Here is a 228,102-nt window from a genome sequence, read left to right on the forward strand (position 1 = left end):
CCTGGCCGGCATAGCGTTTGCCGGCCTTCGAGCCGCGCGACCCGATTTTGCCGAGCTTCGGCCTGAACTCGTCATCCTTAATGCGAGCCTCCCAGACATATCAAGCAAAATCAGACACTTACACGTCCAACCCTCTTGGCACCGGCGGCAGCCTCCCGGAAAAACGATGTGCAGACAAAGATTTAACCGCCTCCTGGAGGCGGTACCTTTATCTTGCCTTACGCCGACCCAATCCTCAGCCCCTTCCAGATCGAGAAATCAGCACCCCGCGCAGCCAGGAACGCCTAGCGCTTTCACTTCGCGCCCGGCACCGTCGATCCGATCCGTCCGGAACCGAGCGGCACCAGAATGTCGCCGTTCGGATTTCTGGCGGAAACGCCATCTCTCAAGAAAAACAGCGACCGTCCGGAAGGCGATTCGGAGTCTTCGCGGCCGGGGGATTGCCCCCGAACTGCTCCATGTCGGCGGCTGAAATCCCGGCCGCATCGAGCTTTTCCAGATAGCCGACCGTCTCGGTCGGCAACGGCCGTCCACGCTGCAAATGGTCGTCGTAGCGATCGGGTCCAGCATTGTAAGGCAGCGAACAGGCCGGGATATCCGAAGCGGTCATACATGGTGCGGAGATAGGCGGTTCCGGCAGAATGTTGTCGCGCGGGTCGTATGGGTCGAAGCCCAGACCGTGCTCGATCCGCATCTCCTCATAGGTTTTGGCCATCACCTGCATGAGGCCCATTGCGCCCGCGCGCGAGGTGATCGGGCGGCCATCGAGCATGGTTTTGCCACGACTTTCAGCATCGATGACAGCGTAGATCCAGGTCTGAGGAAGACGAAAGCGCCGGCTTGCTTCCGAGACGAACACCTGCCACTTTCGAAGCTGCGGACTATGGGAGATGGCGACCGGCTCAGCGCCGGTCGAGGCGGAACAGGCGCATGGGCCAATGGCGACCATGCCCAGCACCAGGAGGGTCATTCGGTCCATAGCGGCACGAGCCTCCCGATGATGTTTTTGGCCGGAACCGGCCCGAAATAGCGGCTGTCGAAGGAGCGTGGGGCCTCGCGATTGAGCAAAAAGAATTCGTTTTGCGAGAGCGCACGGCAGCCGCTCCACCAAGGCAATGCACGGCCCTGCGTATCGGTCGCCAGCCGGCTCGCGACGATCTCGCCGCCAATGATGATCGCCTCGTTGAAGGCACAGACATGCTCGCCGGGAAGAGCGACAAGGCGCTTCACCAACGGCACGCTGCGGGGAAGGTAGCCGCGTTCGGCGGCAAGGTCGGCGATGGATCGGGCGCGCGGACGAGGACCAGATCACCGCGTGCGGGGGCTCCTCCAGCGACACGGTAGAGCCCGACCGGCGCGCTGGTCGAGGCGTTCCAGACCAGCCAGGGCGATGGATTGGCGAGGCCCGTGACCGATCAGGCCCAGTCCGATTGCAGCGACAGCGATTGTCTTTCGTGCCCGAATGCGCCGCAGGCGAGAGCCGATCAAATGGATGGATGCCAGCGTCTTCATGAGCGGCCTCCATCCTTGGAGCCTGCTTCCTGCTGGCGCCCTTTCGACCACTCGTCGAGTTCGTCGATGTGGTAGCGGACATAGCGGCCGTGCTTGCGGAACTGCGGGCCGAGGCGCTGCGTGCGCATCTTTTCGAGGGTGCGCTGGGAGAGGCCGATATAGAAAGCTGCCTGCGCGGTGTTGAGGAACGGACTGCCCTTCTTGGCGCGGGCAGCGCGGTCGTTTTCGTCGTCCATGATGGTCCTCGTTTCGCCAACTGAAGATGACGGCGAGGATCGGCGAGCGAGGGCGTTTGCGGGACGGGCGAAGAGTCGGTTGGGAGTTTTCGCCGCCCCCTGGGCAGACGGTGCTGGGGTTGGAAGAAGCCCCCGCGCCGGCGGCGCGAGGGCTTCAGAGGCCGGTCAGTCGACCGGGTTCCAGATGATGGCGAAGCTGTCGTCGTCATCCTGGCCGGCGGCGCGACCGAGATTGGCGTAGAGCTTGCGGGGCCCAAACTCGGGTGCGGCAATCGACAGGCTGACATAGTCCTTGCCGGAGGCCTCGCCGATCCGGACCCAGCCGGCGCCCACCTCGACGCCCTGTGTCAGCACCCGGAAGTCGGGGTGATTTTCGGCGCTCTTGGCCTGGTTGGGGACGATGTCGATGTCGGCGCGGACGCTGAGTGTCCTGAGCTGGCCCTTGTAGCCGCCGTTATCCTGCTTGGTGACGTATCCGATCGCGGTCATGCTAGTCTCCTTTGGTGCTCGCCGGGGACCATTCCCCTGCGATGGCGGACCGTGATGGGCGCGTCCGGCCCGCCCGAACCCCCTTGGGCCGGAGCGTCAGCGGAGGATCCGAGCGGACGGCTTTTTTGAAGCGAAGCGGCGCGAGGAAGCCGCCGCAGGCGGCGGGGAAAAAAGTTGACGGCGAGGGTTTCGGGCGGGACGGATCCGCTCATAGGTCATCAAGCCAGCGGCAGGGGAATGGTCTTCGCAGAGCGCCTCAGGACAGGCCATATACGCGGTCGCTGCGACACCAAGTCGGTCAGGCGGTTAGCGAAATGCGGACGCTTCGACGCCGCGCCGGCGCCATCGTTCCGATCCGGTACGCGCCTAAAACGGACAAATCGACCTGTCTGCCAGCAGTCATTTCGCGGGGGACATGGCACCGGGAACGGAGATGCGCAGTGGTCTGCGAGGAGAAGCTCAGCGCCACTGCCTCCCGGCAGACGGCCGAGCGGCGGCAGCCCAATCGCTGCCGTCGCCACGCCCCAAGGATCATTCAGACACGAACAGGGACTGGACCTTCGACCACTGGTCCACAGTGCGAAAACCGCCGCGATCGGTGTAGCTCGCAACCGGGAATGTCATCCAGCGCGGCAGCCAATCGCCGACTTTCTGCCTGCCGTTTTCGCCTGCAAGGACGTCGCGCATGATCTTCTTTTGCGTCTTCACCTTCTCCGAAACATTGCCCTCAGCGACCTGTTTGCCGGCAATGTCGGCAAGCATGGCGTTCGCGACTTCGCGGTCGCGCAGCAGCTCGAAGAAGGCATCGTCCGGCTGCCAACAGCTGCGCATATCGACATTCAGATGATTGCCGAGCGCCTCGACGATGGCGCTGCCGGCGGCGAGCGTCTCGGCCATGACGATGGCCAGAACGCGCGCGACATCGTCATCGCCAAGCGTAAGCAACCGGGCGAACACGCTGGTAGTGGTAAAGTCCTCGCCGTTGCCGCCGGCGATGCTGGTGTCATCGTCAGCTTGCCCAAGCGGCGCCAAAACCTCGCGCCGCTTCTCGGCGAAGGCCGCTTCGGTCTTGCTTGCGGCGATGCTTGCCGCCACTGCCTCGTTGGCTGCGCGCTGCGCTTCAAGGCGAACCTGCCAGAGGCTCGAACCGGCAATGGCATGCGCCAGCATCAGGCGCAGGGCGACAGCCGGATGGTCCAACAATGTCGTGCGCGCAGCGGCGTGGCGATGCAGATCGACATAGTTCTGCATCGGCCCGCTGAGTTCGGGACGCGACGGCTTGGCAGGCGTTTCGACATCCTCGCCATCCTCGCCGCCGGAGCGGGCGCGGCAGGCTTCCTTGCGCGACAGGTAGCCTTCATGAAACTCGGCCGCGCCACGGTGCGAGACGGTGACAATGACCTTGCCGCCCTTCTTCTTCGGCGTCTTTTCATAGTCCCATGAGTGGAAATACTGCCCCGGTTCGAGCACGATCACTTCGAGCCAACCGGCTTCAATGTAGGCGCCGCGTCTGGCGGCAATCGCCTCGTTCTGCCTTTGCCAAAACAGGTCGGCATCGGCAAAATAGCTGTCCTCGCCGAATAGATCGGACACGACCAGTCCGCCATAATCCTCGATGGCGAACAGCGCCACCTTGGTCGAGATCGACTGGCCGCCGAACAGCCATTGCTTCAATTGCCAGCCGCGCGGCGCGCGCTGATCTGGATCCGCGTAGAGCGCCAGCCAGTCCTTTTGCTGTGCCTTCGAAGCCATGGTGAGATGGCGTACGGTCTCGGTGTCGATTTCCTCGCGGCGATAGGCTTCGCGAATCTTCGGCAGAAGATCGCCAAGCGCCAGGATGCGCCTCACCTGATGTTCGGTCAGTCCAAAGGTAGTGGCAATATCGGCGACACCGCGCCCTTCCTTGATCAACCGGGTGAAGGTCTCCCATTGCGAAACCTCGTCGGGGTCGAGCCGGGCGATGTTCTCGATCAGCGAGGCTTCGAGCGCGCCGGCATCGTCGCCATCTTCCATGATGGCGCATGGCAAGGGCTCCGTCTCACCGCGCTCGTCGGCGACGGTCTTTGCGGCAAAGTATCGCCGCCGCCCGGCGACGATCTCGAAGCTGCCGGGCGACCCGTTGGGCCGCACCAGAAGCGGCACGAGCACGCCGCGCGCCCTCACGGACGGCAGGATATCGGAGATATCCGGCGCTCGTCTGGAATGCCGCATGTTGGCGGCAGAGATATTCAAATGGTCGATTGCGACATGGGCAAGCTGCATGGTTCCGTCTCCTTTACACTGGTTGAAATCGCCCTGACCGCGAGGCCGCAGGCCGAGCGGCGGGCGGTTTTGCGCCTATCGGCGCGATCGTTCCGCCATGTCGGGCGGAAGTTCGGGAAGGGGGATCGAAAGGCCGGCGGCGGCCTGGCGCAAAAGCCGCTCGGCCTCGGTGATGTGGCCGGCAAGGCGCGCGGCTTCGGCATAAACCGAGAGCGGAAACCGCGCGTGAAAAAAGAGGTCGCGCTCGATGCCGAGACCAAGCGGCCCTTTCACGGCTTGAAGCTCGGCAAGGCTGACGCTGCCGAGTTCCGGGAAGCCGAAACCGAGATCGCAAAGGCCGAACAGCGTATCGCCATCGGCGTCGAGTTCGGTCAAAAGCCAGGTCGCGGCGCCGACCGGATTGAACAATTTCACGACCGGGACATGATCGGTTTCGGTATGGGCTGCACCATTGGCGAGCAGCCGGGCGCGCAGGTCTTGGGTTATCAGGATCATGGCGAAGCTCCTTCTCAGAACAGGTCGGGTTGATTGCGGGCGTTCGGCGGGAGGAAGGTTCACTGGACCTTCCGCTTGTCCGCCTCACCATCGAAGAGACCGATATCGATCGGCTTTTGCGTAGCGCGCGGTCATGCCGCGATCTCCCCAGAGTCTGCCGCGTCCGCTGCGTCGGCGCCGAAGGCGAGCAGGAAATTGGCGGCTTTCGAGGCAAGGCTGGCGGCGCGGAAAATGGCGCGGTTGTCCTCGCGCAGCACCGAGAGCCACGAAGCGATATAGTCGGCATGGCGCACGGTGGGCTCGATGCCAAGCGTGGAGCAGGTGAAGGCAGCTGTCAGCTCGGCCACCAGTTCCTCGCGGGCATAAGCCTTGGTGCCGAACGAGCCGGAGAAGTCGCGCGCAAGCCGGGTGGGATGCCCGGTCCAGTGGCCCAATTCATGCAGGGCCGTGCGGTAATAATTGATCTGATCAAGGAACGCGGGCTGCGGCGGCAGCTGGATGAAATCGCGAACCGGCATGTAGAAAGCGCGATCGCCACCTATGCGAATATCCGCGCCAGACGCACGAATGAGCGCCTCCGCCTGCGGGATGATCGCGCGCTCGGGCAGCGGCTCAGGCTGGCCGTAAAGGTGCTCGGGTAGGCCATCACACTGCGCGACATTGAAGATGGTGAAGCGCTTGAGGAAGGGAACCGCCCGAGGCTCGGCCTCTTCTTCTCTGGCGCGCTCCTTCTCGTCCTTCGGGATAAAGCGGTCGGCATGCACGATGGTCGTGCCGTGCTCGCCCTTCCTGACATTGCCGCCAAGCCAAAGCGCCTGCCAGAAGGTGAGCCAGTACTGGCCGGCATAGCCGCGCTCGATCACCGCGCCCCACAGGATCAGGATATTGATGCCGGAATAGCTGCGCCCGGTGACGGCATTCTTCGGCAGGCCAAGGGATGCCTTGGCCCTGCCCCAAGGCTTCACCCATGGCACGCAACCCCGCTCCAGATCGGCGATGATCCGATCTGTGATTTCCGTATAGAGGCTGGCCCTCGGCGGCTCGCCGCTCTTGGCTAGCACTTCTCCACGAGCACCGCGCTTGCCGGTTCTGCGCATGACTTGACCTCCGCTCGAAAATCTCGCTGCGCCCCTTCCCCGGAAGCGGGGTGGGCGGCGAAAAACGACCGGAAAGGCTCGCCGTCAGAGGCGGCCGGCATCCGCAGGACCGGAACGAAGTGGAGGACCCGGAGCGGGAAGCGGAGGGTTGCGGGGCGCCGCGGCGGGCCTAGAAGGGAGAGCCGCCCACACCGCGCCGCCGGGAAGGCCACCCCAAAAAGACAGCGTCGCCCGCAAGGGCGGCGACCGTCACAGCCCGCACGGGCTGCATGCGCCAGGGGGCGAAGCCGTATGGCCGAGACCGCCTGAGCCTGCCGAAGATGAGCGGGCTCGGTTCACGAGCACCCGGTGTGCGCCATTTGGCGCACAGGCACCCTGATGAGCCAGATGGCCTAGCGGTCAGGAGACCGACGTCGTTGAGCGAGGAGCTCGCAAGGATCGATTTCGAAGAGCCTCGTTGACGTAACAGTGCGAGCGTGCCGGTGCGCGGCGTGTCATGAGGTGTCTGGCCAGGTCGGGGCCTTACGCGGGACCGGTCCGAGCGAGGCCATGACGCCACCGCGGCCCGGAAACGTGATGCATGCAGCGATCGCTGGGTTCGCCGCATCGAGCGCCATGCTGGCTTGCAATATAACCTCGTGTCCGAAAGACCAGCGGCAGGGCCTGTTGATCTAACCTAGAGTAGGTTCGATTCCGATGAGCCGCTGTTTTCCAGACAGGCGGGTGCTAGTTGAGCCCTCCGCTTGCCCAATGCCAGGACCGCCCCGCGCCTTTCGCCTCCGTGGCTTATCCGCCCCAAGAAGTCTTTTATAGAGAAACGCTCCAGCCGCACGGGATCTGGTGTGTCTTGGTTCCAGGGGTCAAGGACGAGCACGCTTCTGACACCAATGTCGGCCAGGACCACCCAATGCAGCGCCAAGCTGCCATCGTCCTCGAGCTCCTTAACGAGGCATAAAAGTACATTGCCCCTCGCCATGTGTCGCCGCAGATCCTCTTCCCCAGGCAACGCCAACTTCATTTCGCCGCCGGCCTGCAGGAAATGCACTCGATCGCTCTCCACAACGGCGCGCATGATGAGCTTGTGCTCGACAGCCTCACACTCATCTTGCAGCAGTTCCAGCGCATCATACTGATAGATCGTGGTTTCGAGCCCCAGGCGCAAAGCGGCCAAGCCGAGGCCTTCAGGGCTGCACCCTGGCTGCCCCTTAACCCCGAGAAGTTGCGCTGCCATGAGCAGGCAGCTTGGTCCGCACGTGAAATCTGTGGTCTGTGGCCAGTAACTTCGCCGCCATCGCAATTCCTCCTGCCAGGCTACAAGTTCCCCAATCCTATCTGCCCGCGGGCTGGTGCGTTCCACCCCTGCCTTCCCGCCGGAGACAGAGACGGTGGGGGTCTGTTTTGCCTGCGCGGCGTAGCAATCATCACGATGGGGACCAGGATGACGTTCGCGCTCGTCTCTGATCTGAAACCGAGCATGGACCCGCTTCGGCTTGATCACTTACTGGACCCGCGCATGCCGCTGGAGCTGTGGCCGCACGCTCCCCCGATCCGCTGGATCGTCCCGATATAGGGATCGGGTATGGGGAGGTCTCTGGTTATCAGCGGCCCTCAGCCTCCTATTCAGCTCTTCCCACAATGCTTCCTGGTTGGTTCCATACTGCCAAAAAGGTCGGTTCTGCCTACGACCGAGGCCGACTGCCGCTGGTTGGAGGGCTGGCCGGTCGAGCTGTGGCCGCACGCTTGCCCGATTCGCTGGACCTTCGCGATATAGGGGCCCACGTCGCGGGCATGATCTGCATCAGGCTCATCGCCCCGGCCGAGGAGACCGCGCGCGGTTCTCCGGCGCTTTCCGCACGCATCACCGCCCTGATCGTTGCGATCGGAACGCCGAAGCGGCGTGACGCCTCGGCAATGTGATCGGCATAGGCATCGCGCGGTGAAGGGCGTGCGACTGGCGTGACCTGTGCTACCGAGATCGAGGGCGTGACGCTCGCGATGGCAAGGCCAGTAAGGAGAAGGAGAGCCCCTCCGTCGGGCCGCGGAAAGCAGCCCGGATCCGCTGAGGCGGCTCGAAATGGGGCATTATGTGGTGGCGCGGGCGATGGGTTTCCGTACTGGCGATGTTTCGATTGAGCTGACTGGGCCGTTCGACGGCCACCGTGGAATGGCCGCGATTGCACTTCCGGAGCAGACCGGCACGATCGAACTGCTGGCCAGTTACATCGCGCGACGCGTGGTCGTGCTTTACGCCGGCAGCGCCGCAGAAACACTTCCAGGCGGCGGCGCGCCGACGCGCGCCGTTGCCGTCGAGAGGGCGATTGAAATCATCCGCAATCCTGGCCAAGGCGCAGAGCAGGATCACGCGAAAGCCCGCGAGCTGATCCAGATCCTGAGAAATATCACGCGGGCCGGGACCGACGTCAGCGACGAAGGCACGACGCAATCCGAGCTTGATGAGTTAGATCGCCAATTGTTCGGTAGGGCAGTTGAACTCGTCGAACTGCACGCCGACACAATTGTCGGCCTGGCGGGCAACCTTGCTGATCGCATCCAGGTGATAAAGGAGCATGTGACGCTGGACGCTCCATATCTGGAAGGGCTGCCTGCCGTGCAGAATATATCAGTGGTTGAACCGATCCCGATTGGCGACACGACCAAAGCCGACCCTATAGGCCAAGATTGATCCAGGCTCTAGCGACATAAATGTAACGGGAGCCTCGGCCCGTCAGCCAGGCGGGTTAAGGCCGAACCGAAGCCTCGGAAACTCCCCGCGCTCGATGGCAACCGTGAACACCTGATTGAGCGCGCTAATAAAGGCCGCTTCATCAGCGAGGTGATGAGTGTAGGAATGCAGCTCGGGATAATCCAACACGAAGCACGGAACGGCTGTCTCGTTGAACAAGCCGAGGACAGCTGGGCTGTAGACTGAATATTCGGAATTGAACAGCTCCTTGACAACAATCAAGCCAACGAGATCACGATCGCCCAAGTCGATCTCGTGATAGCTCTTGCCCGTTCTGAATTTTAGTGGAACGCATGATCGGGCGTAGCCGATTGAACCACGCATCTGGTCGACAGCTTTTTTGAGATGTCCGACGACCGTAGACTTCTTTCGGCCGATCGAGCGAAGCAAGACCTTCTCCGTATTAGGGCTGTCCTTGGCTTGGACGAGGAAGACCGTGTTCGGCGTGATCAGCAAGACGTCCAGGAATTCTTTTCCATCATCGTGGCGAATCGGGTTCAGGTAGATATCGTCGCTCTGGAAGATGCGTTGCATCGCATAGACGATATCAAGCTCATTGAAGTGCCCGGCATCCTCGCGTTCCAGCATCGTGTGCATCGGCGTCTTTGCGCCGTGATATGCGTTCACGTCCGGCCGAACGTCTTGGATGTACATGTCATCGGGGAACAGCGGTTCGCCGAAGCAGATTGCATAGGCCTCGTCATCGTCTTTGGCGGTCCGGAGCCCGAACCACTCGGGCAGTTGGTCATGGATATCGCGAGCTAGCTCGACCGAGAACGGAGCAAAGGCCATCGCGCTCATGCTTGCTTTAAATCGTGCGGCCTCATCGTTCGTCGCGCTGTATCCAAGCAGTTCTCGATTATGCTCATCGAACATGTGCACGCTCAGTTTATCCGAGGCAAAAAACTCCTGAATCTCGGCCGTGAATTCATCATCAAAGAGCGCTGTCCATAGAGTGAGCGGCTCATCGGCATCATCGAAGAATGCAGATACCATTCCGCATGATTTCCGGCCGTTGGCCATCAACGGCGCAACATAGATGCGAAAGCCGCGATTTAGCTTGGCGGCGAGAATCCACTCCTTTGGGCATTTGATGATCAAGCGCAAAGCGCTCTCGCCTGGAATGCGTATTGGGAACAGCCCACCGGGAAAGTTCACAAGACCGCCAAGTAATTCCGGATGAGTGATGGTAAGCACGTGGTTTCTCAAATTTGCGCGACGCGGTTCCGAGTTTACTGCGCTCGAATTTGACGGTTGTTCATCGCGAACACAATTGCCTCGTGCGATGGTGGTGCTTACGCGCCGCCGAATTTCCAGACCGGGATGCCGAGCTTCCTGGCCTTATCGGCAAGGTTGTCGTTGACGCCCGTGCCGTGAAGTGCATCACGCGCTTGGAACGCTGAATGCCGAGCAGGTCCGACTGGCTCGAAGCGCAGCGGATTTCACTAATACACCATGCTTCACTACAAAGTGAAATAGCAGATTGCGGTGAAATCAGTTGCCAATTTCACCAAACTAGGCTATTTCATTTCACAATGAAAACCTATGAACGAGTGAAAGAGATCGAAAGCCAAGTCGCTGACGCATTGCGTCAGCAGCTGGAACGGATTCCCTCGCTCAAAATCCAGTCCATCGACCAAGAATGGGACCTGCGAACCGGCCCCAATATGCCGATGGCCGGCGCTGACATTCTTGCCCGTGTCAAAATGGCGGATCGCGTCATCACGCTGATGTGCGAGGTGAAAGAGCCGGGATACCCGCGGCAGGTCCGAGGCGCGATCGATCAGCTTTATGCCTGTATGGCGCGGTATCAGACTCTGGCGCATTCCGACGTCGTCGTTCCTCTGGTCGCCGCGTCATGGCTCTCTCCCGAGTCGCGCAACATCTGCGCGAATGCGAGGATGGGCTGGCTCGACCTTGCCGGCAACTGCCGGATCGCTTTCGACAACGTCTTTATCGAGCGGGAGACAGCCGACAAACCGAAGCCGGCGGCGCGAAACTTTCGCGCCGTCTTCTCACCGAAGGCGGGGCAGGTCCTGCGTACGCTTTTGCGCGATCCCAAAAGGCCCTGGAAGGTGGCCGACCTCGCCGAAGCAGCGGATGTCAGCCTCGGCCATGCCAGCAATGTGCGGTCGGCGCTGCGCGACAGGGAATGGGCCGCAGTGGATGACGAAGGCCTTCACCTGACCGCGCCGGACGCTATGCTGGATGCCTGGCGCGATTCCTACGAGCCGGTTCGAGGCAAGCGTTCGTCCTGGTACACTATCCTTCACGGGCGCCAGTTGGACGAAGCGCTTCGCGAAACGTTGAGCCGGCGCGAGACGGACGGACATGCCATGCTTGGCGGTCTTTCAGCAGCACAGTGGCTTGCGCCTTATATGCGCGGCAACTTGACGACTCTCTATGCCGACACGGCGGCCATGCCGGAACTGATCGAGGCGCTCAAGTTGAAGCCATCGAAGAGCGGCGCCAATGTCGAAGTGATAGAACCGGATGATCCAGCCATCCTGAAGGAGCGCGTCGAGGTTCCCGGCGGACCGCCAGTCTCGTCCCCGATCCTTACCTATCTTGACCTCTCGCATCTCGACGACCGTGGGCGTGAGGCCGCCGAACATCTAAGAGAAAAGTTGCTCAAATGGCATTAGCGCCCGATCCACAATCCGCCGCCGACTATACCGACCGCGTCAGCGCTGCGGTCAAATCCGCGCTTATGGAGATCGGACAGATCCTTGGCAGTTTCGAGGGCAAGTTCGCTGTTGTCGGTGGAGCCGTACCGTGGCTGCTTCTGGAGGCCGACGACATGCAGCATGTGGGCACGATCGACATTGATCTGACGCTGGATGCGGAGGCGCTTGGCGATGGCGAATATGTTCGGCTGGTCGAGGCCCTCATAGGCAATGGCTATTCGCAGAGCGCGGAGCACCGACGGTTCCAGCTTGTTCGCACGATTGAAGTGGCCGACGGTGGGCCACCCGTCGACGTGATCGTCGACTTCCTGATGCCGCGTGACGCTGAGATCGAGAAGAACATTCCCCCTCTCCTATCGGAATTTGCAGTGCAACGCGCGTCCGGTGCGGAACTGGCCGTGCGCTTTCACCAACTGACGGCGATTGAAGGCACGATGCCGGGCGGCGGACATAACCGGGTGAAGATTGCCGTTGCCTCCATCCCGGCGCTGCTGGCGATGAAAGGCCAGGCACTGATGCGGCGCCAGAAGCGCAAGGATGCCTACGACGTTTATTACTGCATCCGCAATTACGAAGGCGGTCCCGAGGCGCTCGCTGAGGTCTGTCGCCCACTGCTTGACATCAAGGATGCGCGTGAGGGCTATCTGGGGATCGCGGAGAAGTTCGCGAAAGAGGATATGATAGGACCGGTGTGGGTGCGCCAGTTTGTGGAAGGAACGCCGCATATCGGTGATCGCACGCCAGCGCAGTGGCAAACAGATGCCTTCGGACAGGTGCATGCCTGGATGGCGGCGCTCGGGCTGGCTGACTAGGTGTGGCCTTCCGATCCGCTTCCGGACACCGATAATCGACGGTTCCTGTCGTAACGGGAACGCCTGCTTATCGAAAGTCGCATGTCTTCATCTTGATCTTGCGGATGGGTCACAAGGGTCGACAACGTCTCGTGACCAGAAATTTTTAAGCGGCGGCTCTCGTGGATCATGCCTCAGGGCTATCCATTCTCGAGTCGCGGGCGGCATTGTTGAGGAAATCATCCAGCGAGGGCGCCGTCTTATCGGAACTGGTAATCAGGGTCTGCGACCACAGGATCGAAGCTTCGTAGACAGAACTGCAGATCCATTCACCGCCCTGTCTGAACCAATGGGTCGCCTCGGGCAGGAGATCGACGGAGACCGGGTGGCGCGCAAAGGGGTTGTGGAAGACTTCCATCTCCGCCGTCCATGGCTCGTAGCCATGCGGCCAGAGCCCGCGATAGTCGGCACTCGTGATGTCGAGACAAAATGGAATACCCTTCAATGCGCCGGGTGTTCGGTCGAAGAAATTGCCGATGCGGGTGTAGCGATGACCGGCAGGCGCGCCACCGCCAGAGATGGCCACGCGATTGAGTTTGGCCATCGAGCAGGCATTCGTGAAAATCACAGCGGATAGCTCGGCATGCTCATCGTTGGCGAACAATCCCGCGGGAAATCGCGCGGGTCCCAGCAAATGTTCGGCCGGCATCGGCACAGCCTGCGGCCGGCCGTCGACCTCCGCGACCGTCGCTCCCGAACCAAGCAGGTAGCCGATCAAGCCTTCGCGGCTCCACATCATCGAGCCGGATGCCTGGAAGTCGGCAACGGCCAGGATGAACGGCTTGCCGTTGGCATGTGGAAGCTGGTCGTACCGCCGTGCAAGTTTGTTGCCGATCGTTTTGGCGAAGCGCAACGCCGCCGCGCCGAAGAAGACTTCCTCGCGATTGGTCGGCATGTCCGCAAAGGCGGCGTTGACGTGATTGTACGGCACAGCAGGATTGGCCGTAACTGCCTCCACCATGCTTCACCGCCAAGCCGGTTCTCAATGCGGAAATCCGGCGATTCAAAGGGCTGCTCGACAAGCAGACCCTGCTCGCGAAGACGCGAGAAGCTGCGCTTCCCACAGCCGGGTATGGAAGTTGGTTGTCTGGCAATCGCTCACCCAATTGCGGTCGGGTCTCGGCAGCGCAAGATACAGCTGGTTCAACGCCCAGGCCGCCGGTTGATGGGTTTCCATCCCCAACATCCAAAACACCTCGCTTGGCTCGCGGCCGGCGAGATCGAAAAGTGGCGCTTGCATAGGGACGCCGGGCGGCAATGGCTCAAGCGCCAACCCGTCGGCAAGCTCGGGCTCAAGGGCCGTGGCTGCCGCGTCTATCGTGGCGAATCCATCGGCGCGCTTGGTAACCGTCCAAACGGAATCCACTCGCCGTCGCATGACGATGACGTGGAATGAATCGCTCTCGGGGTTATGCGTGACAATGCCACATCCATTTCCGTCATTTGAGCCCCATGCCGCGACCGGTGGCTCCTCGCCAAAGGCATGCCCGCGCGGCAACGCTAGCGCATAGAAATCAAATTCCCACTGCGGGATTTTGCGCCTCACCACTCCCTGTCACGGACGCCCAGCTGCAGAGCGCCAGCTTCACATCGATTGGCGGGGGCGCGTCAACAATACAGGCCCCTCAAGACTGTTTTCCGCGACCCAGACAAACTCGCAAGCACGCATATTCGAACAATAACTGCCGGTGACGCAGAACGAAGTGCCTTTCGATTTTCTATGCCACCCGGCTCGTCGATTGTTTAAGCTGGCGAAAGCGAGTCAGTGGGTGGGCACATGGAAGTCTACTGCAAGGGCATTGCCCGTATCCGTCACGCGTCGAGTCGTGAAATCTTTGAAGTCGGAGCGGAAGATTTGGATTGGGACGCCGTTGGCGGCGATGAGCGCCAGATGGGACCGGAAATCCATTATGAGGCGGTGATCGACCATCCGGAGCTTGGCGACCTGACCTGGGGGCTTTGGGAGTATCCCGTCGGCATCGAAAACTATCACAACACAGATATTGGCAGGAACGAGCTCGTCGAAGACTTCGACTACGGGCTTGAGCATGGTGAGAGTAACCGGACGATTGGCTCGACTATCAGGCATCGTCCAACCCATATCGGGTTTTCATGGACTCCTATCACCACACGGGTGATCTGCTCGCCGATCATGGTGGATATCACGGCGACCATCTCGTGAACCGGATGATCTTCTCCCACCAGGTCACGGCGCTGGAAGCATATCTCGGCGACACTCTGCTCAATGAGGTTATGGGCGACAAAGCGGCTATGCAGCGTTTGATTGATCAGGACGAGGATCTGGGGAAGAAGAAATTCACTCTGTCCGAGGTGTCAAAGGAGCCCGCGTTGGTCGAACGCAGGGTCCGGGAGCACCTGCGTTCTGTCATGTATCACAATCTCAAAAAGGTCGACGTTCTCTACAACATCGCTCTCGGCGTGCGAATTCTGGACCTCGCCAGCGACAAAGCCAGCCTGTTCAAGGCCGTCTTGCTTCGTCACGATTGCGTCCACCGCAACGGCTTCGACAAGGAGGGCAAGGAGATCGACGTCTTCACGAAGGCGTTCGTCCAGGAGACGGCGGACCTGATCAAAATCTTCGTTGAGGAGATCCAAAACGCAGTACAGGGTCGGCCTTCGTAGATTGGCGGGCCTTCACACGTCCGCTTGATTCATCTCAACCTGGGGCGCGAGGATGTCTATTGCCTTCCAATGCTCGCCGTCGATCACCGTTACAAATTCCCGGTCCCAAACGCCAAATCGCTGCTGCAGCGGACGCGTCGCTAAGGGGTTGTGGACGTAGGTCAGCGGGCGGGTCTTCCGGGAAAGATTTCCGAGACTGACGCGAGACCAGAGAACGCCGGAGACGTCGCTGAAGAGTGGGTTGAGGAAAGCAGTGCGCTCGACCGGCTTACCCTGGCGCGCAATTTCAGGCGACGCGTGGAATCCTTCCTCGACTATCTCGTCTGTTGCGCGATCGATGGTGATGTAGGCGTCACCGATGGGGAACAACGATGTCAGGATCAGCGGGGGCTTTTCGGGGACATAGACACCGAAGCGGCTGGCGCTGATTGCGATCAGACGCACGTCATCCGCGCCGATGTTGCCCTCTTTAAGATACTTTTTGATGACCTTGAATTTCGTCCAGAATGCGCTCGTCATGCGTAGCTGAGCCTGGCGCACGGGCGCCGCAAAGAGGCCGCCGCCTTGGGCGCGTGACCTGGTCTGGGCCGGGATTACCCTCGTCCGGGGCAATGGCCTCGATCCAGATACGCCCACTATCAGTCAGGACGCAGAGGTCGGGTTGCCCACCTTCGCGCAACCGTTCGGACGTCGGCAGCAGCGCATGCCCAGCCTCGAGGAAAGTCCAACCGAGATACATTTCCCAGAAGCGGGCATCGACATCGCGAGCGAAGCCGTCGCGAAAATCTGGATCGGCATAGGGCTCGTAGCGCTCCCACATGCCTTCGATGATGCTGTGCAGTCGCTTTTCCTCGGGATGCTCAGCGGCCCTAAGGTTGATGAAGCCCTTGTTCATGTTAGGGCCGTCGAAGTCGAAGATGCGAGTCACGATTATCCGTTCCGAACTATCACGCCGTTCGCCGGCTGACACGGTCATGCTCGGCTATCAGGAATGTCAGATAGCTGCGGATGAGATTGCAGTATAGGCGAGCTTCGTCGATGCCCAGTGCGAGACCCTCCTTCAGATCGGTGCCATGCCGCACGCCGCCACCAGTCGGAGAAGACAGGTAGCCGTGCAGTGTCATCATCCATTGCAAGATCTGCCTTGATGGCCTCGGCCGCGTGCACGGAGCTCACCGATGATCTTATTGAAGTAGCGCCCTTGGATGCTTCCGTCCGGGACATCAAGTCCGCGGAAAGCGGTGGCGATGGTCTCCAGCAACCACAGAACCTCCTGAACGGCCTGTCGTCCGTTTCCCTGCGACAGAGCCCGCTCGGACGCGTCGAGCGCTACAGAGATCAGCGTCGATGCTTGCGCATCGACAGAGGGCAGCTGCTCAGGAACGGCGATCGGAACATGGGCTCGGGTCGCGCGCAAAGCCGGAGGATCAATCTGATAGCCGGCGCCCGCGTCGGCAAGAATACGGTTGAGGCGCGCGACGTCCAGTAGGGTTATGTGGGACCACTGATTGGCGATGTCGCTGCAGCCGTCGCAGAAGGCCTCAATGAATAGCGGAGCATTTTCGCTCGCCACATTCATGAGTTTGTCGAGATCGTCGGAAGCCCAGCTCACGCTGCTGCTGGGGTAGTAGGGCGCACCACCCGCACCGGCAAAGCGAGACTTGAAGCGCTCCAAAATCGTGCGGCGATCGCCTTGGCTGCAAATGCGGTCAATCAGATCGCGAAACGCATGGTTGACCGTCGGCTCAATCGGGCCGGGACTGTCGAAGCGCCAGTTTCCATCAAATTGCAGCATTTGAACTACCTCGAAGCGTTGAAGCGGGCGATACGGCTCCGAGCGAAGGGGATTGAGAAAATGGAGATCGGCGAAGGCCTTTTGATTGTCAACGATCCGTGAAGGGATCACAACGTGAACAGGGCTAACTCCTAAACGTGGGACAAACCAGGGAGCACGTCACCACCCGAGACGTTCCTGGCCCCTAAACGAAAAAATCGCACCGGTTAGACCGGGGACGGTTATTGGTTTTTGACAGAATTGGTTGCGGGGACAGGATTGGTTTTTTGTCCCGCGGCGTCGGCTTTGCCTCCTTGCAAGGCAGGCCCCTGAGCCAAGGCAAATCGATGGCCAGCCAGCCGAGTATCAAAACGGCCCGCACGAGGCGGGCCGTTTTGCCGGCTGAGCTGAATGTGTCATTTGTCGAACGCTACATGGATGGTGTCGAACTTTCCAAGGGTGCAGTTCAAGGCATTCGCTTCGACATCGTCGATGGAGAACCGTCGTTCAGGGTTGGCGTTCGTCCTGGCGAGCGAGGCGATATCACTATTGAGATCACGGTCGCGGCTGCGCAGACACTAAACAGTCTGCGTAGTGGCGATCCGGCATATTCGCCATCGATCTACCATTTTCGGCGCATGGGTCAGATGGGGGTTGATGGCGACCCTTCCTGGATGGGCAGTTGGTTGGCGGTAAGCTCGGCGTGGTTTGGTCGTCTATGTCTGCTCGGAGCAGGCTTCGGCGACAAGTGGCGCTGCTTTGCGCGTCGACGGCGGCGTCCATAGGTCAATCGTCTAAGGGGCGCTGTCGTCATACGCTGACAGGTCTTCCCTAGCGGTCCAACTCCCGGTTTATGCAGGGTCTCGTTCGTCTCACGGCGTCGAGGAGGCTTGGCGGATTTGGGGGCAACCGGGAACTGCCGTTGACTCTATGGCGAAAGGCGTTAGCGGTCTGTTTGACCTCCTTCATCCCGCTATCGAGTTTGACGCCTGCGGCCAGGAGACACTCGCACGCTTTGTAGAGATCAAACCAGTCAGGGGCTCCGGCTGAATAGGCCAACGCTTCAGCAAGAATAGGTTGGGCGGCAGCGGCTTTGTATCTCTCTTGCGCGATCGATGGTGCCGCTTCCTCGACGATCGGCTCACCATGCTGGTCAAGGATCTGAAACCTGGCCGCCCCGGCGCCAAATCTAAAATGCGCTGTCTCGGTCTCCATGATGAAATCTACCAATAATCGGTCCCCGAATAAGCGAACCGTTCCGGTCAACGTCACATTTGATTTGCCAACAATTCGGGCCACGATCGCATTCATTTCCCTGACGGCCAACTTACCAGCGTCATAGGCTTCTCGGGGCGTGGAACTAGCGCCCAACCGGGCCACGTTCAAAACAAGATGCTCTTGCCCGTCCTGACTAAGCACCTCAACGGAAGGGTCGAACGGAGCCGAGAATAAATCCAGCCAGTTGCGCCGCTCGGCTCCATCAGCCCTTAGAAGCAGCCGCACCGGTTATCCTCGCGGTTGTAGGGAGCTAATGCAGTCTCCGTAATATGTGATGACGTCATTCCCAGGCGCGGCTATCGAAACAGAGGTGGGCATTCGAAGGGAAAACGTCAGCTCCTGTACCCCTATTTCGGCAACCATCAAACTTGATCCGACGCTTAACGGAACGGGCGGGTTTTGTCCGACTTGCAGGGTATTGTCGTTAGCTCCCATCCCGCCACGGAACGTTAGCAGCATCGGAGGCAGGTGCTCAAACTTGCAGGAGACCACAGTCGGTTCTCCCGCCGCAAGCGCAACCATCTGAAAGGGCAGGCACAAAGCCAAAGCCAGTCCAATTAGTCTCGCTGTCATCGTCGCCATTCCTAGCATAAGGTTTCGCACGCCTGCCCGTCGCCATCCCGGTCGAGCTTGCCGCCCCACGGACAATTACTGAGATACCATTGAGCCTCGTCGCACGAGCTGATTTGCGAGCATTTCCGCCGCGGCTGGCATGAGTAGCTTTGGGCTACCTGTTGACGGCTGATGATGCCGACTGGTTGGCTCACCGCCGATTGGGCATTATCTCCATGCCCGGCGCGCCATTCCCACGGCGCTTGGAACTTTCCGACCCACAGCCCGACCTTCGCCGCTTCCGCCTTCCCCTGCTGCGCTGCATAGGCACCATGGCTGTAGCGGGGCCAGTCGATCGCCTGGCCGTGTTCGACCATCCAGGCGGCCACGCTGGCGCCATCGGCACGCTGGCAGTCGCCGACAAAGCGGTGATAACGATCCCAGGTCACGAATGTGCATTGCACTGGCTTAGACGCGGCCAGGAAGGTGTCAAGCGCCTGTGCCGATTGCCGGCCGCAGGGATAGTCGGCCCCGCTCGCATTTTTACAAAGCTGCTGGCTCTCCGGCGCGTCGATGCCGTTGAAGCGGATGCGCTGTCCGTGGATTTCGATCGTGTCGCCGTCGATGACGGATGCCACGCCGGCAATCGTCGCCAGGCCCGCGCTGGTCCAATTCGGCAGATGGAGCTCGGGCATGTGGTCGCTGTGTTGCATGGCCGTTTGCGCAGCCAGAGCGCCAGCCGCGACCACCGTCACCAAGATCAGGCGCCTTTGCACCATGCCAAGTGGCCTCCGGCGAGGCGATCGCATTCTACGCAGCATTGCTAGTTCGCCTCATGTCCGGTGCGGCCGCCCGGTTTCGCTTCGGCGGCACGTTCACCACAAGCCCGGCCTAGGCTGTCAACCCCATTGCGCAGATCGCATGGATGATTGCCAGAGTCCCCGCCGCCACCTTGGCGCGCACCTTGGCCTGGCGGTGTCAGCGGGATTCCGCGAAAGGCCTGGATGACTCCAGCTGTTCGCTGGCCGTCGCCCTCGATATGCGTGTTCTGACTGTTCGGGTTGAACGGGTCGACTATCTGGGCAAGGCTATTGGCGCGATTGGCGTCGCCGGCAGAGAGCGTCACGCTGTCATAGTGATTGAGATAATCCGCTGCGCAGCCGCTCAATGCCAGAACGATGCCAAGGCAGATCGCCAGGTTCCACTGCATGGCCCCTAGACCGGCGCCGGGTTTATGCCGGCGGCTCTCAGTTGCGCACCAAGCTTCGCTCGAGTCCCACACGCGGGCTTGTCGCCGGCGACGCACTTGTTATTCGCGTCTGACCAGTCCAGCAGCGCCGTATTGATCCAGCTGCCAGGTGCACGCTGGATCCCATAGGGTGTCGGTGGCGCGCCACCAGCAACGGCTGGAGCTGCCGTGGCACCCTGGCCATGCGGGGCACGCTTCCACCCGCTTAGGATGAGGCAGTTCTTCATATAGTGATCTTCGGCAGCCAAGTTGCCGAGGGCATTCCCGATTCCGGCCCCCGCAACAAAGCCCGGGGACCCGATAGCAATATAGCCTTGGTCAACCGACCCCTTATGCATTTCGCATTGAGCGTGGGCGACGTAGAAACTAGGCCCGTAGCCTATTTGCATGTAGTCGGCTTGATTGCTTGTTTGGCAGCCGCCCAGCGCTGCCGTGGCACCAAGTGCCACAAATGCTTTTATTCTCATCCCCCAGCCCTCCCAAGGCCGAGTTAGCATCTCCTAAAGTTGAATTTGTTGCAAGAGTGATGAACAAATCTGGTAAATTCCACCTGCCGGCAGTTCGTAGACTTCCCTATTACGACGGATATACCCCGCTATTTTATCCATCATTCCGTGGGATTGAAGATGCGAAACAGCGAATTGGCGCAACGGCTATGCAAGGGCTGGACCCCATGGGCAAAGGGTCCAGGCGACCACGATATTGAGAAAATATGGTGGGCGGCCCGCGTGCTGCATTTTCCGAAGCTGAACTTCTCGACATGGTTCGACGGCTCGGAAGTCGTCGGCACCTGGCATCGGGGATTTCGTCAGAAGTGGAATGCTTTTCCCTCTGACCCGATCGAGCATCTCTTACGGGATGTAGGGCTAAGGATTCCCCCTTACGTCCACGATATGAGCCCGCAGAGTAGAGTGAACCCCAAGCATGGGGGGTGGGGGATTCTGTCCTCCTTCGGCAATCAACACTGCAATTTCGGCGGGAGGCGCTCGATCAAAGATGCCGAGACCGAGATTACGGCTTTTGAAGGCGTGCAGAATCGACGGGAAGGGTAGCTTCAGATCATGCGGCCGGCAGCATTCGCCATAGCGCCGATTTGATCCGCAGTTGCAAAGCTCGGCCTCCTTAAACTGGGTTAGCCGATAATAGGGATCAGCTTGGCCCAGTTCATCCAGCATCGCATACTGGCGTCCCGGCCACCGATCAAACACCACCAAATGAAGCTGGCGAAGCGCCCATACGCTATAAAGGTCCAGCAACGTGCACAAATCACTGCCTGGCGACCAAGCTTTATCGAGCATGGGGTGATAAGCGCACACCGAGCCGTCAGGGAAATTGGTATGTCGCGGGCCGATCCATTCGACCTGCCCATCTTGCTGCCAGAACGCCCATCCACGCGGCTCGACCGCTGGCGTTTCTGGTAGGGCAATAAGGAATATGGCTTCTCGCGATAAGCCATCTATCACTTGGCTGCGAGCGAGAAGCCATACTCCATGGTCATCGGGGAGGAGAGTTGCGCCGGGGTATGCCCGTTGCACATTCTCTAGCTGCCCGGCGTAGTTGCCGGCGAGGCCGACGATCCGTGATCCGGCACGGGGCGCCCGTGATCTACCGGACGACCTTTGCCGCCGGGTGGACCTTTGCCATGATCGGGCTGCGGGTCCTCCCGCTCCTTGCTGTTGCTCATCACTTTTCTCCTGGACAGTGGGTGATGTGGGCTGTGGGTCGAGGATAACGATGCCCCCGTCCTTCACCCGCACGGGCCGGCGCGCGTCCAAACCGACGCCAATCCGATGCAACTCAGCCCGCGCATCGTCGGTCAACAACACTTTCATTTTGCTTGCCGATGTGCGAGTCTGTGTCACCAGCACAGGATGCATTCTGAAGCGAAGCGTGTCAAGGTGTGCTGATCGCACAATGGTGAACATGAACGAATTCGAAGAAAAGCTCGTCGGGGCGGTCCGCGAGAAGCGGGAACGCGAAGGTCTTAGTATAAGGGCATTATCGGGGATTGTGGGAATCAGCTTCTCCACGCTGGCCCGCATCGAGCGGGGCGACGGGTCGCCCGACAACAATTCCAAAATTAGGCTGCTCGAGTGGCTCGGCCCCGATGCCGATGAACACGAGCTTGGCTTTGATCGGGTGGCATTCGTTCACTTCCGCGCTGGCAAAAACGCGTCCTCCAAGACTGTGCAAACCCTGCTGGACGCTGCCGTGTGTCTTCGTCAGCACTATAGTAAGGGTGACATATCAGAACCGAGCAGCGCGCCGATAGATGCTGAAGTTATCGCCATGTCAAAGGAAGAGCTGGAGCAGACGGCCGAAGATTTCCGAAAAGATTTAGGATTGAAGAAAAGCGACCCGCTAGATCCATTCTATTTGGTTGTTGATTCTGTTATGGTAGAGCGATTGCGGGATACCTCCTGTATTACTGGAAAGGCAAAGAACACACTTGCTGGACCGTCGCGAGGCGAGTGGTCCGCTATGAGCGTTCCCTTAAATTCCGATCAGGATAGGTGGGTTGTCTTTTTAAACGACTACCATACCGTTGAGAGACAAAGAGTGACGCTCCTTGAGGAATATTGGCATATTCTTGCCGGGCACAAGCTGACCAAGATAGCTAAGATTGCTGGCTGCTTCGGTCGAACATATGATAGCGCTGAAGAGCACGACGCGTATTTCTTGGCATCGGCAACTTTGCTTCCACGAGACCCGATCAAGCGTATGGTCTCGGGTGGCAAAAGTGCCCCTGAGATCGCGTCCTTCTTCGGGACCTCACCGGAACTTGTTGAATATCGAATAAAGCGGCTCGGGTTGTGGCGCGATCATATTGGAAAGAAAGTGAGTCTGGCCAAACCCTAACGATGCCTTCCGTCGACCGCCAGCGGCGGTTGGTTCAACAAGGTCAGATTCGAGGCTAAGGGAAAACCGAGGGCAGTCACCTCCTCGACCTCTTGTGCAAGCTCATTGGTTCCGTGCGAACGTCTTGGAAGGATGGGAAGCGGTCGTCCGCTAAGAACCAGGCTCTGAAGCGCGCCGATCGAGAAAGGCGGCGTACAGCGCCGCCAACAATGCAAGTGCTGCCGATATCAGCATCATGATGAAAAGCGCGCGGATCGAATCCGCAAGGAACAGACCGGCGATGGAGGCTATGAGTGCTCCGCCGCCGATCCTCATTGCGGCGGCCAGTCCCGCAGCGGTGCCAACCAGATCCGGCCGTACCGACAAGGCGCCGCTGTTGGCGGCAGGCATGGTCAATCCGTTGCCGACGCCGATGAAGACGCAGGGGCCGAAGAAGGCCAGAACGTGAGTGATGCTAAATGTCGATAGGACCTGACCGGCCAACAGACCGGCGCAAGTCAGTAGACGCGCGAAAACAAGTGTAGTGCCCAGTGCGTTCTTCGAGGCGTAACGCCCGGCCAAATAGCTGCCGAGGATGAAGCCGGTGGGAACCAATCCCATGTAGAGGCCGAGCTTCGCGCTTGATCCACCGAGCGCGTCACCGACGACCAATGGTGCGCCTCCCAGGAACACATAAAACACCCCCATTGAGGACGCCATGCACAGTGTGTAGGCCCAAAACCGTGCTGAACGCAGGAGCAGCCGATAGGAGGCACCCGATAGGAGGCACCCGATAGGAGGCACCCGATAGGAGGCAAGATAGTTCCTGTTCGATCTAGGCAATGGAATTCTTCTGATCTCGCGCATGGATAGGGCAAAGGCGGCCGCACCGAGGATCGCGAAGACAACGAAGCTTGACCGACATCCGAACAGTTCGTCCAGCGACCCGCCAAACAAAGGACCGACCATGGGCGCGAGCGCCCATCCCATGGCGAGGTAACCGAATTTGCTGGCGGCTTCGCGTTCATCCGATGTCTCCTTGATGATGACCAGAGCGACGGAATAGCAGGGGCCGATGCACGCCTGCATCGCGCGAAACAGGAGGAAAGTGCCGATATTGGGAGCCAGAGCGCAGCCGGTGGACGCCGCGACAAAGATCGAGAGAGATATCAAGACGACCGGCCTGCGCCCAAATCGGTCCGACAGTGCGCCGCCGATGGCCTCTATGACGGCGGTGATGATCGCAAAGCCGGCGACCGACAGATTGACCAATGCGAAATCGGCTCGGAACGTTGCGGCAATGTTCGGCAGCGACGGCAAAATCATGTTCACCGGCAACACGGCAAGAGCCGAAAGCAAGATGAGAGTAATTAGCCGGGGTGGAGTAGCGGGTTCGGTGATGACCGTTTTCGCTGATATGTCGGTGTCCGGACTCCGAGTGGGGTTGTCGCTCGCCATGATCTCTTTCACCTTGTGATGGGATAAAAAGTGAGGGTCTGACGAGGCGGCCCGATTTCGGGCATAAAAAAAGGCCCCGTCAGGAGCCTGCTTACCGCGCATGGGTGCTTTCGCCGGATGGTTACACCATCCTGCCCATGCGCTCCCTTACCACCACGATGAAAACCATTGCGACGTTCATGGCACCATGAGCTAGGCGGAAAGTTTCATGCGGTCAAGGCAGGATGCATTCGACGTCGATGCCCGGTGATGCATCCCGAAGACAGCCACGCCTATTCCGACTGCAAGGACGCTTGGATGAAACGTGTCGAAGCGATGGCACTCAGCCGCTTTCCCTGAGAACACGTCTATCCTTAAATACGGTCCTCCGAGACGTGTTCAATCATGCAGGGTCACAGTTTCGAACCAACGTGGCGGTGGATTAGGACGCGTTGCTTCGACATACGCCAGTCATTCGTCCTGCCAGATCACGCGCTTCTCCCATCCGATTTAAACCGCATAGACACACCGCGAACGTACGATTAGCAGACGATTTCTACAACAGCGCTGTATTGGCGGTAGCCCTCTCCCGACTCGACCCCCCCATCATGGGATGTCATCGAGGGGACGAACTGGGCTACCCCCAGTAGCAACCACTATCGGCTTACGAGATAAGGTGCAGGTATTGCCGGCGTCTTAGCGCGCAGTGCGAAGTCTGGGAACCCAACCAATCCACAGAAATATTTTGTTGGTACTTCTGTTGGTAGGTGCCATGGCTGTGCGAACCACAACCGTTTGAAAGCAATGGCCGATTTCATTTACTTGGATTCCGCCTCTGGGCACCATCTTTTTAAAAGAAAATCACGTTCTTATATAGAGCGACCACCTGATCGTTCTCGTGTGGCATGCGCCTGTTGCAGGCGCGTTCGCGGGTCGGCGCTTAGGCTTTCTTGTCGCCATTGGGATTTGGTGCCGGCGCCTCCCGCACGTCTCGCGGTGGTGGATCGACATGCTCAAGCTCCGACGGAGCTTTGTCTGGCCGACGGACCGGTGGCTGCGGGCCGGGCTTCGGCTGTGGTTCTTTGATCTTGGCTGGCATATCCAGTTAACTGGGATCCACAGGCTCTTGTTCCCTGATGCCTTAAAGGACCTGGAGACCGAAGCCGCCAAAAGCGTGTCACGGTGAAACAAACAGATCACAGTTTGCGACAGTCGGGATGAATGATGGTCCGAAGAGCGTTCTAACTTTAGTTCGCCGGGCGCTCACAAGACCCCGAGCGCCCAAAATCAAATGCTTTTGGGAGAACGATCATGAGACATCTCCTCATTCCGATGGTGGCAGGCTTGTTCATAGGTTCCACCAGCATGGCTTTGGCCACCAATGTTCACACGGTGACGGGCACGACAGGTCAGCCCAGCCAAGAAATCGGAACTGCTCAAACAGGAAGTGCGACCCCCGGCCACGCCAGCTCTGCCCCGGGCTCAGCTTTCAACCCGGATGGAAATGCCGGAACACATTACGCCGGCACCCAGCCGCAAAACTCGAAGAATCCGAAGAGCGTATCTCAGTACGACGTGGCCGGCTTCCAGCAGTCCCATAATAGGTGACAGCACGGTCCGCGGAACAACAGGCCCGGCCGCCGAAGCAGCCGGGCCAACGCATCCCGCCAAGTTGACGCCACTTGTGGGCGTGAGCTCGGGAAACTCGCCGGCACCACACGAAAACCGCGGCGAATCTGCTGATCCGAGCGTTTTCTAACCTCGGATCTCGGAATTTATCGGGCCAGGCTCACTTCTCGGCGCGGTGGGGGGTACTCACGGATATCGATGGACGGAACGACTTTGCTCTCACCGGGCTCCTGGGGGATTCAATTTGCTTGGCGCCCCACCATCCCTAGGGCAAACTCCCTGCCGGGGCTGCAGGAGGTGAGATGAGAGCACGCGCGGCTACGCTCGGGGATCTCGAGGATGTCTTCCATGGCCTGTCCAAGCGGATGTCGGACGAGTACGTGGCGGCCGGCAAGGACAGCAAGATCGCCTACGACAATCTGATGATGAATTTGAAGGAAGGCCGGGCGCATGCGCTCGTTGAGGGCGACAAGGCCGTGGCGATCATTGCCTGGCACGAGAACAGCGATGCCGCCGATACGCTGTTTGCCGCGCAGGAGGATTTCTTCCGCGCCTCGACGGTGCGCTTCTGCAAGCGGCATATCAGGCATATCCAGGCGCTGGCCGGCAACCTTCCGATCCATTCGCGCAGCTGGCTGCAGGGGCCTGACGTCGCCAGATGGTTCGGCATCATCGGCTATGTCGAGCGGGGCCAGGAGAACGGCGCCAATCTGTTCGAACTGCCACCGGCTCGCCTCGGCTAAGGAACCCTGGCTGCGGTAGCTGTTCTTCTTTGCCGCGAACGCCGACTGTACATCGCCATCGCCCGCGCAAATTCGTCGATGCGGGTCACCGTCTTCGCCTCCAATCGCTTTAACGCGGCGGCCTTTGCGAATTGCACACTCGGCCGCCTCATGGACTGCCTCGGCAAGCGGCTTGCGCAGGACGACGATTGGCGGGATGTTGCTGGGGGGCAACCGGGGCCAAACCGGCAGGCCGAGACCAATATGGCTGCTGTAAAATGTCGCGAGCTTGCTTCGCCTTTCTTGTCTTTGTTGCCTTGCTGATGCCGGTAGAGGCAAGCGAACGCATGTCTCATCTGTTTGATCGCTCCAACCTGCCGATCGCCTATTTTCGCGAATCGGATCTTGTGACCGCGTACGCGACTGCAATGGCGCGCTTCCGTCTGCAGTTCGCAGGGCGCGCCGGCGAAACCAGCCTTGCGATCCCTCTCGAACCATTGCTTTTGCGGGCGGAATTCCGGGCGCGGACATGGCGCTCGGCGGACGGCAGCTTGTTGCAAGGCTTCGCCGGCAAGGGCGGCTTCCGGTTGACTATCGGTAACTGCCTGGCGCGTATTTGCGCAGCCAGCGAATGCAGCGATGCCGGTTGGCCGGTTTACGCCTGCAGCGACGGACGCAAGCGCAAGATGTCCGTCGCCGATTTTGTGACGGCAAGATTCGATGGCATCCCCTATCGTCGACTGAGCGCCCCTCCTTTACAGCAATGATGGCGCGAGGTGGTTCTTACCGAGACAGGTGTTCAGCCAGGGCGGTATTCGGTTGCCGCAGCGCGAAAGCCGCCTGTACCGAGCGGTTGACCGTCACCGGCAGGATCGGAGGCGACAAACCCGAGAAGGTAGGTGACGCGATCGGGCAACAGCTCCGCAAAACCATCCCCGAGAGGGGCCCAGAGCGGTGCCGGGCGCATCCGCCACAGCGCGATCGGGTTGCGCTCGGCAGGCGTTGATGGTTTGTTGCCGGTCAGCGGAGATCAAGTGATGCGAGAATCCATGGGTCAAGACGAATACGGGTCGGCGAACCCCTTCGATCCGGACGACCTGCCGAATTTGAACGCGATCGGACCAGGGATCGGCAACAACGACTTCGAGAAATACGCGGTCGCCGTGATCATCGTGTTCGGCGCCCTGATTATCGGCGGGCTGATGGCCGCGTCGATGACTTTCGGCCATCGCAACGGCTTCCTCTTCGCTCTGGGCGGCGCCACGTCGGCCTGGATATCGGGAAATGCGCTTTTGCTCGACCGGCCACGCATCTATGCGCTGTTCGTCGGCATTGCCGCCTTGATGCTGATTGCATCGACCATCACGCTGGTGACCTGACGGCTCCTGCCGGGCCATGACGCGGAGGCCGCTCCCGAAGGGTGGAATCCGGCCTCGTCCGGCAAGGAACAGGCTTGCGGCCTGTCAATATCCAAGCGCTTCGCCCGACGCCGCGCGGCTGTCGATGGCGCCATTGTAGCGCGCGCCGCCGCCCTTCTCGATTTCCGCCAGGCTCTTGCCGCCGACGAGAATGCCCGCCGCCTGGCCCCAGCTCTGGTGAGCGAGATCGAGGTGATAGCCCATACCGGCGAGCAGCCTTTCGGTATCGGGCGAAAGCCCGAACGGCTCGACATAGACCGTGTCGGGCAGCCATTGGTGATGGATGCGCGGCGCGTCGATCGCCTCCTGGATGTTCATGCCGTGGTCGATCACATTGACGATCGCCTCCAGCGTGATGGTGATGATGCGCGAGCCGCCCGGGCTGCCGATGACCATGAACGGCTTGCCGTCCTTGGCCACGACGGTCGGGCTCATCGAGGACAGCGGCGTCTTCTTCGGCTGGATGGCGTTGGCTTCGCCCTGGACCAGGCCATAGAGGTTGGGCACGCCGGGCTTCTGGGTGAAGTCGTCCATCTCGTTGTTGAGCAGGATGCCGGTGCCGTCGGCGACGACGCCGGCGCCGAACGAGCCGTTCAGCGTGTAGGTGACGGCGACCGCGTTGCCGTCCTTGTCGATGATCGAATAATGGGTGGTCTCCTTCGATTCGCCGAAGCCCTTCGGCATCAAATCCTGCGACACGCCGGCCCGGAACGGATCGATCCTGTCGCGGATGTCCTTGGCATAGTTCTTGTCGAGCAGCTTGGAGACCGGATTGTCGACGAACTCCGGGTCGCCAAGGGCGGAATTGCGGTCGACATAGGCATGTCGCATGGCTTCGACCATGACATGGACCGTCTCGGCCGAGCCGGCACCGAGATAGGACAGCGGATAGCCTTCCAGCACGTTGAGGATTTCGCAGATGATGACGCCGCCCGAGCTCGGCGGCGGCGAAGAGATGATCTCGTAGCCGCGATAGGAGCAGGTGACGGGCTTCAGCTCGCGCACCGCATATTGCTCGAAATCACCCTTGGCCAGGATACCGCCCTTGGCACCGCTCGCCTTGACGATGGCGTCGGCGATGGCGCCTTTGTAGAAGGCATCGGGACCTCTCTCGGAAATGGCCGAGAGTGAGGCGGCAAGGTCGGGCTGAACCAGCTTCTCGCCGATGCCATAGGGCTTGCCCTCGGGTTTGAGGAAGATGGCGGCGGCCGCCGGGTCCTTCGCCAGCCTGTCGGCGCTGCCGGCGAATGAAGCCGCATCGCCCTGATTGAGGATGAACCCGTCCTTGGCATAGGCGATCGCCGGCGCCATCAGGTCCTGCCTGGACAAGGTGCCGTATTTCTCGCGCGCCATCTCGAAACCGGCCACGGAACCCGGCACGCCGACCGCGAGATAGCCGTCGAGGCTGGCGCCCTTCACCGGCTTGCCGTCCTTGTCGAGATACATGGTCTTGGTCGCGGCAAGCGGCGCCCGCTCGCGGAAATCGAGGAAGGTCGATTTGCCGTCCTTGAAGCGGATGGTCATGAAGCCGCCGCCGCCGATATTGCCGGCATTGGGATAGACGACGGCCAAGGCATAGCCGACGGCGACAGCCGCATCGACGGCATTGCCACCCTTTTTCAGAACCTCCACGCCGACTTCGGAAGCCAGATGCTGGGCGGTGACGACCATGCCGTTCTGGCCCTTGGCGGGTGCCGGCGAGGCGGCGAAGACGGCGGCGGATGGTATGAAGGCGAAGGTGATCGAAAGGCTGACGGCAATGAGCGTCCGGCGGGTGAGGTGCATGGCGGGACTCCTAAGCGGGACGCCTAGGAAAGACCTTCGGGGGGCGTTAGTCCAATAACAATTGAATAAGCGCGTGAGAGACCCCCTCACCCGGATTGCCAAGTCGAATTGCAAGGGCAATTCGGGCAATCCGACCTCTCCCCAAGGGGAGAGGAGCTTGCACCGGCGCTGACCTCTTCTCCCCTCGGGGAGAAGTTGGCCGCGAAGCGGCCGGATGAGGGGGAGTGGCTCGACCTCAGACGATACCGCCGGAACCACCTGCGACTGCAGGCCGTTCGGCCGCGACCTTGGCGCGGTAGCCCGCCGCCCGATAGGCGGCGACCGGATCGATGGCGCCACCGGTCTTCAGCCGCGCCATGGCCAGGATCGGCTCGACATCGGTGCGATAAGCAGCCTTCAGCGTCTGCGTCGCCATCAGCGCGTCGTTGGCCTCCTGGAAGCCTTCGAGCGCCTTGCGGTCGACCAGCAGCGCCTGCGCATAGGCACGCTGCACCTCGACCGCCGACAGCATCAGGCTTTCGATCGGATCGGTGACGTTGTGGCTCTGGTCGAGCATATGCGCGGGATCAAAGCCCTCGGCGCCGGATAGCTCGGCATCGACCAGCTCGTTGAAGACCAGGAAAAGCCGGTAGGGATCGATCGAGCCGGCGTCGAGGTCGTCGTCGCCATATTTCGAATCGTTGAAGTGGAAGCCGCCGAGTTTCTTGAACTGGATCAGCCGCGACACGATCATCTCGATGTTGACGTTGGGCGCGTGATGGCCGAGGTCGACGAGGCAGAAGGCCTTGTCGCCCAACTCCTTGGCGATGATGTAGTTGGTGCCCCAGTCCTGGACGACCGTGGAATAGAAGGCCGGCTCGTACATCTTGTGTTCGGTGAACAGCTTCCAGTCGGCCGGCAGGCCGGCATAAACCTCCCGCATGGCATCGAGATAACGCTCGAAGGCCTTGGCGAAATTGACCTGGCCGGGGAAGTTGGAGCCATCGCCGATCCACACCGTCAGCGCCTTGGACCCAAGCGCCTTGCCGATCTCGATGCATTCGAGATTGTGCTCGACGGCTTGCCGGCGAGCGCCGGCATCGGCATGCGACAGCGAGCCAAATTTGTAGGAGAATTTCTGGTCCTTCGCGTCCGAGAAGGTGTTGGAATTCATGGCATCGAAACCGAGACCGAAGCGGGAGGCCGCCTGCTTCAGCCGGTTCGGGTCGGCCTTGTCCCACGGAATGTGCAGTGAGACGGTCGGAGTCGCCTGCGTCAGTTGGCTGATGACGGCGCAGTCCTCGATCTTGTCGAAGATGTCACGGGGCTCGCCGGCACCGGGAAAGCGGGCAAAGCGGGTGCCGCCAGTGCCGACACCCCAGGAGGGGATCGCGACCGCGAATTTCTCGACCTTGTCCCTGATGGCATCGATGGCGATGCCGCGGCGGTCGAGGCGCTCGCCGAGCGAGGCGTAGTCACGCTCGAGGTCGGCCTTGCGCGCGGCATTATTTTTTTCGACGACGTCGGCCGAGATGATCAATTCGGACACTGCTGTTCCTCCCAGTACTCGCACGGCTGGCGCCGCCCCTCATCCGCCCTTCGGGCACCTTCTCCCCGTAGAACGGGGAGAAGGAAGCTCAGCGCGTAAAGCTCTGCGCGTTGCCGGCGTCGACGTTGATGATGTTACCCGTCGATTTGGCCGACATGTCGGAGGCCAGGAAATAGATCGCCTCGGCGATGTCTTCCGGGAAGACGGAGCGCTTCAGCATCGAACGCGAGCGGTAGTGCTCTTCCAGATCGTCGGTCGACATCTTGTAGGCGGCGGCGCGCTGTTCCTTCCACTCGCCTGTCCAGATCTTCGAGCCGCGCAGCACGGCGTCCGGGTTGACGACATTGACCCTGATCTGGGCTTCCGCGCCTTCCAGCGCCAGGCAGCGGGCGAGATGGATCTCGGCGGCCTTGGCGGTGCAATAGGCAGAGGCGTTGGGCGATGCGGCAAGGCCGTTCTTGGAAGCGACGAAGACGATATTGCCGCCGATCTTCTGTACCCGGAACAGCCGGAATGCTTCCCGCGAGACCAGGAAATAGCCGGTCGACAATATGTCCATGTTCTTGTTCCACAGCGCCAGCGTCGTCTCCTCGATCGGCGCCGAGGAGGCTAGCCCTGCGTTGGACACCAGGATGTCGATGCCGCCGAACTCGACCGCCGTCTCGGCAAAGCCGGCGACGACCTGGTCTTCCGAAGTGACGTTGATCAGCACCGGGCGGACGAAATCCTTGCCATAGGTCTTGGCCAGTTCCTCATTGGCGCCCGCGAGCGCCGCCTCGTCGATATCTGCCAGCACCACGCAGGCGCCTTCGCGCAGCAGCCGGTTGGCCGTGGCGCGGCCGATGCCGCCGGCGCCGCCGGTGACCAGCGCGATCTGGCCGGCGAGCGACTTCGGCTTCGGCATGCGCTGCAGCTTCAGGTCCTCCAGCAGCCAGTACTCGATGTCGAAAGCCTCCTGCGCGGGCAGGCCGACATAGGAAGAGACGGTGGAGGCGCCGCGCATGACGTTGATGGCGTTGACGTAGAACTCGCCCGAGATGCGCGCCGTCGCCTTGTCGCCGGCGAAGGTGAACATGCCTACGCCGGGCATCAGGTAGACCACGGCGTTGGGATCGCGAATGGCGGGTGAATCCGGATGCTTGCAACTGTCGTAATAAGCCTGGTAGCCGACGCGATATTCGGCAATGTCGTCGGCGAGGCGCGCGATGACGGCATCGACATCAGGCTTTGCCGGATCGAATTCGATCACCAGCGGGCGGATCTTGGTGCGCAGGAAATGATCCGGGCATGAGGTGCCGAGTGCAGCCAGCGGGCGCAAATTCTTCGAGTTGACGAATTCGAGCACGGCGGCCGAATCGTCGAAATGGCCAATCTTGTGGCTCTTTTCCGAGATCAGGCCACGGATTTTCGGCATCAGTTTCGCAGCGATGTCGCGACGAGCCGAAGCGTCGAGCGACTTGACCACTTCGCCGCCGAAGATCGCCACACCCTCGGAGCGGCGCTCGAACCATTCGATCGCCTGGTTGATTACCGATATCGTCGTCTCGTAGCACGCCTTGGGCGTATCGCCCCAGGTGAACAGGCCGTGGCTTTCGAGGATGACGCCCTTGGCTTCAGGGTTCTCGACACAGAATTTTTCCAGCCACAGGCCAAGTTCGAAGCCGGGACGCTTCCATGGCAGCCAGCCGATGGCGTCGCCGAAGATTTCCTTGGTCAGCGCCCTGGAATCCTTCGCTGCGGCAATGGCGATGATGGCATCGGGATGCATGTGGTCGACAAAGGGCTTCGGTACGTAGGCGTGCAGCGGCGTGTCGATAGAGGCCGCGCGCGGATTGAGGTTGAAGGTGCAGTGGGGAAGATAACCCACCATCTCGTCCTCGTGCTCGACGCCGCGATAAAGCCCCTTCAGCGCCTGCAGCTTGTCCATGTAGAGGGTGGCGAAGCCATCAAGCTTGATCGAAGCGCTGTCGCCGCCCGATCCCTTGACCCACAGCACTTCCACATCCTGGCCGGTGAGCGGATCCTTCTGCCATATCTTCGAAGAGGTGTTGCCGCCGCCATAGTTGGTGACGCGCTTGTCGGAGCCGAGCGTGTTCGAGCGATAGACCAGAAGCTCGGGATCGTTCATCCCCTTGGCCTTCGCATCATCCCACAGATTGGCGAGGCGCGAGCCGGAGCGCTTGTCGAGCATAGGTAATCCTCCCTGGGGACGCAAAAAAACGCGGTCCATTTTGTCGGGAATGTCTACGCAAGACACAAACTTGTCAATCACAAACGATCAAGATCGATCATATTGCACTGCACAATGAAATTATATGATCGGAAATGATTGACACTGCTCGTTTTGGGTGCCTAGATGGCCAGGCAGGGAGGAACCATGCACGAAAAAGAGCGCCACAGGATCATTCTGTCCGCCGTCCAGGAAAAACCTGTGGTGACGGTGCAGGAAATGGTCGACCTGACGGAGTCGTCCGAGGCGACGATCCGGCGCGATATCGCGGCTCTCCATGTGCAGAAACGCCTGCGCCGTGTGCGCGGCGGCGCCGAGGCGATCTCGCCGCCGCAGTTCATCGGGCTGGCCGGCCGGCCCTTCTCCGTCAACGAAACGCTCAACGCCGCGCAGAAGCGGGCCATCGCCCGCGAGGCCGTGGAACTGTGCAAGGACGGCGAGCCGATCATCATCAATGGCGGCACCACCACCTTCCAGATGGTGCATTTCCTGACCGGCCGCCGCATGCCGATCTTCACCAATTCGTTCCCGATCGCCGAGCACTTGCTCAAGCACTCCAAGAACACGGTGATGCTGTCGGGCGGCACGATCTACCGCGAGCAGAACATCATCCTGTCGCCCTTCGACAATGACGTGACGCGCAATTTCTACGCGCGCCGCATGTTCATGGGTGCTCAAGGGTTGGGGCCTCTCGGCCTGATGGAAGGCGATCCGCTGCTGATCCAGGCGGAGCAGAAGCTGATCGACCAGGCCGACGAACTGGTGGTGCTGGTCGATTCCTCGAAATTCCGCAAACGCTCCAGCCTGATCCTGTGCGGTCTTTCGCGCATCGCCACCGTCATCACCGACGACGGCATCGAGGACCGCGAAGCCAAGATGCTGGAAACCGCGGGGGTGACGCTGATCGTCGCCCGCAAGTCGACAAAGGAAGAATCTTCACTGCAGGCCTGAGACCAACTCACGCCCGCAGCGGCGATGGAATGCAACGCTCAAGGGAGGATATCAGATGAGCTTCTTGAAGAAATTGATGGTGACGGCGGCCTTCTCGGCCGCCATGTTCGTGAATGCCGCCTACGCGGAAAACGTCAAGATTGCGCTGGTGGTCAAGTCGCTCGGCAACGGCTTCTTCGATGCCGCCAACAAGGGCGCCGAAGAGGCCGCCAAGGAACTCGGCGACGTCGACATCATCTACACCGGCCCGACCAAGGCGACCGCCGAGGCGCAGATCGAAGTTGTCAATTCGCTGATCGCGCAGAAGGTCAACGCCATCGCGATTTCCGCCAATGACGCCGACGCCCTGGTGCCGGTGCTGAAGAAGGCCATGGAGCGCGGCATCACCGTCATCTCCTGGGATTCGGGCGTCGCCAAGGAAGGCCGCCAGCTTCACCTCAACCCGTCCGACACCGGCCTGATCGGCGAGACCATCATCAAGCTCGCCGCCGACTATCTGCCGGAAGGCGGCGACGTCGCCATCCTGTCGGCCTCCTCGACCGCGACCAACCAGAACTCCTGGATCGAAGCGGCCAAGAAGGTGCTGCCGGAGAAGTTCCCCAAGATCAAGCTGGTCGCCACCGTCTATGGCGATGACGACTCGGCCAAGAGCACCGACGAGGCCAAGGGCCTCTTGAAGTCCTACCCGAACCTGAAGGCGATCATCGCGCCGACCACAGTAGGCGTCGTTGCCGCCGCCCAGGTCGTCACCGACGAGAACCTGATCGGCAAGGTCAACGTCACCGGCCTGGCGCTGCCGTCGGAGTTCAAGAAGTTCATCGACAACGGCGCCAGCCAGGCGGTTGCGCTGTGGAACCCGATCGACCTCGGCTATTCCGCCGTCTATCTCGCCCATGACCTGGCGGTGAAGAAGGAAGAAGCCAAGCCGGGTGCGACGCTGTCGATCGGCCGTGTCGGCAAGGTCACGCTCGACGACACCAACTCGGCCGCGATGGCTCCGCCCTTCCAGTTCGACAAGTCCAACATCGAGAAGTTCTCCAAGATCTATTGATCTCTGAGTTTTTCAAGCTGACGCGGCGGGAGTCACATCCCGCCGCGACTTCAAACGGACCGAGTTTCAGGGCTTGATACGGATATGGACACGACGGCCCGACACAGAGAGACAAAGGAGCAGCCCCCGGCTCCGGCTCCACGCCTGACGCTGTCCGGCATTTCAAAAAGCTTTCCCGGCGTGCGGGCGCTGCACAATGTCAGCCTGTCGCTCTATCCGGGTCAGGTGACCGCGCTGATCGGCGAAAACGGCGCCGGCAAGTCGACGCTGGTCAAGATCATGACCGGCATCTACCAGCCCGATGCTGGCACCATCAGCATTGACGGACAGGTCGTGACGCTGCCAAGCGCACACGCCGCCTTCGGAATTGGCGTCACCGCCATCCATCAGGAAACCGTGCTGTTCGACGATCTCAGCGTCGCCGAAAACATTTTTCTCGGCCATGCGCCGCGCACGCGCTTTGGCACCATCGACTGGCGCATGATGCGCAAGAATGCGCGCGAAGTGCTCGACACCATGCATGCCGGCCATATTGACGCCGATGCGCGGCTCAGGGATCTCGGCATCGCCAACAAGCATCTCGTCGCCGTCGCGCGCGCCATGTCGATCGACTCTCGGATCGTCATCATGGACGAGCCGACGGCCGCCCTTTCGATGAAGGAGATCGAGGAGCTGTTCCTGCTCATCGAGTTCCTCAAGGAGCAGGGCAAGGCGATCCTGTTCATCAGCCACAAGTTCGACGAGATCTACCGCATCGCCGACCGCTACACGGTCTTCCGCGACGGCGAGATGGTCGGCGAAGGGCTGATCAAGGATGCCGGCCAGAGCCAGATCGTACGCATGATGGTGGGCCGTTCGGTCGACCACATCTTTCCGCATCGCAAGGCTGAAATCGGCGCGCCGGTGCTTTCCGTTTCCGGCCTCTCGCATCCAACTGAGTTCAACAATATCGGCTTCGAATTGCACAAGGGCGAAATCCTCGGTTTCTATGGCCTTGTCGGCGCCGGGCGCAGCGAGGTCATGCAGGCGATTTCCGGCATCACCCGCATATCCGGCGGCACGATCACGCTGGAAGGCAAGGCAATCGCGCCGAAATCGGCCGCGGATTCGATCGGGGCCGGCATCGTCTACGTGCCGGAGGAGCGCGGCAAGCAAGGCGTGGTGATCGGCCTGCCGATCTTCCAGAATGTTTCGCTCCCATCGCTCGCCCGCACCTCCAAATCCGGCATGCTGCGGCTCGCGGAAGAGTTTTCGCTTGCCCGCTCCTACACCGAGCGGCTGGACCTGCGCGCCTCTTCGCTCAGCCAGGATGTCGATACCCTCTCGGGCGGTAACCAGCAGAAGGTGGTCATCGCCAAATGGCTGGCGACGACACCCAAGGTCATCATCCTCGACGAGCCGACCAAGGGCATCGATATCGGCTCCAAGGCAGCCGTGCACGGTTTCATGGCGGAGTTGGTGGCGCAGGGCCTGTCGGTGATCATGGTGTCATCGGAACTGCCGGAGATTCTCGGCATGTCCGACCGCGTCGTGGTCATGCGCGAGGGCCTGGTCGCGGCGGTCTACGACAATAAGGGACTGGACGCCGAGACGCTGGTCCGGACGGCAGCGGGGATCGCGGCATGAAGGCTTTCCTGAAATACCGCGAAATCTGGCTGCTGGCGGCCATCGCCGTGCTGATCGGACTGATCTCGATGCGCTTTCCGGCCTTTGCCGACCCCGGCAACCTGCGCCAGGTGTTCAACGACACCTCGATCCTGATGATCCTGGCGCTCGGCCAGATGGTTGTCATCCTGACCCGGTCGATCGACCTGTCGATGGCCTCCAACCTGTGCTTCACCGGCATGGTGGTAGCGATGCTGAACGCGGCCCATCCGGCGATCCCGATCCCGCTGCTGGTCGTGATCGCGCTTGCCGTCGGGCTGGTGCTCGGCGCCATCAACGGCCTCTTGGTTTGGCGGCTGAACATCCCCTCGATCGTGGTGACATTGGGCACGCTGACCATCTATCGCGGCGCCACTTTCGTCATTTCGGGCGGCGCCTGGGTCAACGCCGACAAGATGAGCCCGGATTTCATCGGCTTTCAGCGCGCGGCCTTGCTTGGCATTCCGGTGCTGTCCTGGATCGCCATCCTGGTCATCGCGCTGTTCTTCGTCTTGATGACGCGTACCGCGCTCGGCCGCTCGATCTATGCCATCGGCGTCAATCCTACGGCATCGGTCTATACCGGCATCGATGTCGGGCGCACGAAATTCATCGTCTTCTGCATCTCCGGCATGATCGGTGGCCTCGCCGGCTATCTCTGGATTTCGCGGTATGTCATCGCCTCGGTCGAGGTCGCCAACGGCTATGAGCTCAACATCATCGCCGCCTGCGTCATCGGCGGCATCTCGATCGCGGGCGGCATCGGCTCGGTCGGGGGTGCGGTGCTCGGCGCATTGTTCCTCGGCATCATCTCCAATGCGCTGCCGGTCATCAACATCTCGCCCTTCTGGCAGATGGCGATTTCGGGCAGCGCCATCATCCTGGCCGTGGTGCTCAACGCCCGCGGCGAACGCCAAAAGGGGCGGATTATTCTGAGGAAGGCGGAGGCATGAGCGGGACGTTGAAGTGCTCCCTTCTCCCCGTCACTATACGGGGAGAAGGTGCCGGCAGGCGGATGAGGGGCGGCGCTTACGGTGCAAACAGGATCGTTGCGAATAGCAACGGTCCGATTTGCCTCGGCCGGAACTCGCCGCATACGTTGAGCACCTCCGAACATTGGCGCCGCCCCTCATCCGCCCTTCGGGCACCTTCTCCCCGTATAGTGACGGGGAGAAGGGACGCTCTTTGCGACGGGCAGCGCCAGCGTCTGGAGCATGCCGCATGACCGATACCCCCGCCCCTCGACACATTCCCGACCGGCTCGACAAGCCGCTCTCTTCGGCGATCTTTTCCTGGGAAGCGCTGCTGGTCGTGGTGGCCGTCGCCATATTCGCCATCAACAGTTTCGCCTCACCCTATTTCCTCGACCCCTATTCGCTGTCCGATCTGACCTTCAACTTTACCGAGAAGGGCCTGATCGCCTTTGCCATGGCATTGCTCATCATCTCTGGCGAGATCGACCTGTCGGTGGCCGCCATCATCGCGCTCGCCTCGACCATGATGGGCATGGCGGTGCAGGCCGGCGCCGGCACGCCAGTGCTTGTTTTGATCGGCATCGTCGTCGGCCTCGGCTGCGGCGCCTTCAACGGGCTGCTGGTGACGCGGCTCGGCCTGCCTTCCATCGTCGTTACCATCGGCACGATGAGCCTGTTTCGCGGCATCGCCTTCATCATCCTCGGCGACCAGGCCTACAAGGGTTATCCCGAAAGCTTCGCGTTCTTCGGCCAGGGCTATGTCTGGTGGGTGGTGTCGTTCGAGCTGGTGCTGTTCCTCATCGCTGCCGTCGTCTACTGGTTCCTATTGCACCGGACGAGTTTCGGCCGCCGTGTCTTCGCCATCGGCAACAACCCGGTCGCGGCACAGTTTTCAGGCGTGCGCGTCGGCCGCATAAAATTCATCCTGTTCTGCCTGACCGGGCTGATGTCGGGCATCGCTTCGGTGCTGATCACCTCGCGGCTCGGCTCGACGCGACCGTCGATCGCACAGGGCTATGAACTCGAGGTGATCACCATGGTGGTGCTTGGCGGCGTCAGCATCCTTGGCGGCGCCGGCAGCATTCTGGGCGTCGTGCTCGCCGCCTTCATCATGGGGCTGGTGACCTTCGGCCTCGGCCTGCTCAACGTGCCCGGCATCGTCATGTCGATCTTCATTGGCCTGCTGCTGATCATCGTTATCGCCCTGCCGATCGTCTGGCGACGGCTGCGCGGGGGACGCCTGGCCTGATGTCCGAGAAATGCGCATTCAAGATGATGCTCAAACCCGGCATGAAGGCCGAGTACAAAAAGCGCCACGATGAAATCTGGCCGTCGCTTGTCGCGTTGCTGAAGCAGGCCGGCATCTCCGACTACTCGATCCATCTCGACGACGAGACGAACATCCTGTTCGGCGTGCTGTGGCGGCGCGATGGTCACGGCATGGCCGATCTGCCGAAGCATCCTGTGATGCAGCGCTGGTGGGCCCATATGGCCGACATCATGGAGACGAAACCGGACAACGAACCAGTGGCCGTTGCGCTGGAAATAATGTTCCATATGGAATGAGCGCGATCCGCCACGTCGCCGTCATCGATATCGGCAAGACCAACGCCAAGGTGGCGCTGGTCGATCTCGCCACATTGAGCGAGGTGGCGCTGCGCCGCGTGGCGAACGCGCCGTTGCGGCAAGCGCCCTACCCGCACCACGATGTCGAAGCGCTGTGGGCGTTCACCCTCGACAGCCTTGCCGACCTCAACCGCGAACAGCGCATCGACGCCATTTCAATCACCACCCATGGCGCGACCGGCGTGCTGGTCGATGCTCCCGGCGAACTCGTGCTGCCGGTTCTCGACTATGAATTCGACGGCCCCGATGAACTCGCGGCGGACTATGACGCGATCCGCCCGCCTTTCGCCGAGACCGGCACGCCGCGCCTGCCGCTCGGCCTCAATCTCGGTGCGCAATTCTTCTGGCAGCAACAAAGTTTCCCGACGGAGTTCGCCAGGGCCGCCGCGATGCTGATGTACCCGCAATACTGGGCGCTGCGTCTGACCGGCGTCGCCGCCAACGAGGTCACGTCGCTCGGCTGCCACACCGATCTGTGGAACCCCTGGACAGCGGATTTTTCAGCGCTGGTCGACCGCCTGGGCTGGCGCGACCTGATGGCGCCCGTGCGGCCGGCCAGGGACCGCCTTGGCCCGATCCTGCCCGTGCTTGCGCAGCGCACCGGGCTCGATCCTCAAACGCCTGTCTTTTGCGGCCTGCACGATTCCAACGCCTCCCTGTTGCCGCATCTCCTGTCCGACGCCCCGCCCTTCTCGGTGGTCTCGACCGGCACCTGGGTGGTATCGATGGCGGTCGCCGGCAGGACAGTGGCGCTCGACCCGGCAAGGGATACGCTGGTCAACGTCAACGCGCTCGGCGATCCCGTGCCCTCGGCGCGTTTCATGGGCGGCCGGGAATTCTCGCTGCTGACCGAAGGCGCGGCGCAGGACTGGAGCGACAACGACGTCGCCGCCGTGCTGGCGCGCAAAACCCTACTTTTGCCTTCGACCCAGCAGGGCTCGGGGCCGTTTCCGCACCATGCGGCCGCATGGCGCAAGGGCGAGGCCATCCCTCCCGGCCAGCGCTTTGCCGCCATTTCCTTCTACCTGGCGCTGATGACCGCCACTTGCCTCGACCTGATCGGCGGCGGTGGCCCGACGACGGTCGAGGGACCCTTTGCGCGCAACCAATTGTTCACGTGGATGCTTGCCGCGAGCACTGGCCGTGCGGTCATCGCATCGGAAGCCGCGACGGGCACCAGCATCGGGGCCGCCCTGCTGGCATCGGATCAGGGAGCCGCGCATGGTAAGGGCCAAACACAAGAGCCGCCGGCCGATCCGGCCTGGGCGGAGTATGCGCGCGCGTGGCAGGCGGCGGTCGAGGCAGTTGGCTGATCAGAGGATCCGCTTGCCGAAGGCCGACATGACGAAATTGACCGCGTCGATTCGGCGACACCGCCGCGGCATGGCGCGCGCCACTTGCGGCATGCCGCACATACCCTTGGTGACGCCGAACACCTTGATATGAGACAGCGCGCAGCGCTCGACGATGGTGCGCGCGTTGCACTCAGTGCGGCCAAGGTCGATGGCGACTTGCGGGCCCGACATTTTATCCCCTGTAGACCAGTCCCTGCGGATCGATCTCCGGCTTGCGGCCGGCAACGAGGTCGGCGAGGAATTTTCCCGAACCGCAGGCCATGGTCCAGCCGACATGGCCGTGGCCTGTGTCGAGATAAAGGTTGCGGTATTTCGCCTGGCCGATGACCGGCACCGAGTTCGGCATCATCGGCCGCAAGCCGGCCCAGAGTTCCGCCTTCTTCTCGTCGAAGGCGCCGGGGAACAGGTCCTTGCCGGTCCTGAACATGGTGGCAAAGTCGCTGGGCTTGTGGGTGCGGTCGAAGCCGGTGAATTCGGCGGTCGAAGCCAACCGCAATCGATTGCCAAGGCGCGAATAGGCCATCAGCTGGTCCTCGTCGGCGCCGCCCATGGTCGGGCCCTTGCTCTGGTCTTCCAGGGGAATCGTCGCCGTGTAACCTTTCACCGGATAGACCGGCAGGTCGATGCCGTAGCGACGGCCGAGCAGCCCACTTTCCGGACCCATCGATATGACGACGGCATCACCGGTGACCGGTCCGGCCGAGGTCATCACGGCGCGCACTCGGTCGCCCTCGATGTCGAAGCCCTCGACCGTGGTGCCGTAGCGAAATTTCACGCCGAGCTTTTCGGCCGCATAGGCGGCCAGATTTTCCACGAACTGCCGAGAATCGCCCGTCTGGTCGATCGGCGAATAGACGCCGCCGGCGATCTTCTCCTTGACGCCTGCAAGGCCGGGTTCCAGTTCGACCAGCCGATCGCGGCCGACGATCTCGATGGGCAGGCCATGCTCGGCCAGATAGCGATAATTGTCGGTGCCGGTGTCGAGGCTGTGCTGCGAGCGGAAGAAATACAGGATGCCCTTCTTGCGCTCGTCATAGTGGATGCCGGTGTCACTGGAGATGGCGTTGATGCAGTCGCGCGAATAGAGCGCGAGCCGCAGCTTGACCTGGCTGTTGGCGCGCAGGCGGGCCACCGTGCACTGGCGCAGGAAGCGCAGACTCCAGGCGAGGAAATAGGGATCGAAGCGCAGCCGCACCTTGATGCCGAGATCATGATTGTAGAGCCCGCGCAGGAAGGTCTTAAGTGCCGCCGGCGAGGCCCAGGCGGTGGCATCGCCCGGAGACACCAGCCCGGCATTCGACTGGCTGGTGCCCCGCGCCGGCGCCGGATGGCGCTCGATCACGGTGACCTCATGGCCGTCGGCGGCCAGGTAATAGGCGGCCGCCGTACCGACGACGCCGGCTCCAAGCACCGTTATCTTCATGCCATCCCCCAAAGCTCTTCCCGGCACGGCGCCTCCACGCCGTGTCGCGAATGCTTCCATAGCGCGTCGCCACGCGCCTTGCGAGCCCTTGGAGAAAGCGAGCTCAGCCCCGTGCGGAATTCTTGCTGGTCAGGATGCGCTCCCAGGCCAGCGCGTCGTTGACGATCTGGTCGAGATCGTCGCGCTGAGGGGTCCAGCCGAGTTCGGACCGCGCGAGATCGGAATTGGCGACCACCGCCGCGGCATCGCCGGGACGCCGGTCGCCCATCCTGACCTCGAAATCATGCCCGTAGGCGCGCCGCACGCTGTCGATCACTTCGAGCACCGAATAGCCATGGCTGTAGCCGCAATTGGCGACGAGGCTGGCGCCGCCGGCGCGCAGCCGCTGCAAGGCAAGGCGATGCGCGGCGGCCAGATCGCTGACATGGATATAGTCGCGCATGCAGGTGCCGTCGGGCGTCGGATAATCGGTGCCGAAGACCTGCATGAAGGGACGCTTGCCGAGCGCGGTCTCGCAGGCGACCTTGATCAGATGGGTGGCGCCCGGGGTGGACTGGCCGGTGCGGCCCTTCGGGTCGGCGCCGGCGACGTTGAAATAGCGCAGCGCCGTGTAGCGAATGTCGTGCGCAAGGCCCGCGTCGCGCAGCATCCACTCGCTCATCAGCTTGGACAGGCCATAAGGCGATTCGGGCGCCAGGCGGGCATCCTCGCGCACCGGTTCCAGGCCGGCGCCGCCATAGACGGCGGCTGTCGAGGAAAAGATGAAGTTCGGCACGCCTTCGCGCACTGCAGTTTCAATCAGCGTGCGGGTCTTCGAGGTGTTGTTCTCATAGTAGGCGAGCGGGTCGGCGACCGATTCCGGCACCACGATGGAGCCGGCGAAATGGATGATCGCGTCGACCTTGTTCTCCCTGATGACCGAGCCGACCAATTCCTTGTCGGCGACATCGCCGACGACCAGCTTTGCCTCCGGCGCCACGGCCCATTCGAAGCCGGTGGAAAGGCGGTCGAGAACGACCACGCTTTCGCCCGCATCCAGCAATTCCCAGACCATATGGCTGCCGATATAGCCGGCGCCACCTGTCACCAAAACCGCCATCCAAATCCTCGCTTACCCAGATTTATCGGAAACTGTCTCAACAACCGCCTTACTGGAAAGTCCGCCGTCTGCCCATTAAAACCTAAGGTAACCAGCGTTCACTTGATGTGGCATCGTGCGGAAACAAAAGTGAACCAAAGAGCGTGCCACGGATTGGGAATAGGCCACGATCCGCCATCGTTAGGAACAGGTCCGGGGCGTGGCATTTTGACCAAATCGGCCCGGTGGACGACCAAAAGACCAATGATTATGATCCCGCGCAAAATTGGGAAGCCTACATGAATTACCAGCGGTTCTTCGAGGACGCGATCGACCAGCTCCATGCCGAGCGTCGCTACCGCGTCTTCGCCGACCTCGAGCGCATCGCGGGCAAGTTTCCGCGCGCCATCTGGCGTTCCAACGGCCGCGCCGAGGAAATCACCGTCTGGTGCTCCAACGACTATCTTGGCATGGGCCAGCACGCGGACGTCATCGCCGCATTCCAGGCCGCGGCCGGCAAGATGGGCTCGGGCGCCGGCGGCACCCGCAACATTTCCGGCACGTCCAACCCGTTGGTCGAACTCGAGCATGAGCTGGCCGACCTGCACGGCAAGGAAGCCGCCCTGGTCTTCACCTCCGGTTTCGTCTCGAACGAAGCCTCGATCTCGACCATCGCACGGCTTTTGCCCAATTGCCTGATCATCTCGGACGAACTGAACCATGCCTCGATGATCGAAGGCGTGCGGCGCTCAGGTGCCGAGAAGAAGATCTTCCGACACAATGACGTCGCGCATCTGGAAAGCCTTTTGCAGACGGCCGGGCGCGAGCGCGCCAAGCTGATCGTCTTCGAAAGCGTCTATTCGATGGATGGCGACATCGCACCGATCAAGGAGATCGTCGAGCTCGCCGAGCGCTACAACGCCATGACCTATATCGACGAGGTCCATGCGGTGGGCATGTACGGGCCGCGCGGCGGCGGCATCACCGAGCGCGAGGGCCTCGCCGACCGCATCGACATCATCGAGGGCACGCTGGCCAAGGCCTTCGGCACGCTGGGCGGCTACATCACCGGCACCAGTGCCGTCATCGACGCGGTGCGCTCCTATGCGCCGGGCTTCATCTTCACCACCGCGCTGCCGCCGGCGATCGCCGCGGCGGCCACCACGTCGATCCGTCATCTCAAGCGCTCACAGGCCGAGCGCGACGCCCAGCAGCAGCAGGCGACCCGGACCAAGCAGATCCTGTCCGCCGCCGGCCTGCCGGTGATGGAATCGCCGACCCACATCGTGCCGGTGCTGGTCGGCGACCCGGAGCTGTGCAAGATGGCCAGCGACCGCCTGCTCGGCGTGCACGGCATCTATATCCAGCCGATCAACTACCCGACCGTGCCGCGCGGCACCGAGCGGCTGCGCATCACGCCGACGCCCTTCCATTCCGATGCGCTGATCGCCGAACTTCAGGACGCGCTGGTCGAAACCTGGGACGCGCTCGGCATCCCCTACGGCTCGGCCGGTCGGCCGGCCGTCGCGAAAAGCGACCGGATCATTCCGCTGCTGGTGCCCAAGTCGGGCGGGTGAAGGCGAGCTTTGTCACCCTCTCGCCGTCATTAGAACCGCAGCGCTGCCCCTCATTGTCCTGCCGGACATTTCTCCCCGTATAGTGACGGGGAGAAAGAGGCTGTCGCGGAGAGTTTCGCCAATCGCAAGCGTTGCAGAACAGGCGCCGGCGTTGCGGCCAGCCTTCTTCTCCTCGTCACTATACGGGGAGAAGGTGCCGGCAGGCGGATGAGGGGCGACGCTAACCGATAAAGGCAAGCAGCCTCAAACCGTCTTCATCCAGCCCGCCAGCCTGTGGGCCGCTTCCTCGAGCTGGTCCAGCCTCCGGTGGAAGCACAGCCTCAAAAACGCTTCGCCACCCGGGCCGAAGGCGGTGCCGGGTGCCAGGCCGACATTGGCCTTGTCGACGATGTCGAAGGCAGCGCTGCGTGAATCGGTGATCCCGTCGACCGTGAAGAACAGGTAGAAGGCGCCCTGCGGCACGGTGAACCGCGCCTTGCCGGTTTCGCCGAGAATGCCGCAGACCAGGTCGCGGGCCTTTCTCGCCCGCTCCACCTGTTCGGCGACGAAGGCATCGCCCTCGTCGAGCGCCGCGATCGCGCCGCGCTGCATGAACTGGGCGACGCCCGAGTTGGAATACTGGATCAGGTTCTCGAACACCTGCTGCAGGCTTGGATGCGTCTTGACCCAGCCGACCCGCCAGCCGGTCATCGCCCAGTTCTTGGAGAAACTGTTGACGAACAGGATGCGGTCTTCCGCCTCCGCGATGTCGAGGAAGGACGGCGCGCGGCCGTGACCATAGTGAAACAGCGAATAGATCTCGTCGGCGATGATCCACAGGCCCTTGGCGCGAGCGAGATCGAGGATCGCTCGCAAGGTCTCATGGTCGGCGGTCCAGCCGGTCGGATTGGACGGCGTGTTGATGAACAGCGCCTTCGTGCGCGGTGTGACCGCCGCCGCGATCTTCTCGACGTCGCATGACCAGCCATTTCCGGAATGGTCGAGCGTGACCGGCACCGGCACGGCCCCCGCGATCGCGGCGGCGGCGTCGAAATTCGGCCAGGCGGGCGACAGATAGATCACTTCATCGCCGGCGCCCGCAAGCGCGTCGAGCGCCAGCTGGATGGCATGCATGCCGGAGCCGGTGACGATGAATTGCTCCTCGGGGAAGGTCTTGCCGAAGTGCCTGGCGTAGTAACGCGCCAGCGCCTGCCTCAGATCGGGAATGCCCCTCTGCCAGGTGTAGAACGTCTCGCCGCCGGCCAGCGCCTTCGACGCGGCATCGGTGATGAAGGACGGCGTCGGCAGGTCGCCCTCGCCGGCCCAGAGCGGGATCAGGCCTTCGCGCAATCTGCCGTAGTTGACGACGGCGACGATACCGCTTTCAGGCGCGGCCAGGGCCTCGGGGCGCAGGGTCTGGATCAGGGTCATTGGGCAGGTCCGTTGTCTCGGGCGTTCGTAAGGGCTGCTTACCAGATACGAAAACAGAAAACCCCGGCCGCGAACGACCGGGGTTTTGGTCCAGAAGAACCGTATCCGTCTATCGCCTGGCCAGCAAATCGCGGATTTCGGTCAGAAGCTGTACATCGGCGGGGGGCGGCGCGGCCGCCGGCGCCGGTTTTTCTTTTTCCAGGCGCCTGCGCATGTTGTTCACGGCCTTGACCATGAGGAAGATGATGAAGGCGAGGATGATGAAATTCAGTACCACGGTGATGAAGCTGCCATAGGCGAAAACAGCCCCTTGCTTTTTGGCGTCCGCCAGCGAAGTGGCGTTGACGGCCGAGGAAAGCCCAAAGAAGTAGTTGTTGAAGTCCAAACCGCCAAAAATCGCGCCGACAATCGGCATGATGATGTCGTTGACCAGGGAATCGACGATCTTGGAAAAGGCAGCGCCAATGATGACGCCGACGGCCAAGTCCATCACGTTACCCTTGGAAATGAATTCCTGGAATTCTTTCAGCATTCGACCCTCCTTGTCATGGCGGGCCGCACAGCCGTCCCATCCCTGCGGCACCGACCCGGCGACACCATAACAAAAACCTTGGGTTGCACCATCGGCTAAAAGAAGAAAGCAACCGCTTTCTCTTTACCCGGGGGCAGCCGCGGAAATCATGGCCCGCATGCGCCGAAAGCCGTGATGGACTTGGCGCCCAAGCTGTGATTGCGTCTGACCGGCCAGGTTAAAATCGGCACAGGGAGGATCTTGCCGGCGTGCAGGGCTTGTTCATCGTCATTATTGCGATCGCCTATGTGACGCTGCTGTTCGCCATCGCCAGCCTGGGCGACCGCCGCTCGGCGATATCTGGACCCGGGCGCGCGCGGCCTTTCATCTATGCGCTCAGCCTTGCCATCTACTGCACGTCCTGGACCTTCTTCGGCTCAGTCGGCCTTTCCTCGGAACGCGGCCTCGAATTCCTCGGCATCTATACCGGCCCGGTGCTGGTGTTCGTGTTCGGCTTTCCATTGCTCAACCGCATCGTGCGGCTGGCCAAGACCGAGAAGATCACCTCGGTCGCCGACTTCCTCGGCGCGCGCTACGGCAAGAGCTTCACCGTGGCCGCCATCGCCACGCTGATCGCCACCATCGGCGCCGTGCCCTATATAGCCCTGCAACTGAAGGCGATCTCGGGATCGGTCAGCCTGATGGTCGAGCATTATACGGGCTCGCCGCCTTCCTTCGATCCCTTCGTCAGCGACATCTCGCTGGTCGTCGCCATGCTGCTTGCGCTGTTTGCGGTCCTGTTCGGCACACGCCATGCCGACGCCACCGAACACCAGGACGGGCTGGTGCTGGCGGTGGCGGTCGAGACGGTGGTCAAGCTCGCCGCTTTCCTGGCCATCGGCCTGATGGTCACCTTCCTGATCTTCGGCGGCCCCGGCGACATGTTCGACCGGCTGGCGCAGAATGGCCAGGTACGGCAGGCAATGGGCTATTCGACGTCGCTCGCCACCTGGCTGGTGCTGACCTGCCTGAGCGGCTTCGCCATCATCCTCTTGCCGCGGCAGTTCTACGTCACCATCGTCGAGAACCGCAGCGAGGCGGAACTGCGCACCGCGACATGGGTGTTCCCGCTCTACCTCGTGGCGATCAACCTGTTCGTGCTGCCGATCGCCTTTGCCGGCCTGACGCTGGTCGGGACAAGGACGAGCAGCGACCTTTACGTGCTGTCACTGCCGCTGTTCAGCGGCCACGATTTCCTGGCCATGGCCGCTTTCATCGGCGGCCTGTCGGCGGCAACCGCCATGGTCATCGTCGAGAGCGTGGCGCTGTCGATCATGATCTCCAACGACCTGATCATCCCGCTGTTCGTGCGCCGGCTGCTGCGGACGACCACTTCCAAAAACGAGGACTGGTCGACGCTTATCCTCAATGTACGGCGTGGAGCGATCTTCATCCTTTTGTTCATCGCCTTTCTCTACTATCGCGAGAGCACCAACAGCGCCCGGCTGTCCTCGATCGGCCTGATGTCCTTCGCGGCGATCGCGCAATTCGCGCCGGCGCTGGTCGGCGGGCTGATCTGGCGCGGCGCCAATGGCCGCGGCGCGGCGCTCGGCATGGTCGCCGGCATCCTGGTCTGGGGCTACACGCTGCTGGTGCCGTCGCTCGTCCCACCCGATACCGGCATCATCGTGCATGGACTGTTCGGCTTCGAGGCGCTGCGGCCACAGGCGCTGTTCGGCACCGTCGCCGAACCGCTGAACCATGGCGTGCTGTGGAGCCTGTCAATCAACGCGCTGTTCTTCGTCTTCGGCTCGCTGTCGCGCGCGTCGGTGCCGCTGGAGCGCATCCAGGCATCGATCTTCGTGCCGCGCGAAGCCGGCCCGATGCCAAGCCTGCGCCGCTTCCGCACGGCCATCACCGTCAACGACCTCAAGGATACCATCGCACGCTATCTCGGCGTCGAACGCACGGAACGCTCCTTTCAATCCTTCGAGAAGAGCAACGGCACCTCGCTGCACGGCAACGAGCAGGCGAGCATGGACGTCATCCGCTTTTCCGAGCAGCTTTTGGCCAGCGCCGTCGGCTCCTCCTCGGCGCGGCTGATCCTGTCGCTGCTGTTTCGCCGCCACGACCGCGAATCCCGCGACGCCTTCCGCCTGCTCGACGACGCCACGGAAGCGCTGCAGCACAACCGCGACCTGCTGCAGATCGCGCTCGACCAGATGGAGCAAGGCATCACCGTCTTCGACCGCGATTTCCGGCTGATCTGCTGGAACAGGCAATACCGGGCGCTGTTCGACCTGCCCGACGAGATGGGCCAGGTCGGCGTTTCGCTCGACCAGATCCTTCGCCATCTCGCCGAGCGCGGCGACATCCCCGCCGACCAGCGCGTGGCGATGCTCAACCGGCTGACCAGCTTCGTCAGCCCCTGGCAGATGGAGCTGAAGACCAGCGGCCGTATCCTCGAGCTGCGCTCCAACCCGATGCCCGATGGCGGCATCGTTGCCACCTATGCCGACATCTCCGGACGCGTCGAGCAGGACCTCGCGCTGAAGCGCGCCAATGAATCGCTGGAACAGCGCGTCAAGACCCGCACCATCGAGCTGACCAGGGTCAACGAGGAATTGACCCGGGTCAACGAGGAACTGGCGCAGGCACAGATGCTCGCCGAGGAGGCCAATCTCGGCAAGACGCGCTTCCTTGCCGCCGCCGGTCACGACATCCTGCAGCCCTTGAATGCCGCTCGGCTCTATTGTTCCTCGCTGATCGAGAAGGCCGGCAAGGGTCCGGCCGGCAAGGCGGCCATCAACATCGAATCCTCGCTGGAATCGGTCGAGACCATTCTGGGCGCCGTGCTCGACATTTCGCGCCTTGATGCCGGCGCGATGAAACCGGACGACACCGCCTTCAGCCTTGATGGCCTGCTGCGCCAGATCGGCAATGATTTTCGACCACTGGCCGCGGAGAAAAAGCTTGGCCTGACGATCATGCCGTCGTCGCTGACGGTAACGACGGACCGTAACCTGTTGCGCCGCCTGATCCAGAATCTTGTCTCCAACGCCATCAAATACACCCGCCAGGGCCACATCCTGGTCGGTGTGCGGCGGCGTGGCGAATTGGCGGAGATCCAGGTCATCGACACCGGCATCGGCATTGCCGGCGACAAGCTGAACACCGTCTTTCATGAATTCACCCGCCTGGACGAAGGCGCCCGCGAAGCCGAAGGTCTTGGCCTCGGCCTCTCCATCGTCGACCGCATCGCCAGGGTATTGCGGCTCGAGATTCGCATCTTCTCCAACCCGGGCAAGGGCACGCGCTTTTCCGTCATCCTGCCGGTGACAGCCGCGCAGGAGCCACGACGCGAGGTCGAGACCAGGGCGCCGGCACGCACGGCGGCTTCGCTGTCCGGGCTGCATGTGCTGTGCATCGACAATGACATGCGTATCCTCGAGGGCATGCGGCTGCTGCTCGAAGGCTGGGGCTGCAACGTCGCCACGGCGGCCGGCTCGGGGGATCTGGACAAGGTCGCGGTCCAACGTCCGGACATCGTGCTTGCCGACTACCATCTCGACCGTGAAACCGGCCTCGACGTTATCATCAGGCTGCGGGCGACGCACGGTGACGACCTGCCGGCCGTGCTGGTCACGGCCGACCGCTCCAACGAGGTGCGGACAGCCGCGGCAGGCCTCGACATCCCGATGATCAACAAGCCGCTGAAGCCGGCGGTGCTGCGGTCGATGATGGCCAGGTTCAGGCCGATGGTGCGGGCGGCGGAGTGACGCCGGAGCTGTCGGTGCGGCTCGGCTGAACGCTCCGGCATGGACGACGACCAGATCAGAATGCCGCTCATCGAGCGGCCGTAGGCGTTAACGTCAGACAACGCGCAGTCCGGCCATCATCGCTGAAACGGGCACGGGACTACGCGTCGGACAGATTGTCGGCCCCTTGCGAGTTGCGGAACCGGGGCCGCGTGGCGGTGGCCGCTGCCGGCGGGCGATGCTCGCGAAAGGCCATGGCCAGCGTGCGCAGCGCCTCGCGCGACTTGATGTCCGAAAGCGTCGAAAGCAGCACGATCTCGGATGCCGGCAGCGGCGGCAGCCCGAATTTCCGGCTGACTTCGATCGTTCCGGGCGGCGCCAGCCGGCAGGAAAAGACCGATGTTGCGAGGCCGGCGGTGACGGCCTCGGCCACCGCAAAGGAACCGCAGCCAAGGAACACTTCCGTCCAAGGAATTCCGACCGCGTCGAGCGCGCCGGTCGCGATGTTGCGGATGCCGCAGGATGGCGAGGATGCGGCCAGGTGCAGCGGCTCGCCGGCCCGGTGGACGAAACCTGGAGCGGCGTACCAGCCGAAATGCTCCGGCGCCAGCACCTCGCCGTCGCGACGGTCGTCCTCACGGCGGATGATCGCCGCATCGAGCTCGCCGCGGTCGAACGCGTCGAGCAGATCGTGTGAATCATCGAGCCGACCTCGATGGTGAGGGCACGATCATGCGCGTTGAGCCGCGCCAGCAAGGTCGGAACCTCGGCGCCGCCGACATGGGTGGCGATGCCGAGCCTGAAGCGGCGGCGGACAGCGGTCAGGCTCGCGACGGCGCGGTCGTGCGCGGCAAGGAAATCGCGCGCCGGCTCCAGGAATATTTCGCCTCGCGTGGAAAGTCGGACCAGCCGGGGCGTCCGCTCGATCAGTCTCTGGCCAAGCCGGTCCTCAAGCCGCTTCAACCTGACGCTGACCGCGCCTTGCGTGCTGCCGAGCGCTTCGGCGGCACGCGTGAAGCTGCGGAGATCCGCGACGGTGACGAACGCCCTCACCGCTTCTACGTCCAGCGTCATGTCAGCTATCTCGCTTTGTTGTCACTGAAATAGCCAACCATGCAATTTTCAAATGATCAAGCCTGCCCTAACTGTGCAGTGCATGGCAGGCGTCAGCAGATCGCCGCGCCCGGGAATTCGAAAGGTTTGACCATGGCTGTCCTCACCCGCCGAGGCATCGTCGTCCTGTTTGCCGCTTGCCTGGCATGCCTGATGTTCGGGCTGGAGATTTCAAGCGTCCCCGCCATCCTGCCGACGCTGGAAGAAGTGCTGCACGCGGACTTCAGGCAATTGCAGTGGGTGATGAACGCCTACACGATCGCGGTCACCACCGTGCTGATGGCGGTCGGCACCATCGCCGACCGTTACGGGCGCAAGCGCGTCTTCCTGGTCTCCATCGCCGCCTTCGGCCTGACGTCGCTGATCTGCGGCCTGGCGGACGACGTATCGACCTTGATCGTCGCCCGGTTTCTGCAGGGCCTGAGCGGCGGCGCGATGCTGATTTGTCAGCTCGCCGTTCTGTCGCACGAATTCAGGGAAGGCCGCGAGCGCGCGGTGGCCTGGGGCTGGTGGGGCGTCATCTTCGGTGTCGGTCTCGGCTTCGGGCCCATCGTCGGTGGCGGCATCGTCGCGATCTCGAGCTGGGAATGGGTGTTCCTCATCCATGTGCCGGCAACAGTCATGGCGTTTGTGCTGGCATTGACCGGCGTCCATGAATCGAAAGATCCACAGGCGGGCAAGCTCGACCTGGCGGGCATCGTGACGCTGTCGCCGTCGGTCTTTTGCCTCGTTTTCTACATCACGCAAGGACCGGATCTCGGTTTCGCCAGTCCGACGGCACTGGTGATCCTCGGTGTCTCGATCGCGAGCTTCATCGCCTTCCTCATCGCCGAAAGGATCAGCAAGCGGCCGATGTTTGATTTCTCGGTCTTCCGGATCCGGCCGTTTTCCGGCGCCATCGTCGGCTCGGCGGCGATGAACCTCTCCTACTGGCCTTTCATGATCTACCTACCGATCTGGTTCCATGCCGGGCTCGGCTATGACAGCCTTTCCACCGGCCTTGCCTTGCTCACTTACACACTTCCGACGCTCATGATGCCGCCCGTGGCGGAGCGGCTTTCGCTGCGCTACCAGCCTGGTGTCGTCATCCCTGCGGGGCTCGCCGTCATCGGCGTGGGGTTCATCGCGATGAAGTTCGGCAGCGCGGCCGCCGAGGCCAGCTGGCTGACGATGCTGTCTGGCTGCCTGATCGCCGGGACCGGCCTCGGGATCACCAACACGCCCGTCACCAACACGACGACGGGTTCGGTTTCGAGCAACCGCGCCGGCATGGCGTCGGGGATCGACATGAGCGCCCGCATGGTTTCGCTGGCGCTGAACATAGCGGTGATGGGCTTCATCCTTGCAAGCGGCGTGCTGACACATCTCAGCCGAGCGCTGCCCGACCTCGATGCCGCCCAACTGCGTCTCGCCGCCGAAGGGATCGCCGCCGGAAATCCCATCCCTGGTCTACCCGATCCGGTCGTCCGAGACGCGCTGCGAAATGGCTTTGGCTGGGTGATGCTCTATGGCGGCATCGGCGTCTGGATCATGGCCGCCGTCAGTTTCATGGTCTTCAGCGTCCGGCCGGTGCGGCGAGCCGAAGTTGAGTGTTCCGATTGAGCCGAGGACGCCGGCGCTCAACCCGCCGGCTGCAGGGGGTCGCTGCCGATCTTGGACAGCAGGATCACCGCCTGGGTGCGGCTGTCGACGCCGAGCTTCTGCAATATGGCCGAGACATGCGCCTTGATCGTGGCCTCGGAGACGCCGAGCTCATAGGCGATCTGCTTGTTGAGCAGACCCTCAGCCAGCATGCCCAGCACGCGGGTCTGCTGCGGCGTCAGCGCCTGTAGCCGTTTGATCAGGTCCGATATATCGGGATCGCGTTCGACGCCGAGATCGACGCCGACGGGTGCCGCGATATCGCCCGCAAGCACCGACTGCACCGCGCCGCGGATTTCCTCCATGCTTGCCGACTTCGAGATGAAACCGGAAGCACCGAGATCGAGCGCGCGTCGGATGGTCGCCGGATCGTCATGCGCCGACACCACGACCAGCGGCACCGCCGGATGGATGCCACGCAGCGAGATCAGGCCGGAGAGGCCGCTGGCGCCAGGCATCGACAGGTCGAGCAGCACCAGATCGACATCTTCATTGGCCACGACCAGCGCCTTGGCACTCTCGAAATCGCCGGCCTCGTGAATGGCGGTGACGTTGCCAATGCCGGCAAGCGCCTCGCGCAGGGCGCCGCGAAACAGCGGATGATCGTCGGCGATGACGAAAGAATAGCCTGACGGCAAATGTCCCTCCCCGAATCCCCGATTTACTGCTTTTTGCGGGATCAGTCGGATGATTATGAGGGGCAGCGCGCTGTTTTCAAGCGGCAAAGCCAACGCGCCGCGTTTTCCTTGTCTCTGGCGCTCAGGTCTTCTGCGAGTTGAGCTGGGCGCCGCCGCCGCTGTCCTTGTCCATATCCTTGACGATGCCCATGAAGCCCTTCAGGAAGCGCTCCATGTAGCTCATCGTCTTGTTGAAATCCTCCTCGCTCGGCAGTTTCGATTCGAGGCGGGCCGAGAGCGAGTTCTCCAGCCTGGTGACGCGCTCGTCCATTGCCTTCATCGAGGTCTGCAAGCGATCGACCTCATCCTGGTAAGCGGCGCGTTCGTCGGCCGCCATCTTGCAGACGAGCTGGCCCGAACGCTCTTCGCAGATCGACATCGCGCCGGTCTGGGTATCCATGCGAATATAGCCGGTGGCCGACTTTTCCAGCCGGTAGCGGTCGGTTTCTTCCGAATAAGCTGAAGCCGCGACCAGTGAAACGAGCGCGGCGGGGATCAAGATGTGCTGCAGACGCATGTCGTCCTCCATGGCCAAAGCCTGAAATATCGCATCTTTGCGCCGGAAATGGGGAAGACCCTTGGCCTGGCCTTCCCCGCACGACTGGTTCGGATTATAGCGCAACCATGTCACAGATTATCTACAAGATAACTCCGCAAGCGCCTTGGCGCGAGGCCGAAGCCAATGGCCGCTTCACCGGCGCGCCAATCGACATCGCCGACGGCTTCATCCATTTCTCGACGGCAGAGCAGGCCGGGGAAACCGTGGCAAAGCATTTTTCTGGCCGGACCGACCTTCTGCTGGTCGCCGTCGACGGCACCAGCCTGGGTGATGCGCTGAAATACGAGGTCTCGCGCGGCGGCGCGCTGTTTCCGCATCTCTACGGCGTGCTCGACCCGAAGGCGGTGCTGTGGGTCAAGCCGCTGCCGCTCGGTGCCGACGGTAGCCACCAGTTCCCGGCCCTGGAGGAGCAATGAGCGTGCTCGACCGGATCGGCCAGAAGCTGCTGTTCACCTTCGATCCGGAAACCGCGCACGGCCTGTCGATCGCAGCATTGCGCTGCGGCCTGCCGGTCGGCGCGCGGACGGTACGCGATACAAGGCTGCAGGTCAGCCTTTGCGGTCTCGATTTCCCCAATCCGCTTGGCATGGCGGCCGGCTACGACAAGAACGCCGAGGTGCCCGACGCGCTGCTTGGGCTGGGCTTCGGCTTCGCCGAGGTCGGCACCGTCACCCCGCTGCCGCAGGCCGGCAATCCGAAGCCGCGCATCTTTCGGCTGACATCGGATGAAGCCGTCATCAACCGGCTGGGCTTCAACAATGAGGGCCACGCGGCGGCCGAAAAACGCCTTGCCGCGCGCAAGGGGCGCGGCGGCATCGTCGGCGTCAACATCGGTGCCAACAAGGACAGCACCGACCGCGTCGGCGACTATGAGCGCGGCGTCGCCCGCTTCGCTGCCTATGCCAGCTATCTCACCGTCAACATTTCCTCGCCCAACACGCCAGGGCTGCGCACCATGCAGGCTCGCGAACAGCTCGGCGAGCTTTTGTCCCGCGTCATGGCCGCGCGTGCCACAGCAATCGCGCGGCCGCCGGTCTTCCTCAAGATCGCGCCGGATCTGGTCGAGGCCGAACTGGAGGATATCGCCGCCGAGGTCATCGAAAAGCGGATCGATGGCATCATCGTTTCCAACACCACGATTTCCCGGCCGGCGCTGCGCAACGGCAATGCCGCGCGGGAGACCGGCGGGCTTTCAGGAACGCCGCTGTTCGAGCGCTCGACCATCGTGCTGGCAAAAATGCGCAGGCTCGTCGGGCCGGACATGGCCATCATCGGTGTCGGCGGCGTCAACTCCGCCGAAACCGCACTGGAAAAGATCCGCGCCGGCGCCGATCTCGTCCAGCTCTACACCGGCATGATCTATGCCGGACCGGCGCTGCCGGGCCGGATCGTCGCCGGGATGGCGCGCTTTGCCGAGACAGAGAAACTCAGGTCGATGCGCGAGTTGCGCGACAGTCATCTCGATCGATGGGCGTCGAAGCCGCTCAGCTGAACGCGGTTTGTATCCGCAGCCGCAGAATTGTCAGCAGGCTCAATCCCCGCACCAGCAGGAAAACGTGCAGCGCGGCCCACAGACCGGCATTGCCAAAGGCGGGCGCCAGCGTGATCAGCGCTGCGGCAAAGACGAGGAATGACAACAGCATCATGTTGCGCATGTCGCGCGACCAGGTCGCGCCGATGAAGACCCCATCCATCTGGAAGGCGAGTACGCCACTCAGCGCGGTGAACGCCGCCCAGGGCAGATAGGTATCGGCGACGGCGCGGACCTCCTGCGACGTCGTCACGACAGCGACCAGGTTGGCACCGGCCAGCAACAACACCAGCGTCGCGGCACCGGCCAGGCCGAAACCCCAGAATAGGGTCAGACGGACCGCCTGCCGGAAGGGTAGTGCCGCCCGCGCGCCGATGGCGCGGCCGGCAAGCTGTTCGGCGGCGGTAGCAAAACCATCGAGGAAATAGCCGGCGACGAGAAAGAAATTCATCAGCACCGCATTGGCGGCGAGCGTCACCGTGCCGAACTCAGCGCCCTGGCGGGTGAACAGCGCGAAGGCGGCAAGCAGCGAAAACGAGCGGATCATGATGTCGCGGTTGAGCGACAGCATGTGCCGGAAGGCGCCCATGTCGAGCAGGCGGTGGCGAGGTAAGGGCGGGCTGGATCGGAACCGCCGCACCACGATCGCAAGACCAAGCAGCATGGCGAGGAATTCGCCGGTGACGGTTGCCCAGGCGACGCCGGAAACGCCCCAGCCAAGTTCAAGGCCGAGCAGGAAGCAGAGCGCGATGTTGATGCCGTTGAGCACCAGTTGCAGGACAAGCCCCAGCCCACCCTCGCCGCGCCCTAGCACGTATCCGAGGACAGCGTAGTTGATCAGAGAGAATGGGGCGGCGAGCAGCCTGATCCTGACATAGACGCCCATCGCCTCGCTGACGCGTGGTCCGGCGTCCATGAACCACTGGGCGCCAACGGCGATGAGCGGCGAAAGCGCTGCCAGCACGACACCGGCAACCACCGCGATCAGCACGGCGCGCCAGAACACCGCCTGTTCCTCGAGGGCGTCTCCACGCCCGAAGGCCTGGGCGACGAGGCCGGTGGTGCCCGAACGCAGAAAATTGAAGGTGGTGAAGACGACGTCGAAAGCCAGCGCGCCGGCCGCCAGGCCGCCAAGCAAGGCGGCATCACCGAACTGGCCGACGACAGCCGTATCGACCAGGCCGAGCAGCGGCGTCGTCAGATAGGCGAGCGTCATCGGCACGGCGATGGCAAGCACCGAGCGATTGGTGACGGAAAAGGCTCTGGCGTCGGCTGGGATGGCACCGTTGTCCAAAGGATTGCTGCCTTGCTGATTGCGGCTTGATCGGGGAACCGATGTGCCCCATTTTTTGGCCACCGCGCAATCGTCCTTCCGCGACGGCCAACCGAAATCCCGCTCTGGCGCGAAACCGTCCGACCCAGTTTGATGCCCCTGCAGATTGTCCACCACCCCGACTACGACGCCGGCTTCGCCACCAACCATCGCTTTCCGATGAGCAAATATCCGCTGCTGATGGAGGCCTTGCGGGCACGCGGCCTGATCAGCCCCGGGGCGCTCAACACAGCCGAACCCGCGCCCGCGTCGTGGCTCGGGCTCGCCCACGCGGCGGACTATGTAGACCAGGTCATCCGCTGCGCCGTGCCTGAAAAAATCGAGCGGGAGATCGGTTTTCCGGTCGGCCCGCGGGTCTCGTTGCGCGCACAGCTTGCCGCCGGCGGCACGGTGGCGGCGGCGCGGCTTGCCTTGCGCCACGGCATTGCCTGCAACACCGCCGGCGGCAGCCATCATGCGCGACGCGCGCAAGGCGCCGGCTTCTGCACCTTCAACGATGTCGCCGTCGCCTCGCTGGTTCTGCTCGAAGAGGGCGCCGCACACAACGTCCTGGTGGTCGACCTCGACGTGCATCAGGGCGACGGCACGGCGGACGTTCTGGGCGATGAGCCGCGCGCCTTCACCTTTTCCATGCATGGCGAGCGCAATTACCCCGTGCGCAAGATCGCCTCGGACCTCGACGTCGCGCTGCCCGACGGCACGGGCGACGCCGCCTATGTCGAAAGGCTGGCCGCGATCCTGCCGGAGCTGTCGGCCAGAGCGCGTTGGGACATCGTCTTCTACAATGCCGGCGTCGACGTCCATGCCGAGGACCGGCTCGGCAGGCTGGCACTTTCCGACAACGGCCTGCGCGCCCGCGACGAGATGGTCATCGGCCATTTTCGGGCACTCGGCATTCCTGTCTGCGGTGTCATCGGCGGCGGCTATTCCACCGATGTGCCGGCACTTGCCGCGCGCCACGCCATCCTGTTCGAGGTGGCATCGGGTTATGCCTGAAAGTCATTTCCGATAGTTGGCGATCCTGAGCAGGATGAAGGCCGGCACGACGATCGCGGCGCCGAGCAGGATGTAGCCGAGGAAGCGGTCGATGGCGTGGAAGCCGAGATTCCAAAGGTCGATGAAGAACTTCTGGATACCGTAGAACACATCCATCGGCGACCAGCCGAAGGCGTTCATGACCAGGCCGACGAGAAAGGATACCACCAGCAGCTTCAGGACAACCCTGAGCGGCGAGTCACCGAGAAAGCGCGTCAGTGCGGACAATGCCGTCTCCCGATTGAGATGCCCGGACTCATGGGCACGGCCAAGAGATACGTGCTTGGCGGCCATCCAGCAAGGCGGCACGAGCCAGGACCGTTGCTAGCGTCCGGCTGCCGTGGAAAGCCCGCAGCGCTCAAGCATCTGCCCCAGCGGCGAGCCCTGTGGAACGGTGCGGCCGATCATCCACTGGCGGAGCGTATGGTCGAACAGATGAATACACAGCGTACGCGGCGTGCCGATATCCGAAAGCGAAAGGTCCGGATCGAGCAGCATTGCGACCTGATGGTGACTAAGCGGATAGAAGACGTCGATAGGAACCGCTTGACCGATGTCACCGGTTCTGCTGGCGAAATAGGTGAGCGCCTCGGGGCCCAGCCTGCCCCAGCTATAGTTGGAAATGTGGATCGGCAGGCCGATGAATTTGCGCAACCTGTAGCGCATCAGCCTGGAGCGGTTGAGCCAGGGCACGATGTAATACGGATCTTCCGCGAATTTCAGCATCTCAAGCAGTGTCTGGCTGCCGGCCGGCAATTTCAGCACGGCGCCGTTAAGTTGGTCGCTGGACTGGTAACCAAGGATATAGTCCTGTTTCGGGATGGGCTTGAGACAAAACACGTCGCAATCGACGTACGGGCCGAGCCCTGCTTCCAGGATCTTCAAGCGGTAGAGATTGGAAAAGAGGGACGGACTTCCGTTCGACCTGTAGTAGACGATCCGCTCCCTTGGCATCAGTTTCGACGCGTCGACCGTTTCGACGCCGGGCGGAACATTGCGTGGGGTGTCGTAACAATGAAGATGCACCCGGTGGCCCGCCAGCACGAAGGAACGCAGGCACGCGGCATGCAGGTCGTCCAGGGATGCTCCGATCCAAACGGCATTGACGACAGGTTCGATGGCGCCATCCGGCGCTGCCTCCGGACGTTGCCTGTCCATGTCGATCACTTGCCCTCGATGCCCCTGACCTCTGCCGTGAAATCGCGGATGATCCTGGCGGGCGACCGAAGTTCACGCATGGCCGCCCTGTATCCGGCCGCCCGTTCCTCGAGCTCCCGCAGGGGCTGGCAGAGATCCTTCAGGAGATCGAGCCCATGACCGCCATATGGGCGAAAATACCGCCCGGCAACCGCATCCAGCGAGCCTGCCGGCACCCCGACCGGCACGCAGCCGGCATAGGCGCATTCGACATATTTCATCAGCTCGACATTGTAGCGCGTCCCGCAAAGGAAGAAGTGGCTGAATTGCGCCGCAAGACCGATGTAGCGCGCATGCGTGAAGTCATGACGGGGTGGCTTGCCATGTTCGGGATATCCCGGGTGCTTCAGGTCGAAGATGAACAGTCGCAGCCAAGGAAAGCGCGCACGCCGGCGACGCAAGGCATAGCGCACCGGGTATAATGTTCTGGAATTGCTGCCCGACAGGAAGACCCCGCGGCGACGGCCGGCCAAGGGAATCTCGACCTCCCGCGAGCTATCGTAGGGATAGGGCAAATGGACCACGCGAGAGACTTTCAGCGTCCCTACGAATGCCAGGAATGGCCCCTCGGGATCATAGGTCGTGGCATAGTGAACGCCGGGATGGTCGGCGCAATCGAAGATGAACCTGACACAGGGGTTGGTTGTCTCCGGCATGTCCGAATCGCTGACCCGGAAGAAGAGCACGGGCCTGTCGCTTGCGGGGACCGCCATGTGCTTTTTCAGCACCTCGACGTCTCCGGGCTCCAGGCGATTGTCGACGACGGCGACCTCGCAACCGCCCCGGCCGATCTGGCTGATCGGTCGGGCCTCCCATGACAACGGCTTGGCGAAGGCCGGGCCCACGCCTGGGTAGATCGCCTTGTCATATGGATGCGTGTCCGAATGGAAATAAATGATCCGCAAAAGCAAATTCCCCCGAATTGCCCTGGCACCAGCGAACCGAAGCCCCGCCCTCGAGGCCGATTGCCGTCGGATTTTGTACGCTTCGGCGCGTGAGGCGGGCAACTGGGAAGCCTGTTCATGTCAAACAAGTGATCGAGTTTCCCGGTTGCCCGAGATTCGCAATTCCTAAATATGGGTAAACAATTTCATTTTAATTTATTGAAAATAAAGCACAAAATCGTCATTTTCCAGTTTTGCGCAATGTGCGTGCAATTTTCACTTGCGAGATACCAGGCGTCTTTCAGGTGACGGACCGCGCGGCGCTCTACCCCTACCACAGCCGGTGAAAGCCGGTCCCCAGACCCGCGCAGCCATCCCTGAAAGACACCAATCGGAACTGACCGCCCCAATGGTCAGGGTCCTCAGCATTTAACCGGCGCATCGGTGCGGATGCGCGTTTGTGTTGGAGTAATGCAGTGTCCCCTCAAGCAAAGATCGTCCTGACGGCGGGTGCCCTTGCCGTCTGCCTCCTCGGGCCGGCGACGGCCGCCGACCTCTCGCCTGCCTACAATGATCCTCCTGCCTTCCAATGGAGCGGCGCCTATGTCGGCGTCCATGGCGGCACGGCATTCACGGGAATGCCGAACCCGTTCGCCGGCCGAAACGGCTTCAGCGGCGGCGTCCAGGCCGGCTATAACCAGCAGATAGGCCCGGCGGTTCTCGGCGCCGAGATCGAAGGTTCCTATCTGGGCGGTGCCGAGCACAATGTCCAGGGCGGCAAGATCAAGGAAAAATGGCGTGGCGCGGCCAAGGCGAAGGCCGGCGTGAGCTTCGACCAGACGCTGCTGTTCGGAACCGGCGGCGTGGCCATGACCAGATTCGACAAGGGCGACCGCGTGAGCAGCAGCGACGGATGGAAAGTCGGTTACCTCGTCGGCGCCGGCATCGAGCAGGGCTTCGCCGGCGGCCTCTCGGCCAAGGTCGAGTACGACTATGTCCGCACGCCCGGCGTGGAAACGACATCGGCCCTTGGCAGGTCCAAGGAGACGATCGGCAGCCATGAGCTGAAAGCCGGCATCAACTACCGGTTCTAGAAACAGCAGGTGGCCGACCTCGATCGCGCGATGGCCGCAACGGCATCGCGCGATCTTTTTGTTCTTGATGCCTGGACGCAGACATCCCGCCCGAGGCAACGAAGCATTCCATGCTTGTCGCAATGTCGATGTAATCTTCTCAATCTAGGTCGCCTGCGTGAATTTTCACCATGGGAATCAGCAATGTCCACGCATCGCCCGGGCCGACGGACGTCCAAGCTATTGTTCATTGCGATCGCGCTCGCATTGGCGGGCTGCGCCTCCGACATCATGAAGAACTATGTCGGACAACCGGTCGAATCGGTCGTTCTGGATTACGGGCCGCCAACGGCGATCGTAGACCTCGGCCAGGGAGAACGCGCCTATCAGTGGCGCCAGGTCTCGACGTCAGCGGTTTCCGGGACATCCAGCGGCGAGGTTCGCCACACAAAACACGGAACCGTCTATGAAGAGACCGAAACGCCCGGCTATATCGAGCGTCAGGAATGCTTCTACACATTTTACGCCCGCGCTTCCGGCGGCCGCTGGTTCATCACCAATTTCCGCCGGCCGAAGCTGGAATGCGAATGAACCGCCGTGCCGCAAATCCCGCGGCCGCGCGCGAAGGAGAACGCCAATGCGCGTCCTGCTGATCGAGGACGAACCGGAAATGGCCTCCGTGCTGAAGGCCGCTCTGGAGCGCCTGGACATCATCGTCGACCATGCCGCGACCTTGGCCGACGCCGAGGCGGTGGCTCGTCTGGGCCATCACGACGCCGTGGTGCTGGACCGCAGGCTGCCGGACGGCGACGGCCTCAGCCTGATCCCGCGCCTGCGCGCCTTGCATCTGGATGTGCCGGTGATCGCGCTGACGGCGATGAGCGGGCTGGAGGACCGGGTTGCCGGGCTCGATGCCGGCGCCGACGATTACATGGTCAAGCCTTTCGCCACGGTGGAACTCGTCGCGCGGCTCCACGCCTTGCACCGGCGCTCGTTCACCTCGCGCGCCAACCAGACGATGGTCGGCCGCCTCACCTATGATTTCCGCCATCGCGAGGCGCTGGTCGAGGATCACGCGCTCGATTTGCCCCGGCGTGAAAGGCTGGTGCTTGAAACGCTGATCCGCCGGCCGGGCCGGACCATCATGCGCAGCGCTCTCGAGGAGGCCGTCTACGCCCTGGACGACGAGATCGGCTCGAATGCGCTCGACGCACATGTGTCGCGGCTGCGCCGCAAGCTCGACGATGTCGCCGCCGGCATCGAGATACGAGCGATCCGCAATCTCGGCTATCTCCTGCGGGCAGCCTCGTGAAGAAAGTGCGCGCACGCTCGTTGCAATGGGTCCTGGTCCGCCGGCTGATCCTGCTGCAGGCGGCGACGCTGCTCCTCTTCATCGTGCTGTGCGCGGCAGCCCTTTGGATCGCCAATCCAAGCCTGCTCATCGACAACGAGGCTGCCGTCGCGGCCGTCAAGGATGCCGTCGATCGCGACAAGGACGGCCGGCTGGTCGTTCGTGAAACGGAAGAGCTTACCGCGTTTCGCCAGAGTTTCCCAAATGTCTGGTACATCGTTCGCGACGATAGCGGGCAGAGCGTCCGTTCCGGCACGATTCCGGATGTCTACACCAAGGACTTCGGCGGCCTGCTCGGCGAGGCAGACCACGCCACGATCGGATTCTCCGACAAGGACATGCGGCCGGAAGCCTATATCGAAAACGCTTCGACCAAAGCCGGCGCGGTACGGATCATCGCCGCGACGCAGTCGTCGCGCCAGGAGACCGACGGGCTCGAGATCAACATTTCGGCCACTGTGGAGGTCGCCCGGTATCCGGACGGCAGCAGGAACTGGGAACGCGCGCTGCCGGCGCTGGCGCTCGTCATCGCGATCCTGCTGTTGCCCATCGTCCTCGTCATGGGCGCCACCACACTGGTGACGACGCCGGCCGTGGTCCGCCGCTCCTTTGCCGGCCTTGTCGAAACCGTCCGGCAGGCGGCGCGCATCGATATCGGCACCCGTGCGATGCAGCTGCCGGTCAAGCACGTGCCGCAGGAAATCGCGCCGCTGGTGCATGCCTTCAACGAGGCTCTGGCGCGCCTCGCGCAGGGGTACGACCGGCACAACCGTTTCCTCACCGACGCGGCGCACGAATTGCGCACGCCGATCGCCATCCTGCGCACACGCGCCGAGTTGCTGCGGCAGGAGCCGCAAAGCACGCGGCTGCTGCATGATATCGAGCGCCTGTCGCATCTGGCACAGCAACTGCTCGATCATCAATTGCTCGACCGCCCATCCGACCAGCGTGAGATCGTCGATCTCGACGACCTTGTCAGCCGGGTGGCAGCCGACTTCGCGCCGCTCGCCATCGAGGCCGGCTACGACCTTGCCTTCGAGCCTTCGCCCGACAAGACACGCGTCGAAGTCAACGTGCTGCAGATCGAGCGGGCGCTCGCCAACCTCGTGCGCAACGCCATCGAGCATGGCGGCGGCGGCGGCACCATCACGATTGCGATCGACAGGACGGGTGGCATCGAGGTGCGCGACGAAGGCCCGGGCATTCCCGTGGAGGAGCGCGAGAATGTCTTCGAGCCCTTCTATCGCCTGCAGCCGCAGTCGCGCGGGGCCGGGCTGGGACTGAATCTCGCCCGGCAGATCGCGCTGCTGCACGAGGGGACGATCCGTATCCTGGCGGGCTCATGGCGCGGTGCCCGCATCCGCATGGAACTGCCGGTTCGTTCGTGACCCGGGCCGTTGACGGTGCCAAATGCCTGACGACCGGCCAGCCAGTGGCTGCGCCGGCTCCTGACTTATCTGTTTTCTAACCAATTGCTGCTATTGTCATCTCCACAGTGGGAGCCAGGCTTTGGCGGGAACGGGAAAAATCGGCGCGCACCGCGCACCCATGTTGTCGGTCGTCGTGCCTTGCTACAATGAACGCGCCGGCGTGGCCGAGCTTCATCGGCGTGTCAGCGCGGTTTGCCTCGAGCAAAACCTCTCCTACGAGATCGTGCTCGTCATCGACGGAGCGACCGACGGCACTCGCGAGGCCATTTTCGACCTGGCCGAAAAGGACGACCATGTGCTCGCCATCGACCTTGCACGCAATTACGGCCACCAGATCGCCTTGAGCGCCGGGCTGGAGTTCTGCCGCGGCCAGCGCATTCTCATTCTCGACGCCGATCTCCAGGATCCGCCCGAACTGCTGGGGGCGATGATGGCGAAGATGGATGAGGGCTTCGACGTCGTCTACGGCCAAAGGGTGAAACGGGAGGGCGAGAGCTGGTTCAAGCTGGCCTCCGCCTCGATGTTCTACCGCCTGCTCGGCAGGATGGTCGATGTCGAGATCGCGCCGGACTCCGGAGATTTCCGGCTGATGAGCCGCCGTGCGCTCGACCATCTGATTGCAATGCCCGAACGCTACAGGTTCATTCGCGGCATGGTGAGCTGGATCGGGCTGAAGCAGGTCGCCTTCCCTTATGAACGGCACCGGCGCTTTGCCGGCACCACCCACTATCCGCTGAAGAAGATGGTTCTTCTGGCGATCGACGCAATGACCAGCTTTTCGATCGTGCCTTTGCGCTTTGCCTCGCTGCTGGGGATGATGTTCGGCCTGCTCGGCCTGGTCGTGCTCAGCTATACGCTGTTCGAATGGTCTCGCGGCAATGTGCTGCCCGGCTGGACGAGCCTTGCCGCGATCATGCTTATACTAGGAAGCGTACAGCTTCTGGTGCTGGGCATCTTCGGCGAGTATCTCGGCCGCATGTACATGGAAACGAAGCGGCGGCCGCTCTATTTCGTCAACGGGATCGTTTCGCGCAGCGAGCCAGCCCAGGGTCTGCCCGCGCATCGTCTGCAGGAGATGGCGAAGAGAGCCGCCCGTGCTTGAGGCCGAATTCGACCAGTTTGCGCGCGAGTACCAAGAGCAGCATGCCGCGAGCATAAGGCTTAGTGGCGAGACGCCCGACTTCTTCGCGAAATACAAGATCGACGACGTCGCGGCGACACTGAGACGGGCCGGCGTGAAACCCAGGCGCATCCTCGACTTCGGTGCCGGCGTCGGCAATTCGCTCGGCCATATGCGCGCAGCGTTTCCCGACAGCGAGATCGTCCTGCTCGATCCTTCGCGGAAATCGCTGGACGTCGCCAGCAAGCGCTTCCCCGATCAGGCCTCGTTCACGCATTTCGACGGCCAGACAATCCCCTTCGCCGACCATAGCTTCGACCTTGCCTTCGCGGCTTGCGTTTTCCATCACATCCCCGAAAACCTTCAGATCGGATTGTTCGCCGAAATCGGCAGGGTGCTGGCCAATGGCGGCAGTTTCTTTGTCTTCGAGCACAATCCGTGGAATCCCTTGACCACCCACGCGGTAAGGAATTGCGCCTTCGACGAGAACGCGGTCCTGATAAGCTCGCCGGAGATGCGCAGGCGAATGGCCGCGGCGGGTCTTTCCGGCACTCGGATCGTCTATCGGATTTTCTTTCCCAGACCGCTTGCAAGGCTGCGGCCGTTCGAGCGTTTCCTGACCAAGATACCTGTTGGAGCCCAATATTTTGCGCATGTGGTCAAGCCGCTCGTTTGACTGTCCGGGGATGCTGTTATCTGACGCCGTCGGCCTGTTGCGCACGACGCCGGGATATGCGGTCATTCCAGCCGGGCTGGAGCTCTCATCGAAAACCGTTTGTCCATCTGGCGGGAAACTGGCTGTTCGCCGCCGTTTTTCATTCCGGCCAAGCCCGTTTCGTTCTCCGCCGGCGGCGCGGATGCCCGATCGGTTGACAAGAATAGAGGCAAAATGGCCCGGAGCGCGACATGAACCAGGCTGAGGCAATCGTTCCGACCACGTCGCGGCTCGAGGACGCACAGCGCATCAGGCTGATATTCTGCCTGTTCGCCGCCTCCATCGCGGCTGCTGGATTGGCCCCATTCGCGGGCGCGACCCTCAAGGACCCCGACAGCTGGTGGCACGTGAAAGTCGGGCTGGATTTCCTGGCAAACCGGACATTTCCAACGGTCGATTCCTATTCCTACACTTTTGCCGGGCATCCGTGGATCGCAAAGGAATGGCTGGGGCAGGTCTTTCTGAGCCTTGCCTACCGTAGCGGCGGATGGAATGGTGTCGCCACGCTGATCATCGCCGCGATAGGGCTGACAGTCTCCGTGACGGCATGGTTCCTCAGCGCGTGGCTGAAGCCGGTACTGGCGGTAGCGCTGACGTTCATCCTGGCCATCCTGATCGCACCTGTCTATACGGCGCGTCCCCACGTCTTCACCTTGCCGATCATCGTCACGTGGACGGCGGTGTTGTTTCGTGCATCGGCGGAGGAGAAGGCCCCGCCGTGGTGGCTCCTCGCGCTGGTTGTGCTCTGGGCCAACCTGCACGCTACCTTCACCTTGAGCTTCGTCATCGCCGCCTTCGCCGGTCTCGATCTCGTGGCGCGCACCGGCCTGTCGAAACCCGCTCTTTTGACGAAGTGGGTTGCGTTTGGCCTGCTCTGTCCGCTGGTCAGCCTGATCCATCCCTATGGTGTGCAAGCCATTCTGGCCACGTTCACCGTCGCCCATGGCAATGAAGCAGTACCGCTGATCCTGGAGTGGCGGCCGTTCAATGTCCAGGAACAGGATCTCCAGGAAGCCGCTATACTAGTGGCGCTTTTCGGGCTTATAACGTCACGGCTGCGGATCGGCTGGGCCAAGGCGTTGTTCGTCGTCTTCACCTTGCATGTCTACCTGTCGCACCAGCGCTTCGTCTATCTGTTCTTCCTGCTTGTTCCTGTGGTGGTGGCGGTCGAAGTCGCGCGCCAGTACCCCTCTTTGTCAGCCGGCGCCTGGCTGAGCGAAAAGCGTGACGTACTGGAAAAATTCTTCGCCAGCCGGTTCCATCTGCTCTGCGGCGCGACGGCCGTGTTGCTGGTCGGCGCGATCCTTGCGCTCAACAATGCCTACCAAGTCGCAGCGAGCCCGACGACATCGGCCAGCGGCGCCCTTGCGTTCGCCAGCGCTCACCACCTGTCCGGCAACGTGATGAATTCCTATAATTTCGGCGGCACGCTGATTTTCCACGACATCAAGACCTACATCGACGGCAGGACGGACCAATTGTTCCAGGACGGGTTCACGAAAACGGATGAGGCGACGGGTCAAACCGGCGGCAAACCGCTGCTCGAGGCCCAGTTGAAGAAATACGCCATCGGCTGGGCACTGCTTACAGCCGATGACACCCGCATCCCCTTCTTCGATGAACTGGGTTGGAAGCGGGCCTATGCCGACGACTACGCCGTGATCTACCTGCCCGGCGCCTGATTCATCCCGTTCCGGCAAATCGGCGTCGCCAGCGTTCGAAGCCTGGCATTCGTCTTGACATGTATGTTGCAGTGCAGCAAAGTTGTGCTGCAGAGCACATTCCGTGGGACCCACGAGCCACGATTTTTCGCACGACCGGGGATTGCCGTATGAGGAGCATTTCAGGCTCCGCCGCACGACCATCGCCGGCCACGGCATACGGACCGGTCGAATGAATTACAGGCGTGATATCGATGGCCTGCGGGCCGTTGCGGTGCTGCCCGTCGTGCTCTTCCATTTCGGCGTGTCCGCCATTCCCGGTGGCTTCACCGGCGTCGACATCTTCTTCGTCATATCGGGCTATCTGATCAGCGGCAGCCTGCTCGATGATCTCGAGCGCGGCCAATTCTCGATCGGACGCTTCTACTGGCGTCGCGCACGGCGCATCCTGCCGGCGCTGACCTTCGTCATCCTGCTTGCAAGCATTGCGGCCTGGTTCATCCTGCTGCCGTCGGACCTGCACGAATTCAGCCTCAGCGTGATCGCGGCCTCGACCTTCTGGTCGAACATCTATTTCTGGAAGACGACGAACTATTTTTCGATCGACGCCGAACTGCGGCCGCTGCTGCACACATGGTCGCTTTCGGTGGAGGAGCAATATTACATCTTCGCGCCGATCCTTGTGTATCTGATCTACCGGTATGCCTCGAAGCGCTGGCTGACGATACTTCTGCCGATCGCCATCGGCAGTTTTGCCCTGGCGGTCATGGCGACCACGCTGGCGCCGACCGCCGGCTTCTACCTCTTGCCGACACGTGTCTGGGAACTGGCGCTGGGCGCCATGCTGATGCTGAAAAGGCCGCCGCCACTAGCCAGCCGGCCGGCAACGGAACTGGTCGGCCTGGCCGGCTTTGCCCTGCTTGCATTCGGCTTCCTGACGATTTCGGAGAGCGATCCGTTTCCTGGCTACAACGCCCTGTTTCCCTGCATCGGAACCGCTCTGCTCATCTATGCGGGCCAGAATCACCCCGACCGGCCCGTGCCTGTCGCCACGCGCGTGCTTCAATTCTCTCCGATGGTCTGGGTCGGCCTCATCTCCTATTCGCTCTACCTTGTTCACTGGCCGATCAATTCCTTCGTCCACTATCTCTCGCTGAAAGCCATCTCGGTGCCGACGATCGTCGCGATGACGGTAGCGAGCTTCGCCCTGGCGACCTTCTCGTGGAAATATGTCGAGCAGCCTTTCCGGCGGAAGCGACCCTTTACCGCCCCGCTGCCGATCTTCGCCTTTTCGGCGACGGCGATTGCCCTGCTGTGCGTCGGCGGTCTGGCCGGCGTGCTCGGCAACGGCTTTCCGCAGCGGTTCCCTGATTTTTCGACGCAACGCATCCTGGTGGGTGACTGGCGCAACGGCGTCTGCTTCAACGAAGGCGGGAATCGGATCGAGGATTGGAACCTTGCCGACTGCACGCGCACGCACGGCTTTCCCACCAATGTGCTGCTGTGGGGCGATTCCTTCGCGGCTCACTATGTTTCGGGCCTGGAGGCCAACGCGCAGAAAATCGAGGCCAACGTCATCCAATATACCTATGCCGGCTGCCCACCCAACCTGTCCTATTTTTCCTATGCCCGGCCGGCCTGCACCCGCTTCAACGAACGGGCGCTGTCGATCATTCGCGATGCCAATATCCAGGCGGTGATCCTGAGCGGACGATGGACGGATTACCAGGCAAGGGGCTTCGACGGATTGCAGACGACGATCGACCGGCTGCGCGACATGGGTGTCAAGGTCTATGTCATCGGCCAGTCTCCGGAGTTCATCGCCGACGTCCAGAAGATCGCTTTCTTTGCAAAACACGAGGGCGCCGTGAACACATCCTGGCCGATGGCCATGGATCCCGACATCAACAAGCAGGTGCAGCCCTTCGCCAAAGGCGCGACCTTCATCGATCCGCTTACCTATCTGTGCGACGCCACCGGCTGTTCCTATGCGGATGCCACCAGCAAGCAGTTTCTCTATTTCGACTATGGCCATTTCTCTTCCGCCGGCGCGACGCTGGCTATCTCGAAATACTGGCCGAGCTTCGCCGCCGGCGGCGAAGTCGCAAAGGTCAGGGAGCAGGCGCCAACCGTCACCAGGTGAGTTGGCGAAGCCCGCGTCGTGACACTGCTTTGCGATTGCCCGAAGCCATGCCGTCATGATAACGAGGCTGCAGCGCGGGTATGATGTAATGGTAGCCTGTCAGCTTCCCAAGCTGAACGCGCGGGTTCGATTCCCGCTACCCGCTCCAGCTTGAAACCGAAAAGTCGGTTGCTGATCCGGCCCACGCAGGAACCTGTCCACCCGAGCCGATTCAGCATTTCACGGAATCGCTGGCCCGCTCTAACTCTTTGTTTTCACGCAATTCCCAAGGGGAAGCGCTACGCGCTTCTCCCGGGAAAACCGCTACGCACTTTTCCTGGAATTGCTCTTGGCGAGACTAAAGAGGCATTCAGGCCTGGCCGGTTCGCATCTGCTTCTTGAGGAGGAACCGGGCGAGGTTGCTGATATTCCGCGGTGCCACCTTCCTGGGCAGATGCGCCAGTAGGTCTTCCGATTTGACGTCGTTGCGGAACCGCTCGGCCCAATCTTCGGTGAGGTCGTCCCGCTGCAGGCGCAAATTCGTCTCGAACTCTCCGTCCGGCATTTCCATCGACAATTGCCGAGCCACCGACGCGACGTACGGACGAGGATCGTCCAACAGATCCTCATAGAAAAAGTGATCGTAATGCAGATCGGCCAGCCGCAGATATGCCTCCCAGAAGGCATAGCTCTGCTCGATCAGAAAATAGGCCTGGCAGATGCCGGCGAAGTCGTATTGCGGAACCAGGTCCGCGCCGTCCATCGTGCTTCTCCAATGGCCTGACGCCTTCGCCCGGCAATAGGAAATCGCCTGGCGAAGACGGTCCCGCCGCTCCAGCAGGACCAAACCCATGGCATGGCGCCGGCCGCATTCCGCCAGGAAGTCGGCTCCATATTTGGCCTGCGACCAGTGAAGGTGCCGTGGAAACAGCTTGACGGCGAACGTGCCGTTCGCGGTCCCGCCGCGATCGATCACGGCGGACAGCAGGTCATCGAAGGATTTCGGCTTGCACCCGAGATTGGTCGTGTCGAGCCACTCGGCGGAGTTGCCGAACAATCCCGTGCTGTTTGTGAGACTGCCAAGCCATTCGGAACCGCTACGGGCTTCGGTAAGTATCGCCACGCCTTTCATGCGTGCGGATTGCCCGCGGCCTGTCCGACCTCGATTGCAGAAAGCCGTTCTTCCTGATCGCCCCTCGACATGTCAAAGCTCCGCTTAAACAGCGCCTCAACGAACAAAGGCTCATATGGTTCCGTAGATTCGACCTCACGCCAAGGCAAAATGCAGGCCATACACGTTACACTGGTCGATCAACGCCGTACGCGCAAAGGCCGGCCACGTTGTGGTGGTCGGCCTTTGCGTCAACCGCAGAAGCGATTACAGCCAGACGCGCTCGCGCCAGCAGCGGACGCGGCGGCGGCCGTGGCGCCAGTAGCTGCGGCAAACCCGTCTCCAGCCGCGGCGGCGTCCATGGCGGCGACGCCAGTAGTCATCGTGGTAATCGTGGCCATGGTGGCCGCTGCGATGGGAGACCTGCTCCAGCGCGACTTCGTCGTCCCCTTCGAAGACAGCCGGATCTGGCTTGTCCAGCTCATCAAGAATTCCGGTGCCCTGGGGAATACCGGCAACCGCGCGGCCGGGTCCGGCCACGCTTGCAAATGCCACTGCCCCCGCAACGCCAAGCATTCCAGTAAGAAACTTCCGACGTTCCATAAAAACCTCTCGAGTTGTTGACCATCGACACCTCGTTCCCTCGCCCGAAACAGGCTCCAGCGCGCATGCCGATCGCTTCTGAACGCGCGGTGTCGGTTCTCGTTCCGTCACCCTACTTCGCGCAGGATGAAATCATGCAGCATCTTGGCCGCCGGCGAGAGCACGCGATTCCGGACCGTGATCAGGCTGTAGGGCCTGACCTCGATGTCGAACTCGGTCTGGACGACATCGATGGCGCCGGCAAGCCCGTCCGGATTCTGGATGAACTTCGCCACCTGCACCGAGACCGGTGCGATGGCATCGGATTGTGCAACCATGACCAGCGTGAGCAGCAGCGAGCTGGTGTTCAAGATCCGGTCCGGCAGCGCGATGTTGCGGTTCAGGAAATTGCTTTCCATCGCCTGGCGCAAGGGCGAACCGCCCGATTGGAAGACCCAGTCATAGGCGGCGGTGTCTTCCAGCCTGACCACATTGCCCCCGGCGAGCGGGTGGCCGCGGCGCACGATCAGGCAGGCTTTCTCGACGCCGATCACACGGGATTCGAACAGCCGCGGATTGAGGTCGTCGGGAATGCGGGCGATGATGAAGTCGTGGCGCGAGGCGATCAGCTCGCGGGCGAGCACGTTCGACGTCTCGACCTGCATGGTGATCTCGATGCGCGGGTAGATGCGGCGGATCTCGCGAATCGCCGGTACGGCCAATTCGATCGCCGGCGCGGTCACGGCACCGAGGAACACCGAGCCGCCCTTGCCGGCCTTGAGCTCGGCAATCTCGCGGTCGGCTTCGCGCATCTCGAGCAGGATCGACCGGGCCCGCCTGGCGAGCGCCTGGCCGTAGGGGGTAAGGGTCACGCCGCGCGGCAGCCGTTCGCACAGCTTTACGTCAAGCACCGCCTCCATCTCGGCGATCATGCGCGAGGCGGCCGGCTGGGAGATGTTCATGACCTGGGCCGCCGCGCTCACCCGTCCGTGATCGTCGAGGGCGGCGATCATGCGCATGTGGCGCAAGCTCAAGCCACTGCGCAGGAGTGTCTCCCCATCTCCCGGGAGCTTCTCGTAACTTACTGGAATAGCATCGGGATCGCGCAATGCCGCCATGATCTTCCAGCCTTTCCGCCGGTTTCTTTCCGCATGCTAGATCATACCGGTTTCGGTATAGCAACCACCAAAGATCGCATTTGACAGTTATGGCAAAGGGACCCACCCTTCGCGCGCTCCGAGATGCAAGGGTCGGTAACGAACAAAATCGTATCGATTGAAACTGTGTCGCGGAGCCGATTGGGAGGATACCGGAGATCGATAAAGCCGACAGCGGCGCCTTTGCGCTCCTGTCTGGCTGCGCGGCCCGCGAAGCCCCGAGGTGTCGCGTCCATCAACCAGGGAGAGTAACGTGAAAATCATCAAGACGCTGGCCGCCGTCGCGGCCCTTGGCATCGCTGCCATGAGCTATCAGGCGCACGCGGCCGACAAGGGTCTTGTCGGCGTGCTGATGCCGACCAAGACCTCGCAGCGCTGGATCAATGACGGCGACGCCGTCAAATCCCAGCTCGAGGCGCTTGGCTACACTGTCGACCTGCAGTATGCGCAGGACGACATCCCCAACCAGCTCAGCCAGCTGGAAAACGAAATCACCAAGGGCCCGAAGGCGCTGATCATCGCCTCGATCGACGGCACCACCCTGTCGGATGCGCTGCAGAAGGCGAACGACGCAGGCGTCGTCGTGGTCGCCTATGACCGCCTGATCAAGAAGACCGCCAATGTCGACTACTACACCACTTTCGACAATTTCGGCGTCGGCGTGATCCAGGCGAATTCGCTGGTCAAGGGCCTCAAGGAGCGCTTCCCGAACACCAAGCCGTGGAACGTCGAACTGTTCGGCGGCTCGCCCGACGACAACAACGCCTTCTTCTTCTACAACGGTGCTATCTCCGTCCTGCAGCCATTGATTGACGACGGCTCGATCAAGATCAAGTCCGGCCAGACCGGCATGGACAAGGTCGGCACGCTGCGCTGGCTCGCCGCCACCGCCCAGGCTCGCATGGACAACCTGCTGTCGGCCAACTACTCGGACGGCAGCCGCGTCGACGGCGTCCTGTCGCCCTATGACGGCCTGTCGCGCGGCATCACCGCCTCGCTGCGCGCCGTCGGCTACGGCACGGACGCACAGCCCTGGCCGATCGTGACCGGTCAGGATGCCGAGACCGCCTCGGTCAAGCTGATCATCTCGGGCGAGCAGTACTCGACCGTGTTCAAGGACACCCGCGAACTGGCCAAGGCCACTGTGCAGCTGGTCGACAAGGTGCTCTCGGGCGGCAAGCCGGAAGGCCTCGATGAAAAGACCTACAACAACGACGTCAAGGTGGTTCCCTCGATCCTGCTGACGCCGCATGAGGTCGACAAGTCGAACTACCAGGCGATGGTCGTCGATTCCGGCTACATCAAGGCCGAAGACCTGAAGTAATCCCGGTTATAAAATCAGGGGTCCTGCGCAACGCAGGGCCCCTTTTCGTTCACAAGCGACCCCGGTATTGTTTCTGCCGGCCTAGAGCAATTCCAGGAAAAGTGCGCGGCGGTTTTCCGTCAGGAATTGCCTAAAAACAAGAAAGTCTAGGAGGAGCTTGCCCTGATGACCTCGACGATTTTGGAGATGCGCGACATCACCAAGACGTTCCCCGGCGTGAAGGCGCTGTCGAACGTCAACCTCAGCGTGGAGGAAGGTGAGATCCACGCCGTTGTCGGCGAGAACGGCGCCGGCAAGTCGACGCTGATGAAGGTGCTGTCGGGCGTCTATCCCTCCGGCACCTATGACGGCCAGATCATTTTTCAGGGCCAGGAATGCCAATTCAAGGGCATCCATGACAGCGAACACAAGGGCATCGTCATCATCCACCAGGAGCTTGCGCTGGTGCCGATGCTGTCGATCGCCGAAAACATCTTCCTCGGCAACGAGCACGCCAGATACGGCGTCATCGACTGGAACGCCAACGAGGCGCGCACCAGCGCCCTGTTGAAGAAGGTGGGCCTCAAGGAGGACCCAAAGACCCTGATCACCAATATCGGCGTCGGCAAGCAGCAGTTGGTCGAGATCGCCAAGGCGCTGAGCAAGGAAGTCAAGCTGCTGATCCTCGACGAGCCGACCGCATCGCTCAGCGAAAAGGACAGCCAGGCGCTGCTCGACCTGCTGCTCGAATTCAAGCGGCAAGGCATGACCTCGATCCTGATCTCGCACAAGCTCAACGAGGTGAACCGGGTCGCCGACAAGGTTACCGTGATCCGCGACGGGCGTACCATCGAGACGCTGGCCAAGAAGGATATTTCGGAGGACCGCATCATCACCTCCATGGTCGGCCGCTCGCTCGACGACCGCTATCCGCCGCGCGAGCCTGACATCGGCGAGGTCGTGTTCGAAGTGAAGAACTGGTCGGTCTATCACCCGATCCATGCCGAGCGGCAGGTGATCAAGGGCATCGACCTCAACGTGCGCAAGGGCGAGGTGGTCGGCATTGCCGGGCTGATGGGCGCCGGCCGCACCGAATTCGCCATGAGCCTGTTCGGCCGCTCCTATGGGCGCCGCATCACCGGCGAAGTGCTGCTCAAGGGCAAGGCGGTCGACGTCTCCTCGGTGAGCAAGGCGGTCCAACACGGGATCGCCTATGTGACCGAGGACCGCAAGACCTACGGTCTCAACCTCATCGATCATATCAAGCACAACATAACGCTGGCCAATCTGGGCGGCGTCTCGCGCCACAGTGTGATCGACGACATGCGCGAGCTCGCCGTTGCCAACGACTATCGAAAGAAAACCAACATCCGTGCATCGAGCGTCTATCAGATGACCGGCAATCTTTCGGGCGGCAACCAGCAGAAGGTGGTGTTGTCGAAATGGCTGTTCGCCGACCCGGAAGTTCTGATCCTCGACGAGCCGACGCGCGGCATCGATGTCGGCGCCAAGTACGAAATCTACACGATCATCGCGCGCCTCGCCGCTGAAGGTAAGGCGATCCTGGTCATCTCGTCGGAAATGCCGGAATTGCTCGGCATCACCGACCGAATCTATGTCATGAACGAAGGGCGCATCGTGGGCGAAATGCCCGCGGCGGACGCGAGCCAGGAAAAAATAATGCGGGCCATCGTTCGTGGAGAAGGAAAAGCAGCATGAGCACCGACAGCGCCCCCGCCCCGCAAGGCAACATCGCCGAAGAACAGCGTCCACGCATCGCCGTCTCGGCGCTGACGACGAACCTGCGCGAATATGGTCTGATTATCGCGCTGATCGTCATCATGCTGTTCTTCCAGTTCACCACGTCGGGAACGCTGTTCAAGCCGGTCAACCTCAGCAACCTGGTGCAGCAGAACTCGTTCATCATCGTGATGGCGCTGGGCATGCTGCTGGTCATCGTTTCGGGCTACATCGACCTCAGCGTCGGGTCGGTCGCCGGTTTCATCGGCGCGCTGGCGGCGAACATGATGGTCATCTGGCAGCTCGGACCGCTCAGCAATCCGCTGGTGGTCTCGATCGTCTGCCTGATCGTGGGCGGCCTGATCGGCGCGGCGCAAGGCTATTGGATCGCCTACCACCGGATACCGAGCTTCATCGTGACGCTGGCGGGCATGCTGATCTTCCGCGGCATCTGCCAGGCGCTGCTGGGCGGCGGCTCCTCGGTGGGTCCACTTCCGGACGGCTTCAAGGCACTCAGCTCCGGCTTCATCCCTGATGTGATCGGCCCGCTGACGCTGGTTGCGCCGACGGTGAACGCGGCCGGCAAGACCATTTTGGGCAGCGGCCTGACGCTGCACATGACGACGGTCGTGCTGGGGCTGATCGCCGTGCTGGCCTATGCCTATTTCGGGGTGAGGACACGGCGCAAGCGCGAGCGCCACGGCTATGAGGCCGAGCCCTTCCCCCTGTTCGTCATCAAGACGCTGGTTGCCAGCGCGCTGGCGCTGTTCCTGGTCTATGAATTCGCCAGCTACAGGGGCCTGCCGGTGGTGCTGCTCGTCATGGGCGTGCTGATCTCGCTGTTCGTCTTCGTTACCAAGCGCATGACCATCGGCCGCCGCATCTACGCGATGGGCGGCAACCCCAAGGCAGCGCAATTGTCGGGCATCAACACCGAGCGGCTGACGCTTCTGGTGTTCATCAATATGGGCGTGCTGTCGGCGCTCGGCGGCCTGATCATCGCCGCGCGTCTCGGCCAGGCCGTGCCGGCCGCGGGCCTCGGCAGCGAGCTCGACGTGATCGCGGCCGTCTTCATCGGCGGCGCCTCGGCGATGGGCGGCGTCGGCCAGGTGATCGGCGCGGTGGTCGGCGGCTTCATCATGGGCGTGATGAACAACGGCATGTCGATCATGGGCGTCAACGTCGACTGGCAGCAGGTAGTCAAGGGACTGGTGTTGCTCGGAGCCGTCATCTTTGACGTCTACAACAAGAACAAGGCTTAAGGGCTGGAGGCGAGGACTAGGAGGCATACGGGTTCTAGATCGCGAAGCTGCCGGCAGCCCGTCGGCACCAAGAAGTCCGGGGAAGGACCAGGCTCGCGAACGCAATCCGGACGAAGCGTTTCAACCGTGGCGCGTTTCCGCGCCGCGCCGGTCAGGATTTTGCCGATGGCAGCCGGACACGGAAAAATGAGAGAGGACTGATCATGCTGATCTCGCAGATTCTCGACGACGCCGAGACGATCCGTGTCGTTGCCCGCAGCGGCGGGAAGACCCGGATCATCAACGGCGCGCGCAGCGTCTATTCGCTGGCGATGGAGGCCGCCCGCACCGGTGTCGGCCTGGCCGCCCTGATCGAACGCAAGGGACTTGGCGAGACGGTCGATCTCGACGCCGCCTACAAGAGGGGACGGCTCCTGTCGCCGATCAATCACCCCGACCCGGCGCATCTGCATTTGACCGGCACGGGGCTGACGCATCTCGGGTCGGCCGCGACGCGCGATTCCATGCACAAGAAGCTCAGCACCGACGGCGAGGAGCAGCTCACCGATTCGATGAAGATGTTCCGCATGGGGCTGGAAGGCGGCAAACCCGCCAAAGGCCAGGTCGGCGTACAGCCGGAATGGTTCTACAAGGGCAACGGCACCATGGCGGTCGCGCCTGGCGCGGCGCTGATGTCGCCGGCCTTTGCCAAGGATGCCGGCGAAGAACCCGAGGTCGCCGGGATCTATGTCATCGGCGACGATGGCGCGCCGTTCCGCGTCGGCTTCACGCTGTCGAACGAATTCTCGGACCATGTGACCGAGCGCGTGAACTATCTCTTCCTCGCCCACTCCAAGCTGCGCAATGCCTCGTTCGGGCCGGAAATCCTGATCGGAGACCTGCCTTCGGACATCCGCGGCACGTCGCGCATCCTGCGAGACGGCAAGACATTGTGGGAGAAGCCGTTCCTGTCGGGCGAAACGAACATGTCGCACACCATCGCCAATCTCGAACACCACCACTTCAAATATTCGGCCTTCCGCCAGCCGGGCGACGTGCATGTGCATATGTTCGGCACCGCGACGCTATCCTTCGCCGACGGCATCAACACGGAAGCAGGCGACGTGTTCGAGATCGAGGCAGGGGATTTCGGCCTGCCGCTGCGCAACCCGCTGGAAATCGAAAAGCCGGTGAAGGTGGCGGTGAAGGCGCTGTAAAAGCCACGGGGGCGTCATCCCCCTCTCGTGGGGAGATCGCAGCTTCGACCTTAGCGCACCGCGCGGAAATGCTTTGAGAGCTTGAGGCCTTGCGCCTGGTAGTTCGAGCCCAGGTCGGTGCCGTAAAGCGCCCGCGGCCGCTTCAGCATGTGCTCGTAGACCAGCCGGCCGACGATCTGGCCATGGTCGAGGATGAACGGGACTTCGTGGCTGCGCACTTCGAGCACCGCCCGGCTGCCGGTGCCGCCGGACGCCGAATGGCCGAACCCCGGATCGAAAAAGCCGGCATAGTGGACACGGAACTCGCCGACCAGCGGATCGAAGGGCGTCATCTCGGCGGCGTAGAGCGGCGGCACATGCACCGCCTCCTGGCTGACGAGGATGTAGAACTCGTCGGGATCGAGCACCAGTTCGCCGGCGCCGCTCTTATGGATCGGCTCCCAGAAATCGAGGACATCCTGGGCGGCACGCTTGTCGACATCGACGAGGCCGGTGTGGTGCTTGCCGCGATAGCCGACCAGCCCATCCTTGTCGCCATTGAGATCGATCGACAGCGCGATGCCGCCGCCGGAAATGTTCGGCGGATCGGTGGCGACCAGCATTTCGGCGTTGTGCAATTCATGCAGTTCGGCTTCCGATAGCAGTGCGTTGCCTGTACGGAAGCGGATCTGCGACAGGCGCGAACCGGTGCGCACGACGATCGGAAAAGTGCGCGGACTGACCTCGAGATAGAGCGGGCCGTGATAGCCGGCGGCGATCTTGTCGAACTCGTGGCCGCGATCGGTCATGACGCGGGTGAAGATGTCGAGCCGCCCGGTCGAGCTCTTCGGATTGGCCGAAGCCGAAATGCCAGCCGGCAGGGCCAGACTTTCGAGCAGCGGCACGATATAGACGCAGCCGGTTTCGAGAACCGCGCCTTCGGTCAGATTAATCTCGTGGAGTTGCAGCCGGTCGAGCTTTTCCGAGACCTTGTGATTGGGACCGGGCAGGAACGAGGCGCGCACCCGCCAGGCCTTTTTCCCCAATCTGAGATCAAGGCTCGCCGGCTGGATCTGATCGGCATCGAGCGCGCGCGGCGACTTCAGCGCGCCGGACTTGAACAGCGCCGAAATGTCCTGATCGGGAAGAATGCCTGTCTGCCGCAAAGTCTGGCTCCGCCCAAGACTGGTCTCTTTTAGTGCAGGTTCTTGCCGCAAAACCACTGGGCACTTTTGCGGAACCTGCCTTGGTACAAACCTCTTAATGAAGCCGGCAATTGACGCAAGCGTGGCGCGGGTCTAAAGGGTCGTTATCCCGTGGTGATTTGGCCGGTCGGCTTGCAGCCACGTTAAACAAGTCGCTAAAGGACCGTCGGGCCGCAAGGCCGTATGGACCGGTTGCGACTTTCGCGGCCGGTTTTTTTGTGTCTGGAACAAAGCGATGAGCACCAAGAAGCGCAACTGGAAACCTCAGACGGCACTCGTGCATGGCGGAACCCTGCGTTCCCAATTCGGCGAAACCGCCGAGGCGATGTACCTGACCCAGGGCTATGTCTATAAAACCGCCCAGGCGGCGGAAGCCCGCTTCAAGGGCGAAGAGCCTGGCTTCATCTATTCGCGTTACGCCAACCCGACCGTCGACATGTTCGAAAAGCGCATGTGCGCTCTCGAAGGCGCCGAGGACGCGCGCGCCACGGCGTCGGGCATGGCGGCGGTGACCGCGGCCCTTCTGTGCAGCGTCAAGGCCGGCGATCATATCATTGCGGCGCGCGCGCTGTTCGGCTCCTGTCGCTGGGTGGTCGAGACGCTGGCGCCGCGCTATGGCATCGAGGCGACCTTGGTCGACGGCACCGATATCGCCAATTGGGAAAAGGCGGTCAGGCCGAACACCAAGCTGTTCTTCCTGGAAAGCCCGACCAATCCGACGCTGGAAGTCGTCGACATATCAGCCGTCGCCTCGCTTGCCAATTCGATCGGCGCGCGGCTTGTCGTCGACAATGTCTTCGCCACGCCGCTGCAGCAGAAGCCGTTGCAGCTTGGTGCGCACATCGTCGTCTACTCGGCCACCAAGCATATTGACGGCCAGGGCCGTTGCCTCGGCGGCGTCATCCTGTCGGACAAGAAGTGGATCGACGAAAACCTGCACGACTATTTCCGCCACACCGGCCCCAGCCTGTCGCCGTTCAATGCCTGGACCTTGCTGAAGGGGCTCGAGACGCTGCCGCTGCGCGTGCGCCAGCAGACGGAAAGCGCCGGCAGGATCGCCGACTTCCTGGCCGAGCAGCCGCAGATCGCCCGCGTCATCTATCCCGGCCGCGCCGACCATCCGCAGGCCGCCATCGTCAAGAAGCAGATGTCGGGCGGCTCGACGCTGATCTGCCTCGACGTCAAGGGCGGCAAGCCGGCGGCCTTCGCGCTGCAGAACGCCCTCGACATCGTGCTGATCTCGAACAATCTCGGCGATGCCAAGAGCCTGATCACCCATCCGGCGACGACGACGCACAAGAACCTGAGCGACGAGGCCCGCGCCGAACTCGGCATCGGGCCAGGGACGCTCAGGCTGTCGGTCGGCCTGGAGGACGCCGACGACCTGCTGGAAGACATCGCGCAGGCGCTGAAGGCCGCCAAATAGGCTGTTTGGGAGCGTCGGTCGCGGCGATCAGGCGCGCGACGGCGTCTCCTCCAGTTCGGCCGCCTTGGTGCGGATGGTCATTGCGTTGCCGCGCCAGTCGACGGCGCCGCCGAGCCAGCCGCGCGCCCAGAGGGTTGGGAGCATCACGTCCCGCGCAATCATGGCCGCGACCATGCGCGGCGACAGGTACCAGCCCTTGGACAAGGCCAGTGCGCACTCCGGAAGGTAGAAGGCCGCCAACACGGCAATCGCGGTTGCCCAGAGGCTGATGCCGGCGCTCGCCGCAGCAACCAGGGCAAGCGCGAGAGGCACCGCCGCGCCGGTCAGGATTTCGGGCGCGAAGAACAGCGGGAAGGTGACGCGGCGCAGGCGCGCCCAGCGGGCCTGACGCGACCAGATCTCGCCAAGCGTGCGCTGGCCGAGCGGCTGCTCGAAGGGCGCGGCAACGAGATTGACGCGCAAGCCGAGGCCGTTCACCAGCTTGGTGGCGGCAGCGTCCTCGGCGATCTCGGCGGCCAGCGCCCGAATGCCGCCATTGGCATCCAGCATCGGCTTGTTCCACAGCATGCTCTTGCCCTGGGCAAAGCCGAGGCCGAGCGCCTCGCCGGCATACTGCCAGCGGGCCTGCAATGTGTTGAGGAAGGCGCATTCGACATCGGCCCAGAAACCCTCGGGCCGCGAGCCGATCGGCGTCGAGCAGACAAGGCCGGTGTCGGGCCGCCATGCCGCCATCATGTGCTCGATATAGTCCCTCGGCATCAGGACGTTGGAATCTGCAAGGATGACCCAGTTGTGGCGTGCCGCTTCCCAACCCTTGACGCAATTGTTGAGCTTTGGATTGGCGCTGACGCGGTCGTCACCGATCAGCAGCCGGGCCGGCACCTTGGGAAACCGGGCAATCGCCCTGTTTATCAGTTTGACCACCGGATCGTCGGTATGGGCGACGCAGAAGATCAGTTCGTAGCGTGGCCAGTCGAGGGCGAAGGCGCGTTCCAGCGTCTCATGCGTGAACGGCTCGACGCCCCGCGACGGGACGACGATCGAGACCGGTTGCGGCTTGCCGGCTGGCGGGGCGATCGTGTTGCGCCGTTTCAGCTGTGAAGCGGCGAGCGAAATGCTGGCGGCGTTTGAAAGGATGAGTGCGGTCGAAAGCGAGGCGGCTATGAAGGTGAGTTCCATCGAGATCTGGTCACTCCGGAAAGGCGGCCGGCATCGTGGCCGTTTTCAACAGTTCGACAGAGCGCCGAGTCGCCCGGTTCGTGCACACCACCATTGTCGTGTGTCACTTAAATGACATTCTTTGCCGGCACCTGCGGTTCAAGGTCAGCCGCGACAAGACGCGCACGTTGACCTGCTCACCGGGAGCGCTGAAAGTCATCGGGTTGTTTTGGAGCCGCTCATGTACCGCGCCGTGACGCGCAACATCGAAGTGCAGGTCAGGCCGTTCTATCTCGAGGACCGTTCGGATCCCTCGGAGAACCGCTATGTCTGGGGCTATCAGATAACGATCGACAACCAGTCGGACGAGTTCGTGCAGTTGTTGTCGCGCTATTGGCACATCACCGATGGCGCCGGCCGGGTCGAGGAAGTGCGCGGGCCGGGCGTTGTCGGCGACCAGCCGGAACTCAATCCCGGCGACAGCTATCAATACACGTCCGGCTGCCCGCTCTCGACACCATCCGGGATCATGGTCGGACGCTACACGATGCGCAACAAGCGCGGCGAGACCTTCGACATCGCCATCCCCGCCTTCTCGCTCGATCTGCCGGGGACAAGGCGCACGGTGAATTAGCGTCTTTTCTCCCGTCACTATACGGGGGAGTTGAGGAATGGTCCGCGAAGCGGACGAATTGCTTGGCTTTTCGAGTGACGACCGTCCGGCAGGACAATGAGGGCAGCGCCGAGCTTGCGAGAATTTTCTTCAGATAGAGCCAAGGAGCTCCTGTACTAACGCTGGCGCTGCCCCTCATCCGCCTGCCGGCACCTTCTCCCCGTATAGTGACGGGGAGAAGGGACTAGCTTTACTGAGCCGCAAACTCGGCCGGATCGAAGTCGTACTGGGTCGAGCAGAACTCGCAGGCGACGTGGATGCCGCCATCCTCGGTGCTGTCCTTGATCTCCTGCGCGGAGAAGCCTTCGAGGATATCGCGGATCTTGTCCCTGGAGCACGAGCACTGGTCGGTGACGGGGACGCCGCCGAAGACGCGCACGCCATGCTCGTGGAACAAGCGATAGAGCAGCCGCTCGGCGCCGATGGTCGGGTCGATCAGCTCGGTCGGCTCGATGGTGCCCAGCAAGGCGAGGAGTTCCTGCCAGGAATTATCGGCCGGATCGTGGACTTCCTCGCGCGGATCGCCATCGCCACCCGGCAGGTCCGGGACGCGCATGCGCTCGGGCGATTGCGGCAGGAACTGCGCCAGTATGCCGCCGGCGCGCCACTGCTCGCGCGCACCGCCGATACCGGGCGTCAGCAGCTTGGCGACCGAGAGCCTGATATCCGTCGGGATCTGTTCCGACTGCCGGAAATAGGTGCGCGCCGCGTCTTCCAGCGTTTCGCCGTCGAGCTGGACGATGCCCTGATAGCGCTGCGTATGGGCGCCCTGATCGATGGTCAGCGCCAGCACGCCGCTGCCAAGCAGCGTTTGCTGCGAGGTCTCGCCGGCCGCGACCAGCGCTTCGAGCCGATCCGCGTCGAAACGCGCATAGGCGCGCAGCGCCGAGGGCGTGGAAAAGTCCGCGACCAGCATGTCGACAGGCCCGTCGGTACGGGTCTGCAGGATGAACTTGCCTTCGAACTTGAGCGAGGTGCCGAGCAGCACCGTCAGCACACAGGCTTCCGCCAGCAGGCGGGCGACCGGCTCGGGATAGTCGTGGCGGCCAAGGATGGCGTCGAGCATCGGCCCGAGCTGCACCGTGCGGCCACGCACGTCGAGCGGACCGACTTCGAAGGGAACGACGTGATCGTCGCCGGCGTAGCCGAACTCGCCGAGTTTGGGGTGATGTTCAGTCACTTGATGGCTTTCCAACATGACAAAGCTCCAGGGCGCGGCCATGCGGCCCTGGTGGGCACATGCGTCCAAACGCGCTTGATTTGCGTGATGCGGCGCAGATAGGCATTGCGCCCCCGCAGATCAAGCGCCTGGGCATTTCAGGCGCCAAGACATATCAAGCAACAAGACATATCAAGCAACAAGACACATCAAGCACCGAGACACCAGGCAAGCACGGCCTTCTGGGCGTGCAGCCGGTTCTCAGCCTCGTCGAAGACCACCGAATGCGGTCCGTCGATGACCTCGTCGGTCACCTCCTCACCGCGATGGGCCGGCAGGCAATGCATGAACAGGGCGTCGGGCTTTGCCTTGGCCATCAGCGCGGCGTTGACCTGATAGGGCGAGAAGACATTGTGACCGCGGGCACGGTGTTCCTGGCCCATCGACACCCAGCAGTCGGTGACGATGCAGTCGGCCTGGTCGACGGCTTCCTCGGGCGAGCGGGTGAAATGCAGCTTGCCGCCATGCGCCTTGGACCAGTCGACATGCTTCTGCGCCGGTTCGCTGCCTTCGGGTACGGCGACGTTGAGATTGAAGCGGAACCGTGCCGAGGCCTCGAGCAGCGAGTGTAGCACGTTGTTGCCGTCGCCGGTCCAGGCAATGGTCTTGCCGGCCACCGGACCGCGATGCTCCTCGAAAGTCATGATGTCGGCCATCAGCTGGCAGGGGTGGGTGTCGTCGGTCAGCCCGTTGATCACCGGAACGGTGGCATTCTCGGTCAACTCCAGCAGCCGCTCGTGCGAGGTGGTGCGGATCATGATGGCGTCGACATAGCGCGACAGCACCTTGGCGGTGTCGGCGATGGTCTCGGAGCGGCCGAGCTGCATCTCGGTGCCGGTCAACATGATGGTCTCGCCGCCAAGCTGGCGCATGCCGACGTCGAAAGAAACGCGCGTGCGCGTCGACGGTTTGTCGAAGATCATGGCCAGCACCTTGCCTTCGAGCGGCTTGGTCCGCTCGCCGGCCCTGAGACGCGCCTTTCGCGTCACCGCATCATCCAGCATGAAGCGCAAATCGCCTTCGGAAACGGTGGAAAGATCGGTGAAATGGCGAACTGACATCAGGAATGGTTCCGGATTACTTCGCGGCGGCGGAGGCAATGGCCTCCGACAGGCCCTTGACGCCGGCGCGGATGCGGCCGAGCGCTTCGTGAATCTCGGCATCGGTGACGGTCAGCGGCGGCAGCAGGCGAATGACGTTGTCGCCGGCCGGAACCGCCAGCAAATGCTGGTCGCGCAGCGCCATGTTCACCTTGCCGTTGGGCATCGCGCATTTGAGGCCGAGCATCAGCCCGGTGCCCCTGATATCCTCGATCACCTCGGGGAATTCGTCGGCTACCGACGCAAGCCCCTGCTTCATCAGCAGCGCCTTGCGCTGGACATCCTCGAGAAATCCATCTTCCAGCACGACGTCGAGGACGGCGTTGCCGACCGCCATTGCCAGCGGATTGCCGCCGAACGTGGTGCCGTGCACGCCGGCGGTCATGCCGACGGCCGCTTCATCGGTGGCAAGGCAGGCGCCCATCGGGAAGCCGCCGCCAATGCCCTTGGCGATTGCCATGATGTCGGGCGTCACACCCGACCACTCATGCGCGAACAGCTTGCCGGTACGGCCAATGCCGCACTGAACCTCATCGTAGATCAACAACAGGCCGTGCTGCTCGCAGAGCTGCCGCAGACGCTTCAACGACTGTGTCGGTACCGGGCGGATGCCGCCCTCGCCCTGCACCGGCTCGATCAGGATCGCGGCGGTCTCGGGCGTGATCGCCTTTTCAGCGGCGTCGATGTCGTCGAAGCCGACCTGATCGAAGCCTTCGACCTTGGGTCCGAAGCCTTCGAGATATTTGTACTGGCCGCCGGCCGCGATGGTCGCCAGCGTGCGGCCATGGAAGGCGCCTTCGAAGGTGATGATGCGGAAGCGCTCGGGATGTCCCTTGACGAAGTGGTAGCGCCGCGCCGTCTTGATCGCGCATTCCAGCGCCTCGGCGCCGGAATTGGTGAAGAACACCTTGTCGGCGAAGGTGGCATCAGCCAATCGTTCGCCAAGCCGGCTCTGCCCCGGGATCTCATAGAGATTGGAGACGTGCCAGAGCTTCGCCGCCTGTTCGGTAAGGGCCGCGACCAGATGAGGATGGCCGTGGCCAAGCGAATTGACAGCTATGCCGCCGGCGAAATCGAGATATCGCTCGCCCTTGTCGGTAACCAGCCAGGTGCCTTCCCCATGGTCGAAGGCCAGGGGTGCGCGAGCAAAGGTCTCGTAAAGCGCCGAACCGCTCATTATATGCGTCTCCGGTACCGGAAAATCAAAAAAGCCGCCAAAGCGGCGGCCTTCTGTGGCTTATCGTGTTTTTCCGTCATGAAGTCAACGAGAACGTCGCGTAGTGGCGCGCGGCAAGCCCCCTGACGCGACGCCGGCTCATGAGCGACCGGGCAAGTTGGGGAAAACCGAAAAAACCGATTCGTGTTGCACTTGGGACTCTTGTCACCGAGTCAGCGCATAGAGTAGTTGTAGTCGAGAAATAACTAGATTTCGTGCGGCGGACCTAATCACCAGATATATGTGGTGTCTGCCCCAGCAGTGGTGCTGGGTCGGGAAAGGATTCTGATTGCCGCACGCTTATGAGGAGCGCGGTCATGAACTGGACTGACGAGCGGGTAGAACTCTTGAGAAAACTGTGGTCGGAGGGTCTGAGCGCAAGCCAGATTGCCGCTCAGCTTGGAGGGGTCAGCCGCAACGCGGTCATCGGTAAGGTGCACCGGCTGAAACTGTCGGGCCGCGGCCGTGCGACGGCGACGCCGGCACGCCAGAAGAAGGCATCGCAAGGATCGACCGTCCAGAAGTCGGTGGCACGCGCCGCGACCACGGCACGTCATGTCACGACTTCGATCGGCGCGACGGCCCTTCAGACGCAATTCGACGCCGAACCTGTAGCAAGACACTACATTCGCCCGGTCGAGAACGTCGTGGTACCGATCTCACGGCATCTGCAGCTCGTCGAACTGACCGAGCGCACCTGCAAATGGCCGAACGGTGATCCGCTTTCGGAGGACTTCAATTTCTGCGGCAACGAAGCCGCCGAGACCGGTCCCTACTGCAAGTACCATGCCCGCGTGGCGTTCCAGCCAGCGGCGGAGCGGCGCAGGAACCGATAGGGAATAGCCACTGATTGAGCTTCCGCGAGGGGGCAATGCAGTCTTTCCCCTATTCGCTATTTGCTCTTTCACAGCCAGCCGTTCTTCCTGAACCGCCAATACAGGAAGCAGCAGATCAGCGCGATGGTGGCCAGCACCATCGGGTAGCCATATTCCATCTTCAGCTCGGGCATGTCGGTAAAGTTCATGCCGTAAATGCCGGCGAATGCGGTTGGCACCGCCAGGATGGCCGCCCACGAGGCGAGTTTCTTGGAGATCGCCGTTTCCTGGCTCTGGCCGACCAGGAGACTGGCCTCGAAGGCGAAGGCCAGCACCTCGCGCAGACTGTCGATTTTCTCCTGGACGGTGCGGATGTGATCCGTCACGTCGCGGAACAGCGGGTGCATGGCCGAATGGATCTGCGGCAGCTCGGCGCTGGTCAGCCGGCGGCAGACTTCCACCAGGGGCAATGCCGCATTGCGCAGGCGCAAGAGGTCGCGGCGCAGCATGTAAAGCCGCTCGATATCGGGGCCGGTCATCGGCTTCAGCAGGACCTTGTCCTCGATCGCCTCGACCTCGTCCTCGATCTGCTCGAGCACGGGCATGTAGTTGTCGACGATGAAGTCGAGAATGGCGTAAAGGACGAAATCCTCGCCCTTGGCCAGCGAGTGCGGGCAGCTTTCCCAGTGCTGGCGCACGGCGGCATAGGATGTCGACGGGCCGTGCCTGACGCTGACGATGTAGCCTGAGCCGACAAACAGATGGGTCTCGCCGAAGGTGACGCGCCCGTCGATCAGCTGCGCCGTGCGGGCGACGATGAACAGCGCATCGCCATATTGCTCGATCTTTGGCCGCTGGTGCGGATGCTCGGCATCCTCGATCGCCAGCTCATGCAGATGAAACTGTGCCTGGACGCGCAGCAGAAGTTCACGGTCGGGTTCAAGCAGCCCGATCCAGACGACGTGTCCCGATTTCTTGGCCCAATCGCCGGCTTCCTCGATTGGAATATCGGCGATGCGGCGCCCGGCGGTATAGACACCGCAGGCAATGATGCCCGATGTCGGCGGCGAGGGCTTGAACTCCCGGACATATTCCATCGCGGCCTCCGAAAGCGTTGCCTTCCCCAGGGAACCAAGCTTATCTCGGGGTAGTTTAGCGCAATATGATCAAGCGTTCGAGAGGACGTGCGTTCACTTCACCGGCAGCGCCGCGGGGAGGCCGATCTTGTCCGTCTTGTCGCTTTTCGGCCGATCGGCCGGCATCTGGTCGCCGGTGACGATGTAGTAGATGGTCTCGGCGATGTTGGTGGCGTGATCGCCGATACGCTCGATGTTCTTGGCGCAGAACAGCAGATGCGTACAGGGCGTGATGTTGCGCGGATCTTCCATCATGTAGGTCAGCAATTCGCGAAACAGCGACGTGTACATGGCATCAATCTGGTCGTCTCGGTCGCGCACGAAGCCGATCTTGTCGACCGAACGCGACGCATAGACGTCGAGAACTTCCTTCAGCTGGGTCAGCGCCAGGTTGGCCAGAGCCTCCAGGCCGCGGAAAAGGCTGGTCGGCTGACGGCCGTCGATGACGGCGACCACCCGCTTGGCGACGTTCTTACCGAGGTCGCCGACCCGCTCGAGGTCGGCCGAAATGCGGATGGCGCCGACGATCTCGCGCAGGTCCGTCGCCATCGGCTGGCGCTTGGCGATGATGATGATCGCCTTGTCGTCGATCTCACGCTGCCCCTCATCCAGCACGAGGTCATCGCGAATGACCTTCTGGGCCAATCCCGGATCTGCATTGACCAAGGCGGCGACCGCCTGCTCGACCATGCGCTCGGCATGGCCGCCCATCGCGGCGATGCGCTTGGAGAGATATTTCAGTTCCTCGTCAAAGGCGCTCATTGTGTGAACGGACTGCATGGACGAAATGCCTTCCCACGGGGTGTCTTGATTTTGAGTCGTTTCCTCGAATCCCCGCTGATACGCTAACCGGATGACAGAAAAAAGAAACGGTCCCGTGGAAAACTAGGGCAGTATCAGTGCGCCGGCAAATGGACTGAGAACGCGGCGCCCTTGCCGACCTCGGACCGGATCGTCAGCCTGGCGTTGTGACGCGTCAGGATGTGCTTGACGATCGACAGGCCAAGTCCCGTGCCTTTCTGGGTCCGGCTGGTCTCGACATCGATACGATAGAAGCGTTCGGTGATGCGCGGGATATGTTCCTCGGGGATGCCGGGGCCGAAATCCCGGATCGTCACGTCGATGCCTGGTTCGGAACCGTCATCGCCGCGCGCGATCGACACCACGACGCGGCCGCCCGACTGGCCGTATTTGCAGGCGTTTTCCAAAAGGTTCTCGAAGACCTGGAACAACTCGTCGCGATCGCCCGGCACATCGAGCGGCCCCTTGGCGAAATCGCGCTCGATGGCGACATTGTTTTCCCGGGCGAGCGGTCCGAGCGAATCGATGACGCTGTCGACGGTCTGGCGCAGATCGACTTCGGTTCCCGGCTTCAGATATGGCTTCATCTCCAGCCGCGACAGCGACAGCAGATCGTCGATCAGGCGCGCCATGCGGCCGGTCTGGTTCTGCATGATCTGGAGGAACTGCTCGCGCGCCGCCGGATCGTTGCGGGCCGGTCCGCGCAGCGTTTCGATGAAGCCCGCGATCGAGGCCAGCGGGGTGCGCAACTCGTGACTGGCGTTGGCGATGAAGTCGGCGCGCATGCGGTCTATGCGTCGCGCCTCGCTCTGGTCCTTGAAGACCAGCACATAGAGGTCAGTGCCATGCCCGACCGATGACGCGCTGACCCGGTAGGCCCGTTCGACAGGCAGTTTCTCGGTGTAATCGACAACATCCGAGGCGACGGTTCCCGACAGCACACTGTCCAGCAGCGCCTGCATTTCCGGCGCCCGGAATTTCAGCGGCAGCGAGATGCCGGGCGCGATGCCGCCAAAGGCGGCAAAGGCGGCGGCGTTGGCGTGGACGATGGTGGCGGCCTGGTCGAAGATGATGAGCGGATCGGCGACCGCGGCCGCGAGATATTCCCCCGACAGGCGCTGCAAGCCCATCGCCTCGATTGCCCCGGCGCTCTCGGCGGAATGGCGCACACCGGCCGCCGGCAATATTGCCGCCGCCAGCAACAGCAGCAGAGCCGGTACCAGCACGTAGGCGGAAATACCCGCGAAGCCATAGGCGATCAGAACCGCCACGACCCCGGCCGCAAGCAGCCAGCGGCTGTTCCACAGCCGGGCGGCCATGGCTTGCCCCGTGCCTTTCTGTTCCGCGCCCAGGTCAGTCATTCGCGCGCCCAACCTCCACCGGTCACACGGCGACGGAAACTTCCGCTGGACCGCAAATCAAAAGTGCTACAGCGTCGTTTGCGCGTCCAAATGGACATGCGGCCTGTAGTGGCTCCCAATAGCATGAGTCCAGGCACTTAAAAGGGTTCGTCTGCATGAAAAACGCCAAGGAAAATTCCGTCACGCCAACTTCTGGTCCGCTGAACATCAAGATCGGCGGCAAGAAACGGGAGTTCGATATCGAGAATCCCGAGCTTCCGGACTGGGTCGAGGAGAACAAGCTGACCGCGGGCGGGTATCCCTACGACAAGAAGATGAAAAGCGAAGAGTATGACGAGACGCTCGAGAAATTGCAGATCGAGCTGGTCAAGGCGCAAGCCTGGCTGCAGGCGACCGGCAAGCGGGTGATGGCGCTGTTCGAGGGGCGTGACGCTGCCGGCAAGGGCGGTACGATCTTCGTGGTGCGCCAGTACCTCAACCCGCGCACGGCGCGTAACGTCGCGCTGACCAAACCAACCCCGACGGAGCTGGGACAATGGTACTACCAGCGCTATGCCGACCATTTCCCGACGTCGGGCGAATTCGTCACTTTCGACCGCTCCTGGTACAACCGCGCAGGCGTCGAGCCAGTGATGGGTTTTTGCACCCCCGAACAGCATGAGAAGTTTCTCGACGAGACGCCGCATTTCGAACGAATGATCGTCAATGACGGCATCCATTTCTTCAAATTCTGGCTGAACATCGGCCAGGAGACGCAGCTCGAGCGCTTTCACGATCGCCGCTACAGCCCCCTGAAGAGCTGGAAGTTCTCGCCGATAGACATTGCCGGCATCACCAAGTGGGACGATTACACCAAGGCGCGCGACAGCATGTTCGAGCACACCCACAAGGAGTTCGCGCCATGGATCATCGTGCGGGCCAACGACAAGCGCCGCGCGCGGCTGGCGGTGATGCGTCGCATCCTCCTGTCGCTGCCCTACGAGGGGCGCGATCTCGATGTCGTCGGCAAGGAAGACAAGAAGATCATCGGCGAAGGGCCGTCATTCCTGGGCAAGCAGGACTGACGCTTTGGCGCCGCGCGGCCAAAGCCAGCGCGGCGCAGTTGATGTCCTCTTTCCTCGGCCTGGCGGCTAGGCCGCCAGGCGCGCGATCCGCTGCAACCGTCGCAGCGTGGCGTCGTCCTGCAGCGCCTGCTGGAACAGCGATATCTCCTCATCGATGCGCTCGCAAAGTGCCGTGGTGTTGCCCTTGAGCAAGCCGCGCGTCTGCAGCAACGCCGCAACCGGCTTTTTGGCCAATTGTCTTGCCCGGCCGAGCGTCGCCTCCTCGACGCTCCCTTCCGGGACGATCTCGGCGACGAGGCCGAGCGCCCTGGCATCTTCGGCACGAAGCGTGTCCCCGAGGCAGAAGAAGCGGAAAGCTCCGGCATAGCCGAGCTTCTGCGGCGCCAGGATGCTGGTCGCCGCGTCCGGCACCAGGCCGAAATCGACGAACGGCACCCGGAACGTGCTTTTTTCCGACGCGATCACCATGTCGCAATGGAACAGGATGGTGCAACCGACGCCGACGGCGTCGCCGTCGACACAGGCCAGGATGGGCTTCGGAAACGTCGCCAGCATGCGGAACATGTCGGTGACGGCGGCGATCAGCTTCTGATGCTTGGTGGCATCCAGGAATTCGGAAAAGTCGCCGCCAAGGCAGAAACAGCCCGCCAGGCCGCGCAGCACGACGACCCGCACCTCGTCGTTCTCGGCGGCTTCGTGGAACGTCGTGGCAAGGCTCTCATAGGCCCTTCTATCGAGCACCGGCCGGCCGTCATTCGACGATACGGTGACGATCAGAGCGTGGTTGCGCAGTTCAGGCTGCGGGTGCGCGTTCATGATGCCCTCCTTTGGCCGAACATGTCGGGATATCCCCTGGCCAGAACGGGCGCATGATGATTGCGGCGCGACCGCACCACGTCCAGCGTGTGCTCGTTGAAGGTGAGCAGCGTCGCCACGACCTGCTGGTTGCCATAGGTGCGCTGATAGCCGAGCGGCGTCGCCAGGAAGTGCAGTTGCAACGCGCGCAGCACCCACATCGGCTCGAACTCGATGATCACCTTGTCGACGCCGCGCTTCAGACCCCACTCGACGAAACCGGCTATCAACTCCGTGCCGACGGTCGAGACGCCGCGCCGGCCATCGCGAAAACCCGGAGCCACCGCATAGCGGGTCAACTCCCAGATGTTGGGACCCGCCGGCGGCGTTCCCTCGGAGAGATCGGTCAACACCTCGGTCAGCAGATGCGGCCGCGTGGTCGGCAACATCCTCTGATAGCCCGCGACTTCATTGCCCCTGATGACGATCTGATGGACCGCCTCGTCATGATCGAACTGGTCGACCTCAAATCCGTCGGGGCGCCGCAGGTCCTCCCATCCCATTTCCTCGACGAATATCTGATAGCGCAGCCGATGGACGGCCTCCCAGAGATCGGGGCGTTCCATCAATTCCTTGGTCGAAAGACAAAAAAGCATTCCGTAGTCTCCTGTGTTTCAGGGGAAGATACGGCCGTGCTTCGATGCGAAAATTGCGTGATCACGTAGGCGAGAAGTTCTAGGCCGGCACGGCCGACCTAGCTAATGTAGCCGCGCCGTATCGCCTCGGCGACTGCCTGCACCCGGTTGACGGCACCGAGTTTGCTTTTGGCGTTAAGAAGATGTTTCTCCGACGTGTGCTCGGAGATGCCGAGGATTTGCGAAATCTCCCATTCGGACTTGCCGACGGCGGCCCATTGCAGGCACTCGCGTTCGCGCGGCGTCAATTCGATATGGTCGATTATCTTGCCGGCCATGGTGTGCAGTTGCATGGCGCGGCCGACCGCATAGGTCGAGACCAGCGAGACAAGGCCGAACTCGGCCGCCGACAGTTCCACGGCCTCGCCCCCCAGGGACACCATGACGATCTCACCGTCAAGCGTGATCAGAGGGAAGGCGAGCCCGTCACGCAGCTTGAAGGCACCGGCGTCGCCCATCACTTCGCCACTGTTCTTGTCGATGCGAAGGCCCTGGGCGGCTTCACGCCACTGGAACGGCGCCTGCAACTGCTTCATGTGACTGACGACGGGATCGTGATCGACATAGTTGCGCGCCACATAGCGCTCCAGCCATTCGACCGGCCAATCGCAAAGCAGCACATGCTGCTTTTGCTGACCCGTCGGCGTGCCCGGCTTCGGAACGGTTCCGGCCATCAGCGCGGTCAGGCCGAACTCCGATGTTACGCCCAACAGTTTCTCGCAGACCGCGGCCGCCGTCGCGGCGTGCTGCAGTTGGTCTATGTATTCCAGCGTCCGATCGAACTGACTCATCGCAACATCAACCCCATGTTGCCTCATGCATTAAAGCCCATGGTCCGCGCCTTGCCGGCACTTTGCCACTGACCACGGATTGCAAAGCGCCCGCTTCCGGTTGTGGTTCTCGACCCTGGTACCCCCACCAGGGCAGCCACCGCTTGTTTGCAAACTCAGCGAATCATATCCTGAAATCGAAGCGTTGAAATCAAAAAGCATTGTGCCTGTACCATTTTCGTACCAAAACCGGCACGAGCACGGTGCGGGGAGTTCTATCGTGGCGTTCCAATGGCGGTTCCAGGTCCTGGCAGTGGCGCTCATTGCGGCATTGGCTTGGATTCCCGGAGCACGCGCGGAGCCCCAGGTACCGGTGCTGTGGGACGCCAAGGAGCGGCTGCCCAAGCCGGACCTTTCGGCACTGCCGCGGCTGCGGTTCCTGACGACCACGGATTTTCCGCCCTTCAATTTCCTCGACGGCGCGGGAAAGCTGTCGGGTTTCCATATCGACCTGGCGCGCGCCATCTGCGCGGAGCTCGGCATCGTCGACAAGTGCCAGATCCAGGCGCTGCCCTGGGCGGAGCTTCAAGGCGCGATCGGGAAAGGCGAAGGCGAAGCGATCATCGCCGGCATTGCCGCAACGCCGCAGTCGCGCCAGACATACGCCTTCTCGCGCGCCTACCTGCAGTTCCCGGCGCGCTTCATCATGCCGAAGAACAAGGCGCTGGCGGAACCGATCTTCGATAAATTGCACGGCAAGCGCGTCGGGGTGATATCAGGCTCGGCGCATGAACGCATGCTGCGCGACTATTTCGGCACGGTCCAGGTGGTTCCCTTCGACAAGCCGGAAGCCCTCTATGGCGATCTGAAGGCCGGCAAGATCGATGCGGCCTTCGGTGATGGCATGCGCTTCGCCTTCTGGCTCGGCGGCTCCCACGCGGCCGGCTGCTGCCGCTTTGCCGGCGGCCCCTATCTGGCGCCCGAATATCTGGGCACCGGCATGGCGATCGCCACGCGAGCGGACAATCCGGCACTGGCCGCGGCCCTCGACTACGCGCTGCAGGAGATTTCGATGAAAGGCACCTTCGCCGAATTCTACCTGCGCTATTTCCCGGTCAGCTTTTTCTGATCCGGCCCGGTCAGCTTTTTTCTGATCCGGCGTAATGCTCGCCTTCAGGTGAGCGTGCGAAGCCGCGCCTTGGCCGCACGGCCGATGGCCGCCACGGTCAACGTGTCGAGATCGAGCTGGCGGCGGATCAACTGCAGCACCCGCACTTCCTCCATGCGCATTTCGAGATCGATGGCAGCCACTTCGAAGGCCGCCGCATAGGCGGTGTCGCGCAATCGCTCCGGCAGCGCCTCGGCAACCTGGGTGAGGACACCCTCCAGGCCATCCTTTTCATGCAACAGGTTCTGACAAGCCTGAGCCACGGCAACCAGCCGGTCCTGCTTGAAATCCTCGAACACCGGCCACGAGCGGACGACCTCGCCGATCCTGGCCAGTTCGACATCGGTCATGTCACGGTCGGAGGCCGATGTGATGACCATCAGGTAGATCAGCGCTTCGTGCGGGGTGGGCGACGGCATTCTTTACTCCTTGGACGGGCTTCGAAGGTAGGAAGGGGAGCCTGAGGCCGCAAGGAAAAAGCGCCCCACGCGTTGACGCTCCGGCCATGCGCGCCTAGAGACCGGTTGAAAATCGACACTTGCAGCCCGAGCGGCGAATAATTTTGGAAAACAGGACCATGGCGGGATCAAACATCATCGATCTCAATCCCGAACTGCTGGCGGCGGCGGCCGAGAGCAAGGCGTGGCCGTTCGAGGAAGCCAAAAAAATCATCGAACGCTACAAGGGCGCCGACTTTCCCGAAACGATCCTGTTCGAAACCGGCTATGGACCTTCGGGCCTGCCGCATATCGGCACGTTCGGCGAAGTGGCGCGCACCTCCATGGTGCGCCATGCGTTCCGCGTGCTGACGCAGGACAAGGTCGCGACCAAGCTGCTGTGTTTTTCGGACGACATGGACGGCATGCGCAAGATACCCGACAGCGTGCCGGATCGAGCGGCGCTCGAGCCGTATCTGCACAAGCCGCTGTCATCGGTGCCCAACCCCTTCGGCGGCGACTTTGCGAGCTTCGCCGACCACAACAATGCGATGCTCTGCCGCTTCCTCGACACGTTCGGCTTCGACTACGAATTCGCCAGCGCGACGCAATATTACAAGTCAGGCCGCTTCGATGCGATGCTGTTGCGCGCCGCCGAACGCTACGACCAGATCATGGCGGTGATGTTGCCGACGCTCGGGCCGGAGCGGCAGGCGACATACAGCCCCTTCCTGCCGATTTCGCCGAAGAGCGGGCGCGTGCTTTACGTTCCCATGAAGCATGTCGACGCCAAGGCCGGCACCATCACCTTCGACGATGAAGGCACCGAAACCACGCTGCCGGTCACCGGCGGCAGAGTGAAGCTGCAGTGGAAGCCGGATTTCGGCATGCGCTGGGCGGCCCTCGGCGTCGATTTCGAGATGTTCGGCAAGGACCACCAGACCAATGCGGTGGTCTATGACCGCATCTGCAACATACTGGGCGGGCGGGCGCCGGAGCATTTCGTCTACGAGTTGTTCCTCGACGAGAACGGCCAGAAGATCTCCAAGTCGAAGGGCAACGGCCTGACCATAGACGAATGGCTAACCTATGCGCCGACCGAGAGCCTGGGGCTCTATATGTACCAGCGGCCCAGGCAGGCGAAGAAGCTCTATTTCGACGTCATCCCGCGGGCGGTCGACGAATACTACACTTTCCTCGCGGCCTATCCCCGCCAAGAGTGGAAGGAGCGGCTGGGCAACCCGGTCTGGCATATGCATGACGGCAATCCGCCCGCCATCGACATGCCGGTGCCGTTCTCGCTGCTGCTCAACCTGGTCAGCGCCTCCAATGCGCAAAACAAGGATGTGCTGTGGGGCTTCATCTCGCGCCATGTTCAGGGCGTGACCCCCGCCTCCCATCCCGAGCTCGACCGGCTGACGGGCTATGCGATCCGCTATTTCGACGATTTCGTGAAGCCGACGAAGACCTTTCGCCCGGCCGACGAGGTCGAACGCGAAGCGCTGGTGGCTCTCGAAAAGGCGCTTGCCGACTTGCCGACGGACGCCAGCGGCGAGGCGATCCAGAACGCCTCGCTCAACGTGGCGCGCAAGATCGAACGCTACCAGGATCATTCCAAGCAGAGCCCAGAAGGCGGCCCCGGCGTTTCAGGCGCCTTCTTCCAGATGATCTATCAGGTGCTGATTGGCCAGGAACGCGGCCCACGCTTCGGATCCTTCGCCGCGCTCTACGGCGTCACCGAGACCCGCTCGCTCATTCAGAAGGCGTTGGCTGGTCAGCTTGCTTGAGGACGCCGCCATCCTCTTCCAGGATCGAACCCGGCGCCTGAGGCGCCGGGGCGGTGGCGGCCGGCGCCGCCGGGATGCCGGCTAGGTTCGGCGCCGGTCCGAAAATACCTTTCTTCGCACTTTGTGCCTTGTCACCGGCTTCCACATAGGGCCCGCCCTTGGCGGCGCGCGCCCAGCCGTTTTCGACCAGCCATTGACCGACATCCTGCTTGCCTATCCGGCACTCCGCGGCAATCAGGTCGCGACCACCTTCCGGCGGCACCAGGCAAACCACCGCGCGGCCGCGCAGCAAGGAACGGAATGCCGTGCGGGCACGGACGCCGCACGGCCAGGATTTGCCATCGGTGGTGCAGGTCTCGTCCTGCCCGACGACATCGATGCCGGAAATGGCGACCGAATAGCCTTTCGCCTCGATCAGGCCGGCGGCCGGGGCGACCGGCTGGAACAGCTTTGTGCCGTGCCAGTCGTCGGGCATCTTCGGCTTGGGCGGCACGGCGAGCGCCAGCTTGCTCAGCGGCGCGCGCGGCTCGACCCGCTCGGGCTCCCCGGCGGGCATTTCTGGCGGCGTGATGACATCCGGATCGATCGCCCGCGAATGCACCGCCGGCTTTGGCGGCTGCGATGCAGGTATGGCGGAGGTCGCAGGTTCTTCCGGCACCGTCCCGGCGTCAGCCTGGGGGAGCGTATCGGCGCCGGGATCGATCTGGTCCAACGCAACAGTGCTTTCGCTGCCCTTCAGCGTGCGTCCGCCGGCAACGACCAGTGCCGCCATCGCCGGAACCATCAGAACCGCCAGGACAAGATGAGGAAGTCGCACCCGTTGCACCTATTGGCTTGCCCAGACGATCCGCGCCACCCATTCGACCTCGCGCATTGGGATGTCGCGATCCGGATGCTCCGGATTGAGCGAGACCAGCGCGATCGACTTGACGGTCTGTCGCTCGAGCACCTTGGCCATCACCTCACCTGATGTCGTCTTGACGACGACGCGATCGCCCTTGCGCGTGGCGGCGCCCGGCTCGACGATGAGGACGTCGCCGTTGCGGTAGAGCGGCAGCATGGAATCGCCCTGCACCTGCAGCGCATAGGAACTTTCGGTCGATTGCGCCGGCAATTCGACGAGCTCCCAGCCCTGCCCCGCAGGAAAACCGGCATCGTCGAAGAAGCCGCCGGCGCCTGCCTGGGCAAAGCCGAGCAACGGCACGGCGCGCCTGTTGGCGGGCGATGCGCCCCGGCCTTCGATCAGTCCCGTGAATTCGTCCAGCGAAGCGCCCGTCGCCTCGATGATCTTGGCCAACGATTCGGTCGACGGCCAGCGCGGCCGGCCGTCCGAGGACAGGCGTTTCGATTTGTTGAAGGCGGTCGAATCCAGTCCCGCGCGCCTTGCCAGACCCGACGCCGAAAGCGAATAGCGCTCGGCAAGAGCATCGATGGCAGCCCAGACGCGGTCGTGCGAGAGCATGACGTGCTCTCCTTCGAAACAGGAAAAAATGCCTCTTCCTGTCTAACGCGCAACGGCTGCGTTGTCCACCAGCGTGGCCGGCGGATCACGAACAAAGCTGTGTGCCGCAACGACGGCACGGTCATGGCCAAAGCCGCGGATAAGCTATCCGGCCAATGCCGCCATCGCCCTCGGCAGACCCTTCTTCAGCTCGTCGACGTTCATTACCGGGATCATCTCGACGGTGGCATTGAAGGCGAAGAAGAACCGCTCGGCGACATAGGGCATGTCCGAACTGTCCTTTACCTCGAGGAAAAGGTAGGCCGTCCGCCAACCACCGTCAGCGGTAAAATAGGCAGCCTCCGGCTTGAGGTCGGACAGGGTATGCTCGATGAACTTGCCCATGCTGCCTTCCTTGATCGCCTTGTTGCCCTCCTCGGCCGGGATGGACACTCTCAGCATCATACGCATGATGACTACTCCTCCGCCAACATTATGTTAGCGAAAGCTAATGTATCATCCGCACCTGGCTTGGGAAAGTCGATCGACGGGTTGATCAGCCGGACAATTTGGCGAGACCGCGCAGCCCTTGGTGCGAGGTCATGAGAATCCGTTCCGCCTCTGTCGGCGGACGCGGGTTCACCGCCCGGCCAAGTGCGGCGACAACCTCGTCAATGTCGAGGAAGCGGCGCGCCTTGCGGTCGTAGACGCCGGCCGTCGTCAGGATCAAAGCGGCCGTCTCGCCATTGTCCAGGACGAAACGGTGTTTGCCGATGACCTGGGTGCCTTCCCAGGTCTCGATCGAGGACACCACCTCGAAACGGCGCCACAGCCTGATCTCGCGGGCATAGACCACCTGCAGCCCGCCCATCATCGGCGCCCAGCCATTCTTCCGCGCCAGCCTGATCAAGCCGGCACGGACGAACAGGTCGATGCGGCCGAGATCGGCCAGCATCATGTAGCGCGCATTGTTGAGATGGACGTTGAAGTCGATGTCGGTCGGCAGGCAGCGAAAGGCCAGCCGGCCTTCACCAGCCATCACATAGGGGCCACGGCTACGCGCCGTGGCCAGCATGCGCGCCATGCGCGCCCAGACATACATGGCGCGATATCAGGCGGCCTGCTTCACATCGCCCTTGGCATAGGGATCGAAGCGTTCGTAGAAGGTCTCACCTTTCTCGGCCATGTCGAGGAGCAGCTTGGGCGCCTTGAACTCGGCGCCATACTTCTTCTGCAGGCCCTTGGCGATCTTGACGAACTGCTTGGCGCCGATCCCGTCGATATAGGACAGCGCACCACCGGTATAAGGCGCGAAGCCGAAGGCCAGGATCGAACCGACATCGGCCTCGCGTGGATCGGTGACGATGCCTTCCTCCATCACCCGCGCCGCTTCCAGCGCGATGGTGACGAGCAGACGTTGCTGCAGCTCCTCATAGTCGACCTTCTCGGGTGCCAGCTGCGGATAGAGGTCCTTGAGGCCGGGCCAGAGCTTCTTCTTGGCGGGCTTGGCCGGATAGTCGTAAAAACCCTTGCCGTTCTTGCGGCCGAAACGGCCGTGGTCGTCGACCATTGTGTTGATCAGCGCCATCTGCCTGGGGTCGACGGCCTTGTCGCCGAGATCCCTGATGGTCTGCTTCATGATCTTCTGGGCGAGGTCGATGGCCGTCTCGTCGGTCAGCGCCAAGGGACCGACCGGCATGCCGGCGGCCTTCGCCGCATTCTCGATCATCGGCGCGGGCACGCCCTCGATCAGCATCTTGTAGGCTTCCGACATGTAACGCAGCACGCAGCGGTTGACGTAGAAGCCGCGCGTGTCGTTGACGACGATCGGCGTCTTCTTGATGGCGCGCACGAAGTCGATCGCCGTGGCCAGCGCCTTGTCGCCGGTCTTCTTACCCAGGATGATCTCGACCAGCATCATCTTGTCGACCGGCGAGAAGAAGTGGATGCCGATGAAATTCTTCGGCCGCGCCGAATTCTTGGCGAGACCGGTGATCGGGATGGTCGAGGTGTTGGAGGCAAAGATCGCCGACGACTTGAGCACGGCCTCCGCCTGTTCGGTGGCGGCTTTCTTGACAGCGGAATCCTCGAACACCGCTTCGACGACGAGATCGCAGCCGGCGAGGTCGGCATAGTCCGCCGTCGGCGTGATCAGCGACAGGAGCTTGTCCTTCTCCTCGGGCTTGGCGCGGCCCTTCTTGACCTGGTCCGAGACCAGGCTGTCCGAATGCGCCTTGCCCTTCTGCGCCGAGTCCATATCCCGGTCGAGCAGAACCACCGGAATGCCGGCCTTGGCGGTGACATAGGCAATGCCGGCGCCCATGAAGCCGGCGCCGAGGATGCCGATCTTCTTGAACTTGGTGTCCGGCACGCCGGCCGGGCGGCGCGCGCCCTTGTTCAGCTCCTGCAGCGACACGAACAGCGAACGGATCATCGCCGCCGCTTCCTTGGTCTGCATGATCTCGGTGAAATAGCGCTGCTCGATCCTGAGCGCGGTGTCGAAGGGCACCAGCAGGCCCTCATAGACGCATTTGAGGATCGCCGCGGCGGCCGGGTAATTGCCATGGGTCTCGCGGCGCAGGATGGCGATGGCGGGCGGCCACAGATTGGCGCCGGCGGCAGAATAAACCGGCCCGCCGGGCAGCTTGAAACCCTTCTCGTCCCACGGTGCCACCGGCTTGAGGCCGTTCCTGATCATCGCCTTCGCAGTCTCGACCAGCTTCGCAGGTTCGGCGATCTCATGGATCAGGCCCATCGCCTTCGCCTTCTGCGGCGACAGCGTCTGGCCGGAGGTGAGCATCTGCAACGCCTGTTGCTGGTCGGTCAGCCGCGGCACGCGCTGGGTGCCGCCGGCACCGGGGAAGATGCCGATCTTCACCTCGGGGAGCGCCATCCTGACCTTGTCGGAGTCGGCGGCGACGCGGCCATGGCAGGCCAGCGACATTTCGAAGGCGCCGCCCATGCAGGTGCCGTTGATCGCCGAGACCCATGGCTTGCCGCAGGTTTCCAGCTTGCGGAACAGGCCGGTCATGATGCCGGCATTGTCGAACAGCGCCTTGGTCGCCTTTTCTACGTCCTTGACCTTGTCAGTGGCGAAGCTGGTCAGCATCTTCTGCAGCAAGGTGATGTCGGCGCCACCGGAGAAGCTGTCCTTGCCGGAAGTGATCACCGCGCCCTTGATGGCGGCATCGCCAGCCACCTTGTCGACGATGGCGTTCAACTCGCGCATCACCTCTTCGGTAAAGACGTTCATCGAGCGGTCAGGGCTGTTCCAGGTGACCAGCGCGATACCGTCGGCGTCGGTGTCGAGGGTGAAATTGGTGTAGGTCATCGTTCTCTCCCCGTCAGACGCGTTCGATGATGGTTGCGGTGCCCATGCCGGCACCGATGCAGAGCGTTACCAGCGCGGTGTTCAAGTCGCGGCGCTCGAGTTCGTCCAGCACCGTGCCGAAGATCATCGCGCCGGTGGCGCCGAGCGGATGGCCCATGGCGATGGCGCCGCCATTGACGTTGATCTTGTCGTGCGGGATCTCGAAGGCCTGCATGTAGCGCAGCACCACCGAAGCGAAGGCCTCGTTGAGCTCGAACAGGTCGATATCCGACAGCTTCATCTTGGCGCGCTTCAACAGCTTCTCGGTGACGTCGACAGGGCCGGTCAGCATCAGCACCGGCTCGGAGCCGATGTTGGCGAAGGTGCGGATGCGCGCGCGCGGCTTCAGGCCCATGGCCTTGCCGGCCTTCTTCGAGCCGAGCAGCACGGCGGCGGCGCCATCGACGATGCCGGACGAGTTGCCGGCGTGGTGGACATGGTTGACCTCCTCGACCTCGGGGTGCTTCTGCACCGCCACGGCATCGAAGCCGCCCATTTCGCCAGGCATGACGAAGGACGGGTTGAGCGAGGCGAGCGACTGCATGTCGGTCGACGGCCGCATGTGCTCGTCATGGTCGAGAATTGTGAGACCATTCTGGTCCTTGATCGGGATGACCGAGTTCTTGAAGCGGCCATCGGCCCAGGATTTCGCGGCTCGCTTCTGGCTCTCGACCGCGTAGGCGTCGACGTCGTCGCGCGAGAAGCCGTATTTGGTGGCGATCAGGTCGGCTGAAATGCCTTGCGGCACGAACCAGCCGGGCAGGCCGACCGAAGGATCCATGAACCAGGCGCCGCCGGACATGCCCATGCCGACGCGCGACATCGATTCGACGCCGCCGGCGATGACGATTTCATCGGCGCCTTGCGCGATCTTGGCCGCGCCGAAATTGATGGCGTCCAAGCCGGAGGCGCAGAAGCGCGAGATCTGCATGCCGGGTGCCTTGGTGTCGTAGCCGGCCTCGAAGGCGGCGGCGCGCGGAATGACGGAGCCCGCCTCGCCGACCGGGTCGACGCAGCCGAAGATGATGTCGTCGACCGTGCCGGTGTCCAGCCCATTGCGGTCGCGCAGTGCCTCGAGCGTCCTGGCGGCGAGCCGCACCGCCGGCACCTCGTGCAGCGATCCGTCCTTCTTGCCCTTGCCGCGCGGCGTGCGCACGGCGTCATAGACATAAGCTTCGGCCATTTTCATGCTCCTTGGGTTCGCTGAAGAGAGCTGCTCAGAGCGAGCGTCCGATCAGCAATTTCATGATCTCGTTGGTGCCGCCGTAGATGCGCTGGACGCGGGCGTCGCGGAACATGCGGGCGATCGGATATTCATTCATGTAGCCATAGCCGCCGTGCAATTGAAGGCATTCGTCGACGACTTTGCCCTGCAGGTCGGAAAGCCAGTACTTGGCCATCGACGCCGTCACCGGATCGAGGCCGCCATTGATGTGGCGTGTGACGCAGTCATTGTAGAAGACGCGGCCGATGGTGGCCTCGGTCTTCAATTCGGCCAGCTTGAACTGGGTGTTCTGGAAGTCGATGATTGCCTTGCCGAAGGCCTTGCGTTCCTTGACGTAGTCGATGGTCAGCGCCAGCGCCCGCTCGATCATGGCGATCGCCCCGGTGCCGATCTGCAGCCGCTCCTGCGGCAATTGCTGCATGAGTTGAACGAAGCCCTGTCCCTCCTCATGGCCGAGCAGGTTGGCGGTCGGCACACGCACATCGTTGAAGAACAATTCCGAGGTGTCGTTGGCCTTCAGCCCGATCTTGTCGAGGTTGCGGCCGCGCTGGAAGCCTTCGACCTCATCGGTCTCGACGATCATCAGCGAGGTGCCCTTGGCGCCCTTTTCCGGATCGGTCTTGGTGACGACGATGATGAAGTTCGCCAGCTGGCCGTTGGTGATGAAGGTCTTGGAGCCGTTGATCTTGTACTGGTTGCCGTCCTTCTCGGCGCGGGTCTTGACACCCTGCAGGTCGGAGCCGGCGCCAGGCTCTGTCATGGCAATGGCGCCGATCAGTTCGCCGGTGGCGAGCTTCGGCAGCCATTTCTTCTTCTGCTCCTCCGAACCGTAATGAAGGATGTAGGGTGCCACGATCGAATTGTGCAGGCCGATGCCGAAACCGTCGACGCCGACATGGCCGATCGCCTCGATGATGGCGCTCTCATGCGCGAAGGTGCCGCCAGAGCCGCCATATTCCTCCGGCATCGAGGCGCAGAGCAGGCCGGCGGAACCGGCCTTCAGCCAGCTTTCGCGGTCGACCATCTCGTTCTTCTCGAACTCGTCGTAGCGCGGTGCGATCTCCTCCGACATGAAGCGTGTAGCCATGTCGTAGAGCATGCCGACCTCGTCGGCCGCCCAGGCTGGTTTCGGCAAGGAGAGCACTTCGGCGGGATTTGTCGCCACGATTTCCTCCGCGTATCGACAGACAGAAAGGCTAGCGGGACCGAGTTTAGAACGCTTCCGCCGGCAGGGCCATCAGCGTATCGGCGCCGCTCGAAATACGGGCGAGGTGCGCCGAGGTTTCGGGCATGATCCGTTCCATGAAGAAGCGCGCCGTCACGACCTTGTTGTCGTAGAAAGCCACGTTGTTTTTAGAGGAAGATTGGAAACCGTTGGCGCCGGTCTTGCCCTGCGCCGCCTTGGCCATCTGCGCCCACATGTAACCCAGCGCCACGAGGCCGAAGAGATGCATGTAGTCGGTCGAGGCCGCACCGGCATTGTCGGGCTTGGCCATGCCGTTCTGCAGCAGCCACATCGTCGCCGCCTGCAAATCGTTGAGTCCCTTCTTCAGACCCTTGGTGAAGGGCGCCATCTTCTCATCAACGCGGTTTTCCTCACAGAATTCGCCGACCTCCTTGAAGAAGGCCTGGATGGCGCGGCCGCCATTCAAGCCGAGCTTGCGGCCGACGAGGTCGAGCGCCTGGATGCCGTTGGCGCCTTCATAGATCATGGCGATGCGGGCATCGCGCACGAACTGGCTCATTCCGTGCTCTTCGATATAGCCGTGGCCGCCGAACACCTGCTGCGCCATGACAGCGTGGTCGAAGCCCTTGTCGGTCAGCACGCCCTTGACCACCGGCGTCATCAAGCCGGTGTAATCGTCGGCCGCCTGGCGGTCCTTGTCGTCGGCGGAGCGGTGCGCGATGTCGGACTTGATGGCAGTCCACAGCGCCAGCGCGCGGCCGGCCTCGTTGAAAGCCTTCATGGTCATCAGCGAGCGGCGGATGTCGGGATGAACGATGATCGGGTCGGCCTTCTTGTCCGGCGCCTTCGGGCCTGACAGCGAGCGGCCCTGCAAACGGTCCTTGGCGTAGGCGACGGCGTTCTGGTAGGCGATCTCCGACAGTGAAAGGCCCTGCAGGCCGACGCCGAGACGGGCCTCGTTCATCATCGTGAACATCGCCTTCAAGCCGCCATTGGCCTCGCCCAGCAGCGTGCCTTCGGCCTCGTCATAATTCATGACGCAGGTCGAGTTGCCATGGATGCCCATCTTCTCCTCGATGGAACCGCAGGAAACGGTGTTTCTTGTCCCCGGATTGCCCGAGGCGTCGAGCTTGAGCTTCGGCACGATGAACAGCGAGATGCCCTTGACGCCTTCGGGTGCGCCTTCGATGCGGGCCAGCACCAGATGGACGATGTTGTCCGACATGTCGTGCTCACCGGCCGAGATGAAGATCTTCTGGCCTGAAATCTTGTAGGTGCCATCGCCGTTCGGCACCGCCTTGGTGCGCAGCAGGCCGAGATCGGTGCCGCAATGCGGCTCGGTCAGGTTCATGGTGCCGGTCCAGGTGCCCTCGACCATCCTGGGCAGCCACGTCGCCTTCTGCTCGTCGGTGCCGTGGGTGATGATGGCGGCGATCGCGCCCTGCGTCAGGCCGGGATACATCATCAGCGACATGTTGGCCGACACCATGTATTCGGCCACCGCCGTGTGCACGGCATAGGGCAGGCCCTGGCCGCCGAACTCGACGGGGGCCGCCAGACCCATCCAGCCGCCTTCGCGATACTGGTCGAACGCTTCCTTGAAGCCCTTGGGCGTGGTTACCGAGCCGTCGTCATGGCGCACGCAGCCTTCCATGTCGCCGACACGGTTGAGCGGATGCATGACGTTCTCGGCGAGCTTTGCGCCCTCGGCGAGAATTGCCTCCAGCACGTCGGGCGTTGCGTCGGCGAATCCGGGAAGGTTCGAATAGCGCTGATAGCCCAGCACTTCGTTGAGCACGAACAGCGTGTCCTGGACCGGGGCCCTGTAGATCGGCATGCTTTTCCTCCACCATGCGGATTAGGCCTCGAAATCAAGCCGTGCGCGGCAAGCGGGCCAATGTCGAAGCCGCAATAGCAAATATTGACGTTTGCGTAAACGTCAATATTTTCGATGCGACAAGATTTCCGCCGCCAGGCGCGCGGAGCCTAGCGTTGCGGCATCGCGCAAGCCAGGATGAAACAGCGGGCCAAAGATAGCGAAAAGCCGCGCGGCATGGCCACGCGGCTTTGATGGTGAAGGGCCGACAGGTCGGCGTGAGCAGACTGGCTTAGCTGGCGACGCTCGCCTGCGGCGCCGAACGCTCGGCCAACATCTGACGCACCGCCGACATCGAGCCGCTGAGCTCATTGATGGCGTCGTCGATCAGCGCCCGCTGCTTCTGCAGGCGAGCGAGCTGCTTCTCCGACTTGTCCAGCGCCAGGCGCAACTGCTTGGTGTTGGAACCGGTCGGATCGTAGAGGTCCATCATCTGCTTGACGTCGCGCAACGAGAACCCGACCTTGCGGCCGAGCAGGATCAGCTTCAGCCTGGCCTTGTCGCGGCGCGTATAGAGACGGGTCGAACCGTCGCGCTGCGGGTTGAGCAGGCCCTTGTCCTCGTAGAAACGCAGCGTGCGCAGCGTCACGCCGTATTTTTTGGCCATTTCGCCGATGCGGGAGAGATCCTCGCCGGCTTCGACGGATGCATTATTGGTATTGGCCGCGGTCTCGCCGGCCGAGATAAGTTTCATGGTCACTGGCTTCCCCGTCTGGTGGCGTCGCGGTCCTGGACCATGCGTCGCCTGACTGGAAGCGGGGGCGTGCTTCCGGCCGTGGTTTCGACAAACAAATCGCAAAACAGCACAGTTGTGCGCCATTTACGTTTACGTCAATTCTATACCGATAGCCGCCTCATGACGCAAGGGCGTTCTGAGAACGGTGCTTTATGCCGCACCGGAAGTCGCGACAGCCAACTTCCTTGCAACTTCTTAAGCTTGGTTAACGCGTTGTTTACCACGTTGGGCGAAATGTGCGCGTGTCGGCTACCCGTGGTTATCCTGTATCGAATTTTCACGGTTTTTCGGAGCGCGGGTGAAACCCGGGAAGCTTGTCTTCCACCGTGACATGGAAGCGCGGTCGCCTCGTTCCGGCAGGGACTTGGGGAGCTGGTAGCAAGCCGGCCAATCTGAAAGACGGACGCACCGATGAACAGCAAGCGGTCCTACCTCGATACACTCAATGCCGGCAGGCAGCGCAAGCCACAGACAACGCTCGAGCAGCTGAACCGCTCGCTGGAGACCCTGGAGCAGCGCCTGGGGCAGACGCGTGAGGACGCGACGGCACGGCCCGTTCCTCGCCAATATGGCGCCGATCCGCGCTACCCCGCCACCGATCCGCGTTATCCCGCCGCTCAGCCGACGGCCCAGCAGCGCTGGTATGAGGATCCGCAGCCGGCACCGCGCGCGCAGAATCCGGCGCCCTCGCCCGCCTTCGACCAGAATTATCAAGCGATCGCGCGCGACATCGACCGCGTGCGCGGCCAGGAAGACAGCGTCGCCATGGTCGGCAAGATCGCCGGCGAGCTGCGCGGCATGCGCGAGGAACTGCGCCACCAGGTGACTTCGGGGCTGCAGCGCGAATTCGACGCGCTGCGCAAGGACATCGACCGCGCCTTCCAGGCGAACGCCAAGCCCGGCGCGACAGGCAAGGGCAGCGCCGAACTCGGCGTGGAATTCGAGCGGCTCTCCGGCGCCATCAAATCGCTGTCGGAGAAGAGTGACGACAGGAGCGTCAACCTGCTGCGGCTGGAGCTCGAGCAGGTCAAGGCCGCGCTCGACACGCTGGCGCGCGAGGAGAGCGTGCAGAAGGTCGACCGCCGCTGGGACGATTTCGACCGCCGCTGGACGGCCTTCGAGGACCGCGTCGACGCCGACCAGCGCAAGCGCTCCGACGATCCCGCCCTCGCGGCCTTGACCGACCGGCTGGAGCAGATCAGCAACGCCGTCAACAACCTGCCGGAATCGCTGTCGCTGCGCTCGCTGGAGGAAAAGGTCCGCACGCTGGCCGGCGCGGTCGACCATTTCGCCAGCCAGCAGGACAATCGCGGCGGCGGCACGCTGGCCATGATCGACGAGCGGCTGGACGAGATTTCCCGCGCCATCGTGGCCTCGACAGTCGCCGCACAGGCGAATTCAATCGACCACGAAGCCTTCGAGCGCATCGAGAAGCGGATCGACTCGCTCGCCCAGCAGATCGAGGAAGTGGCGCAGGACCGTCCCGGCAATGTCGTGATCGACCGGCTGAACACGCTGTCGAGCCGGGTCGATGACCTCGCCGGCCGCGCCAACCTGCCCGAGCAGGCGATGGAACGGCTCGCCAAGCAGATCGCGCTGATCGCCGACAAGATCGATCAGGCGCCGGCCATGCCCGACGCCGACTACATCTTCCACGGGCTGGAGCAGCGCTTCGACGTGCTGTCCGGCATGATGGAGCGTCGCCAGGGCGACGCCATCGAACAGGGCAACATGCTGTTTCGCGATCTCGAGCGCCGGCTGGACGAGGTTGCCGACCGGCTGGACCAGCGCAGCATGCCGCAGGTCGACAGCGCCGGCATCATGGACGCCATCGATGCCCGCTTCACCGCGCTGGCCAAGCGCATGGAAACGCGCGCTCCCGATCCCGCCGGCGAGGCGGCGATCCGCGGGCTGGAAAGCAGGCTCGAAGATATCTCAAGCCGGCTGGACGCCTCGGCAGCCCAGGTGGCCGGCATCGATCCGGCGCTGATCCGCAGCCTGGAGGCGCAGGTCGCCGGCCTGTCGGCGCATCTTTCCAAGCCCAGCACGCCGCTGCCGGACTTCGAGGACATCAGCCCGCGCCTCAACGAAATCGAGAAAGCGCTGGCCGGGACCCGCGATTCCATCCTCGGCGCCGCACGCGAGGCGGCCGAGAACGCGGTGCGCTCGCTGGCCGGAACGAGCACCAATACGGCCGCGGTTTCCGGCCTCGCCCAGGATCTGAAGACACTGGAGACATTGACGCGGCGTTCCGACGAACGCAATTCGCGCACCTTCGAGGCCATTCACGATACACTGCTCAAGATCGTCGACAGGCTGGGTTCGCTGGAAACCAGCGACCCGTCCGAAGCGGTAAGCGAACTGCTGGATGCGGCTCCGACCGAACCGGGCGGCTGGCGTGGCGCACGGCGGTCCAAGATGGCGGTGAACGCGCCGTCGATGACCATGGACGAGCCGCTGCCGCTGACCGGCGACATGGCCGATCTGGACGCGCGTGCCGCGGCCATATTGCGCGCCGAGCCTGCTTCGTCAGTCGAGCCGGCACTGCACGTCGAATCGGGCTTTTCGGCCCGGCCGGGGGCGCGCTCGCCGGCGGAAGCCGCCGCCGCCGCCGCGATGGCCGCACTCGGTTCCGACGCCACCACCAGAAAAGACCAGCCTGCTGGCCGCAAGTCGATGTTCGGCGGGCTGGCGCGCGCCTTCAAGGGCAAGAAGGCGGCGGATGTTCCGCCACTGGCCGGCCCGGCGCCGGACGCCGATATCCCGAGTGTCGATCTCGACGAGCCGCTCGATCCGAAAGTCGCCAACCGCCCGCTGGAGCCCGGCTCCGGCGCGCCCGACCTCAATGCCATCATGAAGCGCGTGCGCGACGAGCGGGGACAACCGGCAAAGCCCGGCGACAGCGACGCAGCGAAATCGGATTTCATCGCCGCTGCCCGGCGCGCGGCGCAGGCGGCCGCGGCCGAGGCCGACGCCCTGAAGCGCCAGTCGACGATGAAAGGCCCGGTCAAGGCGCTCAGGATAGGCGACCTGCTCAAGGCGCGGCGCAAGCCGATCCTGATGGCGGCGGCAGCGATCATGCTGGCGCTTGCCGGCCTGCAGCTTGGCAAGGCGTTTCTTTCGGACCCCGCCCAGGTGGCAAGCAACGACGCGGCTCCCATCGTCGCCTCGCAGCCGGTGAAGACGGCATCTGTCGATGCCGCCAGCCAGCCGAAGACCGAAGTCCAGCCGGCGGCGACGGACAGCGCGCCGGCCCCTACCGTCAGGCAGGCGGAACAATCCGAGCCGGCAAGCAAGGACGACATGGCGGCGCAGACCGTCATGGCCATGCCGTCGGATACGGACGCGATGCCAGCGCCTGCGGCCGAGCCCGCTCCAGCACCCGTCGCGCCGGCCATGGCTCCCGGCCCGGGCGCCCCCGACGCGATGGCTTCAACCGCGCCGGCGCCTGTTGCTCCGATGACCGCTGCTCCCACCTTAACGGATCCGGCACCAGCCGCCGTCACCAGCGGTACGCAGGCGACGGATGCCGATGCCCAACCTGCATCAGCCGCGCCAACGGCAGCCGCCGAGGCAACGGCCAACGACACGACCGGCACCGTTTCGCCGATGGACAAGCCGGCGGCGACAGCCGCGACCAAGTTCGACATCCCTGCCGAAACCGGCCCGGCCGCCTTGCGTGACGCCGCCGCCGCTGGCGACGCCAAGGCACTGTTCGAGGTCGGCTCGCGCTACGCCGAGTCGCGCGGCGTCAAGGAAGACATGCCGGCGGCCGCCAAATGGTACGAGAAATCGGCGGAACTCGGCTTCGCGCCGGCCGAATACCGCATCGGCAATTTCTACGAGAAGGGGATCGGCGTCGCACGCGACATCAAGAAGTCGAAGACCTGGTATCAGCTCGCCGCCGCGCAGGGCAACGCCAGCGCCATGCACAATCTGGCGGTGCTGTTCGCCATGGCCGCTGACGGCGTGACCGACAATGAATCGGCCGCGCACTGGTTCCAGGAGGCCGCCGACCTCGGCGTCAAGGACAGCCAGTTCAATCTCGGTATCCTGGCCGCCAAGGGCGTCGGCATGAAGCAGAACCTGGAAGAGTCCTATAAATGGTTCGCGCTCGTCGCCAAGACCGGCGACAAGGATGCCGCGGCCAAGCGCGACGAGATCGCCAATGCGCTGCGACCCGAGCAGCTCGAGCGGGCGCGCGCCGCGACAGAATTGTGGAAGGCCAAGCCGCTCAACGCGGCGGCCAATTCGGTGGACATTCCCGAATCCTGGCAGGAAGGCACGCCGCAGACGACCGCCGGCATCGACATGAAGAAGGCGGTCAAGAACATCCAGCTCATCCTCAACAAGAACGGCTATGACGCCGGTGGCGCCGACGGCGTGATGGGCGAGAAAACCAAGAACGCGATCATCGCTTTCCAGACCGCCAACAAGCTGCCGGCGACCGGCGCGGTCGACGAGAAACTGGTCAAGGCATTGCTGGCGCGCAAATAACGGCAGAAGCGTCGTTTCCACGACGCCCTTGCCATACATTTGCCTGTTAACTGATTGAGTTGTTTTTTGTTTCGGCGCGGTGGCGGGGTTTGACCCCGCTGCCGCGTCGGCGCAAGACAAAATTGGCTTTTCGATGCGATACTGCCCGCAACGGCTTTATTCGCCGACAGGCAAACTGATCGAGACTGACGGGTGGGCATCTATCTCCCGATCGCGGAAATTTCCGTCAACGTCTTCGTGCTGCTGGCCATGGGCGCCGCGGTGGGCTTCCTGTCGGGCATGTTCGGGGTGGGCGGCGGCTTTCTCATCACGCCGCTCTTGATCTTCTACAACATCCCGCCGGCGATCGCGGTCGCCACCGGCGCCAACCAGGTCATCGCTTCTTCCGTCTCCGGCGTCCTTTCGCACATGAAGCGAGGCACGCTCGACTTCAAGCTCGGCGGCGTGCTGCTCGCCGGGGGCATCGTCGGTTCCACCGCCGGCATCTACGTGTTCGGCTTCCTGCGCAGGCTCGGCCAGCTCGACCTGTTCATCTCGCTGCTCTACGTCGTGCTGCTCGGCACCGTCGGCGGGCTGATGCTGGTCGAGAGCATCAACGCGCTGCGCGCCACGCGCAGCGGTGCGGCACCGGTGCTGAAGAAATCCGGCCAGCACAACTGGATCCACCGCTTGCCGCTGAAGATGCGCTTCCGCGCGTCGAAATTGTTCGTCAGCGTCATTCCGGTGCTCGGGCTTGGCGCCGGCATCGGCTTCCTGTCGTCGATCATGGGCGTCGGCGGCGGCTTCATCATGGTGCCGGCGCTGATCTATCTCTTGAAAGTGCCGACCAATGTCGTCATCGGCACCTCGCTGTTCCAGATCATCTTCACGTCCGCCTACACGACGCTGGTCCACGCCACCACCAACCAGACCGTCGATGTGATGCTGGCCTTCCTTTTGATGGCCGGCGGCGTGGCCGGGGCGCAGTATGGCGCCAAGGCCGGCCAGCGGCTGCGCGGCGAGCAATTGAGAGCCCTGCTGGCGCTGCTGGTGCTGGCGGTGGCGATCCGGCTCGCGATCGATCTGTTCGTCACGCCGCCCAACCTTTATTCGTTGTCCGGCTTGGGCCTCAACTGATGAAAGGCATGAAGGCGCTCGCAACCGTCGCTCTCCTGTCCCTGACCGCCGCCCCGCCGGCGAAGGCGCAGACGCCATTGACGGAAGGCATCCAGATCGGCCTCTCCACCGATGCGGTGTCGATCACCGCCGGTTTTTCCGGCGCCGACCTGACCATTTTCGGTTCGCTGGAAAATCCCGACCCACTGGTGGCACGCCAGGGCCGCTACGACGTCATCGTCGTGCTCGAAGGGCCGCCCAAACCGGTGGTGGTGCGCCGCAAGGACCGGGTGCTGGGCGTCTGGATCAATCTGGATTCCGAGACCTTCGAGAATGTGCCGGTGTCCTATTCGGTGGCCACGACGCGGCCGCTGCAGGACATCACCGAACCCAACAGCTACAAGCAATTATCGCTCGGCGCCTCCAATCTCTATATGCAGCCCGCCGATGCCGGTGACAGCCCGGCGACGATCGAGGAATTCACGGCGGCACTGCGCGAGCGCAAGGCCGCCGCCGGCCTCTACAGCGAGAATGTCGGTGGCGTGCAATTCCTGTCGCAGAACCTGTTTCGCGCCACGGTCAGGCTGGCGCCGAATGTGCCCGTCGGCACGCACAAGGCGCGTGCCTTCCTGTTCAAGAGCGGCCTGTTCATCAAGGAGAGTTCGGCGCAACTCGAAATCCGCAAATCGGGCTTCGAACAATCGATCTTCCGCGTCGCCCACGACTATTCGTTCCTCTATGGCGTGTTCGCCATATCGCTGGCCATGGTGACCGGCTGGCTCGGCCGGCTGGTGTTCCGCAAAGATTGACGCTCGGGGAAAACAGGGGTTCCCCTTTTCCCCACCATGCGATAAACCGCCGCCTCCCAGCCCAAGGGCAAACACGCACATACCATTCGCCAGAGCGGTCCGGCCTTCCGGATGACAGCGCGATGCATCGCCGCTGTCTTGCCGCCACGAAACAATGACAGGAGGCTGCAATGCATCAGGCATTCGGCGGCATCGACTTCGGCACGTCCAACTCCACGGTGGGCGTGATCCGGAACGGCAAGGCGCGGCTGGTCCCGCTGGAGGGCGAACAGCCCACCTTGCCAAGTGCCGTGTTCTTCAACTTCGAGGACGGCCACACCTATTTCGGCCGGCGCGCGATCGGCGATTATACCGACAGCATCGAAGGCCGCCTGATGCGCTCGTTGAAGAGCGTGCTCGGCAGTTCGCTCGCCCACGAGAAGACGCGTATCAAGGCGCGCCAGATCGGCTTCATCGACATTATCGGCCTGTTCATCGGCCATCTGAAGACGCGGCTCGAAGAGGACGCCGGCGGCGTGGTGGAAAGCGTGGTGCTCGGCCGCCCGGTGCAATTCGTCGATGACGATGCGCAAGCCGACGCGAAGGCGCAAGGCGAGCTCGAGAAGGCCGCCCGTGCCCAGGGTTTCAAGCACATCGCTTTCCAGTTCGAGCCGATTGCCGCGGCGCTCGACTACGAGCAGAAGGTAACGCGCGAGGAACTGGCGCTGATCATCGACATGGGCGGCGGCACATCCGACTTCTCGATCGTGCGGGTCTCGCCGGAGCGCTCGCGATCGACCGACCGCAAGGACGACATCCTGGCCAGCCGCGGCATCCATATCGGCGGCACCGATTTCGACCGGTTGCTGAGCATCGCCCATGTCATGCCGCAGCTCGGCTACCTCTCCGCGACCAAGGACGGCAAGCGCAATCTGCCGGCCAGCTATTTCATCGACCTCGCCACATGGCAGCGCATCAACCTGGTCTATACCGCCAAGGCGATGACGCATCTCCGCCAGATCCGTTACGAGGCCGTGCGTGCCGACCTGGTCGACCGCTTCATCCATATCGTCGAGCACCGCTACGGGCACGCTCTGGCGGCGCTGGTCGAAAAGGCCAAGATAGAACTGACCAACAGGTCATCGGCGGAGGTGGCGGTGAAGCTGCCTGACGCGGCGTTCGCCGCCGGGATCACGCGCGACGGGCTGGAGGCCACGATTGCCCGGGATATCGAGCGGGTCACCGAAACGGTCGGTCAGACCATTCGCGACGCTCAGGTCAAGCCATCGGACATCACCGCCGTGTTCCTGACGGGAGGCTCGACCGCGATCCCGCTGGCAAGACGAGAGATCCTGTCGCTGGTGCCGCAGGCTTCCGTCATCGACGGCGACATGTTCGGCTCGGTCGGGCTTGGCCTGGCGCTCGATGCGCAGCGGAAGTTCGGCTGATCCTACCCTGACCCGTTCATCTCTGCAGCCAGATGCGCCTTCAGCGCCATCTGGGCCAGGCTTGCCTGGCGGTCGCGATGGGTGATCATGGCGAAGTCGCGCTTGGGCAATTCGATCGGCACGGCTCTCAGGCTCCCCTCGGCGACCGCGTGCCCGACGACCAGCTCCGAAATGATGGTCGCGCCTGCGCCCGCTTCGACGGCCTGGCGAACCGCCTCGTTGCTGGGCAGCACCAGGAATATCTGCAGGTCGGCAAGTGAAATCCCCTCGCGACGCGCCAGATCCTCCAGCACCTCGCGCGTCCCTGAGCCGCCCTCGCGGATGATCCAGCGCAGGCCCGTGATGTCAGGGCGGCCCGGCGCGATTTCGGCGATCAGCGGATGGGAGCTGGCAACGACCAGCATCAACCGGTCGGTATCGACCTTGGCGCGGCGCAATATGTCGGATTCGGTGCGCCCTTCGACCAAGCCGAGATCGGCGGTTCCATCGAGCACGCTGGCCTCGACCTGCCTCGTGTTGCCGATGGTGACGCTAAGCCTGACGGCCGGATAGGCCTCGTGGAAGGAGGCCAGCCGGCGCGGCAGCCAGTAGCTGGCGATGGTCAGGCTGGCGGCGATCGAGAGGCTGCCGGCGACCGTCTGCGAAACATGTTCCAGCACGTTGCGGGCGGCGGCAGCCCGCTCCAGCACGGCCTTGGCCTCGGGCAGGAACCGGTGGCCGGTCTGGGCCAGCTCTATGTTGCGGCCGACGCGGTTGAACAGATGGACACCGTGCTGCTCTTCCAGCGCGCGAATGGCCGCCGACGCGGCCGACTGGGATATGCCGAGAAGCTCTGCTGCCTTGGTCATGTGGCCGCGCTCTGCGACGGCGACGAAAATGCGCAACTGGTCCAGGGTCATGCCTGCATTAAGAACCAATATCGATCGAATTTACAAGAACAACTGATTAGACGGATCGATAGCTTTATTCTACTTTTTTAGCCGAAGTTAGAAAAAATTGGCCTGCAGGTCGCAGAGAATAAAATGATCGGGCGGTTCAGATCCCTGCTTGCGCATTGGACCCGCGGCATCCGGCGGCGATTGGCCGGTGATCGATATCACCCCGAAGAGCATTACATGCGCGGCCCCGGACCGAAGACGCGCGCCAAATCCGCCGGCCGCGCGAGCACCACGGGATCATGATGCAAGGACCGCCGCGCGGCGCCAATTCAGCCCCCTCGCAACGCCCGCTTGCCGACACGCGCGCGCCCGATGAAGGCGACGGCGTCGACACCTCACCCGATGTTTCCGACAGCATTGCCAAGACGACCTGCTACATGTGCGCGTGCCGCTGCGGCATCGATGTGCACATCAAGGATGGCAAGGTCCGCTACATCAACGGCAACAAGGACCATCCAGTCAATCGCGGCGTGATCTGCGGCAAGGGCAGCTCCGGCATCATGCAGCACTACAGCCCGGCCCGCCTGAAGAAGCCGCTCTTGCGCACCGGCCCGCGCGGCTCGGGTGAGTTCCGCGAGATCGAGTGGGAGGAAGCCTTCTCGATCGCCACCGAGCGGCTGTTGAAGATCCGCCGGACCGATCCTAAGAAATTCGCCTTCTTCACCGGACGCGACCAGTCGCAATCCTTGACAGGCTGGTGGGCGAGCCAGTTTGGCACGCCAAACTTCGCTGCCCATGGCGGCTTCTGTTCGGTCAACATGGCAGCCGGTGGCCTCTACACGATCGGCGGCTCGTTCTGGGAGTTCGGCGAGCCCGATTGGGACAACACGAAATACTTCATGCTGTTCGGCGTCGCCGAGGACCATGACTCCAACCCGATCAAGATCGGACTGGGCAAGCTCAAGGCGCGCGGCGCCAAGGTGGTGTCGATCAATCCCTGCCGGACCGGTTACAATGCGATCGCCGATGACTGGATCGGCATCCGACCCGGCACTGACGGCCTGTTCGTGTTCGCGCTCATCCACGAACTCTTGAAGGCCGGCCGCGTCGATCTCGATTATCTGCTCCGCTACACCAACGCGCATGTCCTGGTTATCCAGGAGCCTGGCGCGGTCGATGATGGGCTTTTTCTGCGCGACAGCGACGGCACTCTTGTCGCTTGGGACCGAGTGGCGAAGACCTCCGTCAACGCGACCGATCCAGATGCGAAGCCGGCACTGACCGGCAGCTTCACGGTCGACGGGCGCAGGTGCGTTCCGGTGTTCCGGCTCATTGCGGACCGCTATCTCGACGAGGGCTACGCACCCGACGCGATCGCCGAGCGTTGCGGCATTGCCGCCGATACGATCCGCCGGATCGCCGCCGAACTTGCCCATGTCGCCTTCGAACTGGCGATCGAACTGCCGGTCGCGTGGACCGACTGGGCCGGGCGCCGGCATGAGACGATCAAGGGCCGACCTGTTTCGATGCATGCCATGCGCGGCATCTCCGCCCATTCCAACGGCTTCCATACCTGCCGGGCCATTCACCTGCTGCAGGTGCTTCTCGGAACCGTGGACGTGCCTGGCGGCTTCCGCTTCAAGCCGCCCTACCCCCGGTCCGCCCCGCCGGGTCCGAAGCCCTGCGGCAAGGACGTGAGGCCGATGACGCCGCTCGACGGCATGCCCCTCGGTTTCGTTTGTGGACCCGACGATCTGCTGGTCGATGAGGCCGGCACGCCGCTGCGCATCGACAAGGCTTATTCCTGGGATTCGCCACTTGCGGCGCATGGTCTGATGCACACCGTCATCCGCAACGCCTGGGCCGGCGACCCGTACCCGATCGACACGCTGCTGATGTACATGTCGAACATGGCGTGGAACTCCTCGATGAACACGGTCGAGACCATGGCCATGCTCACCGACCGTGATGAGGCGGGCAACTACAGGATCCCATTCATCATCTATTCCGACGCCTATTACTCCGAGACCGTGCCGTTCGCAGACCTCGTGCTGCCCGACACCACCTATCTCGAGCGTCATGACTGCATCAGCCTGCTCGACCGGCCGATCAGCCATGCCGACGGGCCGGGGGACGCCATCCGCCATCCCGTCGTCGAGCCCGACCGCGACGTCAGGCCGTTCCAGTCGGTCATGATCGAACTCGGCGCGCGGCTTGGGCTGCCGGGGTTTGTCAATGACGACGGCTCGGCAAAGTACAGCGACTATGCCGACTACATCGTCAACCATGAGCGCACGCCTGGCATCGGCCCGCTGGCCGGCTGGCGCGGCAAGGAAGGCACTTCCATCGGCAAGGGCGAGCCCAATCCGGACCAGTTGCAGCGCTACATCGACAATGGCGGCTTCTGGCACCACGACTTCACTGACGACCAGCGCTACTACAAGATGGCCAACCGCTCCTATCTCGATTTCGCCGTGCAACTGGGCTTCATTCCCAAGGCCGAGCCGGTCGTCTTCCAGCTCTATTCCGAACCGATGCAGCGTTTTCGGCTGGCCGCGCGCGGACATGGCCGGGTGGTGCCGCCCGAAGGCGAACGCCGGCGCATCGAGACCTACATGGATCCGCTGCCGTTCTGGTACATGCCCTTCGAGGAACAGGCCGTGGACCTGGAAAAATACCCGCTGCACGCGCTGACGCAGCGGCCCATGCACATGTACCATTCCTGGGGTTCGCAAAACGCGTGGTTGCGGCAGATCACCAGCCAGAACCGGCTGTTCGTACATCACCGGACGGCGGCCGGCCTTGGCCTTGTCGATGACGACTGGGTGTGGATCGAGAGCATCAATGGCAAGGTGAAGGGGCAGATCAAGCTGGTCGACGGAGTAAACGAAAGCACGGTCTGGACCTGGAACGCGATCGGCAAAAGGCGCGGCAGCTGGGGGCTGAAGGACAATGCGGCCGAGAGCAATCGCGGCTTCCTGCTCAACCACATCATCGGTGACCAGACTTCTGCCGATGCCAGCGGCAGACGTTATTCGAATTCCGATCCAGTCACGGGACAGGCTGCGTGGTTCGATCTGCGCGTGCGCATCGTCAAATGCGCTGATGAGGAAGCCGGCTTCACCGAGCCGCAATTCGAAAGATTTCGCCAGCCGCCACATTTCGAACCCTCGCCCGACAAGCTCACTTTCGGCGCCGAATTTCGCCGGGCAAGAGAGGCGGCCGAATGACCTGTCTTCCAAGTCCGGGCGGCAAGAAGCTCGGCCTCGTCGTCGACCTCGACACCTGTGTCGGCTGCCAGGCCTGCGTCACCGCCTGCAAGGAGTGGAACACCGGCGGTCACATGGCGCCGCTGACCGACATCGACCCTTACGGCGGCCATGTCGACGGCGTCTGGTTCAACCGCGTGCACAGCTACGAGCACATCACCGAGATGGGCGGGCGCACGGTGAACTTCCCGCGCTCCTGCCTGCATTGCGAGACGCCGGCCTGCGTCACCGTCTGTCCGACGGGCGCCTCCTACAAACGCGCCTCGGACGGCATCGTGCTGATCGACGAGGACAAGTGCATCGGTTGCAAATTGTGCAGCTGGGCGTGCCCTTACGGCGCGCGCGAGTTCGACACGGATGTCGGCGTGATGAAGAAATGCACGCTCTGCGTCGACCGCATCTACAACGACAATCTGGCCGAAGGAGACCGCGTGCCGGCCTGCGTCGCCGCCTGCCCGACCAGCGCCCGGCATTTCGGTGACCTCGGCGATCCCCAATCCGCCGTCTCGCAACTGGTGGCGGATCGCGGCGGGGTCGACCTGATGCCCGAGCTTGGCTATCGCCCGACCAACAAATACCTGCCGCCGCGCGCCCATACGCAGCGCGCCGCATCGGTGCCGGCCAAGGCGCTGGAGCCGGTGCGGGCCGAGGGTGCTTTCCTTGGCTGGGTCGACCGCATGCTTTCGAGCTGACCATCCATGCATCCAGCTTTTTCGGTCGTTTTCTTCACCACCGCTACGGGTGCCGGCTATGGGTTGCTCGCAATGCTCGGCGTGCTCGGCCCGCTCGGCCTCATCGCGCCCGATTTCTGGCCGGGCTTCGTCGGCATTGGCCTGGCGCTCGGCCTGATCGCGGCCGGCCTGCTGTCATCGACCCGCCATCTCGGCAGACCTGAACGTGCCTGGCGGGCGTTCTCGCAATGGCGCAGTTCATGGCTGTCGCGCGAAGGCGTATTGTCGGTCATCACCTTCATCCCGGCGGGCCTCTTCGGCCTGGGCTGGGTCTTCCTTGGCCGCCTCGATGGCTGGGTGGCGGCCGCGGGCGTTCTGGCCACCTTCGGCGCCTTTGTCACGGTCTGCATGACCGGCATGATCTATGCATCGCTCAAGCCGATTGCCCAATGGCACAGCCCCTACACCTTGCCCGGCTATCTGATCTTCTCGGCGATGAGCGGCTGCGTGCTCGTGAATGCCCTGCTGCAAGGCTTTGCGGTCGGCTCGACTGTCCCGCTCGCCGCTTCCGTACTGCTCACCTTGCTCGGCTGGGGCTGGAAGCTGGCGACCTGGCGCCACAATGACCAGCTTGAAATCGCGACCAACGCGAACACCGCGACCGGGCTCTCCGGCGGCACGGTGCGATCCCTGGAATGGCCGCATACCGAGGAAAACTACCTGCTCAAGGAAATGGGCTTCCGCATCGCGCGCAAGCACAGCGCGAAGCTGCGCCGGATCACGCAGGCGCTGGCGTTCGCTCTACCCATCCTGCTGCTCACCGCCACCTTCGCCCTGCCCTGGCCCTTTGCGGCGGTCTCTTCAGGGCTCGCTGCAATCGTCCAGTTCACCGGCATGCTGGTCGAACGCTGGCTGTTCTTCGCCGAGGCGAAGCACACCGTCACGCTTTATTATGGACGATAGGACAGCTGAAAATGACTTCCGCCAGCTCTCTGAGCGACAGTAAAATTCGGCATTATTGTTGACAGCGGAGTCGATACTATCCTTTAAATCCAGAATGCTCCAGTTCTCTATTCGTAGTTCAAGGCGATGAATCTCGCTGCCTTCCGCTCTCCGACCTATCTCGCACTCGGCTTGTTCGCCGCATGTATGTTTATCCTTGCACCCTGCAATTTAATAGCAGGCGCGCTCGAAGCCGAAGCCGCCTTTAAAGCGAATAATTATTCAGAAGCGTACAAAGAATGGACGGCTCTCGCCCAAAAGGGTGATGCCATTGCCCAATTTAACGTCGGATTTCTGTATTCCAGAGGACTGGGTGTTCCACTGGATTATTCCAAAGCTGCCGAATGGTGGGGCAAGGCGGCGGATCAAGACATGGCAGTGGCCGAGTTGAACCTTGGACTTTTGTACTCCTGGGGCAAGGGCGTTCAGCAGGATGATTCCAAAGCGGCGGAGCTATGGCGCAAGGCGGCGATCCGAGGTTTGCCCGAAGCTCAGCAGTATCTTGGATACGCGTATTTTTCTGGGACGGGTGCCCAAAAGTGGTTCCGATGCGGTACTTTGGTTAACCAAAGCAGCTGAGCAAGGTAATGTTGACGCGCAAATTAATTTGGGCGTGGCTTACCTGACCGGCGAGATTGTAGATAAGAACCCCAAGCTAGCCTTCTATTGGTACGAAAAGGCTGCGCAACTGAATGACAGCAAGGCGCAATTCAACGTGGCATTGATGTATCTCAAAGGTGTTGGGGTTGAGCAGAATGATGACCTTGCCATCCAATGGTTAAAACGCTCGGCAGCGCAGGGATACCGCGGCGCGGAAGAAGCACTTGACCGCATTCATGCTGCGCTTAAGAAGACTTGAGCTTCACCAAGACCAGGCGGCGACCCTCAACCCGGCCGCAGCATCGAACCGGAGATGGCGAAGATGCGGTCAGTGCCAAGCATGTAAGCCATCAGCGACTCCAGCCGGAACAAGCCGGCATAGGCGCGGTCGAGCACGTTGAGCGAGCCGGTATAGGCACCGAAAGCCGGCATGATCATGCGGCCGCCGTCGCCGGCAAAGCAGCGCCTGCGCACCGAACGGCCTTGCTGCACGATGCGCGCGCAGGGATGCAGGTGGCCTGAAATCTCGCCCTCGACCCGCACCTTCGACGGCTCGTGCCGGAACAGCAGGGAACCTATGGCCAGTTCCCGCACGGTCTCGCCGGGCAGGTCCGCCGGCGCCTCCGGGTCGTGATTGCCGGCGACCCAGAACCAGTCACGGCCTGCCATCAGCGCCTCCAGCCGTTCGCGAAAGCTCGAATGCATGCGCTTGGCGCCGCCGCCATCGTGGAAACTGTCACCCAGGCTGATGATGATCGACGGCTGGTAGTCCGATATCACCGCCTGCAATCGCAGCAGGGTCGCGCCGGTATCGTAGGGCGGGATCAGTGTGCCGCGCCTGGCCAGCGACGAGCCCTTCTCCAGATGCAGGTCAGAAACTGTCAGCAGCTTGAGCTCGGGAAAATAGAGCACGCCGCGCGGATCGCAGACCGCGCGCGCGCCCGCGATGCCGACAAGGTCGGCCTCGGCGATCAGCGATGCGCGCGCCAGCGAAAAGGTCATTCGTCAACCATCCCGGGCCCCATGGCCTCCTCGACCAGCGTCGCCGCATCCATCAGCAGCGTTTCATCGGCCTCGCCATTGACCGGCATCTTGCCGATCTCGAGCATGATCGGCACGGCAAGCGGCGATATCTGTTCGAGCGCCTTATGCATGATTCGACCCTGGATGCGCGAGAGCATGTCCGCAAGTCTGCTGACATCGAGCAGGCCGGTCGCCGCATCGGCACGCGTCGCCTGAAGCAGGATGTGGTCCGGCTCATGGCTGCGCAGCACATCGTAGATCAGGTCGGTCGACACCGTGACCTGGCGGCCGCTCTTCTCCTGGCCGGGGTGGCGTTTTTCGATCAGGCCCGAGATCAGCGCGCAGTTGCGGAAGGTGCGCTTGAGAAGCCAGCTGTCGGCCAGCCAGGCTTCGAGATCGTCGCCCAGCATGTCCTGGTCGAACAGCGCGCCGAGTGAAGGTTTCCTGGCTTTGAACATCGCACCCATGTCGCCCAGCGACCATATGGCCAAGGCATAGTCGGTGGCGACGAAGCCAAGCGGCCTGGCGCCCGCCCTGTCGAGGCGACGGGTGAGCAGCATGCCAAGCGTCTGGTGCGCCAGCCTGCCCTCGAAGGGATAGGCGACCAGATAATGGCGGTTGCCGCGCGGAAAAGTCTCGATCAGCAAATCGTCGCGCTTGGGGAGCATCGATTTGTCCGACTGAAACCGCAGCCAGTCGGCCACCTGCTCCGGCAGCTTCTTCCAACGCTGCGGATCGTCGAGCATGATGCGGACCTGTTCGGCAAGGTACGTCGACAGCGGAAACTTGCCGCCGCCATAATAGGGCACCTTAGCGTCGCTGCCGGGCGCATTCGAGACGAAGCATTCATTCTCGCGGATACCTTCGAAGCGCAGCACCTTGCCGGCAAACATGAAGGTGTCGCCATGCGTCAAGGTTTCGAGGAACGCCTCCTCGATCTTGCCGAGCACGCGGCCGCCGTGCGACGCCGCGCCTTTGCTGCCGGCCTTGACGTAGCGCACATTGAGCGCCGGCACCTCGATGATGGTGCCGACATTCAGCCTGTATTGCTGGGCGACGCGCGGATTGGATACGCGCCACATCCCATCCTTGTTCAGGCGGATGCGGGCGTAGCGCTCGTAATTCTTCAACGCGTAGCCGCCGGTGGCGACGAAATCGATGACACGGTCGAAGGTCGGACGATCGAGGCCGGCATAGGGTGCCGCCGTTCGCACCTCTTCATAGAGGTCATCGGCCCGGAACGGTGCGCCGCAGGCGCAGCCCAGCACATGCTGCGCCAGCACGTCGAGCCCGCCATTGACCAGCGGCGGCGTATCCTGCGCACCGAGATAATTGGCGTCGAGCGCGGCCCGGCATTCCAGCACCTCGAAACGGTTGGCGGGAATCAGGATCGCCTTCGACGGCTCGTCCATGCGGTGGTTGGCGCGGCCGATGCGCTGCGCCAGCCGGCTGGCCCCCTTTGGCGCGCCGACATGCACGACCAGGTCGACATCGCCCCAGTCGATGCCGAGATCGAGCGTCGAGGTGGCGACGATGGCGCGCAATGCGTTGTCGCCCATTGCCTTTTCGACACGCCGGCGCTGGGCGACGTCGAGCGAGCCATGATGCAGGGCGATCGGCAAGGTGTCCTCGTTGACCCGCCACAACTCCTGGAACAGCAGCTCCGCCTGGCTGCGCGTGTTGACGAACAGCAAGGTCGTCTTGTGGCGCTTGATCTCGCGGTAGATTTCCGGCGTGGCGTAGCGCGCCGAGTGCCCCGCCCACGGCACGCGCTCCTCGGAATCGAGGATCGAGATTTCGGGCTTCGCCCCACCCGTCACGGTGATCAATTCCGCCATGTCACCGGGTGGGTTCTGGCTGACCAGCCAGCGCCGCAATTCGTCCGGCTCGGCCACCGTCGCCGACAGCCCGATCGTCTGCAGGCCAGGGACGAAGCTGCGCAGCCGCGCCAGCCCAAGCGCCAGCAGATGGCCGCGCTTCGACGTCACCAGCGAATGCAATTCGTCGAGCACGACATAGCGCAAATCCTCGAAGAAGCGCCTCGCATCGCCTGCCGCGATCAGCAAGGCCAGTTGCTCTGGTGTGGTGAGCAGGATGTCGGGCGGCGCAAGCTTCTGGCGCTGGCGCTTGTGGGCGGGGGTGTCGCCGGTGCGCGTTTCGATGGTGACCGGCAGGCCGATCTCCTCGACCGGCTTGCCGAGATTGCGCTCGATGTCGACGGCCAGTGCCTTCAGCGGCGAGATGTACAGCGTGTGGATGCCGCGCCGCGCCTGGCCTGGTTTTCGCCTCGGCCTGACGGCCAGTTCGGTCAGCGACGGCAGGAAGCCGGCCAGCGTCTTGCCGGCGCCGGTCGGCGCGATCAACAGCACCGATTGCCCGGCCTGGGCTTTCGCCAGCAGTTCGATCTGATGCGCGCGCGGCGACCAGCCCTTCTCGCCGAACCATTTTACGAATGGCTCGGGCAAGACGACGGCGGCATTCTGGTCGGCGAGGCGCGGCAGCTCGGTCACCCGCCAGAGGTAGCGCGGCGGCGCGCAATCGCCAAGCAGAATCGGAACAAAAGGGGATCGAAAAAAGCCTTACGGCCGCCGAAACCCCGTCGGTCCGCCATAGAGATAGCCGATGCGGGCGACCGCTTCCTTCAGCCCTTCGCGCGATACCAGCATGGTGTGGCCGTTGGCGTGGATCATGGTTTGGGCGTCGGTCATGATGGCGACGTGACCTTTCCAGAACACCAGGTCACCACGTCGCAACCCCGAAAAATCGGCGCCCGGCTCGAGCGGCTCGCCGACCGAAGCGGCCTGCATGTCGGAATCGCGCAGCACCTCCCTGCCAGCCATGCGCATGGCCAGTTGCACCAGGCCGGAGCAATCGATGCCGAAGCCGGAAACACCGCCCCACAGATAGGGCGTGCCGAGAAACGTCTCGGCCACGGACACATAGTCGCCGGCCACTTCGCCGATCGGCCGCAGATGGCCAGCGATCATGGCTTCACCCGACGGCAGCAGGGCATAGTGCGTGCCGCGTGTTTCGGCGGCACCCGTCACCGTTACGGTCGATCCCATCGACAGTTGCCCGGCGATCGGAAAGCGCAGATCCGGACCGGGATAAAGGAACGTACGCGGCACCGAGACGATATGGGTGGACGCATGGTCCCGCCCGCCCAGCATGCTGTCGGCGACATAGCCGACATAGCCGTCTCGCTCGGCCTGGATCCACGCCCAGCCTTCTCTGTCCTCGAAAACCAGGATATCGTCGCCGAACAGAGCTTGCGTGTTGACGCCTGAATCCAGCTTCGGCGCCTTGCGGATATCGGCCACCGGCACCGAAATCCGCGCTGGCCGGCCCGCTACGAAACGGTCGGCAGCGACTTCTCCTTTCAACCTGGCATCGGCGAGATCGGAGCGGAAAGCATGAAGGCGTGCGTCGTGAGCGGTCAAAATCGGCAACCCTGTTGAATGGGCAATACAGTCAGATCGGCAGTTCGTGGGCCTTGGCAATGATACCATCGCCGAAGCGCTCGACAAAGAGCGCGCCTTCAACGGTGCGCTTGATCAGGACATTGCGCTTGTCGAGCTCGTCGCGATGGCGCGACACCAGTTTCAGCGCGCCCATCGTATCGAGCGCGCGTGTGATGACCGGCTTGGTGACGTTGAGGCGGGCGGCAAGACCGCGCACCGTATGCGGCGGCGGATCGAGATAGATGGTGAACAGGATCGCCGTCTGACGCATGGTGAGATCGGGCGCATCCTCGCGCACCTGTGACAGCATCACTTGCTGCCACAGTCGCAAGGCCTGGCTCGGGCGCATCGCAATCGACATCGCGCCATCATGACGGCAAATTGTTTCGGTTCCGTTTCAGTTTCAGCAATTTGCCGGCTCTGGTTGCGGCCATCAGCCATAACGCGTCGAGATGATCCGCTCCAGCGCCCGGATGCCTTGCGCCTCGCCACCGGCGGGGCCATAGGGGCGATCGGCGGGGTTCCAGGCAAAGATATCGAAATGCGCCCAGCTCGCGGTCTTCTCGACGAAGCGCTTGAGGAACAGCGCCGCGGTGATGGAACCGGCGAAACCGTCCGTGGTGACGTTGTTGATGTCGGCGATCTTCGACGACAGTTTCGCATCGTAGGGCCGCCATAGCGGCATGCGCCACAGCGGATCCTCGACCGCCAGCGATGCCGCCGCCAGCTCCGAGGCAAGCGCCTCGTCATCGGTGTAGAAGGGCGGCAGGTCGGGGCCGAGCGCGACGCGGGCGGCTCCGGTCAGGGTCGCCATGTCGACCAGGAGCCGCGGTTCCTCCTCGTCGGCCAGCGCCAGCGCATCGCCCAGCACCAGCCTCCCCTCGGCGTCCGTGTTGCCGATCTCGACTGATATACCCTTGCGGCTCGCCAGCACGTCACCGGGCCGGAAAGCGTTGCCGGCAATCGAATTCTCGACCGCGGGGATCAGCACCCGCAGCCGTACGTTGAGCCCGGCGGCCATGATCATCGAAGCCAAGCCAAGCACATTGGCGGCGCCGCCCATGTCCTTCTTCATCAACAGCATGCCCGAGGACGGCTTGATGTCGAGGCCGCCAGTGTCGAAGCAGACACCCTTGCCGACCAGGGTGACCTTCGGCGCGCCTTGCTGCCCCCATGTCATGTCGATCAAGCGCGGCGCGCCGGACGAGGCACGACCGACGGCGTGGATCATCGGGAAATTCTGTGTGAGCAGGTCTTCACCCTTGATGACGGAGACTTCGGCCTTGTGGGTCCCAGCCAAGGCCCGCACTGCCCTCTCCAGATCGTCCGGCCCCATATCGTTGGTCGGTGTGTTGACCAGATCGCGCGTCAGGAAAACGCCATCGGCGATGCGGCGAACGCGCTGCACATCGACGCCGGCCGGCAGCTCGAAGCGCAGCTGCTTGCCCGGCTTCTTGCCGTAGCGGGTAAAGACATAGCCGCCGAGCGCCAACGCGATTGCCGCCAGTTCCGGCTCGGCCGGCGCCGAGGCGAAGTGCCAGTCGCCTTCCGGCAGGGTTTTCGCCAGCGCGCCCAGGGCGAGCGCGCCCTCGCCGTCGCCAATACCGAACATGGCGCCGCCGAGCGCTCCGTTCTCGCCGGGCACGGCCAGCGTCCTGCCGGCCTCGCCGGAAAAGCCGTTTGCCCTGGCCCAAGCGACAATAGACGGCGACAGACCGGCCGCCTCCAGGCCGTCCCTGCCGACCAGATGGACCGGCAGTGGGTTCTTCAGCTTGTTCTCGACCAGTTCCACAGCCATCAGATGTTTCTCCTGCCGAGCTCGCCCCGAGTCGGCGCTTCTTAACCCTCCGTTAGGGTTAACAGAATATTTCTGCTGGAGGGAAGATGGCCACGCAATGGCCACGCGCATGAATGGAGGCCCAGGGTGCCGATGCCGACCAACCGCACGATAGACATCCGGGGAAAACGGCTCATCACCACGGCATTCATGCTGGCGCTCGCGGCAGGTGTCGCGGGATGCGCGACCGACAAGCTCACCACCGGCTCGATCGGACGCACCAGCGGCAAGCCGCTGGAGACGATGTCGGCGGGAGAACTGCACAATGCCACCGCCGCACTCGGCCAATCCTACGCCAGGAACCCCAACGACAAGCGCATCGCGACCAACTTCGCGGCGGCGCTGCAGATGGATGGCGATGCCGACCAGTCGCTTGCGGTGATGCGCAAGCTGGCGATCGCCTATCCGAAGGACCGCGACGTACTCGCCGCCTATGGCAAGGCGCTGGCCGCCAACGGCCAGTTCGAGGCGGCGCTCGACGCGGTGCGCCGCGCGCAGACGCCGGAATATCCCGACTGGAGGCTGGTCTCCGCCGAAGCGGCCATACTTGACCAGCTCAACCAGAAGGATGATGCGCGCCAGCTTTACCGCAAGGCGCTCGAACTCAAGCCCAACGAGCCTTCGGTCCTTTCCAATCTCGGCATGTCCTATGTGCTGGAAGGGGATCTGCGCACCGCCGAGACCTTTATGCGGTCGGCCGCCCAGCAACCGAACGCCGACAGCCGGGTGCGCCAGAACCTGGCGCTCGTTGTCGGCCTGCAGGGCCGTTTCGACGAAGCCGAGAAGATCGCCTCGCAGGAACTTTCGCCCGAACAGGCACAGGCCAACGTTGCCTATCTCAGGCAGATGCTGGCCCAGCAGAACGCCTGGAGCCAGCTCAAGGATCAGGACAAGGCGAAACCGCCGAAAACCGCCACCAACTGATCGCCGCGAGCTTACCGAAAATCGTAAAAAGGCCGCGCTCCATTGCAGCGCGGCTTTTTGTTTCCGCGGACGGATTCTGCGTTGGTCTACTGGCTGGTCGACGCGGCCCCGCCGGAATGATCGCCGAAGATACCGCGCTGGCTGACCTGGATGCCCGCCGGCCCCAGGATGATGGCGAACAGCACCGGCAGGAAGAACAAGATCATCGGCACGGTGAGCTTGGGCGGCAGGGCGGCCGCCTTTTTCTCGGCGGCGTTCATGCGCATGTCGCGGCTTTCGCTGGCAAGCACGCGCAGCGCGTGCGCCACCGGCGTGCCATAGCGCTCGGCCTGGACAAGCGCCTGCGACACCGACTTGACCGATTCCAGTCCCGTGCGGCCGGCCAGGTTTTCATAAGCCTGCTTGCGTTCCTGCAGATAGGAGAGCTCGGCGTTGGTCAGGATGAATTCTTCCGCCAGGGCCACCGACTGCGCGCCGATCTCGTCGGCGACCTTGCGCAGCGCGGCTTCCACCGACATGCCGGACTCCACGCAGATCAGCATCAGGTCGAGCGCATCCGGCCACGCCATCTGGATCGACTGCTTGCGCTTGGTCGCGCGGTTGTTGACGTAGAGGACCGGCGCGTAAAAGCCGCCATAGGCAACCAGGACGCAGACGAACAGCCGGATCACCAATGGCTTGTCGGGCAATCCGCCGAGCACGAAGATATAGAACAGACCGAGCGCGAAGCCGACGAAAGGAAGCACCAGGCGGAAGAACAGAAATCGCGTTAGCGGATTCTGCCCGCGAAAGCCGGCAACCTTGAGCTTTTGCAAGGTGGCCTCGTCGGCCAACGCACGCCGCAGATCGAGCCGGTCGACAATGTTGCGCATGCCGACCGACTGTTGCTCGCGCAGACCCTTGCGGCGGCGATCGGCCTCGTTGGCGAGCCGCGCGCGCTGCTTGGCGCGAAGCTCATCACGCTCCAGCGCGACCGATTTCATGCGCGCCTTGAGCTGGTTTCCGCCGATCGCCGGCAGCAGCGTAAAGACGGTTGCGAACACGGCGATGGCGACCAGCAGCGCAATCAGGAAGCTGGGATCCGTCAGTGATTTGATGACTTGTTCGGTCATGCCGCGGTCCTAGACTTCGAAGTTCATCATCTTGCGCATCACGAAGATGCCGATCGACATCCAGATGGCGGCGAAACCGAGTATCAGATGACCGACGCTGGTCGTGAACAGCGGCATCAAATAGTTGGGACTGGAGAGATAGACGAGAAAGGCGACGATGAAAGGCAAGGCGCCGATGATGGCGGCGGATGCTTTCGCTTCCATCGACAGTGCCGCGACCTTGGCCTTCATCTTCTTACGGTCGCGCAACACGCGCGAAAGGTTGCCCAGCGCCTCGGAGAGATTTCCGCCGGCCTGCGACTGGATCTGGATGACGATGCCGAAGAAACTCGCCTCGGTGCATGGCATGGTTTCGGGCATGCGCAAGGTCGCGTCGGGGATCGACAGGCCCATCTGCTGCGAATCGACTATTCGGCGAAACTCGGTCTTCACGGGCTCAGGGGATTCATTGGCGATCAGGCGCACGGCGTCGTTCAGCGGCAGGCCGGACTTGACCGCCCGCACGATGATATCGAGCGCGTTTGGAAATTCGTTGAGGAATGCCTTGACGCGGCGGGTACGACGAAAAGAAACGAACCAACGCGGCAAGCCGAGCGCTCCGGCGAGCAATATACCGGGCAATACGATCATCGGCGCACCGACCATGAACGCGACGATTGTCAGCGCGAGGCCGCATATGGCCGAATAGATATAGAAACGCTCGATCGGCACCTTCATCCCAGCCTGGCGAAGCTGGGCTTTCAGCGGCGGCTTCTTGACGGCGGTGTCCTTGGTCTTCTGCTTCTCATCGAGTTCCTTCAGCGAATCCTGCACCGATTTGCGGCGCTTGGCCGCGTCCGCCGCGCGGTCGCGCGTCGCCTTGACGACAGAGCGGTCCGTTTCGGCGGCCTTGATCGTTTCAAGCCGCTTTCCGGCCTGTTTCTCATTGCTGATCTGGTTGAACAGAAATGCATAGGCGACCGCGCCGGCGCTGAAGCCGGCGAGCACGACAAACGCCAATACGGTGCCGTCAATTCCAAACATCGACCTGAACCTTCACGCCCGCGGATGCGTCAGTCAGCACGTTTCTCCATGGCTTCGAGCGCCGTGGCGAGACGCTGCTCCTCGCCATAGTATCGAGCCCGCTCCCAGAAATGGGGGCGGCCGATGCCGGTCGAGACATGTTCACCCAGCAGCCTGCCGTTAGCGTCCTCGCCCTTGATGTTGTAGAGCACGATATCCTGCGTGATGATGACGTCGCCCTCCATCCCGATCACTTCGGTGATATGGGTGATGCGGCGCGATCCATCGCGCAGGCGAGCCGCCTGGATGATCACGTCGATGGAGCCGACGACGATTTCGCGCACGGTTTTCTGCGGCAGCGAATAGCCGCCCATGGCGATCATGGATTCGATGCGGTTCAGGCATTCGCGCGGGCTGTTGGAGTGGATCGTCCCCATCGAGCCGTCATGGCCGGTGTTCATCGCCTGCAGAAGGTCGAAGACCTCGGGTCCGCGCACTTCGCCGACGATGATGCGTTCGGGCCGCATGCGCAGGCAGTTCTTGACCAGGTCGCGCATCGTCACCTCGCCCTCGCCCTCGAGGTTGGGGGGACGCGTTTCCAGGCGCACGACATGCGGCTGCTGCAGTTGCAGTTCGGCCGAGTCCTCGCAGGTGATGACGCGCTCATCACGGTCGATGTAGTTGGTCAGGCAGTTGAGCAATGTCGTCTTGCCGGAGCCGGTGCCGCCCGAAATGACGATGTTGCAGCGGACGCGGCCGATGATCTTGAGAACTTCGGCTCCCTGCGGAGAGATGGCGCCGAACTTGACCAGCTGGTCGAGCGTCAGCTTGTCTTTCTTGAATTTGCGGATGGTGAGCGCGGTGCCGTCGATGGCCAGCGGCGGTGCAATGACGTTGACGCGCGATCCGTCGGGAAGACGGGCGTCGCAGATCGGGCTGGATTCGTCGACGCGGCGGCCGACCTGGCTGACGATGCGCTGGCAGATGTTGAGCAACTGCTGGTTGTCGCGGAAGCGGATGCCGGTCTGTTCGACCTTGCCGTTGACTTCGATGTAGACGTTCTTGGACCCGTTGACCATGATGTCGGCGATGTCGTCGCGCGCGAGCAGCGGCTCAAGCGGCCCATAGCCAAGCACGTCGTTGCAGATGTCCTCGAGCAGTTCTTCCTGCTCGGCGATCGACATCGCGAAGTTCTTGATCGCGATGATATCGTTGACGATGTCGCGGATTTCCTCGCGGGCGCTTTCGGGATCGAGCTTGGCGAGTTGCGACAGGTCGATCGTATCGATCAGGGCCGAGAAAACCTGGCTCTTGGTATCGTAATAGGTTTCGCTCTTTTCGCGGCCTCTCCTCGGTTCCGGCGCCATCGGTGGCGCCTCGACCGCGCGCCTGGCGGGTGGCGCGACAGGCGCGCTCGGCTGCGGCGTGGCCGCGGGCCGGGCAAGAACCGCTGTGTCCACCGAAACCGCGGCGGCCGGCGCGACCGGCGCCGGTGCCGGCGCCGGCTGGCGAAATTCCGGCTTGAACCGGTTGCCGTCGTCGTTGCCTCTTTTACCGAACATGACCGACTACCGACCCCATTTCGTCACTTCTTGTTGCGCGAGAGCTTGCCGAGCAGACTGCCCAGGCCAGCCTTCTTTTTCGCCCTGATTTCGCTGCGGCCGGTCAGCACATGAGCAATCTCGTTGATCGTGGCCACAACCGGGTTCTTGGCATCCATCTCGCCCAGCATGCGCCCGTTGTTCGCGGCATTGCCGAACAGCAAGGGATCAAAGCCGATGACCGACATCGGCGTCAGGCCGAGCGGCTCGGCGAAATCGGATGGCGAGATCTCCGGCCGCTTGGGTATGCCGGCCTGGTTGATGATCAATTTCGGCGGCGGGTCGTTCGGGCGAAGCCGCTTGAGCATGTCGACCAGGTTCTTTGTGTTGCGCAGATTGGCCAGCTCCGGCGTCGCCGTGATGACGATTTCGTCGGCCTTGACCAGCGTGTTCTTGGCCCATCCCGTCCAGACATGGGGAACGTCGAGAACAAGGAGCGGCACGCTGCGCTGCGCGGTATCGACAAGTTGCGCGAAGGCGTCGGGATCGAAGTCGTAGACGCGTTCCAGCGTCGAGGGCGCCGCGAGCAGCGACAGATGCTCGGCGCATTGGGTCAGCAGCCGGTCGAGATAGACTTCGTCGATGCGCTCGGGCGAGAACACAGCCTCGGCGATGCCTTGGGCCGGATCCTGATCGAAATTGATGTTGGCGGTGCCGAAGGCGAGATCGAGGTCGGCCACAACGACCTCGGATTTGAACAGGGAGGACATTGCCCAGGCAACATTGTGGGCGATCGTGGAAGAGCCGACGCCACCCTTGGCGCCGACGAAGGCGACCGAGCGACCGAGCGGTTCAGCTTCCGGATCGACGAAGATCGACGAGACGACGCTGACGACGTCGGCCATCGACACCGGCGCGATGACATATTCGGAGATGCCGGAGCGGATGAGCTCGCGATAGAGACCAACATCATTGTAATGGCCGATCACCACCACTTTCGAGGATGGATCGCAATATTCCGAAAGCTGGGCGAGCTGCTCCAGCAATTGCTTGGGTTCGCTGCGCGATTCCAGCAGGATCAGGTTCGGTGTCGGCGCCGACTGGTAGAACTCGATTGCCGTGGGGACGCCGCCCATATGGACCTTGAGATGCGCCTTGGTCATGCGGCGGTCCTCGCCGGCGCGCTGGACCGGATTGGCAACGCCCTCCGTCTCGCAGAATGCCTGGATCGAAATGCGCGGAACCGGCCGCAACGCCTGCATCGCGGCGACGTCCTGCAGCGAGGTATCACCGCCCTCCACAGTGGCGTCATAGGCAAGGTTGCTCATGGTCATGCTCTTTCCGTGGCCTGTTCCTGACGTCGCTTCTTTCCGAGGGCGGCTTAGTAAGTCACTTCCGAGTTGCCGAGGAATTCATCCGAAATGCCCCTGTCTTGGTAGACACCGATGGCTTTGCTGCGATTGGCCGCATCAATAGTGGTGGACTTGCGCGGCCCGAGAAGATCTCCCGGATTGGCCACCTGGGCGGCAAGATTGTTCTGATAGGAGCAGCCGAAATCGGCGTAGTGCTTGTTCTCCGACGTCTCCACCAGGTCAGCGGGCCAACGACCGCATTTGTCGGTCTGTGCCCTCACCGCGATGTAGGAGACGCGAACCGGGGCTGATGCCTCGCTCGATCCCGCTTGATAGGAGACCACGACGATCCGGTCGCGCTTGATCCCGGCAGCGAACGCGAGCCGAGCGAAATCATGGCCGGCCGCCGTTGCGGCGACTTCGTTGGCCGATCCGCTTGGAATCTGGATCGTCAATGTCGGAGCGGCACTCTTGTCATAGCCGTCGAGGAAACCCAGGAGCGTGTCGCGCTGCGAGCCGGTCATGCCGCGGTCACCGGCGCCAACAGGAAGATCGATCTTCTGGTTTTTCTCGGCGATGACGATCGGATGATTGGTGCGATAGTCGTCGGGGATGGCGCCGACGGTAACGCTGTCGCGCTGGGCACAACCGGCCAGCAGAGCCGACACCGCCACCGCCATGATCGGAAGCGCTCGCAGGCCTATCCGAGAACGGCCGGAGCGCATCGCCATGGTCCTTGCCTTAAGTGCTGACTGAGACATGTCCGCTTTCCCGTTCACTTGTAGATGAAGCCGACAACGCCGTGATAGCGGCCGTTGGGCCTGTCGGTCTGCATGGTGCCGTAGACGCGATTGACGCGCCCAAGGAACATGCCGGCGCCGTCGCTCGGCGGGTTGAAATTGTCGTCCGGCTTGGCCAGCTCATTGCGCGCCACCGGCTTCACCAGATAGGGCGTGATGATGATGACGAGCTCGGTCTCGTTGCGCACGAAATCCCTGCTGCGGAAGAGCGCGCCGAGCACTGGAATCTTCGTCAGCCCGGGCAAGCCGTTGATGGCCTGCCTGACATCGTCGCGAACAAGGCCAGCGATCATCATGGAGCCGCCGGAGGGCAGTTCCACGGTCGTATCGGCAAGACGCTTGCGCAGAGACAGGATATTCGTGCCGGGACTCGTCACACCCGAGGACAGCGAAACGGACCCTTCGGTGGTCGGCTCGGAAACCGACGTTCTGACTTTCAGGCTGATGCGACCGGGAGACAGCACCACCGGCTGGAACTCCAGGCCGATGCCATATTCGATCTTGTCGATGGTATAGTTCTTCAGGCCGGTCTGGTTGTCGGTCGATACGTTCGCGGTGACGCCGCTCACCATGTTGTATTCACCGCCAACCCGGAACGTCGCCTTCTCGCCAGAAACAGCAGTCAGGGTCGGCTCGGCCAGCGTCTTCATGACCCCGGACTGTTCCATGGCGTTGATATAGGCCTGCAACCCCGAGGCGCCGATCGTGAAGCCGGAATTCGACAGTTGCTTGCCGAGACCGGTGAAATTGTCGCTGAGCGCGCCGTAGCTGATGCCGTTGCTGCCGCCGCTGCCGACCATGTTGACACCGAGCTGCTTCATCACCGAACGGCTGACTTCGGCGACCGTCACCTTCAGCGTGACCTGATCGTCACCGATGATCTGCAGCAGATTGACGATTTGGCTGACGCGGCGCTCCTGGTCAGGGTTGTTGATGTCGACACCGCTCTGGGCCGAGCCGCCGGCAGCGGTCTGCGAATATTGTCCCGTCGTCGCTTCACCGCCGGACACAAACATGTTTGCCAGCTGTTCGGCACGCTTGGCATCCAAGGGTGTATCCACGGTGCCGGTCAGAACCACGTTGTCATTCAGCAGTTCAACCTTGACGGCCGAGGTCGGAAGGAAGCGCTTGATATAATCCTCCAGGCCGGCGACGTCGCGCTCGATGGCCAGATCCAGGCTGGCGATCTGTTCGCCGTTCGGCCCAAAGACGAAGATGTTGGTTTCGCCGACCGCCTTGCCGAAGAGGTAGATACGCCTTGCGGTGCGGGTCACCGCGTCGGCAACGGAGGGATTGGCGACAAGAATGTCATAGGCATCGCTCGGCAGGTCTATGACCACCGACTTGTTGAGGCCAAGCTTGACGCGCTGGGTGGCTGTCGTGGCCGACACCTGCGTGCTCTTCGCCTCGACGCCCTGCACATTCGCTCCGACGAGCAGCAGGCCGAATGCCGTGGCTAGGATTGCCGGCAGTTTAGCGCTTAGCCTCATTTTCTTGCTCCTACTTCGGAGACTTCGCCCGACTTGATCAGCCTCACCGTTCCCCGGCGGCCATTGCCGGAAACGAGATAGTCGGCCTCATCCACATTCTTTTCCTGGGTGTCAGCGATCGCCCGCAGCGCCAGAGTCAGGCGATCCGCCATCTGCTGGGCAACGGTGATGATCTCCGCCTGTTTGGGGGTCAGCTCCAGCGTGGCGGTCTGGCCCACCCTGGTCTTCTTGCCTTCCTCGTCCTCCTGGATGGTCTGGTCGATCGCCAGGACGCGGATATTCTTGAGGATGGTCTCGGTGTTGAAGCCGGCGCCACCGGTGCTGGCATCGGCCCTGCGGGTCATGATGACGTCGACGAAATCGTTTGGAAGGATGAAGCCGCCGGCCGAAGTGTCCGCCGATATCGTCGTTGCGACCGCCCGCATGCCGGAAGGCAGGATGGACGACATGAAGCTTTGTCCCTCGCCGATCAGCTTGGAGCGCCGCACCGGCTCGCCCGCGTACATCGCCACGCGGGCAATCGACCCCTTGAGTTTCTCCAAAGCATCGGGAGCGGTGGCCTTGGTGATGAAATTCGCGTTGATGCCGTCAGCGGGCCAGGATTGCCAGGCTATGTTGTTCTCGAGCGCGTTGCCCATTGCGACATCGCCCGAGAGCACAAGCACGTCCTGCAGGGACACCGCGGGCGCCTGGGGGCCAGAATCGACGACGACCTGAGGCGGCGGAGCGACCATGTTTTTCGCCACATAGCCAGCACCGCCCGCCGCGGCCACCGCCACGCTCAGAATAATCAATCGGGATGCTGGCATCTGTCCGAACCCTCGCCCTTGGCAAACCACGTAGCCAAGCCGGACTTTGCAGCGGCAATCGTCAAAACAAGGTTAATGCAATGCTTACGATCGTGATTAATTTAAGGTTTACATAAATTGGACGGATCGCGCCGCGATGCGCGGAAAGGCTGGGCCGCCGCTCCGTAAAGCCGGCGTGTAAGCCATGTCAGCCCACGAAAAATTTGATGAATTCAGCTCGCCAGCCTTGCCAGCGCCCACACCATCAAAGGCGAGTCCGGGTAGGTCAGCAGGCCACCAAGGCCGAGCGCGATCCCGTAGGGAACACCGGCCGACTCTTCCGCGAAATGCCGCAGGAATGGATTGCGTCCGGTGAAAACCGCCAGCGGCGATTTCCGGTAAAGCAGGATCGCGATCGTCAGAAGGCCGCCGATGATTGTCGAGGCGACAAGATATTCGACGAGCTGCACGTTGAGCCCCATCCACATGGCCGTGGCGGCCAGCAGCTTGGCATCGCCACCGCCCATGCCACCCAAGGCGAACAGGCCGAACGTCACGGCCAGGACGATGGCGCCGGCGGCGAAATGCCAGCCATAGGCCGCCCAGTCCATGCCCGTCAGCGGCGCCACCAGGGCGAAGACGACGACAAGCAGCACCGGCACACGATTGGCGATCGTCATCGACAGCATGTCGGAGATCGCGGCAAACAGCATGCAGAACGGAAAGACGACGAAGATCAGGGCTTCAAGCATCGGCGATTGTGCCTATTGTGCGGATTCCACAGAAACTCAATCTAGGCTGGTTCGATTAACGATTGATGAGGTCAGTGGTGAAAAGACGACTGTTCCGCCGCGGTCCGAAACAAGTAAAATAAAACAGGGGCCACCCTGTGGCGGCCCCTGTCCTGAATGCGATCCGATCGATCGGCAATAAGCAGATTAGCTGCCGCTGCTGTTCAGCGTGCTGCCGATCGAAGTGAACTTGGCGTTGATGGCATTGCCGAGTGCGCCGGCGCCGGTGATGATGGCGAGCGCGATGAGAGCGGCGATCAGACCATATTCGATAGCGGTCGCGCCGGATTCGTCCTTCACGAAACGTGCAAAAAGGTTAGACATTCGAGAGCTCCTACTCCACGTGTTACAGCACTTCCGTCAACTTCTGTGATGGTTGATCGGATGCTGCCAATCTAGGGAGAAGCTCTTTCGATCGGCTTAATAAACAGCCTTACCGATTCCTTTCCCGGCTCGAACCAAGTGCGTGGTTAACTCCATACTAAGCGCTGGCTAATGTTTCGTTTCGCGGGTCAACGCCGCAAAAGGCAAGGGCTTGGGGAAGCTTGCGACCCCCCGCGCCCATCCGGCCAGGCGGGCAGCCATGCCGACCGCTCCATCCGCCGGCGGCAAGCCCACTTAACCGTTGGTTCACCAATCTCGTTCATGTTCCGTTGAACAGTCCGCTTGCGTGGAGCGCCTTGATGGCCGTGCCGAGATCCTCAATCCTGATTGCCGCGCTTCTTGCCGCCGCCAGCTTGATTACACCCGCCAGGGCTGGCGCCGACATCGAAGTCACCATGAATCAGGCCAAGATCGTGAAACTGTCGCGCCCCGCCGACACGATCGTCGTGGGCAACCCGGCAATCGCCGACGCTTCCGTCCAGGATGCCTCGACGATCGTGCTCACCGGCAAGGGTTTCGGTGTCACCAACCTCGTCGTTCTCGACCAGGAAGGCAGCCCGATCGTCGACACACAGGTTACCGTGGTTCGCCAGGCAGCCTCGTCGGTTCGCATTTACCGCCGCGCGGATGTCCAGACCATGTCGTGCACGCCCTATTGCGAAAGCTCCTACAAGAGCGATGCGGAGAAATCGTCCGAAGCCGAGATGAGCGTCAGCAAATAGGCGGCACGGGAGCGCGCCATCGCCCAGGTTACCTGCTGGTTAAAACGCGCGCGCCGACTTTAACGATCATTCAAACCGGACCTCAATCGGTTTGGGTTAATACACCTGTCAGCACCGTCCAGGGATGGCAGGAACATCGCATGAGCATGGAACTCGGCTCGACAGATCAGCGCAAGGTGGAGCGTACCGGGCCTTTCCAACGCTTCGTGCGCGACCGACGCGGCAGCACGGCGCTGGAGTTCGCGTTGCTTGCCATACCGTTCGCACTCCTGGTGTTCGCCATCCTCGAGAGCTGCATCTCGTTTGCCAGCCAGGAGGTGATGGCCAACATCACCGACGATGTCGCGCGCCGGCTGCGCACCGGCCAGTTGAAGGCCGCGGACATCGCCGGGGACAATTTGAAGAACATGATCTGCGACAAGCTGGAAATCATCGTTTCCCAGGATTGTCCCAATCAGTTGAGCGTCGATCTTCGCCAATACACGACATTCGGCGACGCGGCCCTGGCCGGCTTCAGGATTCAGGGCGGTAATATTCAGCTGACGAAAAGTGGCGCGGATGTGCCCTTTACCGTCACGGCGGGTGCGGCGGAGTCAAGGAACATGCTGCGGGTCTTCTACAAATGGCCCATCATGACCAACCTGATGGCGCAGTCGATGGGAGGTAACAAAACCCTCCATTTCGCTTCGGTGACCTGGCAGAACGAGCCGTTCGACAATTGATGCCATCACGGAAGCAACAACAAGAAAAAAGGCAACGAGTATGATGCGTGCGGGGGCACATCTGGGAATTGCGGGGCTTTGGGGCAAATCAGCCCGATTCTGGTCCAATCGCCGCGGCGTCGCGGCGGTCGAGTTCGCGCTTATCGCGCCTGTCCTGCTGATCATGTATTTCATGACCATGGAGGCCTCGCAGGCCATCGAGACGAGCAAGAAGGTCAGCCGCATCGGCAGCATGGTCGCCGATCTCGTCACGCAACAGCCGACCATCGTCAAGGCGGACCTCGATGCCATCATGAAGATCGGCAGCGTAACCCTTCAACCCTACAACCGCTCGGTGCCGGACATCACCATCACAGCCATACAGGTCACCACCGATCCCACGCCAAAGGTGTTGGTGGTGTGGTCACGCAAGGTGACCAGTGGTGCATACAGCGTCGGTGCAGCGGCGGGCTCGACCACTACGGTTCCGACAGCGCTCAAGGTCGCCGGGACCTTTCTCGTCCGCGTCGACAGCACCCTGGGCTACCAGCCGATCGTCGGCTGGACGACAGACACCCAACAGAAGCTTGGGTTTATCGAGACGCTCGCCAAAGGCATGACGATGAGCGAAACATATTATCTGCGCCCCCGAAGAAGCGTCACGATCCCTTGCAGCGACTGCTGAGGGCTCATTGCCGCCCACCATCGACCGACACCATCCGCACGATGGCCTCCGCCGCAGCATAGTCCTTGGGAACCACGGGCATGAAGCCGCCGGCATGCCTCGCTTCCAGAAGGTCGTAGACATCCGGCGTCGTCGATTTGAGATTGGTGAGGAATACGGTCAGCCGGCGCTTGGCTTCCGGATCGAGATCGCTGCGTACCGCATGGGGGCCGTATCGCAGCAGACCCGACGTCCACACCACCTGAGTGGCCGACGCCGAAAGGCCTGATGCGTCGAGCCTTGCCTGCGTGCCCCCGGCCAGTCGCGGCTGGCCGTCGGCCGCCGCCTTCACCCAGCCGAACATGGCGTCGGCCGCGCCTTCGACAAGCATGGTTTCGGCCGCCGACGCCGAGGCGGCATGGACGAGAAACGGTGCATCCTCGGCGATTTCGACGTGTTCGGCGGCTAACCCCGCCAAGGGCAAAAGCGAACCGCCGACGCTGTCCGGCGGCGGCACGGCGATCCGGTGGGTCTCCATATCGGCCAGGCCGCGCAGTCTGCCATCCCGGGTCAGCAATACCGAGCGGATGCCGGCCGCACCGTCGGAATCGACCGGCGCCACGAGCGGCTCGATGCATCCGCAGCGTTGCAGCGCCGTGGCATAGGCGGTCGCCGAATAGATGGCGTATTCGATCCGTGCATTGGCCTGTCCCTCGATCAGTGCCGCGTAATCGCGGGCAACGACGAATTCGACCTTCATGCCGAGCGCATCGGTAAAGGCTTGCGTCAACACCGCCAGCCCCGGAACGGCGTTGCCGGCGCCGGGCTCGGCCACGACGCCGATGCGAAATGTGCCGATATCATCGCGCCAGTCCGCCCAGGCCGGTCCGCACCAGAATGCGCCGTTCACAGCCATGAGGGCAGTCCAAGCCTTGAGCGCAGCCTTCATGACAGGACCGCCTTGCCCTTTGTTCCGTCCATGGACATGCCCAACTCGTCGCGGCACTTGATCTTGTGCCTGTATCTCATTGTCCAAACCGCGCATGGATCCCTAGCTTGTCCATGTCGTTGTCGCAAAACCGCTGCGCACTTTTGGGCGACATGGATCTGAGTATCGCGCCAAGCCGTTGCGGTTTGGTTTCCGAATTGCCAACGTCGCCGTGGAACCCTATGTCTGGGCGTCCACACTGGCAACAAATGACCCGATGGCGCGTGCTTTCCTCTTTGTCCTGGATTCCTTCGGCATCGGCGGCGCGGCCGACGCCGAAAGCTATGGCGACGCCGGCGCCAACACGCTGGCGCACATCGCCGAAGCTTGCGCGGAAGGCCGCGCGGATCGCGAAGGGCTTCGCCAGGGACCACTGTTCGTCCCCCATATGGCATCGCTGGGACTTGGCAAGGCGGCCGAGACGGCGACAGGACTGGGTTTTACGCATTTCGGGACGAACCTGCTCGCCAATGCCTTCCATGGCGCGGCGCAAGAGATTTCGAGTGGCAAGGACACGCCTTCCGGCCACTGGGAGATCGCGGGCCTGCCGGTGCGCTTCGACTGGGGTTATTTCCCGGACACCGTTCCCGCCTTTCCGGCCGACCTGACCGAGGCGATGATCCGCGAAGGAAAGGTGCCCGGCATCCTCGGCAATTGCCATGCGCCAGGTACCGAGATCATTGAGCGGTTCGGCGAGGAGCACATCCGCACCGGCAAGCCGATTTGCTACACATCGGTTGATTCCGTCCTGCAGATCGCCGCGCATGAGGCCCATTTCGGCCTCGAGCGGCTCTATGAATTCTGCCAGGTGGTGCGCCGGCTGGTCGACCCGCTGAGGATCGGACGGGTAATCGCGCGTCCGTTCGTCGGCGAGACATCTGCCACCTTCGAGCGGACCTACAATCGCCGCGACTACGCCGTGCCGCCGCCCGAGCCGACATTGCTCGACCGGCTGACGGCGCGCGGCAGCCGCGTCATCGCCGTCGGCAAGATCGGCGACATCTTCGCCCATCGCGGGATTTCGCAAGTCCGCAAGGCCGCGGGCAACATGGCCATGTTCGACCAGGCGCTGGTCGCGATGGACGAGGCGACCGACGGCGACCTGGTCTTCGCCAATTTCGTCGATTTCGATACAGAATTCGGCCATCGCCGCGATGTCGCCGGTTATGCGGCCGCCCTCGAGGCCTTCGACCGGAGGCTTCCGGAGGCGTTCGCCAAGCTGAAGCAGGGCGACCTTCTCATCCTGACCGCCGATCACGGCAACGACCCGACCTGGCGCGGCACCGATCATACGCGTGAACGGATCCCGGTCATCGGCACTGGACCTGGTCTCAAAGGCGGCGACATAGGGCTGAGGGCGACATTCGCCGATATCGGCGAGACCGTTGCCGAACACCTCGCGCTGGCGCGCGGCCGCAACGGCACATCCTTCCATGCGATGATTGGCGGCCATGCCTGAACTGCCTGAAGTCGAGACCGTCCGGCGCGGGCTGCAGCCGGTGCTGGAAGGCGCCCATCTGGCCAAGGTCGAGATGAGACGGCCCGACCTGCGCTTCCCCTTCCCCGAACGGTTTTCGGAGCGGCTGACAGGCAGGACGATCACGGCGCTCGGCCGGCGGGCCAAATATCTGACCATGCATATGCAGGGCGGTCCGGTACTGATTTGCCATCTCGGCATGTCCGGCTCCTTTCGCATCGAGACCGGCGACGACGACGAGACGCCGGGCGTGTTCCACCATGAGCGCTCGAAGAGCGCGGCGCACGATCATGTCGTGTTCCATGTCGTTTCCGCGGCCGGCGGGCGGTCACGTGTAATCTTCAACGATCCGCGCCGCTTCGGTTTCATGCTGTTTGCGGAAGAGCCGCCGGAGACGCATCCGATGCTTGCCGGACTGGGCGTCGAACCCACCGGCAATGCGCTGGACGGCGTTCTGCTTGCCTCGTTGCTGAAAGGCCGCAGATCGCCGCTCAAGACGGCGCTTCTCGACCAGAGGCTGATCGCCGGCTTAGGCAATATATATGTCTCGGAGGCGCTCTGGCGTGCCGGCCTGTCACCGCTGCGCGAGGCAGGCACCATTGCCAGGCCAGGCAAGAAGGCCAGGGAACAAAGCGATCGCCTCGCCGAGGCGATCCGCTCGGTCATATCGGATGCCATCGCGGCGGGAGGATCTTCACTGCGCGACTATATGCACACCGACGGATCGCTGGGTTATTTCCAGCATTCCTTTGCCGTCTACGACCGCGAAGGTGAGCCTTGCCCGAAGCCCGGCTGCGGCGGCCATGTCGAGCGCATCGTGCAGAGCGGACGCTCGACCTTCTATTGCCGGGCGTGTCAGACGTGAGCTAGACCGGTGTCGAGGAAGGAGAAGCAGCCAATGGCCTATGAGACAATCATCACCGAGAGGCGCGGCAAGGTCGGGCTGATCACGCTGAACCGGCCAAAGGCGCTCAACGCCCTCAATTCGCGGGTCATGGCCGAAGTGGTGGCGGCGGCGAAGGATTTCGGCGGCGACACGGGCATTGGCGCAATGGTCATCACCGGCTCCGACAAAGCCTTCGCGGCGGGTGCCGACATCAAGGAAATGCAGGAGATCGCGTTCGTCGATGCCTATGTGCAGGATTTCTTCGTCGGCTGGGAGGAACTGACGCGGGCGCGAAAGCCGATCATTGCGGCGGTGGCCGGTTATGCGCTCGGTGGCGGGTGCGAACTCGCCATGATGTGCGATTTCATCATTGCCGCCGACACGGCCAAATTCGGCCAGCCCGAGATCACGCTCGGTGTCATTCCCGGCATGGGCGGGTCGCAACGCCTGACCCGGTTCGTCGGCAAATCGAAGGCGATGGACATGTGCCTGACCGGACGGATGATGGACGCCGCCGAGGCAGAACGTTCGGGCCTCGTGTCGCGGGTCGTTCCGGCCGGCGAGCTGGTCGAAGAGGCCGTCAAGGCGGCGGCCAAAATCGCCGATTTCTCGCTGCCGTCGGTGATGATGGCCAAGGAAGCGGTCAACCGGACCTATGAGACGACGCTTGCCGAGGGATTGCGCTTCGAACGCCGCCTGTTCCATTCGCTTTTCTCGCTCGAAGACCAGAAGGAAGGCATGGCGGCGTTCGCCGAAAAACGGAAGCCGAATTTCACCAACAGGTAGGGCGTTGCAGGCCGGCGCCCGAAACCCGTGGCCTTGGCCAAAAAGAACGCCAGGCGGCGTTGACGCGCCGGAAAAGCTGAACTATAAGCCGCACCAACCGAGGCGGCCCCGTGGCTGCCCGTTTGTTTTTTGCGCCCTGCGGCACGCCGCGTGCGCCGACCAGATCAGAAGAGAGGCATCATGGCCAACACATCCTCGGCCAAAAAGGCAACGCGCAAGATCGCCCGCCGCGCAGCGATCAACAAGAACCGCCGCTCGCGCGTCCGCACCTACGTCCGCCAGGTCGAGGAGGCACTCGCCTCCGGCGACAAGGCCGCCGCACAGGCCGCCTTCAAGGCTGCCGAGCCGGAATTGATGCGCGCCGCGACCAAGGGCGTGATCCACAAGAACACGGCATCCCGCAAGGTGTCGCGCCTGGCCCAGCGCCTCAAGGTGCTGTCGGCCTGACATCGCCTTCCCAGGACGATCTTCTTCGAACCCGGCCGATCGCGCCGGGTTTTTTCGTTTGCCGGCAAGTACTTAAAAAGAATAGCCGCAAACAGCTGCAAATGCAGATTCCAGAGTTCGAAATGCTTTGCCGGCACATGCATGCCCGCTGATGATCGGCACGCTTGAAAAGCGGTGCCTAGAAAAATCCCGCCTCACAGAAATACCCAATATTTTTCAATTGGTTAGCGACAGTCATCCACAGCTTGTCCACAACGCGCCGAAGCGACGGGAGGACAACTGGCTGTCAAGAGAATTATTTCAGAAAATTTCGCGCCAGCCCGGCTTTTTCATATTCGTCGGAAAAGGGTTTGAATCACAATGGCTTTGTCAAAATAAGCCACTGCGGCATGGCGCTCGAATCCGCCCGAGGTAACCAGATTCCTTAAAAATCCGTTAGACGTGGCCTTGCCCTATCCACAGCGATTTCGGTAATGTCGATCTATCGAAAGGGACGGGCCTCTTGCCCTTAACCCAGCCTGACGCGGCCAGCTAAAATTGGCGGGATTTGCGACGCGGATCAAGTCCGTGGACGGGTATGGTTTGCTCTTTTTCGATACGGTAGGGGACTGGCGTAACTAGACATGGCAGGTAGGACGGCGCGCCGGCGCTCTTTCGCCGGACGGTCTCGTATTGCCCTGACATACCCAACGCGGACTGGCTTCCATGGGCCGGCACCGGTTCCCTTGGATAGTGGGCGACGTTCATTGCCAGCGGCGGCAACGGGCATCGTAGCGAAGACACGGTCGCTGGAAAAAGGATGCAGGAGGCGCATCCCCGGCGAAAAAACAGGTACAGAAAGGCAAGGAACTCGATCATGCAGAGCGGCATCGAAAGGGAGCTTACGGGCGACCTCCCATTTCCTGGAACTTTGATCGGAGCAAACGAGATGGCGGTCTCCAGCGACGCGGAACAGAAATTCGACCGGGTCAAGGCCCAGTTGAAGGCGCGCCTGGGAACCGAAGTCTATTCCAGCTGGTTCGGCCGCATGAAGGTCGCGGAAGCTTCCAAGGGCATTGTCCGCATCTCCGTGCCCACCGCGTTCCTGCGCTCGTGGATCAACGGCCACTATCACGATCTCATTTCCGAGCTGTGGAAGCAGGAGGATCCCGAGCTTCTCAAGATCGAGATCGTCGTGCGCACCGCGACCCGTCAGGGACGCAGCCAGCCTGAACCGGAATTGGCGCCGGCGCGCAAGATGACACGGCAGACGCAGACGGCGCTGGCCGCCGGCACGGTCAGCCCAGGCAGGGTGGAGCGGTCTCCCATGCCGCGTCCGGGTGTGCCGGTCGAGAGCGAGTTCCGCCACAACGTGCTGGGATCGCCGCTTGACCCGCGCTACACGTTCGGCTCCTTCATCGAAGGCCCCTCGAACCGCGTGGCCTTCGCCGCCGCCAAGGCCGTGGCGGAATCGCAGTCGAGCGCGGTGCGCTTCAATCCGCTTTTCCTGCATGCCACCGTCGGGCTCGGCAAGACGCACCTCTTGCAGGCCATTGCCGCGGAATCGCTGAAGCAGAACCCGAAGTCCCGCGTCGTCTATCTCACCGCCGAGTATTTCATGTGGCGCTTCGCCACCGCGATCCGCGACAACAACGCATTGACGCTCAAGGAGCAGTTGCGCGACATCGACCTCTTGATCATCGACGACATGCAGTTCCTGCAGGGCAAGTCGATCCAGCATGAATTCTGCCATCTGATCAACATGTTGCTCGACAGCGCCAAGCAGGTCGTCGTCGCCGCCGACCGGCCACCGTCGGAGCTGGAATCGCTCGAACCGCGGGTCCGTTCGCGCCTCAATGGCGGCGTCGCGCTCGAAATGTCGGCACCCGATTTCGCCATGCGGCTCGGCATGCTCAAACTGCGCCTGGCCACGGCCAGGATCGACGATGCATCGCTCGACATTTCCGAGGAGATCCTCAACCACGTTGCCCGCACCGTGACCGGCAGCGGACGCGAACTGGAAGGCGCCTTCAACCAGCTCCTGTTTCGCCAGTCGTTCGAACCGCAGATCACGATCGACCGCATCGACGAGATCCTCGGCCATATCTACCGCACGGGCGAACCGAAGCGGGTCCGCATCGAGGACATCCAGCGCATCGTGGCGCGCCACTACAACGTCTCGAAGACGGAACTTTTGTCCAACCGGCGCACGCGCACCATCGTCAAGCCGCGGCAGGTCGCCATGTATCTGTCTAAGGTGATGACGCCGCGCTCGCTGCCGGAAATCGGGCGGCGCTTCGGCGGCCGCGACCACACGACGGTGCTGCACGCCGTGCGCAAGATCGAGGATCTTTCCGGCAATGACAACACGCTGGCGCAGGAACTGGAATTGCTGAGAAGGCTGATCAACGACCAGGCCTGAGCGGCCGGAAACCGCCCGCTCGTGGGGTTGGCCAGCTTTATCCCCAGAAAGCCCGCGTAACCGGCCCGAACCGGTGGCGCGGGCTTGCGTTCACTGGTTTTTTCCTGTCAGTTTGCGTAGATTCTGAAGCCTGTTCAGAGCTTTCGCGGGGCGCCGGGAGCCGGAGACCCGTTCATTCATTCAAGCGAGCCTGTTTCGTCATGCGTGTTATCCTGGAACGGTCAAATCTCCTGAAGTCGCTCAACCACGTGCACCGCGTGGTCGAACGGCGCAACACCATACCGATCCTGTCCAACGTGCTGCTCAGCGCCGAAGGCGCCAGCCTCGAAATGAAGGCCACCGACCTCGACCTGGAGGTGACGGAAGCGACACCCGCCAAGGTCGAGCGCGGCGGCGCGACGACGGTCCCCGCGCACCTGCTCTATGACATCGTGCGCAAGCTTTCCGACGGCGCCGAGGTGATGCTGAAGACGGATGAGGACGGCAACGCCATGACGGTGACGTCGGGCCGCTCCAGCTTCCGCCTGCAGTGCCTGCCGCAATCCGACTTTCCCGAGCTTTCGGCCGGATCCTTCTCGCACATCTTCCGCCTCGACTCGGTGGCACTGAAGGGCCTGATCGAGAAGACGCAGTTCGCCATCTCCACCGAGGAGACGCGCTACTATCTCAACGGCATCTACCTGCACACGCATGAAGTCGGCGGCAAGCTGAAGCTGCGCTCGGTGGCGACCGACGGCCACCGCCTGGCGCGCGCCGAGATCGACGCACCGGCTGGCTCCGAGGGCATGCCGGGCATCATCATTCCGCGCAAGACGGTAAGTGAACTGCAAAAGCTGGTCGACGATCCGGATGTCGCCGTGACCACCGAATTGTCCGATACCAAGATCCGCTTCACCATCGGCAGCGTCGTGCTGACCTCGAAGCTGATCGACGGCACCTTCCCCGACTATCAGCGGGTCATCCCGACCGGCAACGACAAGAAGCTGATCCTCGACCGCCAGAGCTTCGCAGCCGCGGTCGACCGCGTCTCGACCATCTCCTCCGAACGCGGCCGCGCGGTGAAGCTCTCGATCAGCGAAGGCCAGGTGACGCTTGCCGTCAACAATCCGGATTCGGGCAGCGCAACGGAAGAACTGGCGGCAGACTATTCGGCCGACCCGATCGAGATCGGCTTCAATGCCAAATATCTGCTCGATGTCGCCGCGCAGCTGACCGGCACGGAAGCCAAATTCATGCTGGCAGATGCCGGTTCACCGACGCTGATCCACGACATGGCCGACGAGACCGCGCTTTACGTGCTGATGCCGATGCGGGTATAGCCGGCGCGGCGGCGCCTGGCGAATACGGCCGGCGGCGGGCGTTGGTTGCGGTGACTTCCACGGGCGGATAGCGGTTGCCGGCACAAACCCATATAAGTAAGCTTACGCTTACCAATTTTCGTAACTACGCGACCCTGGCGATAGATGTTGCGCCGGGCGCCGTGGTCTTTTCGGGCGACAATGGTGCCGGCAAGACCAATCTCCTCGAAGCGATCTCCTTCCTGACGCCCGGGCGCGGCTTGCGTCGCGCGCCTTATGGGGATGTGGCACGTGAGGGTGGCGATGGCGGCTTTGCCCTGCATGCCCGGCTCGACGGGCCTGACGGCGAGGTCGAGATCGGCACGGGCATCTCCGGCGGCGACACGGCGGAAAGCGGCAGGCGGGTGCGTATAAACGGAGCCCCCGCGCGGGCCGAGGGCATGCTGGAGTGGCTGCGGGTCGTGTGGCTGACGCCGGCGATGGATTCGTTATTCACCGGACCGGCCGCGGATCGCCGGCGCTTTCTCGACCGGCTGGTGCTGGCGATCGATCCGGGACATGGCCAGCGTGCGCTCGATTACGAGAAGGCGATGCGGGGCCGTAACCGTTTGCTGACGGAAGGCTCGCGGGATGCCGGCTGGTTCGAGGCGATAGAGACGCAGATGGCAGAGACCGGCGTGGCGATCGCCGCGGCGCGCGCCGAAATGGTGCGGCTGCTGGCCGCCATGATCGGCAGGCTGCCCGACACCGGACCGTTTCCGCAGGCCGATATCGGCCTTTCGGGTGACCTGGAGGCCGAGATTGCCGGCGCACCGGCGGTCGACGTCGAGGAGCGGTTCCGGCGGGCGCTTGCCGATGGCCGAGACCGTGACCGCGCCGCCGGACGCACCCTCGAAGGCCCGCACCGCTCAGACCTCATGGTCCGGCACCGGCCCAAGGCGATGCCGGCCGAACTCTGCTCGACCGGCGAACAGAAGGCACTGCTGGTCGGCATCGTGCTGTCGCATGCCCGGCTGACCGGGGAAATGTCCGGGCTGACGCCGATCCTGCTGCTCGACGAGATCGCGGCGCATCTCGACGGCGGACGGCGCGCGGCACTGTTCTCGATCCTGGAGGAACTGAACTGCCAGGCTTTCATGACGGGAACCGATGCGGCGCTGTTTTCCAGCCTGCGTGGCCGAGCGCAGTTCCTAACTGTCGACCATGGTACGGTTGGGCCAACCGAAGACCCCTGACAAGCTTTTTCGACCACTATATGGTCCTGATATGACCACAGCGCTCACCGCCGACGAGATCGAACGCTATGCCCGCCACATCGTGCTGCCCGAGGTCGGCGGCGCGGGCCAGCAGAAGCTCAAGCAGGCGCGGGTCCTGGTGATCGGCGCCGGCGGGCTCGGTGCGCCGGTGCTTGAATATCTCGCAGCGGCCGGCGTCGGTACGCTCGGCGTGGTCGACGACGACACCGTTTCTCTCTCCAACCTGCAGCGCCAGGTCATCCATGGCACCGATACGATCGGCATGCTGAAGACCCAGAGCGCCGAGGCGGCGATCGCTCGCATCAATCCCAACATATCAGTCGAAACGCACACATTCCGGCTGACCGCCGAGAACGCCCCCGCCCTCGTCGCCAGGTACGATGTCGTCGTCGATGGGTCCGACAATTTCGAGACGCGTTATGTGGTGGCCGATGCCTGCGCCAGCCAAGAGAAGCCGCTGGTGCATGCAGCCGTTGGACGCTTCGATGGCTCGGTGACCGTGCTGAAGCCTTTCGAAAACGGCAGTGACGGCAAGCCAAACCCGAGCTATCGGGATCTGTTTCCCGAGGCCCCGCCGCCGGGGCTTGTGCCGTCCTGCGCCGAGGCGGGGGTGCTCGGAGCGCTGACCGGGGTCGTCGGCACGCTGCAGGCGATGGAGGCGATCAAGCTGATCACCGGCATAGGCGAGCCGCTGATCGGCCGGCTGCTGCTCTATGATGCGCTGGCCGCGCGCTTCGAGACGATCCGCTACAAGAGACGCTGATCTTGGGACATTTCCATGTTTCGATCACGCGGATCCCAGCCGATTTCGGCCGCTGGGGTGATGTGCTTGCCCTCATTATGGGTGCCTTCGCCTTTATGGACGGCATCATCGACCCGCCGTCGTCGGCTCACCTGCTCACAGCCGATGCGCTGCGCACCAAGGCGCTGCGGGAGACCGGCTTCCTGGCACTCGACGGCGACAGGATCGTGGGCTGCGTTTTTGCTCTTGAAAGAGCTGACGGTCTTTATGTCGGCAAGCTCGCCGTCGCCCCGGACCGCCAGGGGCACGGCATTGGCCGACGGCTGATGCAAGCGGCCGAAGATCTGGCCCGCAGCCGCGGCAAGGCCGCCATCGAGCTCGAGACGAGGATCGAGCTCACCACCAATCATGCCGCCTTCGCCCGGCTCGGATTTCGCGAAACCGGACGGACGGCGCATGACGGCTATGACAGGCCGACCTCCATCACCATGCGCAAAACGATCTCGTAAGCGTCGCGTTACATTGAACGGCGAGCCTGCGCCTGGACAGTTTCAGGTCCTGAGCGGCAGCACGCGGTCCGGCGGACGATGGCCGTCGACGAAGGCGCGGATATTGATGATGACCTTCTCGCCCATGTCGATGCGGCCCTCGAGCGTGGCCGAGCCCATATGCGGCAGAAGCACGACCTTGTTCCTGGCGGCGAGTTTCAAGAGCTTGGCGTTAAGGGCCGGCTCGTGCTCGTAGACGTCGAGGCCGGCGCCGGCGATCTTGCCGTCCTGGATGAGCTTGACCAGCGCTTCTTCGTCGATGATGTCGCCGCGGGCGGTGTTGACGATATAAGCGGTGGGCTGCAGCAACGCCAGCCGCCGTGCCGACAGAAGATGGAAGGTCGCCGGCGTCGACGGACAATTGACCGAGATGATGTCCATGCGGGCCAGCATCTGGTCAAGACTCTCCCAATAGGTCGCCTCCAACCCATCCTCGACCGCCGGCAGCACGCGATGCCGGTTGTGATAGTGGATGGACAGGCCGAAAGCCTTGGCCCGCCTGGCAACGGCGGTGCCGATGCGGCCCATGCCGACAATGCCGAGCCGCTTGCCCCAGATGCGCCGGCCAAGCATCCAGGTCGGCGACCAGCCGGCCCATTTCTTGTCGCCCGTGAGCACGTTGGCGCCTTCCGCCAGCCGGCGCGGCACAGCCAGCATCAATGCCATGGTCATGTCGGCGGTATCTTCGGTGAGCACGTTGGGCGTGTTGGTGACGGTGATGCCTTTCTTGGCCGCCGCCGCCACGTCGATCTTGTCGACGCCGTTGCCGAAATTGGCGATTAGCTTGAGGTTGTCGCCGGCCTGGGCGATCAATGCGGCATCGATGTGGTCGGTTACGGTCGGCACCAGCACGTCGGCTTCCTTGACCGCGGCGACCAGTTCCGGCTGCGTCATCGGCCGGTCCTCGACATTCAGCCTTGCGTCGAACAGTTCGCGCATGCGGGTCTCGACCGGGTCGGGCAGCTTTCGCGTGATGACCACGAGAGGCTTCTTTTTGCCTGGCATTGTTTCCCTCGTTGAGACCTCTTTAACCAAGACCGGCGAAACTGAAAGCTGGTCGCGGTGGCCGATTTTACCCATGTAACAAGCGGTGCCGCCGAAGACAAAGAAAAAGGGGTGCCGCAGCCGTCGGGCCGGCGCCGAAAGGAACGAAAGTGTCTGGTTTCGCGTCGCTTCGCCTGGCCCTCAGCGCAGCATTTCTCGGCGCTCTCCTCTATTCTTCGCTTGCCGGCGCGCAGAGCGCGGCCGCCCCTGCCCAGAGCGCCATCACGCTCGGACCGAGCGGGCTGCCGCTGCCGCGATTCGTCAGCCTGAAATCCGGCCGCGTCAACTCGCGCGTCGGCCCCGGCGCCAACTATTCGGTCGACTGGATGTATATGAAGGCTGGCCTGCCGATGGAGATCATCCAGGAGTTCGATACGTGGCGGCGCGTGCGCGACGCCGATGGCTCGGAAGGATGGATCAACCAGTCGCTGCTGTCGGGCCGGCGCACGGCGATCATCGCGCCCTGGCAGCGCGGCAAGGGCGGCCAGGTCAATCTTCTGAAAGGTCCCGACAAGGATGCCAGGGTGGTGGCGATCGTCGAACCGGGCGTTATGGGCACGATCAAGTCCTGCGACGGCCAATGGTGCGAAATGACGCTCGACGGCCACACCGGCTGGCTTGCCCAGTCGGTCGTCTGGGGCGCCTATCCGGGCGAGCGGGTCAAGGACTGAACGTCTCGCGTTTGCGCCCGATAGGGCCAAGATGGGTGTCCTGAAACCCCGTTGACAGCTTCAAGCCGTAACCCAGTGCACGGTCGATTGCGATATGAGCGATCCAGATCAGTGCGATGGCGCTGCCGACCGCACTGCCGGCGAGATGCCCGGCAAGCAGCAGAAGCACCGGTACGATCAGAATGTGCAAGGCGTTGTAGGCAAGGGCGCCGATGCGAGGTCCACCGAGATAACCCAGCATCGACAGGTCCGGCGCCAGGATGAGCAACGCGAAAAGCCACCAGGAAACGCCCGTCGCGCCATAGAAGACGATTGCGGCAACCGCCACGACGGCCCATTCGAGCCGCACTATCCAATCCAAGGGTTTCATCCCACACCGATTGTTCCGGCTTCGCCGGTCATTCCGGACGCTTGGGACGCAGCCTCACCACGATATCGACATTGGCGATTTCCATGCCCTCGGGCGGGTCCGGCAGGTTGGTGACCGTGACCGGGCCGTTGGCGATGTCGAAAATCCTGTTTTCGCCTTCGATATAGAAATGGTGGTGATCGGAGGTATTGGTGTCGAAATAGGTCTTGGAACCTTCGACGGCGAGGATACGCAGCAGCCCCGCCTGGGTAAACTGGTGAAGCGCGTTGTAGACGGTGGCCAGCGACACCGGCACGCCGGCGGCCTGCGCCTCCTCGTGCAGTTCCTCAGCCGACAAATGGCGGTCGCCCTTGGCGAAAAGCAGGTCGGCCAGCGCAATGCGCTGACGCGTCGGCCTCAGGCCGGCTTCACGTACCCGCTTGTCCACAGCGACATTTTCCTTCCGGCAGCCCCGGTCCATCTGGTCTTCCAAGCTCACAGTCCCGCTTCAAGACACGCCCAGAGTGGCAAAAAAATGAATATATGCCGAACCCGGACCCCGGTTGACATATATTCTGTCGCCCGAATGCGATCAATAGCGCGCATTGACCCGGGCAGACTGGCGGGTTAAGCGCAAACGCCGGTTTCCGGCCTGAAACAGATTGTGTTAGGACACCAACGACAAGGGCGCGCTACCGCCCGGACGATATGGGGAGAAATTGATGGCGGGTTCGAAATCCAGCTACGACTACGAAGAATTGCTGGCCTGCGCCCGCGGCGAGCTGTTCGGAGAGGGCAATGCCCAGCTGCCCTACCCGCCGATGCTGATGTTCGACCGTATCACCGAGGTCAGCGAGACCGGCGGCGCCTTCGACAAGGGTTTCATCCGCGCCGAATTCGATATCAAGCCCGACCTGTGGTTTTTTGCCTGCCATTTCATCGGCAATCCGATCATGCCTGGCTGCCTCGGCCTGGACGCCCTGTGGCAATTGACAGGCTTCTATCTCGGCTGGCTCGGCGAACCCGGCAAGGGAATGGCGCTGTCGACCGGAGAGGTCAAGTTCAAGGGCATGGTCACGCCATCGGTCAAGAAGGTGGAGTATGGCGTGGATTTCAAGCGTGTAATGCGCGGCCGGCTGGTGCTCGGCATCGCTGATGGCTGGATGAAGGCGGATGGTGAGCCCATATACGCGGCGACGGACCTGAAGGTCGGTCTGTCAAAGCAGTCGGCGGTCGCTTGACCGCAGCCCTGGCCCGCACACTGGCCAGCATCCCTGGAAGGAGTTGCGAATGAGACGTGTCGTAGTCACAGGCCTCGGCATCGTGTCGTCGATCGGCAACAATGCCAATGAGGTGCAGACCTCGCTGCATGACGCCAGATCCGGCATCAGCTTTTCCGATTCCTTCGCGGAGCATGGCTTCCGCTGCCAGGTCTGGGGCGCGCCGACGCTCGACCCTTCCGCCATGATCGACCGCCGCGCGATGCGTTTCCTGAGCCAGGGCGCGGCCTGGAATCACGTTGCCATGGACCAGGCGATCGCGGATGCAGGCCTCGGCGAGAGCGACATCACCAACGAGCGCACCGGCATCGTCATGGGTTCGGGCGGTCCTTCCACCCGCACCATCGTCGAGGCCGCCGAGACCACGCTCAAGAACGGCAGCCCCAAGCGCATCGGTCCCTTCGCGGTGCCGAAGGCGATGTCGTCGACCGCGTCGGCGACGCTGGCCACCTGGTTCAAGATCCATGGCGTCAACTATTCGATCTCGTCGGCCTGCTCGACCTCGGCGCATTGCATCGGCAATGGTTACGAATTGATCCAGTGGGGCAAGCAGGACATGGTCTTTGCCGGCGGCCACGAGGATCTCGACTGGACGATGTCGGACCTGTTCGACGCCATGGGCGCCATGTCGTCGAAGTTCAACGACAGGGCCTCCACCGCATCGCGCGCCTATGACGCCAATCGCGACGGCTTCGTCATCGCCGGCGGCGCCGGCGTGCTGGTGCTGGAAGAGCTGGAACACGCCAAGGCGCGCGGCGCCAAGATCTACGCCGAGATCGTCGGCTATGGCGCGACGTCGGACGGCTACGACATGGTGGCGCCCTCGGGCGAAGGCGCGGTTCGCTGCATGCGCCAGGCGCTGGCGACGGTCTCCACGCCGGTCGACTACATCAACACCCACGGCACCTCGACCCCGGTCGGTGATTCCAAGGAAATGGGCGCGATCCGTGAAGTGTTCGGCGAGAAGATGCCGTTCATCACGTCGACGAAATCGCTGACCGGCCATTCCCTGGGCGCGGCCGGTGTGCAGGAATCCATCTATTCGATCCTGATGATGCAAGGCGGCTTCATCGGAGAAAGCGCCCATATCGAGACGCTCGATCCGGAATTCGAGGGCATGCCGATCGTGCGCAAGCGCATCGACAACGCCGCGATCGACACCGTTCTGTCGAATTCCTTCGGTTTCGGCGGCACCAACGCAACGCTCGTTTTCCAGCGCTATTCCGCATAGGGCCAAGTTTTACATAAGGATTGCCGGCCATGGACGGATTGATGAAGGGCAAGCGCGGGCTTGTCATGGGTGTCGCCAACGATCATTCGATCGCCTGGGGCATAGCCCGGAAATTATCCGAACATGGGGCGGAACTCGCCTTCACCTACCAGGGCGACGCTTTCGGCCGCCGGGTCAAGCCGCTCGCCGACAAGCTCGGCGCTTCGCTGGTCGTTCCCTGCGACGTCGAGGACAGCGCTTCGGTCGCCGCCACGTTCGAGACGCTTGGCAAGGAATGGGGCGGGTTGGACTTCGTCGTCCATGCCATCGGCTTTTCCGACAAGAACGAGTTGAAGGGCCTCTATGCCGACACCAGCCGGGACAATTTCGTCCGCACGATGGTGATCTCCTGCTATTCCTTCACCGAGGTGGCGCGCAATGCAGCGCCGCTGATGACTGCCGGCGGCTCGATGATCACGCTGACCTATGCCGGCTCGGTCCGCGTCATGCCGAACTATAATGTCATGGGCGTCGCCAAGGCCGGGCTCGAGGCCAGCGTGCGCTACCTCGCCAATGACTACGGTCCGCGCGGCATCCGCGTCAACGGCATCTCGGCCGGTCCGGTGCGCACACTGGCCGGCGCCGGCATTTCGGACGCCCGCCACATGTTCTCCTACCAGCAGCGCAATTCGCCGTTGCGCCGGACCGTGACGATCGACGAGGTTGGCGGCTCCGCGCTCTATCTCCTGTCCGACCTCGCTTCCGGTGTCACCGGCGAAATCCACTATGTCGATTCCGGCTACCATATCGTCTCGATGCCGACGCTCGATGAATTGAAGCAGACGGATGGCGGCGGAGACTGAAGAGCGGTCCCGTCAAGCAGGTCCTTTCCCAGTCAAGAAAATAATCCTCTCCAGTAAAATTGAATGCATTCGCGGAAACTCATTTTAAGAGGGTTTCCGCTATAGGGTCTCCGACCTGGGGACCTTTTCATGCCTGCCGTCAGCAACCCGAAGCGAACGCCAGTGTTCCGACTGCTCACGATAGCAAGTTCGGGCATTGGCAGTTTCGTCCTCGGCATCTGGGGCCTGAAGCACGGTCTCGGCGAGGGGTTTGCCGGCATATCAGCTGACATGATGGTCGCGATCATGGCCGCGCTTTGCGCGCTTGCGGCATCGGTGGCGGCAATGTCCTTCTTCGCAGGCATCGATGAATCGGCGGATTTCGTCTTCAACGAAACCCATTTCGACAAGCTGACCGGACTGCTGGCGCGGCCGGCCATGGTCGGCAAGATCGCCGAGGCGGCATGCGCGACAAGCCGTACCGGGGAACCGGTGTTCCTGATCGACATCGACATCGACCGGTTCAAACAAATCAACGACGCGATCGGCTACACCCAGGGCGACGAACTGATCCGCGCCTTCACCAAGCGGCTGCACAGCTGCGTGCCCGCGCGCGCGCCGATCGGACGCATCGGGGCCGGCGAGTTCGCGGTGCTGCTCCCGGACCATCTGATCCAGGGAACCTTGGAAAGCATGGTCGAGAGGCTCATCGACGAAATGATGGAGCCGTATGAACTCAGCAGCCACCAGCAATCGGTGAGCCTGTCGGTCGGCATCGTGGCGATGCCCAAGGACGGTGTCGATCCGGTCCTCATCCTGCGGCGCTCCAACCTGGCGCTGCAGAATGCGCGTGCGAGCGGAGTTGGCAACTGGTCGGTCTTCGACAGCGAGATGGGACGCGTGGCCGACCATCGCCAGTGGGTCGAATCCGAGCTGCACAGCGCCTTTGAACGCGGTGATTTCGACCTGCACTACCAGCCGCAGCTCGACCTCCCGACCGGCCGCATCGTCGGCTACGAGGCGTTGATCCGCTGGCAGCATCCCGAACGCGGCATGATCCCGCCGATGGAGTTCATCCAGATCGCCGAGGAGACCGGCATGATCAACCCGATCGGCGAATGGGTGCTGCGCAAGGCCTGCAGCGATGCCCGCCATCTGCCGGACGACTGTTTCGTCGCCGTCAACATCTCGCCGGTCCAGTTCATGACCAAGGACTTTGTCGGCCTTGTACGCGACACGATGCGGACCACGGGCATCAAGCCGTCACGGCTGGAGCTGGAAGTCACCGAGACGGCGATGATGCAGGACCGCGACCGCGCGGCCGCCATCCTGAAAGAGCTTGCCGAGATGGGCATCTCGGTCGCCGTCGATGATTTCGGCACCGGTTATTCCAACCTCAGCTATCTGATCGACTTCTCGTTCGGCAAGCTGAAGATCGATCGTTCCTTCATCAGCCGCATCGATACCGACGCCAGCTCCGGCGCCGTCGTGTCGACCATCGTCGGGCTGTCGCGGGCGCTCGGCGTCAGCATCATCGCCGAAGGCGTCGAGACCGAAAGCCAGGCGACGCTGCTCAGGGCCGCCGGCTGTGAGGTGGTGCAGGGCTACCTCTTCGGCCGGCCAGCACCGCTCACGGCCAGTATCGGTGGCCATGCGGCCGAAGATACCAGGCGAGTCGCCAACCTCCATTGAGCGCCATGGCTCCCGCCGTTGCCTCAGCGGCGCGCCGAAAACACCTTGAACATGCCGTCACGAGCAAGCTCTGCGTGGCTGGCGAAGGCCGCTGACAGGACGGCTTCGTAAGGAAGCTGCCGGTTGGCGACCATGAACAGGCGTCCGCCGGGCTTCAGGGCCTTGGCTGCCGCGCGGATCATGCCGGCACCAATCTCAGGCTCCGCCGCACGGCTGCGATGGAAGGGCGGGTTCATGGCGATGACGTCGTAGCGGCGCTCCACAGGCTCGGCGAGCAGGTCCGTCCAGAAGAAGCCCTGTGCCATTGTGTTACCGAGATTGCCCCTGGCCGCCTCCAGCGCGTCGAAATCGGCCTCGTATAGATCGAGCGCCGACAAGCCCGGCGAGCGGGCGGCCATCTCCGCCGCCACATAGCCCCAGCCGGCACAGAAATCGGCCGCGCTGCCACGCAGATCGCCGGGCAGGTTGTCGACCAGCAGTTTCGAGCCGGCATCGACGCGATCGAAGGAGAACATGCCGGGCGCGGTGTGGAACCGGTCCCCAACCAGCAAGGCGGGATTGGCGGTGCGAAGTACGGCGGCGGCCTGCATGTCAGCCGGGCGGCGCAGCCAGAAGGCAATGCCGTGATATTTCGGCATGTGGCCATCGAGCGGCGCAAGATCGCCAACACGCTTGCGCAGGCTGGCAATGCCATCCTCCTTGCCACCGGCAATGACGATCAATCCGCCCTCTGCCACGCGCTCCATAGCCTCGGCGATGCGCAATTCGTTCTGGCCGCGATGGCCGCCGGCGAGCACCAACGCGGCATCAAAACCGTCACCGGCCGATTGCGGCGTGACCGTGAAGCCGGCCGCCTGCAACGCACGGAAATACGGCCGGAAGCCCTGTACGAGATTGAGCGTAGCCTCGAAAGCCGGCGGCAGGCGCAGGCCGGGTTCGGCGCCAAGGAAGAGAACGCGCTGGCCCTGCCGCGGCAAGGAAAGAGCCTCGGCCTCGAACGGGTAAAAAAGCGTCTTCAGCGCTTCAGCGGACATAGCCGTGCTCCATAAAAAAACGGGCGCGACCTAAGCCGCGCCCGCCTCCTTTTTCCGTCGGACCGATCAGGCGGCGTTTTCTTCGCCTTCGGTCTTCTTGTCGCGGGCGATTTCCTTGCCGGTGGCCTGGTCGACGACCTTCATCGACAGGCGAACCTTGCCGCGCTCGTCGAAGCCCATCAGCTTCACCCAGACCTTGTCGCCTTCCTTGACGACGTCCGAGGTCTTGGCGACCCGGTCGTTGGCGAGCTGCGAGATGTGGACGAGGCCGTCACGCGGACCGAAGAAGTTGACGAAGGCGCCGAAGTCGGCGGTCTTGACGACCGTGCCTTCGTAGATTTCGCCGACTTCCGGCTCGGCGACGATGGTGTGGATCCACTTCTTGGCCGCCTCGATCTCCTTGGCGTTCGAGGAAGCGATCTTGACCGTGCCGTCGTCCTCGATGTTGATCTTGGCGCCGGTCTTCTCGACGATCTCGCGGATGACCTTGCCGCCCGAACCGATGACGTCGCGGATCTTGTCGGTCGGGATGTGCATGACCTCGATGCGCGGTGCGAACTCGCCGAGTTCGGGACGGGCGCCGGTCAGGGCATGGGCCATTTCGCCGAGGATGTGCAGGCGGCCGTCCTTGGCCTGGCCAAGGGCGATCTTCATGATCTCCTCGGTGATGCCATCGATCTTGATGTCCATCTGCAGCGAGGTGATGCCGCCTTCGGTGCCGGCGACCTTGAAGTCCATGTCGCCGAGATGATCTTCGTCGCCAAGGATATCGGAGAGCACGGCGAAGCGCTCGCCTTCCTTGATCAGGCCCATGGCGATGCCGGCAACCGGCTTGGCCAGCGGCACGCCGGCATCCATCAGCGCCAGCGAGGTACCGCAGACGGTGGCCATCGACGACGAACCGTTGGACTCGGTGATCTCCGAGACGACGCGCAGCGTGTAGGGGAACTGGTCAGCGGAGGGCAGCATCGGACGGATGGCGCGCCAGGCGAGCTTGCCGTGGCCGATTTCGCGGCGGCCCGGCGAACCCATGCGGCCGGTCTCACCGACGGAATAGGGAGGGAAGTTGTAGTGAAGGAGGAACTTCTCCTTGTACATGCCGGTCAGGGAATCGACATACTGCTCGTCCTCGCCGGTGCCGAGCGTGGCGACGACCAGCGCCTGGGTCTCGCCGCGGGTGAACAGCGCCGAACCATGGGTGCGCGGCAGGACGCCGACTTCGGAAACGATCTTGCGAACCGTCTTGAGGTCGCGGCCATCGATGCGCGAGCCGGTGTCGAGAATGTTCCAGCGCACGACCTTGGCCTGGAGCTCCTTGAACACCGAGCCGATCTGTTCGGAGGTGTACTTTGCGTCCTCGCCTTCAGCGGGGGCAAACGCGGCCTTGACCTTCGCCTTGACGGCGTCGACCGCGGCGTAACGCTTCTGCTTGTCGACGTTCTTGTAGGCATTGCTGAGCTCGTCGCCGACGATCTTCAGCATCTCGGCCTCAAGCGCGGAATAATCCGGCGCGGTGAAGTCGCGCGGTTCCTTGGCTGCAACTTCGGCCAGCTTGATGATGGCGTCGATGACCGGCTGGAAACCCTTGTGGCCAAACATGACGGCTCCGAGCATCAGCTCTTCGCCAAGTTCCTTGGCTTCCGACTCGACCATCAGCACGGCGTCGGCGGTGCCGGCGACAACGAGGTCGAGCTTGGATTCCTGCATCTCATCGACATGCGGGTTCAGCACATATTCGCCGTTGATGTAACCGACGCGGGCGCCGCCGACCGGGCCCATGAACGGAACGCCGGAGAGCGTCAGGGCCGCCGAGGTGGCGACGATCGACAGGATGTCCGGATCATTTTCGAGATCGTGCTGCACGACGGTGACGACGATCTGCGTGTCGTTCTTGTAGCCGTCGGCGAAGAGCGGGCGGATCGGGCGGTCGATGAGGCGGGAAACCAGCGTCTCCTTTTCGCTCGGACGGCCTTCACGCTTGAAATAGCCGCCCGGGATCTTGCCGGCGGCATAGGTCTTTTCCTGGTAGTTGACGGTCAGCGGAAAGAAATCGAGGCCGGGCTTCGGCTCCTTCATCGAAACGACGGTGGCCAGCACCTTGGTCTCGCCGTAAGTGGCGAGCACAGCGCCATCGGCCTGGCGCGCGATCTTGCCGGTTTCCAGGATGAGCGGACGGCCGCCCCATTCGATTTCCACTTTGTGGTGATTGAACATGTCTTGTCCTTAATAAGCGGAAAGGGGCGCGCCGTTTCACGGTGCGCGGATGCCCTTTCCCTGGCTTCCTTTCTCGGGCAGCCACGGGCAAGACAACGGGAAGCTCGGATGATTTAGGCGCGACGAGCGCGCACGAGCGTCCTGCAATCCTGCCCCATGACCGTCCATGGGCGGTTTCGAGTGGCCCTCTGCACGCTCGAAACCGGGTCTGGCCAGCCGACACGGCTGGCAGAATGCGTGACCGGCGGACTTTCCGAAGAAAGTCCGCCGGTCAATTCGTCAACGGCGCAGACCGAGCTTCTCGATCAGTGTCTGATAGCGCGCGTCGTCCTTGCGCTTGAGATAATCAAGCAGGCTGCGGCGCTGGGACACGAGAGCGAGCAGACCACGGCGGGAATGGTTATCCTTCTTGTGGTCCTTAAAATGGTCGGTCAGGTTCTTGATGCGCTCGGAAAGGATGGCCACCTGGACTTCCGGAGACCCGGTATCGCCCTTGGCGGTTGCGAATTCACCCATCAATTCCTGTTTGCGCTCGGCAGTAATCGACATCGTGTTTTTCCTTATCTGTTTGAGGAAACGGGTCGCCCACAGCCGGGATGTCGTCCAGCAGGGGCCGTGCATGCAAAGCGTCAAGGCGCTATGCTGCGGCGCATATAGTGCAATTCCCCGAAAAACACCAGCCCAATTCACAAGCCGGCTTTGTCGCGGCTTTTGCGGTATGAAAGAAGCCTTTCGCCGTGGCTAAAGCCACTTCTTCCATCTGAAGAAGGCGATCAGCCCGACCGCGACGAGCAGCATGAAGACGAGTGCCGCCGGATAACCATAGTAGGATCGCAGCTCCGGCATGTTCCATGGCGAGGCGTCGGGACTAAAGTTCATGCCCCAGACGCCGACCAGGAAGGTGAGCGGCATGAAGATGACCGAGACGATGGTGAGGTAAGAGATGACGTCGTTGGTGCGCGCCTGGCTCAGCGACAGGTGCATCTCGATCAGCCCGGTCAGCATGTCGCGCTGGGTCTCGACCAGCTCGATCAGCCTGAGCGAATGGTCGAGCGTGTCGTTGAGGAAGACCTTGGTTTCAGCTCTGACATAGGACACATCGTTGCGGATCAGCGTCGCCAGCGCATCGCGCATCGGCCACAGCACGCCTTTGAGGACATTGGCATCGCGCCGCAATTCGTGCAGCTGCCGCATCTGGTGCTTGTGCGTCGAATGCAGCATCTGGTCCTCGATGCTGTCGACCAGGTCGCCGGCAGCCTCGATCGGCGGAAAATAGCTGTCGACGATGGCGTCGATCAGCGCGTAGGCGAGATAGTCGGCGCCGCGTGTGCGCAAGCGGTTGGGCGCCGAACTCTCGATGCGCTTGCGCACGGGATCGAAGGGATCGCCCTCGCGCTCCTGGAAGGTGACGACGAAGTTCTCGCCGAGGAAGAGAGCGATCTGCTCGTAACGATGCGACGTGACATCGTCGATCATGCGCACGACGACGAAGGCGTGATCCTCGAAGAAGTCGACTTTCGGCCGCTGGCCGGTGTTGACAACATCCTCCAGCGCCAGCGGATGCAGGCTGAAGATGCGGCCGATCTCCTCGATCAATTGGATGTTGGCGAGGCCGGTGCAGTCGAGCCAGATGACGGGCCATTTCCGGCAATTGGCCTTGACATCGTCGATGCTGGCATTCTCGATGGTCTTGAATTTCTGCGGCGAGATCAAGGTCAGCCGCAATTCGGAGCGCCGCGCCGCCGGATCGGCGATCAGCGTACCGGGCGAGGCGCCGACAGGCGGCCGCCTCGTCTTCACCGGCGCGCGCTTCTTGACCGTGTCAGCCTTTGCCATGGAGCCCCTCTGCCGCGATGTCGTGCCGACATTAGATGAGTGGCATCACCCGGCAAAGACCCGCTTGGGCTTGAACATGCCTTGCTCGATCGCGCCGATGGCGACCAGCTTGCCGCGAGACCTCGCGCAGGCCTCTTCGGCCTCCACAGGTGCGTCACGGCCACGAATGATGACAGGATTGCCGAGGCGGATCTTTGTCGCCGCGTCATCGCTGATGGCGATCTGCGGCAGGCAGTCGAGGGCAGCCGAGGTGTCCACCAGAAGCGTGTCGATGGCGCCGAAGTCGACCGGCTTGGCCACCGCGTCTGCCGGTTCGGCGTCGTCGGCCGCTTCCGAATTCTCATCGCCAGTGGCGCCGAAGCGGGCGGCCTCGAGTTCGGCAATGGTGACGAAGTCCTCTGGCGTGAACGGCTCGACCTCGACCCGGCGCAGCTCGCTGATATGGCCGAAGCAGCCGAGGTCGCGGCCCATGTCGCGGGCCAGCGAACGCACATAGGTGCCCTTACCGCATTCGACTTCGAAAATCGTCTGGTCCGGCTTGTGCTCGACAATATCGAGCCGGCCGATCTCGATCTCACGTGGCGGTATGTCGACCATCTCGCCTTCGCGGGCGAGGTCGTAGGCGCGCTCGCCCGCAATCTTGATCGCCGAAAACTGCGGCGGCGTCTGCATGATGACGCCGGTGTATTTCGGCAGCAGCGCCCGCACCTCGGCTTCCGCCGGACGCAGGTCGGAGCTCTTCGTCACCGGCCCTTCAAGATCGTCGGTGGAGCGCTCATCGCCCCAGGCAACGGTGAAGCGGTAGATCTTGGCGCCGTCCTGCACGTAGGGCACGGTCTTGGTGGCTTCGCCGAGCGCGATCGGCAGCATGCCGGAGGCAAGAGGGTCTAGCGTGCCGGCATGGCCGGCCTTTTCGGCCTGGAACAGCCATTTGATCTTGGAGACGGCTTCGGTCGAGCCCATGCCGACCGGCTTGTCCAGCACCACCCAGCCGGAGACCGGCCGGCCCTTCTTCTTGCCGCGACGCGCCATCATTCTTCTTCCTTGTTGTCGTCGGTATCCAGATCGCGCGCCACTTCGGGCGATTTCAGCAGGTCGTTGATCCTGGCGAAATTGTCGAAGGAGGTATCGAGCCGGAAGCGGAATTCCGGCATGTATTTCATCTGCCTGAGCGCACCGGAGACGCGGCCACGCACGAACTTGGCATGCTTGTTCAGCGCCTCGATCACCGCGTTGGCATCCTTGGCGCCGAGCGGAGAAACAAAGGCGGTGGCGATCTTGAGATCGGGCGACATGCGCACTTCCGAGACCGAAACGACCGAATTTTCAATCAACGGGTCGATGATCTCGCCGCGCTGCAAGGTTTCGGAGAGTGCATGGCGCACCTGCTCGCCGACGCGCAGCATGCGCTGGGATGGGCTTGATGTTGTGGAACGGGGCATTTTTCTCAATCCTGAAAGCGTGAGGCGCGGGATAGGACCGTGCCGCATGTCTCAAACGGTCATTCTCAATAGCACTGACACGGCGGTCTTTCGACCACCGCCCAATATCGACAAGCCACTCGAACTCAGAGTGTGCGGGTCACCATCTCGACGCGGAAGCACTCGATGATGTCGCCGACGCGCATGTCTTCGTAGTTCTGGAAGGCCATGCCGCATTCCTGGCCGCCCGGGACTTCCGAAACCTCGTCCTTGAAGCGCTTCAGGGTCTTCAGCGTGCCTTCGTGGATGACCACGTTGTCGCGGATCAGGCGCACGCCCGCGCCACGCTCGACCTTGCCCTCGGTGACACGGCAGCCGGCGATCTTGCCGACCTTGGTGATGTCGAAGATCTCGAGGATCTCGGCATTGCCGATGAAGGTCTCGCGACGCTCCGGCGACAGCAGGCCCGACAGAGCCGCCTTCACATCATCCACCAGGTTGTAGATGATCGAGTAGTAGCGGATCTCGATGCCCGCGGCCGCGGCCGCGGCACGCGCCTGCACATTGGCGCGCACGTTGAAGCCGATGATCGCCGCGCCGGACGTTTCCGCCAGCGAGACGTCGCTTTCGGTGATGGCGCCGGCGCCGGAATGAACGATGCGCGCACGCACTTCGTCGGTGCCGAGCTTATCCAGGGCAGCATTGATCGCTTCGATCGAACCCTGCACGTCGCCCTTGATGACCAGCGGGAATTCCTTCAGCCCGCTCGTCTGCAACTGCGACATCATCTGTTCGAGCGAGCCACGCTGGCCGGCATGCCTGGCCACCGCCTTCTCGCGTGCCAGACGCTGGCGATATTCGGTGATCTCGCGGGCGCGGGCCTCGTTGTTGACCACCGCGAAGCGGTCGCCGGCCTGCGGGGTTCCCTGAAGGCCGAGCACCTCGACCGGCATCGCCGGCGGCGCTTCCTTGATCTGCTCGCCGCGATCGTTGACGAGCGCGCGCACACGGCCCCATTCGTTGCCGGCGACGAGGATGTCGCCCGGCATCAAGGTGCCGGTCTGCACCAGCACGGTGGCGACGGGACCACGGCCCTTGTCGAGCTGCGCCTCGATGACGACACCTTCGGCGGTGCGGTCGGGGTTGGCCTTGAGGTCGAGGATTTCGGCCTGCAGCAGGATCGCTTCGAGCAACTTGTCGAGATTGGTGCCCTTGGTCGCCGACACTTCGACGTCCAGCACCTCACCGCCCATCGATTCGACGAAGACCTCGTGGCGCAAGAGTTCCGAGCGCACTTTCTGCGGATCGGCATCATGCTTGTCGATCTTGTTGATCGCCACGATGATCGGAACGCCGGCCGCCTTGGCATGGCTGATCGATTCGATCGTCTGCGGCATGACGCTGTCGTCGGCCGCAACCACCAGGATGGCGATGTCGGTCGCCTGGGCGCCACGGGCGCGCATGGCCGTGAAGGCGGCGTGGCCGGGCGTGTCGATGAAGGTGATCTTCTGACCGTTCTTCTCGACCTGATAGGCGCCGATATGCTGGGTGATGCCGCCGGCCTCGCCGGAAACGACATTGGCGTTGCGGATGGCATCGAGCAGCGACGTCTTGCCGTGGTCGACGTGGCCCATGATGGTGACGACCGGCGGACGCGACACGAGGTCTTCCGGGCGGTCGGCGATGTTGAACAGGCCTTCCTCGATGTCGGACTCGGCGACGCGGCGGACCGTGTGGCCGAATTCGGTGGCCACCAGCTCGGCCGTGTCGGCGTCGATGACGTCGCCCGGCTTCAGGATCTGGCCCTGCTTCATGAAGTACTTGACCAGGTCGACAGCACGCTCGGACATGCGCTGCGCCAGTTCCTGGATGGTGATGGTCTCGGGCAGGATCACTTCGCGCATGACCTTTTCGCGCGGCTCATTGTGCATCGCGCGCTTGAATTTTTCCTGGCGGCGACGCATCGACGACAGCGAACGGGCCCGCGCATCCTCGTCGGACAACGCGGAATTCAGTGTCAGCTTGCCACGGCGGCGGTCTTCCTCGCTCTTGGTCGGCTTGGCCGGGCGCGCCACTTCGGGCGTGACCAGGCGGCGCACCGGCGCACCAGCGATCGCCCGCTTCGGCTTGACCTCTTCCTCCTCGTCGGCGGTCGCCAACTCAGCGGCTTGCGGTGCGCGGCGGCGAGCCTCTTCCTCGGCGCGACGGCGCGATTCGGCCTCGGTCTGCAGCCGTGCCTCTTCCTCGGCCTGGCGGCGCGCCGAGTCCTCGCGTTCGCGCTTGCGGCGCTCTTCGTCCTCGGCGCGGCGCTTGGCCTCTTCGGCCGCGCGCTGACGGTCTTCGACCTCGCGGACCTTCGAGCCCTCGAGCGCCCTGCGGCGCGCGTCCATTTCGCTGCGCGACAATTCGTTCAGCACCATGCCGCTGCGCTCGACCGGAGGCCGCGGCGGGGGCGGCGCCTTGGGCGCTTCCTGCACGACAGGTGCCGCCACGACCGCCGGCTTCGGCGTGAAGACGGGCGCAGCCGGAGCGGCAACCGGCTCCGGCTTATCACCGGGCAGCGAGAACTTGCGCTTCTTGGTCTCGACCACGACCGACTTGGTACGGCCGTGCGAGAAGTTCTGGCGCACAGTGCCTTGTTCCATGCCGGGGCGCTTCAGCGTCAAGGTCTTCTTCGGTGTAACACTCAACGTCTTGTCGTCGCCCGATTTCGTATCGTTCATTCCATATCCTCTGCAGCATCATCTTCGTCAGCAACGGCCGCAAGCATTGCAAGATCGTCCGGGGTTCCGCCCCGATATCGGTCGAGCGCAACCATGCGCTTCTGGACCGCCTTACCCGCGTCTCCCGCGAGGACGGCAGCATGTATCACATTTGTACCCCCCAATGCCAAGCTCAACTCGGCCTCGGAGAAAAGTTTGTAGGCAAGGATGGAAGGGCCGCCAATATGGACGGTCGCCCGCCGCGCCTGGCTGATCTTGCGTACGCCGTCGTCGGATGCCTCGGTCGCGTGGAGCACGAAAAGCGCCAGCCCGCCGCGCACCGCGCTCTCCACCTTGGTGGCACCCAGCGAAATCGCGCCTGCCTTGCGGGCAAGGCCCAGCATGCCTAAAGCGGACCTGGAGAGCAACCCGTCGACCATGCCGCCGAGATCGGGCGGTACGACCACCTGTGCCTTGAAGGCGCGGGCAAAAAGGTTCTTGGCCGCCGCCTTCTCGATATGTAGGCGGTCGGCACTCACCCAGCAACCACGGCCGGGCAGATTTCGCTTGAGATCGGGAACGACGGCCGAATCCGGACCGACGACGAACCGGATCAGTTCATCCGGTTCGGCCTGTTTTCGGGTGACGATGCAGGTGCGATCGTTCATCTCGTCCAAGGGCGGGTTGTGTGCGATGCGGTTTCACCTCACGCACCAACGGCTTCGTCAGCCGTTTCTTCTTCGGCCGCAAGCTCGTCCTCGGTGATCCAGCCGGCCTTGAGGCGAGCGGCCAGAACCATCTGCTCGGCGTCGGCGCGCGAAACGCCGTGGTTGGCCAGCACGCCGGGATAGACCTTGGTCTCGCCGTCCTTGCGTTCCTTCCAGCCGGTGAGGTCGTCGGCGGCATAGCCGGCGAAATCCTCGATCGTCTTCACGCCGTCCTCGCCGAGCGTCACCATCATGGCGGTGGTGACGCCTGGAATTTCGCGCAGATCATCCGAAACGCCCAGCGCCTTGCGCTTCTCGTCGTGCTCGGCTTCGATCTTCTCCAGATATTCGCGGGCGCGGGTCTGGATTTCAGAGGCGGTATCCTCATCGAAGCCGTCGATGGAGGCGATTTCGCCGGCATCGACATAGGCGACTTCCTCGACGCTGGTGAAACCTTCGGAGGCCAGCACCTGACCGACCATCTCGTCGACATCGAGCGCTTCCATGAACAGCGCCGAGCGCTCGACGAATTCCTTCTGACGGCGCTCGGATTCCTCGGCCTCGGTCAGGATGTCGATATCCCAGCCAGTGAGCTGCGAGGCAAGGCGCACGTTCTGGCCGCGGCGGCCGATGGCCAGCGACAGCTGATCGTCGGGAACCACCACTTCGATGCGCTCCGCATCCTCGTCGAGCACGACCTTGGCGACTTCCGCCGGCTGCAGCGCATTGACGATGAAGGAGGCGGCCGAAGGCGACCACGGAATGATGTCGATCTTCTCGCCCTGCAATTCGCCGACGACGGCCTGGACGCGGCTGCCGCGCATACCAACGCAGGCGCCGACCGGATCGATCGAGCTATCACGCGAGATGACGGCGATCTTGGCGCGCGAGCCCGGGTCGCGGGCGACCGACTTGATCTCGATGATGCCGTCATAGATCTCAGGCACTTCCATGGTGAAGAGCTTGGCCATGAACTGCGGATGGGTGCGCGACAGGAAGATCTGCGGGCCACGCTGCTCGCGGCGCACGTCGTAGACATAGGCGCGGACGCGATCGCCATATTTGTAGTTTTCACGCGGAATCAGCTCGTCGCGACGAATGATCGCTTCGCCACGGCCGAGATCGACGATGACGTTGCCATATTCGACGCGCTTGACGGTGCCGTTGACGATCTCGCCGATACGGTCCTTGTACTCGTCGTACTGGCGGTCACGCTCGGCCTCGCGCACCTTCTGCACGATAACCTGCTTGGCAGACTGGGCGGCGATGCGGCCGAAATCCATCGGCGGCAGCTGTTCGGCGATGAAATCGCCGAGCTGGGCGTCGGGATTGCGCTCGCGGGCGGAGGAAATGGCGATCTGGGTGGCGTAATCGTCGACCTTCTCGACCACTTCCATCAGCCGCTGCAGCTTCATCTCGCCGGTGTTCGGGTTGATGTCGGCGCGGATGTTGGTCTCCTGACCATAACGCGAACGCGCCGCCTTCTGGATCGCATCGGCCATGGCGGCGATGACGATCGACTTGTCGATCGACTTTTCACGCGCGACCGCATCGGCAATCTGCAGCAGTTCAAGTCTGTTGGCGCTTACAACCATGTTCTTTCTCCCGAGCCTGTTCGCCGGACCTTTGCGCCCGGCAGCTCAATCAAATTTCCTGTTCGTGTTCTTCCGTGACGTCCGGTTCCGCACCCTCGGACACATCGTCGTCCGGTTCACCGCGACGTCTCTTGGCTTCCTTGCGCGCCCTGTTGTCCTTCGACAACGCTTCGCGAATGAGGTCGTCGGTCAGGATCAGCCGGACATCGGCAATGGCATCGTAGGGCACGCGCACCGTCGGCTCCTCACCATAGGCCGCCTTGTCGCGCTCGATCAGCACATCGTTCTCACCGGCCTCGGCGATCTTGCCCTTGAAACGCTTGCGATCGGCGACGACGACCGAAGTCTCCATCTTCACCAGATGACCGGTCCAGGTCACGAAATCCGATTTGCGCACCAAGGGCCGATCGATTCCGGGCGAAGAAACTTCGAGATGATAGGCCTTTTCGATCGGATCATCGACGTCGAGCGCCGGCGACACCGCGCGGCTGACCTCTTCGCAATCCTCGACGGTCATGGTGCCGTCCTCACGCTCGGCCATGATCTGCAGCGTCAGTCCGTTCTGGCCGGACAGATGCACGCGCACGAGGCGAAAGCCGATGCCGCGCAGCACCGGCTGGACGATCAGCGCAATGCGCGCATCGATGCCGCTTTCGCGGATGATGCGGTCGTCGCCCTCGTTTGCCGTTGCGGTCATTCGATCCCTGTCGCTCAATTCGAAGCTATCGGCAGGTAATAAAAAAGAGCGGGACCGGGTGGACCCACTCTTCGTCATACCGACCAAGAATTTGAGGCTGATATAGACGATCCGGGCTGGTGTTTCAAGTCCGCAGTCCCGGCCGGACAAAAGCCTGTGGGTTCAGGGTTGTTCCAGGCGCATGGCCGCCATGCGGCAATCCCCCTGTGAGAGCCCGCGTCGCGCTCTTATTTGTTAGCCATCAAATGAATTGAATTGGCGCGCGCTGGCGCGCGGAAGGACAAGATCATGAGCAACCGCAGGATATTCTCCGCCTTGGGCGATCTCTTCACCACATTCGGCAGCGCCGTTGCCGCATCGCGCGCCGTGGAAGCCGGGCGTAAGCCACGAGCCGACGACCTGCGCAATCTCGGCATGGACCCGGCCATATTCAACAGGATCGGCCGTTTCTGACTGTGATGAGCATTCGATTCGGCTCCCGGTAAGTTGCCGGAGCCGTCGACGGTCGGGAGCGCCTACGTCCTGATGAAGGTAAGATAGGCCGGCCGGCGCCCCTCGCGAATGGCCTTGGCCTCATAGCGTGTACCCGGCCAACCCTCATAGGGACGATGCCAGTCGGCTGCCTCATCCGCCTGCCACGCAAAAGCGCCATGCGCCCGGCAATGCAGCAAGGTCCAGTTCACATAAGTGTCGATGTCGGACGCGAAGCGGAATTTTGAGGCCGGCTTCAGGACGCGCGCGAAACGGTCGAGATTGACCGGGCTGACGAAACGCCGCTTCCAGTGCTTCTTCTTAGGCCAGGGGTCGGGATAGAGAAGGTCGATACCGTCGAGCGAGGACGGCGGCAGCCAGTCAAGCAACTGGGTGGCGTCGTCGTCGTAGACCCTGAGATTGGCCAGCGGCACTGCCCGCACCGCCATCATCATCTTGGCCATGCCGTTGACGAAGGGCTCCACGCCGATGAAGCCGATCGTCGGCGCCTCGGTCGCGCGATGCAGAAGATGTTCGCCGCCGCCAAAGCCGATCTCAAGCCGAACCGCCGAAACGTCGGTTTTGAACAGGGTCCGCGGATCCGACGGGGCTTCAGCCGTCAGATCGAGCCGATAGGCGCCAAGCCCGCTTTCCAGCGCCGCCGCTTGCTGCGGGCGAACGGGTTTGCCGCGCCGACGGCCGAAGAAGGCTTCGGTCGTGCGGCTTGGCCTGTCCCCGTCACGCATCGATTGGCGCAAGTCCTGCCGCCGCCCTCAGGCCGCGACAGCATCCTTGAGCGCCTTGGCCAGATCGGTCTTTTCCCAGGAGAAAGACCCGTCACGGCCAGCCTTGCGGCCAAAATGGCCGTAAGACGACGTCTTGGCGTAGATCGGCTTGTTGAGATCGAGATGACGGCGAATGCCGGAAGGCGACAGGTCCATCACGGTGCGCAGGGCATCCTCGAGTTTGGCCTCGTCGACCTTGCCGGTGCCGTGCAGGTCGACATAGACCGACAGCGGCTGCGCGACGCCGATGGCGTAGGACAGCTGGATGGTGCAGCGGTCGGCAAGCTTCGCCGCCACGACGTTCTTGGCCAGGTAGCGCGCCGCATAGGCGGCCGACCGGTCGACCTTGGTGGTGTCCTTGCCGGAGAAGGCGCCGCCGCCATGCGGGGCCGCGCCGCCATAGGTGTCGACGATGATCTTGCGGCCCGTCAGGCCGGCATCGCCGTCCGGACCGCCGATGACGAACTTGCCGGTCGGGTTGATGTACCACATGCAGTCGTCAGCGATCTTGAGGTCGCCCAATGCCTCGCGGATATAGGGTTCCACGACCTTGCGGACCTTCTTGGAATCCCAGCTCGAATCGAGATGCTGGGTCGACAGCACGATCTGCGTCGCCTCCGCGGCCTTGCCGTCGACATAGCGAACGGTGACCTGGCTCTTGGCATCGGGGCCAAGCTTGCCGGCCTCGCCATTGTTCTCGTGACGGGCGGCGGCCAGGAGTTCGAGGATCTTGTGGCTGTAGTAGATCGGCGCCGGCATCAGGTCAGGCGTCTCGCGGCAGGCATAGCCGAACATGATGCCCTGGTCGCCGGCACCTTCCTCGCCCTGACGGTCGGCCGCGTTGTCCACGCCCTGGCCGATGTCGGGCGACTGGCCATGCAGCAGGACCTCGATCTTGGCCGTCTTCCAGTGGAAGCCGGCCTGCTCGTAGCCGATCTCGCGGATCGCCTTGCGGGCGACGGATTTGAACTTCGCCGGATTGACGATCGGGTGGCCCGCGGCATCCTTGAGGATATTGCCGGCCTTGTCCTTCTTCAAGAGCGTCTCGGGGACGCGCACCTCGCCGGCGATGACGACGCGGTTGGTGGTCGCCAGCGTCTCGCAGGCCACACGGACTTTCCACGGGTCCATGCCGGTCTTCTTGGCTTCACGATAGACCAGATCGACGATTTCGTCGGAGATCCGGTCACAGACTTTGTCGGGATGGCCCTCGGCAACGGATTCCGAGGTAAAGAAGTAGTTCTGCCGCGTCACGGGTGTCCCCTCTTGAAAAACGATCGGCAGGCTGCCGATTTTGGCGCGCCACGTGTTAGCGGGGCAAAGCGCTGCTCGTCAAGCGTTGCCGCCGGTCTGGCCTGAATGTCGGAGACGATATCTTGTGCCACCGGCGGCGCACGCCGCCGGTGCGAAGCGCATCGCGGATCAGTCGAGATCGTCCTCGGCGAGCGATTTCACCAGGTCTATGATCCTGCGGCGCACCTTGACGTCGGCGATCTTGACAAAGGCCCGGTTGAGCTGAAGCCCTTCGGGACTGCCGCAGAATTCGACGGCGAAAGCCATCGAGCTATCCTCGGCAAAACCACGGTTGGCCGTCAGCTCCTGGCCCGGCGCATCCTCGAAAAAGAAGGCGACGGGCACGCCGAGTATGGAGGCTATCGCCTGCAGACGGCTGGCGCCGACGCGATTGGTGCCCTTTTCATATTTCTGGATTTGTTGAAACGTGATGCCGAGATTCTCGCCCAGCTTTTCCTGGCTCATTCCGAGCATATTGCGGCGAAGCCGGACCCGGCTTCCAACGTGGATGTCGATGGGATTCGGTTTCTTCTTGTTTTCTTCTGTCATTTTTTCCTCGCCGAATTTTTTCGGCTTTGTGATTTTTTTCCTGCCCAAAGAAAACCGGAGGCGACTGCCCCAACAGAACGATCCACCGGCTTCGAGAAATTTTCAGGCGGTACAGTATGAGTTTCTAATGTGCCAACTGTCAATTCACCCGTAGCCTTTGCCTTACGTTCAACAGCACCCCCCCCAGCGCAAACAGCAACATGATCAGCGTTCCGTTAATGCGCCGCTGACGGGACGAAATCACCGTCTGTTCGGAAACAGGAACCTTCACATCGATGGCCCCGCGCGCGTCGATGGCCAGCGCATCGACGACGCGGCCACGGGGGTCGACAACGGCCGAGATGCCGTTGTTGGCAGCACGCAACAGGGGCAATCCGTTCTCCACCGCGCGAATCTGGGCCTGCCTGAAATGCTGATACGGTCCCGGCGTGTCGCCGAACCATGCATCATTGGTAACGTTCACAATAAGCTGCGCTGACGTTGCGTCAACTGCCACCAGATCGGGAAAGATCACCTCATAACAGATAAATGGCAGGGCACGAATGCCACCCGGCAGCGTGATGGGATGACGCTCGTTGCCAGCCGTGAACGTCATCGGCCCAGCGACGAGCTGTTCGATGCCGAAACGGCCGAGCAGGTCGGCAAAAGGCAGGTACTCGCCGAACGGCACCAGATGAACCTTGTCCACGGCATCGGCGATCTCGCCCTTGTCGTTGATCGCCACGACGGAGTTGTAGTAGCGGCTGTCGGGGCTTGCCGCCGAGCCGCCCTCTTCGCGCACGACGCCAGCGATCAGCATCTGGCCGTCGCCCAGCATGTCGCCCAGCGCCGTCAAGGCATCGGGGCGCTCGGTGAAAAGGAACGGCACCGAGGTTTCCGGCCAGAGAATCAGTTGCGGTCTTTCGTGACCTGGATCCGGCGCCTTGGAAGACAGGCCCAGCAAGGTGGCGAAGATGCGGTCACGCACCGAGGCATCCCACTTTTCCGACAGGTCGACGGCCGGCTGGACGATACGGACATCGAGACTGCGCGCCGCCGGCTTTTCGGGGGCCGCGATCCTGACATAGCCAAAGCCGGCATGGGCGGCGACGAGCAGGACAAACAGGGCGGCGCCCAGCCGAAGATGCCGGCGCGCCGCCAGCAGCGCCGGCAGTGCGAAAAGGAAAACCGCGAGCGCGTTCATGCCGATCATGCCGGTCACCGAGACGCTTTGCATCAAAAGGGGGACCGGCATCGCCGCGTAGCCGATGGCATTCCAGGGAAATCCGGTGAACAGGAAGCCGCGCAGCCACTCCGCCAGCGCAAAACCGAAGGCAAGGGCAGCGATACGGCCGATATCGCTGCTCCACAGGAGCCGGGCGACCATCGTTGCGAAGCCATAGAAAAATGCGAGCGCGAAAGGAATGCCGACCACGGCGAAGGGAAGCGCCCAGGCAAAATCGTCGGCCTCGACCAGCAGCGCCGAGCCGATCCACCAGAGGCCGGCGAGGAAATAACCGAAGCCAAACCACCAGCCGACGGCGAAAGCCGGCCGCAGGCGCCGGACCAGGCTGCCGGAGGCTTCGCCGGTCGCGCCGTCGAGCAGCCAGACCAGCACCGGAAACGAAATGAAACAGGCGGCGAAGAAATCGTAAGGCGCCTGGCCCAGCACCGCCAGCGCTCCGGCGAGAAAGGCCACCAGCGCGCGGCGCCAGCCCCAGAGCAGAATTATCCGGCCGGCAAGGCGCACCATGAATACTTCCGAGTCGCGCGAATCAGGAGCCAAGATTTATCAGGCCGCGGCCTGCACTCCAAACGCCGGCCGCATGACCGACCATGGCTCTACCGGTGCCAACCCTCGATGCGCAAGCCACCCAGGCGCTCGGCCTCTTCACGGGAAACAGAACGGATTGGCTGCGTGAACGTCCAGATATGGCCTTCGGGATCGCGCGCCCGATACTGGCGTTCGCCGTAGAACTGGTCCGCCGGTTCCTGGATTATGGCGGCACCGGCCGCGCGGGCCTGCTCGCAATGCGCATCGAGGCCGTCTTTCAGCCTGATATAGACCGACTGCGTGTTCTTGCCACCGACCGATGCGGGGCTCGCGACATGATCGGCCCATTCGGAATCGACGATGATACAACCATCCCCGAACCGCATCTCGGCATGGATCAGTTTCCCGCCGGTATCGCGGACCACCATGCTGGGCTCGAAGCCGAAGGCCTCTTCGAGCCAATCCAGCGCCGCACGCGGGTCGCGGTAGAACACGCCAGAACCGAGGACCGGATGCTTGAACGGATCCTCGATTGTCATTGCGCGGCAGCTTTTCAGGCCTGTTCGGTGCGCGCCGTGGCGCGCCGGCGGCGCTCGCCCTTCTGGCTCTGCACGATGCGCACGCGCTTGACGCGGCGCGGATCGGCATCGACCACATGGAACTCGAAGCCAGGGATGGCCTGCACCACCTCGCCACGCGCCGGCACGCGGCCGAGCGTGTTGAAGATCATGCCGCCAATGGTGTCGACATATTCGCCATGTTCACCCGCGGCGAAATCCTCGCCGATCATCTTGGCGACCTCGTCGATCTCGGCCTTGCCGTCGACGATGAACACGCCGTCGCCGGTCTGGGTGATCATCGGCTCATCGTCGTCGTGCTCGTCCTCGATGTCGCCGACCACCATCTCGACGATGTCCTCGAGCGAGACGAGGCCGTCCGTGCCACCATATTCATCGATGACCAGGGCCATTTGCGTGCGCGTCGTCTGCATGCGGCCCATCAAGTCGGAAGCAAGCATCGACGGCGGCACGAACAGGACCTGGCGGATCAGATTGAGCTCGCCGATGGTGCGCGCGAGGTCGACCTGGGCAAGATCAAGAACCGTGGCGACGGGCGTTTTGCGGCTCGTGCGGCCTTTCCTGACGCGCGCCAGCTTGGTGATATGGGCCAGCACGTCTCGGATATGGACCATGCCGCGCGGGTCGTCGAGCGTCTCGGAATAGACCGGCATGCGGGAATGGCCGGATTGTTCGAACATGCCAAGCAAGTCACCAAGCGTCGTGGCGATCTCGACCGCCTCGATATCGGCGCGCGGAACCATGACGTCCTCGACGCGCACTTCGCGCAGGCGCAGGATGTTGTTGAGCATGGCGCGCTCGCCAGGCGAGAAGGATTCGACATCGCTCGTCGTCTCGGCGAGCGCGCCGGCGATCTCCTCGCGCAGGCTGGTGCCATTGCGTTGCCGGAACAGGCCCAGCACGCGGTTGAACAGGGAGGGACCGGCAGGCGACGGCTCGATGGCGGCGCTGCCAGTGATGGTACTCGGACTTGATCCCTCTTCCGACGTATCGGAAGCCTTGGTCGCACTGCCGGCGTCGGGGCGGGCGGCAGTCTCTGGTTTGTCGTTCATCGTCGTCCGGTCAATTGGTCTTTTTTAGTTACGCGTAGGGATCGGGAATGGCAAGCCTTGCAAGCGCGGCGCGCTCGATGGCTTCCATCTCCTCGGCCTCGGCGTCGGTCTCGTGATCATGGCCCATGAGGTGCAGCAGGCCATGGATGACGAGATGGCAGATATGGTTCTCCAGCGGCTTGTCTTCCAGTGCCGCTTCGCGCGCCACGGTTTCGGCGGCAAGCACGATGTCGCCGAGCATCGGCGGCAGTGGGCCACCATTCACATGCGGAAAAGCCGGGAAAGACAAGACGTTGGTGGGCTTGTCCTTGCCGCGCCAGTCCGCATTCAAGGTACGGATATGGGCATCGTCGGAAAAAACAATGCTGAGTTCGGAATGACCCGTCACACCGGTCTCGGCAAAGGCGGCATCAACCGCGCGATCGACCAGCCGCGTCAGGCTTGCTTCATCGGGCCAGTCGCCCGCTTCAATCGATATGTCGATCTCGACGGGAACCGGAAGGCTCCCGCCGCCGGATGTGTTGTCCTCAGGCATGAGGCCGCATCGTCACATCAATTCTCGGCACCGAGGCCGCGCGCCAGCTTGGCGTCCCGGTCATAGGCCCTGACGATTTCAGCCACCAGCGGATGGCGAACGACGTCGACATCGTTGAAGCGCACGGTTACCGCGCCTGCCACACCGTCGAGGACACGCAAAGCTTCGACCAGGCCCGATTTGGTGCTCGGAGGAAGATCGATCTGGGTCGGATCGCCGGTGACGATCATGCGCGAGTTCTCGCCGAGACGGGTGAGAAACATCTTCATCTGCATCGGCGTGGTGTTCTGCGCCTCGTCGAGGATCACCGCGGCGTGCGCCAGCGTGCGGCCGCGCATGAAGGCAAGCGGCGCGATCTCGATCACTTCGGCCGCAATGGCGCGCTCGACCTTGTCGGCCGGCATCATGTCGTAGAGCGCGTCGTAGAGCGGACGCAGATACGGATCGACCTTCTCCTTCATATCGCCCGGCAGGAAGCCCAGCCGTTCGCCGGCTTCGACTGCCGGCCGCGACAGGATGATGCGCTCGACCATGCCACGCTCGAGCAGCATCGCCGCATGCGCCACCGCCAGGTAGGTCTTGCCGGTGCCGGCCGGACCGATGCCGAACACCAGCTCCGAACGCTCCAGCGCCCGCATATAGGCGTCCTGGTTGAGCGAACGGGCATAGATCGTCTTCTTGCGGGTGGCGATCTGGGCGGCGGAAACCTTGCCCTTGCGCTCCAGTGTCGGCAGCGTGAGCTGGTCGTCGGCGGCGATAGCCATGCGAACGGCACCGTCGACATCGGACTGGCCGATATCGACGCCCTTCTGCAGGATGCCGTACAGATTGTCCAAGGCACGGCGCGCCTGTTCGGCGGCGGACGCCGATCCTTTGATGGTCAGCTGATTGCCGCGCGAACGGATATCGACGCCGAGCTTCTGCTCGAGCCGGGCGAGGTTTTCGTCGAACTGGCCGTAAAGGGCGCTGGCAAGCTTATTGTTGTCGAAAGTCAGAACGATGTGCGCCATGTCAGAAGCCCCGGATGCCGGTACCGGGGGCAGATTCTTCAGCTCCGCTGCGCTCAACCGTCTCTCCTCATCTGCCGAGACCATCAGGCCAATTCGGCGAACAGGCTGTTGTAGCCCGTCTTCGTGATTCGCACCTTGATAATGTCACCGATTTCGCCGGCCTTTTCATCAACAATAACCGGCTGCAGCCAAGGCGAGCGGCCGACCTTCTGGCCGGCCTGACGGCCGGGCTTCTCGATCAGCGTATCGATGGTGCTGCCGACCAGGCTCAAGCCGAAATCCTGCTGTTGTTTCAGCAGCAATGCCTGCAGGCGCTGCAAGCGCTCGTCCTTGACCGTTTCCGGCACGTGGTCAGGCATGTCGGCCCCCGGCGTGCCGGGACGCGGCGAATATTTGAACGAGAAGGCCGAGGCGTAGCCCACCTGGCGCACCAGTTCCATGGTCGCCTCGAAATCGGCCTCCGTCTCGCCGGGGAAACCGACGATGAAGTCGCCCGACAGCGCGATATCGGGGCGCGCGGCGCGGATGCGGTCGAGCAGCGCCAGATAATCCTTGGCAGTATGCCTGCGGTTCATCGCCTTCAGAATGCGGTTTGAGCCCGATTGCACCGGCAGATGCAGATAGGGCATCAGCGACGGCAGGTCGCGGTGCGCCGCGATCAATTCGTTGTCCATGTCGCGCGGATGGCTGGTGGTGTAGCGCAACCGCGCCAGGCCGGGGATTTCGGCCAGCCGGAACAGCAGGCGGCCGAGACCCCATTCCGCGCCATTATCGCCCTCGCCATGCCAGGCGTTGACGTTCTGGCCGAGCAGCGTCACCTCGCGCACCCCGGCCTCGGCCAGGCGCTCGGCCTCCGCGACGATCTGCGCCACCGGCCGCGACACTTCCGAGCCTCTCGTATAGGGCACGACGCAGAAGGTGCAGAACTTGTCGCAGCCTTCCTGGACGGTGAGGAAGGCGGTGACGCCGCGCTTGATCAACTCGGCGCGCTTCGGCTGCGGCAGATGTTCGAACTTGTCCTCAATGGCGTATTCGGTCTCGACGATCTTCTCGCCGCCGCGCACCCGCGCCAGCACATCGGGCAGACGGTGATAGGTCTGCGGACCGATGACCAGGTCGACGGCCGGCGACCGGCGGATGATCTCGGCGCCCTCGGCCTGCGCCACGCAGCCGGCGACGCCGATCAGCATCTCGCGGCCGGCACCGGCGCGTTCGGCCTTCATGTCGCGGATGCGGCCGAGTTCGGAATAGACCTTTTCGGCGGCTTTCTCCCTGATGTGGCAGGTGTTGAGCAGCACCAGATCGGCTTCGCCGATGGCATCGGTCGCGGTATAGCCGTCGGCGGCCAGCGCGTCGGTCATGCGCTGAGAATCATAGACGTTCATCTGGCAGCCATAGGTCTTGATGAAGACCTTCTTCTCTGCCGTGGCGCGCACCGCCGGCTGTCCGGCCGCAGTGCCGATGTCGTCGCTTTCAATCGTGTTCAAGTCCATCCGGCGGCTTCTAACGCCTTTCCGTGACAAAAAACAGACGATTCTCGGCATGCGCCGGCTGGCTCCTGCCGGCGGCTAACGGCTCGGGAGGGGATCGGCGAGCGCCGCCTGCATCATCTCGCGCACCCGGCCTTCCATCAATTTGGCCGTTTCCTTGCGGTTGGAGCCCTTGGCAAAGGCGATCGGTTCGCCGAAATGCACCTCGACGTCGAGCGCGCCCTCGGCCATCAGCACCTTGAGATGCGGCATCAGGTCCTCGTCGCCGATCCAGGCCGCGATCGGGCGGTGGCGGCGGCCAAGCGGCACGCCGTGCAGGCGCGTGTAGACGATCGCCACCGGCTGGATGAACACTTCCTGCGCGGCACCTTCCGAGATCGCCATCGAGGCCGCGCCGAACAGCGTGCTCTTGAAAGGCAGGACGATATTGCCGTCACCGGTCGACCCCTCCGCGAACAGCACCATGGCGTCGCCCTTGGCCATGCGGCTGGCGATCTCGCTGGCCTGATCGCCCGAGGAGCGCTTGCGCTCACGCTCGATGAAGACGGTGCGTTGCAGCTTCGACAGCATGCCGATCAGCGGCCAGCCTTCCATGTCGGCCCGGGCGATGAATTTCACATCGGCAAAAGAGCCCAGCACCATGATGTCGGTCCAGGAGATGTGGTTGGAGGCAACCAGCAAGGGGCGTTTGTCGGAGAGCGTCCCCTTGACATGAATACGCATGCCGAGCGCCCGGATGATCAGCCTATGCCAGATCTTGAGGATGACGGTTTCCGGCCACCAGCCGGTTTTCATCGACAGGATCTGCAGCGGCACGAAAACCAGCGACCCGGCGACGACGAGGCCCAGCGCCAGGAAAATCCTGATTTTTCCGATCATATGTCCTGGCCCTACCCGATCCCTCGCTAGCGAAGATCGCGGCGCATGACAAGCGCGCCTGTCGGCCGGCGATCGGGCGACTTGTAGTAATCCGGGCGCTTGCCGACTTCCCGAAAACCCAGCCGACGATAGAGGGCGATCGCGGCGGCATTGGTCTCGTCGACCTCGAGGAACAGGGCCTCGGCGCGTTGCGAATGCAGTTCGCGCAGCACGGCGTCCATCAACTGCCAGCCCAATCCCTGGCGGCGATGCGACCGCGCCACCGCGACGGTCAGGATTTCGCCTTCGCCAGCGGCCAGCCGGGCGAGGACGAAGCCAACAGGCGGCTTGGCGCCCTGCCCGGTTTCGCGGGCGGCATAACCGAACACGGTGTCCTGTTCGAGCAAGGCGGCGAACTCACCGTCGGTCCATGGGCGGACAAAATCCTCGCGGTGCAGCACCGATATAGCGGGGCTGTCGGTGATCCTGAGCGGCTCGAGCGCGTAGTCCCGGCGACGCGATTGGAGAAAAGGTATGCGCATTAACTCTCGTTTTCTCGTCTGACCATGATCTCTGGACAAACGGGGCCGTTTGTCCGCGAAAACCGGCTTCCACTTTTCGGGATCATGGTCTTTGCCTCGAAAGTATAAACCCGGCCTGTGGCTTGGCATCGGCACCGCGCAGATAAAGCGGTTTCGGCCTTTCGCCCTGCCCCTTTGCGGCAGCCAGCCGGGCGTAGGTGAGAATGTCGGCGGTGGCCGTCCGAGGCCCGATGTCGAAGGGTCGGCCGGCCGCTTCAGCGATCGGCGTCGCGGCCGTGCCGGCAAGCACCGCGGAACGTTCCGACGCCATGGCCGCCGCATTCGCAAGCGTGGCCACGGCCGGACCGTAAGTCAAAACTGACATTTCATCGTAGAGAGCGGCATGGATTTCCTCCCGTCCGGCATCGAGCGCCGCCAGCACGGCACGGCCTGGAAATGCGGTGACCGCCTCGGCAGCCAGCGCCTCGAGGGTTGTCACCCCGATTGCCGGCACCTTGAGCGCCAGCGCCAGGCCGCGCGCGGTCGACACGCCGACACGCAGGCCGGTGAAGGACCCGGGGCCGACGGAGACGGCAATGGCGCCAAGGTCGGCGTAGCCGTTCGCACCGGCGTTCAGCGCCTCTGCGATGACGGCCATCAGGTGCTCGGCATGGCCTTTGCCCAGATCCAGCACCGAACGGCCGAGTTCCTGCCCGACCGCCGCGTCGTAGACGCAGGCGGCGCAGAGGCTGGCGGCACAGTCGATGGCAAGGACCTTCATGAAACGACCGGTTGCTAGAAACAATTCCCTGTGCCCGCCACAGCGCGCAACCGCAAGGGTATAGTGCACAATTTGTTAAGCGGCTTCGGTTTGGGCTGGCAGAAGAGCTTATGCCGCCTGCTCTATTCGCAGCATGTGATTGTCCCAGACATAGTCCGGTTCCGACCGCGTGGCACCACTGTCCTCGATGATCTCGCCGGCGCCCGTTGTGGCCATGAACCCGGCCCCGTCAGGGGCCACGCCGCAGACCTCGACCAGCGTATTGGAGGAGACGACCCCGCCCCTGCCCGCATCGATGACGACCAGCGAATTGCCCTCCGGCGAGGATACGGCAACGGTACCGGCAACAGGATTGGCGGCGACCGAGCCGATATAGTTGCGGAAGCCGGATAGCAAAGTCTGCGGCATGTCGAGCAAAGCCAGATCCTTGCCACGCGCGGCGCGGCCGACCAGCAACGGACGATCGGTGCCCGGCCCCCGGTACTGGCAACCGAACCAGACGGTGCCGGACCGGTCTGCATCCATGTGGCGGATCGACAGCTGGTGCAAAGCAGCCGGCAATTCATGTTTTTCGATGAGATCCCCGGTGACGCGGTCGACCAGCACATAGGACGGTTTCATGGTGGCGATGTTGAGCTCGGCGCGGCCATAGTCGGGATGGGTCTCGATGCCGCCATTGGCGACCGCGATCGTCCTGCCGTCGCCCAAGAGCAGAAGTTCGTGCGGACCCATGCCGTAGGTGGGGAATTCGCCGATGCGATTGAATTTCGCCCGCGCGTCATAGACGCCGACCACGCCGGCCGCGTTGTCGAAATCGTTCTCGGTGGCGTAGAGCAACGCGCCGTCGGGCGAGAACACGCCATGGCCGAAGAAATGCCGGCCGGCGATGCTGGCGATGGTCAGCGGAGCGTCGCGCCCGGTGTGATCGAACACGACGGCGAAGGTGCCGGGCTGGCGGGCGAAAACCACCGAACGCCTCGATGCGGGATCGAAGGTGACGTCGTGGCCGCGATCGGGCAGGTCGATCGCATGCAGCACCTTGCCGGCCTCGGACAGGACGGCGGCGCCAAAACTGCCATCGCGCTTGACGAAGGCGGTGGCAAAGACGGCATCCGCAGCAAGCGTGGTTGCCCAGGCTGAGGGCGTCACCGCGGCGGCAAAGCCGATGCCGGCGGCCCTGAGGAAATCGCGGCGATCGATGAGCAATCTCTTCATGCTCAGTCCCCATCCAGCGACGAGAAGCCGGCGGTCAGGCCGAATTCGGCGGTCAGCCTGGTGCCGATCAGGGTCGACAGGCTGGAGGTGATCAGGACGAGATGCTCGAGTTTTTCGCGCAGCGCCGGATCGGCGAGCGCCCTGTCGATCGGGCCTTGGACGGCCTTGGCAGCCGCAACGCCGTTGACCAGCTGGATGTGGATCGATTCCGCCATCCAACGCGCATCCGGCGGCAGCGCGTCGCCAAGCTTCGACACCTGAAACAGCGCATCGATGCCGGCCAGATTTCCAGCCAGCGCATTGCCGGTGTTTTGCGAACGCCAGTAGATCGCCTGTTTTGGCTTGTCGGCGTCGGGCGTAGCGCCCAGAAAGCCTTTGAGGCGGACATCCCGGACCATTTCCAGCTCGTTGATGAAGACGCCGACCAGTTCGGTGACCGCTTCGTTGCCATCGCGATAGAGCGCATTCCGTGGCCCCGGATTGGCCCAGAGTGCCGCGAAGCCGTCCGGTTTGCTCCAGGCCGCGCTGACATCGGCGGCGATGGTTTCGATGTTGCCGGCAACGGACGCGCCATAAGCGCAGCGATAGGGTTCGTCCTTGCCCGTCAAGGCATCGGCGCCGTCGCCGTAAAGCACGAATTCCAGCGCGCCGAGCCCCTGCATGGCAACGCTCTTGTCGGCAAGCTGCGCAGGATCGGTGGCGGTGGGATCCTTGCCCGACAGCGCCGCCTGCACCTGTTTCAGACCGATGCTCTTGCGGTCCGGCCAGAACAGCATGCGCTCCGCCCTGTTGTTCTCCTTGATCGGCCCGAAACCGATGATCTCGGCCGATGACCAGGCATAGACGGTAGCCGAGAACGCCGCGCGCGCCGCATCAAGCTCCCCTTGCGAGGGCGCCTCGCAGAGCTTGTGCATCGCCTTGGCGAGGGCTTCCGTATGCTGGTGCAGATCGGCATAGGCCGGGCGGACAAAACCGTCGATCGCGCGCTGGACGACGTCCGAGGCTTTGACCGCGGCCGATGCGGGCAATGCGGCCAGTAGAACCAGCGGAAGAACGAGAACCAGCGCGAAACGCTTCAGCATCACAGTGACTCCAGGAATTTGACCAGCGCATCGCGCTCGGTGGCGTTTGCGGCGGCAAAGCGGTCGCGCGCCTTTTGCGCCTCGCCACCATGCCACAGGATAGCCTCGACCAAAGACCGCGCACGGCCGTCGTGCAGATAGAAGGAATTGCCGTTGACCGTTTCGGTGAGGCCGATCCCCCATAGCGGCGGGGTGCGCCACTCATTGCCTGTCGCCTCGCCCACGGCCTGGCCGTCGGCAAGGTCCGGCCCCATGTCGTGCAGCAGGAAATCGGAATAAGGCCAGATCAGCTGGAACGCCTGCGCCCTGTCGGGCGCATCGCGACGGGTGACGAATTTCGGCGTGTGGCAGGCAACGCAGCCGATTTCGTAAAAGACCTTCTTGCCGGCGAGCACATCGGGCGAGGCGAGATCGCGCCGCGCCGGCACCGCCAGGTTCCGCGAATAGAAGGTGACGAGATCCATCACCGGCGCCGGCGCCTCGGCCGGGCCGAGGCGCGCCTGCACGCCGTTGGGCATGGCGAGGCATTTCTCCTGCGCGGCGGTGCAATCCCCCCAGTGTTTCGGCTCCTCGGGTGTCGAGATGCCGATGTCGCCGGCAAAGGCGTCCGCGGCCTGCCGGCGGATCGACGCGGCCTGCGCCTTCCAGCCGAAGCGGCCAAGCGTCAGTTCACCGCTCAGGCCATCACGCACGATGTTCGGCTTGCCGGAGATGCCATCGCCGTCCCTGTCGTCCGGGTCGGCATGGGCCAGAATGTCCGCCGGCGCGATCTGTTCGATCAGGCCAAGGCCGATCATGGGCGGCGTCAGGCGCGGCGACAGCGTGGTGCGCGGATCGAGCGGCCCATAGCCAAGATCGTCTACCGCGTAGGTGGGTTTGCGCAGGGAAATGACGGTGCCGTCCGTCAGCTCCACCTTACGTTCCTGATAGTCGACACGCATGCTGCCCTCGCCCTTGAGGCCAGGGACGGCTAGTTCCTGCAACTGCGTGCCATAGACCGGGTCCGGGAGATTGAGCAGCCTGTGGTCGGCAAGCGCCGCCTTCTCTTCCGCGCTGCTTGCGTCGCGCGCCAGCCGCAGGAACATCGAGGTGGTGCCGGCATCGCCTTGTGGCGGCCGGCCACGGCCATCCTTCAGATGGCAGTTCTGGCAGGCCCGTTCGTTGAACAGGGGCCCGAGTCCGTCCGAGGCCTGCGTCGAGGATGGCGACGACACCCAATTCTTGCGGAAAAGCGCGTTGCCGAGCTTGAAGGTGCCTTCTTCCTCGAAGCTGATGTTGGCCGACGATTGCGAGAAGGAATCACGGCTGACGTCCTTCCGCGAGGTGCCGGCGCCACCTTGCATCAGTTCGAAGGGCTCGGGTTTGGAGAAATCCGTGGTCGGCCTGCTGACGGCGGTGACGCGCGCCTGATCCTTGGCATTGAGGTCGGTGCGCGAAGTGGCGAGGCCGGCGGGTTGAAGGTCGCCGGCGATGGCGGAGGATGTCAGCGCCAGCATGAAAATGACACCGCGCCGACCAGCCGATATGGCTGGTGTTTTCCGGAGGGGCAGCGGGGCTTTTGCCCGCCGCAAGCGGCGCGGGAAGTCTAAGAGGCGCCGCATTCCCGCATATCCTTAGTCCGCCTCGTCCGCCGATGCGGCGTTGAGCTGGCCGTATTTTTCCTCACCGATCGAGGCCAGCAGGTCGAGCTGCGTCTCGAGGAAGTCGATATGGCTTTCCTCATCGGTCAGCAGTTCCTCGAACAGTTTCATCGTCACGTAGTCGCCCGCTTCCTCGCAGATTTCGCGCGAGCGCTTGTAAGCAGTGCGCGCGTCATATTCACCGGCAAGGTCGGATTCGAGCACTTCCTTGACGTTCTGGCCGATGCGCAGCGGCGCCACGGATTGCAGGTTGGGGTGGCCTTCAAGGAAGATGATGCGGGCGACCAGCTTGTCGGCGTGGTGCATCTCCTCGATCGATTCCGCCCGCTCCTTCTTGGCCAGCTTGGCGTATCCCCAATCCTCGAGCAGACGGAAATGCACCCAATACTGGTTGACGGCGCCGAGCTCCAGAAAAAGAGCCTCGTTAAGCCGCTCGATGATCTGTGGTTCGCCTTTCATGGGCTCTGCTCCCGTATTGGACGCGCAGGCCCCTGACGCGATCCAGATGTGAAACGATGTCCACGCCGCTCGCCTGCGAGCGGGCGTGGTAGTTCTCGGTGACCCGAATGATCGTTTCGACCACATTTGGGAAGCAGCCGCAACAGCGGCCACGTTTGTGCATGGCGTGATAGACCTTTGCCGGCACGATGAGCTGCCAGGGATCCTGATCCAGCAGGCCGATGATCGTCTGCTCGATCTCCTTTTCGGTGATGATGTTGCAATGGCAGATCAGCATTTCGTCGCTCTGGCTGACGGCGCCCGTACGGCGCCGTTTGGCTGCGGATGGCAGGCTTACTTGAACACCTTGTCGGGTGCGTCGAGGCTGTCGGAGCCTTCGAAGGCGATGGCATTGAGCTTCAGCACGCCAACGGCGCGTTCGATCGACTTGGTCTGGTCGATCAATGCGTCGATTGCCGCCTGAACGGTGGCATTGCCCGCGGTATTGCCCTCGGCGATCTGCTGGTCGTAGGCCTCGCCGGCCTCGGCTCGCGCCTTGATCGCTTCCATCTTGGCGACGGTGACATCGAGCTTGTCGGACAGCTCCTTGTCGATTGCCGGATCGGCCGCTTTCACCATGTCGTGCACCGAGGAACCCGAAACGACGGTGCCGTCCAGGCGCGTGTAGCTGGCGAGATAGCCGGCGCGGATGCCGACGGCATCATAGAGATGAGAGTTGTAGGTGTTGTCGGAGAAGCAGTCATGCTCCTCCTCGGGATCGTGCAGCAACAGGCCGAGCTTCATGCGTTCGCCTGCCAGCTCGCCGTAGGAGAGCGAGCCCATGCCGGTGAAGATCACCGAGATGGCGGTGTTCGGCTCGCCATCGACAAGGTTCTTGCGCGCCGCGCCGTCTTCCTTCCAGTCGTTGACCATCTTCTGGAGGTCCGAGACCAGAAGGCCGGTCGCCGACTTCAGGTACTCTGCGCGACGGTCGCAATTGCCTCCGGTGCAGTTCTTCAGGTCGTAATCCGTATAGGGACGCTGGCCGGCGCCCGGACCGGTGCCGTGCAGGTCCTGGCCCCAGAGCAGGAATTCGATGGCGTGATAGCCAGTGGCGACGTTGGCCTCGACGCCGCCGGCCTGCTGCAGCGTGCCGGAGAGGAATTCCGGCGAAAGCTTCGAGGCATCGACTTGCTTGCCGTTGATCTCGATCTCCTTGTTGGCGATCACATTGGCCGTATAGAGCGAATTCGCGTCCGACTCGGTGCCGTAGCTCTTGGCGACATAGTCGATCAGGCCTTCGTCCAGCGGCCAGGAATTCACCTCACCTTCCCAGTCATCGACGATCTTGTTGCCGAAGCGGTAGACCTCGGTCTGCTGGTAGGGCACGCGCGATGCCTTCCAGGCGTCGCGGGCGGCATTGAGCGTTTCCGCCGACGGGTTGGCAAGCAGCGCGTCGACCGCCTTGTCGAGCGCCTGCGCCGTGGTCAGCGAATCCTCATATTTGGCAAGCCCGACGTCGGCATAGGTCTTGATGACCGCCTTGGCATCGGTTTCCGCCTTGGCAGGCAGCACGAACACCGCTGCCGTCAGCAGCGCCGTGGCGCCGATCGCCGCCAGCCTGCCGCCATATCGTGCTGTCATTATCGCTCTCCAGTTCCTCGGAAATTTTCTAAGCGGCGCACGCGCCAACCTGCGCCAGGCCACATTCATGCCGTTGGGCGCAAGACATGCCGCGCGATCGCGCGGCTCAGGGAAAAAAGACACCAAAATGCCTCCAATCGAACGGGTTCAAGGCCCAGACATCAAAGGGATGCGCCAATGCGCGGCTTCCTTAAAGCTTCGAGTGCGATGGAAGTCAATGAAAATTACTGGAAAAGCCAATTGAAACAATAGTTTAGAATTATTCTAAACTACGATGGTCAACTTTACGCGCCCGCTGCATCGGCTTTGCGGCCGAACTGTACGATTGACAGTCGCCGTCCCGGGTGCGACCCGCAAACCCTCTCTTGCGGCGGCGTCAGACAATTGCCACTTGGCGAGACGTCCTAGGATCGATCGGGATCGGAATGCGATGAAGAACGGCGTGGTAATTGTCGGTGCGGGTCATGCGGGCGTGCAGGCGGCCGCCAGTCTGCGCGAGGATGGCTATGATGGGCCGGTGATCCTGGTCGGCGACGAGAACGAACTGCCCTACCACAAGCCGCCGCTCTCGAAGACCTTCATCAAGGATGCCGAAGCCAAGCCTCAACCGCTTCGGGGCGAGGCCTTCTACACCGGCAGCGCCATCGACTACCGGCCTGGGATCCGGATCGAGCGCATCGATGCCGGCCGCCACGGTCTCGACATTGCCGGCGGCGGCGCACTTGCCTTCGACAATCTGATCCTGGCGACCGGATCGCGCCCGCGCGCCCTGCCGCTGCCAGGCTCCGATCTGTCGGGCGTGGTGTCGCTGCGCTCGCTGGCCGACGCGCGGCTGATCCGGGAGCTGAGCGCTGAGAGCGAAGATATCGTCATCCTCGGCGGCGGCTTTATCGGGCTGGAAATCGCCGCGACGCTGCGGGCGGCCGGTCGCACCGTGACGGTTGTCGAAGCAGTCGACCGGCTGCTCGGCCGCGCCGTGGCGCCGGTGGTGGCGAGCCATGTCCGGCAAAGGCTGGAAGCGACCGGCGTGCGCATCCTGACCGGAACCTCGATCTCAAGGCTCGAAGGCGAAGACGGCAAGGTCACGGCCGCGATCACCTCGTCTGGCGAAAGGCTGCCGGCGCGCATGGTCGTGGTCGGCATCGGCGCCGTGCCGAATGTCGAACTGGCGCAAGCCGCGGGCCTTGCTGTCGCCAACGGCATCCGCGTCGATCATCAGATGCGCAGTTCGGTGCCGGAGATTCTGGCCATCGGCGACGCCGCCTCGTATCGGCACTGGTTCACCGGCGGCGATGTCAGGCTGGAATCGGTGCAGAACGCCACCGACCAGGCGCGGCTCGCCGCCCGGACAATTACCGGTCACACCGACGCCTATTCAGCGGTGCCATGGTTCTGGTCCGACATTGGCGACATGAAGCTGCAAATGGTTGGCCTGACCGCCGGCGGCGACAGCCATGTCGTGCTCGGCGACCTGCGCGACAACAAATTCTCGATCTACCACTATGCCGGTGACCGGCTGCTCGGCATCGAATCCGTCAACCGCCCCGGCGACCACATGCTTGGCCGCAAGATGCTCAGTGCCGGTTTTTCGCCAACGCCGCAGATGGTGGCCGCAGGCCCGGACGGGCTGAAGGCGGCACTGGCGACATTCCAGAACATGGAGCCAGCCCGTGACGAGCGAATATTTCGGTGAGTTGATCCGCCGCGATCAAGACCGTCAACGGCTTCGGCATCTGCTCCTTGAGGGCGCGTCATCCGAACCGGGTCCCTCGGTTGATGATGGCTATTTCGAAGCACTGCGAAAACGAGCGCAGGTCAAATAGGCACAATCTGCTGGCCGAGACGAGGCGGTATTGGCGACAGGAGTCAATTCAGACGTCCGCGCCGCCCCTCATCCGCCTGCCGGCACCTTCTCCCCGTGTAGTGACAGGGAGAAGGTAAGCGCCGTTCAGGCGGCGCAGACCTCGCGGATCGAGCTTTCCAGAATGTCGAGCGCTTCGTTCATGACCTCGTCCTGGATGGTGATCGGCGCCAGGAAGCGGATGACGTTGCCGTAGACGCCGCAGGTCAGCAGGATCAGGCCCTTGTCGAGCGCTTTCAGGCGGATCGCGTTGGCGATCTCGGCCGACGGCAGGCCCTTCTTGACGTCGTTGAACTCCACCGCGTTCATGAAGCCCAAACCCCTGATGTCGACAATCTCGGGCACGTCGTCACGGATCGACTGCAGACGCTGCTTCAAGCGCGCACCCAGTGTGTTGGCGCGGTCGCAGAGCTTTTCGTCCTCGATCACATCGAGCACGGCGTGCGCGGCGGCGACGCCGATCGGGCTGCCGCCATAGGTGCCGCCGAGGCCACCGGGGCCGGGCGCGTCCATGATCTCGGCGCGGCCAGTGACGGCCGACAGCGGGAAGCCGCCAGCCAGGCTCTTGGCCATGGTGGTGATGTCGGCGGCCACCTCGTGATGGTCCATGGCGAACATCTTGCCGGTGCGGGCAAAGCCGGTCTGCACTTCGTCGGCGATCAACAGCATGCCGTGCTGGTCGCAGAGCTTGCGCAGCGCCGTCAGCAGTTCACGCGGCGCGTCGTAGAAGCCGCCCTCGCCCTGAACCGGCTCGATGATGATCGCGGCGACGCGGGCCGGATCGACATCCGCCTTGAACAGCTTGTCGAGCGCGGCAAGCGAATCGGCGACCGAGACACCATGCAGTTGCACGGGGAACGGCACGTGGTAGACGTCGCCCGGCATGGCTCCGAAGCCAACCTTGTAGGGCACGACCTTGCCGGTCAGCGCCATGCCCATGAAGGTGCGGCCATGGAAGCCGCCGCCGAAGGCGATGACGGCCTGGCGGCCGGTGGCGTTGCGAGCGATCTTGATGGCGTTCTCCACCGCCTCGGCGCCGGTGGTGACGAAGATGGTCTTCTTCTCGAACTTGCCGGGCAGCATGGCGTTCAACCGTTCGGCCAGCCGCACATAGCTCTCATAGGGCACGACCTGATGACAGGTGTGGGTGAAGCGGTCGAGTTGCGCCTTGACCGCCTCGATTACCCTGGGATGGCGGTGGCCGGTGTTGACGACGGCGATGCCCGAGGAGAAGTCGATATAGCGGCGGCCCTCGACATCCCAGATCTCCGAGTTCTCGGCCCGGTCGGCGTAGATCTGCGTGGTCATGCCGACGCCGCGCGAGATCGACTGGTTCTTGCGTTCGGAAATGGCGGAGTTCTTCATGATATCCCTCACCGGGCCATCCCTCATCGAGATGGGGCCCGTTCTGTTTTGATGCCGTTGAATTCCCTTCTGGCCTTATTTCAGATTTTCCTCAAGCCGACACCATCACAGCGTCGATTGGGCCTGACTTAACCAGTCCGGCGAGAGGCGTACGAGACCGGTTCCCTTTTTTCCGGGATCGATTATCCTCCTTATCTCCGCGAGGGGATCGCGACCAGCGACCGGCGCGCGGCCGAGGGGAGCCATGAGCAGCAACGCGACATCGTCCGTCTCGCCGCCATCCGCTAAAACTCCCAGCCTTTTGTCTTGTCCAGCCGCTTCAATTCTCGCCTGCACGGTCCTGGCGCTGCTCGCCGGTTGCCAGAAGCAGGAGGCGGCGGACAAGAAGCTGCCGGTCATGGTGCGCACCGAAACGGTGGCGATGGCCGATTATGCGCCGAGAACCTCGCTGACCGGGGTGATCGCGGCGCGTACGTTGAACAATCTTTCGTTCCGGGTTGGCGGACGCGTCGCGGAGCGGCTTGTCGATGTCGGCCAGCATGTCGATCAGGGGACGGTGCTTGCCCGTATCGATCCGCAGGAGCAGGAGTCCGATTTGCGCTCCGCGCAGGCCGATCTCGATGCCGCGCAGGCACAATTGACACAGGCCGCGGCTACCTTCGAACGGCAAAGGACGCTGCTTGCCCAGGGCTTCACCACCAGGCGCGACTATGACGCGGCCGACCAGGCACTGAAAGTCGCGCAAGGCAGCGTCGATGCCGCGCGGAGCGCATTCGCCAATGCCCAGCAGAATCTGTCCTTCACCGAACTCAAGGCCGGTGCGGCAGGCGTTATTACCGCACGCCAGGTCGAAACCGGCCAGGTGGTGCAGGCGGCGCAGACCGTCTTCACCGTCGCCGAGGACGGCGACCGCGACGCGGTGTTCAACGTGCAGGAGACGCTGGTCGCCAAAACGCCGGCTTCACCGGCGGTAACGATCACGCTGTTGTCCGACCCGCAGGTCCGCGCGACGGGCAAGGTGCGCGAAATCTCGCCGGCAGTCGACCCGGCTTCGGGCTCGATCAGGGTCAAGGTCGCCATTCCCGACACGCCGGCCGGGATGCCGCTGGGGGCGGCCGTCATCGGCTCGGTCGGCGCCAAGCCGGCGAAGGCGATCCTGTTGCCCTGGCAGGCCTTGACATCGAGCGCTGGTAAGCCGGCGGTCTGGATCGTCGATCCCGCGACCAAGGCGGTGACGGCGGCGCCGGTCGAGGTACTGGCGTTCGATTCGGGTACCGTCGTCATCGCCGAGGGCCTGAACGAAGGCCAGAGCGTCGTTACATCAGGCGGGCAATTGCTCAGCCCCGGCCAGACGGTCGAGATATCGGGAGCAGGGCAATGAAGCGGCTGCTACCCGTCCTGCTTGGCCTTGCCGCGCTTTCCGCCTGTTCGAAATCGGACGAAAAACCGCCGCAAATCGTCCGACCGGTGCTGTCGGTCGTGGTCGAGCCGCGCACCACGCAGACTTTCGGTTTCGCCGGCTCGGTCGAGCCACAGGTCAGCGCCGATCTTGCCTTCCGCCTGCTCGGCCGCGTCGTCTCGCGCGACGTCAAGGTCGGCGACACCGTCAGCAAGGGCACGACGATCGCCGCACTCGACCCAACCGCGCTGGAGCTGGCAGTCCAGGCTGCCAAGGCCGAACTCTCCAATGCCGAGGCGCAATTCGCCAATGCCGCCGCCAGCGAGGAACGCCAGCGCCAGTTGCTGACCTCTGCCAATACGCCGCAGTCGGTCTTCGACGCAGCGCAGCAGGCACGCAAAGCCGCGGAAGCCAGTGTCGAGCGGGCCAAGGCTTCGCTGGCGAAATCGCAGGAGCAGCTCGGTTATGCCAGGCTGTTTTCTGATTTCGACGGCGTCGTCACCGCCGTCGGCGCCGAAGTTGGCCAGACGGTTTCGCCCGGGCAGACCATCGTCACCGTGGCGCGTTCGGACCTGCGCGAGGCAGTGGTCGACATTCCCGACCGGTTGACCGGCGATCTTTCGGCCGGCACGCCGTTCCAGGTCATCCTGCAGTCGCTGCCGACGATCCAGACCGAGGCCAAGCTGCGCGAGATCGCCCCCCAATCCGAGGGCTCGACCCGCACACGGCGCGTCAAGCTGACGCTCACCGATCCGCCGCAAGCCTTCAGGCTCGGCTCGACGGTGACGGCGACCCGGATGACCAAGGTCGTGCCGACGATCGAACTGCCCATTTCGGCGCTGCTCGAAAAGAACGGCTCCGAAAAAGTGTGGATCGTCGACCCAAAGACGTCGAGCGTGAGCGCGCACGACATCAAGGTCGCGTCGAAGAATGGCGGCACCTTTACCGTGGCGGATGGACTGGACGCCGGCATGCGCGTCGTCACCGCCGGCGTTCACAGCCTCGTCGACGGCCAGAAAGTGAAAGTGCTCGAGGGAGGGGCCTCATGAAGGGCTTCAACCTCTCCGACTGGGCGCTCAACCACCGCTCGCTGGTCTGGTATTTCATGCTGGTCTTCGTGGTGGCCGGCATCTTCTCCTACCTCAATCTCGGCCGCGAGGAAGATCCCAACTTCACCATCAAGACGATGATCATCCAGGCCAACTGGCCGGGCGCTTCGGTCAAGGAGACCGTGCAGCAGGTGACCGATCGCATCGAGAAAAAGCTCGAGGAACTCGACAGCCTCGACTACACCAAGTCGGTGACGACAGCCGGCCAGACTGTCATCTTCGTCAACCTGAAGGACACCACCAAGGCGCGCGACGTCGCGCCGAACTGGCTTCAGGTGCGCAACATGGTCAACGACATCAAGGCGCAGTTTCCGCAAGGCGTGCAGGGACCGTTCTTCAACGACCGCTTCGGTGACGTCTACGGCAACATCTATGCCTTCACCGCCGACGGGCTGACGCCACGCCAATTGCGCGACTATGTGGAGGATGTGCGAACCAAGATCCTGACCGTGCCCAATGCCGGCAAGGTCGATCTGGTCGGTGCGCAGGACGAGGCGATCTATCTCGAATTCTCGACCCGCCAGATCGCCGCGCTTGGCCTCAACCAGCAGCAAATCGTGGCCAGCCTGCAAGCGCAGAACGCGATCACGCCGTCCGGCGTCATCCAGTCCGGGCCGGAGCGCATCAGCGTGCGCGTCGGCGGCCAGTTCGCCTCCGAGGAGAGCCTGCGCGCCATCAATCTGCGCGTCAACGACCGGTTCTTCCGGCTGAGCGACGTGGCGACGATCACGCGCGGTTATGCCGACCCCCCGACAGCGCTGTTCCGCTTCAACGGCCAGGATGCGATCGGGCTTGCCATCGGCATGAAGCCCAACGCCAATCTGCTCAAGTTCGGCGAAGCGCTGCATGAGGAGATGGACAAGGTGCTGGCCGACCTTCCGGTCGGCGTCGGCGTGCATCTGGTCGCCGACCAGCCCGTCATCGTCGAGGAGGCCGTCTCAGGCTTCACGCGTGCGCTGTTCGAGGCGGTGGCGATCGTGCTTGCCGTCTCCTTCATCAGCCTCGGCATGCGCGCCGGTTTCGTCGTCGCGCTGTCGATCCCGCTGGTGCTGGCCATCACCTTCACCGTCATGGAGTATCTGGGCATATCGCTGCAGCGCATTTCACTCGGCGCGCTGATCATCGCGCTCGGGCTGCTGGTCGACGATGCGATGATCGCGGTCGAAATGATGGTGGCGCGGCTGGAGGTTGGCGACACCCTGCGCAGGGCGGCGACCTATGTCTACACCTCGACCGCCTTCCCGATGCTGACCGGCACGCTGGTGACGGTCGCCGGCTTCATCCCGATCGGCCTCAACTCGAGCGCGGCAGGCGAGTACACCTTCACGCTGTTCGTCGTCATCGCGGTGTCGCTCTTGGTGTCATGGATCGTGGCGGTGCTGTTCGCGCCGCTGCTTGGCGTCACCATCCTGCCCGCGACGATGAAGGAGAAGCACCACGACCAGCCGGGCCGCTTCACGTCGCTGTTCCGGCGCGTGCTTATCGGCTCGGTGCGACATCATTGGCTGACGATCATCGTGACCGTGCTGCTGTTCGCTGGCTCGATCGCCGGCTTCGGGCTCGTCCAGCAACAGTTCTTCCCGCCTTCCGACCGGCCGGAACTGATCGTCGACTGGAACCTGCCGCAGAACTCCTCGATCACCGAGACGCGCGACCAGATGGACCGCTTCGAACAGCGGGCGCTGGTCGGCAATCCCGACATCGACCACTTCTCCTCCTATATCGGCCAGGGCGCGGTGCGCTTCGTGCTGGCCTATGACGTGCAGCCCGCCAATCCCTATTTCGGCCAGACCGTGATCGTCACCAAGAGCATCGAGGCGCGCAACCGGGTGAAGCCGGCGCTCGAAAAGCTGCTGCGCGCCGAATTCGTCGGCACCGACGCCTTCGTCAAGCCGCTCGAGCTTGGGCCACCGGTCGGGCGCCCGGTGCAATATCGCGTCGGCGGCCCTGACATCCAGACGGTGCGGGAACTGGCGCAGCAATTCGCCGGCATCATCTCGGCCAATCCGAAACTTGCCGCACCCACCTTCGACTGGAACGAACCACAGCGCGTGCTGAGGGTCGATGTGCTGCAGGACAAGGCGCGCCAGCTCGGCATCACCTCCTCCGATATCGCTAGCACGCTGAACAGCACGGTGGGCGGATCGACGATCACCCAGGTGCGTGACGCGACCTACCTGATCAATGTCGTGGCCCGTTCGCGCGGGGCCGAGCGCGGCTCGATCGAGACGCTGCAGAACATCCAGCTGCCGACGGGCAATGGCGAGGCTATCCCGCTCGCGGCGGTTGCCAATTTCCGCTACGATCTGGAGCAGCCGACGGTGTGGCGGCGTGACCGCATCCCGACCATCACCGTGCGCGCCGGCCTGGTTGGCGACGTGCTGCCGGCGACCGTCGTCAACGAGCTGAAACCGTCGGTCGACGCCTTCATCACCAAGCTGCCGCCCGGCTATTCGGTCGAGACCGCCGGCTCCGTCGAGGAAAGCACCAAGAGCCAGGGGCCGATCGCCGCCGTCGTGCCGCTGATGCTGTTCGTGATGGCGACCATCCTGATGGTGCAGTTGCAGAGCTTCCAGCGCCTGTTCCTGGTGGTGGCGGTGGCGCCGCTCGGGCTGATCGGCGTGGTGGCGGCACTGGTGCCGAGCGGCGCGCCGCTCGGCTTCGTCGCCATCCTCGGCGTGCTGGCGCTGATCGGCATCCTGATCCGCAACTCGGTCATCCTGATCGTGCAGATCGAGGATCTTGTCGTCGAAGGCAAGGATCGCTGGGCCGCCGTGATCGAGGCCACCGAGCACCGCATGCGGCCGATCGCACTGACCGCCGCCGCCGCCAGCCTGGCGCTGATCCCGATAGCCCGCGAAGTGTTCTGGGGGCCGATGGCCTATGCCATGATGGGCGGCATCATCGCCGGCACGGCGATCACGCTGCTGTTCCTGCCGGCGCTTTATGTGACATGGTTCAGGATCAAGGAGCCGAAGCAAGGGGACAACCCATGCGTTCCGGAGAACGGCGAACTGGCGCAAGGTTCGACTTAAGATCCTGCAGTATCACTCGTTATCGTTGGACGGCACGGGGAGTGATTTGGCGCGCTGCCAAGGCGCCGATTTGGAACTGCGCCAAGCATGCCAACCTTTCGGCAAATCGGCCAACACCAAGATGCTTTCATCCCGCCGAACCACCTCCTGCAGGCCGACGAGCATTATCTCACGTTCGTTCCGATCTCGAATGTCGCTGCTGTGAAACTGCCAGCTGCCACCTTCTTCGTTGTAGATGTCGTCGTCGTCAGCTTAATGCACGACGGATGCGATCCAATCGTCAGATTTGAATATACTCTTGTCCGATAGCACCGCGACATTGGGTGGATCTGCAAACTTCCATTCCCCCATGGAATTCCCCGGTTGGTCTGTGCACAGGAAGAGCGAATTCAGGCGGTTCTTACAAACCCGTCGCTGGCTCGCAGCAGGTTGCGCGTATAATCCTTTGTCACACGGCGCTCGACCAGATCGTTCGCCACCAGATTTTCCACTGCCTCGCCGCCCTGCATCACCATCAGCCGCTCGCACATATGGGTGATGATGGCGAGGTCGTGGCTGACCATCAGGAAGGTCAGCTTGCGCCGCCGCCGGACTTCCTCCAGCAGGTTGAGCACTTCCGCCTGCACGGAGGCGTCGAGCGCCGAGGTCGGCTCGTCTAGCAGCAGGATCGAGGGCTCGAGGATCAGCGCGCGGGCGATCGCGACACGCTGGCGCTGGCCGCCCGAGAGCTGGTGCGCGTAACGGAAGCGAAAACCGTTGCCGAGGCCGACCTCGTCGAGCGCGCGCTCGATGCGCTTTTCGCCGTCGGCAAAGCCGTGGATGGCGAGCGGCTCCTGCAGCAGGCGGTCGACCGTCTGGCGCGGGTGCAGCGACCCATACGGATCTTGGAAGACCATCTGCACTTCGCGGTAAAAGGCCTTATCGCGGCGCGCGCCGAGCGTCTTGCCGTTGACGGCGATGCTGCCCGAGGCGACCGGCGCGAGACCGGCGATGGCTCGCAGCAATGTCGATTTCCCGGAACCGGATTCACCGACCAGGCCGAAGGATTCACCCGGCTGTACATCAAGGCTGACGCCCTTCAGCGCGCGAAAGCGGTCGAAGATCACCTCCAGCGTGTCCACGGCAATCGCTGATGTCATGCCGCCCACTCCGGCTTGCGGTCGAGCACAGGCAGCGGGTGACGGTCAGCGCCGATCTTGGGCATGCAGTTGAGCAGGCCGCGCGTGTAGGGATGCTGGGCCTGGCTGAGTTCCGAGGCCTTGAGCTGTTCGACCACCTTGCCGGCATACATGACGATGACGCGGTCGCAGAAGGAGGAAACCAGGCGCAGATCATGCGAGATGAAGACCAGTCCCATGCCCCGCTCCGCGACCAGCCGGTCGAGGATGCCGAGCACATCGAGCTGCACGGTGACGTCGAGCGCCGAGGTCGGCTCGTCGGCGATCATCATTTCCGGCCCGGCGATCAGCATCATGGCGATCATGGCGCGCTGGCCCATGCCGCCGGACACTTCGTGCGGGTGCAGGTCGAAGACCCGTGCGGGATCGCGGATCTGCACCGCCTCGAGCATGGCCAGCGCGCGCTCGCGCGCCTCGGCCTTGCCGACCTTTTCGTGCGTGCGCAGCGTCTCGACGATCTGGCGGCCGATGCTCATCACGGGGTCGAGCGAATATTTCGGATCCTGCAGGATCATGGCGATGCGGTTGCCCCGCAACGCGCGGCGTTGGCGTGGCGAGATGCCGAGCAGGTCGATGCCGTCGAAGGTCAATTTGTTGGCCGATATCCGGGCCTGCGGCGGCGTCAGGCCCATGATGGCGCGGCCCGTTTGCGACTTGCCCGAGCCGGACTCGCCGACGATGCCGAGCCGTTCGCGGCCAAGCGAAAAGGAAACGCCGCGCACCGCCTCGATCATGCCCGTGCGGGTTGGAAAGGTGACCCGCAGATCATCCACCTCAAGCAGTGTCCCAGTTCGGCCGTTCATTGGTCACCACTCCGGGGATCGAGCGCGTCACGCAGGCCGTCGCCGAGCAGGTTGAAGCCGAGGCTGACGATCAGGATGGCGAAGCCCGGCGCACCGGCCACCCACCATTGGTCGAGGATGAAGCGGCGGCCCGAAGCGATCATGGTGCCCCATTCCGGCAGCGGCGGCTGCGCGCCAAGGCCGAGGAAGCCGAGGCCGGCGGCCGTCAGGATGATGCCGGCCATGTCGAGCGTGACGCGGATGATCAGCGAGGAGATGCACAGCGGCATGATGTGGCGCAACACGATGCGGAAGGGAGAGGCGCCCATCAGTTGCACCGCCTTGATGTAGTCCGAGTTGCGCACGGTGAGCGTCTCGGCACGCGCGATGCGGGCATAGGGCGGCCAGGAGGTGATGGCGATCGCCAGCACGGCATTCTCGATGCCGGGGCCAAGGGCGGCGACGAAGGCCAGCGCCAGCACCAGCTTGGGGAAGGCAAGGAAGATATCGGTGACGCGCATCAGGATCGCGTCGGTCCAGCCGCCGGCATAGCCGGCGACGGTGCCGACCAGGAGCCCGATGGGTGCGGCGATGATGGCGACCAGGACGACGACATAAAGCGTCCAACGCGAACCGTAGAGGATGCGCGAATAGATGTCGCGGCCGAGATCGTCGGTGCCGAACCAGTGCTGGGCACTCGGCGCCAGCAGACGCGCGTTCTTCAGGTCGCCGAAGGTCGGCGAATACGGCGCCAGCACACCGGCAAGGGCGGCGACGAGCAGCAGAGCGATGATGATGAGCAGGCCGACAAAGGCCAAACGATTGGCGGAAAAGCGCCGCCAGGCGACATAGGCGCGACCGAGCCTTGCCTGCATGCGCGATGCCGGCCGCTCCGACAACAACCATTCGCGACGGGAGAAGGGGCGGGCGTCGGAGACGGTCATGACGATGCCTCTTGAAGCCGTCGACCCCCACTCCGGTCTGCTTCGCAGACCACCTCTGCGCCGCTCGACGGGGGAGAGGAAAGGCGCCAGGCGTGCGGCTGCCTTTTCCTCTCCCCCGGACAGGGGGAGAGGTGGCCCGAAGGGCCGGAGTGGGGGTGATTTGCCGCAGCCAAGCCCGAAAGCGCGATACCTCTGCTCATCCTGTCTTCGTCCTCGGGTCGAGCACGCGGTAGAGAAGATCGGACAGGAGGTTGATGCCGATGAACACCGAGCCGATGACGATGGTGCCGCCGAGCACGGCGTTCATGTCGGCGTTCTGCAGCGAGTTGGTGATGTAGAGGCCGATGCCCGGCCAGGAGAAGACCGTCTCGGTCAGCACCGAGCCCTCGAGCAGCCCGGCATAGGACAACGCGATCACGGTCACCATCGGCACGGCGGCATTGCGCAGCGCATGACCCCAGATGATGCGGGTTTCCGACAGGCCCTTGGCGCGCGCGGCGACGACATATTCCTGGGCGAGTTCATTGAGCATGAACGAGCGTGTCATGCGGCTGATATAGGCTAGCGAGAAATAGCCGAGCAGCGAGGCCGGCAGGATGATGTGACGGAAGGCGTCGTAAAAGACATCCCACTGCCCCTGCATCGCGGAGTCGAGCAGGTAGAAACCGGTGACCGGCGTGAAAGTGTATTCGTAGACGACGTCGAGCCGTGCCGGGAAGGCCACCCATTGCAGCTTGGCGTAGAACAGCACCAGGGCCAGCAGGCCCAGCCAGAAGATGGGCACGGAATAGCCGATCAGGCCGATGATACGCACAATCTGATCGACGAGGCTGCCGCGTTTGACCGCGGCCAGCACTCCCAGCGGCACACCGAACAGCGCGCCGATCAGTGTCCCCAATGTCGCCAGTTCCGTCGTTGCGGGAAGAGCGCGGCGGATGTCGGTCATGACGGGATTGGTGGTCAGCACGGAGATGCCGAAATCGCCGCTCAGCGCATGTTTCACATAGATGTAGAACTGCTCGATCAACGGCAGGTCGAGGCCCATCTCGCGGCGCGTTCGCTCCACGACATTGGCGGGTGCCCGGTCGCCGAGCACGGCCAGCACCGGGTCGATCGGGATGACGCGGCCAATGAAGAAGGTGACCGCGAGAAGACCGAGATAGGTCGTCACCGCAATGACCAGGAAGCGGCCGAGCGATGATGCAAGGGCGACGGCGCGGGCGCTGCCGCGCCCGCTTTCGTTTTCAATCGTGCTCATGCGGCGTGTCCGCGAACACTATTCCTTGGAGACCGGCCCGACGAAGTTGGTGTCGAAACTCGGACCGAGCGCGAAGCCCTTGAGGTTCTTGCGCAGACCGGCAACTTCCAGCTGCTGGTGGATGATGACGAAGGGGCTGGTGTCGAGGATTTTCTTCTCGAGATCCTTGTACATATCCGCGCGCTTGCCCGAATCCTTCTCAAGCAGGGCTGCTTCCGTTTGCTTGGTCAGGTCCGGAATGTCCCAGGCATTGCGCCAGGCGAGCGTGTGGGACTTGCCGGCATCCGAATTGTCCGGGTTCGAGGCAAAGGTCTGGGCATTGGAGTTCGGATCGAAATAGTCCTGGCCCCACTGGCCGATATAGATGTCGTGGTTGCGGGCGCGGTATTTGGTCAGCGTCTGCTTGCCGTCGCCAGGGATGATCTCCAGCTTGATGCCGGCCTGGCCGAGCGTCTGCTGAATGGATTCCGCCATGCCGGTGGTCGGCTGGCCGGTGCGCACGTCCATGGTGACGCTGAAGCCGTCCGCCAAGCCGGCCTTGGCCAGCAATTCCTTGGCCTTGGCGACGTCGAGCTTGAAGGGGTTTTCGTCGAGTTCGCCCAGCACGCCCTTGGGCAGGAAGGTCTGGTGGATCTCGCCGATGCCCTTGAGGATGGTCGAACCCAGCGCATCATAGTCGACCAGATATTTGAAGGCCTGACGCACCTCGGGTTTGGCGAGGTTCGGGTTCTTCTGGTTGAGGCTGATGTAGTAGACGGTGCCCTTGGGCGCGCTGGTCGAGGTGAGGTCGGCGTTCTTGGCGATGGCGTCGAGGTCGTTCGGTTCGAGGTTGCGGGCAACGTCGATATCGCCGGCCTCGAGTGCCAGGCGCTGCGCCGAGCTTTCCTTCATGTTGCGGTAGATGACGCGGGCAAGCTTGGCCTTCTCGCCGTGATAATTGTCGTTGCGCTCCATGACGACGGCTTCGTTGGCGCGCCATTCGCGCAGCTTGAAGGCGCCCGAGCCGGCATAGCCTGTTTTCAGCCAGGCATTGCCGAAATCGTTGTCCCATTTGTAGTCGGCGCTCGGCGTGACCGCCGCCACATGTTCCTTGACCAGCTTGGCGTCGACAACGGAGGCAACGGTGGCCGACAGGCAGTTCAACACGAAACTTGGCGCATAGGCCTTGTCGACGGTGAACTGGAAGGTGGTGTCGTCGACCGCCTTGGCCTTTTCGGTGACGTTGTCGCCGCTAATGCCGAACTGGCCGATGATGAAGGCGGGGCTCTTGTCCAGCTTGACGGCGCGCTCGAACGACCAGGCGACGTCGGCGGCGGTGATCGGGTTGCCTGAGGCGAATTTCAGGCCCGGCTTGAGCTTGAACGTATAGGTCAGGCCATCGTCGGAGACGGTCCAGCTTGCGGCGAGATCGGGCTTGACCTTGGAGGTGTCGCTGAGGTCGAGGCGGACAAGAAGATCATAGGTGTTGCCGGTGACCTCGGCGGTCGACAGCTCGAACGCCTCGCCCGGATCCATCGAGATGATGTCGTCGATGGCAAAACCTTCGACAAGCGTGTCGGCGGGAGTGACCGCGCCAGCCGGCGCTCCGGCCAGAAGCAGCGCCGACATGGCGGCGCCCGCCAGCAAGATGCGGGATCGTAGAGCAAGCTTTTCCATCATCATGATGATTGTTCCCTGTTTTGTTGTTTGTTGACCTGAGTTCCCGGCTCAGGGTTGCGGTGTTCTTTCAGGGCTCCAATGAAAGCCCTTGACTCGCTACCGTCGTGGTTTTTGTCCAGTTGGTCAACACCTTATCCGGCGACTCCCAGCCCGGCAACGAGGATTTGCGAGACGGCCTCAGTGGATCAGAATACACAGCGGCGTGTCGACGCATGCGCCGGCCAAATGATGCCGGGGATCGGGAAAAATCTGCTAAAATTCGATGCTATTTCAGCGCGGCGACCAGGCCGGCATCGGGAAAACAGGTGGCGGCCTGACCATTCTTTTCCTGCCATCTGCCGATCGAGCGGCGGGTCTTGAAGCCGGGCAGGCCGTCGGCGCTGCCAACATCATAGCCTTTGGCTTCCAGTGCCCCTTGCAAGGCGGCGATGTCGGAGCGGTGGAGATCGCCGACCGGACCCCAGCTACCGGAAAAATTCTGATCGCCATGGGCGATGCGGTCGGCGCCATGGCCGATGAACAGCGCGTAGAGGTCGCTGGTGTTGTATTGTTTCAGCACGTAGAAATTGGGAGTCGCGATGAAGGCTGGGCCGCTGCGCCCGGCCGGCATCAGCAGGAAACCTTCCGCCTTCAGCTCGCTCGCCGGGAAGGCTTTACCGCCGACGCGCTCAATGCCCATGGCGGCCCATTGCGAGATCTTTTTGCCCTGGTCCGGGCCCTCCAGCGAACAGGAGACGCTCTGAGGCACGATCACCTCGAAACCCCAGCCGCGTCCCCTCACCCAGCCATAATGGACAAGATAATTGGCGATCGAGGCCAGCACGTCGGGCGTCGAATTCCAGATGTCGACGCGGCCGTCGCCGTCGAAATCGACGGCATGCTTGAGGAAAGAGGTCGGCATGAATTGCGGCTGGCCGAGCGCCCCGGCCCAGGACGATTTCATCGCGCCGACCGGGGCCAGCCCGCGCTGGACGATTTCCAACGCCGCCAGCAGTTCCGTGCGGAAGAAATCCTTTTTCGTCGACATGAACGCCTTGGTGCCCAGCACTTCGAAGGCGTCGTAGGGCATCTTCGCCGCGCCGAAGCCGGTCTCGCGGCCCCAGATCGCCAGAAGGATTTCGCCCGGCACGCCATAGCGCTTTTCGATCGCGGCAAGCGTGCGGGCATTGGCGGCCTCGCGGGTGCGCCCGCCCGATGTCACCGCACGAACCGTCTTCTCGGCAAAATAGGCGCCGGGAGAACCGAACTCGGCCTGGTGCTGCTTCTGCGGCGTCTTCGGTTTCTCGCCTGGCATGACAAGGTCGGGGAGATTGAGATTGGGCTTGATGCCGTTGAACGCGGCGTCGAACGTATTTTTGGAAATGCCTTTCGCCTTGGCGTCGGGCCAGAGATCGGTCTGGAGCCAGGTCCTGAACTGGTCGTCGATCTTGGAGGCGAACGCGGGGGCAGCGATGAGGGCAAAGAGCGCTGCAAGAAAGAATGCAAAGCTGAACTTGCGAAAGCCGCGTTCTGTAGCGTGCACCACCAGCTTCGAAAGATGCGTGGCAATCATCGTGCGCATCCTCTCCGCAATCGTGTCAAAACGCCGTTCGCGAGCGCAGCGCCGCGGCCAGCGTGCCTTCGTCGAGATAGTCGAGTTCACCGCCGACCGGTACGCCGTGCGCCAGCCGTGTTATCTTGACCTCGAAGCCGGAGAGTTGATCGGTGAGGTAGTGCGCGGTAGTCTGGCCCTCGACCGTCGCGTTGACGGCGAGGATGAGTTCCTTGACCTCGCCGCCGGCGATGCGGTCGATCAGCGAGCGGATGTTGAGCTGATCGGGGCCGATGCCGTCGAGCGGCGACAGCGTGCCGCCAAGCACGTGGTAACGCACATTCATCGCCGCCGCCCGCTCCAGCGCCCAGAGATCCGAGACGTCCTCGACGACGATCAAGGTGGCGGCATCGCGGCGTGGATCGGTACAGATCATGCAAGGATCCGAGGTGTCGACATTGCCACAGGTGGAGCAGATGCGCACCTTGTCGGCGGCCTCGCCCATGGCGGCAGCGAGCGGCGACAGCAACTGTTCCTTCTTCTTGATCAGGTGCAGTGCCGCGCGCCTGGCCGAACGGGGGCCAAGCCCCGGCACCTTGGCCAGGAGTTGGATCAGGCGTTCGATCTCGGGACCGGCGATTCGCTTGGACATCGCCCTGATCTAGGATTTTTCAGAGCGCTTTGAAACATCCGGCGTCCGCGAATGTCCCGCCATCCTGCCATTGCGGGTTTGCGACACGCATCAGTTGGTTTCGAGCGGGCGGCCCTGGCTGACGATCATCGCGCCGATCGCGTCGGTGTTTTCAGGCGTCGACTGGAACCCCATCGACGCTTCCTGCGGCTCGCCCTCAACCGAGGAGATCACCCTCTTGTTCGAGGTTCCGCCGGTCAAGGTTCCGCCGAAACGGGCGACATCCGGCTCCTCCATCGGCTCCTGCATGGCGACCAGTGTCGGCTTCGCCGAGACGCGTGCGGACTTTGCCGTCGGCGCCGCGGACGCAGTGACATAGGTCTCCTGGGCCGCAGCGGTGCGGGCGGTTGCCGTCTTCCCGGGGCGTGCCGGCTCCGCCGCGGCGGTCATGTAGACCTGCTGGACTGGAGCGATGCGAGCGGATGTCTTGGCCGCAGGTACGGGCTCGGCGGAAGCGACGCGCACCGCAGGCACGCCTGGCAAGGCGGCTGGCTGCTCGGCCGAGGCAATGGCAACCGTCGGTTCATCCGGCAGCGGCTGCCAGTTGCGGCCGCGCTTTTCGTAGAAGGCATTGCCGCCGGCAACCATGGTGTAGTGCATGTTCTTGTAGGGGAAGCGCAGACCGGCGGTGTGGAAATACATCGTGTTCTTGAGCTTGGCCTTGCGCTCGCCCTTGAGCACGGCGTCGGCGGCCTCCTCGACATCGGGCATTGCGCGCGAATTCATCGGCCTGGTCATGACGCCCGGCGCGAACTGCCCGGGTTCACCCACCACTTGGCAGATGGTGCTGCCGTGGTTGCCCGAGCGCAGCCGGTTCATCACCACCGTGCCGACGGCGATCATGCCATCGCGGCTCGACCGGTTGGATTCGAAGAACATCGCCCGCTCCAGGCATTCCCTGTCCTTCGGCGTGTGGCTGTAGGCGCGCGAACTCAGGAAACTCGGCGTGATGGCGTCGGTCAGGCTGGCAACCGACATGCCGTGCGAGGTGGTCTGGCTGCAAGCGGCCAAGAAAAGGGGAGACGTGACGACGCCGAGCAACAGCGGCGTCTTCCATCGCGTGGCGATCAACAGGTAACCCTCTCACTTCAATGCCCGCCCCCAGGCTGCGGCAAGAATGAGACACTTTCGGGCAAAATGATGGCCAAAACGTTATTAACGGCAGACTGTTACCGAATTGACACAAATTGAGGCTTTCCAGATAGATCGAGCCGTCATTTCACACAGACGATGACCGCTCTCTCTTCGTTTCGCCGCAATTCCCTTGGGGAAACGCTATGCGCCTTTCGCGGGAAAGCCTATCGCCCGGCGGCGATTGCCGCCGACCGACCGGGTTCGACCTCTTCGACCTTCTCTGAAAACAGGCCCCGTCCGAGAAACAGCGCCCGCGCCTCCCTGGCCGCCGGCGCGATCTTGCCTGGCCAGTCGCTGTCGATGAACTCGGCCTTGGTGAAATCAGGATTCGTTTCGGAGGCCGCCTCCAGGAATTCGGCGATTTCCAGCACGATCGCGCGTTCGTCCTTCGAAAGCGCCGACGTGCCGGCCTCGATCGACGGGCGGTGCACGAAATCCTCGAAGAGATTGAAGTAGCCCTTGATGCCGACGAGATCGACGCCGGCATCGCAATCGGCGAGGATTTCCAGAATCTCGTAGATCCTGTTGCGGATACGCTGCTCGATCAGTCTTTCGGACGGCTCATCGATCATGGCGCACCGAGCGCTAGAAAGGCAGTTTCATTCCTGGCGGGATGGGCAGGCCAGCGGTCAGCGCCTTGGTCTTTTCCTGCATGATCTGCTCGACCTTGGCCTTGGCGTCATTGTGCGCGGCAAGAATCAGATCCTCGAGGATTTCGACCTCGTCTTCCTTGAATAAGGACGGGTCGATCTTCAGCGACTTGATGTCGAACTTTCCGCTCAAAATGATGCTGACCAGGCCGCCGCCAGCCTGACCGACGGCTTCGACCGTGGCGATCTCATCCTGCATGGCCTGGAACTTGGCCTGCATTTCCTTCGCCTTGCCCATCAGGCCGAGAAGATCTTTCATGGTCCGATCCTTTGCGGATTAGTGCTGGATATCAGGGTTCGTCGTCATCGGCCGGCGGCTCGACCGGCATTTCGGCCTCGCTCGCTTCGGCGTCCGGCGTGTCGGGAATGCGCACATCGATGATCTTGGCGCCGGGAAAGCGGCTCAGGAAGGCGGCGACTGTCGGGTCGTTCCTGGCATCGAGGAAAGCGTTTTCACGCTTCGTCGATTCCATTTCGGCCAGCGTCTGGCCGCCCTCCTCCTTAGACAGCGACACCAGCCAGCTGCGGCCGGTCCAGGCGCGCAGTTTCGTCGTCAGTTCGTTGAGCAGCATCTTGGGCGCATCGTCGGTCAGGCCGACGTCGATGCGGCCAGGTTCGATGCGCACCAGACGGATGCAGCGCTTGACCAGCACCTTGAAGGCGACGTCGCGCTGAGCGTCGGCAAGGGCAACGATGTCGGCCAGCGATTTCAGCGGTACGGCTTGCGTCTCCGGCGCCGGCTGCGGGGGCGCGACGAAGGCGGCCGGAGCGGGCGTGGCCTCGACCAGCCGCATGGTCTGTGCGCCGCCCGAGCCGCCAGGCATGCGCGCCTGCGCCACGGCGCTGGCGCCATTGCCGCCAGCACCGCCATTGCCGGGGTTCACGGGCGCGCCGTTCGGGCGTGGCGCGGCGCCGGTTGCCGAGGCGCCGCTCTCCAGCGATCTCAGCGCCTCGTCCAATGTCGGCAGATCGGCGGCGTGCGCCAGCCGGATCAGCACCATTTCGGCGGCACTGACCGGCCGGTTGGAGGACTGTACCTCGGGAATGCCCTTGAGCAGCATCTGCCAGGTCCGCGACAGCACGCGCACCGACAGCGCCCTGGCGAAATCGGCGCCGCGCTGGCGCTCGTCCTGCGACAGCGAGGCATCGTCCATCGCGGTCGGCACGAAGCGCAGCCGGGTGACGAGATGGTTGAACTCGGCCAGATCGGTGAGTACGGCGGCCGGATCGGCGCCGGTGTCGTATTGCGCGCGGAATTCGCCGAGCGCCGCCGCCACATCGCCTTTCATCATATGTTCGAACAGATCGACGATGCGGGCGCGGTCGGCCAGGCCCAGCATGGCGCGCACGGCCTCGGCGCTGACCGAGCCGGCGCCATGGGCGATCGCCTGGTCGAGAATGGAGAGCGAATCGCGGGCGGAACCTTCCGCCGCGCGCGCGATCATCGCCAGAGCGTCGTCGTCGACCGAAATGCCTTCCTTGCCGGCGATCGAGGAGAGATGCGCGACCAGCGCACCGGCGTCGATGCGCCTGAGATCAAAACGCTGGCAGCGCGACAGGACGGTAATCGGAACCTTGCGGATCTCGGTGGTGGCGAAGATGAATTTGACGTGCGGCGGCGGTTCTTCCAGCGTCTTCAGCAGGCCGTTGAAGGCCTGCGTGGACAGCATGTGCACTTCGTCGATGATGTAGACCTTGTAGCGGGCCGAGACGGGCGCATAGCGCACGCGCTCGATGATGTCCCTGATGTCGTCGATGCCGGTGTGCGAGGCGGCGTCCATCTCGATGACGTCGACATGGCGGCCTTCCATGATCGCCTGGCAATGCTCGCCAAGCACGGCGAGGTCGACCGAGGGCTGATCAACGGTGGCGGTTTTATAATTCAGGGCCCGCGCCAGGATACGCGCGGTGGTGGTCTTGCCGACGCCGCGCACGCCGGTCAGCATCCAGGCCTGGGCAATGCGGCCGGTGGCAAAGGCGTTGGTGAGGGTGCGCACCATCGGCTCCTGGCCGACCAGCTCGGAGAAATTCGACGGACGGTATTTGCGCGCCAGCACACGGTAGGCCGCGGCCTTGCCTGTCGCCAAACTATCGGGCCCCGAATTTCCGGCTTCGCTCATTCGCCGTTAAGCTCCAAAAGGCCGCGCCCAAAGCGCCGATTCCTGCGCATAGTCTCGCCCGCGCTGCAATGCGTCGTCAATGTCGCGAGGAGGGCCGATGAGGTGGGAGGCTGGAACAATGACCCGTTCCGGGCTCGTTAGGGCTGCTTCCTTCCGGACCTGACCCGGTTGGCGAGTGGATCGTCCACCACCAACCTCCCGCTGTCCATATCGGCAATTGCGCGACGAAATGCAAGTGCGCAGGCAAATCGGCACCGCGAACCGCGAGATTCGCTTGCAGCCCCGATGCAGCCGCTTTAGCGTTCAAGGTTTGAGGAAGCCAAGAAAAGCAAGGGAAACGCCGATGCTGCCGGGCCTGAAGGCCGGATTCACGCTGGATGCCCGGCTGGAGGCTGACAGCGAGCAGTTGATGTGGCTTGGGCTGTGCGAATTGCGGGTGATGAACGACCGCCGCTGGCCGTGGCTGCTCCTGGTGCCGCAGCGGCCGGGCGCGGAGGAGATCCACGACATGACGCCGCTCGACCAGGCGATGCTGACCTTCGAGACCAATATGGTGGCGCAGGCGCTGAAGAAGGTGAGCGGCTGCACCAAGATCAACACCGGCGCGCTCGGCAACATCGTGCGCCAACTGCATATCCATATCGTCGCACGATCCGAGGGGGATCCCGGCTGGCCCGGCCCGGTGTGGGGGTATGGCCTGCGCGAGCCCTATCAGCGCTCCGACCTGCGCCGGTTTGCCGAAACGATAAGGGCAGCGCTATAAGCCTTCCCTGTGTCTATCCCAAGCATGTCCATCCCAAAGCACCAGAGTCCATATGAGCTTTCGCCTGTTTGACGCGCCCGTGCGCGAGCCGAGCCAGTTCGTCGGCTTTGCCGGCAACACCATCGACCGGCAATCCGAGAACCGCGCCGACGATTCGGTCGACAAGGCGCTGGCCGATCCGACGACACGGCTGCTTTTGATGAATGGCGGCCGGCTCTACCTGAAACTCGCCGATGGCGGTTTCGACCCTTGGTACCGCATCGCCGAGAGCGATCCCTTCAGCCCTTCCTTCGACCAGGGCGTCCTGCTCGGGTTTTCCGAACAGGGGCCGGTGCTGGCGGTGCTGGCCGGCATCGATGCCGAACAGTTGCCCGAAACCGTCAAGGCGATCGATTACCGCTCGGTCTATATGCAAGGACTGATCGACGAGGCCGCCGCCGGCGCGATGGCACAAGGGGCGGCCCTGCTCGCCTGGCACGCCAGCCACCGCTTCTGCAGCAAATGCGGCACGCAATCGCAGATGCGGGCGGGCGGCTACAAGCGCCATTGCCCGAATTGCGGCACCGAGCATTTTCCGCGCACCGACCCGGTGGCGATCATGCTGACGGCGACGCGGGACAAATGCCTGCTCGGGCGTGGCCGGCACTTCGCGCCGGGCATGTATTCGGCACTTGCCGGCTTCATCGAGCCCGGCGAGACGATCGAGGCGGCGGTGCGCCGCGAGACGCTGGAGGAGGCCGGGATCCGGCTCGGCCGCGTCGTCTACCACGCGAGCCAGCCCTGGCCGTTCCCCTATTCGCTTATGATCGGATGCTTCGGCGAGCCGCTCAACGAAGACATCCAGGCCGACCTCAACGAACTGGAGGATTGCCGCTGGTTTTTGCGCGACGAGGTTCGCCTGATGCTGGACCGCACGCATCCCGACACGCTGGTCACCCCGCCGAAAGGCGCCATCGCGCATCACCTCATCCGCGCCTGGGTCGACAGCGAATAGTCATCGAAGTCATTGCAGGATCGAAGTCATTGCAGGAGAGACAAATGATCCGTCACACCGTCGTCTTCACGCTGAAGCATCCGCCGCACTCGCTGGAGGAAAAGCGGTTTCTCGTCGACGCCAGGAAAATCCTCTCGGCGATCCGGGGCGTCACGCATTTCGAGCAATTGCGGCAGGTCAGCCCCATGAACGACTATCAGTTCGGCTTCTCGATGGAGTTCGCCGACCAGGCCGCCTACACCAGGTACAACGACCATCCCGACCATGTCGCCTTCGTGCGCGACCGCTGGGTGCCGGAGGTCGAGACCTTCATGGAAATCGACTACGTGCCGCTGGGCTGGTAGCTCAATCCGCCACCTTCCACTGCTCGCGCGACTCGCTGGCCGGATAGACGCCGAGAATCCGCACCTCGCGCGAGAAGAAGCGAAGCTCGTCCAGCGCCAGCTTGACCAGCGGATCGTCGGGATGGCCCTCGATGTCGGCGTAGAACAGCGTCGCCGTGAAGGCGCCGAGCTGGTAGCTCTCGAGCTTGGTCATGTTGATGCCGTTGGTGGCGAAGCCGCCCATGGCCTTGTAGAGCGCGGCCGGCACGTTGCGGACGCGGAAGATGAAGGTCGTCATCATCTTGACGTCGGGTGACGTGCGCTCGGCCCATTGCTTGCTCTTGGTCAGGACGACGAAGCGGGTGACGTTGCTGTCGGTGTCCTCGACGTTCTCCTCGATGATGTCGAGCCCGTAGAGCGTCGCGGCCAGCGCCGGCGACAGCGCGGCCATGGTGCGATCCTTGACCTCGGAGACCATTTTGGCTGCACCCGCCGTGTCGCCGGCGACTACTCCCTTCCAGCCGTTCTTGCGGATGTATTTGCGGCATTGGCCGAGCGCGTGGATATGTGTGTGTACGGTCTTGATCTCGTCGCGCTTGACCCCGGGCAGCACCATCAGCTGGAAATGGATCGGCAGGAAATATTCGCCGACGATGTGCATCCTGGATTCCGGCAGGAGGTGGTGGATGTCGGCGACGCGTCCGGCGATGGTGTTCTCGATCGGAATCATGGCGAGATCGGCCTTGCCGGTCTCGACGGCATTGAAGGCGTCCTCGAAGGTCGGGCACGGCAACGGCTCCATCGAGGGATAGACGTTGCGGCAGGCGGTGTCGGAATTGGCGCCGGGCTCGCCCTGGAAGGATATTCTGTTGGTCTTTTCAGGCATGCCGATATCTCAGTTTGAAAGGATTTCCCTGGCGCGGTCCAGGTCTACAGGCGTGTCGACGCCGAGCGGCAGCGACTGCACGATCTCGGCGTCGATGCGCATGCCGGCTTCCAGTGCCCGCAACTGCTCAAGCCGCTCGCGGCGCTCCAGCGGCGACGGCTTCAGGGCGACGAAACGCTCGAGCGCGGCGCGGCGATAGGCGTAGAGGCCGACATGGTGATAAAGCGGCCCCTCGCCCCAGGGCGCGGTAGCGCGGGTGAAGTATAGCGCCCTCAGCCGCGTGGCCGACAGCGGCGACCCGACGATCTTGACGACGTTGGGATTGGTCTTTTCCTCCTCGCGGACGATCTCGACGCCGAGCGTGGCGATATCCACCGCGGCGTCCTCGAACGGCCTGAGCGACGCGGCGATGATGCCGGGATCGATGGTCGGCAGGTCGCCCTGCACATTGACGATCGTTTCGACCTCGCCTCGGGAATCGAGCGCCAACAGAGCTTCGTGGATGCGGTCGGAACCCGATTCATGGTCGATGCGCGTCATGACCGCCTCGAAACCATGCGCGCGCACCGCTTCGGCCACGCCTTGCGTGTCGGTCGCCACCACCACCCGGCCAAGCCCGGCTTCGGCCGCGCGGCGCGCGACATGGACGATCATCGGGGCGCCGGCAATGTCGGCCAGCGGCTTGCCCGGCAGGCGGGTCGAGGCCATGCGGGCCGGGATCAGGATCAAGGTGGACATCGGTCTGGCGAGGCGTTCGAAAAGAGGACAAGGAAAAGTGGCAAAAGGTCTCACTGGCAGCGCCCTTATAGGTGTTGCAACGCTGGAGCAAAAGACCTAGTTTCCGCCCGATTTGACCGGCCCTGGAGGGCAGGTCTCGATACCGACGGACGGAGTGGACGGTTCGGTCCGCCGGAAAAGGGAGCAAGGGGCGTATGGATTCCAACGAAGTCAACAAGCTGCTCGCCGGATTGCTCGGAACCGTTTTCGTCGTCTTCTCGGTCGGCATTGTGTCGGACGCGCTGTTTGCCTCGCCGGCGCCGGAAAAGCCCGGCTTCGCCATCGAGGCCGCCGAACCGGCCGAAGGCGGCGCTGCCGCTCCAGCCGCTGAAGCCAAACCGATCGCCGATCTGCTGGCCACTGCCAATGTCGAGGCGGGTGCTGCCGTCTTCAAGAAGTGCCAGGCCTGCCATTCAGGCGAAAAGGGCGGCCCCAACAAGGTCGGCCCGGATCTGTGGGATCTCGTCGATCGCCCTGTCGCCGAGCATGAAGGCTTCGCCTATTCGGCCGGCATGAAGGAATTCTCCAAGGGCGGCACAGAGAAGTGGACCTACGACAACATCAACCACTTCATCACCTCGCCGAAGAAATTCGTGAAGGGCACGGCCATGGGCTTTGCCGGCCTGCCCAAGGACGAGGACCGCGCCAACGTCATCGCTTATCTGCGCACACTGTCGGACAATCCCAAGCCGCTGCCGGCACCGGGCGCCGCTGCTGATGCCTCCGCGCCCGCCAAGCCCGCTGACGGCGCCGCACCGGCCAAGCCCGCGGCGCCGGCCGCTCCGGCAGCGCCGGCAAAATAACCGGATTGTCATCTCGACGTCCTTGAAAAAGCCGGGTTCAGCCCGGCTTTTTTGTTGGGAAAATGCGCGGTGCGGCGACAAAGCCGGCGCATTGCGGTTTCCACGAGCGTCAAATCATCTAGGATCGCCCTTCTGGATGATCTGGCACGCATCGCGAAAGGGAGAGTGCATGACGGTTGGCCGAACGCTTCTCAAGTCGCTGCTGGCGGCGGCCCTGCTGGTAGCAGGGTTGCAGACGACCCGGGCCGACGAGTGGCGGACAACCTCATCGCTGATCGGCCAATCCAAATACGGCGACAATTTCCAGCACTATGACTACGTCAATCCGAACGCGCCCAAGGGCGGCACGCTGAATTCGGTGCTGCTCGGCACTTATGACAGCTTCAACCCCTATGTCGTCCAGGGATCGCCTGCCGCGGGTCTTGTGGGCTTCGGCGGCGGCCTGCTCTACGACACGCTGATGGAACAGGCGACCGATGAGGGCAGCGTCAGCCATCCCCTGATCGCCGACGCCTACAAATACCCGGCTGACTATTCCTCGGCGACTTACCGGCTCGACCCGCGCGCCAAATGGCATGATGGCCAGCCGATCACCGTCGACGATGTGATTTGGTCGTTCCAGGTGCTGAAGGCCAACAGCCCGCAATACAGCCGCTATTTCGAGAACGTCACCGATGCGGTCGCCATCTCCGATCGCGAGGTCGAATTCCATTTCAACCAGAAGGGCAACCGGGAACTGCCCAAGATCATGGGCGACCTTGCCGTGCTGCCGAAACACTGGTGGGAGGGCACCGATGCCAGCGGCAAGAAGCGCGATGTCACCAAGCCGACGCTGGAAATCCCGCTCGGCTCGGCCGCCTACAAGATCGCCAGCTTCAAACCCGGTTCGGAAATCGTCTGGCAGCGCGTGCCGGACTATTGGGCGGCTAAGCTGCCGGTAAAGATCGGCCGCGAGAATTTCGACACGCGCCGATACACCTACATCCTCGACGACAATGCCGCCTGGCTTGCGTTCACGAAAGGTGGGCTGGAAGACATCAACCGCGAATACAGTTCTCGCAAATGGGCGACGGCCTATAATTTCCCGGCCATTCAGGCAGGCGACGTCATCAAGAAGGACTTCCAGACACAGTCGCCACAGCCGATGCAAGGCTTTGTTCTCAACCAGAGGCGGCCGCTGTTCCAGGATCGGCTGGTCCGCGAAGCACTGACCATACCATTCGATTTCGAGAGCATGAATCGCACGCTGTTCTTCGGCTTCAATACCCGCACATCGAGCTATTTCCAGGGTACCGAACTGGCGTCCAGCGGATTGCCGCAGGGCAAGGAGCTGGAGATCCTGGAAAAATACCGCGACAAGCTGCCGCCGGAACTCTTCACTCAGGAGTTCAAGCTGCCTGTCTACGATTCGCCGCAAGCGGAACGGAAGTATCTGAAGCAGGCCGTCGATCTCTTCGCCAAGGCCGGATGGGTCATCAAGGGCGGCAAGATGGTCAACGCCAAGACAGGCGCACCGTTCAAGTTCGAGATCCTCGGCTGGAACGACACAGACCAGGTGATCGCCAGCCCCTACATTGCCAACCTGCGCAAGATCGGCGTCGACGCTACCCTGCGCATCATCGATCAGACGCAGTACATCAACCGTGTGAACCATTTCGATTTCGATGTCGTGACGGGTCTGTTCGGCCAGTCGGAGTCGCCTGGCAACGAGCAGCGCGATTTCTGGAGTTCCAAGGCCGCCGACGCGCCCGGTTCGCGCAACCTGATGGGCATCAAGGATCCTATCGTCGATGCGCTGGTCGATCGCATCATCTTCGCCACCGATCGCGATGATCTCGTCGCCGCCACCCACGCACTCGACCGCATCCTGCTGTGGAACTTCTACGTGGTGCCGCAATATTACCGTTCCGCCGTCTGGCTGGCCTATTGGAACAAGTTCAAGTTCCCCGACAAGCAGCCTGCCTATGTCGGCGCCGATATCGATTCCTGGTGGGTCGATCTCGACAAGGAAAAAGCGCTGGCGGCCAAATACAAAGGCGGTAATTGATGGGGCGGCAATCGATGACGGCCCTGCCCCGCCGCGACTTTCTCGCTCTTGGCGCAGCTGCCACTGCCGCCGCCTTGTTGCCGGGCAAGGCTTTCGCAAACATTGCCACCGGGATCAAGCTGCACGGTCTGTCCGCCTTCGGCGACCTCAAATACAAGCCTGATTTCACTCATTTCGACTACGTCAATCCGGACGCGCCCAAGGGCGGCCAGATGAATTTCGCGCCGCCCAGCGCAACCCTCAATCAGAGCTTCCTGACTTTCAACACACTGAATTTCCTGGTGTTGAAAGGAGAGGCGCCGCCGCGCGCCGAACTCTGCTTCGATTCCCTGATGGCAAGCGCGCTCGATGAGCCGGATGCGGTCTACGGCTTGCTCGCCGAGTCCGTCACGCTGTCGCAAGGCCGCAACGGCTTCCGCTTCGCGCTTCGGCCGCAAGCGCGTTTCCATGACGGCTCGCCGCTGACCGCCGAAGACGTTGCCTTCGCGCTGAACCTTTACAAGGACCAAGGCCACCCGAACCTTTCCAAGGCGCTGCGGCATATGACGGAGGCGGTCGCGGTCGATCCCGTCACCCTTGCCCTGACCTTCAATGGCGAACAGTCCGCGCAAAACATCCTAGCGGTCGTCGGAATGCCGATCGTGTCCAAGGCCTTTTATACGGCCAACAATTTCGATGCCTCAACGATGACACCGCCGCTTGGCTCGGGGCCCTACAGGATCGGACGCGTCGCGGCCGGACAGACTGTCGAATATGACCGCGTGGCCGACTATTGGGGCCGCGATCTCCCGGTGAACCGCGGTCTGTACAATTTCGACCGTATCCGCATCGACTTCTATCTCGACCGGCAGGCGGCATTCGAGGCCTTCAAAAAGGGCGATACGCATTTTCGCGAGGAATTCACCGCGCGTGTCTGGGCGACCGGATACGACTTTCCAGCGTTGAAGGACGGCAAGGTCGTCAAACGGGAATTTCGCGGCGAAAAGACGCCGGACATGCAGGGCGTCGCGCTTAACCAGCGTCGCCCGCAATTTCGCGACGAACGGGTGCGACGAGCGATCGCCAGATGCTTCGATTTCGAGTGGATGAAGCGGGCGTTGTTTTACGGCTCTTACGAACGCGCTCAATCGAATTTCGAACGGTCGGATTACAAAGCCGAAGGCCTGCCCTCGCCTGAGGAATTGGCCCTGCTGGAGCCGTTCCGAGCCGAGTTGCCGCCAGAGGTCTTTGGTGAAGCCGTAACGCAGCCCCTCTCCGACGGTTCGGGCCATGACCGCAAGCAGCTGGGCGAGGCTTCGCGGTTGCTTGCGCAAGCCGGCTGGAAGCGCGCGGGCAGTTTCCTCGTCAACGACAAGGGTGAGCGGCTGCGGGTTGAAATGCTGGCGGAGGATGACGGCATCGTTCGCATCTACACTCCGTGGTCCGAGAATATGAAGGCGATCGGAATCGACGCATCGATCAGGCAAGTCGATTCAGCGCAATATGAACAGCGGCAGAGCGATTTCGACTTCGATCTCAACATGCTCCATTGGTCGATCGGAGCGACACCGACTGATGACGGGCTGGAAATGCTCTATGATTCCCGGATGGCTGACACACCGGGGCAGCGCAATTATCCGGGCACGAAAAGCAAGGCCATCGACGCGCTGATCGTGGCGGCCGGCAAGGCGCAAAGCCGCGCAGAACTCGTCACGGCGCTGAGAGCGCTCGACCGGGTCTTGCGCGCGCGGCTAGACTGGATTCCAACATACTATCTGGCGAATCACCGCGTCGCCTATTGGGACATGTTCGGCTTTGTCGAGCAGAAGCCCGATTTCGGCTTTCCGGTAGAGGCGCTGTGGTGGTTCGATAAGGGCAAGGCGGCAAAAATTGGCAAAGGCTGAATTTCTTGCGGGCGTTGGCGCTGCCCCTCACCTGCCTGCCGGCATCCTCTCCCCGTATAGTGACGGGGAGAGGGGTGCTCTGATCAGTGATTTCGCCAACTACAAGCGTCGCGATAAGAGCGCCGAGATCATGGCCAGCCCCTTTCTCCCCGTCCCTATACGGGGAGAAATGTCCGGCAGGACAATGAGGGGCGGCGCCGGCGTCGACAATTGGCCTGAAGCGACTGCCTTGGGGGTGCCGCCGGACACGGTGGCTCTCCCTGAGGAGGATACCATCTGATGGGCGCCTATATACTGCGCCGCATCCTTTTGATGATCCCGACGCTGTTCGGCATCATGGCGATATCCTTCGCCGTCATCCAGTTCGCGCCTGGCGGGCCGGTCGAGCAGGTCATCGCCAAGCTGACCAACCAGGGCGGCAGCGACCGCCTCGGCGGTGGCGGCGGCGATGCGGGCGGTTCCAATTTCGACGCGGCCGGCGACGTCAGCTCGAAATATCGCGGCGCCCAGGGTCTCGATCCGGAATTCATCAAGAAGCTGGAGAAGCAGTTCGGCTTCGACAAGCCGCCGCTCGAGCGCTTCGGCATGATGCTGTGGAATTATTCCAGGTTCGATTTCGGCAACAGCTATTTCCGCGATATTTCGGTGCTCGACCTGATCCTGGAGAAGATGCCCGTTTCGATTTCGATCGGGCTCTGGATCACGTTATTGTCCTATCTGATCTCGATCCCGCTCGGCATCCGCAAGGCGGTCAGGGACGGCACCCCCTTCGACGTCTGGACCAGCGGCGTCGTCATTGTCGGCTATGCCATTCCGGGCTTCCTGTTCGGCATTCTTCTGATGGTGCTGTTTGCCGGCGGCTCGTTCTGGGACTGGTTCCCGTTGCGCGGCATTGTCTCCGACAATTGGGATCAGTTGTCGTGGCCGGCCAAGATCGCCGACTATGCCTGGCACATGACCTTGCCGCTGACGGCGCTGGTGCTGTCGGCCTTCGCCACGACGACGCTTTTGACCAAGAACTCGTTCCTGGAGGAAATCCGCAAGCAGTATGTGGTGACGGCGCGCGCCAAGGGCCTGTCGGAACGGCAGGTGCTTTACGGCCACGTCTTCCGCAATGCCATGCTGATCGTCATCGCCGGCTTCCCCGGTGCCTTCATCTCGGCCTTCTTCACCGGCTCGCTGCTGATCGAGAATATCTTCTCCCTCGACGGGCTCGGCCTGCTCGGCTTCCGGTCGGTGGTCGAGCGCGACTATCCCGTGGTTTTCGCCAATCTCTACATCTTCTCGCTTCTTGGCCTGTTCATCGGGCTCCTGTCCGACCTGATGTACACCTGGGTCGATCCGCGCATCGATTTCGAGCGGAGAGACGTCTGATGTCGGAGGCAAGCGTTACCGCCGGTGTCTTGCCGGAGCGGCTCCCACGGCCGTTCCTGTCGCCGCTCAACAAGCGCCGCCTGCAGAATTTCAAGGCCAACCGGCGCGGCTACTGGTCGCTATGGATCTTCCTCATCCTGTTCGTGCTGTCGCTGTTTGCCGAATTCATCGCCAACGACAAGCCGATCATCGCTTCCTACAAGGGCGAAATCCTGTTTCCGGTGATGGTCGCTTACCCCGAAGAAAAATTCGGCGGCTTCTATGCGGTCACGGATTACCGCGACCCGGTGATCCAGGACGAAATCAATGCCCATGGCTGGATGATCTGGCCGCCGATCCGCTATTCCTACCAGACCGTCAACAACGCCATCCCGGAAGCGGCACCCGCCAAGCCGTCCTGGCAATACGACGCCAAGACGCGCTGCAACCAGTATCCGCAAGGAGCCGATGACCCAGCCTGCAATGTCGGCAACTGGAACTGGCTCGGCACCGACGACCAGGCACGCGACGTGCTGGCGCGCGTCATCTACGGCTTCCGCATTTCGGTGCTGTTCGGCCTGATCCTGACCGCCGGCTCGGCTCTCATCGGCGTTGGGGCTGGTGCCTTGCAAGGCTATTTCGGCGGCTGGACGGATCTGCTGTTCCAGCGCTTCATCGAGATCTGGTCGGCCATTCCGGTGCTCTATCTGCTGCTCATCGTCGCCGCCATCCTGCCGCCGGGCTTCTTCATCCTGCTCGGCCTGATGCTGTTGTTCTCCTGGGTGGCGCTGGTCGGGGTGGTGCGGGCGGAGTTCCTGCGCGCCCGCAACTTCGAATATGTCAACGCGGCGCGCGCGCTCGGCGTACCCAACCGCACCATCATGTTCCGGCATCTGCTGCCCAACGCCATGGTGGCGACATTGACCTTCCTGCCCTTTTTGCTGAGCGGATCGATCTCGACGCTGACCTCGCTCGATTATCTCGGCTTCGGCCTGCCGCCGGGTTCGGCCTCGCTCGGCGAATTGCTCAAGCAGGCGCAGCGCAACCTCAACGCGCCTTGGCTCGGCATATCCGGTTTCGTCGTCATCTCGCTGATGCTGTCGCTGCTGGTTTTTGTCGGCGAGGCGACGCGCGACGCCTTCGATCCGCGCAAGACGTTCAAATGAGCGGAGCGCCCTTGCTCAGCGTGCAGGACCTCAGCGTCGCCTTCAGCCAGGGCGGCGGCCAGTCCGTTGCCGTCGACCACATCTCGTTCGACATCGCCAGGGGCGAGACGGTGGCGCTGGTCGGCGAATCCGGCTCCGGCAAATCGGTCTCGGCGCTGTCGGTGCTGAAGTTGCTGCCCTACCCCAGCGCCAGCCATCCGTCGGGCAAGATCCTGTTCCAGGGCGCCGACCTCTTGGCCATGAGCGAGAAGCAATTGCGCCAGGTGCGCGGCAACAAGATCACCATGATCTTTCAGGAGCCGATGACCTCGCTCAATCCGTTGCACACGATCGAGCATCAGATCGTCGAAATCCTGAAGCTGCATCAGGGCATGGGCGACCGTCCGGCCAAGGCGCGCACGCTGGCCCTGCTCAACGAAGTCGGCATTCGCGATCCGCAAAAGCGGCTCGACGCCTATCCGCATCAGCTTTCGGGCGGCCAGCGCCAGCGCGTCATGATCGCCATGGCTCTCGCCAACGAGCCGGAACTGCTGATCGCCGACGAGCCGACGACGGCGCTCGACGTCACGGTGCAGGCACAGATCCTCGAACTGCTCGCGGGCCTCAAAAGCCGCAAGGGCATGTCGATGCTGTTCATCACCCATGACCTCGGCATCGTGCGCAAGATCGCCGACCGGGTCTGCGTGATGACCAAGGGCAAGATCGTCGAGACCGGCCCGACCAAGGACATCTTCGCTAACCCGCAGCACCCCTATACACGCCACCTTCTGGCCGCCGAGCCGAAAGGCAAGCCGCCGGCCGCCAATGCCGACGCCAAGCCTGTCATGACCGGCAAGGACATCAAGGTGTGGTTCCCAATCAAGCAGGGCTTCTTCCGGCGCACGGTCGATCATGTGAAAGCGGTCGACGGCATCGATGTCACGGTGCGCGCCGGCCAGACACTCGGTGTGGTCGGAGAGTCCGGTTCCGGCAAGACGACGCTCGGCCTGGCGCTGGCGCGCATGATCTCGTCGACCGGAACCATTCAGTTCAACGGCCGCGACATCAACCAGCTCACCTTCAACGCCATGCGGCCGCTCAGACGCGAACTGCAGATCGTCTTTCAGGATCCGTTCGGTTCGCTCAGCCCGCGTATGTCGATCGCCGAGATCATCGAGGAAGGCCTGAAGATCCACGAGCCGAAACTGTCGCCCGACGAGCGCGACGACAAGGTCGCCGCCGTGCTGAAGGAAGTCGGCCTCGACCCGGCGACCCGCAACCGCTATCCGCACGAATTTTCCGGCGGCCAGCGCCAGCGTGTCGCCATCGCCCGCGCCATGGTGCTCAACCCGCGCTTCGTCATGCTGGACGAGCCGACATCGGCGCTCGACATGAGCGTGCAGGCGCAGGTCGTCGATCTCCTGCGCAATTTGCAGGCCAAGCACGACCTCGCTTATCTCTTCATCAGCCATGACCTCAAGGTCATCCGGGCGCTGGCCAATGACGTCATCGTCATGCGCAACGGCCAGATCGTCGAAGCCGGCCCTTCCGAACAGATTTTTGGAAATCCGCAAACCGACTATACTCGGGCGCTGATCTCGGCCGCCTTCAAGATCGAGACGGCTCCGACAGGCGCGGTCAGCGAGTGATCCGCACAAGGAAGGATTGAACGAACCGCGATGGAAAAAGGCCGTATCCTGCTTGCCGTCACCGGCTTTCATCCGCAACGCTGGCGCGACCTGTTGTCGGCCGAGCGCGAGGTGGTGCTGGAGCCGGACGGCGCCAAGGATCCTTCGATCACCTACGCGGTGGTGTGGAAGCACAAGCCCAATTTGATGTCGTCGCTGCCCAATCTGCGCGCCATCTTCTCGATCGGCGCAGGCGTTGACCATATCTTCGCCGATCCCGGCCTGCCCGACGTGCCGATCGTCAAGGTCGTCGCCGACAACCTCACGCAGTACATGACCGAGTACGTCGTCTGGCGGGTTCTCGACCATCACCGCCAGGGCCTGCTCTACCGGTCGCAGCAGCTGAAGAAGACCTGGCACGAGCCGCTGCAGCGGCCGGCCGGCGACATTTCCGTCGGCATCATGGGTCTCGGCAGCCTCGGCCGGGCCGCGGCCTCGGTGCTTCTGTCGCTCGGCTTCGCGGTCAATGGCTGGTCGCGCAGCGACCGGCCGATGAAGGGCGTGGCGACCTATTCCGGCGAAGCAGGCCTTATCCCATTCCTCAATGCCACCGACATTCTGGTGGTGCTTCTGCCGCTTACTCCAGACACGCAAGGCATCATCAATTACGGCGTGCTGAAGGAGTTGCGCAAGCGCAACGGCCTTGGCGGCTCGGTGCTGATCAATGCCGGGCGTGGGCGCCTGCAGAAGGACGCCGACATCATACGGGCATTGGACGACGGTACGCTGAAGGAAGCGAGCCTCGACGTGTTCGAGGTCGAACCGCTGCCGAAGACCAGCCCGCTGTGGACCCATCCGAAAGTGTTCGTGACGCCCCATGCCGCGGCGACCTCCGATCCCGTGCACCTGGCGCCGACCATGCTGCGCCAGATGGATGCTTTCGAGCGCGGCGAAAAGCTCGACAATCTGGTGGACCGCAAGGCGGGATATTAGCAGGGCGTTACCCTCCTCTGGGCAAGTCCCACTCCCGGAAGCATTCCTTGATTGCCCGGACCGACGACAGTTGCAGCTTCGGCAGATCGATCTGCTCGAACATTGTCCGGTATCTCCGGCGATTTTTCGGCGTGGTCACGGCGATGTGGTGGATCATATCCCATTTGATGCTGTCGCGCCCGCCTTCCAAGCCCCCGCGCCTCTCCCTCTCGAACAGGGTTCGCCTGAAATAGCGCAACAGGCTTGCGGAGGTGGAGATGTCCAGCAGGATCAATCCCGTCGCCCGCTGGAAGCGTTGCGGCATGCAAACCGAGTAGTTTCCGTCCATCACCCACCGCTCGCCAGCGATCGCGGCCTCATGCAAGGCAATGAACTCGTCCCTCGGACGCTGCACCCAATCCGTGTGGGGCAGGTGAAAGAGCAGATCGAGATGAATGGGTGTCAGGCCACGCTTGCGCGCGATCGCGTCGGCGAGCGTCGACTTGCCGCTGTTGGACGGCCCAAGGATACAGATGCGGTCGCCGAGGTCCGAGAGGTTCACCGGACGGAGCCTTGCTAATGGACGGTTGGATTATCAGCCAGGCAGAGCGAACTTCTTCTGCTTGTCCGGCTTGCCGCAGTCGCGGCGATCGATGGACCGGTTCATGGCGTCGATCTCGCCCGACGCCTTGTCGCTGTCGCGCTGGGCCTTGGAGCGCATGTCGGGCGTGAACGGACCGAAGCCCATGGCGGGATTGGAGAAGGTCGGCTTGGCGGTCGTCGGGAGATTGTATTGCTGCGCCAATCCGTTGCGCTGCGCCAGCAACTGATCGCATGGCACGCTGTCATATTGCAGCGAGGATTCGATGTTGGCATCCTGCCGCTCGGACGCTGAATTGCCAACGCAGCCGGTGGTTGCCAGGCAAGACGCCAAGATCATCATGTTCCAGCGCATCGAACTGCTCCTCCTGGTATCCCGCCCTGATGCGACCAGATCGCAAATATCAGTCGCGCACGCAAATCGGACTTTTTCGGAGCAGTGCAAAGAGCTGGCCTCACACGGCCTGAGCTTTCCGTGCCACGACGGCCAGGCCTTTGACAGGCTCTCGGCGATCCCAGCGGATGGTTGTCGGTTCCAGCGCGACGATCGAGAGACCGTTGGCCTCGAGGGTCCGTCCGACATAGCCATCCGAATGGGCGTAGCGCCGCGACGGCTGCAGCGCGAAGTCGCCGCCATCCACGAGGCTCTCGACGGAAAAGGCAAACAGGCCGCCCTCGGCGAGCAGGCCGGCGACCGCTGCCACCAAACCTTCGAGCCCACCGATGTAAATCAGCACGTCGGCTGACGTCACCAGATCGGCCTTGCCGCCCGAATAGGAAAAATCCTGCAAATCCGCTTTTGTCAGCGCGTCATAGATATTTTTTGCCCGCGCCTTCCTCAGCATCCTTGCCGAGATATCGACCCCCTCCAGCCGGTCGACGATCGGCCTCAGCCTCTCGCCCATCAGTCCGGTGCCGCAACCCAGGTCGAGCGCCAGGCGGAAGCGGCCCGGCCTTGCCTTGCGGATGGCAGCGTCGAGCACCTCGGGCAGCCGGTAGTCGAGCTTGCCGACCAGCGTCTCCTCGAATGTCTCGGCATAGTGGTCGAACAACGTCTCGACAAAGGCGCTGGGCGGCGCGGTGGAGGCCGGACCTTTGCCGATCAGCTGCAGTTTGAGCACCGCGCCCTGGCGATCGGCCGGATCGAGTTTCAGCGACGTCGTCCAGGCCTGCGCCGCAAGGTCGAGCCTGCCTGATGCCTCCTGCATCTCGCCGAGGCGAAACCAGCCCATTGCCCATTGCGGCGCCAGTTCCAGCGCGCCGAGCAGCAACTCGGCCGCCGCAGTGTGATCGCCGGAGACAAAGAGCATTTCGGCATAGTCTGCACGGCGATCGGCGTTCGGGTCGCCCGACGAGGTCTGAAGCGGTTTCATGATGATGGTTCCACCGGCAGGGTAGCCGGCCGCCCATCTCTGTAGAGCAAAGCACGCCGAAGCTGAACCGAATTGAGCAGGCTTTGCCCGGCGAGTCAGCAGTCTCGGGCAACAGGCTTCCCGCGGCGGAATTATATCCTATCTTGAGGGTCATGCGCGCCAGCGACCTGCTTCATCCCCGGCCCGAGGGCCTCTACTGCCCGCCGGGCGATTTCTTCATCGACCCGGTACGGCCGGTGAACCGGGCGCTGATCACGCACGGCCATTCCGACCATGCGCGTTCCGGCCACGGCTCGGTGCTTGCGACACAGCAGACGCTCGACATCATGGCATTGCGCTACGGCGAGGATTTTGCCGGGACGACGCAGGCAGCCACGCTCGGCGAGACGATTGCCCTCGACGGCGTCAGCGTAAGCTTCCACCCCGCCGGTCATGTGCTGGGGTCGGCGCAGATAGCGGTCGAACACCAGGGCAGGCGTATCGTCGCCTCCGGCGACTACAAGCGTCAGAAGGATGCGACCTGCGCGCCGTTCGAGCCGATCCGCTGCGACGTCTTCATCACCGAGGCGACTTTCGGCCTGCCGGTGTTTCGCCATCCGCCCGATACGGAAGAGATCGCCCGGCTGCTGAAATCGGCAGCGCAATTCCCGGAGCGCTCGCATCTGGTCGGAGCCTATGCGCTCGGCAAGGCACAACGGGTGATGCGGCTGTTGCGCGACGCCGGTTACGACAAGCCGCTCTACATCCATGGCGCGCTGGCCAGGCTCAGCGAATATTACCAGAGCCAGGGCATCGACCTCGGCGAACTCGAGCCGGCGACGGTGGAGAGCGGCGGCAAGCAGGATTTCGCCGGCGCCATCGTGGTCGGCCCGCCATCGGCCTTCGCCGACCGCTGGGCGCGGCGCTTTCCCGACCCGATCTCATGCTTCGCGTCGGGCTGGATGCGCATCCGCCAGCGCGCCAAGCAAGGCGGCGTCGAGCTGCCGCTGATCATCTCGGACCATGCCGACTGGGACGAACTCACCGCCACCATCAAGGAGACCGGCGCCGAGGAAATCTGGGTCACGCACGGCCGCGAGGAAGCCCTGGTGCGCTGGTGCGAATTGGAAGGGATAGCGGCCAGGCCACTGCATCTGGTGGGCTATGAGGACGAGGGCGATTAATGCAATACAGTTCGCCAATTGTCCCTGACGAGCCCTACGGCGCCCCCCTCTGGCCTGCCGGCCATTTCCCCCACTTGTGGGGAGATCAGATGTTACGCCGGCTTTCGCCAATCGCTGATGTTGGGGGAGATGAGCCGGCATCGCATCTGCCAATCTCCCCCCTCGTGGGGGAGATGTCCGGCAGGACAGAGGGGGACGCGACGGGACGCGACGCCTGCCGATTGGCGAGGTTTCCCTCCCCATGAACCGCTTCGCCGAACTTCTCGACCGCCTGGTGCTGACGCCGTCGCGCAACGGCAAGCTGACGCTTTTGACCGACTATTTCCGCAGCGTCGAGGATCCCGACCGTGGCCTGGCGCTGGCCGCGATCACCGGCGATCTCAAAATTGCCGCCGTCAAGCCGGCCATGCTGCGCACGCTGGTCACCGAACGCATGGACCCGGTGCTGTTCGGCTATTCCTACGACTATGTCGGCGACCTCGCCGAGACGGTGTCGCTGGTCTGGCCCCAACCGCCTGGCAGGATCGCCAACCGCGAGCCGACGCTTGGCGAGGTGGTGGCGAAGCTACAGGCGGCAAGCCGCTCCGACGGGCCGAAGGTGCTGACGGGGCTGCTCGACAGCGCCGGCATCTCGGCGCGCTTCGCCATCATCAAGCTGGTCACCGGCGGGCTGCGCATCGGCGTCTCGGCGCGGCTGGCCAAACAGGCGCTGGCCGATTTCGGCAACGTCGACGTCGCCGAGATCGAGGAGCTCTGGCATGGGCTGTCGCCGCCCTACACGGCACTGTTCGCCTGGCTGGAAGGCAAGGCCGAAAAACCGCGCAACACGGCGCTGGCGCTGTTTCGCCCGGTCATGCTGTCGAACCCGGTCGGCGACGGCGATCTCGAAAAGCTCGATCCCGCCGACTATGCGGCGGAATGGAAATGGGACGGGATCCGTGTCCAGGCGGTGGCCGAAGGCGGCATCCGCCGGCTCTATTCGCGCACCGGCGACGATGTCTCGGGCGCCTTTCCAGACCTCGCCGACGCCATGCACTTTTCCGCCGTACTCGACGGCGAATTGCTTGTCGGCGATCCGCGCGAGGCGACGGGAACCTTCTCGGACTTGCAGCAGCGGCTGAACCGCAAGACGGTGACACCGAAGATGCAGCAGCAATATCCGGCCTTCATGCGCTGCTACGACCTGCTGCAGGTTGGTGAAGAGGATCTGCGCCCACTGTCCTTCCGCGAGCGGCGCGGCCGCCTGGAAGCCTTCATCGGGACGCTCGACCCCAGCCGCTTCGATCTCTCCCCCTTCGTCGACTTCGCGGACTGGCAGGCGCTCGAGGACCTGCGCCGCGCGCCGCCGCATCCGATCATCGAAGGGGTGATGCTGAAGCGCTGGGATTCGCCCTATGTCGCCGGTCGGCCGAAGGGGCCGTGGTTCAAATGGAAGCGCGACCCGCACACGGTGGACGCCGTGCTGATGTATGCCCAGCGTGGCCACGGCAAGCGTTCGAGTTTCTATTCGGACTACACGTTCGGCGTCTGGTCCGGGAACGAGGGCGCGGAGGAGCTGGTGCCGGTCGGCAAGGCCTATTTCGGCTTCACCGACGTAGAGCTGAAGCAGATCGACAAATATGTCCGCGACAACACGGTCGAGCGCTTCGGACCGGTGCGCTCGGTGCGCGCCGACCGTGACAATGGCCTGGTGCTGGAAGTCGCCTTCGAGGGGCTCAACCGCTCGACTCGGCACAAATCGGGTGTGGCCATGCGTTTCCCCAGAATTTCACGGCTGCGCTGGGACAAGCCGGCCAACGAGGCCGACCGCATAGAAACCCTGCAGGCGCTGCTCGACTGATAGGCACCGCCGGTATGTCGGTCGCAACGATACAATTCAAGGCTCGATCGAGACGCGAATCTCATAGACGTTGACCGCCTTGCCCTGCTTGTCGAAATCGGAATTGACGGCGATGGTTCCGGCCGAACCCGGATGCTTGTCGGGAAACTTCACGTCGAACAGATATTCGTTTTTCTGCTGGCCGACCGCGTAACGCTTGCGGCCGCAGTCGCCGAGTTCGCCGAAATTGCAGTCGACGGAGATCTGCGTGTCCTTGCCGTCCTCGGCCCGGGCGATGATGTCGAACACGGCGTGCTTGCCGGCGAGTTTTTCCAGCACGCCCTGCCCGACGTCGAAGGCGATCGCCGAGCCGGAGGCGCCGGACTGGATGCGCAGGAACGGCCCGCTGTCGTCCTTCATCACCTCGGCCTTGGCGTCCGACGGCGCGGCGACATGGCTCGGGTCGGTCGGCGAAAACACATTGATCCAGTCGTGCGACTGATCCGCGGCACCGGGCTTTGCCGGGGCGTTGGCGCCGTCGGCCGGGGTGAAATCGTCGTCCTCGACGGTCGGCGGCGCTTCCGGCGGCGCGGTATTAAGCTCGGCCGCCGACTTGAACACACCGGTCTGCATGGCGAAAAACAGGCCGATGCCAACCGCCGCGAGCAGCGTCACGGTGAAGAAAATGGCGGTCAGCGGCAGGCGACGTCCGCGAATGCGCCGCTCATCGCGGTCTGGCGCCACTTCCGTCGGGGCTCCCGGCGCGGCGGGAGCCCACATGTCGATGGTCGGCGCACCGGGCAGGGTCGCATCCGGCATGATGTCGGGAACGACCGGCAGCACGCGCGAGCGCGGTGCATCGGAAGCGGGCTGCACGGGGGCGTCGACGGAGACTGCGGGCGACGGCACCCTCGGGCCGGCCTCGACCGCAGGCGCCGCACCAACCTCGGCCTC

General features: G+C 62.9%; 209 protein-coding genes, 1 tRNA gene, 1 other RNA gene, 2 pseudogenes and 1 riboswitch (1 of these 214 only partly in view). Of the genes and pseudogenes, 88 read left to right on the forward strand and 125 right to left on the reverse strand.

From position 1 onward, the window contains the following. Positions 1-385 precede the first annotated feature (385 nt). From EN850_RS21130 to EN850_RS37865, 9 genes are all read right to left on the reverse strand, one after another. The gene (locus EN850_RS21130) at positions 386-979 is read right to left on the reverse strand and encodes a lytic transglycosylase domain-containing protein (RefSeq protein WP_245518380.1); all 594 of its coding nucleotides are present in this window, start codon (positions 977-979) and stop codon (positions 386-388) included. Continuing rightward, a complete protein-coding gene (locus tag EN850_RS37185) occupies positions 967-1,230 on the reverse strand; it encodes a S26 family signal peptidase (RefSeq protein WP_245478139.1) in 264 nt (87 codons plus the stop codon). The genes EN850_RS21130 and EN850_RS37185 overlap by 13 nt, the downstream gene beginning before the upstream one ends. A gap of 278 nt (positions 1,231-1,508) precedes the next feature. Then, positions 1,509-1,748, reverse strand: coding sequence for a helix-turn-helix domain-containing protein (locus tag EN850_RS21140; RefSeq protein ID WP_127309131.1), 240 nt, complete (start codon positions 1,746-1,748; stop codon positions 1,509-1,511). A 165-nt stretch (positions 1,749-1,913) separates the two neighbouring features. Then, positions 1,914-2,237, reverse strand: coding sequence for a DUF736 domain-containing protein (locus EN850_RS21145; protein ID WP_127309130.1), 324 nt, complete (start codon positions 2,235-2,237; stop codon positions 1,914-1,916). Between the two features lie 531 nt (positions 2,238-2,768). Continuing rightward, a complete protein-coding gene (locus EN850_RS21150; protein ID WP_127309129.1) occupies positions 2,769-4,499 on the reverse strand; it encodes a ParB/RepB/Spo0J family partition protein in 1,731 nt (576 codons plus the stop codon). Between the two features lie 75 nt (positions 4,500-4,574). Beyond that, the gene (locus EN850_RS21155) at positions 4,575-4,994 is read right to left on the reverse strand and encodes a DUF2958 domain-containing protein (protein ID WP_127870809.1); all 420 of its coding nucleotides are present in this window, start codon (positions 4,992-4,994) and stop codon (positions 4,575-4,577) included. A 131-nt stretch (positions 4,995-5,125) separates the two neighbouring features. Further along, on the reverse strand, positions 5,126-6,091 hold the full coding sequence (locus EN850_RS21160) for a zincin-like metallopeptidase domain-containing protein (protein WP_127311954.1): 966 nt from the start codon (positions 6,089-6,091) through the stop codon (positions 5,126-5,128). Between the two features lie 676 nt (positions 6,092-6,767). Beyond that, positions 6,768-7,322: a peptidase C39 family protein gene (locus EN850_RS37190; RefSeq protein WP_246693525.1), complete on the reverse strand. Its 555-nt coding sequence runs from the start codon at positions 7,320-7,322 to the stop codon at positions 6,768-6,770. A 448-nt stretch (positions 7,323-7,770) separates the two neighbouring features. After that, complete coding sequence (locus EN850_RS37865) at positions 7,771-7,950, reverse strand: lytic transglycosylase domain-containing protein (protein WP_348631116.1); 180 nt, start codon at positions 7,948-7,950, stop codon at positions 7,771-7,773. Positions 7,951-8,165: 215 nt separating this feature from the next. Between EN850_RS37865 and EN850_RS21175 the strand changes: the two genes are divergently transcribed. Beyond that, complete coding sequence (locus tag EN850_RS21175; protein WP_127310328.1) at positions 8,166-8,774, forward strand: peptidase M41; 609 nt, start codon at positions 8,166-8,168, stop codon at positions 8,772-8,774. Between the two features lie 42 nt (positions 8,775-8,816). On the opposite strand, the gene EN850_RS21180 is transcribed toward EN850_RS21175, so the two are convergent. After that, positions 8,817-10,031 carry an NERD domain-containing protein gene (locus EN850_RS21180; RefSeq protein WP_127310329.1) on the reverse strand — a complete coding sequence of 405 codons (1,215 nt, stop codon included), beginning with the start codon at positions 10,029-10,031 and terminating at the stop codon, positions 8,817-8,819. Between the two features lie 206 nt (positions 10,032-10,237). On the opposite strand from EN850_RS21180, the gene EN850_RS21185 reads away from it, so the two are divergent. Together EN850_RS21185 and EN850_RS21190 are read left to right on the forward strand one after the other, a co-directional pair. Continuing rightward, the gene (locus EN850_RS21185; protein ID WP_127310330.1) at positions 10,238-11,479 is read left to right on the forward strand and encodes a type IV toxin-antitoxin system AbiEi family antitoxin; all 1,242 of its coding nucleotides are present in this window, start codon (positions 10,238-10,240) and stop codon (positions 11,477-11,479) included. Then, positions 11,470-12,333 (forward strand): nucleotidyl transferase AbiEii/AbiGii toxin family protein, encoded by an 864-nt coding sequence (locus EN850_RS21190; RefSeq protein WP_127310331.1) that lies wholly within the window; start codon positions 11,470-11,472, stop codon positions 12,331-12,333. Before EN850_RS21185 ends, EN850_RS21190 begins: the two co-directional genes overlap by 10 nt. A gap of 166 nt (positions 12,334-12,499) precedes the next feature. On the opposite strand, the gene EN850_RS36845 is transcribed toward EN850_RS21190, so the two are convergent. Continuing rightward, positions 12,500-13,267 (reverse strand): hypothetical protein, encoded by a 768-nt coding sequence (locus EN850_RS36845; RefSeq protein WP_210235377.1) that lies wholly within the window; start codon positions 13,265-13,267, stop codon positions 12,500-12,502. Positions 13,268-13,375: 108 nt separating this feature from the next. Then, positions 13,376-13,918, reverse strand: a complete 543-nt coding sequence (locus EN850_RS36850) for a hypothetical protein (protein WP_210212297.1) — start codon at positions 13,916-13,918, stop codon at positions 13,376-13,378. A gap of 231 nt (positions 13,919-14,149) precedes the next feature. Between EN850_RS36850 and EN850_RS37195 the strand changes: the two genes are divergently transcribed. Together EN850_RS37195 and EN850_RS37200 are read left to right on the forward strand one after the other, a co-directional pair. Beyond that, the gene (locus EN850_RS37195) at positions 14,150-14,554 is read left to right on the forward strand and encodes a hypothetical protein (protein WP_245478269.1); all 405 of its coding nucleotides are present in this window, start codon (positions 14,150-14,152) and stop codon (positions 14,552-14,554) included. After that, on the forward strand, positions 14,485-15,015 hold the full coding sequence (locus EN850_RS37200) for a hypothetical protein (RefSeq protein ID WP_245478270.1): 531 nt from the start codon (positions 14,485-14,487) through the stop codon (positions 15,013-15,015). Before EN850_RS37195 ends, EN850_RS37200 begins: the two co-directional genes overlap by 70 nt. Positions 15,016-15,027: 12 nt before the next feature. Here EN850_RS37200 and EN850_RS37205 read toward each other — a convergent pair whose 3' ends face one another. The 4 genes from EN850_RS37205 to EN850_RS21210 are packed head-to-tail and all read right to left on the reverse strand — an operon-like array spanning position 15,028 to position 16,810. Further along, positions 15,028-15,534, reverse strand: coding sequence for a hypothetical protein (locus EN850_RS37205; RefSeq protein WP_245478271.1), 507 nt, complete (start codon positions 15,532-15,534; stop codon positions 15,028-15,030). Next, positions 15,485-15,943 carry a hypothetical protein gene (locus tag EN850_RS37210; RefSeq protein ID WP_245478272.1) on the reverse strand — a complete coding sequence of 153 codons (459 nt, stop codon included), beginning with the start codon at positions 15,941-15,943 and terminating at the stop codon, positions 15,485-15,487. Before EN850_RS37210 ends, EN850_RS37205 begins: the two co-directional genes overlap by 50 nt. 19 nt (positions 15,944-15,962) lie before the next feature. Next, positions 15,963-16,142, reverse strand: a complete 180-nt coding sequence (locus EN850_RS37215) for a hypothetical protein (RefSeq protein WP_245478273.1) — start codon at positions 16,140-16,142, stop codon at positions 15,963-15,965. After that, positions 16,139-16,810, reverse strand: coding sequence for a hypothetical protein (locus tag EN850_RS21210; RefSeq protein ID WP_245478274.1), 672 nt, complete (start codon positions 16,808-16,810; stop codon positions 16,139-16,141). The genes EN850_RS37215 and EN850_RS21210 overlap by 4 nt, the downstream gene beginning before the upstream one ends. A 687-nt stretch (positions 16,811-17,497) precedes the next feature. On the opposite strand from EN850_RS21210, the pseudogene EN850_RS37220 reads away from it, so the two are divergent. Then, positions 17,498-17,587, forward strand: a pseudogene (locus tag EN850_RS37220) (oxidoreductase); the annotation flags it as partial. A gap of 33 nt (positions 17,588-17,620) precedes the next feature. Here the strand turns inward: EN850_RS37220 and EN850_RS21220 are convergent. From EN850_RS21220 to EN850_RS36415, 4 genes are all read right to left on the reverse strand, one after another. Continuing rightward, positions 17,621-18,292: a hypothetical protein gene (locus EN850_RS21220; protein WP_127310332.1), complete on the reverse strand. Its 672-nt coding sequence runs from the start codon at positions 18,290-18,292 to the stop codon at positions 17,621-17,623. Between the two features lie 359 nt (positions 18,293-18,651). Continuing rightward, entirely contained in the window at positions 18,652-19,332 is a 681-nt protein-coding gene (locus tag EN850_RS21230; RefSeq protein ID WP_245511859.1) for a thermonuclease family protein, read from the reverse strand. A gap of 110 nt (positions 19,333-19,442) precedes the next feature. Continuing rightward, positions 19,443-19,829, reverse strand: a complete 387-nt coding sequence (locus EN850_RS21235) for a hypothetical protein (protein ID WP_127310335.1) — start codon at positions 19,827-19,829, stop codon at positions 19,443-19,445. Positions 19,830-20,734: 905 nt separating this feature from the next. After that, the gene (locus tag EN850_RS36415) at positions 20,735-21,793 is read right to left on the reverse strand and encodes an SEC-C domain-containing protein (RefSeq protein WP_127310336.1); all 1,059 of its coding nucleotides are present in this window, start codon (positions 21,791-21,793) and stop codon (positions 20,735-20,737) included. On the opposite strand from EN850_RS36415, the gene EN850_RS21245 reads away from it, so the two are divergent. Next, complete coding sequence (locus EN850_RS21245; protein WP_167531545.1) at positions 21,792-22,727, forward strand: XRE family transcriptional regulator; 936 nt, start codon at positions 21,792-21,794, stop codon at positions 22,725-22,727. The genes EN850_RS36415 and EN850_RS21245 overlap by 2 nt on opposite strands. Before the next feature lie 150 nt (positions 22,728-22,877). On the opposite strand, the gene EN850_RS21250 is transcribed toward EN850_RS21245, so the two are convergent. Continuing rightward, a complete protein-coding gene (locus tag EN850_RS21250) occupies positions 22,878-24,164 on the reverse strand; it encodes an MFS transporter (RefSeq protein ID WP_127311540.1) in 1,287 nt (428 codons plus the stop codon). Between the two features lie 1,290 nt (positions 24,165-25,454). Between EN850_RS21250 and EN850_RS21255 the strand changes: the two genes are divergently transcribed. From EN850_RS21255 to EN850_RS37870, 4 genes are all read left to right on the forward strand, one after another. Next, a complete protein-coding gene (locus EN850_RS21255) occupies positions 25,455-25,751 on the forward strand; it encodes an adenylate cyclase (RefSeq protein ID WP_210212440.1) in 297 nt (98 codons plus the stop codon). Between the two features lie 323 nt (positions 25,752-26,074). Beyond that, positions 26,075-26,515 (forward strand): hypothetical protein, encoded by a 441-nt coding sequence (locus tag EN850_RS21260; protein ID WP_127870805.1) that lies wholly within the window; start codon positions 26,075-26,077, stop codon positions 26,513-26,515. Between the two features lie 257 nt (positions 26,516-26,772). Beyond that, positions 26,773-27,261 (forward strand): hypothetical protein, encoded by a 489-nt coding sequence (locus tag EN850_RS21265; protein ID WP_246689258.1) that lies wholly within the window; start codon positions 26,773-26,775, stop codon positions 27,259-27,261. 360 nt (positions 27,262-27,621) lie between these two features. Continuing rightward, on the forward strand, positions 27,622-27,873 hold the full coding sequence (locus EN850_RS37870) for a hypothetical protein (RefSeq protein WP_031240466.1): 252 nt from the start codon (positions 27,622-27,624) through the stop codon (positions 27,871-27,873). 84 nt (positions 27,874-27,957) lie between these two features. Here EN850_RS37870 and ggt read toward each other — a convergent pair whose 3' ends face one another. From ggt to EN850_RS21285, 3 genes are all read right to left on the reverse strand, one after another. Then, a complete protein-coding gene (gene ggt, locus EN850_RS21275; protein ID WP_135881118.1) occupies positions 27,958-29,697 on the reverse strand; it encodes a gamma-glutamyltransferase in 1,740 nt (579 codons plus the stop codon). A gap of 235 nt (positions 29,698-29,932) precedes the next feature. Then, a complete protein-coding gene (gene rhaI, locus EN850_RS21280; protein ID WP_136092192.1) occupies positions 29,933-31,225 on the reverse strand; it encodes an L-rhamnose catabolism isomerase in 1,293 nt (430 codons plus the stop codon). An 88-nt stretch (positions 31,226-31,313) separates the two neighbouring features. Further along, entirely contained in the window at positions 31,314-33,416 is a 2,103-nt protein-coding gene (locus EN850_RS21285) for a bifunctional rhamnulose-1-phosphate aldolase/short-chain dehydrogenase (RefSeq protein WP_136092193.1), read from the reverse strand. Between the two features lie 186 nt (positions 33,417-33,602). On the opposite strand from EN850_RS21285, the gene EN850_RS21290 reads away from it, so the two are divergent. The 7 genes from EN850_RS21290 (at position 33,603) to EN850_RS21320 (ending at position 41,014) form a co-directional block, all read left to right on the forward strand. After that, entirely contained in the window at positions 33,603-34,406 is an 804-nt protein-coding gene (locus EN850_RS21290; RefSeq protein WP_027145694.1) for a DeoR/GlpR family DNA-binding transcription regulator, read from the forward strand. Positions 34,407-34,461: 55 nt separating this feature from the next. Then, positions 34,462-35,457, forward strand: coding sequence for a rhamnose ABC transporter substrate-binding protein (gene rhaS, locus EN850_RS21295; RefSeq protein ID WP_135861998.1), 996 nt, complete (start codon positions 34,462-34,464; stop codon positions 35,455-35,457). A gap of 84 nt (positions 35,458-35,541) precedes the next feature. Next, a complete protein-coding gene (locus tag EN850_RS21300; RefSeq protein ID WP_136092194.1) occupies positions 35,542-37,083 on the forward strand; it encodes a sugar ABC transporter ATP-binding protein in 1,542 nt (513 codons plus the stop codon). After that, a complete protein-coding gene (locus tag EN850_RS21305) occupies positions 37,080-38,054 on the forward strand; it encodes an ABC transporter permease (protein ID WP_135881122.1) in 975 nt (324 codons plus the stop codon). Before EN850_RS21300 ends, EN850_RS21305 begins: the two co-directional genes overlap by 4 nt. Before the next feature lie 268 nt (positions 38,055-38,322). After that, positions 38,323-39,324: an ABC transporter permease gene (locus EN850_RS21310; RefSeq protein ID WP_136092195.1), complete on the forward strand. Its 1,002-nt coding sequence runs from the start codon at positions 38,323-38,325 to the stop codon at positions 39,322-39,324. Continuing rightward, positions 39,324-39,641, forward strand: a complete 318-nt coding sequence (gene rhaM / locus EN850_RS21315) for an L-rhamnose mutarotase (protein ID WP_135916985.1) — start codon at positions 39,324-39,326, stop codon at positions 39,639-39,641. The genes EN850_RS21310 and rhaM overlap by 1 nt, the downstream gene beginning before the upstream one ends. Beyond that, complete coding sequence (locus tag EN850_RS21320) at positions 39,638-41,014, forward strand: FGGY-family carbohydrate kinase (RefSeq protein ID WP_136092196.1); 1,377 nt, start codon at positions 39,638-39,640, stop codon at positions 41,012-41,014. The genes rhaM and EN850_RS21320 overlap by 4 nt, the downstream gene beginning before the upstream one ends. Here the strand turns inward: EN850_RS21320 and EN850_RS21325 are convergent, their stop codons facing one another. The 3 genes from EN850_RS21325 to galE all read right to left on the reverse strand — a co-directional run bounded on the left by EN850_RS21325 (position 41,015) and on the right by galE (position 43,578). Further along, complete coding sequence (locus tag EN850_RS21325; RefSeq protein WP_210234942.1) at positions 41,015-41,227, reverse strand: hypothetical protein; 213 nt, start codon at positions 41,225-41,227, stop codon at positions 41,015-41,017. Position 41,228: 1 nt separating this feature from the next. Continuing rightward, positions 41,229-42,479: a D-amino acid dehydrogenase gene (locus EN850_RS21330; protein WP_136092197.1), complete on the reverse strand. Its 1,251-nt coding sequence runs from the start codon at positions 42,477-42,479 to the stop codon at positions 41,229-41,231. Between the two features lie 103 nt (positions 42,480-42,582). Further along, entirely contained in the window at positions 42,583-43,578 is a 996-nt protein-coding gene (gene galE, locus EN850_RS21335) for a UDP-glucose 4-epimerase GalE (RefSeq protein ID WP_127276972.1), read from the reverse strand. 278 nt (positions 43,579-43,856) lie between these two features. Here galE and hemA point away from each other — a divergent pair, with 278 nt between their 5' ends. Then, a complete protein-coding gene (gene hemA / locus EN850_RS21340; RefSeq protein WP_136092198.1) occupies positions 43,857-45,134 on the forward strand; it encodes a 5-aminolevulinate synthase in 1,278 nt (425 codons plus the stop codon). Positions 45,135-45,377: 243 nt separating this feature from the next. Here the strand turns inward: hemA and EN850_RS21350 are convergent, their stop codons facing one another. Then, a complete protein-coding gene (locus tag EN850_RS21350; RefSeq protein ID WP_127870800.1) occupies positions 45,378-46,544 on the reverse strand; it encodes a pyridoxal phosphate-dependent aminotransferase in 1,167 nt (388 codons plus the stop codon). Between the two features lie 109 nt (positions 46,545-46,653). After that, entirely contained in the window at positions 46,654-47,076 is a 423-nt protein-coding gene (gene mscL, locus EN850_RS21355) for a large conductance mechanosensitive channel protein MscL (protein WP_127279505.1), read from the reverse strand. Positions 47,077-47,324: 248 nt separating this feature from the next. Here mscL and EN850_RS21360 point away from each other — a divergent pair, with 248 nt between their 5' ends. Further along, on the forward strand, positions 47,325-50,834 hold the full coding sequence (locus EN850_RS21360) for a PAS domain-containing hybrid sensor histidine kinase/response regulator (RefSeq protein ID WP_136092199.1): 3,510 nt from the start codon (positions 47,325-47,327) through the stop codon (positions 50,832-50,834). A gap of 139 nt (positions 50,835-50,973) precedes the next feature. On the opposite strand, the pseudogene EN850_RS21365 reads toward EN850_RS21360, so the two are convergent. Next, a pseudogene (locus EN850_RS21365) lies at positions 50,974-51,887 on the reverse strand (LysR family transcriptional regulator). 132 nt (positions 51,888-52,019) lie between these two features. Here EN850_RS21365 and EN850_RS21370 point away from each other — a divergent pair. Next, positions 52,020-53,528, forward strand: coding sequence for an MFS transporter (locus tag EN850_RS21370; protein ID WP_136092200.1), 1,509 nt, complete (start codon positions 52,020-52,022; stop codon positions 53,526-53,528). A 17-nt stretch (positions 53,529-53,545) separates the two neighbouring features. Here the strand turns inward: EN850_RS21370 and EN850_RS21375 are convergent, their stop codons facing one another. After that, positions 53,546-54,205 carry a response regulator transcription factor gene (locus EN850_RS21375; RefSeq protein ID WP_136092201.1) on the reverse strand — a complete coding sequence of 220 codons (660 nt, stop codon included), beginning with the start codon at positions 54,203-54,205 and terminating at the stop codon, positions 53,546-53,548. Between the two features lie 121 nt (positions 54,206-54,326). After that, positions 54,327-54,761 carry a hypothetical protein gene (locus EN850_RS21380; protein WP_135916889.1) on the reverse strand — a complete coding sequence of 145 codons (435 nt, stop codon included), beginning with the start codon at positions 54,759-54,761 and terminating at the stop codon, positions 54,327-54,329. Positions 54,762-54,868: 107 nt separating this feature from the next. Between EN850_RS21380 and EN850_RS21385 the strand changes: the two genes are divergently transcribed. Continuing rightward, complete coding sequence (locus EN850_RS21385) at positions 54,869-55,219, forward strand: DUF952 domain-containing protein (protein WP_136092202.1); 351 nt, start codon at positions 54,869-54,871, stop codon at positions 55,217-55,219. Beyond that, a complete protein-coding gene (locus tag EN850_RS21390) occupies positions 55,216-56,295 on the forward strand; it encodes a quinone-dependent dihydroorotate dehydrogenase (RefSeq protein ID WP_136092203.1) in 1,080 nt (359 codons plus the stop codon). The genes EN850_RS21385 and EN850_RS21390 overlap by 4 nt, the downstream gene beginning before the upstream one ends. Here EN850_RS21390 and EN850_RS21395 read toward each other — a convergent pair. Then, positions 56,288-57,628: an MATE family efflux transporter gene (locus EN850_RS21395; RefSeq protein WP_136092204.1), complete on the reverse strand. Its 1,341-nt coding sequence runs from the start codon at positions 57,626-57,628 to the stop codon at positions 56,288-56,290. The two genes, EN850_RS21390 and EN850_RS21395, sit on opposite strands and share 8 nt — an antisense overlap. A 132-nt stretch (positions 57,629-57,760) precedes the next feature. Between EN850_RS21395 and EN850_RS21400 the strand changes: the two genes are divergently transcribed. Then, the gene (locus tag EN850_RS21400; RefSeq protein WP_136092205.1) at positions 57,761-58,663 is read left to right on the forward strand and encodes a histone deacetylase; all 903 of its coding nucleotides are present in this window, start codon (positions 57,761-57,763) and stop codon (positions 58,661-58,663) included. Between the two features lie 3 nt (positions 58,664-58,666). Here the strand turns inward: EN850_RS21400 and EN850_RS21405 are convergent, their stop codons facing one another. From EN850_RS21405 to EN850_RS21415, 3 genes are all read right to left on the reverse strand, one after another. Then, positions 58,667-58,930, reverse strand: a complete 264-nt coding sequence (locus tag EN850_RS21405) for a DUF6460 domain-containing protein (protein ID WP_127278856.1) — start codon at positions 58,928-58,930, stop codon at positions 58,667-58,669. A 96-nt stretch (positions 58,931-59,026) separates the two neighbouring features. After that, the gene (locus tag EN850_RS21410; protein ID WP_127870790.1) at positions 59,027-59,860 is read right to left on the reverse strand and encodes a galactosyltransferase Lgt5; all 834 of its coding nucleotides are present in this window, start codon (positions 59,858-59,860) and stop codon (positions 59,027-59,029) included. Positions 59,861-59,865: 5 nt separating this feature from the next. Continuing rightward, on the reverse strand, positions 59,866-60,804 hold the full coding sequence (locus EN850_RS21415; protein ID WP_136092206.1) for a hypothetical protein: 939 nt from the start codon (positions 60,802-60,804) through the stop codon (positions 59,866-59,868). A 455-nt stretch (positions 60,805-61,259) separates the two neighbouring features. Here EN850_RS21415 and EN850_RS21420 point away from each other — a divergent pair, with 455 nt between their 5' ends. From EN850_RS21420 to EN850_RS21460, 9 genes are all read left to right on the forward strand, one after another. After that, positions 61,260-61,877 carry an outer membrane protein gene (locus EN850_RS21420; protein ID WP_127870788.1) on the forward strand — a complete coding sequence of 206 codons (618 nt, stop codon included), beginning with the start codon at positions 61,260-61,262 and terminating at the stop codon, positions 61,875-61,877. Between the two features lie 183 nt (positions 61,878-62,060). Next, positions 62,061-62,447, forward strand: coding sequence for a hypothetical protein (locus tag EN850_RS21425; RefSeq protein ID WP_127278852.1), 387 nt, complete (start codon positions 62,061-62,063; stop codon positions 62,445-62,447). A gap of 46 nt (positions 62,448-62,493) precedes the next feature. Further along, positions 62,494-63,168 (forward strand): response regulator transcription factor, encoded by a 675-nt coding sequence (locus EN850_RS21430; RefSeq protein ID WP_135862036.1) that lies wholly within the window; start codon positions 62,494-62,496, stop codon positions 63,166-63,168. Further along, positions 63,165-64,595 carry a HAMP domain-containing sensor histidine kinase gene (locus EN850_RS21435; protein WP_136092207.1) on the forward strand — a complete coding sequence of 477 codons (1,431 nt, stop codon included), beginning with the start codon at positions 63,165-63,167 and terminating at the stop codon, positions 64,593-64,595. Before EN850_RS21430 ends, EN850_RS21435 begins: the two co-directional genes overlap by 4 nt. A gap of 160 nt (positions 64,596-64,755) precedes the next feature. Next, positions 64,756-65,739: a glycosyltransferase family 2 protein gene (locus tag EN850_RS21440; RefSeq protein ID WP_136092208.1), complete on the forward strand. Its 984-nt coding sequence runs from the start codon at positions 64,756-64,758 to the stop codon at positions 65,737-65,739. After that, entirely contained in the window at positions 65,732-66,433 is a 702-nt protein-coding gene (locus tag EN850_RS21445) for a class I SAM-dependent methyltransferase (protein ID WP_135932920.1), read from the forward strand. The genes EN850_RS21440 and EN850_RS21445 overlap by 8 nt, the downstream gene beginning before the upstream one ends. A gap of 230 nt (positions 66,434-66,663) precedes the next feature. Then, positions 66,664-68,154: a hypothetical protein gene (locus EN850_RS21450; RefSeq protein WP_136092209.1), complete on the forward strand. Its 1,491-nt coding sequence runs from the start codon at positions 66,664-66,666 to the stop codon at positions 68,152-68,154. 211 nt (positions 68,155-68,365) lie between these two features. Beyond that, entirely contained in the window at positions 68,366-70,276 is a 1,911-nt protein-coding gene (locus tag EN850_RS21455) for an acyltransferase family protein (RefSeq protein ID WP_135862045.1), read from the forward strand. A 74-nt stretch (positions 70,277-70,350) separates the two neighbouring features. Further along, a tRNA-Gly gene (locus EN850_RS21460) sits at positions 70,351-70,424 on the forward strand. Between the two features lie 201 nt (positions 70,425-70,625). On the opposite strand, the gene EN850_RS21470 is transcribed toward EN850_RS21460, so the two are convergent. Further along, positions 70,626-71,231 carry a Stf0 family sulfotransferase gene (locus EN850_RS21470; RefSeq protein WP_246689259.1) on the reverse strand — a complete coding sequence of 202 codons (606 nt, stop codon included), beginning with the start codon at positions 71,229-71,231 and terminating at the stop codon, positions 70,626-70,628. Between the two features lie 495 nt (positions 71,232-71,726). Here EN850_RS21470 and EN850_RS36420 point away from each other — a divergent pair, with 495 nt between their 5' ends. Continuing rightward, entirely contained in the window at positions 71,727-71,990 is a 264-nt protein-coding gene (locus EN850_RS36420) for a hypothetical protein (RefSeq protein WP_189343536.1), read from the forward strand. Between the two features lie 86 nt (positions 71,991-72,076). Here EN850_RS36420 and EN850_RS21480 read toward each other — a convergent pair whose 3' ends face one another. Further along, complete coding sequence (locus EN850_RS21480; protein ID WP_015319281.1) at positions 72,077-73,066, reverse strand: LysR family transcriptional regulator; 990 nt, start codon at positions 73,064-73,066, stop codon at positions 72,077-72,079. 292 nt (positions 73,067-73,358) lie between these two features. Between EN850_RS21480 and chvE the strand changes: the two genes are divergently transcribed. The 4 genes from chvE to araD1 all read left to right on the forward strand — a co-directional run bounded on the left by chvE (position 73,359) and on the right by araD1 (position 78,606). Further along, positions 73,359-74,429, forward strand: a complete 1,071-nt coding sequence (gene chvE, locus EN850_RS21485) for a multiple monosaccharide ABC transporter substrate-binding protein (protein ID WP_127275620.1) — start codon at positions 73,359-73,361, stop codon at positions 74,427-74,429. 165 nt (positions 74,430-74,594) lie between these two features. After that, positions 74,595-76,127 (forward strand): multiple monosaccharide ABC transporter ATP-binding protein, encoded by a 1,533-nt coding sequence (mmsA, locus tag EN850_RS21490; protein WP_127275619.1) that lies wholly within the window; start codon positions 74,595-74,597, stop codon positions 76,125-76,127. After that, a complete protein-coding gene (gene mmsB / locus EN850_RS21495; protein WP_127870780.1) occupies positions 76,124-77,410 on the forward strand; it encodes a multiple monosaccharide ABC transporter permease in 1,287 nt (428 codons plus the stop codon). The genes mmsA and mmsB overlap by 4 nt, the downstream gene beginning before the upstream one ends. Positions 77,411-77,613: 203 nt before the next feature. Continuing rightward, complete coding sequence (gene araD1 / locus EN850_RS21500; protein ID WP_127275617.1) at positions 77,614-78,606, forward strand: AraD1 family protein; 993 nt, start codon at positions 77,614-77,616, stop codon at positions 78,604-78,606. A gap of 50 nt (positions 78,607-78,656) precedes the next feature. On the opposite strand, the gene EN850_RS21505 is transcribed toward araD1, so the two are convergent. Then, a complete protein-coding gene (locus EN850_RS21505) occupies positions 78,657-79,751 on the reverse strand; it encodes a 2'-deoxycytidine 5'-triphosphate deaminase (protein ID WP_136092210.1) in 1,095 nt (364 codons plus the stop codon). A gap of 140 nt (positions 79,752-79,891) precedes the next feature. Then, positions 79,892-79,969: riboswitch (SAM riboswitch) on the forward strand. 56 nt (positions 79,970-80,025) lie between these two features. Here EN850_RS21505 and EN850_RS21510 point away from each other — a divergent pair. Continuing rightward, positions 80,026-81,216 carry an O-succinylhomoserine sulfhydrylase gene (locus EN850_RS21510; RefSeq protein WP_127275615.1) on the forward strand — a complete coding sequence of 397 codons (1,191 nt, stop codon included), beginning with the start codon at positions 80,026-80,028 and terminating at the stop codon, positions 81,214-81,216. Positions 81,217-81,243: 27 nt separating this feature from the next. Here EN850_RS21510 and EN850_RS21515 read toward each other — a convergent pair whose 3' ends face one another. Next, positions 81,244-82,395 carry a ceramide glucosyltransferase gene (locus EN850_RS21515; protein WP_136092211.1) on the reverse strand — a complete coding sequence of 384 codons (1,152 nt, stop codon included), beginning with the start codon at positions 82,393-82,395 and terminating at the stop codon, positions 81,244-81,246. Between the two features lie 220 nt (positions 82,396-82,615). Here EN850_RS21515 and apaG point away from each other — a divergent pair, with 220 nt between their 5' ends. Further along, positions 82,616-83,008, forward strand: coding sequence for a Co2+/Mg2+ efflux protein ApaG (gene apaG, locus EN850_RS21520; protein WP_027146773.1), 393 nt, complete (start codon positions 82,616-82,618; stop codon positions 83,006-83,008). Between the two features lie 229 nt (positions 83,009-83,237). Here apaG and EN850_RS21525 read toward each other — a convergent pair whose 3' ends face one another. From EN850_RS21525 to EN850_RS21535, 3 genes are all read right to left on the reverse strand, one after another. After that, entirely contained in the window at positions 83,238-84,269 is a 1,032-nt protein-coding gene (locus EN850_RS21525) for an Hsp33 family molecular chaperone (RefSeq protein WP_127275613.1), read from the reverse strand. A gap of 146 nt (positions 84,270-84,415) precedes the next feature. Then, on the reverse strand, positions 84,416-85,327 hold the full coding sequence (gene argF, locus EN850_RS21530) for an ornithine carbamoyltransferase (RefSeq protein WP_127275612.1): 912 nt from the start codon (positions 85,325-85,327) through the stop codon (positions 84,416-84,418). Between the two features lie 16 nt (positions 85,328-85,343). Further along, entirely contained in the window at positions 85,344-86,543 is a 1,200-nt protein-coding gene (locus EN850_RS21535) for an aspartate aminotransferase family protein (protein ID WP_136092212.1), read from the reverse strand. A 356-nt stretch (positions 86,544-86,899) separates the two neighbouring features. On the opposite strand from EN850_RS21535, the gene EN850_RS21540 reads away from it, so the two are divergent. Then, on the forward strand, positions 86,900-87,418 hold the full coding sequence (locus EN850_RS21540) for a GcrA family cell cycle regulator (RefSeq protein ID WP_127275610.1): 519 nt from the start codon (positions 86,900-86,902) through the stop codon (positions 87,416-87,418). 68 nt (positions 87,419-87,486) lie between these two features. Here EN850_RS21540 and EN850_RS21545 read toward each other — a convergent pair whose 3' ends face one another. The 3 genes from EN850_RS21545 to EN850_RS21555 all read right to left on the reverse strand — a co-directional run bounded on the left by EN850_RS21545 (position 87,487) and on the right by EN850_RS21555 (position 90,695). Then, positions 87,487-88,494: a magnesium and cobalt transport protein CorA gene (locus tag EN850_RS21545; protein ID WP_127870775.1), complete on the reverse strand. Its 1,008-nt coding sequence runs from the start codon at positions 88,492-88,494 to the stop codon at positions 87,487-87,489. Between the two features lie 93 nt (positions 88,495-88,587). Next, on the reverse strand, positions 88,588-89,313 hold the full coding sequence (gene phoU, locus EN850_RS21550) for a phosphate signaling complex protein PhoU (protein WP_135921001.1): 726 nt from the start codon (positions 89,311-89,313) through the stop codon (positions 88,588-88,590). 116 nt (positions 89,314-89,429) lie between these two features. Beyond that, positions 89,430-90,695 (reverse strand): ATP-binding protein, encoded by a 1,266-nt coding sequence (locus EN850_RS21555; protein WP_127870774.1) that lies wholly within the window; start codon positions 90,693-90,695, stop codon positions 89,430-89,432. 155 nt (positions 90,696-90,850) lie between these two features. Here EN850_RS21555 and ppk2 point away from each other — a divergent pair, with 155 nt between their 5' ends. After that, complete coding sequence (ppk2, locus tag EN850_RS21560; RefSeq protein WP_127870773.1) at positions 90,851-91,759, forward strand: polyphosphate kinase 2; 909 nt, start codon at positions 90,851-90,853, stop codon at positions 91,757-91,759. Positions 91,760-91,825: 66 nt separating this feature from the next. Here ppk2 and EN850_RS21565 read toward each other — a convergent pair whose 3' ends face one another. The 3 genes from EN850_RS21565 to EN850_RS21575 all read right to left on the reverse strand — a co-directional run bounded on the left by EN850_RS21565 (position 91,826) and on the right by EN850_RS21575 (position 94,040). Continuing rightward, positions 91,826-92,575: an enoyl-CoA hydratase-related protein gene (locus EN850_RS21565; RefSeq protein ID WP_127870772.1), complete on the reverse strand. Its 750-nt coding sequence runs from the start codon at positions 92,573-92,575 to the stop codon at positions 91,826-91,828. Continuing rightward, on the reverse strand, positions 92,572-93,210 hold the full coding sequence (locus tag EN850_RS21570) for an acyl-homoserine-lactone synthase (RefSeq protein ID WP_127279872.1): 639 nt from the start codon (positions 93,208-93,210) through the stop codon (positions 92,572-92,574). The genes EN850_RS21565 and EN850_RS21570 overlap by 4 nt, the downstream gene beginning before the upstream one ends. Positions 93,211-93,308: 98 nt before the next feature. After that, the gene (locus EN850_RS21575) at positions 93,309-94,040 is read right to left on the reverse strand and encodes a LuxR family transcriptional regulator (RefSeq protein WP_127279873.1); all 732 of its coding nucleotides are present in this window, start codon (positions 94,038-94,040) and stop codon (positions 93,309-93,311) included. A gap of 259 nt (positions 94,041-94,299) precedes the next feature. On the opposite strand from EN850_RS21575, the gene EN850_RS21580 reads away from it, so the two are divergent. After that, positions 94,300-95,148, forward strand: a complete 849-nt coding sequence (locus EN850_RS21580; protein WP_136092213.1) for a transporter substrate-binding domain-containing protein — start codon at positions 94,300-94,302, stop codon at positions 95,146-95,148. Between the two features lie 44 nt (positions 95,149-95,192). Here the strand turns inward: EN850_RS21580 and EN850_RS21585 are convergent, their stop codons facing one another. After that, positions 95,193-95,606 carry a tellurite resistance TerB family protein gene (locus EN850_RS21585; protein WP_136092214.1) on the reverse strand — a complete coding sequence of 138 codons (414 nt, stop codon included), beginning with the start codon at positions 95,604-95,606 and terminating at the stop codon, positions 95,193-95,195. A gap of 158 nt (positions 95,607-95,764) precedes the next feature. Between EN850_RS21585 and EN850_RS21590 the strand changes: the two genes are divergently transcribed. Further along, complete coding sequence (locus tag EN850_RS21590; RefSeq protein ID WP_136092215.1) at positions 95,765-97,411, forward strand: lysine--tRNA ligase; 1,647 nt, start codon at positions 95,765-95,767, stop codon at positions 97,409-97,411. Here EN850_RS21590 and EN850_RS21595 read toward each other — a convergent pair. From EN850_RS21595 to EN850_RS21635, 9 genes are all read right to left on the reverse strand, one after another. After that, complete coding sequence (locus tag EN850_RS21595) at positions 97,377-98,228, reverse strand: thermonuclease family protein (RefSeq protein WP_348630734.1); 852 nt, start codon at positions 98,226-98,228, stop codon at positions 97,377-97,379. The two genes, EN850_RS21590 and EN850_RS21595, sit on opposite strands and share 35 nt — an antisense overlap. Before the next feature lie 9 nt (positions 98,229-98,237). After that, a complete protein-coding gene (locus tag EN850_RS21600) occupies positions 98,238-98,873 on the reverse strand; it encodes a helix-turn-helix transcriptional regulator (RefSeq protein WP_136092216.1) in 636 nt (211 codons plus the stop codon). Positions 98,874-99,017: 144 nt separating this feature from the next. Beyond that, positions 99,018-99,323, reverse strand: coding sequence for a hypothetical protein (locus EN850_RS21605; RefSeq protein ID WP_127870769.1), 306 nt, complete (start codon positions 99,321-99,323; stop codon positions 99,018-99,020). 85 nt (positions 99,324-99,408) lie between these two features. Next, positions 99,409-99,954 carry a thioesterase family protein gene (locus EN850_RS21610; protein WP_136092217.1) on the reverse strand — a complete coding sequence of 182 codons (546 nt, stop codon included), beginning with the start codon at positions 99,952-99,954 and terminating at the stop codon, positions 99,409-99,411. A gap of 9 nt (positions 99,955-99,963) precedes the next feature. Further along, on the reverse strand, positions 99,964-102,183 hold the full coding sequence (locus tag EN850_RS21615) for a 3-hydroxyacyl-CoA dehydrogenase NAD-binding domain-containing protein (RefSeq protein ID WP_136092218.1): 2,220 nt from the start codon (positions 102,181-102,183) through the stop codon (positions 99,964-99,966). A 13-nt stretch (positions 102,184-102,196) separates the two neighbouring features. Beyond that, positions 102,197-103,405 (reverse strand): acetyl-CoA C-acetyltransferase, encoded by a 1,209-nt coding sequence (locus EN850_RS21620; protein ID WP_127870767.1) that lies wholly within the window; start codon positions 103,403-103,405, stop codon positions 102,197-102,199. A 34-nt stretch (positions 103,406-103,439) separates the two neighbouring features. Further along, the gene (locus EN850_RS21625) at positions 103,440-104,612 is read right to left on the reverse strand and encodes an acyl-CoA dehydrogenase family protein (RefSeq protein ID WP_127279758.1); all 1,173 of its coding nucleotides are present in this window, start codon (positions 104,610-104,612) and stop codon (positions 103,440-103,442) included. Between the two features lie 46 nt (positions 104,613-104,658). Next, on the reverse strand, positions 104,659-106,470 hold the full coding sequence (locus tag EN850_RS21630) for an acyl-CoA dehydrogenase (RefSeq protein WP_136092219.1): 1,812 nt from the start codon (positions 106,468-106,470) through the stop codon (positions 104,659-104,661). A gap of 271 nt (positions 106,471-106,741) precedes the next feature. Further along, positions 106,742-107,203 (reverse strand): MerR family DNA-binding transcriptional regulator, encoded by a 462-nt coding sequence (locus EN850_RS21635; RefSeq protein ID WP_127279760.1) that lies wholly within the window; start codon positions 107,201-107,203, stop codon positions 106,742-106,744. Between the two features lie 453 nt (positions 107,204-107,656). Between EN850_RS21635 and EN850_RS21640 the strand changes: the two genes are divergently transcribed. The 4 genes from EN850_RS21640 to EN850_RS21655 all read left to right on the forward strand — a co-directional run bounded on the left by EN850_RS21640 (position 107,657) and on the right by EN850_RS21655 (position 115,073). Continuing rightward, positions 107,657-111,742: a peptidoglycan-binding protein gene (locus EN850_RS21640; protein WP_136092220.1), complete on the forward strand. Its 4,086-nt coding sequence runs from the start codon at positions 107,657-107,659 to the stop codon at positions 111,740-111,742. A gap of 192 nt (positions 111,743-111,934) precedes the next feature. Continuing rightward, positions 111,935-112,858 (forward strand): sulfite exporter TauE/SafE family protein, encoded by a 924-nt coding sequence (locus tag EN850_RS21645; RefSeq protein ID WP_127870764.1) that lies wholly within the window; start codon positions 111,935-111,937, stop codon positions 112,856-112,858. Then, entirely contained in the window at positions 112,858-113,646 is a 789-nt protein-coding gene (locus EN850_RS21650; RefSeq protein ID WP_127280140.1) for a TIGR02186 family protein, read from the forward strand. Before EN850_RS21645 ends, EN850_RS21650 begins: the two co-directional genes overlap by 1 nt. Before the next feature lie 170 nt (positions 113,647-113,816). After that, positions 113,817-115,073, forward strand: a complete 1,257-nt coding sequence (locus EN850_RS21655; protein ID WP_127870762.1) for an Hsp70 family protein — start codon at positions 113,817-113,819, stop codon at positions 115,071-115,073. Positions 115,074-115,075: 2 nt separating this feature from the next. Here EN850_RS21655 and EN850_RS21660 read toward each other — a convergent pair whose 3' ends face one another. Continuing rightward, positions 115,076-115,972 carry a LysR family transcriptional regulator gene (locus EN850_RS21660; protein ID WP_136092221.1) on the reverse strand — a complete coding sequence of 299 codons (897 nt, stop codon included), beginning with the start codon at positions 115,970-115,972 and terminating at the stop codon, positions 115,076-115,078. 278 nt (positions 115,973-116,250) lie between these two features. Between EN850_RS21660 and EN850_RS21665 the strand changes: the two genes are divergently transcribed. The 5 genes from EN850_RS21665 to EN850_RS36425 all read left to right on the forward strand — a co-directional run bounded on the left by EN850_RS21665 (position 116,251) and on the right by EN850_RS36425 (position 121,752). Next, on the forward strand, positions 116,251-119,181 hold the full coding sequence (locus tag EN850_RS21665; RefSeq protein ID WP_189591196.1) for a molybdopterin oxidoreductase family protein: 2,931 nt from the start codon (positions 116,251-116,253) through the stop codon (positions 119,179-119,181). Then, positions 119,178-119,912, forward strand: coding sequence for a 4Fe-4S dicluster domain-containing protein (locus EN850_RS21670; RefSeq protein ID WP_127280001.1), 735 nt, complete (start codon positions 119,178-119,180; stop codon positions 119,910-119,912). The genes EN850_RS21665 and EN850_RS21670 overlap by 4 nt, the downstream gene beginning before the upstream one ends. A gap of 6 nt (positions 119,913-119,918) precedes the next feature. Further along, positions 119,919-120,854, forward strand: coding sequence for a dimethyl sulfoxide reductase anchor subunit family protein (locus tag EN850_RS21675; protein ID WP_127280002.1), 936 nt, complete (start codon positions 119,919-119,921; stop codon positions 120,852-120,854). Between the two features lie 126 nt (positions 120,855-120,980). Further along, entirely contained in the window at positions 120,981-121,472 is a 492-nt protein-coding gene (locus EN850_RS21680) for a tetratricopeptide repeat protein (protein ID WP_136092222.1), read from the forward strand. Beyond that, the gene (locus tag EN850_RS36425) at positions 121,423-121,752 is read left to right on the forward strand and encodes a tetratricopeptide repeat protein (protein WP_281407290.1); all 330 of its coding nucleotides are present in this window, start codon (positions 121,423-121,425) and stop codon (positions 121,750-121,752) included. The genes EN850_RS21680 and EN850_RS36425 overlap by 50 nt, the downstream gene beginning before the upstream one ends. A gap of 26 nt (positions 121,753-121,778) precedes the next feature. Here EN850_RS36425 and pdeM read toward each other — a convergent pair whose 3' ends face one another. The 5 genes from pdeM to EN850_RS21710 all read right to left on the reverse strand — a co-directional run bounded on the left by pdeM (position 121,779) and on the right by EN850_RS21710 (position 127,775). Then, entirely contained in the window at positions 121,779-122,495 is a 717-nt protein-coding gene (gene pdeM / locus EN850_RS21690; RefSeq protein WP_135862078.1) for a ligase-associated DNA damage response endonuclease PdeM, read from the reverse strand. Continuing rightward, positions 122,492-125,026, reverse strand: a complete 2,535-nt coding sequence (locus tag EN850_RS21695) for a ligase-associated DNA damage response DEXH box helicase (RefSeq protein WP_135862080.1) — start codon at positions 125,024-125,026, stop codon at positions 122,492-122,494. Before EN850_RS21695 ends, pdeM begins: the two co-directional genes overlap by 4 nt. Positions 125,027-125,095: 69 nt before the next feature. After that, positions 125,096-125,956 (reverse strand): NlpC/P60 family protein, encoded by an 861-nt coding sequence (locus tag EN850_RS21700; RefSeq protein ID WP_127279772.1) that lies wholly within the window; start codon positions 125,954-125,956, stop codon positions 125,096-125,098. Between the two features lie 31 nt (positions 125,957-125,987). Next, a complete protein-coding gene (locus tag EN850_RS21705) occupies positions 125,988-126,338 on the reverse strand; it encodes a MarR family winged helix-turn-helix transcriptional regulator (RefSeq protein WP_015319324.1) in 351 nt (116 codons plus the stop codon). Positions 126,339-126,410: 72 nt separating this feature from the next. Further along, entirely contained in the window at positions 126,411-127,775 is a 1,365-nt protein-coding gene (locus tag EN850_RS21710) for a leucyl aminopeptidase family protein (RefSeq protein ID WP_127279771.1), read from the reverse strand. A 132-nt stretch (positions 127,776-127,907) separates the two neighbouring features. Between EN850_RS21710 and EN850_RS21715 the strand changes: the two genes are divergently transcribed. Next, the gene (locus EN850_RS21715) at positions 127,908-128,738 is read left to right on the forward strand and encodes a tetratricopeptide repeat protein (RefSeq protein ID WP_136092288.1); all 831 of its coding nucleotides are present in this window, start codon (positions 127,908-127,910) and stop codon (positions 128,736-128,738) included. 86 nt (positions 128,739-128,824) lie between these two features. On the opposite strand, the gene EN850_RS21720 is transcribed toward EN850_RS21715, so the two are convergent. The 9 genes from EN850_RS21720 to EN850_RS21760 all read right to left on the reverse strand — a co-directional run bounded on the left by EN850_RS21720 (position 128,825) and on the right by EN850_RS21760 (position 137,938). Next, entirely contained in the window at positions 128,825-129,850 is a 1,026-nt protein-coding gene (locus EN850_RS21720; protein WP_127870754.1) for a type II secretion system F family protein, read from the reverse strand. Positions 129,851-129,859: 9 nt separating this feature from the next. Further along, positions 129,860-130,873 (reverse strand): type II secretion system F family protein, encoded by a 1,014-nt coding sequence (locus EN850_RS21725; RefSeq protein WP_136092224.1) that lies wholly within the window; start codon positions 130,871-130,873, stop codon positions 129,860-129,862. A 29-nt stretch (positions 130,874-130,902) separates the two neighbouring features. Next, complete coding sequence (locus tag EN850_RS21730) at positions 130,903-132,414, reverse strand: CpaF family protein (protein WP_127870753.1); 1,512 nt, start codon at positions 132,412-132,414, stop codon at positions 130,903-130,905. Positions 132,415-132,437: 23 nt separating this feature from the next. Next, a complete protein-coding gene (locus EN850_RS21735) occupies positions 132,438-133,721 on the reverse strand; it encodes a CpaE family protein (protein ID WP_189343568.1) in 1,284 nt (427 codons plus the stop codon). A gap of 53 nt (positions 133,722-133,774) precedes the next feature. Beyond that, positions 133,775-134,506 carry a CpaD family pilus assembly protein gene (locus tag EN850_RS21740; protein ID WP_127278982.1) on the reverse strand — a complete coding sequence of 244 codons (732 nt, stop codon included), beginning with the start codon at positions 134,504-134,506 and terminating at the stop codon, positions 133,775-133,777. Between the two features lie 14 nt (positions 134,507-134,520). Beyond that, entirely contained in the window at positions 134,521-136,035 is a 1,515-nt protein-coding gene (locus EN850_RS21745; protein WP_127278981.1) for a type II and III secretion system protein family protein, read from the reverse strand. Then, on the reverse strand, positions 136,032-136,844 hold the full coding sequence (cpaB, locus tag EN850_RS21750; protein WP_127278980.1) for a Flp pilus assembly protein CpaB: 813 nt from the start codon (positions 136,842-136,844) through the stop codon (positions 136,032-136,034). Before cpaB ends, EN850_RS21745 begins: the two co-directional genes overlap by 4 nt. 212 nt (positions 136,845-137,056) lie before the next feature. Then, positions 137,057-137,575, reverse strand: coding sequence for a prepilin peptidase (locus EN850_RS21755; protein WP_136092225.1), 519 nt, complete (start codon positions 137,573-137,575; stop codon positions 137,057-137,059). Between the two features lie 186 nt (positions 137,576-137,761). Continuing rightward, positions 137,762-137,938, reverse strand: coding sequence for a Flp family type IVb pilin (locus EN850_RS21760; protein ID WP_056569967.1), 177 nt, complete (start codon positions 137,936-137,938; stop codon positions 137,762-137,764). A 359-nt stretch (positions 137,939-138,297) separates the two neighbouring features. Between EN850_RS21760 and EN850_RS21765 the strand changes: the two genes are divergently transcribed. The 3 genes from EN850_RS21765 (at position 138,298) to EN850_RS21775 (ending at position 140,106) form a co-directional block, all read left to right on the forward strand. Then, positions 138,298-138,720, forward strand: a complete 423-nt coding sequence (locus EN850_RS21765; RefSeq protein ID WP_127280726.1) for a pilus assembly protein N-terminal domain-containing protein — start codon at positions 138,298-138,300, stop codon at positions 138,718-138,720. Positions 138,721-138,860: 140 nt separating this feature from the next. Next, entirely contained in the window at positions 138,861-139,442 is a 582-nt protein-coding gene (locus EN850_RS21770; RefSeq protein ID WP_136092226.1) for a TadE/TadG family type IV pilus assembly protein, read from the forward strand. Between the two features lie 40 nt (positions 139,443-139,482). Beyond that, positions 139,483-140,106: a TadE/TadG family type IV pilus assembly protein gene (locus EN850_RS21775; protein WP_127280724.1), complete on the forward strand. Its 624-nt coding sequence runs from the start codon at positions 139,483-139,485 to the stop codon at positions 140,104-140,106. 4 nt (positions 140,107-140,110) lie between these two features. Here the strand turns inward: EN850_RS21775 and EN850_RS21780 are convergent, their stop codons facing one another. Further along, entirely contained in the window at positions 140,111-141,034 is a 924-nt protein-coding gene (locus tag EN850_RS21780) for a phosphate/phosphite/phosphonate ABC transporter substrate-binding protein (protein WP_127870751.1), read from the reverse strand. Positions 141,035-141,290: 256 nt separating this feature from the next. Here EN850_RS21780 and EN850_RS21785 point away from each other — a divergent pair, with 256 nt between their 5' ends. The 9 genes from EN850_RS21785 (at position 141,291) to EN850_RS21825 (ending at position 150,875) form a co-directional block, all read left to right on the forward strand. After that, positions 141,291-142,532 carry a phosphopentomutase gene (locus tag EN850_RS21785; RefSeq protein WP_127279775.1) on the forward strand — a complete coding sequence of 414 codons (1,242 nt, stop codon included), beginning with the start codon at positions 141,291-141,293 and terminating at the stop codon, positions 142,530-142,532. Continuing rightward, positions 142,525-143,415 carry a bifunctional DNA-formamidopyrimidine glycosylase/DNA-(apurinic or apyrimidinic site) lyase gene (gene mutM / locus EN850_RS21790; protein ID WP_135930317.1) on the forward strand — a complete coding sequence of 297 codons (891 nt, stop codon included), beginning with the start codon at positions 142,525-142,527 and terminating at the stop codon, positions 143,413-143,415. Before EN850_RS21785 ends, mutM begins: the two co-directional genes overlap by 8 nt. 33 nt (positions 143,416-143,448) lie before the next feature. After that, positions 143,449-144,222: an enoyl-CoA hydratase gene (locus EN850_RS21795; protein WP_127279777.1), complete on the forward strand. Its 774-nt coding sequence runs from the start codon at positions 143,449-143,451 to the stop codon at positions 144,220-144,222. 180 nt (positions 144,223-144,402) lie between these two features. Further along, positions 144,403-144,669 (forward strand): 30S ribosomal protein S20, encoded by a 267-nt coding sequence (rpsT, locus tag EN850_RS21800; protein WP_027026587.1) that lies wholly within the window; start codon positions 144,403-144,405, stop codon positions 144,667-144,669. Between the two features lie 856 nt (positions 144,670-145,525). Then, on the forward strand, positions 145,526-147,070 hold the full coding sequence (gene dnaA / locus EN850_RS21805; RefSeq protein ID WP_127870750.1) for a chromosomal replication initiator protein DnaA: 1,545 nt from the start codon (positions 145,526-145,528) through the stop codon (positions 147,068-147,070). A 200-nt stretch (positions 147,071-147,270) separates the two neighbouring features. Continuing rightward, entirely contained in the window at positions 147,271-148,389 is a 1,119-nt protein-coding gene (gene dnaN, locus EN850_RS21810) for a DNA polymerase III subunit beta (protein ID WP_127276856.1), read from the forward strand. Positions 148,390-148,463: 74 nt separating this feature from the next. Then, complete coding sequence (recF, locus tag EN850_RS21815) at positions 148,464-149,603, forward strand: DNA replication/repair protein RecF (protein ID WP_136092227.1); 1,140 nt, start codon at positions 148,464-148,466, stop codon at positions 149,601-149,603. 31 nt (positions 149,604-149,634) lie between these two features. Beyond that, positions 149,635-150,387 (forward strand): molybdopterin-synthase adenylyltransferase MoeB, encoded by a 753-nt coding sequence (locus tag EN850_RS21820; protein WP_127276860.1) that lies wholly within the window; start codon positions 149,635-149,637, stop codon positions 150,385-150,387. Between the two features lie 2 nt (positions 150,388-150,389). Continuing rightward, on the forward strand, positions 150,390-150,875 hold the full coding sequence (locus EN850_RS21825; RefSeq protein ID WP_189591200.1) for a GNAT family N-acetyltransferase: 486 nt from the start codon (positions 150,390-150,392) through the stop codon (positions 150,873-150,875). A 42-nt stretch (positions 150,876-150,917) separates the two neighbouring features. On the opposite strand, the gene EN850_RS21830 is transcribed toward EN850_RS21825, so the two are convergent. Further along, complete coding sequence (locus tag EN850_RS21830) at positions 150,918-151,919, reverse strand: D-glycerate dehydrogenase (protein ID WP_127276862.1); 1,002 nt, start codon at positions 151,917-151,919, stop codon at positions 150,918-150,920. Positions 151,920-152,068: 149 nt separating this feature from the next. On the opposite strand from EN850_RS21830, the gene EN850_RS21835 reads away from it, so the two are divergent. Further along, positions 152,069-152,629, forward strand: a complete 561-nt coding sequence (locus EN850_RS21835) for an SH3 domain-containing protein (protein WP_135916865.1) — start codon at positions 152,069-152,071, stop codon at positions 152,627-152,629. Here the strand turns inward: EN850_RS21835 and EN850_RS21840 are convergent. Both EN850_RS21840 and irrA read right to left on the reverse strand, forming a co-directional pair. After that, positions 152,619-152,999: a DUF4260 domain-containing protein gene (locus tag EN850_RS21840; RefSeq protein ID WP_127276866.1), complete on the reverse strand. Its 381-nt coding sequence runs from the start codon at positions 152,997-152,999 to the stop codon at positions 152,619-152,621. The two genes, EN850_RS21835 and EN850_RS21840, sit on opposite strands and share 11 nt — an antisense overlap. Positions 153,000-153,027: 28 nt before the next feature. After that, positions 153,028-153,459 carry an iron response transcriptional regulator IrrA gene (gene irrA, locus EN850_RS21845; RefSeq protein WP_027142023.1) on the reverse strand — a complete coding sequence of 144 codons (432 nt, stop codon included), beginning with the start codon at positions 153,457-153,459 and terminating at the stop codon, positions 153,028-153,030. A gap of 241 nt (positions 153,460-153,700) precedes the next feature. On the opposite strand from irrA, the gene fabA reads away from it, so the two are divergent. The 4 genes from fabA to EN850_RS21865 all read left to right on the forward strand — a co-directional run bounded on the left by fabA (position 153,701) and on the right by EN850_RS21865 (position 158,002). Next, positions 153,701-154,219 (forward strand): 3-hydroxyacyl-[acyl-carrier-protein] dehydratase FabA, encoded by a 519-nt coding sequence (fabA, locus tag EN850_RS21850; protein WP_127276870.1) that lies wholly within the window; start codon positions 153,701-153,703, stop codon positions 154,217-154,219. Positions 154,220-154,268: 49 nt separating this feature from the next. Continuing rightward, a complete protein-coding gene (gene fabB / locus EN850_RS21855; RefSeq protein ID WP_127870747.1) occupies positions 154,269-155,489 on the forward strand; it encodes a beta-ketoacyl-ACP synthase I in 1,221 nt (406 codons plus the stop codon). A gap of 29 nt (positions 155,490-155,518) precedes the next feature. Next, positions 155,519-156,331, forward strand: coding sequence for an enoyl-ACP reductase FabI (gene fabI, locus EN850_RS21860; protein ID WP_135882871.1), 813 nt, complete (start codon positions 155,519-155,521; stop codon positions 156,329-156,331). A 129-nt stretch (positions 156,332-156,460) separates the two neighbouring features. Next, entirely contained in the window at positions 156,461-158,002 is a 1,542-nt protein-coding gene (locus tag EN850_RS21865) for a bifunctional diguanylate cyclase/phosphodiesterase (RefSeq protein ID WP_127870745.1), read from the forward strand. Between the two features lie 23 nt (positions 158,003-158,025). Here EN850_RS21865 and EN850_RS21870 read toward each other — a convergent pair whose 3' ends face one another. The 10 genes from EN850_RS21870 to rimP form a co-directional block, all read right to left on the reverse strand. After that, positions 158,026-159,036 carry a class I SAM-dependent methyltransferase gene (locus EN850_RS21870; RefSeq protein ID WP_136092229.1) on the reverse strand — a complete coding sequence of 337 codons (1,011 nt, stop codon included), beginning with the start codon at positions 159,034-159,036 and terminating at the stop codon, positions 158,026-158,028. 66 nt (positions 159,037-159,102) lie between these two features. Continuing rightward, complete coding sequence (gene pnp / locus EN850_RS21875; RefSeq protein WP_127276880.1) at positions 159,103-161,250, reverse strand: polyribonucleotide nucleotidyltransferase; 2,148 nt, start codon at positions 161,248-161,250, stop codon at positions 159,103-159,105. 279 nt (positions 161,251-161,529) lie between these two features. Continuing rightward, positions 161,530-161,799, reverse strand: coding sequence for a 30S ribosomal protein S15 (rpsO, locus tag EN850_RS21880; protein ID WP_006202929.1), 270 nt, complete (start codon positions 161,797-161,799; stop codon positions 161,530-161,532). A gap of 192 nt (positions 161,800-161,991) precedes the next feature. Beyond that, positions 161,992-163,086, reverse strand: coding sequence for a magnesium/cobalt transporter CorA (corA, locus tag EN850_RS21885; protein ID WP_135862091.1), 1,095 nt, complete (start codon positions 163,084-163,086; stop codon positions 161,992-161,994). A gap of 45 nt (positions 163,087-163,131) precedes the next feature. Then, positions 163,132-164,118: a tRNA pseudouridine(55) synthase TruB gene (gene truB, locus EN850_RS21890; RefSeq protein ID WP_136092289.1), complete on the reverse strand. Its 987-nt coding sequence runs from the start codon at positions 164,116-164,118 to the stop codon at positions 163,132-163,134. After that, positions 164,118-164,528, reverse strand: a complete 411-nt coding sequence (gene rbfA / locus EN850_RS21895; RefSeq protein ID WP_127870742.1) for a 30S ribosome-binding factor RbfA — start codon at positions 164,526-164,528, stop codon at positions 164,118-164,120. Before rbfA ends, truB begins: the two co-directional genes overlap by 1 nt. 125 nt (positions 164,529-164,653) lie before the next feature. Beyond that, on the reverse strand, positions 164,654-167,230 hold the full coding sequence (gene infB, locus EN850_RS21900) for a translation initiation factor IF-2 (protein ID WP_127279032.1): 2,577 nt from the start codon (positions 167,228-167,230) through the stop codon (positions 164,654-164,656). After that, entirely contained in the window at positions 167,227-167,877 is a 651-nt protein-coding gene (locus EN850_RS21905) for an RNA-binding protein (protein WP_013891268.1), read from the reverse strand. Before EN850_RS21905 ends, infB begins: the two co-directional genes overlap by 4 nt. 38 nt (positions 167,878-167,915) lie before the next feature. After that, entirely contained in the window at positions 167,916-169,511 is a 1,596-nt protein-coding gene (gene nusA / locus EN850_RS21910) for a transcription termination factor NusA (protein WP_027142036.1), read from the reverse strand. Between the two features lie 49 nt (positions 169,512-169,560). Continuing rightward, entirely contained in the window at positions 169,561-170,208 is a 648-nt protein-coding gene (rimP, locus tag EN850_RS21915) for a ribosome maturation factor RimP (RefSeq protein ID WP_135882873.1), read from the reverse strand. 288 nt (positions 170,209-170,496) lie between these two features. Here rimP and EN850_RS21920 point away from each other — a divergent pair, with 288 nt between their 5' ends. Further along, on the forward strand, positions 170,497-170,661 hold the full coding sequence (locus EN850_RS21920) for a hypothetical protein (RefSeq protein WP_127279034.1): 165 nt from the start codon (positions 170,497-170,499) through the stop codon (positions 170,659-170,661). A gap of 62 nt (positions 170,662-170,723) precedes the next feature. Here EN850_RS21920 and EN850_RS21925 read toward each other — a convergent pair whose 3' ends face one another. The 18 genes from EN850_RS21925 to EN850_RS22010 form a co-directional block, all read right to left on the reverse strand. Beyond that, positions 170,724-171,425, reverse strand: coding sequence for a tRNA (guanosine(46)-N(7))-methyltransferase TrmB (locus EN850_RS21925; protein WP_135882874.1), 702 nt, complete (start codon positions 171,423-171,425; stop codon positions 170,724-170,726). A gap of 27 nt (positions 171,426-171,452) precedes the next feature. After that, the gene (metK, locus tag EN850_RS21930) at positions 171,453-172,718 is read right to left on the reverse strand and encodes a methionine adenosyltransferase (RefSeq protein ID WP_127279030.1); all 1,266 of its coding nucleotides are present in this window, start codon (positions 172,716-172,718) and stop codon (positions 171,453-171,455) included. 168 nt (positions 172,719-172,886) lie between these two features. After that, the gene (locus tag EN850_RS21935; protein ID WP_127279029.1) at positions 172,887-173,306 is read right to left on the reverse strand and encodes a helix-turn-helix transcriptional regulator; all 420 of its coding nucleotides are present in this window, start codon (positions 173,304-173,306) and stop codon (positions 172,887-172,889) included. A gap of 139 nt (positions 173,307-173,445) precedes the next feature. Further along, the gene (gene lnt / locus EN850_RS21940; protein ID WP_127279028.1) at positions 173,446-175,038 is read right to left on the reverse strand and encodes an apolipoprotein N-acyltransferase; all 1,593 of its coding nucleotides are present in this window, start codon (positions 175,036-175,038) and stop codon (positions 173,446-173,448) included. 89 nt (positions 175,039-175,127) lie between these two features. Next, the gene (locus tag EN850_RS21945) at positions 175,128-175,598 is read right to left on the reverse strand and encodes a VOC family protein (RefSeq protein ID WP_135921057.1); all 471 of its coding nucleotides are present in this window, start codon (positions 175,596-175,598) and stop codon (positions 175,128-175,130) included. A gap of 14 nt (positions 175,599-175,612) precedes the next feature. Further along, the gene (locus tag EN850_RS21950) at positions 175,613-176,689 is read right to left on the reverse strand and encodes a hemolysin family protein (RefSeq protein WP_136092230.1); all 1,077 of its coding nucleotides are present in this window, start codon (positions 176,687-176,689) and stop codon (positions 175,613-175,615) included. 28 nt (positions 176,690-176,717) lie between these two features. Beyond that, positions 176,718-177,224, reverse strand: a complete 507-nt coding sequence (ybeY, locus tag EN850_RS21955; RefSeq protein ID WP_127279025.1) for an rRNA maturation RNase YbeY — start codon at positions 177,222-177,224, stop codon at positions 176,718-176,720. Between the two features lie 17 nt (positions 177,225-177,241). Beyond that, a complete protein-coding gene (locus EN850_RS21960) occupies positions 177,242-178,234 on the reverse strand; it encodes a PhoH family protein (protein WP_224536181.1) in 993 nt (330 codons plus the stop codon). An 83-nt stretch (positions 178,235-178,317) separates the two neighbouring features. Further along, positions 178,318-179,727, reverse strand: a complete 1,410-nt coding sequence (miaB, locus tag EN850_RS21965; protein WP_136092231.1) for a tRNA (N6-isopentenyl adenosine(37)-C2)-methylthiotransferase MiaB — start codon at positions 179,725-179,727, stop codon at positions 178,318-178,320. Between the two features lie 75 nt (positions 179,728-179,802). Then, entirely contained in the window at positions 179,803-180,603 is an 801-nt protein-coding gene (locus EN850_RS21970) for a 1-acyl-sn-glycerol-3-phosphate acyltransferase (protein ID WP_127280631.1), read from the reverse strand. Between the two features lie 26 nt (positions 180,604-180,629). Beyond that, entirely contained in the window at positions 180,630-181,124 is a 495-nt protein-coding gene (rimI, locus tag EN850_RS21975; protein WP_127280630.1) for a ribosomal protein S18-alanine N-acetyltransferase, read from the reverse strand. An 82-nt stretch (positions 181,125-181,206) separates the two neighbouring features. Beyond that, the gene (gene tsaB / locus EN850_RS21980) at positions 181,207-181,884 is read right to left on the reverse strand and encodes a tRNA (adenosine(37)-N6)-threonylcarbamoyltransferase complex dimerization subunit type 1 TsaB (RefSeq protein WP_127280629.1); all 678 of its coding nucleotides are present in this window, start codon (positions 181,882-181,884) and stop codon (positions 181,207-181,209) included. A 108-nt stretch (positions 181,885-181,992) separates the two neighbouring features. Then, positions 181,993-183,099, reverse strand: a complete 1,107-nt coding sequence (locus EN850_RS21985; protein ID WP_127280628.1) for a DUF1513 domain-containing protein — start codon at positions 183,097-183,099, stop codon at positions 181,993-181,995. A 2-nt stretch (positions 183,100-183,101) separates the two neighbouring features. Continuing rightward, positions 183,102-184,181: an imelysin family protein gene (locus tag EN850_RS21990; RefSeq protein ID WP_136092232.1), complete on the reverse strand. Its 1,080-nt coding sequence runs from the start codon at positions 184,179-184,181 to the stop codon at positions 183,102-183,104. Further along, on the reverse strand, positions 184,181-185,782 hold the full coding sequence (locus tag EN850_RS21995) for a di-heme oxidoredictase family protein (protein ID WP_136092233.1): 1,602 nt from the start codon (positions 185,780-185,782) through the stop codon (positions 184,181-184,183). The genes EN850_RS21990 and EN850_RS21995 overlap by 1 nt, the downstream gene beginning before the upstream one ends. A gap of 12 nt (positions 185,783-185,794) precedes the next feature. Then, positions 185,795-186,280: a bacterioferritin gene (gene bfr, locus EN850_RS22000; protein WP_127279216.1), complete on the reverse strand. Its 486-nt coding sequence runs from the start codon at positions 186,278-186,280 to the stop codon at positions 185,795-185,797. Continuing rightward, positions 186,246-186,557, reverse strand: a complete 312-nt coding sequence (locus EN850_RS22005; protein WP_127279217.1) for a (2Fe-2S)-binding protein — start codon at positions 186,555-186,557, stop codon at positions 186,246-186,248. The genes bfr and EN850_RS22005 overlap by 35 nt, the downstream gene beginning before the upstream one ends. Positions 186,558-186,613: 56 nt before the next feature. Next, positions 186,614-187,903: an imelysin family protein gene (locus EN850_RS22010; protein ID WP_136092234.1), complete on the reverse strand. Its 1,290-nt coding sequence runs from the start codon at positions 187,901-187,903 to the stop codon at positions 186,614-186,616. A 430-nt stretch (positions 187,904-188,333) separates the two neighbouring features. Here EN850_RS22010 and EN850_RS22015 point away from each other — a divergent pair, with 430 nt between their 5' ends. Continuing rightward, complete coding sequence (locus EN850_RS22015) at positions 188,334-189,596, forward strand: FAD-dependent oxidoreductase (RefSeq protein ID WP_135882887.1); 1,263 nt, start codon at positions 188,334-188,336, stop codon at positions 189,594-189,596. Between the two features lie 255 nt (positions 189,597-189,851). On the opposite strand, the gene EN850_RS22025 is transcribed toward EN850_RS22015, so the two are convergent. Continuing rightward, the gene (locus EN850_RS22025) at positions 189,852-191,129 is read right to left on the reverse strand and encodes a 4-aminobutyrate--2-oxoglutarate transaminase (RefSeq protein ID WP_127279220.1); all 1,278 of its coding nucleotides are present in this window, start codon (positions 191,127-191,129) and stop codon (positions 189,852-189,854) included. 244 nt (positions 191,130-191,373) lie between these two features. Here EN850_RS22025 and EN850_RS22030 point away from each other — a divergent pair, with 244 nt between their 5' ends. Genes EN850_RS22030 through EN850_RS22040 form a run of 3 tightly spaced genes read left to right on the forward strand, consistent with a single transcriptional unit; the run spans position 191,374 to position 196,672 of the window. Further along, a complete protein-coding gene (locus EN850_RS22030) occupies positions 191,374-192,510 on the forward strand; it encodes an efflux RND transporter periplasmic adaptor subunit (protein WP_127279221.1) in 1,137 nt (378 codons plus the stop codon). After that, the gene (locus EN850_RS22035) at positions 192,507-193,577 is read left to right on the forward strand and encodes an efflux RND transporter periplasmic adaptor subunit (RefSeq protein WP_135882890.1); all 1,071 of its coding nucleotides are present in this window, start codon (positions 192,507-192,509) and stop codon (positions 193,575-193,577) included. Before EN850_RS22030 ends, EN850_RS22035 begins: the two co-directional genes overlap by 4 nt. After that, positions 193,574-196,672, forward strand: coding sequence for an efflux RND transporter permease subunit (locus tag EN850_RS22040; RefSeq protein WP_136092235.1), 3,099 nt, complete (start codon positions 193,574-193,576; stop codon positions 196,670-196,672). The genes EN850_RS22035 and EN850_RS22040 overlap by 4 nt, the downstream gene beginning before the upstream one ends. 389 nt (positions 196,673-197,061) lie before the next feature. Here the strand turns inward: EN850_RS22040 and EN850_RS22045 are convergent, their stop codons facing one another. From EN850_RS22045 to ffs, 12 genes are all read right to left on the reverse strand, one after another. Continuing rightward, positions 197,062-197,811 carry an ABC transporter ATP-binding protein gene (locus EN850_RS22045; RefSeq protein WP_127870724.1) on the reverse strand — a complete coding sequence of 250 codons (750 nt, stop codon included), beginning with the start codon at positions 197,809-197,811 and terminating at the stop codon, positions 197,062-197,064. Continuing rightward, positions 197,808-198,653 carry an ABC transporter ATP-binding protein gene (locus EN850_RS22050; RefSeq protein WP_135882893.1) on the reverse strand — a complete coding sequence of 282 codons (846 nt, stop codon included), beginning with the start codon at positions 198,651-198,653 and terminating at the stop codon, positions 197,808-197,810. The genes EN850_RS22045 and EN850_RS22050 overlap by 4 nt, the downstream gene beginning before the upstream one ends. Next, positions 198,650-199,576, reverse strand: a complete 927-nt coding sequence (gene nikC / locus EN850_RS22055) for a nickel transporter permease (RefSeq protein ID WP_127870723.1) — start codon at positions 199,574-199,576, stop codon at positions 198,650-198,652. The genes EN850_RS22050 and nikC overlap by 4 nt, the downstream gene beginning before the upstream one ends. Positions 199,577-199,772: 196 nt before the next feature. Then, positions 199,773-200,834 carry an ABC transporter permease gene (locus EN850_RS22060; protein WP_127278745.1) on the reverse strand — a complete coding sequence of 354 codons (1,062 nt, stop codon included), beginning with the start codon at positions 200,832-200,834 and terminating at the stop codon, positions 199,773-199,775. A gap of 18 nt (positions 200,835-200,852) precedes the next feature. After that, a complete protein-coding gene (locus EN850_RS22065) occupies positions 200,853-202,496 on the reverse strand; it encodes an ABC transporter substrate-binding protein (protein WP_135932897.1) in 1,644 nt (547 codons plus the stop codon). 262 nt (positions 202,497-202,758) lie between these two features. Then, the gene (locus EN850_RS22070) at positions 202,759-204,045 is read right to left on the reverse strand and encodes a lytic murein transglycosylase (protein ID WP_135932928.1); all 1,287 of its coding nucleotides are present in this window, start codon (positions 204,043-204,045) and stop codon (positions 202,759-202,761) included. Positions 204,046-204,070: 25 nt separating this feature from the next. Then, positions 204,071-204,676 carry a recombination mediator RecR gene (gene recR, locus EN850_RS22075; protein WP_127280959.1) on the reverse strand — a complete coding sequence of 202 codons (606 nt, stop codon included), beginning with the start codon at positions 204,674-204,676 and terminating at the stop codon, positions 204,071-204,073. A 90-nt stretch (positions 204,677-204,766) separates the two neighbouring features. Continuing rightward, entirely contained in the window at positions 204,767-205,786 is a 1,020-nt protein-coding gene (locus tag EN850_RS22080; protein ID WP_135921079.1) for a cell wall hydrolase, read from the reverse strand. Positions 205,787-206,013: 227 nt separating this feature from the next. Next, positions 206,014-206,421: a hypothetical protein gene (locus EN850_RS22085; RefSeq protein WP_127280301.1), complete on the reverse strand. Its 408-nt coding sequence runs from the start codon at positions 206,419-206,421 to the stop codon at positions 206,014-206,016. A 13-nt stretch (positions 206,422-206,434) separates the two neighbouring features. Further along, complete coding sequence (locus EN850_RS22090) at positions 206,435-206,758, reverse strand: YbaB/EbfC family nucleoid-associated protein (protein ID WP_127280300.1); 324 nt, start codon at positions 206,756-206,758, stop codon at positions 206,435-206,437. 31 nt (positions 206,759-206,789) lie between these two features. Next, on the reverse strand, positions 206,790-208,619 hold the full coding sequence (locus tag EN850_RS22095; RefSeq protein ID WP_136092236.1) for a DNA polymerase III subunit gamma/tau: 1,830 nt from the start codon (positions 208,617-208,619) through the stop codon (positions 206,790-206,792). Between the two features lie 102 nt (positions 208,620-208,721). After that, positions 208,722-208,818, reverse strand: an RNA gene (gene ffs / locus EN850_RS22100) — signal recognition particle sRNA small type. A 144-nt stretch (positions 208,819-208,962) separates the two neighbouring features. On the opposite strand from ffs, the gene EN850_RS22105 reads away from it, so the two are divergent. The 3 genes from EN850_RS22105 to EN850_RS22115 are packed head-to-tail and all read left to right on the forward strand — an operon-like array spanning position 208,963 to position 210,720. Further along, complete coding sequence (locus EN850_RS22105; protein WP_135921085.1) at positions 208,963-209,382, forward strand: HIT family protein; 420 nt, start codon at positions 208,963-208,965, stop codon at positions 209,380-209,382. 52 nt (positions 209,383-209,434) lie between these two features. After that, the gene (gene nudC / locus EN850_RS22110; protein ID WP_127870717.1) at positions 209,435-210,376 is read left to right on the forward strand and encodes an NAD(+) diphosphatase; all 942 of its coding nucleotides are present in this window, start codon (positions 209,435-209,437) and stop codon (positions 210,374-210,376) included. A gap of 44 nt (positions 210,377-210,420) precedes the next feature. Beyond that, entirely contained in the window at positions 210,421-210,720 is a 300-nt protein-coding gene (locus EN850_RS22115) for a Dabb family protein (protein WP_135916849.1), read from the forward strand. Position 210,721: 1 nt separating this feature from the next. On the opposite strand, the gene EN850_RS22120 is transcribed toward EN850_RS22115, so the two are convergent. Both EN850_RS22120 and EN850_RS22125 read right to left on the reverse strand, forming a co-directional pair. After that, complete coding sequence (locus EN850_RS22120) at positions 210,722-211,585, reverse strand: prephenate dehydratase (protein ID WP_135921087.1); 864 nt, start codon at positions 211,583-211,585, stop codon at positions 210,722-210,724. 9 nt (positions 211,586-211,594) lie between these two features. After that, positions 211,595-212,323 (reverse strand): 3-deoxy-manno-octulosonate cytidylyltransferase, encoded by a 729-nt coding sequence (locus EN850_RS22125; protein WP_135921089.1) that lies wholly within the window; start codon positions 212,321-212,323, stop codon positions 211,595-211,597. Between the two features lie 194 nt (positions 212,324-212,517). Between EN850_RS22125 and EN850_RS22130 the strand changes: the two genes are divergently transcribed. The 7 genes from EN850_RS22130 to EN850_RS22165 all read left to right on the forward strand — a co-directional run bounded on the left by EN850_RS22130 (position 212,518) and on the right by EN850_RS22165 (position 222,214). Continuing rightward, positions 212,518-213,165, forward strand: a complete 648-nt coding sequence (locus tag EN850_RS22130) for a cytochrome c family protein (protein WP_127870715.1) — start codon at positions 212,518-212,520, stop codon at positions 213,163-213,165. Positions 213,166-213,334: 169 nt separating this feature from the next. Further along, a complete protein-coding gene (locus EN850_RS22135) occupies positions 213,335-215,212 on the forward strand; it encodes an extracellular solute-binding protein (RefSeq protein ID WP_136092237.1) in 1,878 nt (625 codons plus the stop codon). 14 nt (positions 215,213-215,226) lie between these two features. Beyond that, positions 215,227-217,095 (forward strand): extracellular solute-binding protein, encoded by a 1,869-nt coding sequence (locus EN850_RS22140; RefSeq protein WP_136092238.1) that lies wholly within the window; start codon positions 215,227-215,229, stop codon positions 217,093-217,095. Positions 217,096-217,374: 279 nt separating this feature from the next. Further along, positions 217,375-218,469, forward strand: coding sequence for a microcin C ABC transporter permease YejB (locus tag EN850_RS22150; protein WP_135862143.1), 1,095 nt, complete (start codon positions 217,375-217,377; stop codon positions 218,467-218,469). Then, positions 218,469-219,614, forward strand: coding sequence for an ABC transporter permease (locus EN850_RS22155; RefSeq protein WP_127870712.1), 1,146 nt, complete (start codon positions 218,469-218,471; stop codon positions 219,612-219,614). Before EN850_RS22150 ends, EN850_RS22155 begins: the two co-directional genes overlap by 1 nt. Further along, entirely contained in the window at positions 219,611-221,242 is a 1,632-nt protein-coding gene (locus tag EN850_RS22160; RefSeq protein ID WP_127278435.1) for an ABC transporter ATP-binding protein, read from the forward strand. Before EN850_RS22155 ends, EN850_RS22160 begins: the two co-directional genes overlap by 4 nt. A gap of 30 nt (positions 221,243-221,272) precedes the next feature. Then, positions 221,273-222,214: a glyoxylate/hydroxypyruvate reductase A gene (locus EN850_RS22165; protein ID WP_127278434.1), complete on the forward strand. Its 942-nt coding sequence runs from the start codon at positions 221,273-221,275 to the stop codon at positions 222,212-222,214. Between the two features lie 7 nt (positions 222,215-222,221). On the opposite strand, the gene EN850_RS22170 is transcribed toward EN850_RS22165, so the two are convergent. From EN850_RS22170 to EN850_RS22180, 3 genes are all read right to left on the reverse strand, one after another. Further along, positions 222,222-222,755: an AAA family ATPase gene (locus EN850_RS22170; protein WP_136092239.1), complete on the reverse strand. Its 534-nt coding sequence runs from the start codon at positions 222,753-222,755 to the stop codon at positions 222,222-222,224. Positions 222,756-222,788: 33 nt separating this feature from the next. Then, positions 222,789-223,148, reverse strand: coding sequence for a hypothetical protein (locus EN850_RS22175; protein ID WP_127278432.1), 360 nt, complete (start codon positions 223,146-223,148; stop codon positions 222,789-222,791). A 100-nt stretch (positions 223,149-223,248) separates the two neighbouring features. Next, the gene (locus EN850_RS22180) at positions 223,249-224,166 is read right to left on the reverse strand and encodes a methyltransferase domain-containing protein (RefSeq protein WP_127870711.1); all 918 of its coding nucleotides are present in this window, start codon (positions 224,164-224,166) and stop codon (positions 223,249-223,251) included. A 152-nt stretch (positions 224,167-224,318) separates the two neighbouring features. Between EN850_RS22180 and EN850_RS22185 the strand changes: the two genes are divergently transcribed. Together EN850_RS22185 and EN850_RS22195 are read left to right on the forward strand one after the other, a co-directional pair. Beyond that, positions 224,319-225,329, forward strand: coding sequence for a ligase-associated DNA damage response exonuclease (locus EN850_RS22185; RefSeq protein ID WP_135882905.1), 1,011 nt, complete (start codon positions 224,319-224,321; stop codon positions 225,327-225,329). A 241-nt stretch (positions 225,330-225,570) separates the two neighbouring features. Then, entirely contained in the window at positions 225,571-227,169 is a 1,599-nt protein-coding gene (locus EN850_RS22195) for a cisplatin damage response ATP-dependent DNA ligase (protein ID WP_136092241.1), read from the forward strand. A gap of 36 nt (positions 227,170-227,205) precedes the next feature. Here EN850_RS22195 and EN850_RS22200 read toward each other — a convergent pair whose 3' ends face one another. Continuing rightward, positions 227,206-228,102: the 3' portion of a hypothetical protein gene (locus tag EN850_RS22200; RefSeq protein ID WP_136092242.1), read on the reverse strand. Its footprint extends 258 nt past the window's final position; 897 of the gene's 1,155 nt are visible here — the last part of the coding sequence; its start codon lies off the right edge, out of view — the gene reads right to left on this strand; the stop codon is at positions 227,206-227,208.

The organism is Mesorhizobium sp. M8A.F.Ca.ET.207.01.1.1 (assembly GCF_004794715.1).
Taxonomy (GTDB): Bacteria; Pseudomonadota; Alphaproteobacteria; order Rhizobiales; family Rhizobiaceae; genus Mesorhizobium.

What these genes read in the sequence shown, in the direction of transcription:
- EN850_RS21130 (WP_245518380.1), bottom strand. Translation starts at nt 979, where the DNA reads ATGGACCGAATGACCCTCCTGGTGCTGGGCATGGTCGCCATTGGCCCA.
- EN850_RS21140 (WP_127309131.1), bottom strand. Translation starts at nt 1,748, where the DNA reads ATGGACGACGAAAACGACCGCGCTGCCCGCGCCAAGAAGGGCAGTCCG.
- EN850_RS21145 (WP_127309130.1), bottom strand. Translation starts at nt 2,237, where the DNA reads ATGACCGCGATCGGATACGTCACCAAGCAGGATAACGGCGGCTACAAG.
- EN850_RS21150 (WP_127309129.1), bottom strand. Translation starts at nt 4,499, where the DNA reads ATGCAGCTTGCCCATGTCGCAATCGACCATTTGAATATCTCTGCCGCC.
- EN850_RS21155 (WP_127870809.1), bottom strand. Translation starts at nt 4,994, where the DNA reads ATGATCCTGATAACCCAAGACCTGCGCGCCCGGCTGCTCGCCAATGGT.
- EN850_RS21160 (WP_127311954.1), bottom strand. Translation starts at nt 6,091, where the DNA reads ATGCGCAGAACCGGCAAGCGCGGTGCTCGTGGAGAAGTGCTAGCCAAG.
- EN850_RS37190 (WP_246693525.1), bottom strand. Translation starts at nt 7,322, where the DNA reads ATGGCAGCGCAACTTCTCGGGGTTAAGGGGCAGCCAGGGTGCAGCCCT.
- EN850_RS37865 (WP_348631116.1), bottom strand. Translation starts at nt 7,950, where the DNA reads ATGCGTGCGGAAAGCGCCGGAGAACCGCGCGCGGTCTCCTCGGCCGGG.
- EN850_RS21175 (WP_127310328.1), top strand. Translation starts at nt 8,166, where the DNA reads ATGGGGCATTATGTGGTGGCGCGGGCGATGGGTTTCCGTACTGGCGAT.
- EN850_RS21185 (WP_127310330.1), top strand. Translation starts at nt 10,238, where the DNA reads ATGCCGAGCAGGTCCGACTGGCTCGAAGCGCAGCGGATTTCACTAATA.
- EN850_RS21190 (WP_127310331.1), top strand. Translation starts at nt 11,470, where the DNA reads ATGGCATTAGCGCCCGATCCACAATCCGCCGCCGACTATACCGACCGC.
- EN850_RS36845 (WP_210235377.1), bottom strand. Translation starts at nt 13,267, where the DNA reads ATGCCGACCAATCGCGAGGAAGTCTTCTTCGGCGCGGCGGCGTTGCGC.
- EN850_RS37195 (WP_245478269.1), top strand. Translation starts at nt 14,150, where the DNA reads ATGGAAGTCTACTGCAAGGGCATTGCCCGTATCCGTCACGCGTCGAGT.
- EN850_RS37200 (WP_245478270.1), top strand. Translation starts at nt 14,485, where the DNA reads ATGGACTCCTATCACCACACGGGTGATCTGCTCGCCGATCATGGTGGA.
- EN850_RS37205 (WP_245478271.1), bottom strand. Translation starts at nt 15,534, where the DNA reads ATGACGAGCGCATTCTGGACGAAATTCAAGGTCATCAAAAAGTATCTT.
- EN850_RS37215 (WP_245478273.1), bottom strand. Translation starts at nt 16,142, where the DNA reads ATGATGACACTGCACGGCTACCTGTCTTCTCCGACTGGTGGCGGCGTG.
- EN850_RS21210 (WP_245478274.1), bottom strand. Translation starts at nt 16,810, where the DNA reads ATGCTGCAATTTGATGGAAACTGGCGCTTCGACAGTCCCGGCCCGATT.
- EN850_RS21230 (WP_245511859.1), bottom strand. Translation starts at nt 19,332, where the DNA reads ATGCAACACAGCGACCACATGCCCGAGCTCCATCTGCCGAATTGGACC.
- EN850_RS21235 (WP_127310335.1), bottom strand. Translation starts at nt 19,829, where the DNA reads ATGCAGTGGAACCTGGCGATCTGCCTTGGCATCGTTCTGGCATTGAGC.
- EN850_RS21245 (WP_167531545.1), top strand. Translation starts at nt 21,792, where the DNA reads ATGAACGAATTCGAAGAAAAGCTCGTCGGGGCGGTCCGCGAGAAGCGG.
- EN850_RS36415 (WP_127310336.1), bottom strand. Translation starts at nt 21,793, where the DNA reads ATGTTCACCATTGTGCGATCAGCACACCTTGACACGCTTCGCTTCAGA.
- EN850_RS21250 (WP_127311540.1), bottom strand. Translation starts at nt 24,164, where the DNA reads ATGGCGAGCGACAACCCCACTCGGAGTCCGGACACCGACATATCAGCG.
- EN850_RS21255 (WP_210212440.1), top strand. Translation starts at nt 25,455, where the DNA reads ATGAGACATCTCCTCATTCCGATGGTGGCAGGCTTGTTCATAGGTTCC.
- EN850_RS21260 (WP_127870805.1), top strand. Translation starts at nt 26,075, where the DNA reads ATGAGAGCACGCGCGGCTACGCTCGGGGATCTCGAGGATGTCTTCCAT.
- EN850_RS21265 (WP_246689258.1), top strand. Translation starts at nt 26,773, where the DNA reads ATGTCGCGAGCTTGCTTCGCCTTTCTTGTCTTTGTTGCCTTGCTGATG.
- ggt (WP_135881118.1), bottom strand. Translation starts at nt 29,697, where the DNA reads ATGCACCTCACCCGCCGGACGCTCATTGCCGTCAGCCTTTCGATCACC.
- EN850_RS21285 (WP_136092193.1), bottom strand. Translation starts at nt 33,416, where the DNA reads ATGCTCGACAAGCGCTCCGGCTCGCGCCTCGCCAATCTGTGGGATGAT.
- EN850_RS21290 (WP_027145694.1), top strand. Translation starts at nt 33,603, where the DNA reads ATGCACGAAAAAGAGCGCCACAGGATCATTCTGTCCGCCGTCCAGGAA.
- rhaS (WP_135861998.1), top strand. Translation starts at nt 34,462, where the DNA reads ATGAGCTTCTTGAAGAAATTGATGGTGACGGCGGCCTTCTCGGCCGCC.
- EN850_RS21300 (WP_136092194.1), top strand. Translation starts at nt 35,542, where the DNA reads ATGGACACGACGGCCCGACACAGAGAGACAAAGGAGCAGCCCCCGGCT.
- EN850_RS21305 (WP_135881122.1), top strand. Translation starts at nt 37,080, where the DNA reads ATGAAGGCTTTCCTGAAATACCGCGAAATCTGGCTGCTGGCGGCCATC.
- EN850_RS21310 (WP_136092195.1), top strand. Translation starts at nt 38,323, where the DNA reads ATGACCGATACCCCCGCCCCTCGACACATTCCCGACCGGCTCGACAAG.
- rhaM (WP_135916985.1), top strand. Translation starts at nt 39,324, where the DNA reads ATGTCCGAGAAATGCGCATTCAAGATGATGCTCAAACCCGGCATGAAG.
- EN850_RS21320 (WP_136092196.1), top strand. Translation starts at nt 39,638, where the DNA reads ATGAGCGCGATCCGCCACGTCGCCGTCATCGATATCGGCAAGACCAAC.
- EN850_RS21325 (WP_210234942.1), bottom strand. Translation starts at nt 41,227, where the DNA reads ATGTCGGGCCCGCAAGTCGCCATCGACCTTGGCCGCACTGAGTGCAAC.
- EN850_RS21330 (WP_136092197.1), bottom strand. Translation starts at nt 42,479, where the DNA reads ATGAAGATAACGGTGCTTGGAGCCGGCGTCGTCGGTACGGCGGCCGCC.
- galE (WP_127276972.1), bottom strand. Translation starts at nt 43,578, where the DNA reads ATGGCGGTTTTGGTGACAGGTGGCGCCGGCTATATCGGCAGCCATATG.
- hemA (WP_136092198.1), top strand. Translation starts at nt 43,857, where the DNA reads ATGAATTACCAGCGGTTCTTCGAGGACGCGATCGACCAGCTCCATGCC.
- EN850_RS21350 (WP_127870800.1), bottom strand. Translation starts at nt 46,544, where the DNA reads ATGACCCTGATCCAGACCCTGCGCCCCGAGGCCCTGGCCGCGCCTGAA.
- mscL (WP_127279505.1), bottom strand. Translation starts at nt 47,076, where the DNA reads ATGCTGAAAGAATTCCAGGAATTCATTTCCAAGGGTAACGTGATGGAC.
- EN850_RS21370 (WP_136092200.1), top strand. Translation starts at nt 52,020, where the DNA reads ATGGCTGTCCTCACCCGCCGAGGCATCGTCGTCCTGTTTGCCGCTTGC.
- EN850_RS21380 (WP_135916889.1), bottom strand. Translation starts at nt 54,761, where the DNA reads ATGCGTCTGCAGCACATCTTGATCCCCGCCGCGCTCGTTTCACTGGTC.
- EN850_RS21385 (WP_136092202.1), top strand. Translation starts at nt 54,869, where the DNA reads ATGTCACAGATTATCTACAAGATAACTCCGCAAGCGCCTTGGCGCGAG.
- EN850_RS21390 (WP_136092203.1), top strand. Translation starts at nt 55,216, where the DNA reads ATGAGCGTGCTCGACCGGATCGGCCAGAAGCTGCTGTTCACCTTCGAT.
- EN850_RS21400 (WP_136092205.1), top strand. Translation starts at nt 57,761, where the DNA reads ATGCCCCTGCAGATTGTCCACCACCCCGACTACGACGCCGGCTTCGCC.
- EN850_RS21410 (WP_127870790.1), bottom strand. Translation starts at nt 59,860, where the DNA reads ATGGACAGGCAACGTCCGGAGGCAGCGCCGGATGGCGCCATCGAACCT.
- EN850_RS21425 (WP_127278852.1), top strand. Translation starts at nt 62,061, where the DNA reads ATGTCCACGCATCGCCCGGGCCGACGGACGTCCAAGCTATTGTTCATT.
- EN850_RS21430 (WP_135862036.1), top strand. Translation starts at nt 62,494, where the DNA reads ATGCGCGTCCTGCTGATCGAGGACGAACCGGAAATGGCCTCCGTGCTG.
- EN850_RS21440 (WP_136092208.1), top strand. Translation starts at nt 64,756, where the DNA reads ATGTTGTCGGTCGTCGTGCCTTGCTACAATGAACGCGCCGGCGTGGCC.
- EN850_RS21450 (WP_136092209.1), top strand. Translation starts at nt 66,664, where the DNA reads ATGAACCAGGCTGAGGCAATCGTTCCGACCACGTCGCGGCTCGAGGAC.
- EN850_RS21455 (WP_135862045.1), top strand. Translation starts at nt 68,366, where the DNA reads ATGAATTACAGGCGTGATATCGATGGCCTGCGGGCCGTTGCGGTGCTG.
- EN850_RS36420 (WP_189343536.1), top strand. Translation starts at nt 71,727, where the DNA reads ATGGCGGCGACGCCAGTAGTCATCGTGGTAATCGTGGCCATGGTGGCC.
- EN850_RS21480 (WP_015319281.1), bottom strand. Translation starts at nt 73,066, where the DNA reads ATGGCGGCATTGCGCGATCCCGATGCTATTCCAGTAAGTTACGAGAAG.
- mmsA (WP_127275619.1), top strand. Translation starts at nt 74,595, where the DNA reads ATGACCTCGACGATTTTGGAGATGCGCGACATCACCAAGACGTTCCCC.
- mmsB (WP_127870780.1), top strand. Translation starts at nt 76,124, where the DNA reads ATGAGCACCGACAGCGCCCCCGCCCCGCAAGGCAACATCGCCGAAGAA.
- araD1 (WP_127275617.1), top strand. Translation starts at nt 77,614, where the DNA reads ATGCTGATCTCGCAGATTCTCGACGACGCCGAGACGATCCGTGTCGTT.
- EN850_RS21510 (WP_127275615.1), top strand. Translation starts at nt 80,026, where the DNA reads ATGAGCACCAAGAAGCGCAACTGGAAACCTCAGACGGCACTCGTGCAT.
- EN850_RS21515 (WP_136092211.1), bottom strand. Translation starts at nt 82,395, where the DNA reads ATGGAACTCACCTTCATAGCCGCCTCGCTTTCGACCGCACTCATCCTT.
- apaG (WP_027146773.1), top strand. Translation starts at nt 82,616, where the DNA reads ATGTACCGCGCCGTGACGCGCAACATCGAAGTGCAGGTCAGGCCGTTC.
- EN850_RS21525 (WP_127275613.1), bottom strand. Translation starts at nt 84,269, where the DNA reads ATGGCCGCGCCCTGGAGCTTTGTCATGTTGGAAAGCCATCAAGTGACT.
- argF (WP_127275612.1), bottom strand. Translation starts at nt 85,327, where the DNA reads ATGTCAGTTCGCCATTTCACCGATCTTTCCACCGTTTCCGAAGGCGAT.
- EN850_RS21535 (WP_136092212.1), bottom strand. Translation starts at nt 86,543, where the DNA reads ATGAGCGGTTCGGCGCTTTACGAGACCTTTGCTCGCGCACCCCTGGCC.
- EN850_RS21540 (WP_127275610.1), top strand. Translation starts at nt 86,900, where the DNA reads ATGAACTGGACTGACGAGCGGGTAGAACTCTTGAGAAAACTGTGGTCG.
- EN850_RS21545 (WP_127870775.1), bottom strand. Translation starts at nt 88,494, where the DNA reads ATGGAATATGTCCGGGAGTTCAAGCCCTCGCCGCCGACATCGGGCATC.
- phoU (WP_135921001.1), bottom strand. Translation starts at nt 89,313, where the DNA reads ATGCAGTCCGTTCACACAATGAGCGCCTTTGACGAGGAACTGAAATAT.
- EN850_RS21555 (WP_127870774.1), bottom strand. Translation starts at nt 90,695, where the DNA reads ATGACTGACCTGGGCGCGGAACAGAAAGGCACGGGGCAAGCCATGGCC.
- ppk2 (WP_127870773.1), top strand. Translation starts at nt 90,851, where the DNA reads ATGAAAAACGCCAAGGAAAATTCCGTCACGCCAACTTCTGGTCCGCTG.
- EN850_RS21565 (WP_127870772.1), bottom strand. Translation starts at nt 92,575, where the DNA reads ATGAACGCGCACCCGCAGCCTGAACTGCGCAACCACGCTCTGATCGTC.
- EN850_RS21570 (WP_127279872.1), bottom strand. Translation starts at nt 93,210, where the DNA reads ATGCTTTTTTGTCTTTCGACCAAGGAATTGATGGAACGCCCCGATCTC.
- EN850_RS21575 (WP_127279873.1), bottom strand. Translation starts at nt 94,040, where the DNA reads ATGAGTCAGTTCGATCGGACGCTGGAATACATAGACCAACTGCAGCAC.
- EN850_RS21585 (WP_136092214.1), bottom strand. Translation starts at nt 95,606, where the DNA reads ATGCCGTCGCCCACCCCGCACGAAGCGCTGATCTACCTGATGGTCATC.
- EN850_RS21590 (WP_136092215.1), top strand. Translation starts at nt 95,765, where the DNA reads ATGGCGGGATCAAACATCATCGATCTCAATCCCGAACTGCTGGCGGCG.
- EN850_RS21600 (WP_136092216.1), bottom strand. Translation starts at nt 98,873, where the DNA reads ATGCTCTCGCACGACCGCGTCTGGGCTGCCATCGATGCTCTTGCCGAG.
- EN850_RS21605 (WP_127870769.1), bottom strand. Translation starts at nt 99,323, where the DNA reads ATGCGTATGATGCTGAGAGTGTCCATCCCGGCCGAGGAGGGCAACAAG.
- EN850_RS21610 (WP_136092217.1), bottom strand. Translation starts at nt 99,954, where the DNA reads ATGTATGTCTGGGCGCGCATGGCGCGCATGCTGGCCACGGCGCGTAGC.
- EN850_RS21615 (WP_136092218.1), bottom strand. Translation starts at nt 102,183, where the DNA reads ATGACCTACACCAATTTCACCCTCGACACCGACGCCGACGGTATCGCG.
- EN850_RS21620 (WP_127870767.1), bottom strand. Translation starts at nt 103,405, where the DNA reads ATGGCCGAAGCTTATGTCTATGACGCCGTGCGCACGCCGCGCGGCAAG.
- EN850_RS21630 (WP_136092219.1), bottom strand. Translation starts at nt 106,470, where the DNA reads ATGCCGATCTACAGGGCCCCGGTCCAGGACACGCTGTTCGTGCTCAAC.
- EN850_RS21635 (WP_127279760.1), bottom strand. Translation starts at nt 107,203, where the DNA reads ATGAAACTTATCTCGGCCGGCGAGACCGCGGCCAATACCAATAATGCA.
- EN850_RS21640 (WP_136092220.1), top strand. Translation starts at nt 107,657, where the DNA reads ATGAACAGCAAGCGGTCCTACCTCGATACACTCAATGCCGGCAGGCAG.
- EN850_RS21650 (WP_127280140.1), top strand. Translation starts at nt 112,858, where the DNA reads ATGAAAGGCATGAAGGCGCTCGCAACCGTCGCTCTCCTGTCCCTGACC.
- EN850_RS21655 (WP_127870762.1), top strand. Translation starts at nt 113,817, where the DNA reads ATGCATCAGGCATTCGGCGGCATCGACTTCGGCACGTCCAACTCCACG.
- EN850_RS21660 (WP_136092221.1), bottom strand. Translation starts at nt 115,972, where the DNA reads ATGACCCTGGACCAGTTGCGCATTTTCGTCGCCGTCGCAGAGCGCGGC.
- EN850_RS21665 (WP_189591196.1), top strand. Translation starts at nt 116,251, where the DNA reads ATGATGCAAGGACCGCCGCGCGGCGCCAATTCAGCCCCCTCGCAACGC.
- EN850_RS21670 (WP_127280001.1), top strand. Translation starts at nt 119,178, where the DNA reads ATGACCTGTCTTCCAAGTCCGGGCGGCAAGAAGCTCGGCCTCGTCGTC.
- EN850_RS21675 (WP_127280002.1), top strand. Translation starts at nt 119,919, where the DNA reads ATGCATCCAGCTTTTTCGGTCGTTTTCTTCACCACCGCTACGGGTGCC.
- EN850_RS21680 (WP_136092222.1), top strand. Translation starts at nt 120,981, where the DNA reads ATGAATCTCGCTGCCTTCCGCTCTCCGACCTATCTCGCACTCGGCTTG.
- pdeM (WP_135862078.1), bottom strand. Translation starts at nt 122,495, where the DNA reads ATGACCTTTTCGCTGGCGCGCGCATCGCTGATCGCCGAGGCCGACCTT.
- EN850_RS21705 (WP_015319324.1), bottom strand. Translation starts at nt 126,338, where the DNA reads ATGTCGATTGCGATGCGCCCGAGCCAGGCCTTGCGACTGTGGCAGCAA.
- EN850_RS21710 (WP_127279771.1), bottom strand. Translation starts at nt 127,775, where the DNA reads ATGGCTGTGGAACTGGTCGAGAACAAGCTGAAGAACCCACTGCCGGTC.
- EN850_RS21715 (WP_136092288.1), top strand. Translation starts at nt 127,908, where the DNA reads ATGCCGACCAACCGCACGATAGACATCCGGGGAAAACGGCTCATCACC.
- EN850_RS21720 (WP_127870754.1), bottom strand. Translation starts at nt 129,850, where the DNA reads ATGACCGAACAAGTCATCAAATCACTGACGGATCCCAGCTTCCTGATT.
- EN850_RS21725 (WP_136092224.1), bottom strand. Translation starts at nt 130,873, where the DNA reads ATGTTTGGAATTGACGGCACCGTATTGGCGTTTGTCGTGCTCGCCGGC.
- EN850_RS21730 (WP_127870753.1), bottom strand. Translation starts at nt 132,414, where the DNA reads ATGTTCGGTAAAAGAGGCAACGACGACGGCAACCGGTTCAAGCCGGAA.
- EN850_RS21735 (WP_189343568.1), bottom strand. Translation starts at nt 133,721, where the DNA reads ATGAGCAACCTTGCCTATGACGCCACTGTGGAGGGCGGTGATACCTCG.
- EN850_RS21740 (WP_127278982.1), bottom strand. Translation starts at nt 134,506, where the DNA reads ATGTCTCAGTCAGCACTTAAGGCAAGGACCATGGCGATGCGCTCCGGC.
- EN850_RS21745 (WP_127278981.1), bottom strand. Translation starts at nt 136,035, where the DNA reads ATGAGGCTAAGCGCTAAACTGCCGGCAATCCTAGCCACGGCATTCGGC.
- cpaB (WP_127278980.1), bottom strand. Translation starts at nt 136,844, where the DNA reads ATGCCAGCATCCCGATTGATTATTCTGAGCGTGGCGGTGGCCGCGGCG.
- EN850_RS21755 (WP_136092225.1), bottom strand. Translation starts at nt 137,575, where the DNA reads ATGCTTGAAGCCCTGATCTTCGTCGTCTTTCCGTTCTGCATGCTGTTT.
- EN850_RS21760 (WP_056569967.1), bottom strand. Translation starts at nt 137,938, where the DNA reads ATGTCTAACCTTTTTGCACGTTTCGTGAAGGACGAATCCGGCGCGACC.
- EN850_RS21765 (WP_127280726.1), top strand. Translation starts at nt 138,298, where the DNA reads ATGGCCGTGCCGAGATCCTCAATCCTGATTGCCGCGCTTCTTGCCGCC.
- EN850_RS21770 (WP_136092226.1), top strand. Translation starts at nt 138,861, where the DNA reads ATGAGCATGGAACTCGGCTCGACAGATCAGCGCAAGGTGGAGCGTACC.
- EN850_RS21775 (WP_127280724.1), top strand. Translation starts at nt 139,483, where the DNA reads ATGATGCGTGCGGGGGCACATCTGGGAATTGCGGGGCTTTGGGGCAAA.
- EN850_RS21780 (WP_127870751.1), bottom strand. Translation starts at nt 141,034, where the DNA reads ATGAAGGCTGCGCTCAAGGCTTGGACTGCCCTCATGGCTGTGAACGGC.
- EN850_RS21785 (WP_127279775.1), top strand. Translation starts at nt 141,291, where the DNA reads ATGGCGCGTGCTTTCCTCTTTGTCCTGGATTCCTTCGGCATCGGCGGC.
- mutM (WP_135930317.1), top strand. Translation starts at nt 142,525, where the DNA reads ATGCCTGAACTGCCTGAAGTCGAGACCGTCCGGCGCGGGCTGCAGCCG.
- EN850_RS21795 (WP_127279777.1), top strand. Translation starts at nt 143,449, where the DNA reads ATGGCCTATGAGACAATCATCACCGAGAGGCGCGGCAAGGTCGGGCTG.
- rpsT (WP_027026587.1), top strand. Translation starts at nt 144,403, where the DNA reads ATGGCCAACACATCCTCGGCCAAAAAGGCAACGCGCAAGATCGCCCGC.
- dnaA (WP_127870750.1), top strand. Translation starts at nt 145,526, where the DNA reads ATGCAGAGCGGCATCGAAAGGGAGCTTACGGGCGACCTCCCATTTCCT.
- dnaN (WP_127276856.1), top strand. Translation starts at nt 147,271, where the DNA reads ATGCGTGTTATCCTGGAACGGTCAAATCTCCTGAAGTCGCTCAACCAC.
- EN850_RS21820 (WP_127276860.1), top strand. Translation starts at nt 149,635, where the DNA reads ATGACCACAGCGCTCACCGCCGACGAGATCGAACGCTATGCCCGCCAC.
- EN850_RS21830 (WP_127276862.1), bottom strand. Translation starts at nt 151,919, where the DNA reads ATGCCAGGCAAAAAGAAGCCTCTCGTGGTCATCACGCGAAAGCTGCCC.
- EN850_RS21840 (WP_127276866.1), bottom strand. Translation starts at nt 152,999, where the DNA reads ATGAAACCCTTGGATTGGATAGTGCGGCTCGAATGGGCCGTCGTGGCG.
- irrA (WP_027142023.1), bottom strand. Translation starts at nt 153,459, where the DNA reads ATGGACCGGGGCTGCCGGAAGGAAAATGTCGCTGTGGACAAGCGGGTA.
- fabA (WP_127276870.1), top strand. Translation starts at nt 153,701, where the DNA reads ATGGCGGGTTCGAAATCCAGCTACGACTACGAAGAATTGCTGGCCTGC.
- fabB (WP_127870747.1), top strand. Translation starts at nt 154,269, where the DNA reads ATGAGACGTGTCGTAGTCACAGGCCTCGGCATCGTGTCGTCGATCGGC.
- fabI (WP_135882871.1), top strand. Translation starts at nt 155,519, where the DNA reads ATGGACGGATTGATGAAGGGCAAGCGCGGGCTTGTCATGGGTGTCGCC.
- EN850_RS21865 (WP_127870745.1), top strand. Translation starts at nt 156,461, where the DNA reads ATGCCTGCCGTCAGCAACCCGAAGCGAACGCCAGTGTTCCGACTGCTC.
- EN850_RS21870 (WP_136092229.1), bottom strand. Translation starts at nt 159,036, where the DNA reads ATGTCCGCTGAAGCGCTGAAGACGCTTTTTTACCCGTTCGAGGCCGAG.
- pnp (WP_127276880.1), bottom strand. Translation starts at nt 161,250, where the DNA reads ATGTTCAATCACCACAAAGTGGAAATCGAATGGGGCGGCCGTCCGCTC.
- rpsO (WP_006202929.1), bottom strand. Translation starts at nt 161,799, where the DNA reads ATGTCGATTACTGCCGAGCGCAAACAGGAATTGATGGGTGAATTCGCA.
- corA (WP_135862091.1), bottom strand. Translation starts at nt 163,086, where the DNA reads ATGGCAAAGGCTGACACGGTCAAGAAGCGCGCGCCGGTGAAGACGAGG.
- truB (WP_136092289.1), bottom strand. Translation starts at nt 164,118, where the DNA reads ATGGCGCGTCGCGGCAAGAAGAAGGGCCGGCCGGTCTCCGGCTGGGTG.
- rbfA (WP_127870742.1), bottom strand. Translation starts at nt 164,528, where the DNA reads ATGCCCCGTTCCACAACATCAAGCCCATCCCAGCGCATGCTGCGCGTC.
- infB (WP_127279032.1), bottom strand. Translation starts at nt 167,230, where the DNA reads ATGAACGATACGAAATCGGGCGACGACAAGACGTTGAGTGTTACACCG.
- EN850_RS21905 (WP_013891268.1), bottom strand. Translation starts at nt 167,877, where the DNA reads ATGAACGATCGCACCTGCATCGTCACCCGAAAACAGGCCGAACCGGAT.
- nusA (WP_027142036.1), bottom strand. Translation starts at nt 169,511, where the DNA reads ATGGTTGTAAGCGCCAACAGACTTGAACTGCTGCAGATTGCCGATGCG.
- rimP (WP_135882873.1), bottom strand. Translation starts at nt 170,208, where the DNA reads ATGACCGCAACGGCAAACGAGGGCGACGACCGCATCATCCGCGAAAGC.
- EN850_RS21920 (WP_127279034.1), top strand. Translation starts at nt 170,497, where the DNA reads ATGAGCAACCGCAGGATATTCTCCGCCTTGGGCGATCTCTTCACCACA.
- EN850_RS21925 (WP_135882874.1), bottom strand. Translation starts at nt 171,425, where the DNA reads ATGCGTGACGGGGACAGGCCAAGCCGCACGACCGAAGCCTTCTTCGGC.
- EN850_RS21935 (WP_127279029.1), bottom strand. Translation starts at nt 173,306, where the DNA reads ATGACAGAAGAAAACAAGAAGAAACCGAATCCCATCGACATCCACGTT.
- lnt (WP_127279028.1), bottom strand. Translation starts at nt 175,038, where the DNA reads ATGGTGCGCCTTGCCGGCCGGATAATTCTGCTCTGGGGCTGGCGCCGC.
- EN850_RS21945 (WP_135921057.1), bottom strand. Translation starts at nt 175,598, where the DNA reads ATGACAATCGAGGATCCGTTCAAGCATCCGGTCCTCGGTTCTGGCGTG.
- EN850_RS21950 (WP_136092230.1), bottom strand. Translation starts at nt 176,689, where the DNA reads ATGAACGACAAACCAGAGACTGCCGCCCGCCCCGACGCCGGCAGTGCG.
- ybeY (WP_127279025.1), bottom strand. Translation starts at nt 177,224, where the DNA reads ATGCCTGAGGACAACACATCCGGCGGCGGGAGCCTTCCGGTTCCCGTC.
- EN850_RS21960 (WP_224536181.1), bottom strand. Translation starts at nt 178,234, where the DNA reads ATGGCGCACATCGTTCTGACTTTCGACAACAATAAGCTTGCCAGCGCC.
- miaB (WP_136092231.1), bottom strand. Translation starts at nt 179,727, where the DNA reads ATGGACTTGAACACGATTGAAAGCGACGACATCGGCACTGCGGCCGGA.
- EN850_RS21970 (WP_127280631.1), bottom strand. Translation starts at nt 180,603, where the DNA reads ATGATCGGAAAAATCAGGATTTTCCTGGCGCTGGGCCTCGTCGTCGCC.
- rimI (WP_127280630.1), bottom strand. Translation starts at nt 181,124, where the DNA reads ATGCGCATACCTTTTCTCCAATCGCGTCGCCGGGACTACGCGCTCGAG.
- tsaB (WP_127280629.1), bottom strand. Translation starts at nt 181,884, where the DNA reads ATGAAGGTCCTTGCCATCGACTGTGCCGCCAGCCTCTGCGCCGCCTGC.
- EN850_RS21985 (WP_127280628.1), bottom strand. Translation starts at nt 183,099, where the DNA reads ATGAAGAGATTGCTCATCGATCGCCGCGATTTCCTCAGGGCCGCCGGC.
- EN850_RS21990 (WP_136092232.1), bottom strand. Translation starts at nt 184,181, where the DNA reads ATGCTGAAGCGTTTCGCGCTGGTTCTCGTTCTTCCGCTGGTTCTACTG.
- EN850_RS21995 (WP_136092233.1), bottom strand. Translation starts at nt 185,782, where the DNA reads ATGCGGCGCCTCTTAGACTTCCCGCGCCGCTTGCGGCGGGCAAAAGCC.
- bfr (WP_127279216.1), bottom strand. Translation starts at nt 186,280, where the DNA reads ATGAAAGGCGAACCACAGATCATCGAGCGGCTTAACGAGGCTCTTTTT.
- EN850_RS22005 (WP_127279217.1), bottom strand. Translation starts at nt 186,557, where the DNA reads ATGCTGATCTGCCATTGCAACATCATCACCGAAAAGGAGATCGAGCAG.
- EN850_RS22010 (WP_136092234.1), bottom strand. Translation starts at nt 187,903, where the DNA reads ATGACAGCACGATATGGCGGCAGGCTGGCGGCGATCGGCGCCACGGCG.
- EN850_RS22015 (WP_135882887.1), top strand. Translation starts at nt 188,334, where the DNA reads ATGAAGAACGGCGTGGTAATTGTCGGTGCGGGTCATGCGGGCGTGCAG.
- EN850_RS22025 (WP_127279220.1), bottom strand. Translation starts at nt 191,129, where the DNA reads ATGAAGAACTCCGCCATTTCCGAACGCAAGAACCAGTCGATCTCGCGC.
- EN850_RS22030 (WP_127279221.1), top strand. Translation starts at nt 191,374, where the DNA reads ATGAGCAGCAACGCGACATCGTCCGTCTCGCCGCCATCCGCTAAAACT.
- EN850_RS22035 (WP_135882890.1), top strand. Translation starts at nt 192,507, where the DNA reads ATGAAGCGGCTGCTACCCGTCCTGCTTGGCCTTGCCGCGCTTTCCGCC.
- EN850_RS22040 (WP_136092235.1), top strand. Translation starts at nt 193,574, where the DNA reads ATGAAGGGCTTCAACCTCTCCGACTGGGCGCTCAACCACCGCTCGCTG.
- EN850_RS22045 (WP_127870724.1), bottom strand. Translation starts at nt 197,811, where the DNA reads ATGACATCAGCGATTGCCGTGGACACGCTGGAGGTGATCTTCGACCGC.
- EN850_RS22050 (WP_135882893.1), bottom strand. Translation starts at nt 198,653, where the DNA reads ATGAACGGCCGAACTGGGACACTGCTTGAGGTGGATGATCTGCGGGTC.
- nikC (WP_127870723.1), bottom strand. Translation starts at nt 199,576, where the DNA reads ATGACCGTCTCCGACGCCCGCCCCTTCTCCCGTCGCGAATGGTTGTTG.
- EN850_RS22060 (WP_127278745.1), bottom strand. Translation starts at nt 200,834, where the DNA reads ATGAGCACGATTGAAAACGAAAGCGGGCGCGGCAGCGCCCGCGCCGTC.
- EN850_RS22065 (WP_135932897.1), bottom strand. Translation starts at nt 202,496, where the DNA reads ATGATGATGGAAAAGCTTGCTCTACGATCCCGCATCTTGCTGGCGGGC.
- EN850_RS22070 (WP_135932928.1), bottom strand. Translation starts at nt 204,045, where the DNA reads ATGATTGCCACGCATCTTTCGAAGCTGGTGGTGCACGCTACAGAACGC.
- recR (WP_127280959.1), bottom strand. Translation starts at nt 204,676, where the DNA reads ATGTCCAAGCGAATCGCCGGTCCCGAGATCGAACGCCTGATCCAACTC.
- EN850_RS22085 (WP_127280301.1), bottom strand. Translation starts at nt 206,421, where the DNA reads ATGATCGATGAGCCGTCCGAAAGACTGATCGAGCAGCGTATCCGCAAC.
- EN850_RS22090 (WP_127280300.1), bottom strand. Translation starts at nt 206,758, where the DNA reads ATGAAAGATCTTCTCGGCCTGATGGGCAAGGCGAAGGAAATGCAGGCC.
- EN850_RS22095 (WP_136092236.1), bottom strand. Translation starts at nt 208,619, where the DNA reads ATGAGCGAAGCCGGAAATTCGGGGCCCGATAGTTTGGCGACAGGCAAG.
- EN850_RS22105 (WP_135921085.1), top strand. Translation starts at nt 208,963, where the DNA reads ATGCTGCCGGGCCTGAAGGCCGGATTCACGCTGGATGCCCGGCTGGAG.
- nudC (WP_127870717.1), top strand. Translation starts at nt 209,435, where the DNA reads ATGAGCTTTCGCCTGTTTGACGCGCCCGTGCGCGAGCCGAGCCAGTTC.
- EN850_RS22115 (WP_135916849.1), top strand. Translation starts at nt 210,421, where the DNA reads ATGATCCGTCACACCGTCGTCTTCACGCTGAAGCATCCGCCGCACTCG.
- EN850_RS22120 (WP_135921087.1), bottom strand. Translation starts at nt 211,585, where the DNA reads ATGCCTGAAAAGACCAACAGAATATCCTTCCAGGGCGAGCCCGGCGCC.
- EN850_RS22125 (WP_135921089.1), bottom strand. Translation starts at nt 212,323, where the DNA reads ATGTCCACCTTGATCCTGATCCCGGCCCGCATGGCCTCGACCCGCCTG.
- EN850_RS22130 (WP_127870715.1), top strand. Translation starts at nt 212,518, where the DNA reads ATGGATTCCAACGAAGTCAACAAGCTGCTCGCCGGATTGCTCGGAACC.
- EN850_RS22135 (WP_136092237.1), top strand. Translation starts at nt 213,335, where the DNA reads ATGACGGTTGGCCGAACGCTTCTCAAGTCGCTGCTGGCGGCGGCCCTG.
- EN850_RS22140 (WP_136092238.1), top strand. Translation starts at nt 215,227, where the DNA reads ATGACGGCCCTGCCCCGCCGCGACTTTCTCGCTCTTGGCGCAGCTGCC.
- EN850_RS22150 (WP_135862143.1), top strand. Translation starts at nt 217,375, where the DNA reads ATGGGCGCCTATATACTGCGCCGCATCCTTTTGATGATCCCGACGCTG.
- EN850_RS22155 (WP_127870712.1), top strand. Translation starts at nt 218,469, where the DNA reads ATGTCGGAGGCAAGCGTTACCGCCGGTGTCTTGCCGGAGCGGCTCCCA.
- EN850_RS22160 (WP_127278435.1), top strand. Translation starts at nt 219,611, where the DNA reads ATGAGCGGAGCGCCCTTGCTCAGCGTGCAGGACCTCAGCGTCGCCTTC.
- EN850_RS22165 (WP_127278434.1), top strand. Translation starts at nt 221,273, where the DNA reads ATGGAAAAAGGCCGTATCCTGCTTGCCGTCACCGGCTTTCATCCGCAA.
- EN850_RS22175 (WP_127278432.1), bottom strand. Translation starts at nt 223,148, where the DNA reads ATGCGCTGGAACATGATGATCTTGGCGTCTTGCCTGGCAACCACCGGC.
- EN850_RS22180 (WP_127870711.1), bottom strand. Translation starts at nt 224,166, where the DNA reads ATGAAACCGCTTCAGACCTCGTCGGGCGACCCGAACGCCGATCGCCGT.
- EN850_RS22185 (WP_135882905.1), top strand. Translation starts at nt 224,319, where the DNA reads ATGCGCGCCAGCGACCTGCTTCATCCCCGGCCCGAGGGCCTCTACTGC.
- EN850_RS22195 (WP_136092241.1), top strand. Translation starts at nt 225,571, where the DNA reads ATGAACCGCTTCGCCGAACTTCTCGACCGCCTGGTGCTGACGCCGTCG.